This window comes from Azospirillum brasilense, assembly GCF_022023855.1.
In the GTDB taxonomy this organism is placed as follows: Bacteria; Pseudomonadota; Alphaproteobacteria; order Azospirillales; family Azospirillaceae; genus Azospirillum; species Azospirillum brasilense_F.
Map to the genome: position 1 here is coordinate 226,310 of NZ_CP059450.1, position 224,519 is coordinate 450,828.

A 224,519-nucleotide genomic window follows, 5' to 3' on the forward strand; every position below is an offset into this window, starting at 1 on the left:
TGACAACAAAAATGCGACCGCGGACGCCACGATAAGGTTCTGGGGTGCCAACAAGGCCGAAAGCAGTGTTCCAATCACTATGGCTGCAATTGACCAAGCCGCGCCAAGGCGCCGTTGAACGAGATCACGAAGCACCAGAGCAAGCCCAACAATCAAGACGCCAGACGGTGCGGCAATCCCAGGCGCCACCGGCAGTACGCACGGACCGTCCGGAATGCAGGTCGTGCCGACATGCCCGACCATCCAGTTTGCCAACGGAACGCATGCCGTAAAGGCAGCCAAATAGACAAAGCCCTCAGCCCGCGCAGAAAGCCGTCCAGGTGCTTCAGCGCGAGATTTGCTCAGCATCGATCACCTCCCGATCCGCTTCCGGCTCCTGGATGAGAACGCGCTCGGTAGTCAGCGCGGCAATTAGGCGTTTCCCACACCGTGACACAATCAAGTTCCGCCAAGCCGTTGCTACGCCTCTGCACGGCCGGCCCCAACCGTTCGAACCAGTGGCGCGCAAGGCATTCGGCCGTTGGAGGAAAGGGAACCACATACAGTTTTTGGTTTAGCCGTGTTTCAGACGTTGCTACATAGCCATTGGTCTGTATCTCGGCGGACAGCGCCTCCCGCCACATCCACACGTCGCTGCCCGGCGGGACAAACAGATTGAGGAGATCTGCGTCGCCAAGCTCGACAATCAGTCCGTGGTCGCAGGGTGTGTCGATGTGGTCCATCATCTCTTCTTTGAGGAAGCCGAAGTCCAGCACCATGCCGGATTGCTCCCCTTGGTCGTGAAGACGGCCATCGACGGAGCGGCAACTGGCCTCGACGACATACCGGTGCCCATGCAAATGGCAACATTTGGAAGCGTGGCTGGCGATCCGGTGGCCCGCATCGATGCCAATCTGCCGCGTGATCGTGAAGCTCATTGAGAAATCTTTCCAGGAGCGGTCAACGATTATCGCGGAAGCGGGCCCAGCCCGTGGCCCGCAACTCGCACGCCGGGCAATGGCCGCACCCGTAGCCCCAGTCATGGTGGGAGGAGCGGTCACCGACATAGCAGGTGTGAGTCTCCAGTCGGACCAACTCGACCAAGGGCTGACCACCGAGCTCCTCCGTCAGGTGCCACGTTGCGGCTTTGTCGATCCACATGAGCGGTGTATGAACCACGAACCGCCGATCCATCCCGAGATTGAGCGTGACCTGAAGTGCCTTCAGCGTGTCGTCTCGGCAATCCGGGTAGCCCGAGTAGTCGGTCTCGCACATACCGCCAACGAGATGCCGTGCGTTTCGCCGGTAGGCCAGTGCGGCGGCAAGTGTAAAAAAGAGAAGATTCCGGCCGGGGACAAAGGTGTTTGGCAGCCCATCCTCTTGCAGGCGGATCTCACTCTCGCTCGTCAGTGCGGTTTCGCTGACACCGCTCAAGACGCTAAGATCAAGGACATGGTCCTCGCCAAGCTTTTCGCCCCAATTGGGAAAGCTGTCGCGCAGCCGCGCCCGCACCGTTGTCCGGCAATCGAGTTCAACCCGATGCCGTTGCCCATAGTCGAAGCCCACCGTTTCGACCTCGTCGAAGCGCGTCAACGCCCAGGCCAAGCACACCGTCGAGTCTTGCCCTCCGGAAAAGAGCACCAGTGCTTTCTCGACCATTACGGAATTCCGATCAGTTTGTGGGTTTGTAGACTGAGACGCCAAACAGGATGTTCCAAGCAATACTCGACGGCCCGCTTCGTGTGAGCGGCGCGATCCGGCCCGTCCATGGGCTGAAGCCACAAATGTTGAAAGTCAAGAGCCTCCAGCCCTTCGGGCCCGAGCCCCTCCTGTGGATAGACAAGCTTGAGTTCGTGCCCTTCTCGGAGTTGCCATGCCGCGCCCGATTTCGGGCTTACGCAAACCCAATCGATTCCTGGCGGGGGCTGGAGTGAGCCATTCGTTTCAATGGCAATCTCGAACCCCACAGCATGAACGGCGTCAATGAGGTCAGCGTCCAGCTGCAACAGCGGCTCTCCACCGGTGAACACCACGTACCGGTGCTCGCGCCGGGGCCCCCAGGCTTGGGCAATCGCGTCCGTAAGGGCTTGCGCTGAGGTGAACCGCCCGCCGCCCGGACCGTCAGTCCCGACAAAGTCTGTATCGCAGAACGAACAGGTGGCCCTGGCGCGGTCCTCCTCACGACCGGACCACAGATTGCATCCGGAAAAGCGGCAGAACACGGCGGTGCGACCGGCGCGTGCGCCTTCGCCCTGCAATGTACGGAACAGTTCCTTGACGGTGTACATGGCCGATTCCCATCAGTCGGACAAGGCGTCGAGCAGTGGCGTTTCGGCCGCTGCAGAGCGTCGGGCTCGAATGTCTGCACGGACGATGGAAATCAGGTACTGGGCGAGGGTGACGATGTCCCGGTTGACGTTCTGAAGCGCCTTCCAGTGCCGCACATCCCCCCCGCCGAAATTCCATTCGCCGCCCGTCCACGCGGTGCGGTCCCGCAGGCAGCCTAAGCCTTTGGCAAACTGGCTCCAGGATTTGGCGCCTTCATAGAGAGCCAACTCCTCCATGACATAGCCGAGGGCGGAAATCCCCGCACCGTGAATCAGGCGAGAGGATCGGGCCGTATGGCCCCACCATTCCGACGGGAAGGTTTTTTGAACGGCCTCGTAAAACTCGCTGATCAACTCGAAACATTCGCGCTCACCGTTGGGCTTGCGGACAAGGTCCCGCATAATCCCATCGCTGAGCGATGCCAAGATCACCCGCTGGATCGCAGCGTCGCTGATCTTGCCCTCTGGGTTGGTGTGCTGGTTGATCTGCCCCTTGAGCGACGAGTTCTTGTCGTGGTTGAGACGGGCGGTGAGGTCGGCGGCAAACGATCGTCCCTCGAAACGGTGGGGCAATCCATCGACCGTCGGCAGCAGTTCATAGATCAGCGACTTCGGCAAGGGCCGCGTATTGTTGATGAGGACGAATTGGCGGCGCAGTTCCGCCTCGCTCTGGCACACCAGAACGGACACGAACACCTGGAAGTCACGAGCTTCGGCCTGGCCGAGGGCTGTGAGACGCTGCTGACCATCGACGACGAGGCCAGGAGGGCCGTCGCTGATGTCAATGCTGACACGGCACAAACCGCCTTCGGTCGGCGTGATCGCGACGCCTCGGGTGAACGCGACGACAATCGGATTCGGCAACACCGCGTCCGGCTTTTCCAGGTAATCCTTAATCTCGCGGATGTGCGACGCGATCTGTGGACGCTGAAATCCGCTCAGCCGTCCTTCATCATCGCGACCGATCCGGTCGATGCTGGAGAAGCGCAGCACATCCTCCGCCGTCGCGGCGAAGCACAGAACCTTGTGCGTTTCACTCTGCCGCGCACTGACGGCCAAATAGGTCAGGTGAGTCATTCCGGAGGTCCGCAGGAAAAGAGTCAAGCTGGTCGATGAGCGCCTTGTAAACGCTCAGATTGTGAATGCCGCGGCGCTTGTTTCGGTTGCTGGCGCGGAAGATGATGACTTCGATTGACACATCCTTGCAGATCGCACAGTTACACCGTTTCCAAGGACGGTCTGAAAGAGTCTCTGAATATTGCTGAGACAGAACTTGCATTGCCTTGTCAGATCGGCAGTCTTCGTACGGCCTGCCGACTGCCAATGGTGCGTTGTAGGCGAGGACGGCCGCCAAGGTGTCGCCGAGATCCGCCTCATGGCGGTCGTACGCCCGAAGCAACGCGAGAGCGTTCCGCTCCAAGCGGGTCAGATCCTCGGCGCGAAACACACCTTTTTTCACCAGTCGCTGGAGTTGCAGATTCTCAAGTGACTGTGGCACACGAACCGCTGTGTAGTAGCGTAACTTGCCCGGTCCGTCGGGCAGGTAATAGTTTTGCTTCTTGTCCTTAAAGGCCCGAATCAGCGGTGAACTGGTGTCGAAGCTGGTGATGTCGTAGGGAACGAACGAGGAAATGTCGTTAGCCTTTGCGAAGCCAAGCACATGCAGGCGAACGTTTGTGGGGATGGCAGCGCGAATCTCTTGCAGACAGTGTCGGATCTGCTCCGCCTGAAGAGGCACCATCCCGCCAACCGCCAAGTAATCGTAACCCATGGCAACCAAGCGCCGTGCCGCCTCCGCCATGCTGCCCGGAGACCAGCCTTGAATGACACCCATCGGCGTAAAACGGCCAGACAATGTGCGGCTTGCCCGAAGGAACGCATCGGCGTTCTCGAGGGTTAGGTCAAACCGTCGTCGCGCCTCATCCGAGCCACCGTCCATGCCACGGACGGTCGGATCGTGGTCGAAGATAATGTGGTCAACGGAGCAGCCGTGGGTAAAGCCGGCGTGACCATAGAACTCGATCGTATCTTCGGGTGTGAAGGGAGGCTTTTCTTCGTTGGCGTAGCTGAATGCCCCGCAATCTCCGAAAATGGCTAAGTGATCCAGGCCCGGTCGGTCCAGTCGCAAGAACACGCGAGCGCCCAAACGCTGGAAGCGCATGGCTTGAGCGTCGGTGTATTTGCCTTTGATGCCGCGATCGCCGACGGTGGCACGCGATACGAGGATGCCATCGTACGGCGCGTAGCCGAGGATTTCGTGCGGGTAGACGTCGTCCCAGTGAACCTTCCGTCCGGGTCCGTTCCGGTCGGCGATAAAATCGTAGTTCGGATCGACAACATCGAGGCTGTCGGCAAAGATAAACTTCATCGCTGCGGCCTCGACAGATCGCGGTCCAGACGGACCAGGTGTTCGGTAAGACGGGAGATATGCGGTGTGGTGCTCTGGACCTCATTCCAGCGCCAACCGAGATGCTCCCACGTTCCCTCGGTCCAGCAACAGTGGGGCGCCAAGCGCGACAAGGAGGTTCGGATTTCCGCAACGGGGTCGGGCGCGCTGTCTGCGCGCGCCATGATCTGATCCATCAGGGCGCCCATCGCTCGGATGCCGGCCGAATGCATCAGACGGCTCTCGGTTGGCGGCCGTCCCCAGGCCTCGGGAAACGTGTCGCGCACGGTCGACCAATACAGCACGAGCGTCCGGTACATGGCGTCTGGGTCGGAGTCGTGGGTGCCCTTGAAGAAACTCAACGCCCCATGCGGCGGCCTGAGGCTCCCACGGATCGCTTCGATCAGCGCTGTATCCGTTACAACCGCTCCCCCCTCATGAGGGTCGGACTCGCGTCGGATCAACCCATGAAACGGGGACTTGGGATCGCGATTGAGCAAATTGCACAGTTCGCTAGGCAGTTTGCGTGCGGCAAGATCGCGCGGAAGCAGTGCACTGACTTCCGGCAGCAGCTCGTTGATCAAGCGGGTTGGCAACGGCTTGGCCTTGTTGACCAAGATGAATTGCTCCCGTTGCGTTTCGAGTTCGGCGGAGATGAACCCCACGACCGGAACGGGAATTTCGTTGTTTGCGGCGCGGGACAGCGCGAGTGAGCGCTGCTGGCCGTCCACAATCCAGGCCACGCGCCGACCTTCTGCGCGCACGGGAATGCTGAGGGTGCCACTCTGGGCGATGTCCACCAGTCCAGCCGGCACCGGGCCTCGCGATTGCCGAAACGTCACTTCGGGCGATAGGGCGAGGATAATGGCGTTGGGAAACAGAACGGGGCCGCTGTTCAAGAACTCCACAATGGCGTTCACATGGCTGCGGATCTCTTTGCGTTGAAAGCCCCGCAGTCCCTCGTCATCGCGCTGAATGCGCGAAATGTCTGCGATCCGGGTGATGTCGGAGCCATTCAGGAAAAAGGCGTAGACGTCGACCCCATGCCCTTGTTGCGTCCGCAGAGCACGGACGAGGATCGTTTCGTCGAGGAGATCGAGGGTCATGGCAGCAAGCGGCCCTCCCGAGCCTGCGCAACCTGATGAAAAAGGTCCTTGAAGCGGCCCTGTTCGCATGCCACGCCCAAGCCGTCGCGCAACTTACGGAGCATACGGGACGACGCGCCCCCGACCTCGTGCCAGTGGTGTTCGATCAGGGCGCGGATCTCCGCATCGGACCGCTTCGCTCGTTCCTGAAGGTCGGGAGCGCTCAACCCAGCGAGCGATTCTGTGACCCGTTCGGCATGCACTGTGGCCGGAGCATCCGAACTGGTGGGCAGAACGCGCTCGACGAAATGGCGCAGTGCCCGCTGTGCAAAATCGCCCTTGGTTCCGGGAAGTGGTCCTCGGGGATCATCCAGCCGTGCGTCATAGGGCATCAGCGCTCGGCGAAGGGAAAGGGGGAGTTCGTCGCTCCCCGCCGAGGCAAACAGGCGGAGGCACCCTGGAGCACGTTCGACCCAAGCCAGCAAATCGTGAAGCATCATCTGTAGGTAGGGCCGGGAGAGCGCGACCAACAACAAGCCCGCCTCCTGGAGGGGCAGCGTTGTGACGAATGGGCTTATGGTGTTCACCGCGCACCACCAGTCCCGTGACGACGCGCCGAACAACTTCGGGAGGAGGCTGTCTTCCGTGCCGGGCGCGACCGTCGCCCCATAGCTCGGGACGAGGGTCTGCGCCGCGACCAGTCCGAGGCCGGCGGACGCGATGTAGAGGCGGGCGTCGAGCATTTTGGTTGCCGCGATCGCTTCTGAGAAAGCGCGGCCACAATACAAGCGGTCAGCCGGAATCCGGCAACCATCCTGGGAGACGCGCGCCATCCAGGCCGCGGCCACCTCTGTTGGTGTGCCGTCCGTAAGGTCACGCGCGCGGGCGTGAGCAGACGGATCAAGCCGCTTCCGATTGGTGCAGTTCGTAACGACCAGCGTGCGCATGTTCTTCACATATCCGTTGCGGCGCTCGATGGTTATCCGCCTGCGCGCATACATGAAAGCAACATAACTGCGAGCCGTTGAAAATCCAACTCGCAATTAACTGCGCCTCCTACTGTGGCGTGGGCGCGACAGATTCTGCTCGGGTGAGGTGGGATGCCCCTCCACAGATACCAGGGAATGGCCGTCGGGAGAACAGCTTAGAGACGGGGGGCTGAAAGCCATACGCCGACTCGGAGCGGCGCAATGGCTGGAGAGTTGAACGGTTTGTGTTCACACCGTGCGGCTTAGAGGAGTGAGGTGATGTGGTGGACGGCCCTTTTCCCGAATGCCGGTGAAAAGCGTTGGACGTCGAAGACACCACCTCATGGGAGCCAGCGATGGGCGTGACGACGATCGGTCTGGATCTGGCGAAGAATGTTTTCCAGGTTCATGGCATCGACGGAGACGGGAAGGTTCTGGTCCGTCGGCAGTTACGACGGGGCGAAGTGCTGAAGTTCTTCCAAGGCCTGCCGGCGTGCCTGGTGGGGATGGAAGCGTGCGGAACGGCGCACCACTGGGCGCGGGAAATCGCGGCGCTGGGCCATACGGTGAAGCTGATGCCGCCTGCCTACGTCAAACCCTATGTGAAGCGGGGGAAAACCGACGCCGCCGATGCCGAGGCGATCTGCGAGGCGGTGACCCGACCGACGATGCGCTTCGTGGCCGTCAAGACCGTCGATCAGCAGGCCGCCTTGATGCTGCACAAGACCCGTGACCTGCTGGTTCGGCAGCGGACGATGCTGATCAACGCCTTGCGCGGTCACCTCGCGGAATTCGGCATCATCGCAGCCAGAGGCCCAAGCGGGACGAAAGCCGCCATCGAGGCGCTGCACGAGGCGCAGGATCGTCTGCCGGAGCTGGCTCGACGGGCGCTGCACGGTCTTGTCGATCAGCTCCGCCTGCTTGGCGCAGAGATCGACCGGTTGGAGGCGCGCATTCTGGAGTGGCACCGCGCCAGCGACGTGAGCCGCCGTTTGGCGACGATTCCCGGGATCGGGCCGATCACCGCCAGTGCGATCGCCGCGGCGGTGCCGGATGGGACGCTGTTCCGATCCGGCCGGCAGTTCGCCGCATGGCTCGGCCTGACGCCGAAAGCCCACAGCAGCGGCGGGAAGGATCGGCAGACGGGGATTAGCAAGCAAGGGGACGGCTACATTCGTCGCCTGCTGGTCGTGGGCGCCACGGCGGTCATACGGCTGGCGCGCCAGGACAACGCGGCGCGATGCTGGGCGGCGAAGCTGCTGGAGCGCAAGCCCGCCAAGCTCGCCGCCGTCGCTCTGGCCAACAAGACCGCGCGCATTGCTTGGGCGGTGCTGACGCGCGGCGGGACCTGCGCGGCACCCACCGCCGCATAGTCGAGGTTCGGCTCGGCAGCGGACCAGGGCCCTGCCGAGACGGATGGCGTAAGGGTGGTGAGACATGATGACGAACCGGTCAGACCGGGGATCGACCAAACCCACGGGGACCAAGCGCCCAGGAGCGCGCTGAGGTGATTTGGGCGTTGATCCGAGGACTTCATCAAGGCCAGCGACCAGAGGTCGCGACGACAGGCCGGACACATGGATGCACCCGACCAACCGTCAACACGAATTCTCCTCTTGCGCCGAGAGGGCCGTCCACACATGGTGTCTTCGACGTCCAACGCTTTTCACCGGCATTCGGGAAAAGGGCCGTCCACCACATCACCTCAGAGGGTGGTGAGCGACGCCGGGCATAGGCGTTCCCCTGCGACATGCGATCCGCCCTTGCGTAGAGACCGCGTGCCCGAATAGCTTAGCTTTTCAGATCTCTTGCGGAAGAGCGCCACGTGCGCTTCGCTGCATTTATCATCGAAGACCACCGATCGGTTTGCCCGCAAAATGGGGGTAATTCGTGGATTGCTGCTCATTCTGCCAAGACAAAACGGCCGACAACATTGCGGTCCCGTACTCCTACATTCCTGGCGCGGCACGCGATGGCACGCTCTCTGACTTATCGATTGCCATACCAGCGTGTGGCGAATGCCGCGACCTCTTGGGGGAGGTCTATTGGTCCTCGCTCGAAGAGGCAGCCGGTTATTTAGCGTCGGTGTACCGCGAACTTTATGCCCATCTGCTTAACACGGCGAAGTGGGAGAGGGACGAGTTGTTCGAACTCGGGCATGGGCTTCGGCATTTTGTGGAAACCTCGCAGCGCACGAAGTTCGAGACCAAGGAACGCATTGCTTCTTGTGACCGCGTCGCGGTGTTGGGGCCAGAGTTCTCCGAGCAGGTTCTCGATGAAATTGCCTACGCCGTCAGTTGCGCCCAATTACGCAACGCAGAGAAATCCTGACCACCGTTTGGCTCGTTCCCCAGCCACCACGCTTGTGATGTGCGTTGAGCACGCCACTACGGTGTGTCCAAAAAAAGCAGCGTATTGGAGGTGTGAACCGCGCCGGGTTTGTTGGAGGCCATTTGGTTTGAGTCACGCCGCCATGGCGAGGTCCTCGGTTTGAGCATAGTAGCGCGCTTCGGCCTCGGCGGGAGGAATGTTGCCGATGGGCTCGAGCAGGCGTCGGTGGTTGAACCAGTCGACCCACTCCAATGTGGCGAACTCGACGGCCTCCAGGGTGCGCCATGGCCCGCGGCGCCGGATCACCTCGGTCTTGTAGAGACCGTTGATCGTCTCGGCCAAGGCGTTGTCGTACGAATCGCCGACGCTGCCCACGGAGGGTTCGACCCCAGCTTCGGTGAGGCGCTCGGTGTAGCGAATGGCAAGGTATTGCGACCCGCGGTCGGAGTGGTGGATGAGGCCGCCGCCCTTGGCTGGACGGCGGTCGTGGAGCGCCTGCTCCAAGGCGTCCAGGACGAAGCCGGCGTGGGCGGTGCGGGACACCCGCCAGCCCACGATCCGGCGGGCAAAGGTGTCGATGACGAAGGCCACATAGACGAAGCCCTGCCATGTGGCCACGTACGTGAAATCGGCCACCCACAAGGCATTCGGGCGGGGCGCCTGGAACTGGCGGTTCACCCGGTCGAGCGGACAGGGCGCGGCTCGGTCGCTGATCGTGGTGCGCACCGCCTTGCCGCGTGTCGCGCCCTTCAGGCCCATGGACCGCATCAACCGGGCCACCGTGCAGCGCGCCACATCGAGCCCCTCCCGCCGCAACTGCCGCCAGACTTTCCGTACCCCATAGACCTGAAAGTTTTCATCCCAGACCCGCCGGATAGCCAAACTCAGCTCCGCGTCGCTGCGCGAGCGGGCCGGCGCCTTGACCGGATCGGCCCGCCGGGCGGCGTGGGCGTGATAGGTGGACGGGGCGATCGGCAGCACCTTGCAGATCGGCTCGACCCCGTGGACGGCGCGATGCGCGTCGATGAAGGCGATCATTTCCGAAACGGGCGGTCGAGCTCCGCCTGGGCGAAATAGGCCGACGCCTTGCGCAGGATCTCGTTTGCCTGGCGCAGTTCCCGGACCTCGCGTTCCAGCGCCTTGATCCGCTCCTGCTCGCCCGTCGTCGGCCCCGGCCGCTTGCCCTGGTCACGCTCGGCCCGCCGGACCCAGCCACGCAGCGTCTCCGGAGTGCAGCCGATCTTCGCCGCGATCGAGCTGATCGCCGCCCACTGCGAGGCATGATCCCCCGCGTGCTCGAAGACCATCCGCACCGCGCGCTCGCGGACCTCGGGGGCGTACTTGGGTGATGCCTGTTTCGTCATGATGACCCCAGTCTCTCAGAAGATGGGGCCTCCGGGAAACCCGGTGCGGTTCAGTGCGCGGCATGCCTGGATGGCCGCCTCATGTCCGTACGTTGACCAGCGCGGAGATGGTGCACTGGACATAGTTTTGGCCGGAGAGTGCCGGACCTCATCCCGTCGCGAGCAAGCCCTCCATCTGGCACCTGCCGATATTGGGTTGCTGATGGACACCGGCGTTTCGCTTCCAAACACGTTGGACGTTCGATAGCGCCGATACTACCACCTTGACCCCAATGCGGATCGTTGCGGCGGGGTAAGCCGACCAGAGCCTGTGCATCCGCGCCTTGCGCAACCAGTCCGATTGCTCGCACACTGCAGGGGCTGTGACAGGAGCATAGAACGGGAATGAGTGGTGGTCTGAGCGCGTCGAGCATCAAGTCTTGGTTCCAGTACCGTTGCGAGAGAAAAACCCGCTACGAAATGATGGCCGCTGACGAGCGGGCCGCTGTGCCCGTTCTGGAGGAGATCAAAGAAGCGGGCTGGGCGCTCATTGGCAACGAGTATGAGGAGCGCGTCGTCAACGCCCTCGCGGCGCGTGACGGCGTTCTGCGTCCCGGTCGGAAAAAAGTGCTCGACGAGCGACTCGCGGCTGCTTTTTTGAGGGGCCAGCGCGCTGAGCCATATGCAACTCAGGTAAACCTTCGGCCAACAGCCAGGCCGGCCTTTCTCAGCAACCTGCCGCTCGACCTGAAGCGGACCTTCGCCGACCTTGTGCACGTCGACCGCAGTGGGGCACGGCCGGTTTTCCAAGTGATTGATATCAAGGCAACCCGTAAGGCCACCGCATTCCACAAGACCCAAGTGGCGTTCTATGCGCGCATGCTCGAGGCGGTGCTTCGAGAGCTGGCTATTGATGCTGCGATTCACACCGAGGGCCAGATCTGGCGCGTTCCCGACAATGGAACGGTCCACGGCAGCGATTTCCAGCCCGACTCCTTCGCCCTTGCCCCATACTTGCGGATGGTCGACGAGTTTTGCGGGTCCGTGCTCCCGCACGTCGCCAAGTCTGTTGTAACGCCTGAGACCGACGGCACGTTTTATCACATTTACTTCAAGTGCGAGCAGTGCCATTACCTGAAGCATTGCCTGCGCGCCATTTCGCCCGAGTTGCCCGCGGGACTCCGCGACATTTCCGCGGTTCCGGGATTGACGCACGAAAGCAAGCGCTCGCTCCAGAGCCTTGGCATTCGAACCGTCGAGCAGTTAGCCGCAGCTCGGGGGATCACCACAGCCACCGGCGTTGGCTGGGCCTTGCAGAGGCGTGCCGACGCGTTCCGTCAGCGCGCGCGGGCCCTTCTCGAACAGCGAATTTTGCGCACGGCCGAGGAACACACCTTTTTGATGCCGCCGCGGGTCGAGGTGGCACTTTACCTCGTCGTTGACCATGACCCCGTAGACAACACCCTCGCTGCACTTGGCTATTCCCTGGTTCGCGACGGAACCGAGCAGCGCCGGTTGATCGAGGTCATACAGGATTACTCGCGCGAGGCCGAAGCCGAAGCGCTGTGCCGTGTGTTTGCCGTGCTCCTTGCCGACCTTAACGCCATTGACCGCCACAACCAAGCTGTGGGGGAGGATTCTGACGGTGGTCTGCGGACCCATATTTTCTTCTACGAAGCGGCGGAAGTGGTCAACCTGCATCAAGCGGTTGCTCGCAACTTGGATGACGACCGTATTCGGGGCGGATTGCTTGACCTTGTCCGCTTGTTTCCTCCTGAGGAACTTGTTCCAGAACCCGAGTTCCGCGGCGCCCACCATCTGCCGGCAACCGCCATACGCAACGTTGTTGAGCAACTCTACGCCCTGCCCGCAACAGTCTCCTACGATTTGCGCCAAGTCTCCGCTGCATTGGCCATGGGCGGTCGAATTGCTCGGGCGTATGAACCCGCACCAGGCTTTGAACGCCCGTTTTCGTCGCTACTCTCCATCGATGTCATCCGGCGGATGCGCAGTGACCAACCGCCGTCCGCCGATCTCCTCGCGGCAATCAAGGGCGATGTCGCCGCTCGCCTGGATGCAACACGCGCGGTGGTCGACTGGCTGTTTGCCGAGAACGAGTCGACGGTTGCCGCTGGCACGCCGCCCGTGCTCCTGCTGAACAAGAAGCCGTTCCAATTCCACAAGAGCTTCGATCCCCTTAACGCCGGCGATCTTGACGTTCTCCAAGCGCTTGAACTGCTCGAAAATCGAGCTGGCATGCTTGAGACGCTGATATCGCTGGCTCAGCCAGCGGCGCGCCGGCGCGACGCTGGTCGTTGCCTCGCAAGATTGCGCCTGGTTGATGTCCGGGCGCCGAAGCGGACTGGACGTTGGATGAGCAACGCTTTCTTGCGGGTCTCCGTGCCGCCGGAAAGTCAGGGGAGCGATCTCAAGGCCGGCGACTTCGATCTGATCCTTACCGATGATGATCCGGACATCCGGCTGTCACCAGCGGCTTGGTCGGATTGTCGCGTCAGCATTGAGCCCCGCCACCCCGGACGGTCGGACGAACTTCTCACGCTTAGCATGTCCAGCAAGGCGTTCGAAAGCGAACGTTTTCAACGCATGTTGCATCGATCCCGCGAGCGGCCGACTTGGCACGTCGATCGCTGCTTTCGAGATGTCAACACCCCGCGCGCCGCGGCATTCATCAAGAGCCTCAACGAAGGATAGACAGCCGGTGTCGGTCAAAGACGATATCCTCGCGTTCCTGCGCGACGCACCCAATTTTTCCCGATTGGCGACCGATCCAGAGACGTGGCGCCGAGCCTTGTGCGACGTCGCTCAACCGGCGATTGTCGAGGCCTCCGATCACCCGCTGAGGCCGGCCCAAGTGGCGGCCTGGGAGGGGCTGGCCACGAATCGCGTTGGCCTGGTGCTCGGTCCTCCTGGCACCGGCAAAACCCATCTTTTGGCTTGGCTCATCGTTGGCTATGTGCTCGCCTGTCGGGCGGAGGGGCGGCCCTGCCGTGTCCTCGTCACCGCGTTCACGCGCAGTGCCATCGGCAACCTGATGGACGGAGTTGCCAATCGCGTCGGTGGTTTTGGTTTGGATGATATTCCCACGCTGTTTGCCGGAACCCCACCTCCGGGCGGCCTGTCATCCGGGATCGAAGAACGGGGCGATACGGGCCCAGCTGGACTCGCAACCGTCATTGCGGATCTTGAGCAGCCCCACCTCGTTCTCGGCGCCTCGGTGTGGAGCCTCTTCAAGCTGCTTGAGACCGGGAAGCTGCCTCATGCGGAGCCGTTGCGGGCACCCGTGTTTGATCTGATCTGTATTGACGAAGCCTCACAGATGCCGCTCGGCCATGGCCTCATGGCCTTAGGTGGCCTCGCCACCAACGGCCGCATCATTGTGGCCGGCGACGACAAACAGTTGCCCCCCATCCGCGCGAGTCGTGCGGTAAAGCTTGGCGAGCGTGACCTTGGCGGATCGCTCTACAGTTTTCTGAAGTCAGTTGACGTGCGGGAGTTCCCGCTGACGGAGACCTTCCGCCTCAACGCCCCGCTGGCCGCCTTCCCCGAGCAGAAGTTTTACCCTGGGGAGTATGTCTCGGCGGTGCCAGGTAAGCGCCTGGAGTTTGCGGAGGGCTGGACCACAGGGTTGGCCGATTGGGAACGCATTGCACTCGATCCAGATTGGCCGATCTGTGTGCTTGTCCACAATGGGCCGGCGGCGGCAACCAGCAACTCGTTCGAGGCCAAGCTCGTCGCGCGCCTTACGGAACACTTGCGCCGGTTGATGAGCGGTATCAACGGGGCCACGTCGTACGACGCCCACAGTTTCTGGCGCGAACGACTCGCCATCGTTAGCCCGCACCGAGCGCACAACAGCGAAATCCGAGCGGCATTGGGTGCTGAGGCCGCGCAAGACGCCTTCGTCGAAACGGTCGATCGCATTCAAGGCAAAGAGCGTGACGCGATCATCCTGTCCTATTGCGTCGGCGATCCGGAATTTGCGTTGGCCGAGGCCGCCTTCATCTTCAGCCAGCAGCGGTTGAACGTGGCAGCCACCCGCGCCCGGATGAAACTTATTGTCCTGATCAGCCGTAAGTTGCTCGAGGCGGCGCCACCAGACCAAGACTTGCTCGATCAGGCCGAACTGCTCCGGGAATTCGTATTCGCCTGCGGATCCAAAGGCAGCGTACAGATCCTGGAGGGTGAGAGCGCCGTCACGGTCGACGTGCGTGTCAAAGGGTTCACCGATGATCCCGTCATCGCTGATCTGTCACCGGCGGCATCGCCGGTGACACCGGCCACTCTGACACCGCAGTTGGAGGGAGTGCTGCAGGCGATCCGAGAGGCCCGTGACAACAGTGCGCACGAGGCGGTTGCAATCAGCACCGTCAACAAACTCCTGGCCCGACCGACCACGCATCTCAGTGATTTTGTGACGCTACACGCTTTAGGGTGGATTTCGTTGCAGCAGCGCTCAAGTCGCAATGGGCCGTTTTGGGTTGTGAAGCCACTTGCGAAACGGCGCGTGGTTTTTCCGGCAACCGCGGAGGCGGTGGCGGAGCGCATGGAGGAGGTTGTTCTGGCCGTGCGGCGGCCACGGCGCGCCGCGTATTATGACGCCGTGCGCGACCGCTTCGCCTGGATGGACGAGACGGGTGGGGATCGCCTGTGGCCCCATGTGGAAGCGGCCACTCAGGCTGGCCATCTTGTGGTAGCCACGACCAAGACCGGCTACACGGTGGACCTGCCGAAGGTCCGCCGCACGGCGGACGCCGCAAAGGCGCCACCACCACCGGCGCTGAGCGACGCCGACTTTGTGGTGCTGAACACCCTCGAGACGCTCGAGGCCCAGCGGATCAATTTCGGCGTGTTCGAAGGATGGACCTCGGTGGCCACGCTGGCCGACAGCCTGAGGCGCCCGCCAGAAGAGGTTTTACCGGCGCTTTCGCGTCTGGATGCCAATGGCTATCTGATGATCGCGCAGGAGCAGCGCATCCGCAGCCGCATGGCCGAGCTTGCGCGTGAGGTCCGTTACGTCAAGCAGCGCTTCCGGCCAGGGGATGCCGACGAGCGGCCGTACCTGGTGCGAAGTCTCAAGGTGGAGTTGCGCGACCGCACGAAACCTGAGCGCAACAAACCGCTCGACGCGCCGGTGCTGGCGCTCAAAAACGCCCTTGCCGACACGCCCGCCCAGGTGCAGGCCCTCGACGGCTTGTACACAATGCTGACCAGGCAGTGGGGACCCCGACCGTACATCGCCGGGTTTCAAGAACGCGCGTTTGAGGCGATCCTCCGGGCTTGGCACGGCGATGGTCAGGACACTTTCGTGATTTCGGCCGACACCGGAGCTGGAAAGACCGAAGCCGCAATCCTGCCGTTGATCGCAGGAGCCGCCGCCGACGCTCTCAGCGGCGTCTCGGGCACACGCGCGGTCATCGCCTATCCGCGGATCCGACTTGCGGCAAACCAGTCGCAACGCATCGCCGGCTACTTGGCCGCCTTGGCCGCGGTGCCAGGAATGCCGACCCTCACCATCGGCCTGCAGGTCGGTGAGGTGCCCTGGCACTTCGATCGCCTCGGCGAGCGCGACCGCAAGGCGGGATGGGAGGCTGCCGGGGTAGGATCTCTTCGATTTCCCTTTTTCGCGTGTCCCATCGATTCGTGCGGCCAACCGTTGCTCCTCGACCCCGGGCGGGGGGTTAGCGGCTGTGATCGGTTGCGCTGTTTGGCGTGCGGGTGGACCTTTGACGGCTGGCAAGGGTCTAAGTTCGGGATTGCCGCGAACCCTCCGGCTTTCTTCCTGCCGACAACGGATTCTCTGCATCAATGGCTGCATAACCCCCGTTACGGGACGGTCTTTGGTGATACGGCCGGATTCGCCGCACCCCGTGCCGTCCTGGCAGACGAGATCCACCTCTACTCCCACATTCATGGTGCGCAGGTCGGGCACACGCTGCGACGCCTCTTGGGCCGGGCGGCTGCAAACAGCCCGTCAGCGCATCGTCCTATCGCGATTGGGATGAGCGCAACCCTTGGCAACCCGGCGCAGACCTGGGGACGCCTGATCGACCGCGCGCCCGTCGAGACGATCCGTCCGGAAGTCGGGGAGAGCAACGCCAACCCGCGCGGTCGGGAATATTTCTACTTTGTCCAGCCAGAGGTTGAATCGCGCGGTCGCGATGTTGCCGGCGCCGCCACAACCATCCAGAGCTTGATGTGTCTCGCCCACGGAATGCGGCGGCGCACCGGCACGTCTGGCGGCTACAGGAGCCTTGTTTTCCTGGATTCCATCGACAAGCTGCGGCGCCTGCACAGCGCCTATGTTGATGCTGAGGAAGGGCTTGTGCTGTCGGCTTACCGGACCCGACTCTACAATGACTCTGTGGTCACCGGCAAACCGCAGCGTGAATGCTGTGGCGAGCCTCACGGCTGCGACAGTTTCAAACAAGGCGAGTGTTGGTGGTTTGCGGCGACCGATGCCCATCAGGAAACGGCGGGTGGCCGTCTGCAGCCAGGCAGCCCGCTCCATGTTGCCGCACAGCCCATTTCGTCGGCGGCACGTGGCCAAATCGAAGACATGATCAAGGGCAGCGACATCATCTTTTCAACGTCCTCGTTGGAGGTCGGCTATGATGATCCCAACATCACGCTGGTTTATCAGCACTATGCACCGCAGAACCTGGCGAGCTTTATTCAGCGAAAAGGGCGTGGTGGCCGTGGCATCGATGATCGGCCAATCACGGCCGTCACTCTTTCGATCTACTCGCCGCGAGATTCTTGGTGGTTTCGCAAACCGGCATCCATGATCAACCCTGCGGGCTTTGATCTGCCCATCAACCCTGAGAACTTTTTCGTGCGACGTGGCCAGGTTCTTGCCACCTTGCTCGATGGCCTGGCACGGCATGAAGCAGCGACAGGACAGACGGTTTGGTCGGGGCCAGGGATCCCCACCGAGGCGGCATGGGCGGCGGCACAAGACTATGTCTGCGCCGTGTATGAGCCCGAGGTCTGGGTCGACTTTGGTGTTTCAAGCCTCGAGGAATTGTGGAGCAAGGCGTGCGCGGGCGGCACGCAAATTGCGGATGGGGACTCGCTTGCTACGGTTCGCGAAGCGCTGCCGTGGATCCCCAATCTGCTGTTCGAGACCATCAACCTACCGGCTTTGCACGTCGCTCTTCCGGAGCACACTGAAACGGATGAGTTAAGGCGCGAGGACATTGTGCTTGGCTTGACCTCTGCGGCGCCGGGCAATGTCAGTCGTCGCTTTCACCCCACCATGGCGCACTGGCGACCACCCGTGAATGGCCGCGCCCCTTGGCTGGCTGAAGCGGATTATGCGGCGGCTCTCATGAGACCATACAAGAAGGGAGCGGCCAGTTTGCTGGCGGAACTGCCTCTGGAGGCGCGCGCCTCGATCGGGGCGGATCTGGACCCCACCATTTGCCGCCCACGAACCTTAACGCTCGAAACCGCGGGGCAGTTCTTCGGGGCCGACTGGCAGTCCGGTTGGGCGTTGGATGAGGGTAAGGACGGACCGATGGTGGCACCGGTCCAGGCCAATCGGAACCGCAAACGTCACATCAAGCATGAAACCCGAGGCGATTTGCGCGGGTTCCCTGTGGTCCAGGCTGGCCAAGAGCAGGGGAGGGCGCTGACTCCCGCGCACGGACCGGCTTGGCTCAGCCGCATCGACGCTTTCACGGGCGACGGGCTCGGCAAGAGCAACACCGGGTTGGCGTTGCTCCAGCTTTATTGGGGAGCGGATTGCGAGGTTCGGGTCGATGATCCACAAGCCGAGCCGGTACCCTTTGCGCAGATTTTCACCGCTCCGAATTCCAACGTCCCCCTGCTGCACGGCTTTTGGGTGAGCACGGAAGGCGTCCGGTTCCACGTCAATACCGAGCGTCTGGATCGCTTTGTCACCGCGACGCTTGCACGCCTCACATCCGAGCCGGCGGAGGACAAATGGCATCGGGGCCAGATGATGCGGTATTTGGTCGAGAGTCGCGCGAAAGCTGCTGGTCTCAACGTCTACGATGCCCAGCGCGGCGCTGAATTGTTCGTCGCGGCAGCTGGCACTCCAGCGTTGAAGAGCCGCTTGGTTCAACTCTTGAAGTTCTGGGACGCGGCCGATCTCGCGGCTCTGTTTGAGAACGTTCGCACCGACGTCCTCTCACAGCATCCACTGCTGAGTGAGCGCCGGGTTGCGCGCGTTGCCGAGGCCTTGGGCCAATACACGTTTAAGGAACTGTTCCAAGACGTGCTGAAGGAGACCAAGGATGAGGCTGCGTTCAGCGCGTACATCCGCAGTGTTGTTCTGCACGGCTTGTCGGTGCGACTGAAGCAATCATTCTTGCAGATCGGCCATGGCAACGAGCGCCAGGTTCTCGCTCACGTAAAGCTCCCAATTCAGTTCGGATCAGAGGCCGAGGATGTGATCACGGTAGCCGAGGTTGGTGCCCTGGGTGACGGCACGACACGGACCTTCATCGAGCGGATCGACAAGGCTGTTCGGCAGTGGACAGAGGGCTTCCTGCGTGGCTGCCCCAACGCCGATGAAGATGCGATGCTGGTCCGCTTCTTTGAGCGACGACACGAGCATGAACGCTGGCGCCGATTCGACCCAAACAACCTTGACCGCATGCGGGATCTGGGCCGTGAACTGGGGGTTGCCGACGGGGCGTTGCCGGCAACGCTGCTCCGTGTGCTCTTTGACACCGAGGATGTCGGCATCGAGACGATCGACGTCTATGATCTCGCCTCCGAGATCCGGACCGTGGATGGCGAACTGGTTGCACTGTCTGGCCGTGAGAGTTCCGCCTGGGAACTCACCAGCGCAGCGGTCGGCTTTGCCCGGCGGGCCCCCCACTCTGCCCTTGGACGCCTTCTCGCCGCCTACTGTGGTGTCGAGGATGCCGCTCAGGACGACTCCTTGAGCCCCGAGTCACGATTGGCCGATCAGGTCTATCGTCTGAGCGCTCGCCTTTGCGTTGATGGCTGCCAAGCCTGTTTGCATCAGGGTGGGCACCTGATGTCAGACTCCCTGGTTGCGGCGTCCGTCAGTCGACGGTTGCTCGATCAGTTTCTTGAGCGGTAGAACAGAAGGCGGCTTGCTCTGCCGAGCAAGCCGCCTTCTGACGCACACCCCACGCTTGAGAACCGATGGGCTTGACGACAGCAATGGTCGCCGTCTCACGTACTGAGGACGCGGAACTTATCCAAAGCCCGCTGCTCACCAAGCCAGGTCAACACGCTCGGCGTGACCAACTGAAGCGAGGCCTGGCCTTTGGCCAAAGCGAGCAGAAAAGCATCGACCTCATCGTCCTTTGCCAACGTGTGCAGTTCGTTCATGAGCCTGGTCGCGTCCGCTTGGATAGCCGCGATTCCGGTGGGAAGGTCCAGCGGCGAACCCCGAAGCGCTGCCAGAGCGGTGGTCTCAAGCATAACGAGTTGATCGCCGAGTTGGGGTTGCCCAATGCGGGAAAGCAGGCTGCCGAGAGCGGCCAGTGGCCGCAACTCTGCTGTGGCATACCGTTCGACCATAGTGCGGACCGCGCGCTGCAGGCGCATCACCTCCTTATCGAGATCCTGATAGTCGCGGACCGCCTCATCCAGCGCGGCTGAGTCCTGTGCCGCCCTAAGGATGTCGCCGATGTAGATGACGTTCTCAACGACCTCCTCAAGGGCCTCGTGCTGCTCCATCGCGTATGCCGCCACAAGAGCGCCTGCTTTGCTCAGTGCGCGGAGCTTTGCGACCTGTGCTTCGCAATTGCGGGTCGCTTCAATCGCCCGCCTCAGTGCGTCACCGAGGCGCTTCTGCTCGAGGGCATGCGCCAACTGTGGCAGCTTGGCTTGCAGTTGGTCGAGCTTATCAGTGACCTGATCGAGCATCATGCATTCTCCTCGGTCAGCAGGTGCTGACGGGCCTCGCGCGCGGCCTCTACCAAGTGGACGCCGGCCGTGTGGATCGTGCGCAGGCTTTCCCCACCCGGGGCGGCCGTTTCGATGACGCCGTCCACATGGACGAGCATGGCATCAACGGCGTTCTCGGCTTGAGTGAAGGCATCGGTTGCCTGCTCAAGCCCACCAGCACGCGCTGTGATCAAGTGGCTGAGCAGTTGGGGGGCCTCTGTCGGCAATTCGTCAAGGGCGTTCGCAAACTGGACAACAGTCGCCTGGATGGCGCGCCGCGCCTCGTCAGTGTTCAGCAATAGCTGCAAACGCTCATATGCTATACGCCAGACGCGCACACGGTCCGCAGCAACGTTCGGCAACTGTTCGCTTGCCTGGGTCAGGACCGTATCAACCCGGGTTGCGTGCTCACGCAAGGAGCGTCCGCGCAGCATTTCACTTAAGCGCTTCGCGCGGGATGCCAGAAGAGCCCGTTCCTTCGTCAGGATTTCAGGGACGCTCTGAGCGGCTTTACGGATCAACTCAGCGGTTGCTTCAACGACGGTTGTCGACTGATACTGCGATGGCAATTCGGTGGGTGGATGGGCGATCTCGAGTGTTTGAATGAGTGTCACCAAGGCCCGCGCGGGCTTGCCACTGGCCAAACCAAATCCGGCGGAACCGCCTTGAGGTGTTGCGAGCATGCGCCGCAACATATCCCGCAGGTCGCTATGCCGCTTGCTCGTGGCATCGAGGAAATTCTGCCAAGCTTGGGAGCGCGCTTTGGGATTACTATCAGCCTCGCTTTCGTCGCTGAGAAGCGCCGCCCATTGTTCGCCGGTTGGTGCGGTGGGGAGCACCACACCACGCAGCCAGGCACGCAGCAGCAGGATTTGAGCGGCTGCCGAGGCAACATCCCAGCGCTGGCCTTGGCCCATCGAAAGACGCTTGTCGAGGAATGCGTCGATCGCTTGTTCGAGATGGCGCATCATGCGCGCCAGTTTCCGACGATAGAACTCGACTTCTGACGGCGACAACTGCTCCCGGGCACGCAGCAAGGCATAAGCCTCGAGACCATCAAGGACCCAAGCCTCTGCGGGAACCATAAAGTGATAGGCCCGCTCCTGCCCTGTCCCCACCAACTTCACCAGGTCGGCTGTGAGATAACGCTCCCAGACCCACAGGTCGGCACTCACATTCCAGCGGTCGAGGCTACCGACGATCTCATAAAGCGCCGTGTTCCACTCTGTTGGATTCTTCAATCGTTCGCCGGCACGCCACAGCCGAATATCCTCCGAATTGAGTTGAAGCTTCTCGGCCGCCTTGGTCCGCGCTTTGCTCGGCTTTGTGTTAGGGCGTGGCGTGGGACCCGGTTTGGCCGCATCGGATCCAAGTGGCGGTTCGGTTGGCGTCAGTGGGCTCACGGATGCTGTTGGCAGCGCGGTTGTCGGAGCAGCCTCCGTCAGACGGACTGAAGTCGGCGTACGGAGCGGCGCTCTCGCCGGTCCGGTACTGGGGTCTGTTCCTGGCCAGCGCAACTGAAACGCGTCAAAAACCGGCTGTGGGATCCCATGGAATTCCAACACGCCATCTTCGCGGCTCAGGGTCTCGGGTCGGCCTCTGGCTCCCCAGAACGTTAAGGTCCTGCGCAGTCTGGCCTGCTCCGCCGGCGTATCGGCATAACGTTCAATGATGTTCTGGACTGCCGATGAAAGATACCGGCTCTGCTCGGTGAACGTTGAACGCTCGATCTGAGCGCCGGGATAGCCCCCGTGCGCAATCACTTCAGGGTGGTTCAGCGTTGGGCTCAACACCGCCTGGATCAGGCCACGCGGCGTTTTCCAGGTCATACCGCCGTCATCTTCCTTGAGCGCATCGAAGAAGCCGTCGATTGCACGTTTCGTGAAGGGATAAAGTCCAACGCCGCCGACCTCGTCGAAGGCGGCAAAGCATCCATCCTGGACCGGACATGTCGCGCATGCGTTGGGTGGTGGCATATCCGGATTGTGGCGGAAGTCCTCTCGCCACGCCTTGAGTTGGTTCTGGCTTGCGCGTGTCGCTGCCAAATACCGACTGACGAAAGCCAAACGACGCTCGGGATCGCGGACGGTGACAACGTCCTGCAGGCCATGCTCCCCCTCGCCCAGTCGCACCTCGTGGGTGATGCGCTGACGGTAGTTGCCGGCGAGAGTCCGGTAGTACTCGGGCGTGAGGCCAACAACGGAAATCAGTTCGCACAGATCCGCATTGCTGACAGGACCGTCGCTTGCAGCCTGTCGGGTCGCGGCGTTGGTGACCAGGACGTCGATGAGACTGTCATCCAAACCTTCCCAAGATGTGATGTCTTCCAGCAGCAGAACCAAGCGATTCTTACCGGCGAGCGCACAGCGTACCTCACGAAAGAGGTCCTTCAGGGCTTCTGCCGACACCCCAATCAAATTCCGGATGGCGTCGTTGCGGCGCCGGTTCAGGGCGTCCATCAATGCGATCGTTTGCGGCAGGCTTTCTGCACAATCGCGCGCAATGTCTTCGGCTGATCGTCCCTCGTCGCGCTGCGGCTTGATGACGTCGTAAGCCTCGTCAAACAGCACCGACCAGAGGCTCTTGGCCGGTTGCTTGAGGGGCTCATCATCGAGGGCGTCCACGAGCTCTTCGATGTCGAAGACCGTGAAACGGGCACTCTCGGAGTTGCGCTCTCCCTCTCCAGAGACAAGTTTCAGCAGACGTTCCGGTGCTTTCCATCGGCTCTGGACCTTCTCGGGAAACAGCAGAGCTGCTGGATTCCACCGTTTGCACCATTCGTGGTCTTCGAGGGGAGGATCCGATTCGTTTTGTAAGAGGGCGGCCAGTGTAACATGAAAAACGTTGGCCCGGCCTTTCTGAGTCAATCTCTGGCGCTGGCCACCGATACGATCGAAAAGATGACGGAACTCCGCCGGCAGGCGGAGTTGTAACTGTCTGAGAGCCCCTTCGAGGCTGCCATCGGATCGTTGGAGGAGGATGGGCAGGTCGCGACCTTTCGGCCAATTGATATAGAGCCAACGGATGAGGTGGGACTTGCCGGAACCCGGCTCTCCCTGGACGGCACAGAACGCATGCGCGCGCGTGGGGTCCGAAAGCGCTGCCAGTAGGCCCTGCTCGCTTGCTTCCCGGATGTCGCCACCGTTCGAGCCGAGAATACTGAAATCCAGGATCTTTGTATGGGTCGCCAAGAAAATCGCATCGTCGCCTTCAAGGGCTTCGGTGCGAAACACGGCGCGCGCTGCTTCCGCGGTCCAGCAGGGTGTTGTGGGGATCACCTGGTTAGACATCTCAGACCCCCTCTGACGTCAGAATGATGGCGCGGAACGAGTGCGATTTATCAAATGGATCAGGGAATAATTCGAAATTGTCGCGCGCGTCGCCGCTGACGACGGGTATTAGATGGCCGTCGTCGCGAAGGTTCCGCAAGGCTATGCTAAGTATGAGCGATACAGCACGCGCCGGCATGCGGTGGCCGAGCCTCTGGCACATCCCGTTGAATAGGCGGCCGCCATCCAGATAGGGAAGGTTTTTTGCAATGTGCTCGAGGAAGACATTAGCCGCGATTTCCTGATTGAGCGGCAGCGCTCCCCCCAGCAATTCGCGCGCGAGGCGCTTCGTGACGTCCGGGTATTCGTCGCCTGTCGGCAAACTGACCATCAGTCCGACATGCTCCATCCAGCGGCGCCACGGCGCGTGTTTGGTCGTGTTGAAGCGCCGTTCTCCCGCCTCGTCGGAGGCCCCGATCAGCGCGTCATTGGCTTTGTCCGCAAAATCGTTTCGGCTCCACTCCTCGACCCACAGGGTAGAACCTTCGATCTCGGCTTGGACCACCAGCCAGGCGAACACTTGGATCAACGTTGCGTCAGCATCGTCCTCCGGCGCCGTCAGCAATCTGGCGTGAATGAGATCAGAGAAGGCAGGGAATCGACCGGGCACGCTATCAATGGCAAGCCGCACTTTGGAACGGTCCCGGGTGTCAATCAGGCCCAATCCCAAAGCCGCTTGGATCGTTTGATCGGCCGCGGACTTCTCATCTTTGACCTCTGCTCCGGCTTGTACAAAGCGCGGGTTCAGCCAGTTGAGGAGGTCCTGCCGCTCCATGCTGCCACCGTGCGCTGCTAGGACGGTCAGCAGCGACCAGACGCGTTCTGGCGTTCCTTGAGTAGCGGATAACAATGCCATGTGGGATCCTCATCAGCAGGAACGGAAGCCAGCCAACTCGCGCAGGGCTTCTTGCGTGTAGGGAGCTTCGCGGGAGGCAATCTGCTGCAATGGGCGACCGTCAACGCGCAGATCGCCCGGGGCCACGATCAGCAGACTCAGACGCGGGGTGTCGGCGGCCAAATTCCGGCATCGCGCCCAAAGGCGTGCCGCCGCAACGTTGCCACGCTCAATGAAGATTACCGTTGGGAGGCGCTCCAGCGTCCAACCCGCATCGCTCAGCCAGTCGGCGTGCTCGAGCACCAAGCCAAAACGCGCATCGGAGTGGGCGAGGTGGTTCGCCACGCGCGTCCCGTTGCCGGTCGGCACGACGAACTGCTCGAATCCGAGCCGGACCGAAAGGTCCAGGAGCAGTTCCAGGCCGTGTTCCAGGGTATCGTCGTCGGGTGTCAGAACCGTTGAGCCAGGCCCGAGGCTCCTCACGGTTGCGTCGGCCGCATGGTTCCAGACCACGTTCAGGCCTCCTGATCGCACCATGGATGGCGGCCGCGCGTGGGCGCGGCGGCACGCCGCGCACCGTCCACAGGGCGGGGCGGCCATGCCATCAGAATCGATGAGAGCATACACGCCACGTACCAGGCAATCGCCTTCAGGGTCGCTCAACAAATCACGAAAGGCGCTGAGTTCAGTTAATGCCGCTTTCTGCTCCTCGGTGCGCAGGGTATCGACCTTGGCCCACAACTCCTCGTAAGTGGGCCCATCTTCGAACAAGGCGTCGTTTAAGATCTCGACCTCCCAGGAGGGAGGGCCAATGCTAGAGTCGTTCACCGATGTCACGCGCAGCGCACCAGCACGTTGGAGCAGGTTCAAGAGACTCATGTTCCAGCGACGATTGTAGTCTCCGGATTCCGACCCGAGTCCCTCACGCAGGACGTCAAGGTTGATCAGCGCCAGTCGTCTTGCGCCCTCCCAGCGCAGGGCTGCGTTTTCAATGGCATGCTGCTTGATCGCTTGCCACCGCAGCATCGCCAATTCCAGAGTGAGCCACGACCGACTGGCCAATTGAAAGGCCTGAGCCTCATCGTCCTCCGGGTCATCCGACCTTGTCCAAAGGCAGATGCCAAGTGCTTGATGGCCATCGCGACCGGCGCGACCAATCTCCTGGTAGTAGCGCGCCGCACTTTCCGGCAGGCAGGCATGGATCACCGTACGGACATCGGCCTTGTCGATCCCCATGCCGAAGGCCGACGTCGCGACAACGAGGTCAAGACGGTCCTCAGCCCAAGCGTCGATGATGCTCTGGCGCTCGGCGGTGTCCGAGACCTCTCCGGTGAACAGCGCGATGCGTTCATAGCCCCGCGCTCGCAACGCTGTGTAGAGGTCGCGCGCCTGTTTGACGAGATTAGTGTAGATGATCGCGGGACGGGGAGCACAATCAATCACGGCCATGAGGTCGCGGTCGCGTGTCGCGCGATCTGCGTAACGCTTGGTAACGAGATCGAATTCGTAGCGAGGGACACCGGCGTGGATCTCGAGCCAATGCTCACCGCCATAAGCCCGCATCACCTCGCGCCGGGCAGCTCGGCCAAAAGTCGCCGACAGGAGAACCGTGCGGAGCGCAGGATTTCGCTCCCGCAGTTCCTCCACCAATCCGGGGAGCCTTTGGAAATCGGGTCGGAAGCTACGCCCCCAACTCTCGACAATATGAGCTTCGTCGACGTAGAGTGCGACGAGGTGAGCCGCCAACCCGAAAGCCTTTTGCTCAATGGGGGTCGCGGCTTCGAGCAAAGCGTGATGGGCACTGCCAAAGGCGTGCTCAGGCGAAAGCAGCAGGATCGGCACCTCGCCTCGGCGGAAAGCGTCGATCACCGTGGTGCGCTCATCGAACGACAGTTGGCCGGTCAAAGCGCGGCTGCACTCGAGGCCCGGTATCTGCCGCAGTGTTCGCTCGTGGTCAAGCGCCAGGGCAACGGTCGGTGTAATCACGGCAATGCATGGCGTTCCTTGCGCTCCGGGCCAAGCCTGTGGGGCCATCTGGAAGAGCAGGCTCTTTCCCGTGCCCGTCGGCATGGCCACCATAAGGCTGGCGCGTTCAGGCATGGTGAGCAGTGCCCGCACCGCAGCCTTCTGCGTCTGCGTCCGGTACGCGCCGTGGGGAGAACCACGGAGCAAAGCGCCGTCTGGTGTCGCGGCCCGGTAAAGGCGACGATACGAACTGTCGAGTTCGAGAACCTTTGCAATCTCCACGGGCAGTAGTGGCGACAGGTTCGCCGTAATGCGCAGTAACGTGCCGGTTACCTCCAAGCCGAAGCAGTGCGCCAGATTCTGTTCGCGATCCGACAGCGTGAGACCGTGCCACGCGAGATCCAGATAGCCGTCCGAAAGGCGTGCCCATTCCCTGAGCAACGACAGTCGATCAACGGGCGACTGCGCGGCCGTAAGGGATCGTGAGCAGCGCTCACGGCGCAGCGCTCGCCATTTGTCAGATCGTTCCACTGTATCGTCGATCAATTGTAGAGCGGATGTCACAATGCGCGCCCATTTATACAGTACAGCAATACGCATTTTTGCATTGCTGCCGGCTTTCCAACAAGTGCAAGTTGCGCCTCTGCGCAAAATTTTCTAGGCCCCTCTTACCTTATCCCGCCAACTGGTGACCTGGCCCCATGTGGGACACCAGAGACTAAGTTAGCCAAACACCACTTGGTCCTGCCCCTGAGTTAGGTCCGCAGGCTACGCAACCATTCGGGCCCTCATAGCTTGGATAGCAAACGCCCTCGGGGTCAAGTTCCCGAGGGCGGTGTGCGGCCGCTGCTCATTGTCGTCAGTACTCCACTCCTCGATCCACTCCCGGGCCTCAGCCATGGACAAGAACCAGGACGCCTTCAGGCATTCTTGACGGAGTCGTGCGTTGAAGGATTCAATGAACGCGTGGTCCGTCGGCTTGCCCGGTCTGGAGAAGTCCAGCTCAACCCCGTTCCGATGCGCCCACTGATCCAGCATCCGTCCAGCGAATTCTGGGCCATTGTCGCAGAAGATCCGCTTCGGCTTGGCCGTGTCCCACGACGTGGTGTCTGATACCGGCGAGCGGAGCCCCTGACTCACTGAGGAGGATTCCCAAGACCGGCAATCCGTGATTCGATTCCCCATTGCGATGGGGAGGAGCGAATGCCAGCAGCGTTGCCGATCCGGGAAGACTTGAGCGCCGGCGAGTTGCGCGCCTTGGCGCGGCGGGAGAGCAAAGGGCGGGTGGCGGCACGAATGTTCGCCATCGCCCATGCGCTCGACGGGGTGAGCCGGGCGGAGGCGGCGCGGCTGGCCGGCATGGACCGCCAAGCGCTGCGCGACGCCGTGGTGCGCTACAACGCCGAAGGCGTCGCCGGGCTCTATGATCGTCCGCTGCCCGGCCGGCCGGAATGGCTGAGCGAGGGCGAGCAGGCGACGCTCAAGGCCATCATCTTGGCCGGTCCCGATCCGAGACGGCACGGCTGCATGGAATGGACCCTGCCGATCCTGTGCGAGGTGATCGCCGAACGCTTCGCCAAGACGCTGCATCCGGCCAGCCTGTCGCGCATCGTACGTCGGTTGGGCCTGTCGAAGCAGAAGACGCGGCCCCGCCATCCCCAGTCCGACGCCAAGGCCCAGGCCGCCTTCCAAAAAAGGGGCTGCGCGAAGCCCTGAAGGCCGCGGCTGCCGCGCATCCGCAGCGTCGCCTTCAACTCTGGTTCCAGGACGAAGCGCGCATCGGCCAGAAGGGCCGCACCGCACACCGTTGGTGGGAGCGCGGGCAGCGGCCTCTCGGGCTGTGCGACAAGCGCTTCATCTCGGCCTACCTCTACGCCGCCGTCTGCCCGGCCAGCGGCGCCGACTTCGCGCTGGTCATGCCCACCGTCTCCACCACCGCCATGAGCCTGTTCCTGGACGGCTTCTCCCGGAGCCTGGAACCGGACGTCCAGGCGGTGCTCGTGCTCGATCAGGCCGGCTGGCATGGAGCGCGGACGCTGGTCGTGCCGGACAACATCACGCTGGTGCCGTTACCGCCTTGTGTCTTGGCGAATCCCTAAATTGATATCCGGACGGCACGCCTTCCGTGTGCCGTCCGGGCTGGCCAACCTCGAGCCGCCTTTGGCACAAAGGCCGTGCTGTAGCATGACGGCGGCCAGCTTTCCTTGAAATCCGAACGGTTGCTCGGGCACGAGCCCGCACCACAAGGAAGGAACACAAGGATGTCCAACATGGTCACGACCGCCGGAATCGACTGCGGCAAGTGCTTTTTGGATGTGGCGGTTGTCTTCAGCGGCGACAAGATCCGGGTCGCCAACACGCCAGACGGGCACCAAAATTTGGTGGCCTGGCTCGCCCGGAGGGGTGTCGCTTTTGTCGGACTGGAGGCCAGCGGGGGCTATGAGCGGCCGATCCGTGATGCCCTGCGAACGGCTGGTGTCTCGGTCCGGATCTTCGATCCGGCGCGCGTGCGCTATTTCGCCAAGGCCAAAGGCCAGCGAGCCAAGAACGACACGATCGACGCCGCGCTGATCGCTGAGTTCACCGCCTCCCAGGTGGCTCCGGCCACCACGCCACCCGATCCGGCCCGAGAGGAACTGGCGGGCTTGATCAAGGCACGGCGCCTGCTGGTCGACAAGCGCGTCGATCTGCGTCACGCTTCGGCAGGCGCCCCGGCGATGGCGCAGGCGGCGTTGGAAGAGGCCGTCAAGGGGCTGACTTCGGCGATCGAGGCGCTGGATGCCGAGATCCGCAGCAGGGTCACGGCCCAACCGGAACTGGCCGATAGAGTGGCTGCGCTCCAGACCGCACCCGGCGTCGGGCCAGTGGTGGCCACTACGCTTGCGATCCTGCTCCCGGAACTGGGAAAGACAACCGGAGAACGCATCTCCGCCCTGGTCGGTGTTGCACCCTTCGATCATGACAGTGGCCAATCGCACGGTCAGCGCCACATCGCCGGTGGACGCGCCGACGTTCGGCACACCCTCTACATCGCGGCCGAAGTCGCCGCCACCCACTGCAAAGGCGCGATCGCCGACTTCTATGTCCAGTTGAAAGGGCGCGGCAAGCCGTCGAAGGTGGCGCTGACCGCCTGCATGCGCAAACTGATCGTGCGCCTCAACGCCATGCTTGCCAAAGGCCGGACCTGGGAGGCTGATCCCACCTGACGATGCCGACGGTCGGCGCTCGCCGCCGACCGAATGCCAAGCACACTGAACCGCGGGCGCGGACCGGTCAAGGCCGAAGCCGCCCGAAGGGCGGGCGCGCCTTGACAGGGAGCACCCACGGTTCACTCTTTCCTTCGGAAAAGGACGGTTGCTACAGTCCCGAACTGAACCCAGTCGAGCGCGTCTGGCTGTACCTGCGCGAGCGCTTCCTCTCCCACCGGCTCCTGGACAACTACGACGCCGTCGTCCAGGCCTGCTGCGACGCCTGGAACGCCCTCACAGCCACGCCTGAGCGTCTACGCTCCCTCACCAGCTATCCCTGGCTCCCGTGTGTCAATGCTTAAGCGCGGCGGTATGATGAGCTCGAGCGGCTGCGGGCGGACGTGAGGCGTCCCATGGCTGAGCTGGTTCCGATCGCCACCGCACTCCCGGACGGCGAAGGGCCGGACCGCGACGACGTCCGGGAGCGGCTCGCCCGCCACGCCGCCCTGGCCGACGGCGCCTTCGCCGACGCCACCGTGCGCGCCCGCCGCGCCAACACGCTGCTCTTCGTAACTTGGTGCGCAATGCGCGGCCGCGAGCCGCTGCCGGCCAGCCCGGACACCGTCGCCGCCTTCCTCGACGCCATGGCCAACGGCGAGTCGCTCACCGTCACCCTGCCGGGGCGGCGGCCGCTCGTGATCGATCGGCCGCGCAAGCCGGCCACCCTCGAACGCTACGCGTCATCCATCGCCGCTCTGCACCGCGCCGCCGGCCTGCCCGACCCGCGCTCCGCCGACGCCGTGCGCTTCGCGCTGCGCCGGCACTGGAACGCGCAGGGCCGGATGCAGCGCCAGGCGCGCGGGCTCACCTTTGACCTCCGGCAACGGCTGCTCGAACCGGAGCCGCGCAGCCTGCTTGAGTCGCGCGACCGGGCGCTGCTGGTGGTCGCCTACGGCACGCTGTGTCGATGCGGGGAACTGGTGACGCTCGATGTCGAGGACCTCACGCGCGGTGCGGACGGCGATGCGGTGATCACCGTGCGGCGCTCGCAGACCGACCAGGAGGGCGAGGGCAGCGACCGCTACCTGGCTCCCGACACCGTGGCGGTGCTGGACGCGTGGCTGTCCGCCGCCGGCGTCACCGAGGGGCAGCTGTTCCGCGCGGTGCGCAAGAACGGCGTGCCCGGCAAGCCGCTGCAGGGCCAGGAAGTGCCGCGGCTGTTCCGCGCGCTGGCCCAGCGCGCCGGCGTGCCGGAACGCGCGATGGCCGAACTGTCCGGCCACTCCACACGCGTCGGCGCCGCCCAGGACCTCGCCACCGCCGGCGTCGCGCTGCCCGAGATCATGCAGGCCGGTGGCTGGAAGGCGCCGACCATGGTGGTTGGCCGGCAAGCAGGGACGGTAGCGGCGATGGGTGTGGGCGACATGGCGACGTCGCCGGAACACTCGGTGCGGCGCTGGCCGGCGCTTGCTGCGACGGGCTGGTCCTTCGCCGGACGCAATCGGCGCGTCGGCATCGCGCGGGGGCTGATCGCCGCCCAGAGGTCGCCACTGGGGTGCCGCCCCCGTAGGCCATTGGCCGTCTGCCCCGTGAGCAGCCGGCGGCGCCAGCGGATTAGCAGGCTGGGATCGACCCCACGTCGGCGGGCGACCAGCGACACGCTCATGCCGGGCTCGCAGGTCTCCGCCACCAGTTGCTCTTTCTCCGCCCGCGACCAGCGCCTCCGGCGGGGAGCTGCCTCGACGATCTCCATCAGCAAGGGAGCGCTCGCCGTCATAGGGACAGCACCAGGACCATCCCTATGACAGCGAGCGCTCACCTCCTCCGCAGCGGCAAGGCGGTGCGACCACCGCCCCAAAGCCCAGCGCCCGGTCCCATGGGCCTCAGCATAGGCTTTCAACGTCAGCCCATTGCCCTTCCAGGCCTCGACATAACCGCGCCACTAACTCTCCAGAACCGCACCCGACATGCTCGTTCTCCGCTGATCTGCAGCCAGAGGAATATGTTATGAACCCGGATCGCGTCGGATGTGTCGTCACGCAACGCTTACGGCTAAGGTGCTGCTGTCGGACGAGCACTTCTCGGTGGATGGCGCGCTGATCGGTGAGCCATCGAGGCGCCATCGGTTCGAGCCCGGCGGCGAATGGGGCCAGTGTGAAGAGCTTCCGGCCCAAGGACGGCAGCGGCGACCCGCTGGAGCCGGGGCGCAACGGCGAGCGCGACTTCCATGGTGAGAAGCGCTCCAACCAGACCCATGCCTTGACCAGCGATCCCGAGGCGCGGCTGTACCGCAAGGGCACTGGACAGCCGGCGACGCTGGCCTTCATGGGGCACGCGCTGATGGAGAACCGCTACGCCCTGGTGGTCGATGGCTGGCTGTCCGCGGCCCCCGGCTCGAAGACTCCCCGCGACAATGGCCACATGGTCATAAACGAAGGTCCTGCTCACGCTGACGATGCGTCTTCCAGAGCGCTGACGACCTCTCTGCGTTGCTCTTCGGTGAGGTAAGCCCAAGGCACGATCGTCAGGTGGCCCGTCTCCGGATTGATAAGGTGGGGGTCGACAAAGAATGATCGATCGATACACTGAAGAGCTTCGCCAATTTCATTCGATGCCGCCGGCCGGTATATCTGTGTCGCGGGGCGCGTTCTTCCGTCGGAGTAAAAATACTCCGGATGTTCCCAGCCGTCCTGCGTGGGATAGAAATGGATCATGCTGCTGATCCACTCATCTCCCTCCATCCGCTCGCCGAGCGGGATGCGCAGAAACCGGTGCTCCCGGGTATTCAGGGGGGGCTTGCAACCGGGGGGCAGCTCGTCCTCGCCGTTCGACGAAAGCCATGGGGCATGAAAACAAACGGTTGGCGTGTTCATGGGCTTGTCCTTCTGCGCTTGAGCGCTCGATCGCGTCGACGCGTCCGGTCGCCCTCGAGCTGGTCGTCCGGCTCCGCTGCTCGGATCTCTTCTTCAGGACCTATGGACGTTTCCCGGTCCATGCGGCGCGCCAGTGAGGCACGCTGGTGACCCGTCACGTCGGGATGCTCGATGACGGCGCGCGTTGCCAGTTCCAGCGCGTTTTGCTGGCTTGTCGCGCGCCCGATCATGTCTGGCCTCCAAGGCTCACCGGCCTCCGCTGGGCCGCCGACGTACCACAGCCACGCGATCGGGCCGCCTGGCCACCATTCGACACGCCAAAGTTCGGCCCCGACGAGGCCGACGTTGAGGCGACAGGTGCCGTCCCGCCGGCATCGCCACCACGCGGTGCCTTTCGCTTCGTCCGCCAGCGGCACGGGGTCGGGCTCGCCGCAAAGTTTGTCCGCGCAGTGCTGGAGCTCTGCCCTGGCCGCGGCGGTGTTCGGGATCCATACGGCGATCCGGGTGTGGCCGCGTGCCTTGCGGCGCTCCGCATAGGCGAGGCTTCGTTGGCTGTCGCTGAGTGGCATCGGTGCGGCTTCGGTCGAGACGTCAAGTCGGAACTTCGAGGCAAACGCCTCGGTGCGGAAGCGTAGCGCCTGCGGGTTGGCTGCTCGTGGACCCCGGGCGGAGTGCGTGAGCGTCGCCGGGCAATCGCAGGGTTAGGGTAGGATCGTGAATGATAACGAGTCAAGAACAAAGACCGGAGTGACTCATGGGTTCAGCAAAATCCTGTCACACGTCCGCGTCGCTTCGACCGCCGGGGCATGCTCCTCCTGGGCTGCATGCCTCCTTGGGATGAGCTGGGGTGTTCGTTGCGTGGTGATCCTTCATCCCACACGATGGTGCCGCGGAGTCTCTCTCCCGATGACACGCAGTGGCTGAACCGGATGAGGGCAGGTGGCTTTCCCGCAGATGCTTAAACTTACGGCGGTGCCGCCACCGGTGTTTCAGGACAGATGGCGGATATCGGAAGGGATCACGGGAACCCTCAGGGGCCCGCGATGACCTGCCTGCCCAGGCGCAGACCGTTTCACTCAACGAATGGCGTGGCCGGTTCCTCCGGCCGGGACGGTGTCCATCATCAGGCGCTCCTCGGCGGATCGTGGGGTAAGCGGCTGGCGGCTGTTCGGCCGACCCTCCTTCACGGCTTTCCGCGGGGCCAGGGCGCCGCCCATGGGGACGGCCCCCTATGGGCCGCGTCTGGTGACGTGCCGTGAGGAGAACACAAGGATGCAGCCCAACGTTCAATCCTCCTTGCCCAGGACGGATCTGACCCGCTTTTCGAATGGGGCCTTCGAGATGGTGCTGGTGACGAAGGCCGCCCCCGATGAGCCGTTCGAGCGGACCTGCGAGCGTGTGTACGCGTTGATGGCGCTCTTCGCCGGAATTCCAAAGGAGGCGCCCGCGGGCTGGACGGCGCACCAGCACGCGCAACTGCGACGGACTCAGGACCAGCTTCGGCGCATGGTTCCGCGGCTCGTCGACCAATACGTCCGGGTTCTGGCGCAACACCATCAGGACCGCCTGAGGAGTTTGCGTCGGAGGCGGTTGGTCGGACACACTTAGATTGCGTTTGGGAGGCTGGGGAAGGGGGACCTGTTGGCGGAAGCCTCCACCTGACGCCGAGGGCAGCGGAGCGGTTCGGGCGGTGTTGACGCCCGGGCCGTTCCGGTGTGACGAGCGGTTTGCAGCGCGCCGGTCGGCTCGCCGATTGCGGCCGGACGGACAACGGCGGTCCGTCGCCAGCCTTCCCGGGCCGGCGGGTGCGCGCGACGCGAGGCCGCCGCGGGGAGGCGGGTCTTCGGCACGGCTTCCTGAGCCACCGGCCCGATCATCCTGTGAGCCACCTCCGCCCGTGTCCTTCCGATCGGCCACAACGCGCTGTTCTGGTCCGTAGTGGGGCGATGGCGCCGGCCCTGTGGTCACCGCGCCCGTCCCTGTCCTCGCGGGAGGCCGTTCGTGAAGGCGCCGGACGGCGGCGGCGAGCCGCACTCTCCTGTGCGCCGCCGGCGAACATCGCCCGCCTCCCGGCCGCTCCGAACCTGCGTGCGGGACGCGCCAACGCCGGGCGATGGGGGTGCCGGCGCTCTGGTGTCGGCGGGCGTGCCGGACGGTCCGGGCCGGCCGCGTCGACCGCCCGATTTCCGGCGGATGGCTGCCGCGTTGACGCCGCGGTCCGCGCCGCCCCGGCGTGCCTGGTGACGGCGTCCTGCGGACCGAGGGGGCGTTCCATCGGGGGCGGCGCGGCCGGTCAGCGTGTTCCGATGACGCGCTCGGCGAGCATGACCAGGGCTTTGCCCTGGTCCTGGCGCGACGCCCGTTGCCAGTCCGACGTGGTCATGAGGGTTTCCAGGGCCGTCAGCGCGGCTTCCGGCGACAAAGCGACCGTCCCGTACGGCGCGACGGCGCCACCAACGCCGTCCGCGGTGGGCGCGAGCGCCATGGTGCCGTCTTGCGTGTCGAGCGTGACCACCCAGGGGCGCCGGGTGGCGTCCCATCCGGGCGGCAGGGGAATTCGGAACCGCGCCATCGTCCTCACTCCATGCTGTTGGACTGGACGGAGGATAGGCGCTTCTCTGCGGAGCGGTTGCTCGGGCGCGCGGCGGTCGCGCGTCGGTTTTGCAGCGTTGCACGTTCCGGCGTCCAGCCCCGGGGGCGCACGATCCGCTTGGCCGGCGTTCCGGATCCGTCCGGAGCCACGCGGTCCGGTGCCGTCGGATACAAGGGCGCCCTCGCGGCGGGCCTCGTCGTTGACCGTGCCAGCGCGGCCGGCAGCGCCGCCGGGAACGGCCGTGGCCGGGCCGTCGTCACGGCGCACCATGCCACGTGCCGGGCATGAACCCCGTTCGCCGCGCCGGTGGCCGGCCCTGGCCGTCATCGCCTGCCGCAGCGACCAGGACAGGACGCAGGGGCAGACGAGGTCGACGAGCCGGTCAGGGCGCCCGGCGAGGCTGATCCGCGGCCGTCGGCGGCCGGGCGCCGGCCGAGTCGCGCCGGCTGCCGCTGGCAACGCCGCCCACCGGCGCGGCGTCGCCAGCGACAGCCCGGTGCCCACCCGGTTCATGGGCGGGCGGACCGCCGCCGCAGGCCGGGAAGCCCGTCGGCGGGCCGGCGACGGCGTCGTCACTCCGCAGGCCGGCCGAGGCCATCGCCGCGGGACGACCCGACGCCGGTGGTGGCGAGCCGCAGCAGGACGGGGTGGCCGCGGCGGCGGGGATCGGCGCGGTGCCCTGGGGCGCTCTCTGAGGGCGGGGGCAGCCCTGGTCAGCCGTCCCAGCCCCGTCTCCCGGCCCCTACGACGCTCTGGCGCCCGCGGCGGACGACGGTGCCGGTCGGCCACGCGGTCCGGGCGGCGCCGGCCCTGGCTCCTGCGGGCCGCTCCGGCGGCGGGGTGGACGCCGGGCGTGGTCGGCCGCGATTCCGTGCTCCGCCGTCGCCGGGCGGCGCGGTGTCCGATCCCGTTGCGGCGGCGGCTTGGTGTGGCCGCCGGGCAGCGAGTGGCCGGAGGGCCCTCCGGTGCCGACGGCCGGTCCCGCGCCCTTTTGCGCTCCGCGGTCCGGCGCCGTGGGAGCGCGCGCGGCCGTGCCGCGCATCGGGGGTGTCCGGACCGCGCCGCCGGCGGCGCGGTCAGGCCGCCGGGGCGTCGTCCGCGAGGGGCTCGATGTGGAGGCGGCGGTTGGGGCCGACGCGCACGCCATGGTCGATGCGGTTGACGTATTCGCGCAGCTTCGCCATCGTCTCTCCGGCGGGATCGTAGGTCCCGTCGGTGAGGTCCTTGATCGAGTGCCCCATGAGGCGCTTGCGGGCGCCGACCACCACCTCCGCTTCGCGCAGGCGGACGTTGAAGTCCTTGCGCAGGGAGTAGTGGTCGTTTCCGGGCCGGTAGAGACCGTGCGCGCGCGTGTACCGGCCGAAGTCCTTGCTGAACAGGTCGGAAAACCTCTCGTAGGACGCGCCGCGCTCGACGTCGGCGAACAGACGGGTGACGTTCTCCCGGCGCCGCAGCGCCGCGAGCTCGAGGATGCCGAGCTCGAGCAGCATGCGGTGGATGGGCACGTCCCGCTTGGAGGACCGCGTCTTGCAGGTCTTGCCCGGCCCGTCGCAGACGCGGAAGCACCAGACGCCGTCCTTCTGGTGGATGTCGGCGACGTGGAGCTGCAGCGCCTCCTCCGGCCGCAGCCCGGCGTGGGCGGTGACCAGGGGCGCCCAGAAGAAGGCGTCGGTGCGCAGGCCGTCGCCCTGGAACGCCGGCGAGGCGAACAGCGCGCGCACGCCGTCGTGCCCCCAGGGTTCACGGTCGCGCCGCGGCACGTCGCGGTCCCGCGCGTCGCGTTCTCCGTCGTCCAGACGCTTGCCCTGCGCCGGGTTGGGGCCGGCGAAGCGCTTCTTTTTGATGGCCCAGTCGATGGCGGCCTTGACGCGGTCCAGGTGCAGGTTGAGCGTCGTGGAGGTCAACCGCCGGATGCGCAGGCGGTCGCGCCTCTCGACGAAGTCCGCGCGCGTCAGCTCGCCCAACTGGTGCCGTTCCTCCAGCTCGTCGATCCGGTCCTGCTCCTCGGCGTCGGTCGCGTCGGCGACGTCGCTGGCCGTCCGACGGTCCTGGGCGCTCTTGCCGTGGTTCGCCGGCAGCCGCTCGATGATGGCGCGGAACCGGTCGATGTCCTCCGGCTCGATCGTGTCGAGCGGCCGGTCGCCGACCGCCTCGACGAAGAGGCGGCGGGACGCCTCGACCTTGCGGCGCATGTTCGTCACCCAGGACGCCGACGAGGATTTCTCGGCGATCAGGCCGTCGAAGGCCTCACCGATCGTCAGGGTGGAGGAGCGCGGCGGCGGCACGCCGACGGCCGCGGGCGGCGCTTCCGCGCCGGCGGCGGGAGGCGCCGCGCGGTCCTCGGGGGGCGCGGGGCGCGCGGGGGGCATGGCGGGCGCCGCCGGCGGCTCGGGCACCGCCGCTTCCCGCGGCCATGACACCGGCGGCGCCGGGGCCGCCGGCGCCGGCCCCGTGGCGGTGGCCAGGACCAGGGCGCCCGGCGCCGCGGCGGCGGCCGGCGGGGCGAAGAAGGCGCCGGTGGCGGAGGTCCCGCTCTCGTGCTGCTCGTGGGCGCTCGCCACCTCGTTGGCCAGCCCCCAGGCGGCCTTGCGCAGCAGCAGCCGGTAATCGGGCATCTCCGGCGCCAGGGCCATCTGCAGCCGGGCCAGCGTGGCGTCGAGGGGGCCGCGCGCGGCGTCGAGCTCGTTCAGGCGCAGGGCGGCCTGCATCTCGCCGCGCAGGGCGCGGGCACGGGCCACCGCGGCTTCGGCCTCGCCGGGGCTGCGCGGCGGGGCGAGCGCGCGGGCGAGTTCCGCCGCTTCGATCTCGTGGTGGACGAGATCGAGGATGATGGCGTCCATCTGCGCCTTGCTCATCGTCAGCCCGAGGGCCATCGCCTGCCGCACTCCGTCGAACAGCGCGTCGGTCGCCGCCCGGAGCCGGGCGGCGCGCGCGAGCGCCTCGGCGGGAATGTTTGTCCGCAGCGAGACGACGGTTTCGCGCCGGCGGAAATAAGCGGAAAAATTTTTCGGAATGCGCCGGCGCCACCACCAGACGGTGCCGCGCTGGAACAGATGGGGGGTGGGCAGCATGCGTCCTCCGCGCCGGCCGGGGCGGCGGCTGGGAATCGGCGGTGGGGCACCGTGTGGTACAGCCGGTGCTACAGCGCGCGCCCGAGCCCCCGCCGGCCGTGTGGCCAGTGGCTAAGTGCCCGGAAGTTGTCGTTTCCAGCTGTTGATGCGAGCAGCGTAAACCTTTAACGGCCGTTACATGGCATTAGATGACAATACGGCACATCTTTATTTGCGAGGGACAAGCAACGTGACAGCTATAAGTGATTTCGTCCTATGGTGGCGCTGACTCACGGCAGAGGCTTCCCAAGGCTGACAATCCGTGTTTCGACTCGCTATCCACGACGGGGAACAGCGAACGCCGGTGGCGTTGCCGATCCAGGCGAACTGTATGCATCCGGTGAGTGACGCGGATATGTACTTATGCTCGCCAAGTTGCACCGGGCCGGCGAGCTGACGGCCGTGTGGGTACCCGACGGGGCCCACGAGGCGATGCGCGACTTGATCCGGGCTCGGGCGACGGCGTTGCAGGTGTTGGGCAAGTCCCGCCAGCACCCGCGAGGCTTTCTATCGTCATAGCTGATTCGATGCTATGGCCCCATGGGAAGTATTTCGATAATAATTGCTGAGACTAAACGAAAAAGACGCGGACGATACTATGCCTACATCAAGCTCATTTCTTGGTGTTCTTTAGATCGGCTGCAGCCCGCAACATTTTCAGCAGATCCCGGCGACCTCTGTGGGTGTCACCAGTTACTGCCGAAATTGCCACCATCAGCTCTTCATCAAGCACGCCAGCTGTTTGCCGATTAACCATATTGGGTTCGACCCCGGCCTCTGTAGCGTCATCGCGAAATTCGAAATTCAAAATTCGCAAGGAGTGTCGAGCTTTCGCAACTAAGCGACCATGCATCGCTTGGCTAACGGCGGATGGGCTTACACCCGCCGCGAGCGCAAAATTTCTACTGCTTCCATACACTTGGCGACCGCGATCAACCATCTCGCGTAAGCGTGATAGCTCGATCTCGGACAGCTTGTCTTCTTCGCTTGGCCGTGGCATATTCGGAGAATACATATTTCGAAATAAGGAGGCAATGGTGGATCTGATTCTGGAGGACTTACCACTCGCCGGCGATCCGCTGGCGCCGTTAAGGGCTGTTCGCTTGAACTCCTGGCTTAGTGGGCATGGCAGCGCAGTGTTATCGTCGAACGTTGGTTCCGCGGAGCTGCCCTTCCAGAGGTGGTTTCACTTTAAAGAAGCATTCTCTCCGAAGTTGGTCATTCAAGCCTTAAAGGCAATGCCAAGAGAGGTAAAACGTGTAGCTGATCCCTGCGGTGGCAGTGGCACAACTTCTCTCACATGCTCAATGATGAATATGGAATGTCAAACAATCGAGGTTAATCCATTCCTTGCCGATCTTATTAGAGCAAAAAACGCCGATTATCAACTCGATGCTCTTTATGCAGACATTGCTAAGGTGCTAAATGCCCCGCCTCCGACGCCAGATTTCAATAGAATTGCTGGCGGTCCGGCTACTCTGGTGGAGCCTGGAGTGGCGGATAGGTGGGTTTTTAACAGAGATGTCGCAGGACGTGTGCTTTCATTTCTACAAATCATTGAGATGCAAGCGGCGCCGGCCCATACGCCTTTATTCCGGGTCCTTCTTGGATCAGTGTTGGTTGGCGTCAGCAACGTCGTGATAAACGGAAAAGGCCGTCGCTATCGGAGTGGCTGGAAAGGGCGGCGTGTAACTGCGTATGAAGTCGAGAGCAGATTCAAAAAGGCTTGCTTGGATGCTGCTAGTGATATTGCACGTTTTGGCTCACGTCGCACGGGGAAGGTTCGGCTTTTAGAAGGTGACGCAAGACAACGCGTCCACGATCTTGAGCCTATAGACTGCGCCTTGTTCTCGCCACCCTACCCAAACAGCTTCGACTATACTGACATCTACAATCTGGAACTATGGATGTTAGGTTATCTGTCTGCGAAACACGACAATACAGTCCTTCGAGGCTCGACAATTCATTCGCACGTCCAGGTGCATAGGACCGGTCGTAAGCCTCAGGCATCGTCGGCCATCCTCGATGATGCCTATGAAGCGCTTTCTGCTCGCCGTGAGGCACTCTGGAACCGGAATATTCCAGATATGATTGTCTCGTATTGTGCCGACATGGAGGAGTTGTTGGAGGGGTTAGCGTCTCGCGTTATCCCTGGTGGAGGCGTTGCCATCGTAGTCGGAGGTAGCAGCTACGCAGGCCTTACGATTGACATACCAGAGATTCTGGTGGATTTGGGTAAGAATCTTGGCCTTCAACTTCGCGCTCAGCAATCACTTCGCGCGATGCGCCTTAGTGCACAACAGGGCGGGCAGCACAAGCTGGCTGAAGACCTTCTAGTTTTTGAAGTAGCGCGTTGAAGGAGGAGCCTGTGACCATCGGTAACTTAAGGCTTCGAAGCGCGGGATCTATCGGCGGGACCGCTGGCGATGCTTATGGCCGTGCCGAGTTCGCCGCCGCTCTTGCCGACGTCATTGATGCGGCCGATCCTGACGGTCCAGTGGTGCTTGGCGTAAACGGTCGGTTTGGCGAAGGAAAATCTTCGGTATTAAGTATGCTCGCGGCCTCGCTCGAAAATAGACGGAAATACCGGATCGTCTGGGTAAGTGCGTGGTATACCCAAGGCGCCGACCAACTTCTGTCTGCAATACTATTCCGCATAGCGATGTCAATTCGTGCTGATTGGGCGGGATCGTGGGCCAGTGTTGTTTGGGCACGCGCAAAGCGCATTAGTTTTCCTGTGCTTTTCGCTATTTTGTTCCCGCCGTTGCTTGGCATCGCTATTTGGGCCACGCGTCCTGAAAAGCTAGGTGATATATCTCAGGTTTTCTCCGGGGATATCGCAAAGCTTACACTCCCTGTCGTTGTCAGTACGGCCTTTGCTTTGATAGCGAGATCTGCGAGGCCGCTTGCCAATGCCCTTGGCAACGTGATCTCTGCTCCCGCAGCGGAGCGCGCTGGAGCGCTTTCACACTTTGCAGAGGAAATTGACATCTATGCGTCCTCGTTGCCAAATCGGGGGCGGTTCGTGATCATGCTCGAAGATTTAGATCGGTGTGCGCCGGCGAGGGTGCTAGAAATGGTCAATGCCATTAGCCAAATTTCTACGCATCCCATGGCTAAATATTTCTGCTTCGTTATCGCTTTTGATTATAAAGTGGTTCGCGACAGACTTGCCGAAGCTCTTAGGGAGGGTCAAGAGGAATCCGTACTTGCCACGAAGCGTGCAGCGGAGCATCTGCAGAAAACGTTTACGCTCTCCCTAAACTTGCCACCGCCTAAGATGGAATGGAAGCAGCCAAAGATAACTGATGGTGCTCGCGCTTATTTAGCATCTGGGCGATGGCCTTTGTTAGATGCCGCGGCGATAGCGACCTGTATGGCATGGGCATTAGCATGGGCATACAGCGGCTTTGGGCCTGCGCCACAGCTCGCGCTAATCCCACTTATGTTCATGTTGCTTTTTTCGGCCGCTCGTCTCCTAAGTTGGGTGTGTCGGAGTAGGAAGAGCACGATGCAGATGTCCCTGGAAATCGATAATAATATGCGCATGGCTTTTAATAAGTTATTGCCCGAGAACTTGCGGGAGCGTGTCGTTGCTACCAATCATGCTATTGCTGCTTATCGGCTGTGGGAGATTTACGATGGCAAAAGCCCGGCAGACCAGTGGAAAATCCTCTCTCTGTCGGCATTCATGACACGATTTGGACAACTCGCTAGACCAGAAAACCTTAAAGCTGGCCCAATGTCTTTTAGGGAAGGCGCTGACGAATTTATTAACGCCGGCGCGTTTGAAGGCCGAAGTCTCCACCATTGCCGCGATCCTGAAATGATCGCTGTTTTCCACCGTATTTTCGCGGCACTATCTGAGGTCGTCGCTGTTCCTCCCCGGCTTGCCGAGGTTGGAAGTTCTTCACGTCACCATGTATAGTGACCCAAACAGGCGACTTCTTGCCAAAATTCAGCGGGAAGTCTTTATCTGTCTCACGTTCCCTGCATTTTGAAGCGTTCATCCAGGAATCTCCTCCAGCCCGACCGAGAACTCCGGCAGGAGGAGACTCCTGGGTAAAGGTAATCCTATGCCACATGGCGCAGCGTTACCCTATTCGTCGGGTCGGCCACGTCATCTGCATTCTCGCATGCTGTGATAAATGCCACCTGGGCCCAAGGAATGTTCGCCGCAGCCATTCTCCGGGCAGCCGAGTTGACGTATCTCGCAGCATGATCTTTAGACCATTGCCAAGACCGACAGATCCTCGTGCCGATCGCCCAAGTCGCCGCAACAGGCCTCCCCCCACCTATAGGCCCCCGTATCGCAACGATCCTCCCTTCGATAGCACGATAGTAGACACCGGGCGCCCTTAAGGTAGCGCACAGATAGAGAAGTAGTGCATTGCGGCAAAGTTCCCTACCGCCTTCCTGCAGCTTGTTACCTGAATATATGAATCCGCTAAGGGGCTGCCCAAATAGGTGTAGGTCAGCGAAAGCGCCAATCCTACTTTCTAGCGCTTCGAGGCTCCATGCCCCAGACTGCGATCCGGCAAGGTGGAACACTAGTTCTCCTGGGAATAGGGGCGACATGATAACGACCCGATCCTGCGCCTGGTCGAATAGGACGTAAGCTTTGGTGTTCTTCTGGACAGTCGTCGCTGCGTCCCACGCCCGGGAGGGATCTGTCATGAGCCCCGGGTATCGTTGGCAATTTTTTAGGCGGTCATCACAGAAGAATACGTCCCCTGGGGATGGTGGAGCGGCCATAGTCAGATTGACTAACTGCGGGGCAGCGCTGCCCGCCGCGTCTGGCCCTTGCTCATCCTGGACTAACATAAACGGGCCCTGGGGAGAAGCAGACCCCAACCGCCAATCAGCCACTTTACGCATGCAGTTCTCAAGGAACTCCAATTCAGAAGCCGGGTTCTCGTGCCGGAGTTGTAGCCTTGACCGTACGGACTGCCGTACCTCTTCGTTCCGAAATGGCATCAGGCGGCCCTCCGTCGCAATTCCTGTAGGTAGAGGAAATAAAGCGCTACTTCCTCTCGTTTATTGGGGCGGCCCCCCGCCTCCTCGTAATCGGCTATCCATCTAGCGGCTTCCAAAACGCGGTTTGTCCCAGTCCGCTTGATCCAAGCACTGGATTTGTTTTGTAGGCTATCGTCCCGTAATAGGGCGTCTTCTGCAGCCACGTCTTCGGCGCTCATCTCGCCGATTTCCGAAAAACCTTTGCAAAGATCATGGGCGAAGCTGTAAAGACGCTCACTGGCAGGTGGTCGCCGGAGAAGCTCCACAAGCGCGAGCCCGGGTGAAGCTAAATCATACCTGTCATTTTCGAGACGCTTGTGCCCAGTGTTGTTCCTCCCGATGCGGCGACGCCCAAGATTTATTACCATGCCAGAAACAACCAGTCGCTCCACAGCTTCCTGAGCTTCAGGGTAATATGGGGCATCGTCAACTTTGACGATGAGTGGAACGGGCTGCTCCAATCCGTATACGGGTGTAAGCACGGCGCCGTAAAATAGTAGTAGATGAAGCCGATTGGCGTCCAACGGTGCCAGCCCAGTTCTACGCGCTCCAGAAAGCATAAATAGCAACCAAGTTGAAAGTCTCTCAAAGCCGCCACCGTAGCTGAGCTTTGCAAGGGTTTCTGGTTGTGATGCTTCGAGGGAAAAGTAGTTCGGCATCATGGGTAGCCCGCACCCTCGAGTGCTTCTTCAAACACGGCATCGTAATGGTCTTTGAATTTGGCGTAGGCGCGGGGCAACCGAGCAATATCGGTCAACCTCAAAATATGTCGGAGTCGATCAACTCGAGTTAGTGGGCTGGGGTGTTCAAGGTTATCCGTCCCCAAAAGGGCGGGAATCATGCGTTCGCCATTCAGATTGCAGGAGGCAAGTAAAACGTTTTGTTCGTGTTTTCCGAGAAACTCCCGGATTAGCGCGCCAGCTCGTTCGACGAATGGTGCGTCTAGGCTAGCCTCTGGCGTCTCGACCACCAGCATCGAGGGTTGATCAGTGCTGGCAACTTCAAGTAACGCCATTCTGAAGGCGAGTTCGATGAACTCGCGCTGAGACTCTGAGACCTGCTCGTCGCCGTCCCGAAGCATGGGAGGGCCTTGATCGCCTGACGTCATCTGCACTCTGAAAGTCGGCCATTCAATCTCTGGGTCTTCCTGGGCGACCCTGCCTCGGCGCATGTCAAACACCAGCTGACATTCTTCAATAAGGAATTCGTTAGCGTAGTGTTGGAATGCTTGTATCAGTTGCCCCCTCACCTCATCGATGCGAGCTGATGCAGAGATTACCAGTTTTCGTGGAAACGAGCCGTCTTTTCGAGTTCTGCCTTATAACCTTTGATTCTTGCTTCGAAGAAATCCCGTTCCTTCTGGAGTTCGGACATCTGCTCTTGGTCCGGGAATGTTGCCTCGATTTGGATGAGTTCCGCCCGCTTGGCCCTGATAACCTCAGTCAAACGGCCGCAAGCCATCACTAGTTCGTCGTACGATGCAGTTAATTGACGATGTTTCTCTTCCATCTCCCGAAGCTGCAACTGACAGGCCTGAAGCGCTTTTTGGGCACCCAACAATTCCTCAAGCCGCCTTGCTACGAGCCCTTCGGCTTCAACCGGCATATCGATGTGCGACTCGCACACCGGACATTGATGAGCTTCAAGCAGGGCCGCCGCACGCTCCCTTACTTTTGGAGTGCCCGTCCCGCATACCTTGCACCCCTCTTCCGCGAGGATTGCTTCAATGTACACGTCTGCCGGCGATCGGATTGAGTGGAAGGCTGCATGATAATGATCTGCCTCAGCACGTGTCGCACGCTCTGAGGCTTTCATGACATTGTGTCGCTGCAGTAGCAGCGCTGGTCCAGACTGCTCGATTAGCTTTTCAATTTCAATCAATTCATGCTTTGTAATCTCAAAGGAATCCTCCGCGTCCTTAATCTCGCGGACTACAAGCTCGCGGCGCTTGACCAATGCTGGCGTTGCTTCTTTCTTTAGCTCTTCATGTAAGCGCTTTTCGGCGGACCCTGCTTGCCAACGAAAATTCCTATAGGCGCTGTCAAGTGCCAGCAAATCGTTCCTGGACTTAGCAATTTTTTGCGATAATTCTTCATCAACAAAAAGAATTCGCAGAGCTACAAATTGCCCTGCAGGGCGCCAAACGAGAGAAACCTTACCCTCAAGGAAGAATATTAGGTTACGGACTAGGAAGTCAAACTCGTAATGCCGCTGCTCATCATAAGCGATGGATTCCGAAACCCCTGAAAGCTTGCATAGGTGGCCAAATATTTCTTCCTCACTCGGCTGATCAACGCGAAAACCGTTGAGAGTGTACCACTTGGGTCTAAGGTTCTTTAAACGCCGACAGATGGTCACCTCATCGGTACCGAACTGGAATGTTGCTGCAATTTCCGCCTCTTCGGCTCCATCAGTGACGCGCTGGGCGAAGAAGGGGAACTTCGAGCGAAATGTGAGCCCAGACTGCTTTCGCCCTGGTTCGTCTGCTTCGGCTTTGCTCGGGTCCCAAGGACCGAGCAAAGAGCGCATTACCATGTTTAGTAGGGTCGTTTTGCCGACACCGTTAATACCAACAGCCACGTTGACGCCGTATTGGAAATGCTTTTCGAACCCCGCGTTTGCACGCACTCCGGGGTATAGGTCGTATCCATGGACCGCAATGTGACGAAGAATCGGAAATTTGATGCGTGCCAATCTTGCGGTCCTTCTGTTCGCTGCCCACTGTCGGGTCGCATATGGTTGTATGTAGTGGGTCCCACTCTCCATATCGGATATGCGTAGCACTTCTGTCCGAATCATGCAAATCTGGAGGAATCTTAGAGCCAGTTCATTGGGTGAAGCGGCCCTTGGCCGATCCAAATTGTAGAATTTGGATATAGTCCTGTAATGCGCAATGAATGAAAAAGAAATAATTTGCTAGAAAATGGGTTGAGCAACATGGGTAGCCAAGTAACGGGCTCGAAATGCCGTAAATGTGGCGGAAGTAACTTTGGATATTGGACGCCAAGCAGTGGTGCCCGCTCAAAACGTTATTGTAGGAGCTGCCGTCAGTTTCGTGCTTTACAGTATCGATTGCGCGCCATGAAAAATGGTGGCTCGCATACCGCAGCAGAGTGGAGCAAAAAGATTGCCTTATATCCTGCGTGCCCCGGCTGCAACATACTTTGGACTGAAATACCACCACGTCCAAACGCTAGATACAGGCATAAATGGACAAAAGATCACATAATCCCGCTAATGTTAGGTGGGAGCAACAATATTAATAATGTTAGGCCATTATGTTATAGATGTAATTTTAAAAAGGGGGCGAATATTATTTTTGATGAACTGGGTAAGGATGACGCTTTTTGAGAAATATTTCTGGTATAATATGATCATATCGATGCTTATGTAGAAATAAACTCGTAGTGATTTCGGAACGCACGTGTGCAGCTATAGTGGTTTCCACGTCTTCCTTCTTTCGCTTGGAGCGATCCATGGCAAGTGTTCCATCAGTTCCGTGTCAATAGCTTCTTTTCCACTTGTGATCGCAGTCTCTGCTGCTGCGGTCATTAGCTTCCAAGTTTCGCCCGTTAGACCTTCGCTCATGGTATGAAAGCGGCTCACAAGCTGTCGAGAGTGGAAGTTACTTTCCTGCTGCAATCCCATGGCCTCGCACAGGCGGGCCAGGAAAAGAGCGTAGTCCTTGCCAATGGTCCATCTTGGGATATGGAAGGGCTCGAATCGGTTGCCGAGCTGCTGGTCCGTCTGGAAGGTGCGCAGGGCGTCCTGAGTGCCGACGGCTACGATGGGAATGCGCAACTCGTTGCTCAGGGCCTTCACCGAGTTCAGGAAAATGCTGCGCTGATCGACCTTGCCGGCAAGGATGTGGTGAATCTCGTCAATCACGATCATGCGCACGCCGACCTGTGGCAGCAGGCGCAGTACTTGGTCGTATTTCCGGTCGGCGCGCGCAGTGGCAAGGTATGGGGCATTCAGACGGCGCAGGAATGCGTCGTAGAGGCCGCCGATGTCGGGATGTGCGGGGGCCTGGACCATCAGCACAGGGACCTCTGCACATTCGCCGGCATCGCTTTCGGCCGTTCCGTTTATGTCGCGGGCAAATTTTAGGCAAACAGTCGTCTTGCCGTTGTTGGTGTCGCTGTAGATCAGGCAGCACGGCGGCCGGTGGGTCTGGGGACCGTCGATCAGCTTGGTCAATCGCTCGACCGCCGCTGTCGCCACTGGGTAGTCGATCCACCGGACTTTCCGGATAGAGCGTAGACGCTCATGCAGTTCCCAGCTGGGATCATCCGGAGGAGGCACTGAGACAGCGCCGTTGGGGTGAGGCTGTGGGACGCTTACCATTCTTCCACCCCTGTTTTCACGTCGTGCTCATCGAAATCAAAGTCGAAATCCGAATCGCTGCCCCGCGGTTTGCCCCGGTCGGGCTTCACGGCCGAAGCCGTGTTGTCCACGACAAGCGAGAGGTGGCCGTCGTTACGACGGTCGTCTGAGGGTGGATCGGGAGAGGGCGCGGGAGGCAGCGCGATTTCGGCATGGTGCTTCTTGCGTTCACGGTTCCGCCGCTTGCGCTTGGTTTCCTTCTGGGCTTCCTCCTCAATCCGCAGCATTTCCTGGCGAGCTTCGAAGATCTCGTCCTCATTGGCGCCCTTGATGCCGCGGTCGCTCAGGAACTTTTCGGCCGCCCGATATTCCCAGATCGAGATCGACGGCTTGGTCAGGTCGCGGTAGGGCACTTCGAAGTACTCGTTCTGGTCGGAGTCGAGCACGTAGACGCGACTGATGTCGGTGGGGTCGCGCCGCACCACGAACTTGCGCTTCTGCCGGCCGAGAGAGACGTTGATCCACGGACGGATCACGTCGCCGTAGTAGGCCACCTTGTCCCAGACGATGCCGTCGCGCTGGACGGTCCGCTCTTCAAAGGGCAGGAAGTCGATCCGCAGGCGTCGCGGATCGGATACTGGCTCCGGCAAGCCGGTTCCCTTTTGCCTCCCGTTGCCGAGGATCCCCTCGCGCCACCTTTCGATCGGCGGCATGCCGATGCCGCGGTGCTCGCGCTTGTGGTAGACGCCGACGATGAACTGTACCAGCCACCGCCGGATTTCCGGCAGGGTCATAATTGACCGGGCGTCCGAGTCGTACTCGCCGCGCTGCTTCGGGTTCGCGAAGGTGGTGCCGGGCAGGGCGTGGATTTCCTTCGCCACAGTGCCCATCAGCCGCTCGATATGACCGCCGAAATGCGGGGTGCGCACCGGCCGCCACTGGATGTCGATACCGTACTCTTCGCATGACCGCTTCAGCGTGGCGCTTCGGAAGTCCTTTCCGTTGTCGGCGTGGATCTTCGTCATGATACCCCAGACCGGCCATTCGCCCTTGATACCGAGCCGGTCGAGTTCCGCTTCCTTGGGCAGGAAGGCGTGGCACAGGCACAAGCCGACGCCGAATGCGCTCGGAGCGTCCAACGAGATGTGATAGCCGACAACCATGCGGCTGAAGACGTCGATCGCCAGGGTCAGCCAGGGCCGGCCAATGGGCTGCCGAAACTCCTCGTCCACCAGGATCAGGTCCAGGAGGGTGTGGTCGATCTGGACAACGTCGAGTGGCCAGCGTCCCTCTGGGAACTCGCCTTTCACCTCTCCGTGCTTGTCACGCGCTTCCTTGCGTCCGCGACGCTTGGCTAGGGCATCACGTGGATGGACTGCACGGAGCCGCTTTCGGATCGAGTTGGCGTGCGGCGGTTTGAGACCGGCGGCGCGGCAGCGGCGCTCCACCTCCTCAATCGCCTTCGTCCCACTGCGCTGCTGACGGGTCAGGTAATACTCGTCGATCACGCTTTGAATGATCGTCTCCACCTTCGCGTCGAGTCTGGACGGCATTGCCCGGCCACGACGCAGCGGTGCGAGGTAGGAGAGCTGACCGCCGTCACGGTAGAGCTTGATCCAGCGGAAGAGGGTGGCCGTGCTGATACCGGCGGACTTTGCGGCGGCTTCAACGGCCTCCGTACGGCCTTCGGGCACGTCGAGCAGGGGTTTGATAATCTCCATCCGTCTTTTGGCTTCGGCAAGGCTCTGCTCATCCTTGGGCCTTGGTGAAGACCGCCGTGCTGCCTCGACCTCCTTCGGTTCCGGCGATTGGAGGTCGGTCACACTGACGACATCGGTCTCGCCGGTGGTGTCCTCGATCAGCACCGAGGTCGGCGTGACAGCCCGCACGATGGTCCAGACGCGGTCGCGGTGGAGCACCTTCGACTTCGGGCGGTAACTGAGCTTGGCGGCCATGCGCACCCCCCTTACGCCGTCTGCAGCACGGTGTTCATGGTGAGCGGACAATCGAGGTCCGCGGTGATCCTGCCCGTTGCGACCAGATGCCAGAGACATGGCAGGCCCAGTTGCTGCTCGCTCAACGTCGTGAATGCCGACCGGAGCAGATCACCAGCCGCCGTCGTCGTGATCGCGTTCAGCGCGTCCAGCAGTCGCCGGCATCGGCCGGGATCGGCAGGCCGATGCCGGTACTGCAGGAGGAAGCGAGCATTCTCCAGCCGCGGCGTCCGGATCGCCGTCTCCGTCACCACCTCGAAGGCCCATCCCCGAGCGGCGGCATACTGACGGGCAGCCTCGAAACGCGCAGCGTAGCGCAGAGCCTTGCGGTCAAGTTCGGCTTGGTACTTCACTTCAACGAGGCGGGCCGATGGACCACCTGGCCGGTAGAGCACCAGGAAATCGGGGGTGTAGTGAGTATTGCGACCGCTCGGCGCCGTGTAGTCGATGCGCACCGGCTGTTCCTCGACGCTCTCGACCGTCGGGTCGAAGAGATGGAGGATAGCGAAATCACGCTCCAGCGACGATTCGAAGGCAAGGGCCGGCTGATTCGGTCGGGACGCCAGACGCCCGGTGACGCTGCTGTGGCTCAGGGGTATAGAGCGGACAGGCATTGGACCGCGCTCCATTAACCATATGGAATATTCTGATATGAATCACGGCTTCGGCCGTCGGTCAAGCGCCGGTTGTATTTCCGTGTGGTGATTCAAGTGCGCTCCGCAGAGCCTTTTCGACCCAGGCAGCGACACTCTCGCCGGAACGGTTGGCCGCCTCGCGTGCCGCGAGCCGTATGTCGCTCGATACCCCGTCCAGCTTCCAGTATCGGCCCTGGCCGTAAGGCGTGCGGACCGATGCGGGCTCGGCTAGCGAGCGGTGCGCCGTCGGCTTGACGCCAAAAAGGTCGACCAGCGCGCGGAATGTCGGTTGTTGCTCATTCCCCCGCAGATAGGCCATTCCGGCGCGCATCTCGTCCTCGGTGACCGCGCGCACGGTCTCGCTCAGGTTCCATTCCACAGCGTGGGCGAAGGCGAAGGGATAATGCCGGTCTCCCTTGATCAGATGACGGTTGGTGACACCGACACCCCGACAGGCGTCGACGAACCGATTCGGCCAGTCCGCCAGCAGTTCGGCCGTCATGTTGAGCAGCTCGTGCCGGCACCGCGTGTTCAGTAGTTCTACCTGCTTGATCCGGGGCACGTTTGGCGGAGAGTCACCACGCCGGGCTGCGATCCAGGTTCGCAGCGGGTCGGCGTGGCGGCCGGTGGCGAGCAGCCGGAACACCAGCATGAGCACCCGGAAGTAGACGAAGGAGTAGACAGGTCCGTATGCGCCAAGGCTCGTCCAGCCGGTCGCGGTGATGTCGAGGAGCTGTTGCTGGCGCTCCAGTTCCGAGGCATCGGGCAAAGCGTCCTGAGGCGCTCGTGCGAAATCGGTACCGCATTTCCAGCAGCGGACGCCCTTGTCGGGGATGGTGCGCAGGATCTGCACCGGCTCGCCGCAGCCGGTACAGCGGTCGATCAGGAGCTTGCGGTGCCGGGGGCAGGCCGTCACGAAACCGAGACGCCAGGAGAGCCGAAGATAGGGGACGGTGTCCTCACTCAGGCAAGCCGGGCAGACCTGCTGGCCGAAGGACCGCTTGGAATCCTCGGTGCCGGCCAGTGGCAGCCAAGCCAACTTGTTGCGGCCGTCATCTTCCTCGAAGACGAGGCCCGCCCAGCGGATGAAGGTGGCCTGCCGCAACGCCTCCGGATCGACCCCGGTGCGCTCGGCCAAGGTGACCTGGAGGTCTGGCTCCACGTAGCGGTCGAGGTCGCGTGGGCGCGGATGGGCGCCGGGCTTGACCAGCCGGTAAAGCTCGGCCGGGTACAGGCCATTGCCGGCGGCGAGCCGGGCAAACCAGGAGGAGAAGGTCTCGTCCGGCAACAGCGCCGGGCGCCAAGGCCACAAACCGCTCGTCGTCCACACCATGTCCGGCCGCCTCCGTCGTCCGTCGATGCCCAACATCGGTATTCGACGGCGCGGGTCTTTGCCACGGAGCAGGAGGTCAATCGGAATGCGCGATGGAACGAGCCCCGGTCGGGGCGGCGCAGAGTGCGCGCGGTAACATCAATAGATGCGAGTATCCGGCAAGCGTCTCCGAAGTGGCCGGCGAAAGGACATTCGGGACGATGTTCGGCCGCAAGGCGCTAAGCTATTGTCGTCGTGACGTATTTTGCTTTACCGAGCGAGCGCAGCTCGCATCTAAAGCTGTCAACTTCTCACCTATAGCTGTTAACTCGCATCTATAGGGGGAACTGACAGAAGTCCCGTGTTTTTCGCGGAGGGTGGCTGAAAATGGCTGGGGCGCCAGGATTCGAACCTGGGAATGGCGGTACCAAAAACCGCTGCCTTACCGCTTGGCGACGCCCCAACCGAACGGCGCGATCAGCGCCGGAAGGGTCGGGACCATAAGCGGAAACCCGACCCGATTGCAACAGCTTCGTTGACCCTTACCGCCCCTCGCGACGCCACGCCATCAATAGCGCGCCCAGCGCTAGGGCCAGCACCGCGCCCACCGGCAGCAACGGCACCTCGGACACGCCCGTCACCGTGAAGTCGCCGTTGGCGCGCAGGCCGATCCAGTCGTTGCCGGTCTGCGTCCGGTCGGGACGGGTGCGGCGCACGTCGATGCCGGGGCGCACGCCGCCCTCCGTGTCGGAAATCCAATGCACCCCGCCGCCGGTCTCGTCGGCGACGCCCGACAGCCGGTCGCCGGTGGAGCGCACGTCGGCCAGTTCCGGCGGGTTGACGGCCCCCACCACGGCCAGCGCCGTGCGCTCGCCGTCGGTGATGCGGTAGATGCCCGGCTCGCCGGCGACAACGGTGGCGCTGGCGCGGCCGGTGCGGTCCTCGGTCATCTCCAGCGTCCGGGTCTCGTCAGAGGGGGTGGTGAGGGTGATGCTGCGCGGGTCGGGCTCCAGGGAACGGCGCTCCACCGTGACGCGGTTGCCGTCCACATGGGCGCGCAGGTCGTTCTCCTCCAGCTCCGGCTCCTTCATCAGCCAGTGGGCGAGGCGGCGCAGAAGCTCGGCCTGCGGGCCGCCGCCCTCGAAGCCCCGGCTCCACAGCCACATCTGGTCGGATGCCAGCTGCGCCACCCGGCCCTTGCCGACGCGGTCAAGGATCAGCAGCGGCCGGTCGTCGGCGCCGTTCATCACCACCGCGCCGTTGCCCGGCACGACCTCCACCTGATGGAACCAGCGGCCCCAGTTCGGTTCGCCGTCCGGGCGGTCGCCGGGCAGTCCGGCGGTCACCGGGTGGCGGCGGCCGACCTCCGTCACGGTCGGCTTGAAGGGGCGGTCGATGGCCTGACCGGTCGGCTCCGCCGGCATCACTTGGCCCAAAGGCGTGCGGAACAGCGACAGCGGGGTGGCGTAGCCCTGGCCGGACGCCTCCAGCAGGGCGCCGCCCTTCTGCACGTACTCGGCGATGTTCTCCAGATACATCTGCGGCAGCACTCCGCGCCGGCGGTAACGGTCGAAGATGATCAGGTCGAACTCGTCCAGCTTGATCTCGAACAGCTCGCGGATCGGGAAGGCGATCAGCGACAGCTCGCGGATCGGCGTGCCGTCCTGCTTCTCCGGCGGGCGCAGGATGGTGAAGTGGACGAGATCGACCGACGGGTCGGCCTTCAGCAGGTTGCGCCACGTCCGCTCGCCAGCGTGCGGCTCGCCGGAAACCAGCAGGACGCGCAGGCGGTCGCGCACCCCGTTCACCACCACGGCGGTGCGGTTGTTGGCGAGCGTCAGCTCCTGCCGCGCCGCCTCGACCTCCATTTCCAACACGTTCTGGCCGCCGTGGTTGACCGGCAGTTCCATGTGGAAGTCCTGGCCCACGGGCACGCGGATGGTGCGCGGCGGCCCGCCGTCCTGGCGCAGCGTCACCGCCGCGTCGGCCGATTGGCGGCGCGGCATGTCGTCCACGCGGATGGTCAGCTCCACCGGCTTGCCGACGAGGCCGTAGGCCGGCGCCTGGACAATGGCAAGACGGCGGTCGCCCTCGTCGCGGTTGCCGGTCAGCAGCGTGTGCACCGGGCCGATTTCGGCCAGCCGGGCGAGGTTTTCCGGAACGTCGTGGACCTGCCCGTCGGTGATCAGCACCGCCCCGGCCATGCGGCGGCGGGGCACGTCGGCCATGGCGCGGTTCAGCGCGTCGAACAGGTGCGTCTCGTTGATAGCGGAGGCGCCGGATTCCGCGTCGCCGGCGCGGACCACCCGCAGTTCCAGGTCGTCGAAGGACTTCAGCCGCTCGGTCAGGCGCTCCAGTTCGGCTTCGGCGCGGGCGCGGCGGTCGCCGATGTTCTGGCTGGGCGAGGCGTCGAGCACGACGACGGCAACGTCCTTGATCGGCTCCCGCTTCTCCTGCACCAGCGACGGATTGATCAGGGCGAGCGCCAGCACCGCCACCGCCAGCGCGCGCAGCCAGACGCCGCGCGCCCGGCGGAAGACGGCCAGTGCCAGGATCGCCAGAGCCACCACGAACAGCGGCACCAAGAATATCCAGGGCAGCAGCGGCGCCAGAGCGATGGAGGTTCCGTCAAGCAGGGTCACTGGCCGAGCCTCTCAAGGATCGCGGGCACATGGACCTGATCGGCCTTGTAGTTGCCGGTCAGCGCGTACATGACGAGGTTGACGCCGAACCGGTAGGCCATCTCGCGCTGCCGCTCCCCGCCGGGGACGACGGCGTAGAGCGGCTGGCCGTTGCGGTTCGCCGCCCAGGCCGCAGCCCAGTCGTTGCCGCCGATCAGGACCGGGGACACGCCGTCGTTGGCGCGGCCCTCGCGCGCTTCGATCCACAGATTGCCGCCGTTGTAGCGTCCGGGGAAGTCGTTCAGCAGGTAGAAGGACTTGGTCAGCACATGGTCGGGCGGCACCAGGGCCAGCGGCGGGATGTCCAGCCCCTGCACCATGCCCTGGAGCGCCTGGTTGCCGCCGACGGCGCCTGCCGACTGGTCGCGCGTGTCGAACAGGATGGTGCCGCCGTTGCGCATGTACTCGTTCAGCCGGGCGCGGGCGTGGTCGCTCAGCGCGCGCTGTCCGCCGGACACCGGCCAGTAGAGCAGGGGATAGAAGGCCAGCTCGTCGGTTTCCGGATCGACGCCCACCGCCCCGGCGGCTTCCACCGCGGTTCGGCGGGTCAGCACGTCCACGAGGCTTTCCAGCCCGGCGCGCGAGGTGTCGTCCACCGTTCCGTTGCCGGTGCGCACATAGGCGAGGTAGGTTTCCGCCGTCACCTTGGTCGACTGCGCGTCGTCGGCGCGGGCCGATTGCCAGGGCGCCGCGGCCATGGGAAGAGCCGCCCCCAGCGTCAGCAGGACCGCGGCGGTTGCCCCGGCGCGGCGACGCTTGCCGCCGAACCGCAAGCCGCCGAGCAGGCCGCGCAGCATCAGGGCGATCAGCAGGTCGATCATGGCGAGCGACAGCGCGATGCCGAGCAGCGCTGGCTTCAGCGCCACCTCGCCCCGCGTGCCGTAGGGGCCGCGGGCGACCCCGCCGGGCATGGCGCCCAATGGCTCGATCCGGGTCAGCGTGGCGGTCAGGTTCAAGGCGCGGCGGGCCTCCTCGGTGCCGTAGAAGCCCGGCGGGTGGCGTGGGCCGAGCACGTCGGCCCCGGCGTCCCCGGCGATGGGGAAGGCGGCGGCCGGCGGCGGCACCAGCCGGCCGAAGCCGTCCAGCACCTCCAGCGGCTCCAGCGTGCCGCCATGGGCGCCGCCGGCGACGCCGCCGCTCAGAGTCACCAGACGGCGCAGCATGTCGACGAACAGGCCGGACATCGGCAGGTTCGACCATTCCGGGCTGGCGGTGGTGTGGACGAGCACGATGTAGCCGTCTCCGCGCTTTTCCGAGGTGACCAGGGGGGTGCCGTCCTGGAGCCGCGCCCAGGTGCGGTCGGCGAGGTCCAGAGCCGGCTCGGCCAGCACCTGCCGCGAGACGGCGACGTCGTCGGGGATGTGCAGGCCGGCGAAGGGGCTGCGGCCGTCGAAGGGCTGGAGCTTCGCCGGCTCCGACCAGGACAGGGCGCCGCCCAGGGCGCGGTCGCCCAGCCGCAGCCGCACGGGGACCAGACGGTCCGGATTCTGGGCCAGCCGCGGCCCGGCGAAGCGCAGCAGAACGCCGCCCTTGCGCACCCAATCCTCGATGGTCTGGGCCTCCTGTCCGGTCAGGGCGCCGATGTCCGACAGCACGAGCACGGCGAGGTCGCGCTTGAGAAGCTCGTCCGGCTCGCCTCGCCGCACCTCGTTGTAGGGGGCCAGCGCCCGTTCCAGATAGTGCAGGTCGGAGAGCAGCGGCTGGTTCTCGCCGTTGGCGCGGCCCGAGGCCAACCCGACCGGGCGCCGGCGCCAGCGCTCGTCGAGCAGGACGGTGGCCCCGGCGGTGGTGTCGTTCTCCACGCGCAGGCTGGCGGCGTCGTTGCGCAATTCCGCCGGCACCTCGAAGCGCACCTCGCGGGTGAGTTGCCCGGCGTCGAAGGCGACGGGCTGGCGGGTCAGCAGGCGGCCGTCGGCCCCGGACAGGCGCACGGTGACGCTTTCCGGACGGGAGGCGTCGGCGCGCACGACGCGGGCCGTCAGACCGGCGCCCTCCGACGACGGGGGAAGCAGCAGGTGGGGCGGCTTCTCCGCGGAATCATCAAGAATCTCCAGCGAGCCCATGCGCTGCAGCGTCTCGGCGAGGCCGCGGGCGGTGCGGTCGCCGATGCCGTCCGATAGCCAGACGGTGTGGGCGGAGCCGCGCGCGGCGAGGCCGCGCACCGCCTCCAGCGCGCCGGCGCGGTCGCTTGGCCAGGGGTGGGGCTCCAGCGCCTGGATCAGGCGGCGGGCTTCCGAGGCGGACAGGGGCGGGCTGGCCTTGACCGCCTCGCCCCCGGCGGGCCGGGCGGTCGGCAGCAGGACGACCGGGCGGTTCTGCCGCTCCGCCTGCGACACCAACTCCTCCATGGCGGCGCGGCGGCTCGTCCAGTCGCGGCCCGACGCCCAACCGTTGTCGACCAGCAGCAGCAGCGGCCCGCTGCCCGGCAGGGCGGCGCGCGGGTTCAGCAGCGGCCCGGCCAGCGCCAGGATCAGCAGCGCGGCGACGATCAGGCGCAGGATCAGCAGCCACAGCGGGGTGCGGGCGGGAGTTTCCTCCCGCGCCGTCAGGTCGCGCAGCAGCCGGATGGCGGGGAAGCGCACCACCCGCGGGGCCGGCGGCGTGACGCGCAGCAGCCACCACAGCACCGGCAGGACGGCCAGGGCGGCCAGCACCCACGGAACGGCAAAGGCGATCGGTCCGAAACCCAGCATCGGCGTCTACGCTGTTGGAGGATGGGAAATCGGGTGCTGGGGCGCTGCCCCCTCCCTAACCCTCCCCCGCTTCGCAGGGGAGGGGATTTTGCGCCTTGGCCCTCCCCTGCGAAGCGGGGGAGGGAGGGACCCGCGAAGCGGGAGGGTGGGGGCAAGGCGCCGCCCCACCTAAACCGCCTCGCGCGCCAGGGCGCCCCACAGCCCGAGCAGGGCGGTCTGGGGCGGCCGGTCGGTGCGATGGACGGCGTAGGTCCAGCCGGCGGTGCGGGCCAGCGCGTCCAAGCCGTCCTGGTGGGCGCGCAGCCGCTCCAGGTAGGTCTCGCGCACCGCCTCGACCCGCGGCACCAGCAATTCCTCCTCGCCTTCGAAGCCTTCGAACTCGACGCGGCCCTCGTAGGGCAGGGTCTCCTCCGCCGGGTCGAGGATCTGCAAGAGATGGCCACGCACGCCGCGCCCGGTGAGCGCCGACACGGTGGCGTGGATCTCCGGAAGCGGCGACAGCAGGTCGCCGACCAGGACCACCTGGGCGTGGCGGGGCAGCGGCTCCGGCTGCGGAAGCGCGTCGGGGGACTGGGCGTTGCGGGGGTCGGTCATCTGCCCGGCCATGCGGTTCAGGGCGAACTTGCCGTGGTGCGGGCGCTGGCCGGAGTTCAGCAGGCCCACCCGCTCGCCGCCGCGTACCAGCAGAACCGCGGCGGCGAGGGTCAGCAGGTCGGCGCGCTCCCGCTTGGTCGGCAGTCCGTTGACCGAGCGGTAGTCCATGGAGGGCGAGCGGTCGCGCCACAGCCAGACGGTCTGGGCGGCCTCCCACTCGTTCTCGCGCACATAGACGGGCTGGGTCTTGCCGGACTGCCGCCAGTCGATCATCTGCGGCGAGTCGCCGGGCTGGTAGCGGCGGAACTGCCAGAAGGTCTCGCCCAGCCCGACGCGGCGCCGTCCGTGCACGCCCTGCGCCACCGTGGAGGCGACGCGCTCCGCCGCGACCAGAAGCGGCGGCAGGGTGGCGGCCAGCCCCTCCGCGCGCTGCTGCGCCCGCAGGGTGGTGGCGCCGAGGGTGGGGGAGGCCATCGGCGGGTCCTTACGACAACGGGGCGCAGAGGCGGTTGATGATGTCGTCCAGCGTGATCCCGTCCGCCCGAGCCGCGAAGTTCAGCGCCATGCGGTGGCGCAGCACGGGCTTCGCCAGGGCCACCACGTCGTCCAGCGAGGGCGCCAGCCGCCCGTCCAGCACCGCGCGGGCGCGGGCGGCGAGCATCAGCGCCTGGCTGGCGCGCGGACCGGGACCCCAGGCGACGTGGCGCTGCACCTCCGGCAGGTCGGTCGCCTCCGGACGGCCCCGCCGCACGAGGTCGAGGATGCCGTCGACCACCCCCTCGCTGACCGGCACGCGGCGGACCAGCCGTTGCGCCACCTGGAGGTCGGCGGGGGAGAGCACCGTCACCGCCTGCTCGTCCAGTGAGCCGGTGGTGGCGATCATCATCCGCCGCTCGGCGTCGCGGTCGGGGTAATCGACGTCGATCTGCATCAGGAAGCGGTCGAGCTGGGCTTCCGGCAGCGGGTAGGTGCCTTCCTGCTCCAGCGGGTTTTGGGTGGCCAGGACGTGGAAGGGCTGGGGCAGGGCGTGGTAGTGGCCGGCGACCGACACGCGCCGCTCCTGCATCGCCTGGAGCAGGGCGGACTGGGTGCGCGGGCTGGCGCGGTTGATCTCGTCGGCCATCAGCAGCTGGCTGAACACCGGCCCGGGAATGAAGCGGAAGGAGCGGCGGCCCTGCTCGTTCTCCTCCAGCACCTCCGACCCCAGGATGTCGGCGGGCATCAGGTCGGGCGTGCACTGGATGCGCTTCTCCGCGAGGCCCAGCACGGTGCCCAGCGTCTCGACCAGCCGCGTCTTGGCGAGGCCCGGCACGCCGATCAGCAGCACGTGGCCGCCGGCCAGGAGCGTGATCAGCGTGAGGTCGATGACCTCCTGCTGGCCGAAGATGATCCGGCCGATGCGGTCGCGGACATGGGTCAGCCGGCCGCCCAGCGCCTCGATCTCCGCCATGAGCTGGTGCGGGTTCTCGCCGGCGGGAAAGTTCTGGCCCGGATTGGCCCCCGGATTGACGGCGTCGGTTGCGCTCACGTCTCTGCTCCCGTTTAAGACCATGCACTCTGGTGGGCGATCATGACCGCTCAATCATGACCGCTGGGGTCGAAACGGCCATCGTGGCAAATCCGCCAGTCCGGACCTATGTGACGAGTATGGCGAAATTACGTTGCGCGGCCAGTTCCCTCTGTGCCCCTCAGGCCCGAAAAACACGAGAAGGCTAGCGATGAAGGTCGGCAATGACGGGGCGAATGACAAGCGCCCAAATGAAACGCGCTCAGGCGGAGAGAGCGGCGAAAGCCTGCCTCCCTCTCTGCCCCTTACCGCAAGGGAGCAGCGGTTCGACATCCGCATCGCCCGCGACGGTACTTGGTTCCACGAGGGCGACCCGATCCGGCGGATCGAGCTGGTCAAGCTGTTCGCCACCGTCCTGCGGCGCGACGAGGCGGGCGATTTCTGGCTGGTCACCCCGGTCGAGCGCGGGCGGATCGTGGTCGAGGACACGCCGTTCGTCGCCGTGGAAATGGCTGCAAGCGGAAGTGGAGATGAACAGGTCCTATCTTTCCGTACAAATTTAGACGAATGGGTCGAATGCGGGCCGGATCATCCGATCAGGGTCATCCACAATCCTGAAAATGGCGAACCGACGCCCTATATCCTCATAAGAAACGGGCTCGAAGCGCGAATTCTCCGGCCGGTCTACTACGAAATGGTGGACCGGGCCGACACGCGCAGCCATGATGGTGAGGCTGAGGTGGGGGTATGGAGCAAGAAGGTCTTCTTCGCGATGGGCAGGCTGCCTGGCGGGTGAGTCTCGACGAGATCCGCAAGCGCTTTCCGGGAAGCGCCGCCGGCCTGCGCCCCATGAAGGTGCGCGGCGACCACGATCTGAATCCCGGTTTCGAGCCCTCCCAGGGCAAGCTGCGGGAGGCGGCCGTCCTGGTGCCGCTGGTCGACCGTCCGGAGGAGTTGACGGTCATCTTCACCCAGCGCACGGCCAACCTGACCGCCCATGCCGGGCAGATCAGCTTTCCTGGCGGGCGGATGGAAAGCGACGACCGCGACCCGGAAGACACCGCCCTGCGCGAGACCGAGGAGGAGATCGGGCTGGGACGCGACCGCATCGAGGTGCTGGGGCGGCTCGACACCTACGTGACGCGCACCGGTTTCCGGGTGATTCCGGTGGTCGGGCTGGTGCGCCCGCCCTTCCAGGTGACTCCCGACCCGACCGAGGTAGCCGAGGTGTTCGAGGTGCCGCTGGCCGCCATCCTCGACCCGACCAACCCGCAGCGCCACAGCCGCGAGTTCCAGGGCGCCCAGCGCTATTTCTACGCCTTCCCCTACCAGCAGCGCTTCATCTGGGGGGCGACGGCGGGGATGCTGGTGAATCTCTGCGACGTCCTGCGCGCCGAGGGGCTGGGGTGCGACGGCTTGGGAACCGATCGCCTGGGCGACGTGCCCGCCGGCGGATCATCGTAAGGCGGGCGGTACGGTGCTGCGGATTTTCCTGACGGTCATCCTGCCTCTGGTCCTGCCCACGGTCGGCTATGCCCTGTATGTGCTGGTGGTCGAGCGCCGCCGCCGCGAGGCGGAGGAGGAGCACCGCCCGGCCCCCTGGTGGGTGACCGCGCCTTGGCCCTGGCTGGTCTTCGCCGGGGTGGCGGCGATGGCGGTGACTTTGGGCTCCGTCGCCCTGACCAGCGGGGTGGCGCCGCACACGCCCTACACCCCGGCCCATGTCGAAGACGGGCGGGTGGTCGGCGGCGGGCCTTCTGGCAATTGAGCGTTCCGCGGGCTAGCTTGCCGCCATGACCGTCAACGCCCGTATCGCCCCCCAGCCCTGGATGACCGCGCCCGAGACGCGCGCCGTGTTCGACGCCCTCGCCGCCGGAGGGGCGGACGCGCGCTTCGTCGGCGGCTGCGTGCGCGACGCGTGGCTGGGCCGCAAGGTCAAGGACATCGACATCGCCACCCATGCCCCGCCGGAGCGGGTGATGGAATTGCTGAAGGCCGCGGGCATCGGCGCCATCCCCACCGGGATCGAGCATGGCACCATCACCGCCGTGGTGGGGAAGGCTCATTACGAGATCACCACGCTGCGCCGTGATGTCGAGACATTCGGGCGCCACGCCCGCGTGGAGTTCACCGACGACTGGCGGGAGGACGCCGCCCGGCGCGATCTGACCATGAACGCGCTGAGCTGCACGCTGGACGGCTGCGTCTATGACCCCTTCGGCGGGCTGGCGGACATGGCCGCCGGGCGGGTGCGCTTCGTCGGCGACCCGCGCCAGCGCATTGAGGAGGATGTGCTGCGCCTGCTGCGCTTCTTCCGTTTCCATGCCCATTACGGGCGCGGCGTGCCGGACGCGGCGGCGCTGGCCGCCTGCGCCGAGATGGCCCCCCGCCTGCCCACTTTGTCCGGGGAACGGGTGCGGGGCGAACTGTCCCGCCTGCTGGCGGCGCCCGACCCGGCGTCGGCTTGGGCGTTGATGATCCGGCTCGGCGTGATGGCGCATCTGCTGCCCGATGACGTCCGCACCGCTCGGCTGGACGGCCTGGTCCGGCTGGAGCATGACCTGGACGAGCCGCCCGACGCAGTGCGCCGCTTCGCCGCCGTGCTGGGCACCGACCGGGCGGGGGCGCTGACCGTCGCCCAGACGCTGCGCCTGTCCAACGCCGACCGCGACCGGCTCGCCGCCCTGGCCGAGCCGCCGATGGCCGTGTCGCCGTCCGACGGTCCGGTGAAGCGGCGGCAGGCGCTCTATCGGCTGGGCGACGCCGGGCTGTACCGCGACCTCGTGCTTCTGGCGGCGGTGGACGCCCCCGGCCCGATGGCGCTCGACGCCGTGAAGGCGGCGCTGGCGACCGCCGAGGACCTGCCGTCCCTGGTCCTTCCCATCGCCGGGCGCGACCTGCTGGCCATGGGGATGCTGCGCGGCCCGGCGGTGGGCGCGTTGCTGAAGCAGGTCGAGGCGTGGTGGATCGCCGAGGACTTCCGGCCGGGACGGGAGGAATGTCTGGCGGAGGCGAGGCGGCGTCTGGGGTGAAGCGCCGCCGTTACGGCCACTTCACCTCGGGCGGCATGCTCATCAGGATGGCCTCGGTGTTGCCGCCGGTCTTCAGGCCGAAGGTCGTCCCGCGGTCGTAGAGCAGGTTGAACTCGACGTAGCGGCCGCGGCGGATCAGCTGGTGCTCGCGCTGCTCCGGGGTCCAGGGCCGGTTCATGTGGCGGCGGACCAGGGCGGGGAAGACCTCCAGGAAGGCCAAGCCCACGTCGCGGGTGAAGGCGAAGTCGGCCTCCCAGTTCCCGGAATCCAGGTTGTCGTAGAAGATGCCGCCGACGCCGCGCGCCTCGCCCCTGTGCGGCAGGAAGAAGTAGCGGTCGCACCACTCTTTGTAACGCGCGTAGCAGGTCGGGTCGTGGCGGTCGCAGGCGCCGCGGAAGGCGGCGTGGAAATCAGCGGTGTCCTGCTCGTCAGGCACCATCGGGGTCAGGTCCGCGCCGCCGCCGAACCAGCCGATGCTGGTCACGATGTGGCGCGTGTTCATGTGGGTGGCCGGCACGAGCGGCGAACGCATGTGCGCGACGAGGCTGATCCCCGACGCCCAGAACCGCCCGTCCTCCGCGGCGCCGGGAATGTTGGCGCGGAATTCCGGGCTGAAGGTGCCGTGCACCGTGGAGACGTTGACCCCCACCTTCTCGAACACGCGGCCCCGCATCACCGACATCACGCCGCCGCCGCCCTCGCCGCCGCCATGGTCGGGGCGGTGCCAGTTCTTGCGCTCGAAGCGGCCCGGCGGCAGGTCGGAGTGGGTGCCGGTCAGCTCGTCCTCGATCCGTTCGAACTCGGCGCAGATGCGGTCGCGCAGCTCGGCGAACCAGGCGCTGGCCCGGGCCTGACGGGCGGCTTTGATGTCCATGGCGTCGTTGGGGGAGGTGGTCATGGGCGGGAGTCCGGCGTCGGTCAGGGCAAAGGAAGGGGCGAGGGGCTCGGCAATGCGGCCGTCTGCCGCAGGGCCTCACCCAACACCATCGCGGCACTCAGCGCAACATTCAGCGACCGGGCGGGCGGCTTCAAGGGAATGACCAGCCGGGCGTCGGCGGCCCCGTGCACGTCGTCGGGCACCCCGGCGCTCTCGCGCCCGACCATGATGCGGTCGTCCTGCGCGAAGGCGAACTCCGTGTAGGGAACGGCGCCGCGCGTGGTCAGCAGGACCAGCCGCCCGGCCTGCGGCAACGCCCGGTAGGCGGCCCAGGAGCTGTGCCGGACTAGGGAAAGCTGGTCGATGTAGTCCATCCCGGCCCGGCGCAGCTTGCGGTCGTCCAGAACGAAGCCGCAGGGCTCGATCAGGTCCAGCGGCACCCCGAGTCCCGCCGCCAGACGCATCAGAGTCCCGGCGTTCTGGGGAATGTCCGGTTCGAAGAGAACGAGGCGCATGAAATTCCCTTTTGGTTCAGCGATGTCTAATGGTGCACTGCAAAGCGCGACAAGTTGTCCCGATGACAAAACCTTTTCAAGGCGTTGCCGCGACTGTATACCGCACCCCGGATACCCGGGAGATACAACCCCGGTCGACGCGGCGCGCACCCACCCACCCAGTGAGCGGACATGCCCGTCAAGTCGTGATAAACACTGGTCCACGTGTCATAGGGCGCTTCGGCGCGCCGCGTATGCCTTGAGGAGATTAACGCTTATGGCTCAGACCACGCATCCGCCCGGGACGGGTGGCCACGCGGCCCCCGGCGGCGAGGGGGCTTCCCGCCGTGATTTTCTCTACCTCGCCACCGGGGCCGTGGGTGCCATTGGTGTCGCGTCGGCCGTGTGGCCGTTCATCGACAGCATGAACCCGGCCGCCGACACCCTCGCGCTGGCTTCGATCGACGTGGATCTGGCCCCGGTCCAGGAAGGCCAGGCGATCACCGTCACCTGGCGCGGCAAGCCGGTCTTCGTCCGCCACCGCACGGCGAAGGAGATCGAGGAGGCCCGCACCGTCAACCTCGGCGAGCTGCGCGACCCGGCCGCCGACGACGCCCGCGTCAAGAAGCCGGAATGGCTGATCGTCGTCGGCATCTGTACGCACTTGGGCTGCGTGCCGCTGGGGCAGAAGCCGACCGATCCGCGTGGCGACTACGACGGCTGGTTCTGCCCGTGCCACGGCTCGCACTACGACACCGCAGGGCGCATCCGCAAGGGTCCCGCCCCGGCCAACCTCGTCGTTCCGCAGTACGCTTTCACGAGCGACACCGCGGTCCGGCTCGGCTAAGCGGCCCTTAAGGTTCTGGAGACCCCAAGATGGCTCAGGCTCACGCCCCCCAGTTCAAGAATCCCGTCGTGAAGTGGATCGACAGCCGCCTGCCGATCTTCACGATGCTGGACCATGAGTACAACCAGTATCCGATGCCCCGGAACGTCAACTATCTGTGGGCGTTCGGTGCCATCGCCGGCATCATGCTGGTCATCATGATCGCCACCGGCCTCGTGCTGGCGATGCAGTATGCGGCCAACACGCACATCGCCTTCGAGTCGGTGGAGCGCATCATGCGCGACGTCAACTACGGCTGGCTGCTGCGCTACGTCCACGCCAACGGCGCGTCGATGTTCTTCATCGCCGTCTACATCCACATGTTCCGCGGTCTCTACTACGGTTCCTACAAGGCGCCGCGCGAGATCCTGTGGATCCTCGGCGTGTTCATCCTGCTGGCCATGATGGCGACCGCCTTCATGGGCTACGTGCTGCCGTGGGGCCAGATGAGCTTCTGGGGCGCCACCGTCATCACGAACCTGTTCTCGGCCTTCCCGCTGGTCGGCGACCCGATCGTGACCTGGCTGTGGGGCGGCTTCTCGGTCGACAACCCGACGCTGAACCGCTTCTTCGCGCTGCATTTCCTGCTGCCGTTCGTGCTGCTGGGCCTGGTCGTTCTCCACACCGCCGCCCTGCACGTCTCCGGCTCCAACAACCCGCTGGGCATCGACGCCAAGGGCCCGCAGGACACCGTGCCGTTCAACCCGTACGTCACGGTCAAGGACGGCTTCGCGGTCGTCGTGTTCCTGATCTTCTACGCGGCCTTTGTCTTCTTCGCCCCGAATTACCTCGGCCACCCGGACAACTACATCCCGGCCAACCCGCTGGTCACGCCGGCGCACATCGTTCCGGAATGGTACTTCCTGCCGTTCTACGCGATCCTGCGCGCCATCCCGGACAAGCTGGGCGGCGTGCTCGCCATGTTCGGCGCCATCGCGGTGCTGGCGGCCCTGCCGTGGCTCGACACCTCCAAGGTGCGCAGCTGCAAGTTCCGTCCGATCTACCGCCAGTTCTTCTGGATCCTCGCCATCGACGCCCTGGTCCTGGGCTACGCCGGCGCGATGCCCGCGGAAGGCGTGTGGCTGCTGGTCGCCCGCATCGGCACGGCCTACTACTTCTTCCACTTCCTGATCCTGCTGCCGCTGCTGGGCAAGCTGGAGCGTCCGCTGCCGCTCCCCGCCAGCATCTGCGAACCGGTTCTGAAGGGCGGTGGCCGCGTTGCCGCCGGCGCCCACGCCAAGCCCATGGAGAAGGCATAATGCGCTCTCTGAAGTCTGCCATCCTCTCCGCGGCCTTCGCCCTGGGCCTGGCCGGCGCCGCGCAGGCGTCGGAAGCGGTGCACATTCCCAAGCAGGAGTGGTCGCACAGCGGCGTCTTCGGCACCATCGACAAGGCCTCGGCGCAACGCGGCTTCCAGATCTTCAAGGAAGTCTGCGCGACCTGCCACTCGGCCAAGCTGGTCCCGATCCGCACGCTCGCCGGCATCGGCTTCAACGAGGACGAGCTGAAGGCGATCGCCGCCGGCTATGAGGTCCAGGCCGGTCCGAACGACGCGGGCGAGATGTTCATGCGTCCGGGCATCCCGGCCGACCGCTTCCCGTCGCCGTTCCCCAACGACAACGCCGCCCGCGCCGCCAACAACGGCGCCCTGCCGCCGGACCTGTCGCTGATGGCGAAGGCCCGCGTCGGCGGCGAGGACTATCTCTACGCCTTCCTGACCGGCTTCGAGGAGAACCCGCCGGAAGGCGTGACCCTGATGCCGGGCATGAACTACAACAAGTACTTCCCGGGCCATCAGGTGGGCATGCCCAACATCCTGATGCCGGACGGCGTGACCTACGCCGACGGCACCCCGGCGACGGTGCAGCAGCAGGCCCACGACATCAGCACCTTCCTGACCTTCATCGCCGAGCCGCACATGGATGCGCGCAAGCAGATGGGCGTGAAGGTGATCCTGTTCCTGATCGTGCTGGCCGGCCTGATGTACGCCACCAAGCGCAAGCTGTGGAGCACCCTGCACTGAGCCGTGTCCCGGCCCGGTGTGGATGATTGAAGACTGGACAGGGCGCCTTCGGGCGCCCTGTTCTTTTGTGGCCCCTGTTCTTTGACCGACGACCCCATTCCCAGGCGAAGGTGGTGCAGATGACCGACAGGCTGATCGACGAGATCGTGGATTTCTGGTTCGACGAGGCGATGAAGCCCTATTGGTTCCGCCGGTCCGACAGTTTCGACCGGACGGTGCGCGACACGCTGCTTCCCCATCACGAGGCGGCGGCGGAGGGCCGGTACGATCACTGGCTGGAGGATGTGGACGGCTGTCTGGCGCTTTGCGTCCTGCTGGATCAGGTGCCGCGCAATGTCTTCCGCGGCACGCCGCGGGCCTTCGCGACCGACGGCAAGGCGCTGGCGGTGGCGCGCCATGTGGTCGAGCAGGGCTACGACTTGGAATGCAGCGAGGACGAGCGGATCTTCCTCTATCTGCCGTTCGAGCATCAGGAGGACATGGACTGCCAGGAGCTGTCCTGCACCCTGTTCCGGGAGCGGGTCAGCGATCCGGAGGTCGTGGATTACGCCGAACGCCACCGCAAGGTCATCGCGCGCTTCGGGCGGTTTCCCCACCGCAACGCGGTCCTCAGTCGCGAGACGACGCCGGAGGAGGCGGAGTTCCTCAAGGAGCCGGGTTCGTCCTTCTGACGGTCTCGCCCTCCGGCATCCTGGGCTCCAGCCAACGCTTCAGGGCGGCCAGAAGCTCGGGGCGCCGCACCGGCTTGGGCACATAGTCGTTCATTCCGGCGAACACGCAGCGGTCGCGGTCCTCGGCGAAGCCGTGTGCGGTGACCGCGATGATCGGAACCGCGGCGCGCGGGCCGGTCATTGCCCGGATGGCCCGGGTCGCGGCGATTCCATCCACCTCGGGCATGGCGACGTCCATCAGCACGGCGTCGTAGGGCGTCTGCGCCGCAGCGACGGAGGCGACGGCCTCCGCCCCGCCGTCCGCGGTGTCGACCGTGAAGCCGACCTTGCGCATCAGCGCCGCAGTCAGCAGCCGGTTGGTCGGGCTGTCGTCGACCACCAGCAGACGCCCACCGCGCGCCAGAGCCCAGGCGATCAGCCGGTCTTCCAGGGGCGATGGCGGCGCGCTGGAGGAAACCGGTGCCGTGCGCGGCGTCGGTTCGATATGGAGGGTGTCATGTGGCTGTCGGTGCAGAATGTTGTGGTTCACGACGAGCCTTTGGCATTTTGCAAATCAATTTGCGCCGGACCGCCGCAGACTCTCGGTTTCCCGAGGGGATAAGATGGCCGGCCTGCCCAGCCAAGCAAAGGGTGGGCCAGTTGGTTACGAGATCGAACTTTTCCCGCCGCCCGCAATGGACGGAATGCGGGAACGCCAACGTGGAGAGGACATATGGGATTGGTCGATCGGCTCTGGGTGGCCTTCGCGGCCCTCAACGGCGCCGTCGCGGTGGGGGCGGGCGCCTATGCCAGCCACGGGCTTGCCAGCGACCCGCGGGGGCAGGAGTTGTTCCGGCTGGCCGGGCAGTACCAGATGTGGCATGCCCTGGCCCTGATTGCCCTGGTCGCTCTGCTGCGCACCGCCGATGGCCCGGCGCGCTTGGCGCTGCGCTTGTCGGGGTGGCTGTTCGTGGCCGGAATTGTGCTTTTCAGCGGGACGCTTTACGCCACGGCGACCAGCGGCCCGCTCTCCTTCGCCATGACGGCCCCGACCGGGGGCAGCGCCTTCATCCTGGGCTGGCTGGTCCTGGCCCTGGCGGTTCTTCTGTTCGGGCGTCGCTTCTTCGAAAAGGCTTGAGCCAAGAGGGGCCGCGTTCAGGCCGAAGCGCTGCTGGGCTCTTCGGCGGAGGCGGGGGACTCATCGTCCTTCTTGCGGCTGACAGGGGCACAGAACAATTCATGGAGCGTCGCCATGATGGTCTGCGCCTCGTGCCCGTTCAGCGAGTAATAGATGTTCTGGGCTGCACGGCGCGTCCGCACCAGCTTGTCGCGGCGCAGGCGGGCCAGATGCTGGGACAGGGCCGACTGGCTGAGGTCGACCAGTTCCTCCAACTCGCCGACCGACTTCTCACCCTCGGTCAGGTAGCACAGGATGAGCAGGCGGCGCTCGTTGCTCATGGCTTTGAGCAGCGTGCTGGCCCGCCGTGCGTTGCTCTGCAGATCGGCAATGTTCATGAAACGACCGTTTCCATCGGCGCCAAGCAACAGCGAACCGTTGCGCCCACCCCTTGCGCCGCAGCACCGCCGTTTATCGTTCGTGTTCAATCATATGGAAGAGTGTACCGCGCTGTCTACCCGTGGATGTCCCGTAGTCGAAAGAATGTTCCCCGTTCGTGAAACCACTGTTCAACGGGTTGAGGCGCGGGCGCCACCGTTCTAGACTCGCCGCCTCGAATCGTTGCGGCGGTGCCCGAAGGAGTGCAAGGAACGATGGCCGACCAGACGCTCGACGCCAAGGGGCTGCAATGCCCGCTGCCGGTGCTGCGCGCGCGCAAGGCGCTGAAGACGGTGCCGCCCGGATCGACGCTGACCGTCGAGGCGACCGACCCCAGCGCGCCCAAGGATTTCGCCGCCTTCTGCGACGCCACCGGCAACCGGCTGGCCTCCAGCGTGGAGGAGGGGGGCGTCTACCGTTTCGTGATCGAACGCTGCGCCTGACGGAGCCGCGAAACGGGATGGCTTGCACGTCCGCCGCGCAAAGGGGGTGGGGGTGGCGGTTGGGGGATGTGACGATAAGCCCCGCAATCATCCTGTACTTTCATTAGCGATCCGGGAAGAATGGGTGCAGGGAAATGCCTCGAACACGAACGAAAAAGACAGAAAAGCATGTTCACCACCCTGTTCACCCACGCCGCCTGCCTGGACCACGACACAGGGCTGGGCCATCCGGAATGCGCCGACCGGCTTCGTGCGGTGCTGGCGGCGCTTGAGACCGAAGAATTCTACATGCTCGAACGGCAGGAGGCGCCGCTCGCCACCCTCGAGCAACTGTCCCGGGCGCACCCGCGGGAGCATGTCGAACGCATACTGGCCCTGGTGCCGGAGCAGGAGCACGCCGGCATCGACGCCGATACGGTGATGTCCCCCGGCTCCGGCGAGGCCGCGCTACGCGCCGCCGGGGCGGTGGTCGCTGCGGTGGACGCGGTGGCGTCGGGCCATTCGCGCAACGCCTTCTGCGCCGTGCGCCCGCCGGGGCACCATGCCGAGCATGAAAAGGCCATGGGCTTCTGCCTGTTCAACAACGCCGCGGTCGGCGCCTACCACGCACGGGCGGCGCATGGGCTGCAGCGGGTGGCGGTGATGGATTTCGACGTCCATCACGGCAACGGCACGCAGGACATCTTCCAGCGCGACCCGGACCTGCTCTATTGCTCCACCCACCAGTCGCCGCTCTATCCCGGCACGGGCGACGCGGGGGAGAAGGGCGACTACGGCAACTGCGTCAACGCGCCGCTCGCCGCCATGTCCGGCTCGCCGGAGTTCCGGCACGCGATGACCCACATCATCCTGCCGGCCATCGATCATTTCAAACCCGATCTGCTGATCATCTCCGCCGGATTCGACGCCCATTCGCGCGACCCGCTGGCCGGACTGCACCTGACCGACGACGATTTCGCCTGGGCCACGCGCAAGCTGGGTGATCTGGCCCGCACCCATTGCGGGGCGCGCATCGTGTCGGTGCTGGAAGGCGGCTACAATCTGCGCGCCCTGGCCTCGGCCACCGCGGCGCATGTGCGCGAACTGATGTACTGCTGAGCCTTCCGGTTCTTTCCGGCCGGTTCTTCAAGGTCGGTTCTTCCGGCTAGGCCTGCGGTGGGAGCGGAATACGCCCGCCGCGGGCCTTGCGCATTTGGGGGCTGAGCCATAATTTCGGGTTTCGGTCCCATCGCGGGCACCCCATCGTATGGATCATTGGCCGGATGGATCATGGCTGACGCTGCTAACATACCCCCCGACATCGCCGCCCTCAGCTTCGAGGACGCGCTGTCCGAACTGGAGCGCATCGTGCGCCAGCTCGAAGACGGGCGCGGCAAGCTTGACGACGCGATCTCCTCCTACGAGCGCGGCACCGCGCTGAAGCGGCATTGCGAGGCGAAGCTGCGGGAGGCCCAGGCCAAGATCGACCGCATCACCGTTGCCGCCGACGGCACCCTCGGCACCGAACCCGCCCGGATCGACTGACGTGCAGACCGACCTTAAGACAGCCATGGCCGACATGGCGGCGGATGTGGAGCGTGCGATCCTGCATCTCCTGCCGACCACCGACCTCCCCGAATCGCGTGTGCTGGAGGCGATGCGTTACGGCTGCCTGAACGGTGGCAAGCGGCTGCGCCCCTTCCTGGTGTGCCAGTCCGCCGCCCTGTTCGGCGTCAATCCGGATTGCGCGCTGCGCGTCGCCGTGGCGGTGGAGTTCGTCCACAGCTATTCGCTGGTCCACGACGACCTGCCGGCGATGGACGACGGCGACCTGCGCCGCGGCCAGCCGACCGTGCACCGCAAGTTCGACGAGGCGACCGCCATTCTGGCCGGCGACGGGCTGCTGACCTACGCCTTCGAGGTGCTGGCCGAGCCGGCGACCCACGAGGACCCGAACGTGCGCTGCCAGCTCGTGGCGGCGCTGGCCAAGGCGGCCGGGCCGCACGGCATGGTCGGCGGCCAAATGCTCGACCTGATCGCCGAGCATGAGACCTTCGACCTCGGCACGACGACGCGGCTCCAGCGCATGAAGACCGGCGACATGATCGCCTTCTCCTGCGAGGCCGGCGGCATCCTGGGCAAGGCCCCGCCGCCGCAGCGCCTCGCGCTGCGCGCCTACGCCCATGACCTCGGGCTGGCCTTCCAGATCGTCGACGATCTGCTGGACATCGAGGGGACGGAAGCGGAGACCGGCAAATCGGTCGGTCGCGACGCGGAGGCCGGAAAATCCACCTTCGTGTCCATCCTCGGGCAGGACCGCGCCCGCTCGCAGGCCGCGATGCTGGCCGTCCAGGCCAAGGCGCACCTGGAGATCTTCGACGGGCGCGCCGATATCCTCAAAGCGGTCGCCGACTTCGTCGTCGCGCGGCGGACCTGAACGGAGGACGTTTCGAACGTGACCCTCAACGACAAGACGCCGCTTCTCGACCTCGTCCACACCCCCGCCGACCTGCGCGCGCTCAAACCCGAACAGCTCCGGCAGGTGGCCGACGAGCTGCGGACGGAAACCATCAGCGCGGTGTCGGTGACCGGTGGTCATCTGGGCGCCGGGCTGGGGGTCGTCGAACTGACCGTCGCCCTGCATTACGTGTTCCAGACCCCGGATGACCGGCTGATCTGGGACGTCGGGCATCAATGTTACCCGCACAAGATCCTGACCGGGCGCCGCGACCGCATCCGCACCCTGCGCACCGGCGGCGGGCTGTCGGGCTTTACCAACCGGTCGGAGAGCGAGTACGACCCGTTCGGCGCCGGTCACAGCTCCACCTCCATCTCCGCGGGGCTGGGCATGGCGGTGGCGCGCGACCAGCTGGGCCGCGACAACCATGTGATCGCCGTGATCGGCGACGGCGCGATGAGCGCCGGCATGGCCTACGAGGCGATGAACAACGCCGGGTCGGCGAACAGCAAGCTGATCGTCATCCTGAACGACAACGACATGTCCATCGCTCCGCCGGTCGGCGCGATGAGCGCGTACCTGTCGCGGCTGATCTCGTCGAAGCCCTATCTCAGCCTGCGCCATCTGGCCAAGGACATCGCGGAGCAGCTGCCGCGTCCTCTGCGCACGGCGGCGCGGCGGGCGGAGGAGTACGCCCGCGGCATGGTCACCGGCGGCACGCTGTTCGAGGAGATGGGCTTCTACTACATCGGCCCGATCGACGGGCACAATCTGGACCATCTGCTGCCGGTGCTGCAGAATGTGCGCGACGCCGGCGACGACAAGCCCGTCCTGATCCACGTCGTCACCAAGAAGGGCAAGGGCTACGGCCCCGCCGAGGCCTCGGCCGACAAGCTGCACGCGGTCGCCAAGTTCGACGTCGTCACCGGCGCCCAGTCCAAGCCCAAGTCCAACGCCCCGACCTACACCCGCGTCTTCGCCAACGCCCTGATCGCCGAGGCCGAGCGCGACCCCGGCGTCCTCGCCATCACCGCGGCCATGCCGTCGGGCACCGGGCTCGACCTGTTCGGCCAACGCTTCCCCGACCGCTGCTTCGACGTCGGCATCGCCGAGCAGCACGCCGTGACCTTCGCCGCCGGGCTGGCGACCGAGGGCTTCAAGCCCTTCTGCGCCATCTACTCGACCTTCCTGCAGCGCGCCTACGACCAGGTGGTGCACGACGTGGTGCTGCAGCGCCTGCCGGTGCGCTTCGCGCTCGACCGCGCCGGTCTGGTCGGGGCGGACGGGGCGACCCACGCCGGGGCCTTCGACGTCGCCTATCTGGGCTGCCTGCCCGACATCGTGCTGATGGCGGCGGCGGACGAGCTGGAGCTGATGCACATGGTGGCGACCAGCGCCGCCATCGACGACCGCGCCTCGGCGCTGCGCTACCCGCGCGGCGAGGGGGTGGGGCTGGAGCTGCCGGAGCGCGGCGAGGTGCTGCCCATCGGCAAGGGCCGCATCCTTCAGGAAGGCACCAAGGTGGCGATCCTCAGCTACGGCACGCGCCTGGCCGAGGCGCGCAAGGCGGCGGCGGAGCTGGGCGCGCGCGGGCTGTCGACGACGGTGGCCGACGCGCGCTTCGCCAAGCCGCTGGACGAGGAGCTGGTGCGCCGTCTGGCGCTGGAGCACGAGGTGCTGATCACCATCGAGGAGGGCTCGGTCGGCGGCTTCGGCAGCTTCGTCCTGCAGCATCTGGCGATGGCCGGACTTCTGGATGGCGGGTTGAAGATCCGCCCGATGGTCCTGCCCGACCGCTTCCTCGACCATGACAGCCCGGCCAAGCAGTATGAGGAGGCCGGCCTCGCCGCCCGTCACATCGTCGCCATGGCGCTGCAGGCGCTGGGGATCGAAGCGGCGGCGGTGCGGGCCTGACGCCGGACGGAAAGCGCTGCCGCTCGACCCCGAATGTGGGGCCTGGACGAAGGGGCTAATGCCATTAGCCTAAGGTCGCGCGGGGCGCTTTTTCTGGTGCGGCTGGGACCGCTGTCTTACAATTCGAAAACAATAGATAATTAACGTATCCGGCGGGACTGGGTGTTGTCGAACATGCCTCAGGTGTTTGCAGCGGGTGCAGGGCGCGCATCCGACGAGAAGGGCGCTTCGCCTCAGGATGGTCCGGGGATGTTCCGGTCCATCGTTGAGTCGTCTCCGACGCCCACCGCCGTTGTCGACGGAACATCCTTCCGTTGTCTTTACGCCAACGCCGTCATGCGCGCCCTGGGTTTGGAAGCGGGGCATGCCCTGGCCGACCGTTTTCCGGAAGCTTCCGACGAGCGCTTGGCCGAGGCGCTGCGCAATGGCGAGAGCGCCCGCCTGCGGATCACCGGGCCGGAGGAGGTGTCCTGGGACCTGACGGTGGCCGCGCTTGATGGCGGCCCGTCGCTTCTGGTCACCCTGCGTCCCGCCGAGTCCGAATCGACCGAGACCGCCCATCACCATGCGCGGGAGGTCAGCCACCGGGTCAAAAACACGCTCCAGCTGGTGTCCAGCCTGTTGACGCTCCAGACCCTGTCGGCCAAGGATCCGGACATGCGCCGCGCCTTCCAGGAGGCGTGCAGCCGCATCGGCACGGTGACCCAGGCGCACCAGCGTGTCCATGCCGCCGCCCGCGGCAGCCTCGTCGATTTCGGGGCCTATCTGAGAGACGCCTGCCGGGAGATGGAGAGCCACTTTGCGGTGGGCGGGCCGGAACGGCGTATCGCCGTGACCGTGGAACAGGCGATGCTGCCCGTGGATTCGGTGATCCCGCTCGCCCTCATCCTCAACGAACTGGTCGGCAACGCCACCAAATACGCTTATGCGGCGGGCAGCCCGGGAGACATTGAGGTCAGCCTCGTGCCGCGTGACGAGGGTGGTCGCCGCCTGACCGTCGCCGACCATGGGCGCGGCCTGCCGCCGGGCTTCGAGGTTGCGCGCGCCGACTCGCTGGGCATGAAGGTGGCGCGGGCCTTCGCCGGCCAGTTGAAGGGCAAGCTGCGCGCGGAGCCGAACGCTCCCGGCACGCGCTTCGTCCTGGATCTGCCTTTCTGATCCTCCGTCACCTGTGACGGCTCATCGCCCCTTGCCGAACGCCGCATCCTGCGCCATGCATCCAGCCTCGTCGACGGGGGAGTTCTGAGATGGCGCGGGTGCGTGCGGATGTGGCGCTGGTGGAGCGTGGGCTGGCCGAAAGCCGCGCCAAGGCGCAGGCGTTGATCCTGGCCGGGCTGGTTTACTCCGACACCAAGCGCATCGACAAGGCGGGCGACACGATCGCCGAGGACGCTCCGCTGTCCGTAAAGGGGCAGGACCATCCCTGGGTGTCGCGCGGCGGGCTGAAACTGGTCAAGGGGCTGGACGTCTTCGGTTTCGACCCCGCCGGCCTGACCGCCGTGGACGTGGGCGCCTCGACCGGCGGCTTCACCGACGTGCTCCTGACCCGTGGCGCCGCCAAGGTCTATGCGGTGGACGTCGGGCACGGGCAGTTGGCCTGGAAGCTGCGCAACGACCCGCGCGTCGTGGTTCTGGAGAAGACCAACGCCCGCCACCTGACCAGTGCCGAGATTCCCGATCCGGTGGACATGGTGGTGTGCGACGCCAGCTTCATCGGACTGGAGATGGTGCTTCCCGCCGCCCTCGCTCTGGTCGTGCCGGGCGGGCGGCTCGTCGCGCTCATCAAGCCGCAGTTCGAGGTCGGCAAGGGCCGTGTCGGCAAGGGTGGGGTGGTGCGCGAACCCGAACTGCACCAGGAGGTCTGCGACCGCATCCGCGGGTGGCTCGATGCCCTGCCGGGTTGGCGCGTGCTGGACATCACCGAAAGCCCGATCACCGGCCCCGAAGGAAACAAGGAGTTTCTGATCGGGGCGGTAAAGGTCTTCTGAATGGAACCGTAAAGTGTTACGAGAGCACCCATAAACCGCACTCCGCGGAACCATAAATTGGTCCGCCACAACCGCGCGCCAAGATCACCGACCAGGATGCTGGGCGGCTGTAAAACAGCATCCTATGCGCAGTTTCCCTTGTGAAACATGATGTACTTTCTGCGAGTAATACCACGACTCACGGATCATGACCGATGAGCCCAGTCGCGCAGTCCGATGGACATGATGGTCCAGGGCTGCTCGACGAGGGCGTTCCAGGCGAAGCAGCAGTGATCGAGGATGTCCTGGTAGGAGGTGAAGATCCGGTTGGAGAGCCAGCTGTCGCGCATGTACTGCCAGATGTTCTCCACCGGGTTCAGCTCGGGCGATTTCGGCGGCACCGGCAGCAGGGTGAAGTTGCCGGGGACCGGCAGTTTGGCCGAGGTGTGCCAGCCGGCCTGATCGAGCAGGACGACGGCATGGGCCCCGGGCGCCACGGCGCGGGCGATCTCCTCCAGGTGCAGCGCCATCGCCTCGCTCGTGCAGCGCGGCAGCACCAGGGCCGCGCCTTTGCCCTGGGCCGGGCAGATCGCGCCGAACAGATAGGCCGAGCGCGTGCGCTGATCGTGCTGGGCCGCCGGTCGGGTGCCCCGGCGTGCCCAGCGGCGGGTGATTTTGTTCTTCTGGCCGATGCGGGCTTCGTCCTGCCACCAGACCTCCATGGGCTTGCCGGCGGCCTCGTGCGCGGCGATCTGCGCCAGCAGGGCGGGAAAGTTTTTTTGAACGCCTCGGCGGCGCCGGGATCCTCGGCGTGGTGGCGGGGGCGGGCCGACAGCTTGCTCAAACCCAGAGCGCGCAGTTCCCGGCTCAGCGTCTGCTTGGAGACGGTTACACGGAACTCGTTCCAGAGCCAGTGCCGCAGGTCGGCAATCCGCCGACGTACGACCCCATGCACCGCCGGGATCGGTCCATCCTCGACGACCTGGCACAGGGCCGCCCGGTGATGGTCGGCCAAACGCGGCTGCGGGCCCGGCGCCTTGCCGGTCAGCAAGCCCGCCGGTCCCGCGTCATTGAAACGCAGCACCCAGTCGCGCACCGTCTGCAAGCCGACCCCGCCGATCTGCGCCGCGGCCAAGCGCGGTTCTCCGTCGTAGATCGTCGCCAGGGCGAGCAGCCGACGGACTCGGCCGGGATCGTGAGAGGCACGGGCAAGCCGACGCAGAGCGGCGGCATCGTAATCGCTGCGTAGCGGAACCGGAGCGGCCATCGTGGACCTCGTCGCCATGGTCTCTCCGGTGAATCACGCGGCACGCTCCTCCGGGAATCACCGCATGAGGCGTACTCCACAGGACTTGGTATTACCTTGTGAGAGCGAGGCCGTGACAAACTCTGGCGGCTTAAACAACATTGTGAACATGTAATTTTTGGATTTAAAAATCTATTAATTAGGTAGATTTTATTTGACAGGACGACGCTGGATTGGTGTGATCGAGGTGCAAATCAACCTTGGTGACGCCATTTCGGGAGGCTTCGATGACAGCGGGCGTGAAGCGGGTCGGGGCCACCGCAAGACGGGCTTTTCTCGGCATGACTCTGGCGGCGGGCGTGGCCCTCCTTTCCTCCGGTGGCGCGCGGGCCGAGGCGATGGACCTGACCATCGCCATCCAGTACGGGCTGGGCTACCTGCCGCTGATGATCGCCAAGAACCAAGGGCTGATCGAAAAACACGCCGAGGAGCAGGGGATCGGGCCGCTCAAGGTCAACTGGCTGGTGTTGAACGGCGGGGTCGCCGCCAACGACGCGCTGCTGAGCGGCAACGCCCATATCGTCTCCGCCGGCATTGCGCCGCTGCTGACCGTCTGGGATAAGACGCGCGGCGGTATCGGCGTGAAGGCCATCTCGGGGCTGGACTCCTCGGCCTACTGGCTCAACAGCAACAACCCGAACATCCGCAGCATCCGCGACCTGACCGACAAGGACCGCATCGCGGTGCCGGCGGTGAAGGTCTCCATCAATTCGGTCATTCTCCAGATCGCCGCGGAGAAGGAGTTCGGGCCGGGTCACCAGTATGACTTCGAGCCGCTGACCACGACGCTGAGCCCGCCGGACGCCACCGCGGCGCTGGTTTCCGGCAAGACGGAAATCACCGGCCACATCACCACCCCGACCTACGGGTCGCAGCAGCTCGCCCACCCGAACGTCCACCGCATCCTGAACTCGCGCGACGTGATCGGCGAAGCGACGCTGGTGCTGTCTTACGCCACGCAGAAATTCTACGACGAGAACCCGAAGCTCACCGCCGCCGTGGTGAAGGCGCTGGATGACGGCTTCGCCCTGATCAAGCACGACAAGGCCGAGGCTGCCCGCATCTATTTGGCGGAGGAGCGCAGCAAGCTGACCCAGGACGAGGTGGTGGCGCTGCTCGACAACCCGGACATCAGCTATTCCCAGGTTCCGCACAACACCGGCGTGATCGCCGATTTCATGCACCGCGTCGGTTCGATCAAGACCAAGCCGAACTCATGGAAGGACTACACCTTCCCGATCCTGCATGGCGAAGCAGGGAGCTGACCTGACGCCGGCCTTTTACTTGCCGATCGCTCGCCGTTTTCCCGTTTACCGTTTTCCCGTCATTCCTTACTTGATAATGGAGACACTCCGATGAGCCTTCCCGACGCGTTCGACATCAAGCCCATCAACGGCAACATCGGCGCCGAACTGCGCGGCGTCACCCTGTCCGGCGATCTGCACCCGGCGGTGCTGAAGGCGATCCAGGACGCCGTCCACGAGTACAAGGTGATCTTCGTCCGCGACCAGCACCACATTGACGATGCCCAGCAGGAGGCGTTTGGTCGGCTGTGGGGCAGCCTGGTCGGCCATCCGACTGTCCCGTCGCTCGGTGGGACCGAAGGCATCCTGGACGTGGACGGCTCCCGCGGGGAGCGCGCCAGCTCCTGGCACGCCGACATCACCTTCCTCGGCGACTATCCCAGCATCACCATCCTGCGCCCGCATGAACTGCCGGACCGCGGCGGCGACACACTGTGGGGCAACACGGTGGCTGCCTACGCCGAACTGCCGGAGCCGTTGCGCGAACTGGCCGACAAGCTGCGGGCGATCCACACCAACCAGTACGATTACGTGGGCGACCGCGGAAACATCCGCGAGGACGGGCTGAAGCGCTTCAACGAGGTCTTCACCTCCACCGTCTACGAGACGGAGCATCCGCTGGTCTCCGTGCATCCGGTCACCGGTGAGCGCACGCTGCTGGTCGGGCATTTCCTGCAACGGCTGGTCGGCTTCGGCACCTCCGATTCCAACCGGCTGATCGGTATCTTCACCGACCACGCCACCCGTCCGGAAAACACAGTGCGCTGGCACTGGTCGCCGGGCGACGTGGCGATCTGGGACAACCGTGCCACCATCCACCGCGCCGTCGACGATTACGGCGACCGTCCCCGCGTCGTCCGCCGCACGACGGTTGCCGGCGATGTGGTGGTCGGCGTCGATGGCCGTCCCAGCGTGACCCGCGTGCTTGGCCGCAAGCCGAGCCTCGCCGCCTGACGTCATCCGGGTGCGGCGCGGGGGTCCACGCCCCTCGTGCCGGTCCGAAGCGTCGCGGAGCCGGCAGGCTGGCGTGCCGGCTCCGCGATCTTCTTTTGTCTATAAATAACACATTATGCATGTATTTAAAGGCGATTTTCCCTGTTGAATCATTCGTGGAATCATGATGTCATTTTCCTACTAGAGATTAGGTAAAATTTATCGGAGGTTCGTATGGTCAACCCTGGACGTGTCATCCGCCACGCGCTCTGCGCCTTGGCCGGGCTGGGGCTTGCCGCCGCAGCGCTGGCCGGTCCGGCGGCGGCGGAAGGCCGGATACGGATCGCCGAACAGTATGGGCTGGGCTATCTGCCGCTTCATGTGCTGCGCCACCAGAAGCTGATCGAGAAACACGGCAAGGAGCTGGGGCTCGACATCAATGTGGAGTGGGTGCAGCTCTCCGGCGGGGCGGCGATGAACGACGCGCTGCTGTCGGATTCCATCGATCTGGGGTCGGCGGGCGTCGGCCCGCTGCTGACCATCTGGGACCGCACCAAGGGCAACGCCAACGTCAAGGCCATCGCCGCCCTGAACAGCATGCCGCTGTTCCTGACCACCACCAACCAGACCGTCAAGACGCTCAAGGACTTCACCGACAAGGACAAGATCGCCCTGCCGGCGGTGAAGGTCGGCGTCCAGGCTCGCGTGCTCCAGATGGCCGTGGAGAAGGAGTTCGGAGAAGGCAAGTTCGACGCGCTCGACAAGCTGACCGTCTCGCTGCCGCACCCCGACGCCACCGCCGCCCTGCTGTCCGGCTCGTCGGAGATCACCGGCCACATCTCCGGTCCGCCGTTCCAGTACCAGCAGCTGCGCGATCCGAAGATCCACAAGGTCTTCAGCTCCTACGACGTGCTGGGCGGGCCGCACACCTTCAACCTGATCTGGGCGAAGGAAGTGTTCCGGACCAAGAATCCCAAGACCTATCAGGCCTTCCTCGGCGCGCTGAAGGAAGCGATGGAAGTCATCAACGCCGACCATTCCGCGGCGGCGGACATCTATCTGGCGCAGAACCGGGGCGACCTCGACAAGGCCTTCGTCGTCAGCATCCTCGACGACCCGGACAACCAGTTCACCGTCGCCCCCGCCCGCGTCGGGGCTTTCGCCGACTTCATGCACAAGGTCGGCGCCATGAAGAACAAGCCGGCCTCCTGGAAGGACCTGTTCTTCGAAGACCTGCACGGCGAAACCGGGAGCTGAGCCGATGAACGCCTTCACCTATCCCGCCAGCGTGGACACCGACAGCGTGGGCAGCGCCGGCGTGTCCGAACGCCCGCTGCTGGATGTGTCCGGCGTGACGCTCCAGTACAAGACGCGCCGCCATCTGGTGACCGCGACCTACCGCGTCGATTTCCAGGTGTTCCAGGCGGAACGCTATGTCCTGCTTGGGCCGTCCGGTTGCGGCAAGTCCTCGCTGCTGAAGGCGGTGGGCGGCTTCCTGGCACCGGTGGAGGGGGCCATTCGTCTGAACGGGCGCGCGGTGACCGGGCCGGGGCCGGACCGCATGATGGTGTTCCAGGAGTTCGACCAGCTTCCGCCCTGGAAGACGGTGAAGCAGAACGTCATGTTCCCGCTGCTCGCCAGCGGCAAGGCGTCCCGTCGGGAGGCCGAGGAGAAGGCGCTGGACTGCATCGCGCGGGTGAACCTGTCCAAGTTCGCCGACGTGCATCCGCACATGCTGTCGGGCGGGATGAAGCAGCGCGTCGCCATCGCCCGCGCCATGGCGATGGAGCCGGACATCCTGCTGATGGACGAGCCCTTCGCGGCGCTGGACGCATTGACTCGCCGCAAGATGCAGGAGGAGCTGCTCCAGCTCTGGGACGATCTGCGCTTCACCGTTCTGTTCGTCACCCATTCCATCGAGGAGGCTTTGGTCGTCGGCTCCCGCATCCTCGTGCTCTCGCCGCACCCCGGACAGGTGAAGGCGGAGCTGAACTGCGACGGCTACGATCACTTCGCGGTCGGCAGCCCGGCGTTCCAGGACACCGCCCAGCGCATCCACACCATGCTGTTCGCCGACGAGGTGGAAACGGTGAGGGGGCTGTCGTCATGACCGGCCTGTCCCTGGCCCCGCAAGGCCGCCGCGTGCCGCCCGTCCGCCCGGAGTATGAGCGGACGGTCGCCACCACCGGCCCCATCGGCGACGTGGCCCGCCCGCTGTCCCTGTGGGAGCGGATCGGCAACATCACCGCGCTCCGCCGCTTCGCGGTGCTGGCCGCGGTGGCGCTGATCTGGCAGATCGCCGCGACGTGGCAGAACAACCCGCTGATGTTTCCCACCTTCACCGCCACCGTCGCGGCGCTGTGGGAGGCGGTCTGGCGGGAGAACCTGCTGTCGATGGCCTGGGTGTCGCTGTCGGTGCTTCTGAAGGGCTACGCCATCGCCGTGGTGCTGGCCATTCTGTTGACCAGCTTCGCGGTGTCCACGCGCATCGGCAACGACGTGCTGTCCACGCTGACCTCCATGTTCAACCCCTTGCCGGCCATCGCGCTGCTGCCCATCGCCATGCTGTGGTTCGGGCTGGGCGCGGTCAGCCTGACCTTCGTTCTGGTCCACGCCGTGCTGTGGCCTCTGGCGCTGAACACCCACGCCGGCTTCACCTCGGTGTCGGAAACGCTGCGCATGGCCGGGCGGAATTACGGGCTGAGCGGCATCCGCTACGTCGTCACCATGCTGATTCCGGCGGCCTTTCCGGCTATCCTGACCGGGTTGAAGGTCGGCTGGGCCTTTGCCTGGCGCACGCTGATCGCGGCGGAGCTGGTGTTCGGCGTGTCGTCGGGCAAGGGCGGGCTGGGCTGGTTCATCTTCCAGAACCGCAACGAGCTGTACATCGACAAGGTGTTCGCCGGGCTCGTCACCGTCATCCTGATCGGCCTCGTCGTCGAGAACGTCGTCTTCCGCTGGATCGAGACCCACACCGTCCGCAAGTGGGGCATGGTCCGCTAGCAACCAAAACCCCTCTCCTGGGGCGGGAGAGGGGATTCTTGAGCAAGGAAATCCATCCGTGCCTTTCGACAGCAACCTGACCACCGAGCGCCCGACCTTCGTCACGCATCTGGAATGCGCCTACACCGGGGAGCGGTACGAGGCCGACACCGTCCACAACCTGTCCAAGGCCGGTAAGCCGCTGCTCGTCCGCTACGACCTGGAGGGGGTGCGCGGCGCGCTGACCAAGGACGCGCTGGCCGAACGCCCGCAGGATCTGTGGCGCTACCGCGAGCTGCTGCCTGTGCGCCGGGTGCAGGACATCGTCACCCTGGGCGAGGCGGTGACCCCGCTGGTCGCGCTGCCCAAGCTCGCCGCCAAGCTGGGGGCGGCGGAACTGCTGGTGAAGGACGAGGGGCGGCTGCCCACCGGCTCCTTCAAGGCGCGCGGACTGGTCATGGCGGTGTCGATGGCGAAGGCCTTCGGCATCGAGCACATGGCCATGCCGACCAACGGCAACGCGGGCGCGGCGCTGGCCGCCTACGCGACACGGGCGGGCATCAGAACGACCATCTTCTGCCCGGAGGACACGCCGGAGGTCAACGTCTCGGAGATCGAACTCCAGGGCGCCACCGTCTACCGCGTCAACGGGCTGATCGACGACTGCGGCAAGATCGTGGGAGAGGGCAAGGCTAAGGCCGGCTGGTTCGACGTCTCCACCCTGAAGGAGCCCTACCGGATCGAGGGCAAGAAGACCATGGGGCTGGAACTGGCCGAGCAGCTCGGCTGGGAGGTACCGGACGTCATCTTCTACCCAACCGGCGGCGGCACCGGGCTGATCGGCATGTGGAAGGCTTTTGCGGAGCTGGAGGCCATCGGCTTCATCGGGTCCAAGCGCCCGCGCATGGTCGCGGTGCAGGCCGCCGGCTGCGCCCCGATGGTCCGCGCGTACGAGGCGGGGGAGGAGCACGCGCCGCGCTGGCAGGACGCCCACACCATCGCGTCCGGCATCCGCGTGCCGCAGGCGGTCGGCGACTTCCTGATCCTGCGTGCGGTGCGGGAGAGCGGCGGCTTTGCCGTCGCCGTGCCGGACGAGGCCATCCAGGCGGCCCTGGACGAGGCGGCGCGGGAGGAGGGATTCCTGCTGTGCCCGGAGGGCGCCGCCACCTACGCCGCCTACAAGCAGGCGCTGGCCGACGGGCGGGTGGGCCGCGACGAGCGCGCCGTGCTGTTCAACTGCGCGACCGGGCTGAAGTACCCGCTGCCGCCCGTCCACCGGACGCTCGACCGCCACCAGCCCATCGACTATTCGGTGTTCTGAGGATGGGAGGACCCTACGCCGCGGACCGTCTGGTGGCCCTTCTGGACGCCATCCTGCAACGGTCCGGCAGCAGCCCGGAGGAGGCGGCCATCGTCGCCGCCAACCTCGTGGACTCCGACGCTACCGGCCATGCCAGCCACGGCGTGTGCCAGATCGCCGTCTACGCGAAGAGCCTGGAACTGGGCCACCTGCAACCGAACCGGCACGCCCGCGTCGTCCGCGACGAGGCGCCGTTCCTGGTGGTGGACGGGGAGGTCGGCTATGGGCAGGTGATCGCGCGGGAGGCGACGGACCTCGCCATCGCGCGGGCCAAGGCCGGTGGGGCCTGTGTGCTCGCCCTACGCAACGCTCATCACATCGGGCGGGTCGGCTCCTACGGCGAGCAGTGCATCGCGGCCGGCTTGATCGGGGTCTTCTTCGTCAATGTGGTCAGCCGGCCTCTGGCCGCACCCCATGGCGGCGGGCGGCCGCGGCTGGGCACCAACCCAATCTGCATCGCCGTCCCGGCCACGCCGGGCCATCCGCCCTTCCTGCTGGATTTCGCGACCAGCGCGGTGGCGGCCAACAAGTGCCGGGTCGCTGCTGCCTCCGGGAAGGAGGTCGCCGACGGCCTACTGATCGACGAGCGGGGCGCGCCGACGCGCGACCCCGGCGTGATGTTCCGCGACCCGACCGGCGCCATCCTGCCCTTTGGGGGGCATAAGGGTTACGGGCTGGCGCTCGCCTGTGAGATCCTCGCCGGGGCGCTGGCCGGCGGGCTGCCGGCCCTGCCGGACAACCTCCGTCAGGGGCGGGTGGTGAACAACGCGCTGGCCTTCCTGATTGACCCGGCGCGGGTGTCCGACGTGGAGAACGGCGGCTGGCAGGCGTTGACCGACGCGGTGCTGGACCACATCCAGGACACCCCGCCGGTACCCGGCGGTGACGGCGTGCTGGTGCCCGGCGGGCCGGAGCGGCGGAGCCGGGTGTTGGCCGCGGAGCGCGGCATCACGCTCGATCCCGACACCGAGCGCGCCCTACACGGGATCGGGGGCGCGCTCGGCCTCGACGTTCCGGCCTTCCTGGGGGCCTGACCGGGTGGGGTCAGGGCAGGATGCGGTTGCGCAGAACCCCGTCCTCCAGGAACAGGCGGGCGGTTTCGGCGGCGTTGCGGCGCATCTCGATCGCCGCCTCGTCGGAATGAAAGGCGTTGTGCGGCGTGACCACGAGACGACCTTCCAGCCAGGATTCCCGGCGGCGCCACGCGTCCAGCAGCGGGTGAGGGGCGGGCGGTTCGGTCGGCAGCACGTCCGTCCCCACGGCGGCGACGTGGCCGCTGCGAAGCGCCGCCTCCAGCGGGTCCAGCCCGGCAAACATCTCGCCGCGCGCCGTGTTCACCAGCAGGGCGCCGGGCTTCAGCTTCGCCAGGAAGTCCGCGTCGATCAGGCCGCGGGTCTCCGGCGTCAGCGGGCAATGGAAGGTCACGATGTCGGATTCGCCCAGCAACTCGTCCAGCCGGCGGACGCGGTGGTAGCCGACCGCCTTCTCGTGGCCGGCCGGCTGCTGCGGATCGTAGCCGAGGATGCGATAGCCGAAGGGCTTGAGCCGGTTCACCACCGCCGTGCCGATCCGCCCCACGCCGACGACGCCGACCGTCGCCGCGCTGGACCGCCGCAGCGGCGTCAGCGTGTTGGCCTGCCACGTCGTGCTGTAGCCGCGGGCGCGGGCATCATGTTCCCACAGCCGGCGCTGCAGGGAGAGCAGCAGGGAGACGGCGTGGTCGGCCACCTCCTCCGTCCCATAGTCCGGGTTGTTGCAGAAGGGAATGCCCGCGGCCTCCAGCGCCGCCACGTCGACCTTGTCGTAGCCGACCCCGAATCGCACGACGATGCGGCAGCGCGGCAGCTTCGCCACCGTCGCCGGGCCGATGCGGGTGCTCCACACCAGCAGCGCGTCCAGCCGGGCCAGACGCTCCGGGTCCAGATACTCCTCGCGGCGGGTGTCGAGGAAATCCACCTCGGCACAGCCGTCGAGAACCGCCGCCTCCAGGTCGGGCGGGGGGATCATGTGGTCGGTGATTCCGACGACGAAGGGTGCACGCTTGCCCATGGTCATTCTGCGGTCCGGGTCCTGATGGTCGAGCGGGGAATCAACAAATTTTACAAGTCATTTGCGCTGCATGGAATAGGAAAGCACATGAGATACGGCAAAAGCCAACTTGTTAAATAGGGATTCATGGTGCTCTAATGATGTCAATTAGGGGGCGCCCCGCGGGGTGCTGGACACAGGGAGAGGAACGACGAGCATGCCGTCCCACGACACCGCGCACAGCATCGCCATCGTCGGCGCCGGCTTCACCGGCAGTATCCTGGCGGCCCACCTTCTGCGCAAGGCGGAGGAGCCGACGCGCATCCATCTGATCGAGCGCGCCGGCACGCTGGGTACCGGGCTGGCCTATTCCACCGACAGCGCGGCGCATCTGTTGAACGTGCGCGCCTACAACATGAGCGCCTATCCCGACGACCCGCGCCATTTCCTGCGCTGGCTGTGGGCGAAGGACCTCGGCGGCGACGTGCCGCCGAGCGGCCATGCCTTCGTGTCGCGCCGGCTCTACGGCGCGTACATCCAGGACGTGCTGCACGAGGCCCAGGCGGACGCCCCCGCCCACGTGACGCTCGACACGGTGCAGGCGGAGGTGGTGGATGCGGCGCTGGACGGCGTCGCCGGCAGCGGCGTGCGTCTGCGGCTCGCCAACGGGGACAGCCTCGCGGTGGACCGGGCGGTGCTCTGCGTCGGGCATTTTCCGCCTTCGCCGCCGCGCATCGCGGCACCAGAGGTCTTCGCGTCGGAGCGCTTCGTCGGCGATCCCTGGAACCGCGAGGCCGTCGCCGCCATCGATCCGGGCGCGCCGGTGCTGATCCTCGGCACCGGGCTGACGATGGTCGATGTGGTGCTGTCCCTGGAGAACCAGGGCCACCGTGGGCCGATCCTGGCGCTGTCGCGCCGCGGTCTGCTGCCCACCACCCATCTGGAGACGCGGCCCTTCAAGAGCTTCGTCCATCCCCAGACGATGCCCGGTACGGTGCTGGACGTGCTGATCGCCCTGAAGGCCGATGTGCGCCGCGCGCGGGAGGAAGGGTTGGATTGGCGCGCCGCCTTCGATTCCCTGCGGCCCTTCCACCCGCTGATCTGGAAGCACCTGCCGCTGGAGGAGCGGCAGCGCTTCCTGCGTCACGCCCGGCCATACTGGGAGGTGCACCGCCACCGCATGGCGCCGGAGGTGGCCGCCAGGATCGAGGCGCTGCGCGAGAACGGGCGGCTGGCCGTCCGGGCCGGGCGCCTTCAGGCTCTGGCCTTGACCCCCGAGGGGGTGGAGGCGACGGTCCGCGCGCGGGGCGCCGAAGACGCGCTCTGGACACGCACGGTGGGCGCCATCGTCAACGCGACCGGCACCGAGTGCGACTTCGGGCGCATCCGCCATCCGCTGATGTGCGCCTTGCTTCAGCAGGGACTGGCCCGTCCTGACCCCTTGCGCCTCGGCCTCGACGTTACCGAGGAGGGGGCATTGATCGGCGAGGGTGGGGCGGTGACCGACCGCCTCTTCGCGCTCGGACCGGTCAGCCGGGCGCCGTTCTGGGAGATGACCGCGGTGCCCGAACTGCGAAGCCAATGCGCCGACGCTGCGTTGGCCCTCGTCCGCCGGAACGTGAGGAAACGCCTTTCCGCATAAAAACATTGCACCCATGTGATTAAACCTCACATAAACCTATTTACATGGTAGATTTAAAGTGTCTATCATGGCGCCCAGTGTTGATTTCCGCCCGGCGGTCGGGGGCTTTCCTGGTTGCCGACACCGCTCCCGGTCCGCGCGGCTGTCCGCCGTCGTTTCGGTTGAGAAGGAGGATGTCATGCCGGACACCATCTTGCGGCCCACAACCGTGCAGTCCACGACGGAACGCCTGAACCCTCAGGTCATCGCGATGAACGAGGCGGCCGCCCGTCTCGGCGCCGCTCCCGCCGATCCCTTGAGCCTTCCTCTCGCCGAAGCCCGTGCGGCGGCGGAGCGTTATCACGCCTTTCTGAACGGCCCTGCGCCGCTTGCCATCGATGTGACGGAGGTGGCCGCGGCCGGTCCCGCCGGCCCTTTGGCGTTGCGCCTCTACCGCCCGGCCGACCGTGGCGCCGCGAGGTTGCCCGTCGTGGTCTATTTCCATGGCGGCGGCTTCGTCGTGAACAGCGTGGACACCCATGACCGGCTGCTGAGGCTGCTCGCCCTGCACAGCGGCGCCGTGGTCTGCGCGGTGCGCTACAGTCTGGCGCCGGAGCGCCGCTTCCCGCACCAGCATGAGGAGGCGCTGGCGGCCCTGCGCTGGGTTGCCGCCGTTGGGGCGGCGCATGGGATCGACGCGGCCCGGATCGCGGTTGGCGGCGACTCCGCCGGGGCCAACCTCGCGCTTGGCCTCGCCCTCGCCGCCCGTGCGCCGGGGGAGCCGCGGGTGTCGTTCGGGCTGCTGTTCTACGGCATGTTCGCGCATGACTTCGACACCGTGTCGCACCGTCGGTTCGGCGATGGGCGGTACGGCCTGACGACGGCGCGGATGCGCTGGTACTGGGGGCAGTATCTCGGCGGCGCGGCCACCCCTGACGACCCCCGCGCCGCGCCCTTGCTGGCCGACCTCCGCGGGCTGCCGCCTCTGCTTCTGCTGGCGGCGGATCTCGACTGCCTGCGCGACGACTCCCTCCGTCTGGCGGAGCGGCTGGCCGAGGCGGGCGTTTCCCATCGCCTCGCCGTCCATGACGGGCTTCCCCACTCCTTCGCCACCATGACCCGTCTGGTCGATCAGGCCCACCGTGCCGTTCTGCAGGCCGCCGATGCGGTGCGCCGTCATCTGGACGCCTGACCCCATTGCGCGTTTCCCGGCGGCACCGTGAGCGGGCTGTGAACGCAAGCCGCTTGCTTATCCCCTGGGAATGCGATAACAGGGCGCGGCGCGCTCGGAAGGGGGCGCGTGCGGGCCGACGCGGCCTGTCGTCGGGTTGCTCTCAACATGAGAAAGTTGTTGCATTCCGACGCGGCGCCGCGTAACGTCCGGCTTAGGAAAGTAAAGAAATTCAATGGGTTGAGCCGTTGTGCGCAGTCCATTCGAATGATGAAGTCGCGGTCGTGGCGGAATTGGTAGACGCGCAGCGTTGAGGTCGCTGTGGCAGAAATGCTGTGGAAGTTCGAGTCTTCTCGACCGCACCATCTTTCCTTCGGCGGATCGCCGGATGGATACGAAAATCGGGGCCTTCTCAGGCCCCTTTTTCATGCCCGCCCGCAGTGGGTCCTTTTCCTGATCTCCCTTCCCATTCTTCCAGGCCTCATTCCTCCAGGGTCCAGTTTCCGGCGGTCCGACAGGTGCGCAGCGGCGCGCCGGTATCCCGGCCGGCCGGCGTGGTCACGACATGGGTCAGCGCGAAGCACAGGCGCCCGCGGTCCTTCGGGTCGGCGATGCGGCCCGTCACGGTGATCAACCCGGATCGCAGGCCATCTCCCGAAACCCACTCCTGGCCCGCTGCCGCCCGCTCCGTGCCCGATGCGGCCAGCGCCCCGAGGAAGGCCCCGGCGACCATCGGCTGGTCGTCGTGCTTCATGCGCAGGCGGGTGGCGTTGCTCCAGCCTGGCCCGACCAGAAGCTCCGGAGCCCGTACGTTGACCGCCACGCGGTCGGCGGCGATGGCCACCGCCAACTCAAGCGGATCTTCGGGCGCCACGCCCGGCGGCGTGTCGACCAGTCCGGTCAGGCTGGCAAGACCCGTCCGGGTGCCTTCGCCCATCTTGCCGTCGATCGCCCCGTCGTAGCGCCCCAGCCGGGCCAGCGCCCGCTGGGCGGCCATGGTCCGCTCCTCCGGAGTCAGCACGCGCGGGGCGGGCATCGGCGCGCGCCCCTGGGTGATCGCTTCCACGTCCAGCCGATGATTCAGCCGGCTGAACCCCGGCCCGCCGTTCCACAGGGTCAGCAGGCCGAGATGGATCGCCGCCGCGGCGGACAGCAGGACGAGCGGCCAGGACCCCTGGTCCGGCGCACGGACCGGCCCGCCGAAGGCGGCGGCCAGCGCCCCGCGCACCACCCCGCGCACCAGCGTCCACAGGCCCAGCCCGGCGGCGATGGGAAGCCCGATGTCCCAGCCCAGCCGCAGCGCCGCCGGGGCCGGCTGCTCGGGCGTCGCGCCGGTCAGCAGAGCCGGACCGTCCACGCCCGCCACGAGAAGCAGGACCAGGGCGAGCAGCCCCGCCGCGGCGATCCAGCTCCGTGACACGGCGGTGCGGCTGGTCTCGGCAAACCGCTCCGCCAGCACGGCGGCGGTTTCCTTCACGAAGGCGGGGCTGACGCAGCCCTCATGGTCGGCCGCGATCGCCGCGGTGTCCGGTTCCCGGCCGTCCAGCACCGCCTCGGCGATGGAGCGGGTCAGGCGGTAGGCGCCGGCCAGGGCGAAGGCGTCGGCGGGTGGCAGCGCCGCGATGCGCGCCAGCACCGGGGCCAGCACCGTGTCCAGGAAGGGGGGGAGGGGCGCGGAGTCGGCGTCCGGCCCGACGGTTTCCACCTCGAACGGCACGCCGTCGCAGTCCCAGGACAGGGCGACCACCGTGAGCGTGCCGCTGCGCTGGTAGAGAAGCTGCGTGCCGGAATGGCGCACCGCGGCGGGGGCGGGGTTGGCGAGCGCCGCGAAGCCGGCGAATCCGGCCTCCTCCAGCGCCATCCGCACCGCCGCCGGGGCGTCCGGTGGCGCGGTCAGGCTGTAGGAGGGGTGGGCGGTCAGGCGGGGGTGATGGATGTGGGTGAACTGCCCGACCCCGCTGCAGGTCTCGCAGGCGACCACACCCTCGCCCGCGCAGACCGGGCAGCGGTGCTGGCCGCGCCCGCCGCAGTCCGGGCAATCCGGCGTCTCGGCGGTCGCACTGTGGGTGCAGCGGATCTTGCCGCCGCGGCAGCCGTCGCCGCCGCAGGCCCGCACCCCGCCGCCGTCGCAACCGGTGCAGACCTCATGCAGATAGTAGGGGCCGCGCAGCGACGGCAGGGGCGGCAACGGCTCCTCCGCCGCGGACATCGCCTCCACCCGCTCGTCCAGCGGGCCGAGCAGCGTGGCGAAGCGATGGGCCGTCTCCAATGAGGCCGCCTCGGCGTCCAAGTCGCGGGCCAGCGTCGCGTTCAGTTCGGCAGCGTTGCGGCAGTAGATGGCGAAGCGCACCATCTCCGCGCCCAGCCGGACCTCGACCTCCGTCGCCCAATCGATGCTCAGGGTCAGATGGGCGCCGACCATGACGTCGCGCTGCTGGGCCTGACGGAGCGTCACCCCTTCCGGCGCCGGGACGTTGCCGGAGGCCGCCCGGCGCAGCCGCCGGATCAGGGCGGTCTGCGGAACGGTGGACGGCGATACGGACGGGGGCGGCGCGGATGGGGAGGGAGCGGGCTGGTTCAGATCGCCGGGGGTCAGATGGTTCTGCCCGGCTGCGTTTGGACCAAGGTCGTTCCGGTCGAAGTCGAGGCTGTCGGGCATGGGGCGTGCGTGTCCGCGAGCAGGGGCGCCGGCACTGGAAAAGGCCGCGGACGCCGGAACGGAAGATCAGGCGGCGACGTCCGGCGCGGGGCCGCCGGTGCCCGGCGCCTTGTCGTCGGACTCACGATCGCCGAGGTCCTCGTCCTCGGACGCATCGCCGGAGGCCGGTGTCTCGGTGCGGCTGTCCGGGACAGGGGCATGGCGGACCCAGCGGCGGCCCTCCATGACGAATCCATGGTCGCGAAACCACAGGCGTTCCGCCTCGTCGGCGGCGCGGAACAGCACCAGGGTCCAGGCGTCGGACGGCTGCGCGCCGTCGCCGCCGTTCTCCGGCATCGCGTAGGGCTGGAGCGAATAGGGGAAGTCGTCGCGGGTCACTGCATGCCCCCCTGGTTGGAGCCGCCGTCGCCGGATGGCCGCACCGAGGCGGGCGGAGGTGCGGACCCGTCCCCCTCAATCGGCTCCAGATCGCTTTCGGCGGCGTATTTGATGAGACGGCCGTCGGCCAGACGGATGTCGTAGGTCGGCTCACCGGCAAGGGTCCGTGCGACGACGAGAGCCTCCTGGCCCGCAAACCTCACCCGTGTTCCCAACCGCAGCATCCCGCCCCCGACTGTGTCTTGATCGTTGTCGCAGGCTAAGGATTCAGGCGGGGGTGTGCTGTGTCAAAAACCGGACGCCAAAGGAGCAAGGCTGTGCTTGTGGGGTTCTCCCCTTGCGGGGCTTGGTGCGCCGGGCCCTTTGCGCTGTTGATGTGCAAAAGGACAGGTGTGGCGCAGCGATGGAGGTGTTCATGCCCGCACAGCGCGACGACGGCAACCGGAAGCCGTCCGTTATCGATCTGGTGACCGACCCCGAGAAGTTCGATCAATGGCAGCGTCAGCGTGAACGCGACGAGGCAACGGATAAGGGCCGTCAGGGGGAGGAGGACCGGGGCCGCGATCCGGACCGGGGCCGTTCCGATTCCCCCAGTGGGCGGGATTGAGTGCCGGTATGCGGTGGTGACGGCCGATTACTCAGCGGCCTCGCGGGGCGACGCCGCTTCCGTTGGAATGCCCAGCGGACCGCCGCAATGGAACTGCATGAGCCGACGCTCGACCCGGATCAGATAGGCGCGCGCGTCCAACCCCACGGGTCCGCGGCTGTGTTCGCGGACGAGCCTGATCGCGCGACAGGCGTGACCGCATTCCGGTGTGGCAAACTGGCACAATGGGATCGTCCGCCTGAAGGAGTGGGTCCCAAAGTCTTACTCCGTTCGATAGGGTTAGTCGAGCATCGGTTGCGACTCGAATTCAATGTCACAACGTGCCGTTCAGCGGCTGCATAGGTCCAGCGCCGGTTGGTAGGCATACGATAGTATGCAGTGTCAGGGTGAGACGCCCTGCCATTGCCGGCCAAGCAATGGTTGAAGGGTCAGTTCGACCCCGGGGCGCCTTCGGACTGCGTGCTGGGCTGCGCCCCTTCAAGGACCGCCAGATACTCCAGAAGCCGTTCCAGCGTCTCGGTCGGCATCCCGACAGAGGGGACGTCGTTGCGCTTTGCGGCCTTCAGCGCGGTGCGGAGGAGGGTGCGGTCGATGTCGGTCAGGCCGGCCATGATGATGACGTGCGTATGAAGCGACGATGCGCAACCTGTATCATCAAGACACGCAACCACGCCATGCTCAATCGGCAGGCAGGTGCACGAAACAGCGGACCCCGGGACAGGCGCCTCGCCCCGTCCCCCGCGAACGGATGCGCGCTTCCGAACCTCTCTGTCACATCCTGGTGACACGGCGTGCCATACTTTTGCCGCGACACCGAAGAGTATAGGTATCCCTTTTCCCGGTTCGCCGGGGCCGCAGCCTTTCGCCAACAAGAGACTTCGAACGGTGATGCAGATTTCCTCCGCCTTCCGCTGCCGGATTGGCCGGCTTCTGGTAGTCCTGATGCTGTGCGGTGCGCTTGCGGTGGGTGCCGTGGTTCCATCAGCCCTGGCCCAGTCCGCCCCCCCGGCGGCGGAAGCTGCGGCGGACTTCAAGACCAAGCTGCCGCAATGGCAGAACGCGTTGGAGAGGGCGGCCAACCGCATCGCCGGGGGTGATTTGGCGAACACGGAATACGAGACCCTGCGGGCCGATCTGGCCAAGATCCAGCACGAGGTCCGGGAAGCCGGCGCGGCGGCGGCGGCGGCCCGCGACACCGCCCAGCGCATGCTGGACGCGCTGGGTCCGCCGCCGGCCCAGGGCGCTCCGCCGGAGGAGGCGGGGATCGCCGCGGAGCGCAAGCGCCTGACCCAGACCATCGGCGAGGTGGAAGGGCGGACCAAGCAGACCGAGCTGATCGTCACGCGCGCCGACATCCTGCTGCGCACCGCCGCCGACCAGCGCATGACCCAGCTCACCGAGCAGATCGTCCGGCGCGGTCCGGTGCCGCTGCTGCCCGCCACCTGGGCCGCGCTGCCTGAGCAGACGGCCTATGTGCAGGAGCGCATCGGACGCGCCTTCGGCATCGTGATGGGCGACGACGAATGGCGCAGCCGCCTCTACGGTCTGGGCGCGCTCGCCGCCGTGCTGTTCCTGGTCGCTTGGCCGGTGCGCCGGGTGCTGCTGCGCCGCTACGGCCACCGCGATCTGGAGGAGCGGCCCAGCTACCGTCAGCGGGTGGTGGCGATGGCGGTGGAGGCGCTGGCCCGCTGCCTGGTGCCGCTGGTGCCGACGCTGGTGCTGAGCGGCGCCCTGGTCGGGCTGCTGCGCGACGCAGCCGACGCCGGTCCGCTGACCGCTCTGGTGGTCGGGGTGTCGGGCGGTCTGACCGCCTATTTCCTGGTGACCGGCGTCGCCCGCGCCACCCTGGCGCCTGACCATCCCTCCTGGCAGCTCGCCAACCTCGACCCGGACAGCGCGCGGCGCTTGGTCCGCCGCGTCCCGCTCGTCATGATCGGGCTGGCCCTGGCCGGCACCGGCATCGCCCTGTCGGAGGGCATGTTCACCCCGCCGGAACTGCGCTCGATCACCGGCTTCGGGACCATGGCGCTGATCGCCATGTCGCTGCTGTTCCTCTACCCCGATCACCTCTGGCTCGCCGCCCCGCAGCCGGAGGCAGAGGCGACCGACGATTGCGGATGCCCCGAGCCGACGCCCGGGGCCGGACTGGACGTCACCCTGCCGCCGCCGGCCGCAACCCCTGCCGCGGCGGAAGCCGAGGAGGCGCCGCCCGTCCGTCCGCGGGTCGTCGGGCTGCGGCTGCGCCTGCTGATCGGCGCGGTGGCGCTCGCCTCGCTGGTCGCCTCGGGGGCCGGTTATCTGGTCGGCGCGATCTACGCCTCGAAGCTGATGCTGACCACGCTCATCATCGGCGGCGTCCTTCTGGTGGCGCGCGGCGTCCTGCGCGAACTGCTCTGCGTCCTGCTGGAGCGCGGCAGCGGGCAGGTGGCCGAGGTCCGCGACATCGTGATCGCCACCGACCGCGGCCGGCGGATGCTTGGGCAGGTCGGGCGGACGGTGATCGACGGGCTGTTGCTGACCGTGGCGGCCTTCTTCCTGCTGCCGCTGACCGGCATGACCCTGTCGGAGATGAAGGGGCTAGCCGACGGCTTCCTCAGCGGCGTCACGGTGGGCGGCGTGCGCATCGCGCCGGGCGACATCATGTCGGCGCTGATGGTGCTGGGCGTTGTCGTCGCGGTGACCCGCTTCATCCAGCGCCAGCTCGACGAGCGCATCCTCGGACGCGTCAATATGGACGACGGCGTGCGCAACTCCATCCGCATGGGTGTGGGCTATCTCGGCACCACCATGGCGGTGCTGATGTCGGTCGGCACGCTGGGGCTGGACCTGTCCAGCCTCGCCATGATCGCGTCGGCCCTGTCGGTCGGTATCGGTTTCGGCCTGCAGAACGTCGTCAGCAACTTCATCTCCGGCCTGATCATGCTGGTGGAGCGGCCGGTGAAGGTGGGCGACTGGGTGGTCGTCAACGGGCTTGAGGGCACCGTGCGCCGCATCAGTGTGCGCGCGACGGAGATCCAGACCTTCCAGCGCGCCTCGGTGATCATCCCGAACTCGGAGTTCATCTCCAAGTCGGTGGTCAACTGGACGCTGAAGGACAAGACCACCCGCATCGAGATCAAGGTCCGCATCACCTACGACACCGACGCCCGGCAGGTCTACGCGCTGCTGCTGCGGATCGGCTACGGCCACGCCCAGGTGCTGCGCAACCCGGAACCGGTGGTGATGTTCCGCGACTTCGGGCCGAGCGGGCCGGAGTTCGAGCTGCGCTGCTTCGTCGCCAACACCGAGCACATCATCCCGGTGCGCAACGAGCTGCGCATGCGCATCCTGGAGCAGTTCCGCGAACAGGGCATCCAGATGCCCTTCGACCAGCAAACCGTCCACATGCCGAAGGTCGAGGCGATGCTGGAGGTTCTCCTGGCCGAACGCCGCGCCCACGCCGGCGTTCCGGAGCTTCAGGTGGTGGCCGACGGCGGCAAGGTCGTGCCGCTGGCCGACACCCTCACCGAACGCGGGCCGCGCACCGCCACCTGACTTAGGGCTGCGGCTCCGCCGGCTTGCGGCGCCGCAGCGGGGTTACCTTGGGTGGAGCCGTGGCGGGGTCGGGGAGAGGCTGCCAGCCGGCGATGGCGCGCACGCAGCGCAGCGCCTCCGGGTTGTTGGCGAAGACCGGGAACAGCCGGCGCAGCTCCACCACGGCGGACCATTCGCCGCGGTCGTGGAAGGCCCGGCGGATCGTTTCGGCTTCGCTCTCGCTGACGGTGAACATAACGCCAGAGTGCTCCGCGGACCGGTGGCGCGCAAGCCGTCTTGGCGCCTGGGGCAGCCCTTTGCCGTGGCGCGCAAGCCCTGTCAAGGAAAGTTGTTCACAGGGCCGCGCATCCTTCGCTTGACTCCCGTTGCCGGGCGGGGCAGCCGCCGGCCCGGGGGCGAAAGCAAGGCCGGCGCGTGAAAAATCCTTGATCGGCGCGGTTTTCTAATGTGCCCAAAATTAAGGCATTTCTGCCAGACCCCTTGAGGGGCCGCCTGTCCCTTCGGTTACCCCTCGATTCGCCAACAGAGTTATCCACAGAATCTGGGGATATCCGAAATATTGAAATATCAGGTGGGCCGGCGACGGATCAATTGAACGGCCCCGAAGCCCAGCAGCATGGTCAGCACGCCGCCGAACAGGAACAGGGCGGGCAGGCCGACCCGATCGGCGACCGCCCCATAGACCACTGGCCCGATCCCCTGCCCCAGGAAGAAGGAAGAGGCGAAGAGGGCGAGCGCCGACCCGCGGGCCGTCGCCGACAGCTCGGTCGCCTGGGTCTGCATGGTGTTGTGCAGCATGTAGAAGCCGAAGCCGGCGACCAGGAACAGCAGGGACACCACCGGCCAGGGCACCGGGGCGAGCATCGCCAGATAGGCCCCGCCGGCCACGAGGCCGCCGGCCCCCATCATCCCCCATTGGCCGAGCGTACCGAGCAGGCGCCGCACCACGAAACTGTAGACGACTCCGCCGATGGCGAAGGCGGCGAGCGTCACCCCGGCCTCGAACGCGCCCTCCGCCCCGTGGCGGGACAGCATGGGGGCGACGAAGGGGAAGACGCCGAAGATCAGCAGCCCTTCCGCCGCCACCGTCGCGAAGACCCAGACCGACACCGGATTCGCCAGGACGGAGGCGTAGCGCGCCCGTGCGTCGGCCACGGACAGGGAATGCCGCTCCTCCCGCTCGCCCCGCAGGACCAGGAAGGCGGTCAGCGCGATCAGGCCGGTCACCACCGCCGCCAGAGCGAAGACGGTGCGCCAGCCCGCCACCTCCGATAGGGCGCCGGCCACGGCGGAGCCGGACATCTGGCCGAGGATCACCGCCAGCAGGAAGCGGCTGATGGCGAACTGCCGCTCCGTGTAGACCACCCGGTCGCCGATCAGCGCCATGGAGGCCGGGATGATTCCTCCGGCGAAGGCGCCGGCCAGCATCCGCGAGGCCAGCACCGTGTAATAGCCGGGCGCCACCGCCGACAGCGCCACGCCGATGGTCAGGACGACCAGCGACAGCCGGATCAGCCGGGTCTTGCCGATGGCGTCGCCCACCGGCCCCAGGATGAGCTGCATCGCCGCGTAGGGCAGCGTGTAGGCGGAGGAGAGCAGGGCCGCTTCGGCCACGCCGATGCCCAGGTCCGACGCGATGACGGTCAGCATCGGGTCGCTGGTCCGCAGCGAAAAGGCGCTCGCGAAACCGGCGAGGCCGAGCATCAGGATGAGAAGGCGCATGGGGGACGTCGGCCGGTCTATGGTCTGGGGCGTGCGGGGGCACAACCCTAAAGCAGAGGCGCCCATCCGACGCACGGCAAGATGGCCATGGCACCCATGCGCGTGCATGATCCGATGCGCTTCGGCCGTCGTATAGAACAAGGCCGTACAGACCAGTGCCGCCGAACGGGAGACCGCCATGCCGACGATCCGCGATACCGCCCAATCCGCCGCCGTGATGCTGTCCGCCGTCCTGATGCTGTCCGCGGCCGTCCCCGGCGCGGAGGCGGCGGACGGCAGCCGGGCGGCGCCCGACGCGCTCGACTGGGCTGCGCTGCCCCTGCCGGCCATCGACGGCGGCACGCTGACGCCCGATGCCTTCCGGGGCAAGGCGGTGCTGGTGGTCAACACGGCGTCGCAATGCGGCTACACCGGACAGTACGAGGGGCTGCAGAAGCTCTGGGCCGGACGGCGGGAGCGCGGGCTGGTCGTGCTGGGGGTGCCGAGCAACGATTTCGGCGGGCAGGAGCCCGGCAGCAACGCCCAGGTCGCATCGTTCTGCGAACTCAACTACGGCGTGGACTTTCCCCTGATGGAGAAGCAGTCCGTCACCGGACCGCAGGCCCATCCGCTCTATCGCTGGGCGGCGGCGGTCACCGGGCCGCAGGGCGTGCCGCGCTGGAACTTCCACAAGATTCTGATCGGCCGCGACGGACGGCTGGTGGAATGGTTCGGCAGCTCGGTTACGCCAGAGTCCGCCACGCTGACCGCGGCGGTGGACAAGGCGCTGGCCTCCTCCTCTCCGACGCCGTAAGCGCATGGATGCGCTGCCCTTCGATGATCGCCGGGCCTCGGTCGTCCGGCTGCTGTCCTACGGCGGGTTGCTTCCCTTCGTCGGCGGCACCGCGCTGGCCTGGATGACGGAGGGCGACGGGCAGGCTGCCGTGGTTCGGGCGGTGGTCGTCTACGCGGTGTCGATCCTGTCCTTCATCGGCGCCATCCACTGGGGCCGCATCCTCGCGGGGCAGGATGGGGCAGGTCGGGACGGCGAGACGAGCGGGCCGGCGTGGCTGGCCTGGGGAGTCGCGCCGTCGCTGCTGGGGTGGGGTGCTACCCTGCTGCCGTCCGGCCTGACGGTGCCGGCGCTGATCCTGTCTTTCCTCCTCGCCTGGGCGGTGGACCGCAGCGCGGCGGCGGATGGACGCTATCCCCGCTGGTTCGGCGCGCTGCGGACGCGCCTGACCATCGTCGTCTGCCTGACGCTCGCCGCGCTCATCCCGCTGGCTGCGTGACCGTTTCCCGGTGGGGCACCAGCGCCGCGGCCTTCAGCAGAACCTCCGGTCCAGCGCCGGGGAGATGGGCGTTCTCGCTGATGTGACGCCGCCACGCGCGGGCGCCGGGCAGGCCCTGGAACAGCCCCAGCATGTGCCGGGTGATCGCCGACAGCGGCGCCCCCTGGCGCATCCGCTTCTCGGCGTAGGCCGCCATGGCCTCGACCACCGCATAGCGGTCGGGGCCGGGCTCCCCGCTGAACAGACGCCGGTCGGCGTCGGCCAGGATGTAGGGTGTCTCGTAGGCGGCGCGCCCGATCATCACGCTGTCCAGCGTGGCGAGGTGTCCTTCCGCCTCGTCCAGGGTGCGGATGCCGCCGTTGATGGCGATGGTGAGCTGCGGATTCTCCTGCTTCAGCCGGTGCACGAGGTCGTAGCGCAGCGGCGGGATGTCCCGGTTCTCCTTGGGGCTGAGGCCCTTCAGCCAAGCCTTGCGGGCGTGCACGATGAAGTGGGTGCAGCCGGCGGCCGACACGGTGCGCACGAAATGGTCCAGCGTCGGCCATTCCTCCATCTCGTCGATGGCGATCCGCGACTTGACGGTGACGGGGATCGACACCGCCTCGCGCATGGCGCCGACCAGCCGGGCGACCAGATCGGGCTCGGCCATCAGGCAGGCGCCGAAGCGGCCCGACTGCACGCGGTCGCTCGGGCAGCCGACGTTCAGGTTGACCTCGTCATAGCCCCACTCCTCGGCGATGCGGGCGCAGGCGGCCAAGTCCGCCGGGTCCGACCCGCCGAGCTGGAGCGCCACCGGATGCTCCGCTGCGTCGTAGCCGAGCAGCCGCTCGCGGTCGCCGTGAAGCACGGCGCCGGTGGTGACCATCTCGGTGTAGAGCAGCGTGTTCTTGGACAGCAGGCGATGGAAGGTCCGGCAATGGCGGTCCGTCCATTCCATCATCGGCGCGACGCTGAGGGCTATAGCGGGCATGGGCAGGAACTGTCTGTGAATCGGGAACGGCGGCGCATCAATTGGACGAAGCGGGCGCGAATGGCAAGGGCGGACCCAACCCAGAGACGGAAGGGAGGTTGCGCCAAAGAAATGTAACGTTATAACGTAACGCGCGCTTGTGGGGCGCCACCCGCCTGCCCTGGCGCGGCGGGCGGGTGTGCCGCGCCTCCCAAACCGCACCGCTAGGGTCTGACAACGAGGTTGCACATGAATCGCCTGCCCATTCTCTCGACGCTGCTGTGGATCGGCGCCACGGCCGGGGGCCTCGCCGCCGGCGCGGCTCTGGCCGACGACCACAAGCACGCCGGGAGTGCGACGCACCACCGCCTGTTCATCGGCGATCACGCCGACGGGGTCGTCCGTGCCGTCGATCTCAAGGACGGAGCGAGCGCGGGAGCCTTCCGGCTCGACCAATCGCCGGCCCTCGCGCGCAGCGCCAGCGGCCGCACCGTCTTCGCCGTTCAGGGCGATGCCGGAAAGGTCGCGGTCATCAGCACCGGACTGTCGTTCGAGGACCATGGGGACCACGCCGACATCACGGTCGAAGACGCCAAGCTCCTGCCCACCGTGATCACGGGGACCAAGCCGGCCCACGTCGTGGAGGGTTCCGGCACCATCGCGCTGTTCGATGACGGCACGGGCGACGTCGCCCTGTTCCGGGAGAGCAACGTGTTGGAAGGGACGGTCCAGGCCCGCAATTTGAAGCCGGGCGCCGCTCATCATGGCCTCGCCGCCCCGATGGGCGAGTTCCTGGTCGTTTCGGTCCCGCACGACGATCCCGACAAGCCGCGCGTCGGCCTCAAGGTCATCGACGCGCAGGGCAAGCCGATCGGCGGGGTGGTGAATTGCCCGGCGGTGCACGGACAGGCCCAGTCGGCCGGCGTGTTCGCCTTCGGCTGCAAGGACGGACTCGTCTTCGCCAACCCGGCCGGCGGCTCGCAGCCGCCGACTCTGCGCCATGTGTCCACCGCCGCGCTTGGGGACGGCAACGTCTCGACGCTCAAGGGCGGAACGGCGATGCAGTTCTTCCTCGGCAATTACGGGCCGCGCGCCGTCGTCGTCATCGAGCCGGGCGACGAGCCGAAATTCCGCAAGATCGACCTGCCGACGCGCCGCGTGGACTTCGCCCTAGACGACGCCAAGGCCGACCAAGCCTACATCCTGACCGAGGACGGCCGGCTGCATCGGCTCAACGTCGTGTCCGGCGCGATCGAGGCGAGCGTCCAACTGACCGCCCCCTATTCGATGGACGGCCACTGGCGCGACCCGCGGCCGCGGCTGGCGGTGGCCGGCGACCATGTGGTGGTGACCGATCCGCTCAAGGGTCTGTTGCGGGTGGTCTCCACCGAGACGCTGCGGGAGGAACGCACGATCCCTGTGGCCGGCACGCCCTACACCATCGTCGCCGTCGGCGGGTCCGGGGCGCAGCACTGACGGCGGTCCGGCGGGCAGCCTGTCGATGGCTCAGACTGCCCGCCTGCGTCCGATCAAACCGGGGAGGCCGGCGGGCCGGGCCGATCACGCCCGATGGCGGCTTCGGGCGGGCTTGCCGTGGGAGGAGCGGGTGCCCGACAGCACGGCCTTCACCTTGGCCAGATGGTGGCGCGCCTCGGCGCCGAGCTTCAGCGCCACCCCGGTGGACAGCACGTCGATGATCGCCAGATGGACGAGGCGGGAGGCCATCGGCGTGTAGATCTCCGCGTCCTCGACCGGGGTGTGGCCGATGGCGACCGACGACACCGCGGCCAGAGGCGAGCCCGGCGCGGTGATCGCGATCACCGGGATGCCCAAGTCGCGGGCCATCTGCGCCAGTTCCGTCACCATCACGGTGCGCCCGGTGTTGGAGATCGCCAGCAGGACGCCGCGCGCGCCCAGATTGACCGCCAGCATGCGGACCATCATCGGGTCGGCGCTGGCCTGCGCCGCCATGCCGAAGCGCATGAATTTGTGCGCCGCGTCCTCCGCCACCACCGCCGAGGCGCCGGTGCCGATGCACAGGATGCTGGAGGCGTCGGCCAGCAGCTCCACGGCGCGGGAGACGGCCGCCATGTCGAGCGCGCCCGCCGCGTCGTTCAGAGCGGCGGCGGCGGATGAAAAGATTTTTCGCGCGACGGTCGGAGTCTCGTCGTCCGGCGCCACGTCCTGGCTGACGAAGGGGGTGCCGCGGGCCTGCCCCTCGGCCAGCCGCAGCTTGAAATCGGGAAAGCCGGCGCAGCCGATGCTGCGGCAGAAGCGGACGACGGTCGCCTCGCTGACCCCAGCGGCCTGGGCCAGCACGGTGATGCTCTGCCCCAGGACCTTCTGCGGCTCGACCAGCACCATCTCGGCGACCTGGGCTTCGGAACGCTTCAGCTCCGGCAGGCGGCCGCGGATGTGATCGAGGATGTTCACCGGCTGGAGCATCGAAACGGACCGTCCATCCCTAAAAGCGTTTTTGGTCCCCGGCATTCTTGGTCCCGGGGTGTCTTTGGGCGGCGGACCGTACCACCACCGGCGCGAACGGCATAGCGTGCCCTGGCCCGCGCGGCCGGGTCGTCGCGCCGCTTTCCCTGGGACCAAAGCTATGCGTGGCAGGGCGGCTTGTGAAGATAATTTTCGTCGCTATGCCGATCGTCTGGCGGTTTTGGTGCCGTTATGAAGAAAATCTTCTTCACTCGGTTGCGGGACTCCTCTATTTTCCGACACAGAAAATTCAAGGTCCCGGCAAGAGACCCCGGCAAGAGACCAAATGGGAGGAACCCCGACCCGCCGCCCGGCCCCGCTGCCGGTGCGCCGCGCCGCCCGTGCCCTTCCGTGCCGTCTCCTTTCCGCATCCGTCCCCTGCCGCCGCCCTTTCCGCTTGGGTGAGCCCCGCCGCGAGGCGGGCCGAGGAGTGTGCATGAAGCGCATGGTGGAAGCGCTGGAGATGGTCACCGAATGGATCATGGCGCTGATGCTCGCCGTGATGGTGGCGCTGGTCTTCGGCAACGTGGTTCTGCGGTACGGCTTCAACAGCGGCATCGTCGCCGCCGAGGAACTGGCCCGCCTGATGTTCGTCTGGCTGGTCTTCCTGGGCGCCACCCTGGCGCTGCGCCGCAACCAGCATCTCGGGCTGGACATCCTCCAGTCGCGCCTGCCGGTCCGCGTCCGCCGGGCCTGCGCGGTGATCAGCCACCTGCTGATGATCTACGCGCTGTGGCTGTTCATCGAGGGAAGCTGGTTCCAGCTTCTGATCGGGATGGAGACGCGCTCCACGGTGCTCAGCTTCCCCATGGCCTTCTACGCCGCCGCGGGCTTCTTCCCGGCGATCGCCATGGCGCTGACGATCCTCGCCAACCTCTGGCGAATCCTGTCGGGCGACGCGGCGGCGCACATCCCCGGCAACGGCGATCCCCACGGCGCCACCGCCCCGCAGGGCGGCGCCATCGCCGAGCATTGACACCGTCCGGCCTTCTGAAAGCGGAGCCCGTTCCATGGCCCTTGCGGTCTTCCTCTCCTCGCTGTTCGGCCTGATGCTGCTCGGCATGCCCATCGCCTTCGCCCTGATGCTGACGGGCGTGGCGCTGATGGTGCATCTCGACTTCTTCGACGCCCAGCTCGTCGCCCAGAACATGCTGAGCGGCGCCGACAACTACCCGCTGATGGCGGTGCCCTTCTTCATCCTGGCCGGCGAGCTGATGAACGCCGGCGGCATCTCGCAGCGGATCATCAACCTCGCGGTCAGCCTCGTCGGGCACATCCGCGGCGGCCTGGGCTACGTGACCATTGGCGCGTCGGTGATGCTGGCCAGCCTGTCCGGCTCGGCCATCGCCGACACGGCGGCGCTCGCCACGCTGCTGATTCCGATGATGCGCGACAACGGATACCCGGTGCCGCGCTCCGCCGGCCTGATTGCGTCGGGCGGCATCATCGCCCCGATCATCCCGCCCAGCATGCCCTTCATCATCTTCGGCGTGACCACCAACACCTCGATCAGCGGCCTGTTCATGGCCGGCATCGTACCCGGCCTGCTGATGGGCGCCGGTCTGGTCATCACCTGGATGTTCGTGGTGCGCGGCATGACCGTGAAGCTGCAGCCCAAGGCGAGCTGGGGCGAGCGCCGCACCGCGCTGGTCGAGGGCGTCTGGGCGCTGGCCCTGCCGGTCATCATCATCGGCGGCCTGCGCGGCGGCATCTTCACCCCGACCGAGGCCGCGGTGGTCGCCGCCGTCTATTCGCTTGTCGTGGCGCTGTTCGTCTACCGGCAGGTGACGCTGAAGGATCTGGTGCCGCTGCTGGTCCAGGCCGCGCGCACCACCAGCACGGTGATGTTCCTGTGCGCGGCGGCGCTGGTGTCGTCCTACATGGTGACGCTGGCCGACCTGCCGCAGCAGATGAACGAGATGCTGTCGCCGCTGCTGGAGCATCCGAAGCTGCTGATGGTCGCTATCACGCTGCTGCTGCTGGCCGTCGGCACGGTGATGGACCTGACGCCGACGATTCTGGTGCTCGGCCCCGTGCTGACCCCGCTGGCGGCGGCGGCGGGCATCGACCCGACCTATTTCGGCGTGATGTTCGTCCTGACCGGCACGCTGGGCCTGATCCATCCGCCGGTCTGCACGGTGCTGAACGTGGTGTGCGGCGTCGCCCGCATCTCGCTGGAAAGCGCCACGCGCGGCATCTGGCCGTTCCTGCTGACCTACCTGATTCTGCTGAGCCTGCTGATCGCCGTCCCGGAGATCGTCACGGCCCCGCTGACTCTGTTCCGCCATTAATCACAACACGCTACAGGGAAGAACCGACCCATGAAGCTGCTCCGTTCCGTCCTTCTGGCGACCGGCCTCGCCGCCGCCATCCTCGCCCCCGTCGCCGCCTCCGCCCAGGACATCAAGCCGCGCCTGATCCGCTTCGGCTACGGTCTGTCGGAGAGCAGCAACCAGGGCCGCGCCGTGAAGTTCTTCGTCGAGGAGATGTCCAAGCGTTCCGGCGGCAAGCTGAAGGTCAAGGGCTTCGCCGACGCCAGCCTGGGCAGCGACATCCAGATGCAGAACGCCCTGATCGGCGGCGCGCAGGAGATGATGGTCGGCTCGACCGCCACGCTGGTCGGCATCGTCAAGGACTTCGCCGTCTTCGATCTGCCCTTCCTGTTCAACAACGAGCAGGAGGCCGACGCCGTGTTCGACGGCCCGTTCGGCCAGAAGCTGGCGGCCAAGTTGAACGAGAAGGGCCTCGTCGGCCTCGTCTATTGGGAGAACGGCTTCCGCAATCTGACCAACAGCAAGCGCCCGGTCGAGAAGGTCGAGGACCTGAAGGGCATCAAGCTGCGCGTCATGCAGAACCCGGTCTACATCGACATGTTCAACGGCTTTGGCGCCAACGCCGTGCCGCTGTCCTTCTCCGAGCTGTTCACCGCCATGGAGACGGGCACCGTGGACGGCCAGGAGAACCCGGTCACCACCATCCAGTCCTCGAAGTTCTACGAGGTCCAGAAGTACCTGACCATTTCCAAGCACGTCTACAGCCCGTGGATCGTCCTGGCCTCCAAGCGCTGGTACGACGGTCTGTCGAACGACGAGCGCAAGATCATCAACGAGGCCGCCGTCGCCTCGCGCGATTTCGAGCGCAAGGACAGCCGCGAGGCGTCGAAGCAGAGCATCGCCTACCTCAAGGACAAGGGCATGCAGATCAACGAGCTGAGCGACGCCGAGCTGGGCCGCATGCGTGAGATGGTCAAGCCGGCCATGGACAAGTTCGCCGCCGACGGCGGCGCCGACCTGCTGAACGAGCTGCAGGGCGAGATCAACAAGGTCCGCAAGTAAGGTCTCTGGTTCCCTCTCCCGCCCACGGCGGGAGAGGGGCTTTCCACCTTCTTTACTTCACCCGCTCACCGGTGAACGGGTTCCAGCCCACCGCGGCCAGGACCGTCCAGGCCGTCACCGCCAAGTGGGGGCGGCGGTAGTAGCGGAAATCGTCCGTGGTGCTGTCCGGCCCGATGGCGAGGCCGGTGGTGATGCTGTCTTCGCGCGTCGCCCAGACATGGCCGCCGCGGCTGACCTCCTTGCCGACCTCGGCCAGAAGCCGCTGTGCCTCATCGGACCGGCCCAGGAGGCGGTAGACCAGCGCGGCCTGGGCCGTGCCCTCCACCCACATGCCGTCGCGGTCGTCGTTGAAGTCGAAACCGCCGTCGACCCCGTGGGCCTTCTCCGCATAATCCAGTGCCGCCCGCCACGCCTCCGGCGCGCCGCGCAGCAGCAGCGGCCAGAGCTGGGCGTCCAGACCGGACGTGGCCCGGTTGACCGTCACCCCGTCCGGCGCTGTGCCGGTGGGGAAATGCCCGCCGCCGTCCGCCCACATGCGGTCGAGGAAGCCGCGCGCCGCCTTCTCCGGCCCGGCCCAGTCGCCGGCCGTGCCGCTGCGCTCCAGCCAGCCGAACAGGGCGACGAGGTCGGTGTTGTGCTCCGTCGCCTTCCAGGTCAGGGCCTGCGGCTTGTCGTCGAAGCCCTGGACGCCACCGTTGAAGCCGCCCGGCCCGCGCGGGTCGGCGGTGTTGGCCACCACCCAGCGGGCCAGTTCCGCGGCGCCGTTGCGGAAGCGATCCTCGCCCGTCGCCTCGCCCAGAGTCATCAGGGCCAGCCCCGCCCAGGCGACGTTGCCGGTGGCGGAGCCGACCTGATAGGCGTCCTCGAACCAGCGGTTGGCGGTGACGTCCCACCAGCCGTTGGGCGGGATCGGCTTCTGGGTCTGGGCGCCGGCGCGGTAGGTGTTGCGCAGCCGCCCCTGGCGCCGCGCCCGGTCCAGCGTGGCGGCGGAGAGCAGCGATTCGCCGATGCGCAGCGCCGGCTCCGTCTTGCCGCAGGCCACCAGGGCGATGACGGCCAGCGCGTTGTCGTAGGTGAAGGCGGCCTCGCGCAGCGGCAGCTCCGACGTCTGGCCGACGCCGAAGCTGCTGTCGTAGCTGCGCAGGAACACCGGGCCGGAGCCGGAAATCTCCGCCACCCGCGACACCAGCGTGCCGCAGGTCTTCCCGGCCAGCGCCGCCGCGCCATCCTCGGCCCGTGCGGCGTTGGACGCGACCCCGGAGGCCACCAGGGTGCCGACACCGGCGGCGAGCAGCCACGCGGCCAGACGGCTTTTTCGCTTCATCGAAGACACTCCCATTCCGGTCCCGGCGCCGCTCAGCCTTCGAAGGCGCGGACGGACTGGCGCTGCTCGCCCAGCCCTTCGACGCCTAGGCGCATGGTCTGGCCGGGCTGGAGCCAGGGATGGTTCGGTCCTCGCCCCAGCGCCACGCCCTGCGGGGTGCCGGTGGCGATGACGTCGCCCGGCAGCAGGGTCATGAAGCGGCTGATGTAGGACACGATCTCGGCGACGCCGAAGATCATGTCGGCGGTCGTGCTGTCCTGCATCGGCTGGCCATCGACTTCCAGCCACAGGCGCAGCGCCTGCGGGTCGGGCACCTCGTCGCGGGTGACCATCCAAGGGCCGATCGGGCAGAAGCTGTCGGCGCTCTTGCCCTTCACCCACTGGCCGGTGCTCTCGGTCTGGAAGGCGCGCTCCGACACGTCGTTGAGGACGCAATAGCCGGCGATGTGGTCGAAGGCGTCGGCCTGATCGACGTAGCGGGCGGTGCGCCCGATGACGATGCCGAGTTCGACCTCCCAGTCGAGTTTGGTGGCACCCCGCGGCATCTGGACCGGGTCGTTGGGGCCGCAGATGGCGGTGGTCGCCTTCATGAACAGCACCGGCTCCACCGGCTCGGGCAGGCCGGATTCGGCGGCGTGGGCACGGTAGTTCAGCCCGACGCAGACCACCTTGGACACCCCGGTGACGCAGGGGCCGAGCCGGGTCCCGTCCGGCACCTGGGCCAGCCGGTCGGTGTCGAGCGTGCGCAGATGGGCCAGACCGTCTTCGGTCAGGGTGGCCGGGCCGATGTCCGACACCACGCCCGACAGGTCGCGGATCACGCCGTTGCGGTCCAGAAGGCCCGGACGCTCATAGCCCGGCGGGCCGAATCGCAGAAGTTTCATCAGGCTAAACCCTTCCCGTTCCCGAAGGTTGAGCCGCGCCTCTCCTCCGGTGAGTGCTGTCCGGTCCCGGCCGAAGCCGGAAAGGGGCTGTTCCGTCGCGGTCCGGTCTGGTGTACCCTTTTTTCAGCCCATGGGGAAACCAGACGGGAGGCGGATATGCCGGTGTGGCGCCGTTACCTCGTGAAGGAGTCGACCGGGCGGCTGGTCGAGCTGCCGAGCCGCCAGTACGACCGCGCCGACGACGGCACGGCCCCGATCCCCGACTACGCCGGTCGTTGCGTTGAACTGGTGTCGGCGGTGCTGGTCGGCAAGCAGGGCGCCACGCCCACGGTGACCGAGGTCGCTTTCACCAAGCTGTATTTCGACCAGTCGGGATTCGTGGACGCCGCCAAGCGGGAGCGGATGATCCGCCTGATGCTGGAAAGCTGCGCCGACCGGCGCGGCCGCAAGCCCGCCCGGCGGACGGGGTGTACCGACTGCAACGCCCTGGCGGAGCGCGCCGACGCCGCGCGCAGCGAGCTGATGCGCGACTTCGAATGGGCCCCGGCGCCGGCGGAGGTCACCGCCGCGCTGTTCGTCCTGGGACCGCCCCACAGCGCAGCGCCGTTGCACTGACACCCACTTTTGCCCGCCTCCTCCTCGAAAAGTCACATCCACCAGCCTCTTCCCCCGTGTGCGGCCGCCCCCATATGGCTTCTGGCACAGGAGGAGGAGCCCCGATGCATCGCCGCGCCACCATCCGCCGTTCGCTGCTTGCCCGGCCCAAGTTTGACAAGCCCACGCTTGCCCGTGTCCGGCAACTGGCACTGATCGGCACGGGGTGGAGCCTGATCGGTCTGGGCGCGTTGATGTCGCCGTTGCCGGGACCATTCGGCTTTCCGGTGGCCCTTGCCGGTGGGGTGATCCTGCTGCGCAACTCGGCGGACGCCCGCCGCCTGTTCGTTCGGCTGAAACGTCGTCATCCCCGGCTGCTCGGCCCCGTCGAGCGTATCCGCGTGAAGCTGCGCCATCGTCGCAACGCGGCCAAGGCCAAGGCAGCCGCCACCGCCTGACGGGACTGCACGGTCGTTGGTCGAGCCGTCGTTCTTCCCGTGATCAGTTTTGAACGGACCTGCGCGCGTCTGTCGGTGGGCAACCGCGAAGCGCCCACCGGGATCCGGTCCGTAGCCCGCGGTCAGGCCCGTTTGCGGGCAGCGGGCTTTTCGTCGCTGTCCCCATCGGATTTCGCGGCGTCAGCCTGCGCGGTGTCGGCCTTTTTGGCAGCCGCCTTCTTCGGAGCGGCCTTCTTCACCGCGTCCTTCTTGGCCGGCTCCTTCTTCGTCGCCGTCGCCTTGGCCTTGGTCGCCTTCTCGGCCTTGGCGGGCGCTTCGGCGCCGTCCGCGGCGGGTTCGGTCTCCTTCGGGGCCTTGCCCTTCTTGGCGGCGTCCTTGGCGGCCTTGGCCTCCAGAAGCTCCAGCGCCTGCTCCAGCGTCACGCTGTCCGCTTCCGTGCCCTTGGGGATGGAGGCGTAGACGGAGCCATGCTTGACATAAGGACCGAAGCGGCCGGACCCGGTGGTGACCGGCTTGCCGGTCTTCGGATGGTCGCCCAGCGTCTTGGCGGGCGCGGACGCCTTCTTGGCGGCGCCGGCCAGCAGGTCGACCGCGCGGTTGATGCCAATGGTCAGCACGTCGTCGTCGGGCGTCAGCGACTTGTAGACGCTGCCGTGCTTCAGGTAGGGGCCGAAGCGCCCGATGCCGGCGCTGATGTCCTCGCCCGTTTCGGGATGGTTGCCGATGCTGCGCGGCAGAGCGAGCAGCTTCAGCGCCGTGTCGAGGTCCACGTCGGCGGCGGCCATGCCCTTGGGCAGGGAGACGCGCTTGGGCTTCGGTTCCTCGGTTTTGACCTTCTTCTTGCCCTTGGTCTTTTTGCCATCGGCGGGCGCCTCCTCAACCACCGCCTCGGCCGGGGCGGCGGCCACCGGGGGCGGGCCGAGCTGAATGTAGGCGCCGTAGGGGCCGCGCCGCACGGTGACCGGCAGGCTGGTTTCCGGGTCGTTGCCCAGCTCGCGCGGGCCTTCCTGCGCCTCGCCGTTCTCGTCGTTGGCGACGGCGAGCGGGCGGGTGTAGCGGCATTCCGGGTAGCGCGAGCAGCCGATGAAGGCGCCCATCTTGCCGAGCTTCAGGCCGAGCCGGCCCTGGCTGCACACCGGGCAGACGCGCGGGTCGTGGCCCGGCGTGTCGCTGTCGGCGTTGGTCGGGAAGAAATGGGGACCCAGCTCCTCATCCAGCGTGGTCAGGACCTGGGTGATGGTCAGGTCCTTGGTCCCGTCCACCGCGACGTGGAAGGCGCGCCAGAAGTCGCGCAGCACGGTCTTCCAGTCGATCCGACCGTCGGAGATCTCGTCGAGCTTGTTCTCCAGGTCGGCGGTGAAGTTGTACTCCACGTACCGGTTGAAGAAATTCTTCAGGAAGGCGGTGACCAGACGGCCGCGGTCTTCCGGAATGAAGCGCCGCTTGTCCAGCCGCACGTAATTGCGGTCCTGGAGCACCTGGAGGATGGAGGCGTAGGTGGACGGGCGGCCGATGCCCAGCTCTTCCAGCTTCTTGACCAGGCTCGCCTCGGTGTAGCGGGGCGGCGGCTGGGTGAAATGCTGTTCCGGGCTGATGTCGCCGCGGGCAAGGGCGTCGCCCTGCTCCATGGCGGGCAGGCGGCGCTCCTGGTCGTCGTCGGCGGCGCCGTCGTCGCGGTCCTCCTGGTAGACCTTGAGGAAGCCGTCGAACACGACGACCGAGCCGGTGGCGCGCAGTACGACGTCCTTGGACGGCGAGGTGATGTCCACCGCCACCTGATCCAGCACCGCGCTTTCCATCTGGCTGGCCAGCGTGCGCTTCCAGATCAGCTCGTACAGCCGCAGCTCGTCGCCTTCCAGGTAGGAGGCGACCTCCTCCGGGCGGCGGAACAGGTCGGTCGGGCGGATGGCCTCGTGCGCTTCCTGGGCGTTCTTGGCGGCGGTCTTGTAGACGCGCGGCTGCGCCGGTACGTAGCGCTCGCCCCAATGGGAACCGATCAGGTTGCGGGCGCCCTCGATGGCCTCCTGCGACAGGCTGACGCCGTCGGTTCGCATGTAGGTGATCAGGCCGACCGTCTCGCCGCCGATGTCCACGCCCTCGTACAGCCGCTGCGCGGTGCGCATGGTGCGGGTGGCGCCGAAGCCCAGCTTGCGCGAGGCCTCCTGCTGGAGGGTCGAGGTGGTGAAGGGCGGGGAGGGGTTGCGGCGGCTCTGCTTGCGCTCCACCGTCGCGACCGAGAAGGCCTGCGGGCTGATGCGCGCCACCGCGGCCTCGGCGGCCTCGCGGGCGGGCAAGGCGAACTTGTCGAGCCGCTTGCCGTCGAGCTGGGTGAGCTGGGCCGTGAAGGAGGCACCGCCCGGCGTGGCGAAGCCCACCTCGATGGTCCAGTATTCCTGCGGCTTGAAGACCTCGATCTCCGACTCGCGCTCGCAGATCAGGCGCAGCGCCACCGACTGCACGCGGCCCGCCGAGCGCGAGCCCGGCAGCTTGCGCCACAGCACCGGCGACAGGGTGAAGCCCACCAGATAGTCGAGGGCGCGGCGGGCCAGATAGGCGTCCACCAGCTCCCGCGAGACGTCGCGCGGGGCCTCCAGCGCGGCCTGTACGGCGGTCTTGGTGATTTCGTTGAAGGTGATGCGCTGGACCTTGGAGTCGTCGATCAGCCGCTTTTCGCGCAGCAGCTCCGACAAATGCCAGGCGATGGCTTCCCCTTCGCGATCCGGGTCGGTTGCGAGATAGACGCGTTCGGCCCCTTTGACCGCCTTGGCGATCTCGTCGATGTGGCGCTTGGAGCGGTCGCCCAGCTCCCAGTCCATGGCGAAGTCCTCGTCCGGACGCACCGATCCGTCGCGCGCCGGAAGGTCGCGCACATGGCCGAAGCTGGCGACCACGGTGTAATCCGAGCCAAGGTATTTGTTGATGGTCTTCGCCTTGGCCGGCGATTCGACGATGACGACGTTGCTGCCCGGCAAGAGTCCGCGCCCCTGAAAGTGCCTATCCCATACACCGGCGGTGCGGATCGGGATCAGATCAGGTTCACCTGATTCCCAGGCTGGCGCTGGACACGGCCCGCAAGCTCAAGTTCCAGCACCACGGTCAACACCACCGGAGCGGACAATTGGCACCCGCGGACGAGTTCGTCAATGGCAACCGGTGTGTGGCCGAGGTTTTCCAGGATGATGGCGCGCGCCGATTCAAGCTCCGCCTCGGACGGAACGGCGGGGCGGGCCTGGGCGAACAGGTCGCCTTGGCGCTCCCGCAGGGTCGTCGGCGACAGGTTGTCCAGCGCCCGCAGCACGTCGTCCACCCCCTCCACCAAGGCCGCCCCCTGACGCAGAAGATTGTTGGTGCCCTGACAGCGTGGGTCGAGCGGGGAGCCGGGAACCGCCATCACCTCCCGTCCCTGTTCCAGCGCCATGCGCGCGGTGATGAGGGAGCCGGAACGCAGCGCCGCCTCCACCACCAGAACCCCCAGTGACAGGCCAGAAATCAGCCGGTTACGGCGCGGGAAATGGCGGGCCTGCGGCGTGGTGCCGACCGGGCTTTCCGCCACGATCACACCCTGCTGCACTATGTCGCGGTAGAGTTTCTCGTTCTCCGGCGGGTAGACGACGTCGGCACCGCCCGCCACCACCGCCGCGGTTCCGCTGGCGAGCGCCCCGGCGTGGGCCGCCGTGTCGATCCCGCGCGCCAATCCGGAAACGACCAGCAGCCCGGCCTCCCCCAGTTCCCGCGCCAGCCGTTCGGCGAATTTCTTGCCGTTCATCGAGGCGTTGCGCGCCCCGACCAGAGCCACCGCGCGCCGTTGCAGCAGATGCGGATGGCCGAGGACCGACACCGCCGGGGGCGCGTCGTCCAGCGCCGCCATGGGTTCCGGATAGTCGGGCTCGCAGGAGCAGATCAGGCGGGCGCCGATGCGGTCGTTGGCGGCCAATTCGCGTTCGATGTCCGCCTTCGGCGCGATGCGCAGCGGCTTGGTCCGCCCGCCGCGCTTGGCGAGGTCGGGCAGCGCCTCCAGCGCGGCGCCGGCGCTGCCGAACCGGTCCAGCAGGCGGTGGAAGGTGATCGGCCCGACATTCTCGGTTCGAATGAGTCGGAGCCAGTCGAACCGCTCGGCGGCGGACAGGGTGCGGCGCGGTTGAATCATGCGCCATGTCATACAACCGACGGCGGGGTGCGATCAACACGCAAACGTGTGTGTCGGCGCTCTTCTCAAGGACTCGACAGAGCGGTCATTTGCGCCAGAAGCCGAAGAGCCCCTTCTTCTTCGGAGGGGCCTCCGGTTCGGGCTCCGGCTCCGGCTCCGGCTCCGGCTCGTCGTCGAAGGAGAAGGGATCGTCTTCGGCGTCGGCCTTTTCGGTTCCGGCCGGCTCGGTTTCGGCCTTGGACTCGTCCGGATCGTCGTCCGTGTCGAAGGAGAACGGGTCCTCGTCCGGCTCCGCATCCGTCCTGGCGGGTGCGTCCTCGGCGGTCTCCTCCGTTTCGTCATCGTCGAAGCTGAAGGGATCGTCGTCGTCATCAGCGCTGTCGACCGAGTCGGTCGCTTTGGCCGTTTCGTCTTCGGTCTTCTCCTCCGTGTCGTCGGTGTCGAAGCTGAAGGGATCGCTGCCGTCTTCGTCCTCGTCATCATCGAAGTTGAAGGCGTTGGCGTCACTCCCGCCCGCTTCGTCGTCCTTGCCCTCGTCCTCATCATCGTCGTCGAAGCTGAAGGCGGAGAAATCCGAGGATTCCTCCTCATCATCCTCGTCGCCACTGCCGAGGGCCGTGGCGGCAACGGCGACCGCGCTCGCCCCGCTCTGGCCACGGTGCATCTCCGCCTTGAAGCGCTCAAGCTCCTCGCGGAAGCGATCCTCGGCTTCGCTCCAGCGCTGGCGCTCCTGGTCGAGGGTGGCGAGCAGTTCCTTTTCCCGAACGCGGGCGGCGGCGCGTTCCGTGTCGAGCGCCTGGATCAACTCCTCCTGGCGCTGGAGAAGTGACTCGTGCCGCGTCTCCATCGCGTCGATGACCTCGCGCACGTACTGCTCGAAGGCGCGGAACTGAAGCGCCAGAACGTCCTCGTCGGCGTTGGCGGCCGCTGCGATGGCCGCCGCCTTCGCGGCCTTGGTCGCCTTGGCCGTCCGCGTCCCGCCGGGTGCCGGCGGCGGCGGGGAGGGCGTGGCGACGGCGGCGGATGTGCGCGGACCGCTGGGCGTGGCGCCGTCACCCCCAAGCCAGCGCGACACCAGGATGTAGGAGACTTGCAACTCCTCCGCGATGCGGCGGTAGCTCCAGCCCTGGGCGCGCAGCCGTTCGGCCATGCGCTGGCGGTCCGGCTCCTCGCTGGGCGTCGCCGGGCGCGTGGGCAGGGAGGATGTCGGGCCGATCCCCTCGGTGGGGGTCGCGACGACGATCACATCCTTCAGTTTCTGGTCGGCCATCGGGTCTCCGCCGTCCTGCGCGCAGGGCGTTCCTTACCGCGATGTTGGCCGCGTTCGGGGTGCGCTGTCGATCCGGGACGGGTCCCGGTTGAAGCAGTCTGGGCGGGAAACCCGCCGGACCGGGCCAATTCGCGCCGGTCCGGCCCGGTCAGCTCATTTCCTGGATGTGCTCGACATAGCCGGACAGGGCGGCGATCCCCTGCTCGGTCAGTTCGATGAAGACGCGGCGGCCGTCCTTCTCGTCAGCGATCCGGCGCACCAGCCCGCGGTCGTGCAGTTCGGTGATCCGCCGCAGCGCCGTGGTCTGGGCCACACCGGAGGCCATGCACAGCGACGACACGGAAATCCGCCGCCCGCGCAGATGGTTGGCCATCAGATCGAGCAGCATGTCCCAACAGGGGTCCTCGAACAGCCCCTTCGGGAAATACTTGTCGCGGGCGACGCGGGATTGCTGGAGGGTTCTCAGCACCGCCAGCCGCCGGTTCTCCCCCGCCGCGGTGGGCGTGGGCGATGGGGAGGCCGGTGCGGGGGCAGCGACCGGAGCGGCCAGCGTCGGCTGGCCCTCGCGCAGCGCCTTCACCGCTTCGATGAGGGCGAGGCCGTGGCGGTAGGCGTCCTCCAGCGCCCCATGCAACTCGCCGTTGCCGGCGGGTGCGGACGGGGCGGGGGCGGGCAGTGTGGCCGCCGCCTGCTGGGCGGCCAAAGCGCGGGCGAGCGCGCCGTGGAGCTGGCTGCCGTCCTGCGGGTCGCTGACGAAATCCGCCGCGCGCAGATGCATGGCGCGGACGACGTCCGCCGCGGTGGCGTTCGGCGCGACGACGATGACCTGGAGATGCCGCTGCACGCTCTTGCGCATCCGCTCGACCAGGGCCAACCCGTCGAAATGGGGCAGAGCCAGTTCCACCGCCACGATGCCGATGCTGCCGTCCGTCTCCAGCGTGTCGAGCGCCGCGATGGGGTCGTGGGTGACATGGATGCGGTGGCCGTTACGTTCGAAGGCGTCGTGCATGCCGATGCCCAGCGCGCGGTCCGCGCAGGCGATCAGGATGGACGTCGCCGAAACATGAAGGCCGGCGCTGGTTTGGACCGGGCGCACCGGCCATGCCAAGGGTCGCTCCAACTCGATCCGCATCGAAGCCCTTCCCCCGTTGGGTGCATGGAATGCTGTGCTTAAGGATTACCACGCAAAGCAAACCATCATGGATGCAATCATGGTCCAAAATAGAGCGATCGATAAATGCCTCAAAATTCCATAAAAATTCGACGGATTAGGCGGAACGGCATAAGACGGCTGAGCTGTGCCGTTGTCTATTCTTGGTTTGATAAGTCAAATTCAATGGATTGCCCTTTTCGGTTGCGGTGCGGTGGGCGAAGGTGCGCGTCAGGCGGGGTCGGGCCGGAGCGGAGGCATGTCGTCGGGGTCTTCTCCAGACTGGACCCGTCTTGGAAACGGCGGCGCGCGTGATGCGCGTAAGGTTGCCGCATCCCTTGCCGGCACCGGACCCATGCGCCTGACCCTGACGACCAAGATCATATTGCTGCTCCAGGTGGCGCTCTGCTTCGCGCTGCTCTCCACCGCGGCGCTCTCCTACCTGAAGATGGAGCGCATGGTGGAGGACACCGTGGCCTCCCGCTTCACCGTCGCCCTGCGCGGGCTGGTGGGGGAGGTCGAAGGCGCCGTCAGTCTTGGCGTGTCCATCACCGCCCTGCGCAATCTGGACGCGCTGATCCAGCGCGCGATGGCGCGGGACGACCGCATCACCGGTCTGGTCCTGTTCACCGACACGGGCGAGGTGCTGGCCGCGGCGGGCCGCGGCGGGCCGGTCGGAACGATCCCCGCCGGCTGGAAGGCGGCCTTCGCCCGCGACGGCAAGTCCGACCGGGTGGCCGCCGTCGCCGACGGCGACAGCCAGGCGCTTCTGCTCGGCATCCGCAACGCCTTCGGCGGCGTGGCCGGCGGCGTCGCCCTGACCTATTCGCTGGGCGAGGTGCAGGCGGGCATCCGCGGCACCATTCCGGACCTGCTGCTGTCCGGCGGCATCAATCTGCTGACCGGGCTTCTCGTCACCATGGTCGCGGTCTGGCTGCTGCTGCGCCCGATCCAGCGGCGGCTGCGCGAGATGACCGCCAGCATCAACATGCTGGGCATGGGCGAGCCGCCCAACCTGACCCCGGAGCTGGCGGCCTTCGCCCCCGGCCTGAAGGACTTCGCCGACCGCATCCTGGAACAGCAGCAGCACGGCGCGGAGGAGGACCATCCCCAGCCCGCCGGTCCGGCGGCGGAGTCTGCGCGCCCGGCGGGAGTCACGCCATGAAGCTGTCCTTCATCCGCCGCCTGAACTGGATGCTGACGGGCGTCGTGTCCGTCCTGATGCTGGTCAGCCTCGCCGTCCAGACCAACCACGTCAACACGCTGTTCCGCCCGCTGATCGAGCCGGAACTGGCCCGCAAGGCCGAGGTCGTCGGGTCCTACGTGGTGGCGCAGATCGACCGCGCGGTGGCGCTGGGGTTCGAGCTGGACAAGCTGGTCGGGGTGGAGGAGCTGCTCTCCGACGCGCTGGCCGCCAACCCGGACGTCAAGTATCTGGCGCTGGAGATCGGCGGGCGCCTCCATGCCTTCTCCGGGACCGAGGAGGCGCGGTCCGGCACCCGCCTGATCGTCGCCGACGCCCCGCCGGAAGGCGAGTCCCCGCAATTCCTCGACACCGTCCTGCCGCTGGAGGGGAACGGGGAGGCGCGGCTGCATGTCGGCGTCGATTCCGGCTATGTCCGCTCGGCCATGAACGAGGTGGTGTTCGACCTCGGCTCCGTGCTGATCGTCGCCATCCTGCTGAACATCGAGATCCTGCTGCTGGTCGTCGGCTCCTCCGTCGCCGCACCGCTGCGCCGGGTGACGGCGGTGATGAAGCAGGCCGCCGACGGGCATCTCGGGGTGCGCGTCGCCCTGCGCAACCGCGACGAGGTGGGCGAGCTGTCGCGCGCCGTCGACTGGGCGCTGGACAGCGTGCAGCACAAGGCCGATATGACCGCCTCCGAGCCGGCGATGACCAAGATCGGCATGATGCAGCGGGTGGTGGAGCTGCGCTTCGCCATCTTCATCTTCTCCCTGGCGGAGGAGCTGACCCGCACCTTCCTGTCCGTCTACATCAAGCAGCTGTTCGAACCGGTGCCCGGCCTTTCGATGGAGATGGTCATCGGCGCGCCCATCGCCTTGTTCATGCTGCTCTGGGCGGTCAGCCAGCCGATCGCCGGCAGCGTGTCGGAACGGCGCGGGCGGCGGGCCGTGTTCCTTGGCGGGGCGCTGCTCTCCTTCGTCGGTCTGGTCGGCTCCGGCCTCGCCACCGACCTCATCCAGCTCATCGTCGCGCGCTGCCTGACCGCCGTCGGCTACGCCAGCGTCTTCATCGCCGCGCAGGGTTTCGTCATCGACGCCACCGACCCCAAGCAGCGCGCGCAGGCCATCGCCATGTACGCCGGCGGCATCCTCAGCGCCGGCGTCTGCGGCCCGGCCATCGGCGGCGTGATCGCCGGGCAGGTGGGCTTCCGCACGACCTTCCTGATCTCCGCCGGGCTGGCGCTGCTGGCCGCCTTCATGGCGTGGCAGGTGCTGCCGCGGGTGCGCGGGGCCCAGGCCAAATCCAGCCGCGGCCTGCGTCTGGCCGACGCCGTGCTGTGCCTGCGCAACCCGCGCTTCGTCGGGCTGGCCGTCTTCAGCGCGGTTCCGGCCAAGCTGGGGCTGACGGCGCTTCTGTTCTTCCTGCTGCCGCTGGCGCTGGACGACCAGGGGGTCAGCCAGTCCTGGATCGGGCGCGTGCTGCTGCTCTACTGGCTGCTGATGATCGTGGTATCGCCGATGGCGGCGAAGCTGTCGGACCGCTCGGGCCAACGCATCGGCTTCCTGGTGGTGGGCGGGCTGGTCGCCGCCGGGGCGGCCTGGGTGCTGTCGATGCCGGGGTCGCTCGGCACGGCGCTGGCCGGGGTCGCCCTGCTGGGGGTGGCGCACGCCATGCTCGGCGCGCCGCAGCTCGCCATGCTCGCCGATGTCTGCGTCAAGGAGCGGGCGGCGCTGGGCGAGACCACGGTGATCGGCATGTTCCGCCTGATCGAGCGGCTCGGCTCCGTCGTCGCCCCCTTCCTGGCCGGGCTGTTCCTGGCCCATTACGGCTACGCCGGGGCGCTGAAGGGCATCGGCGCGGTCCTGGCGGCCTGCGTCGCCGTGCAGCTTCTGCTGAGCACCCTGTTCCGTCCGCGCCCGCCCGCCGACTTCCCGCAGAGGACCCCCGCATGAGCCTGTCCCGCCGCACCGTCCTGACGGGAGCCCTCACCGCCGGAGCGCTGGCGGCCGGCGGCCTTCCGGCCTTCGCGCAGACGGCCAGGACCTTCAGCTCCGCCAAGCCGGCGCGCATCGTCGTGCTGTCCCCGCGCAAGGATGTGGGCGACGTGCTGGGCCTGCGCGACTTCATCGCGTCGAGCGGCCTGTCCGCCACGGTGGAGGTGCGCGAGGTGCCGCAGGCCTCCGCCATGCCGACGCTGCTGCCGGAGATCCGGGCGTCCAAGCCCGATCTGGTGGTGACGGTTTTCACGCCGCTGACTCTGGCGACGGTCGGGCGCTACGACGATCCCGACCCGTCGCGCTTCCTGACCGACGTGCCGGTGGTCTTCACCTCGGTCACCGATCCGGTGGCCTCGCGCGTCGTGCGCGCGCTCGACCGTCCGGGGCGCGCGGTCACCGGCACGCGGCACATCGCGCCGGTCGCGGTGCAGATGAAGACGATGCTGTCCTACCGGCGCTGGAAGAAGATCGCCGCGGTCTACAACCCGGCCGAGGACAACATGGTCGTCGCCGTGCGCGACCTGAAGGAGGAGGCCGCCCGCCAGGGGGTGGAGATCCACGACGCCGCGCTGCCGCGCGACGCCTCCGGCGCGCCGGTCGCCGCCGCCATCCCCGACCTGATCGCCGACGCGGCGCGCGCCGGGTCGGAGCTGGTCTACATCGGGCCGGACACGCTGGTCGCCTCCAACAACAACGCGGTGGTGGCGGAGCAGGCGCTGGCCCACCGGCTGGCCACCTTCTGCTCCACCGAACTCCCGATCCGCCGGGCCAACCTGCTGATGGGGCTGGTCAGCCCGGCGGTCAACGTCGGGCGCTTCGCCGGGCTGAAGGCGGTGGAGATCCTGACCGGGGCCAAGCCCGCCGATGGCATCCCGGTGGAGACGCTGAACCGCTTCTCCCTGCTGCTGCGCATCGGGGCGGCCAAGCAACTGGACCTCTACCCGCCGATGCGCCTGCTCAACATCGCCGAAATCGTGCAGGACGCCTGACATGACGGTCCTCTTATCCCCCGAACAGACGGTCCACACAGGCATGCTGCGCGTCCGGTGCGGCGCCCCGGTCTGCGTTCCCTACCGCATCCGCTTCCTCGGCCCCGCCGACCTGCCGGCGCTGGAGGCGTTCCGCGGCTACATCTTCGGGCAGTTGCCGGACATCGACGCCTATTTCCCGGAGACGCCGGAGTTCGCCGGTCTGCATCTGGGCGAGCGCGGCGTGACTCTGGGGCTGGAGGCCGAGGGGCGGCTGATCGGCTGTGCCATCCTGGGCCTGCCGCAGCCGGGCATGCCGGCCTTCGTGGACGACCTGCCGGGCACGCGCCCCGCCGTCACCGCCACCGCCCATATGGCGAGCTGCATGGTCCATCCGGACTTCCGCGGCAACGGGCTGCAACGGCTGCTGGTGACGCTGCGCACGCTCCACGCGCTGGGAGCCGGGCGTCCTCACCTGTTCTCGCGCGTCGCCCTGTCCAACCCGCGCAGCCTGTCGAACCTGCTGACTGGCGGTTTCCTGGTGCGGCGGGTGCTGGTCATGCACGCCAGCGGTCGGCTGCGCTACCTGCTGCACCGCGATCTGGGAGCGGCCCCGCCCGCCTGGATGCCGGGCAGCGAGCGCGTCTTCGCCGTGCCGGAGCTGGACGAACAGAGGGCGGTGATCGAGGCCGGGTGGGTTGGGCGTTCGGTGGAGCTGGACGGTCCCGTGCCGCTGGTCACCTACGCGCGCCCGGTCGAGGCTGTGCAGGCACTGCCCCAGGATGCCGCGCTGGAGGTCACGCCATGAGCCCTCCGCTCAAAACGGCGGTCGTCGTCGATCCCTATTCCACCGGCATCCTTTTGGCACCACGCCTGCGCGCGCGGGGCTACGACGTGGTCGCGGTGCAGAGCCGCCCGGACCTCGCCCCGTCGCTGCTGCGCAGTTACCAGCCCGACGATTTCGCGGCGCACATCCTCCATGACGGCGACCTCGACGCGCTGGCGAGGACGCTGCGCCCGCTGGCCCCGGCCTTCATCCTGCCGGGCAACGAGTCCGCGGTGGAGTTGACCGACGCGCTGGGCGCCGTTCTGGGCACGCCGGGCAACAGCCCGAAGCTGACCGCCGCGCGCCGCAACAAGTTCATGATGATCGAGCGGCTGGCCGCCGCCGGTCTGCTGACCGCCCGCCAGACCATGGCGACCGGCGCCGCGGAGGCGGTGGAGTGGGCGGCACAGGCGGGCTGGCCCGTGGTGGCGAAGCCGATGGCCAGCGCCTCCACCGACCATGTCTATTTCTGCGACACCCCGGCGCAACTGCGCGCCGCTGTCGACGCCATCCTGGGCAGCCGCGATTTCTGCGGCTCGGCCAACGAGCGGGTGCTGGTGCAGACCTACCTCGACGGCCTTGAATACGTCGTCAACACGGTCAGCCGTGGTGGCCGCCACTATGTCAGCGATGTGCTGCTGTCGGCCAAGCGGGCGCTGAACGGGTCGCCCTTTGTCTACGACTACTACCGGCTTCTGCCGCCGGAGGAGCCGGTGGCGCAGGCGTTGATGGGCTACATCCGCCGGGTCCTCGACGCGCTGGAGATCACCGACGGTGCCGGCCATGCCGAGGTGCGGATGACCGCCCGTGGCCCGGCCCTGGTGGAGATCGCGGCGCGCGCCATGGGGCCGGCCGGCTCCACAACCGGCATCGCGGCGGGCACAGGACACGATCAGGTCGATCTGCTGGTCGACGCCTTCGACGGGGCGGGGGTGGTCGGGCCGCTGCTCGACGGCCATTACCGCTTCCAGGCCGACGCGATGGTCCTCTATCTGCCGGTGCTGGTGTCCGGCCGGGTGGAGGCGCTGCCGGATCTCTCCATTCTGGACGGGATGGCGAGCGTGCGCGGCTACGGCCTCGTGCCGAGGGTTGGGGACGAGGTGGTGCCGACGCTCGATCTGACGCAGGTGCTGGCGAAAATCTATCTGGCGCATCCGGACCGCGCCGTGTTCGAACACGACTGGGCCGCCATCCGCTCCCTGGAGGACCGCCTCCAGCCGATTGTCGCGTAGCGTCGGAGCGGGCGGGCGGCGATGGCGCATGTCCCTTACGAGCAGCGCTGGGCCGCAGCCCGCAAGCGCTTCGAGGCTGCAACGGCGAAGCATCGGCCGAAGGACGCCAAGGCGGTCGCCGCCGCGCTGAACGGTGACGCCGCGCTGGTCAAGGCACTGAAGGCCGGCGACGCCGTCCACCGCGCCGCCACGGCCGGTGACGAGGCCGTGAAGGATCTCGTTGCCGCGGGGAAGGACGCTGTGAAGGCGCGCAAGGCCTATCTGGCCGCGCTCGACAAGGCGCTGGACGAAGATGCGGCGAGCCGTGGCGACAAGGCCGCGGCGGCGGCCTGCGAGCGGGCGATGAAGGCGCTCGCCAAGGACCTCGCCGAGTTGGAGGCGGACATCGGTGCGGACGCCGACCGCCTCAAGGCACAGGCCGCCCAGGCCGAGAAGGACGCCGCCTCGTCGGAACGCGCGCAGAAGCGGTGGGAGGCGAACATCAACGGCGCGCTGGCCCGCGCCGCCGCCGGGGTCGCCAAGGTGCGCGCCAAGCCGACGCCGGACACCTACAACGAGCTGTTCCCGGCGCTGGCCCGCGATCTTGCCACCCAGCTCGCCGCGGCGAAGGCGCTGGACGGGCTGCGTGCCGATCCGGACTTCTACCGCCGTAAGCTCGCCCCCTGGGCCGGGCAGGGCGGCGATGGGCCGCCGATGCGCGTGCCGCCCGACTACACCGCCCGTCAGATCACCGACCTCATCAAGGAGTTCGCCACCGTCTGCAAGGGCGTGGTGCAGCTGGTGGGCGGCCGCTGAAACGAGGCGGGGACGGAAGCCGCCGTTTTGGACCCAATCGCTTCCGGTAGTGGTGGGAGAGGAGCAATCGCCGATTCCGAGGGGCGCGCCCGCCTCCTACCATGCAGGCCGATAGGGTGAATGTTTGGTTAAGCGGAGGAGCTGAGACATGGGTGGTCCCCTGAAGCGCATCGATATCCCGGACATCCTGACCCAGAAGGACTGGGACAAGAAGAAGGGCGCCATCGCCAAGATCGCCGGCAAGACCGGCGTCGGCGACGCGATGAAGGCGGTCGACAAGGCGCACGGCGCCATCGACTGGAAGAAGCTGAGCGTGTCGGTGAACGCCCCCAGCAACGCCACGCTGGACGATCTCGACTCGCTGCTGGACGAGGCGCGGGCGGAGTACAAGCGCTCGGTCGAGCCGCTGCGCACCCAGCTCCAGAAGCTCCGCGATCTGGCCGAGGCGACGGCGAAGAAGTTCAAATCGAACAAGCTGATTCCGAAGGATTCCACCGCCCACGCGGAGAAGGTGGCCAAGGCCGCCGATCAGCTCTTCGTCGCCTTCAACCAGTCCTCGCTCGGCGACAAGATCGTCGATGACTACGAGGGCATGAAGGACGCCATCGAGAAGGCCGACAAGGTGCGGGCCAAGGGTCGGGAGATCCTTGAGAAGTACATGCTGTCGCTGGCGAAGAAGCTGAAGACGGCGAAGACCGTGAGCGACTATCAGGACCTGTGGAAGGAAGACATCCGCGGCGTCGGCACCCAGCTGCCGAAAATGCCCGAACTGAAGGCCTTCCTGAAGGACTGGCGCAACATCTCGTCCCAGGACGGCCTCCCGGAGACTGACGAGGATGTGAAGAGCCGCTGCAAGGAGGTGATGGCCGTACTCGCCCGCATGGACAAGCAGATGAAGGCTATGGCCTGACCGCGTCCAGCGCCGCGGCCCATCGGGTTCAATGGTTGGGAGCGTCCGGAAGTTCGCCTGTGTTCGGGCGGTTCCGGACGCTTTTCCCATTAGAGAACCCTGTTGGGATCCCCGTGTCCGACGGTCGGCGGCAAGTATGGGCCGTATCCTCGATTAAAAGATTAAAACCACAATTCCTATAGGATTTACGGTCGATGAAGCTTGTTGCGAATTTCTGAGTCGTTGTTGCGCCGATGGCTGATTATACTTCGCAGCGTGGCCGGTTTCGGGTTTATGGGGTTTCGGCTTTAAATGCCTGAGTGCATCGGTATTTCCGTAACGACCGTTTTGCGATACCTCTCATGATGGGATTGGTTGGGCGCCATTCGGCCTGCGGGTCGGGCCGCGGCCTGTGCCATGCGCCTGTCGAAGGAACTGTGCCCCGGTGCCTCTGCCGCCTGCCGTCATGCCGTCCGTAACCGCCATTTTTGCTTGTGCCGCCCGACGGCTGGGCGCTGTTCTGCTTTTCGCTCTTCTTTGTGCCGCCCCGGGCACCGTTCCGGCCCTGGCCACCGTCCTGCCGCAGGCGGAGCACGGCGTGCTCGACCTGCGCGGCTGGTACGCCGATCTCGACGGGCCGGTGTCGCTGGACGGCGAATGGCTGGTGTCCTGGGACCGTCTGGCCGGCGAGGAAACCCTGAACCCGCTGCCGGAGCCGGACGGCCGACTCTGGACGCCCTTCACCCTGCCGGCGATCTGGAACGGGGCCGAGCGCCCGGACGGCCGGGAGATGGACGGGATGGGGGCCGCCACCTTCCGCCTGAAGATCCTGTTGCCGCCCGGCATGCCGCCGCTGACGCTGAAGATGCCGCCGGTCAATTCCGCCATGCGGGTATGGGTCGACGGCCGCTCGGTTGCAGCCGCCGGTGTTCCGGCCCTGGCCACCGCGCAGGAGCAGTCCTCCTCCGTCTCGCGCTTCGTCACGCTGCATGGCGGCCAGCGTGTGATCGAACTGGCGGTGGAGGTGTCCAACCACTTCCATTTCGAGGGCGGGATCGGGCGCACGATCTATCTCGACGCCAACGGCGGGCTGTCGCGGCTGTGGCAGCGGCAGCTGATGACCAACGCCGGGGCGTTGATGTCATTGTCCCTGATGGCGCTGTTCATCGGCGCCTTCCTGCGCCGTCGCCTGTCGGCGGCCCCTCTGTTCCTGGTCATGCTGCTGGCCGCCTGCGCCATGCGGCTGATCTGCACCAGCGAGCTGCTGCGCGTTTTCTTCCCCGGCGTGTCGGAGGTGTGGGCCTACCGGCTGGAATATCTGCCGATCTACATGTTTTACCCGATCTACTTCCACCTGCTGCGCGAGCTGTTTCCCGGATGTCTGCACCGCGGGGTGGGGCGCGTCATGATGGCAGTCGCGGTGCCGGGCGTGTTCCTGGTGCTGGTGACGGAACCGGCGCAATTCACCCGGTTGCGCGATGTGGCGAGCCTGCTGCTGGTGCTGTCTGCCCTGTATTTCGCGTGGCGCCTCGCCGTGGCCGCACTGCGCCGCCGTTCCGGCGCGCTCCTGCTGGGGGCGGGGGCGCTGGCCTTCCTGGGGTCGGTGGTGCACGACGCGCTGATGTACGCGCATTTCTTCGAAAGCATCGACCTCGTTCCCTACGGTGCGCTGCTATTCCTGTTCAGCCACGCGCTGGTGCTGGGGCGGCGGGTGGAAACGGCCTTCCTCAACGAGCGCCGGCTGTCGCAGGAGTTGGCCGCCCTCAACGAGGGGCTGGAGCGCCAGATCGCCGAGCGCACCCGCGCCCTGTCCGACAAGTCCGCGACGTTGGAACGCTTCCTCGCCAACCTCAGCCACGAGGTCCGGACCCCGCTGAACGCTGTTCTAGGCATGGTGCGGGTGATCCGCCGCGAGGGGCCGACCGACCAGATGGACGAGCGGCTGCGCGTCGCGGACGGGGCGGGGCGGCATCTCGTCTCGATGCTCGACACCATCCTCGATCTGTCGCGGCTGGAGGCGGGCCGGATGGAGCTTCATCCCCAACCCACCGACGTGGTGGCGCTGGTCGAGGACGCCGTGGCGCTGATGCGCGCGGGCGCCGAGGAGAAGGGACTCGCCCTGTCCCTGATGATCAGCGGGCTGGGGGCGGCGCGCTTTTGGATCGATCCATTGCGCCTGCGCCAGATCGTCCTGAACCTGCTGAGCAACGCCGTGAAATTCACCGAGTGCGGCGGGGTGGAGGTGTCGCTGACCGCGAAGCCGGCGCCGCCGGATGCGGCCAGCGGGACGGTCGTCCTGTGCCTGACGGTGGCGGACAGCGGTCCCGGCGTGCCGCGGGCGGCGCAGGCCATCATCTTCGAGCCCTTTCATCGGCTGGAAGGAACCCGCCTGGAAGGCAACCGCCGCGACGGTGCCGGCCTGGGTCTCGCCATCGTGAATGGGCTTGTCCGGCTGATGGGCGGCGACGTCTGCCTGGAAGGCCGGGCGGGCGGCGGCTCCCTCTTCACGGTCTCGCTGCCGACACGCCCGTTGCCGGTGGCCGATCCGTCGCCGGGCCGCTCCGCTCCCATGCCGGTGCCGGGGAGCCTGGACATCCTGGTGGTGGAGGACGCACCGGAGAACCAAGCCATCCTTCGCGAGTATCTGGCGCCCGGCGGCCACCGCGCCGTCTATGTGGAGAGCGGGGAGGAGGCACTGGCGGTTCTGGCGACCAGGGCTGTGGACGTCGTCCTGCTCGACATGCGGCTGCCGGGCATTGACGGGGTGGAGGTGACACGGCGCATCCGCGCGTTGCCGGACGCGGAGCGGGCGCTGGTGCCGGTGATAGCGGTGACCGCCAACAGCTCTCCCGAGGACCGGGCGGACTATCTGGAGGCCGGGGTCGACGAGGTGGTGGCGAAACCGGTGGATCCCGACGCGCTTCAGGACGCGCTCGCCCGCCACGCGCCGTCGGGTTCCTGCGCGCCCGCTCCGCCCTTGGCGGTTCAGGGGGCGCCGCTCACCAGAGGCCCCGCCACCGGCCAGCTGTCGACCGCCGACCGCGCGCGGCTGATGGACCGCTTCGCCCAGGCCTGCCGGGACGTGCTGGCGGTTCTCGACGATGCGGACTCGCCGCCCCGGCGGGTCGTCGACGCGGCCCACCGCATGAAGGGCAGCGGCGGCACCTATGGCTTTCCGGAGGTGAGCGCTGCGGCGCGGGCGCTGGAGCGGACGGCGCAGGCCGTCGAAAGCGGGAGTGGGGGGGCCGCTTCCATGCAAGGGGACACGGCGGCGCTGCGGGACCGGCTTCACGCCGCTCTGCGCGCCATCGAAAAGGGGGAGGCGGGGCTGGTATGACGGCGACTGGTAGTGTTGCGAGGGGAACGGCTGCGGCGGGTAGGGCGCCATGAGCGTCGGATCGGAGCTGGTCGGGCGGACCGTGCTGGTGGTCGAGGATTCTCCCGAAACGCAGGATCTGATCGCCACCTATCTGGAGCACCAGGGGTTGCGGGTGCTGCGGGCAGCGAACGGGGCGGAACTGACGGAGCGCATCGCGCAGGACCGGCCGGACCTTGTGCTGCTGGACATCAACCTGCCGGACTGCGACGGGCTGGCCCTGGCCGAGCGGTTGCGGCTGGGGGAGACCGTTCCCCTGATCTTCGTGACCGGCCGCGACAGCCCGACCGACCGCATCGCCGGTCTGTCCCACGGCGGCGACTATGTGACCAAGCCGGTCGACCTGCTGGAATTGCTGATCCGCATCCGCAACCTGTTGCGCCGCTCCGGGGCGTCTCCGAATCCGCCCGCGCCCGTCGAAAGCGCCGCTGTGCCATCGCCCGACGCGCCGCTGACCTTCCGGGGATGGCGCCTGGATCTGGTGCGCCGCGCGCTGTTCCGTCCCGACGGTTCCTACCTCGCTTTGACGACGGGGGAGTTCAACATCCTGGCGGCATTGGCGGCCATGCGGCCCAACCCGGTCAGCCGCGAATATCTGCTGGACGTGATCAGCAACCGCGACCCGCGCTCCATCAGCGAGCACACGGTGGACACGCTCATCACCCGGCTGCGTCGCAAGATGCGGCTGGATGACGGCGCGGCCTCGCCGATTGTTACTGTCCGCGGGGTCGGTTATGCATTGGAATCTGACGATTCCTGACGATAATGATTAATATGCAATAATAAACCGCACGTTACTCCGGCAGAAAAGTATCAACGGCCGTTGATACGCGTTCGAACGGGGTAATGCTATACATCACCCAACGAATGATTGACGGTTCCAAGCGGGTACCTGGAGGTGGCGGAGAGTTCCGCCGCAACGGGTCGCCGCGCCGGGCCTGACACAGCCGCCGGTCAACCGGCGCGCGATCTGATGCGGGTGAGAGCGGCATGCAACGGTCCCTGGTTTCGCGTTCGGCGGAGCGCTTCACGCTGACTGGTCACTTGACGGCTGGTCAAACGGCGGCCAGTCAAACGGCAGCGGGCTACTCAGCACCGAATTGTGCGGCGGCGCCTTCCATTCTGATCATCGGCAACGACAGCGCGGCCATCGCCGGGATCCGCGACTGCGCCCTGCGGCTCGGCCACCGGGTGCAGGACACGCGCGACGTGATCTCGGCTCTGGGCCTGCTCGACGTGGACCGCAGCGTCGGCGTCGTCTTCGTGGACGGCGGGTCGCCCTGGTTCGACGGCCTGGCGCTGATGGAGCGGCTGCACCGCACCCACCGCGGCCTCGCCTGCATCCTCTTCGCCCGCAACCCCGAGGCGGACGACGTGGTGCGCGCCTTGCGGCTCGACGCCGCCGACGTGGTGACCGACCCGGAGGATGAGACGCAGATCGAGCGCGCGCTCGCCCGTGTCCTCAGCGGTGGGGAGGGGATCGCGTCGTCGGTCCCGGATCGGCCGCCGGTGTCGATGGGCAGCCATGACGACGCGCTGGAGCAGGCTTATCGCCATGGGCTGGCGCTGGTCGAGACGGTGCGCGCCTTGCGCGGAGAGGCTGCGGCGGCCCGCGTGATGCCCTTCGTCGCGGCTCATCGCGCGGCGCCCGCACCAGCAACCTCTCCTGCGGCGATGACGACCGCGGCTCAAATCGTTTGCGAACCGGTACCGGAAGGCGGTGCGCCGGACAGCCTGGGCATCCTGACGGCCATCCGTCGCAAACGTGCCGCCCGCGAGAAGTTCTTTCCCAAGGGCCTGTTCGAGGACCCCTGCTGGGACATGCTGCTGGACCTGATGATCAATCATCTCCAGGGCCGGCGGATTTCCGTGTCGTCGCTGTGCATCGCGTCCGGCGTGGCGCAGACCACGGCGCTGCGCCGCATCACCGACCTGCACGACCGCGGGTTGGTCCGGCGCATCGCCGACGACAAGGACGGCCGCCGCGTCTTCATCGAGCTGACCGAAGAGGGCGTCGCCGCCATGGAGCGTTACGTGGAGACGGTCGGCCCGCTGGGCTGATCGTCCGCCGCTCCGGCCTCCGCTTGGCGGGAACAGTCCGGCCAGGGGCAGGCGCAGGAGGGGAAACGGCATTCGTCGCCGTTCACGTCGCTGGCCTGCACGGCGATCTTGTAGCGCAGGCCGTGGGCTGACGGCGTGTCGATCAGGCCACAGGCCTCGTACACCTCGACATTGACACGGGCCGATTGCAGGGCAACCCGCGCGATCTGTTTGGGGTCCTTCATCATCGGCGTCCCGGCCTCGCTTCCGCTGCGTCGTCGGTTCCTTCAACGCATGTTCGGCGTCGTTGTGCCAGGGCGTATCGGAAGGACTTCCTTTGGCACGCCCGCGGTCCCCTTACGGTTCACGCCACATCGACCGATAGGCCTCCTCCAGCGAGCGGGCGAAGGCCGGCGCGTCGCACAAAGGTGATTGACGCATGCATTCCCTCAGGCTGGCGCGCAGGGCGGCCAGCGCCCCAAGGTCGCCGACGAGGGCGGCGGTCTTGGCGACGTACTCCTCCGGGCTGTCCGCCACCAATTGCTCGGCGAGGCCCAGCGTTTCCAGGAAGCTGACCCCGATCCGCCCCGCCCAACGATCGCCGCGCAGGGTCACCACCGGCACGCCCATCCATAGGCTCTCGGCCGTCGTCGTGCCGCCGCCGAAGGGGAAGGGGGACAGCGCGAGGTCGATGCGGTTGAGGCTGTTGAAATAGTCCGCCCGAGGCGTTTTCCCTTCCATGCGCAGGCGGTTCGACGCGATGCCATGGGCGGCGAACTGGTCGCGCAACGCCTGCCGCACGCCGTAATCGCCGAACTCCCGCGATTTCAGGAGCATGCGGGCTTGCGGCAGCACGGTCAGGACCTGCGCCCACAGCGCGACGGTCGGCCGGGTGATCTTGGCCCTGTTGTGGAATGCGCCGAGCGTGACCGATCCGCCGGCGAGCGCCGGAAGCGGCCCGACCGCCACCTCTTCCGCCGGCGGGGTGAAGCACAGATAACTGTCGGGAAGGCGCCAGACCTTCTCGGTGAAGAACCGCTCCTCCCCTGGCGGCAGCACATGACGGTCGGCGATGATCCAGTCCATGGCCGGCAGGCCGGTCGTCCCGAAGTAGCCCAGCCAGCTCACCTGGACGGGGGCGGGCCGCCGGGCGAACAGGGTCAGGCGGTTGTTCCCGGTGTGGCCGGACAGGTCGACGAGAATGTCGATGCCGTCCCGCCGGATCAGGTCGGCCACCGCCGCGTCGTCCATGCCGACGATCGGGCGCCATCCGTCGGCGGCCGTGCGAAGGCTCTCCGTCACGTCGTCGGTCCGGCCGTTGTTGGCGTAGCCGAAGGCGGTGACCGCCTTGCGGTCGTGCGCCTTGAGGACGCTTTCCAGGAAATAGCCGACGGGATGGCTGTTGAAGTCGCTGGAAACGTAGCCGATGCGCAGCGGGCGGGGACCGTCGTCCCGCACCACCGGAGCGGCCGCCGGGAGTCCGCCGTCGTTCCGTTCGGCCCAGCCGCGTGCGGTGGCGAGGAAGTCGGCGTTTCCGCACTCCGGCAGGTAATGCTGGGCCATCAGAACGTTGCTGTGCGCCATCGGGAAATCGGGACGGTGCGTCAGCGCTGAGCGGTAGGCCGCGATGGCCTGCTCCAAATGCCCTTGCCCCTTCAGGACGTTGCCGAGGTTGGACCAGGCCAGGGCGAAATCGGGCTGGAAGGCCAGGGCGACGCGGTGAGCCGCCGCCGCTTCGCCCAGCCGGTCCTGCAGGTCCAGCGCGTAGCCGAGGTTGCCGTGGGACTGGGCGTTGGCCGGCGCCGCCTGGATGGCGTCGGTGAAGGCGGCAACGGCGGCGTCGGTCTGCCCGACCTCCAGGAACAGGGAGCCGAGGTTGTTCAGCGCCTCCACGAAGCCGGGCTGGAGCGCGATGGCCTGGCGGTAGGCGGCGACGCTTTCGTTGGGCCGCCGCTGCAGGCGAAACAGGTTGCCCAGCCGGAAATGGATGTCCGCCCGGTCCGGTCCGAGGCGCAGCGCAGCCATCAGGGCGTCCAGGGCCTCATCCACACGGCCCGTGTCCAACAGGGCGGAGCTAAGATTCAGATGGTACTCCAGCGCCTCCCGGATGGACAGGGCGGTGCGGATGCTGGCGATGCCGGCGTCGTGATCGCCCCGTTCGGACTGCAGCACGCCCAGCAGATGCCAGGCGTCGGGGTTGCGCGGCTCACGCCTCAGGATCTGGCGGTATGTCCGCTCCGCCTCGTCACCGCGGCCGTCGTTGTGCATGGTCAGGGCATCGGTGAGCGAGGGCCGGGGGCTGCGGCTGTCCGTCATGGAGCGTCCATCATGGGATCGGGCATCGCGGGGAAAGGCGGTGCAACTCGGGGGAGAGTAGACCGCCCGGCCGGGTCGCGTCCATGAAGGAAGGGGATGTTCTCAGCGGAACAGGCCGGGGACGATCCGAACCATGATTCCCGATCTCGACGCCACCAGAACGGCGTCCGACCCGGCGCGGACCCAGTGATGGCCGCGCGGCGGCCGGTGCAGATGATAAGCGGCGGGCGCAGCAATGACGTGGCGCCGCGACGCGTAGGCGGTGGGCAGGCGGTCGCCGGGTTTCCAGTATCGTGCCCCGCGGTGGACCGTCGGCGGCGGGCGATGGGATTCGGGGCGGTGCAAATCGGGGCCGCGATGGTCCCGCTCCATCCGCGGCGGTTCGCGATGATCCGGTCCCCAGCCAGCGGCGGAGGCGTCTTGGGTGCCCAGGCCGACCAGCATGGTGGCGGCGGTCAAGGCGGTGGTCATGGCGGCGATCAGAATGCGCGACATGGGGGTGTCCCTCTTCTCGTCAGGCCGGGATCGTGATCCCGATGCCCCGATGCTGCGCGCGTGCTGTTGCCGGCGTGTGTCCAGCGGCCCCCTGTTTGGTAACGGACTGTTACGGTAACGCTTTGCCCGTCTTCAGCCCAGTTCGAAGGTCGTCACCCCGAACAGGCGCGCGGTGTCGATGATTGGGGCGGGGCCGAGATACATGCGGGCGGTTTCGAACTGCGGGGTCAGGCCCAGCTCCTCCGCCAGCAGCACGGCGTCGCGGTTGACCTCCGGAACGTCGAGGAAAATCGGGCCGTCCCCCGCCGTGGCGGCGAGCGCCAGCGCCAGATCGCGCGCCGTGCCGCGGTCGGCGGCGTAGAGTGGGCCGATCTTGCTGCCGCTGTGGCAGGGGCGGATCACCCCGAAGCCCCGCAACGTCCCGTCGACCACGGCGGCCAGCGCGGAGGCGCCGGGCAGCGTGATCCAGTTGGACAGGAAGCCGGCGCGCGGCGCCGGGAACAGGGCGCGGTCCCATCCCAGCAGCCGGTCGAAGGGCACCATCCGCGCGTCCACCAGCGCCGCGGCGGAGGAGGTTCCGGCGGGCGGCGCGCCGCCGTAGCGGATGTTGCGATAAGCGAGCGCGAAGCCGGACTTGCGGTAGTTGTCCTGCTGCGCCACCACCCCATCCAGACCGACGGTACAGCCCTCCAGATGCTTCAGCCCGGCCCGCCAGAGGTCCCAGCCGAGGCCGCGCCCGCGCATCTCGGGCCGCACGATGTAGAAGCCGAGGAAGCCGAAGTTCTCGGGATAGCGGACGACGGAAAGGCAGGCCGCCGGCTCGCCGTCCAACTCCCCAATCAGGAAGCCTTCCGGGTCCACGGCGTGGAAAGCCCCGGCGTCGTGCAGGCCGGGATTCCAGCCCTCCGCCCGCGCCCAGTCCACGGCCAAGTCCAACTCGGCCCGGCTCATCACGCGCACGCGGTAGCCTTCCATGGCGTCCCTCCGGTTCAGGGCTGCGGGGCGGGGGCGAAGCGCGCCATGTCCCCGGCGTAGGGTTTGGGCAGGGGGAAAGCGTAACCGCCGGTCTTGCCGGTGCGCAAGCCCAGCACGGCCAGTCCCTCCACCAGCTTCACCGCGGCGGTGACGCCGTCCACCACCGGCACGCCCATTTCGGCGGTCAGGGCGCGCGCCAGATCGGCCATGCCGGCGCAACCCAGCACGACGCTTTCCGCCCCATCCTCCGCGATGGCTTGGCGGATGGTCTCGCGCACCCGCTCGACCGCGCCCGACGCCGGGTCCTCCAGCGCCAGCACCGGCACGCCGGCGGCGCGCACCCGGCAGCGCCCGGCCACGCCGTAGCGTTCCGCCAGATGCTCCAGCGCCGGGACGGAGCGCGGCATGGTGGTGACCACGCTGAACCGCCCGCCGAGCAGGGTGGCGGTCTTCATCGCCGCCTCGCAGATGCCGACCACCGGAACGGTGGAGAGGCAGCGCGCGGCGTCCCGCCCGACATCGTCGAAGCAGGCGATCACGACGCCGTCGATGCCCGGCGCGGCGCGTTCATGGGCGGCGATCACCTCCAGCAGGCCGGGGACGGCCAGCGCCTCGTCGTAATAGCCCTCGATGCTGGCGGGGCCCATCGTGGGGTTGGCGGCGACGATCTCCGTCCCCCGTGCGGCGACGGCGCGGGCGGCGGCCCCGGCCTTCTCGGTCATCGAGGCGGTGGTGTTCGGGTTGACGACCAGGATGCGCATGGTTGATTCCTCTCCCGTCAACCGGCGGCGCCGGTCCGCCGCAGCCGGCGGCGGCGCAGGATCATCACCCCGGCGAGGAACAGGCCGATGACGGTGAAGGAGAACAGCGTCGTCAGCGTGCCCAGCGCGTAGAGCACCGGCGTCGTGACGTTGGTGGTCATGCCGTAGATCTCCAGCGGCAGGGTGTTGAAGGACCCCGCGGTCATCAGCGTGCGCGCGAACTCGTCGTAGGACAGGGTGAAGCCGAACAGCCCGACGCCGATCAGGCTGGGCAGCAGGATCGGCAGCACCACATGCCGCACCGTCTGCCAGGGCGTGGCGCCGAGGTCGCGCGCCGCCTCCTCGTAGGCCGGGTTGAAGCGGTTGAAGATGGCGAAGACGATTAGCAGGCCGAAGGGCAGCGTCCAGGTCAGATGCGCGCCGAGCGCCGAGCCGTACCAGGTCGGCTCGATCCCCAGGATGTTGAACAGCAGGCCGATGCCCAGGCTGACCAGGATCGACGGCACGATCAGGCTCGCCACCGCCAGATAGAACAGCGCCCCGCTTCCCAGGAAGCGGCGGCGGAAGGCGAAGCCGGCGAGCAGGGAGAACAGCACCGTCAGCACCATCACCGTCAGCCCCAGCGCGATGGAGCGGCGGAAGGAGCCGCCGAAGTCGCCAACCGCCTGTTGCTCGAACAGGTTCCTGAACCAGTGGAGGGAGACGCCGTTCATCGGAAAGGTCAGCCCGCCCTCCGGTCCCTGGAAGGACAGGATGGTGATGGTGGCGATCGGCCCGTAGAGGAACAGGACGAACAGCCCGAAGAAGGTGGCGAGCAGGTAGAAGGACAGGCCGCGGCGGGCGCTGGTGCCGGTCATCGCTTACAACTCCTTGCGGATGTCGACGATGCGCAGCATCGCCACGACCATGATGAGGACGACGGCCAGCAGCACGACCGCGTTGGCGGCGGCGGCGGGGTACTGGAGCAGCGAGATCTCGTTGGCGATCATCAGCCCGATGGAGGCGCTCTGCCCGCCGCTCATCAGGCGGACGGTGATGAAGTCGCCCATCACCAGCGTGACCACGAAGATGGAGCCGATGGCGATGCCCGGCTTGGCCAGCGGCAGGATGACGTTCCACACCACCTGCGCCGCGCTGGCGCCGCCGTCGCGCGCCGCCTCGACCAGGGCGCGGTCGATGCGCATCATCGAATTGAAGATCGGCACCACCATGAACAGCGCGTAGAGGTGCACGAAGGCCAGCACCACCGCGAAGTCGGAGAACAGCAGGAACTCCAGCGGCTGGTCGATCAGCCCGGCGGAGATCAGTCCGGAGTTCAGCAGCCCGTTGCGCCCGAGGAAGGGAATCCACGAGATCATGCGGATGATGTTGGAGGTCCAGAACGGGATCGTGCAGACCAGGAACAGCACCATCTGCCACGTCGTGGACTGGACGTGGAAGGCCAGGAAATAGGCGACCGTGAAGCCGATCAGCAGCGTGATGACCCAGGTCAACGCCGCGAACTTCACCGTGTTCAGGTAGGTCTTCCAGGTGACCGGGGAGGTCAGCAGTTCCTCGTAGTTGGTCAGCACGAAGTCCGGGTAGATGCGGATGCTGTCATAGTCCCAGAAGCTGACCGCGACGATGGTCAGGATGGGGATCAGCAGGAAGACCAGCAGCGCCAGCGCCAGCGGTCCGGCCTGGAGATAGGGGGCGACCCGGCGCAGCACGGAACGGCGCACCCCGCCGCCCCGCGGTGCCGCGGACGCGCTGGACGCTTCGGATGGGACGGCGGAGACGGTCATGGCGGAGGAGTCCGTTGCCGTGGGGGAGTGTGCTGGTGTGGGAGAGTCTTGCCCCCACCCTGACCCTCCCCCGCTTCGCAGGGGAGGGGAAATCGGCCCTCCCCTGCGAAGCGGGGGAGGGAGGGACCCGCGAAGCGGGAGGGTGGGGGCAACGGAGCCTTACGCCGCGACGAACTCGTTCCACTTGCGGACCATGTAGCGGTCCTCGTCCATCACCGCGTTCCAGCAGGCGACGCGGCCCATGCGGTCCTGGAACGACCCGCCGTCGCGCACCGCGCCGGCCTTCTCCATCACCTTGCCCTCGGGGCTGAGGATGTCGGTCTTGGCCGGCTGGCCCTCCATCCAGAAGGCCCACTCGTCCGGCGACATGTGCTCCTTAGCGGTGTCGAGCACGGCGGAGTAGTAGCCCTGGCGGTTCAGATAGGCGCCGACCCAGCCCGACAGGTACCAGTTGATGTACTCGTAGGCCGCCTCCAGCTCGAGCCCGCTCAGATGCTTGGCGATGCCGAGGCCGCCGCCCCAGGCGCGGTAGCCTTCCTTCAGCGGCTGGTAGACGCACTGGATGCCCTTGGCGCGCACGGCGGCCACGGCCGGCGACCACATCGACTGGATGATGACCTCGCCCGACGACATCAGGTTGACGCTCTCGTCGAAGGTCTTCCAGAAGGCGCGGAACTGGCCGGCCTTCTTGGCGTCGGTCATGATCTTGAGGGTCTTGTCGATCTCCTCCTTGGTCATGTTGCCCTTGTCGCCGTACTTCACTTCGCCCATCGCCTCGCAGACCATGGCGGCGTCCATGATGCCGATGGAGGGGATGTTCAGGATCGACGCCTTGCCCTTGAAGGCCGGGTCGAGCAGGTCCTTCCAGCTGCTGATCGGGCGGCCGACCAGATCGGGGCGGATGCCCAGCGTGTCGGCGTTGTAGATGGTCGGGATCAACGTCATCCACTGGGTGGCCGACTTGGCGAACTTGATGCTGTCCTTGCCCTCCACGAAGCCGACGGTGTGCGGGGCGGTGCCCTGGGCGACGGCGCTCTCCGGGGTCAGCTTGCCGTTGACGAAGATCGGGACGATCTTGTCGAAGTTCTTGATCTTGGACACGTCCATCGGCTGCATTACGCCGGCCGGGAAGACCTTCTTGCAGATCCAATATTCGATGTCGGCGATGTCGTAGGACTTCGGCTGGGTCACCGCGCGCTGGGCCACCGCGTCACTGTCGAGCGCGGTCATCTGCAGCGTGAAGCCCAGATCCTCCTTCACCTTGTCGGCGACGGCGTTCAGATTCGACACGCCGGTGCCGAACTGGCGCAGCGTGACGTTCTTGATGTTCTGCGCCCAGATGGTGGGGAAGCCGGTGATCGCCCCCGACCCGATGGCGACGCCCGCGGCGGCGGCGGTGCCCTTCAGCAGCGTGCGGCGGCTGACGCCCGTGGTGGTCCCGGCGGAAAGGGGCGAGCCGGTGCGCGTCTCGGTCATGCTCTGTGCCTCCAGTATGGTCGGTCGGTTCTTGGGGGTTGGATCGGAAAGTCAGGCAACCAGGGGATGGACGTCGCGCGCCTTCCAGCCCGCGGTCACGCGGTCGCCGATGGCAAGCGGGGCGTCGTAGAAGCGGGATTCGTCCAGCACCACGGCGAAGTCCTCGGCACCCGGCACGTCGAGCGTCAGGTGGACCGACGCGCCGTGATACTCCAGCGCGCGGACGGTGCCTTCCAACTGATGGTCTGAGCCCTCGGGCTGGCCGAGCAGGATGCGGTCGGCCCGCACGGCCCGGCGGCCCTCGGCGTCCTCCACCACGTTGTGGCCGCCGATGAAGCGGGCGACGAAGGCGGTGCGCGGCTGGTTGAAGACCTCGCGCGGCGGACCGGCCTGCTCGATCCGGCCCTGGTTCATCACCACCACCAGGTCGGCCAGGGCCATCGCCTCGGTCTGGCTGTGGGTGACATGGACGAAGGTGATGCCAAGCTCGGTGTGCAAGCGCTTCAGCTCCTCCCGCATGCGGATGCGCAGGAAGGGGTCGAGCGCCGACAGCGGCTCGTCGAGCAGGAGCACGCCGGGCCGGGTGATCAGCGCGCGGGCGAGCGCCACGCGCTGCTGCTGGCCGCCGGAGAGCTGGGCGGGCAGCCGGTCCGCGTACTGGGACATGTGGACGAGGTCCAGCATCTCCCGCGCGCGGCGGCGCCGCTCCTCCTTCGCGACACCCTTCATCTTCAGGCTGAAGGCGACGTTGTCGGTGCAGTCCAGGTGGGGGAACAGGGCGTAGCTCTGGAACATCATGGCGGTGCCGCGGCGGGCCGGCGGCTCCCCGTTCACCACCGTGTCGCCGATCAGCAGGTCGCCGTCGGAGATGTCCTCGTGCCCGGCGATCATGCGCAGCGTGGAGGTCTTGCCGCAGCCGCTGGGGCCGAGCAGGCAGCAATAGGCCCCGGCGGCGATGCGCAGGTCGATGCCGTCCACTGCGACGGTGGAGCCGTAGAACTTGCGCAGCTTCACCAGTTCGACGGTTGATCCGGTGGCGGGCGATCCGGCTGCGGTCGTTCTGGCGGTCATGGCCCTCTCCGATTTTGTGCACAATCCGCAGGTCCCGCTGCGGCTGTCGAATATGTCCGCAAGTTCCATGCCAGCGTGTGAATGGCCGAATTCCGCGGCTTTCCAGCGGCGAAAATCAACGATTGGTCAGGATTTCAGCGCTGTGGCGCGAAATTGTGCATGGGTGGGCTGTGCCCGATGCATGGGCAGCCCCCGGTGGTCGCGTTTGTCCGCTGGTCCGTTTTGTGCACAATCTGCGGCAACACATTGAACAGCGCCCGTGCCATCATGAAAACTGTCCTGAGCGCCCCCCGCCGCGCCGTCCGCGGGCGGGGGGAGGGGGCGGAGACCCGCATCGTCCGCAGCATCGGCGAGGCCATCGCCGACCGCCGTCTGCCGCCCGGCACCAAGCTGGCGGAGGAGAGCCTGGCCGAGGTGTTCGGCGTCAGCCGGGAGCGGGTGCGCAAGGTGCTGCTTCTGCTGGCGCAGCGGCGCGTGGTGACGCTGATTCCCAACCGCGGCGCCTTCGTCGCCAAACCCACCGCGCGGGAGGCGCGCGAAGTGTTCGAGGCCCGGCGGGTGATCGAGCGCGCCGTGGTGGAGGCGCTGGAGCGCAACCCCCGCCCCCTGCCGGACGAGATGTTGGCGAAGCTGCGCGCCCACCTGGCGCGGGAGGAGGAGGCCGACCGCGCCGGCGACCGCATGGCGCTGATCCGCCTGTCGGGTCAGTTTCACCAACTGCTGGCCGACTTCGCCGGGAATGCCACGCTGGCCGGCATCCTGGCCGATCTGATCGACCGCTCCAGCCTCGCCATCGCGGCGTTCGAGCGGCGGTCCTCGCACTCCTGTTCCGCCACCGAGCACCGGCGGTTCGTCGAAGCGCTGGAGTCCGGCCCGCCGGGTGCGGCGATGCGGCTGATGATGGAGCATCTCGACGAGGTGGAACGGCAGCTCGACCTCGATGCGCGGTCGGACGGCGCGGTCGATCTGAAATCCGTTTTCGCGGACCGGACGTAAGACGCTGTCCGAACGGTCGGAGGATAGCCCGGCCCTATCGACCGCATAGGGACAAAGGGCTGCTTCCGATGGGTTCGGCCCGCTATTATGCTGCCCGCCGCGACATCGAGGTGACCGACATCATGCAGCCCATTCCCAAGCCCACCGACCATCCGCCGGTTCCCGCGCGCCGCGTCGGTGTGCTTCTGATGAATCTCGGAACGCCGGAGGCGACCGACTACTGGTCGATGCGCCGCTATCTGAAGGAGTTCCTGTCGGACCCCCGCGTGATCGAGGTGCCGAAGGCGGTGTGGTGGCCGGTGCTGAACGGCATCATCCTGACCGTGCGTCCGGGCAAGAGCGGTCATGCCTACAAAAGCATCTGGAACGAGGAGCGCAACGAAAGCCCGCTGAAGACCGTCACCCGCGCCCAGGCGGAGGGCGTCGCGGCGGCGCTGGCTGCGCGGCACGGCGAAGCGGTGGTGGTGGACTGGGCCATGCGCTACGGCCAGCCGGCGGTCGGTCCGGCGATCCAGCGGCTGAAGGACCAGGGCTGCGACCGCATCCTGCTGTTCCCGCTCTACCCGCAATATTCGGCGACCACGACGGCCACGGCCAACGATCAGGCCTTCCGCCAGCTGATGACCATGCGCTGGCAGCCGGCGGTGCGCACCGTCCCCGCCTACCACGACGAGCCGGGCTACATCGAGGCGCTGGCCCGCTCGGTGGTGCGGCACATCGCGGCGCTGGACCACACGCCGGACGTCCTGCTGGCGAGCTTCCACGGCCTGCCCAAGGCCTATCTCGACCGCGGCGACCCCTACCACTGCTTCTGCGTGAAGACCGCGCGCCTGCTGGCCGAGCGGCTGGGCTGGGAGCCGGGGCGCGTGCAGTACAGCTTCCAGTCGCGCTTCGGCAAGGCGGAGTGGCTCAAGCCCTACACCGACAAGACGGTCGAGGAGCTGGCCCGCTCCGGCAAGACGAAGATCGCGGTGATCGCGCCGGGCTTCTCCGCCGACTGCGTGGAGACGCTGGAGGAGATCCAGTTCCAGGTGAAGGACGCCTTCATGGCGGCGGGTGGCGAGCGCTTCACCTACATTCCTTGCCTGAACGACCATCCCGACCATGTCATCTTCCTGGCCGACCTCGTGGAGCGCGAGTTGGGCGGCTGGGTGGACGGCGCCGGGGCGCCGGCGGACCGCGACGCGGAGGACCACGTCACGGCGTGACCCCCTTCTCCAAAATGGAGGACGGCACAGGCGGAAAGGGTGGGTTGTCGCGGCGGCCCGGCTTCCCCATGCTGGCGGACGGACAGATTGGACGATGGTTGGGAGGATGCGGGGGATGCGGCGTGTGGTTCGGGCGGTGGCCGCCCTGGCGCTGGGAGCGCTGCTGACGGCGGGGAGCGCCGCGGCGGCGGACAAGGTCCGTGTCGGATCGAAGCTGGACGCCGAGAGCGGCCTGCTCGGCACGATGATCCTGCAGGTGCTGGAGGCCAACGGCATCCCGGTGGAGAACAAGATCCAGCTCGGCCCCACCCGGATCGTGCGCAGCGCTCTGCTGGCCGGTGAGATCGACGTCTATCCGGAATACACCGGCAACGGCGCCTTCTTCTTCAACCTCGACAGCGATCCGGCCTGGAAGAACGCCGCCGCCGGCTACGAGACGGTGAAGCAACTCGACCGGGACAAACACAACATCGTCTGGCTGACCCCGGCCCCGGCGAACAACACCTGGGCCATCGCGCTGCGACGCGACGTGGCGGCGCCCAACAACCTCGCCACCATGGAGGACTTCTCCCGCTGGGTCGGTGCTGGCGGCACGGCCAAGCTCGCCGCCTCGGCGGAGTTCGTGGAAAGCCCGGCGGCGCTGCCCTCCTTCCAGAAATCCTATGGCTTCACGCTGAAGCCCGACCAGATCCTGGTCCTGGCCGGCGGCGACACGGCGGCGACCATCCGCGCGGCGGCCGAGGGCACCTCCGGAGTCAACACCGCCATGGTCTACGGCACGGACGGCGCCATCGCCGCCCTGGACCTCGTGGTCATGAAGGACACCAAGAGCGCGCAGATGGTCTACGCCCCGGCCCCGACCATCCGCGACGGCGTGCTGGACGCTTATCCGAAGATCCGCGACCTGCTCGACCCGGTCTTCAAGTCCCTGGACACCGAGACCCTGCGCGGGCTGAACGCCAAGATTTCGGTGGAAGGGCAGGACCCGCGGGCGGTCGCCACGACCTATCTGAAGTCGAAAGGCTTCCTGAACTGACGGCCTGAACCGACGGGATGACCCGCGTCCGTCCGATCCACAACCGCGTCGCCCTGCTGCTCGCCGTCATGACCGTGGCGGCGGCGCTTGCTCTGCCGTTCCTTGGCTTCGCCCCCAACCGGCTGCTGTCGGGAAAGGCCATTGCGCTGGGCGCGGTGGCGGGGGCCGGGTGGAGCGGGGTGGCGCTGCTGCCGGTCGCCCTGCTGCTGGCTGTGCCGTTCCTGCGACCGGGCCGGGCGGTGAATGCCCTGTATGTCGGGATTGGGGTGCTGGCGGCGGCGGGTCTGGTCTGGCTGGCCGGGCAGCACGCCGCCCTGCTCGCCGCGACGGCCAGCCCGGCGGCGCGGACCTCCTTCGGGGCGGGCTTCTGGGTGCTGGAGGCGGCGGCGCTTCTCGCCGTCCTCGACGGCGTGCGGCGGCTGGGGCTGGGTCCCGCCGGGCGGGTCGCCGTGGGCGGGCTGGCGGCGGCGCTGATCGGCGGGCAGTTCGCCGCCGGGCATCTCGACCAGCTCTCGATCATGAAGGAATACGCGAACCAGCGGGACGTCTTCGCCGGGGCCGTGCTGCGCCACGCCGCGCTGGTCGCGGCGGCCCTGGTGCCGACCCTGCTGATCGGCGTGCCGCTGGGAATCGCGGCGCAGCGCTCCGCCGCGGTGGGGCGGCTGGTCTTCCCGGTGCTGAACGTCGTGCAGACGATCCCGTCCATCGCCCTGTTCGGGCTGCTGCTGGCCCCGCTGTCGGCGCTGGCCGCCGCCTTTCCGGGGCTGGGCATCGGCGGGGTCGGGCCGGTGCCGGCGGTGATCGCGCTGACGCTCTATTCGCTGTTGCCCATCGCGCGCAACACCGCCGCCGGGCTGGCCGGCGTGCCGGAGCCGGTGCGGGAGGCGGCGCGCGGCATCGGCATGACGCCGAGCCAGATCTTCTGGCGGGTCGAGGCGCCGCTGGCCCTGCCGGTGTTCCTGGCCGGGCTGCGGATCACCCTGGTCCAGGCGGTCGGGCTGGCCGCCGTGGCGGCGCTGATCGGGGCGGGTGGGCTGGGGGCCATCATGTTCCAGGGGCTGTTCGCCAACGCGCTGGACCTCGTGCTGCTGGGGGCGGTGCCGGTGATCCTGCTGGCGGTCGCCGCCGACGCGGCGCTGAAGCTGGCCTCGGCGCTGGCGCTGTCGCGACTCGGGAGGACGGCGGCGTGATCGCCTTCGAGGGAGTGACCAAGCGGTTCGGCGCCTGGACCGCCGTGGACGACCTGTCGCTGACCGTGGCGGCCGGGGAGTTCCGCGTGCTGATCGGGCCGTCCGGCTCCGGCAAGTCCACGGTTCTGCGGATGATGAACCGGCTAATTGCCCCCGACGCCGGGACCATCCGGGTGGAGGGGGAGGACATCGCCCGCCTGAAGCCGGAGGCGCTCCGCCGCCGCATGGGTTACGTGATCCAGAGCATCGGGCTGTTCCCCCACTGGACGGTGGAGCGCAACATTGCCGCCGTGCCGGTCCTGCTCGGCTGGCCCAGGGCGCGGGTGCGCAACCGGGTGACGGAACTCCTCGCCCTGTTGAACCTCGACCCGGAGCGTTACCGCGGCGCCTACCCGCACGAACTGTCCGGCGGGCAGCAGCAGCGCGTCGGCGTCGCCCGCGCGCTGGCGGCGGAGCCGCACATCCTGCTGATGGACGAGCCGTTCAGCGCGCTCGACCCGATCACCCGCGGCGCCTTGCAGGCGGAGATGGCGGCGATCCACAAGGCGACCGGGACCACCATCGTCTTCGTCACCCACGACATGGACGAGGCGCTGGCTCTGGCCAGCCGGATCGCCGTGCTGGACCGCGGGCGGCTGGTGCAGACCGGCACGCCGCTCGACATCCTGACCGATCCCGCGGACGACCGTGTGCGCGATCTGGTGGGGCGCGAGGATTGGGGGCTGAAGCGGCTGGCTGTGGAGACGGTGGCGGAGCGGACGCGCCCCGGTGAAACGGCGCCGGGCGATCCCCTGGCGGCGGGGGCGTCGCTGCGTCAGGCGCTGGCCGAGATGGTGGCGCGCGGGACCGACCGGCTTTCCGTGGCGGACGGGCGGGGGCGCCCTATGGGCGTGCTGCACCTTGCCGACCTGCTGCGCGGACCGACCCGATCGTGAGCCGCCTGCGGAGCCTGCTGACCGACCGGCTGGCGCTGGGCCTGCTCGTCCTGGCGGCGCTGGTGCTGGGGATGCCGGCGCTGAAGCCGCTGTTCGCCGCCGCCTTCCCGGCGCTCGACCGGCCGCTCTACGAGGCGGACGGTTTCCTGGCCCTGACGCTGGACCATCTGGCTCTGGCCGGCGGGGCGAGCCTGATCGCGGTGCTGCTCGGCGGGGCGGCGGGCATCGCGGTGACCCGACCCTTCGGTCGGGAGTTCCGCGGCGTCCTGGACGCGGTGGCGGCGATGGGCCAGACCTTCCCGCCGGTGGCGGTGCTGGCCGTCTCGGTCCCTGTCCTCGGCTTCGGCCCGGCCCCGGCGCTGATCGCGCTGACGCTCTATGGGCTGCTGCCCATCGTGGAGAACACGGTGGCCGGCCTGGAATCGGTGCCGGAGCCGGTGCGCGAGGCGGCGCGCGGCATGGGCATGGGGCCGGGCGCGCTGCTGTGGCGGGTGGAACTGCCGCTGGCCGCCCCGGTGATCCTGGCCGGGGTACGGACAACGGCGGTCGTCAATCTCGGCACGGCGGCCATCGCCTCCACGGTCGGGGCGAAGACGCTCGGCCTGCCGATCATCGTCGGGCTGAACGGCTCCAACCCCGCCTACGTCATCCAGGGCGCGGTGATCGTGGCCGCCCTGGCGGTGGTGCTGGATGCCGGCTTCGATCGGCTGGCGGCGCGGCTGACCCGCTGGAGGCCCGGCGCTGCCTGAAGGAGGTTCCTCGAAGGAAGGTCGCCTGAAGGGCAGCGCCGGTTGGCATCACTTGTAGCCGAGCTTGCGCAGGGCCGGCTCATCGAGGGCCTGCGCCCGCGTCAGAGTGTTCCCACTGACGACGATCCGAATATGGGTCTGGATGTCCTTCAGGACGCCCACATAGGCACCGTTGCCGATCCCATTGGAGAAATCGGTGCGCTGCTGGCCCGTGATGTTCAGGCTTTTCGCGCCGTTCGGGTCGATGAACAGGTTGTAGAGCTTCAGCGCGCCCCGCTGGTCGACGCCCTTGCGCGTGATCGACAGGAACTCGACGTTCTCGTCGGTTTGCTCCGTTTTGGCGTAGGCGTGCAGCAGAAGCGTCAGCTTGCTGCTTTTCAGGATGTCGTCGATGTCCTTGCCTTCGAAGGGGTTCACGAATTGGCCGCCATTGGTTTGCTGCGCCGCCTTTGCAGCGGCCTTGCGCTGCTTTTCATGGGCCGCCTCGTCCTTGGCCAAGCGGGTCTTGATGTCCTTGTGGTCCTTGTCGATGGCGTCCTCGAGGGACTTCACCAGCTTTGCCGTGACGCCCGGCACCGCCTTGGTAGCGGCCAGGGCCCTTTTCGCCACCGCGTCCTTCGGGTTCGCCTTCGCCAGGGCGCCGAGATCCTTGGAGGCTGCGGCTGCCAGCGTGTTGAGCATCTTCATCTTGCGGAACACGCGGGCGATGGCGTTGTCCACCTCGCTTTCATAGACGTGGATGGTGTCCTCGTCCAACGGCTCAGGCTTGGTGAGGGCGAGCAGCATCACCTTGTGCCACGTGATCGAGTTGAACGCCTTCTCCGCGTCAGCCATCCCGGCCAGCAGATCCGCGCATTCCTGCCGGGTCCGGTACGTCCCCAGGCTGGCCGTCGCCACGCGCGGAATGAGTTCGTCCGGGTATCCGATGATCTTCATAGCCTGCTCCTCCCTGCCGGTTAGTGGCGGGAAGCCTGCCGAAGCGGCTTGGGCGGAGCAATTCGAGATCGGTCGGAATGACGGGAGACTCCGGCGCGATCTGCACCTTTGCGGACCGATCCCGCGGCGGGGTCGCTTCCCCTCGCCGCGGGACGGTACCGCGTCACTGTGGCGGGATGCGCAGGACCTGACCGGGATAGATTTTGTTCGGGTCCTTCAGCATCGGCTTGTTCGCCTCGAAGATGGCATTGTAGCGGTTGGGGTCGCCGTAGACCTTCTTGGCGATGGCGGACAGGGTGTCGCCCTTCTCCACCGTGTGGAACCGGGTCTGGCTGGCCGGTTGCTCGGTCGGCGGCACGGTCGGCTGGTCCGGGCCGCCCGCGCCTTGGTCCTTGGCGATGACGGCGGTCTGGTCGTCCACCCGCGACACGCCCTTCACGTTGCCGAGCGCTACCGCGATCTTCTCCTTCTCCTCCTGAGAGGCGGCGCTGCCGCGCACGGTCACCGTGTCGTCGGCGACCTGGATGTCCAGCCCGTTGGTCGGCAGGCCGACCTGCGTCAGGTGGGATTTCAGCTCGTCGGCGGTCGGGGTGTCCGCGGCACCGACCTTTTCGCCATGGTCGCGGCGGAAGAAATCGAACAGGCCCATCATGTCCTCCCTCGGTTGTCGCCTTGGTGAAGCGATCCCGGACAACATCGCTGCGGCTCGCTGGTTTCACGCGCGGAGGAGGGGGGTAGGAACGCCGGGCTTAGCAGGTGCGTTCGACTTCCCAAATAAGGCCATGGAGCCCAGATAACGTCATAGAGAATCACGCCGAAAGGGGAGAGGATCATACCGCCCCCTGCGCAAAGGAGCCGCCGATGAACCCGTCCGACGATTGGCGGATTCCGCCGCAATTCCAGCCCGACCCGGATGATCTGGCCTATGATCTGGACCGGGCGCTGTCCGCCGTGGTCGGGCTGCGGGCCAGCGTTCCCGAAGATGCCTACACCGCCGGCGTGCTGGGCACGGAGCGCGCCGGGCAGGGCGCCGTCATCCGCGAGGATGGGCTGGTCCTGACCATCGGCTATCTGATCGCGGAGGCTGAGGATGTCTGGCTGACCACCAACGATGGACGGGCGGTGCAGGCGCATGTCGTCGCCTACGACCACACCAGCGGATTCGGGCTGGTGCAGGCGCTGTCGCCGCTGGGCGTGCCGGCGCTGATGCTCGGCTCGTCGCGCCATGTGCAGTTGGGCGACCCGGTGGTGGTGGCCGGGGCCGGCGGGCGCGAACGATCCATCACCGCGCGGGTGGTCGCCCGGCAGGAGTTCGCCGGTTACTGGGAATACATGATCGACGACGCTCTGTTCACCCTGCCGGCGCATCCGAACTGGGGCGGCACGGCGATGCTGGGCGCGGGGGGCGAGCTGCTGGGCATCGGTTCACTCCAGCTCCAGTACCGGGCGCCGGAGGAGCGCGTCCTGCCGCTGAACATGAACGTGCCGATCGACCTGCTGAAGCCGATCCTGGACGACCTGATGACCCGCGGAAAGGTTGCCGGCCCGCCGCGCCCTTGGCTCGGCCTCTACGCCACGCAGGACGAGCGGGAGCGGGTGGTGCTGGTCGGGCTGGCCGGCGACGGGCCGGCGCAGCGGGCGGAGCTGCGGGCCGGCGACGTGGTGCGCGCGGTGGCCGGGCAGCCGGTGGGCTCTCTGGCCGACTTCTACCGCGCCCTGTGGAATCTCGGCCCGGCGGGGGTGGACGTGCCGCTGACCATGGAGCGGGAGGGCGACGTGTTCGACATGCGCGTCGGCTCCAGCGACCGCGAGCGCTTTCTGAAGGCGGCGCGGCGGCACTGACACGCCCGTTCTTGCGGCGATTTTGTGCGACACTGGCGCCTCAGAACCAAGAAGACGGGTTGGAGAGCGCTTTTATGGACGACTTGATGAAGGGGGAACCGGCCTCCGGCTTTCAGAACCTGCTCGGCTACACGCTGGTGCGCTGGGAGGAAGGCGTGGCGGAGGTGGAGTTGACCATCGCTCCGCAGCACCGCAACCGGGGCGGCGTCCTCCATGGCGGTGCGCTGATGACCCTGCTCGATACCGTCATGGGATTCGCGGCGACCCACTGCGCGGTGCCCGGCCATTCCCGCCGGGTGGTCACGCTGTCGCTGTCGTCCAGCTTCCTGGGTGCCGTGGCAGAGGGCACGGTGGTGGCCCGCGGTACGCTGCTGGGCGGCGGACGCAAGATCGTCGGCTGCCGGGGCGAGGTGCGGCGCAAGAACGACGGCGCGCTTCTGGCGTCCGCCGAGGGAATGTTCAAATATGCCCCCGGAAGCGAAAATCCGGAGGGAACGCCCCGATGACCAACACGAACGATAAGAAGACTGGCTTGGACATCGCGCAGGACGGCCGTGTCCTGCGCCTGACCATCAACGACCCGGCCACCCGCAACTCGATCGGCCCGGCGCTGATGGAGGCGGCCCGCGCGGCCTTCGACGCGGCGGCGGCGGACGCGAGCGTCGGGGCGGTGGTGCTGACCGGCGCCGAGGGGGCCTTCTGCTCCGGCGGCAATCTGAAATGGCTGAAGGAGGCGCGCGGCGGCGACCGCGAGTCGGTGCGGGCGGGGGTGGAGAGCTTCCACGCCATGATCCGCAGCCTGCGCGCCTGCCCCAAGCCGGTGATCGCCGCGGTCGAGGGGCCGGCGGGCGGGGCGGGCTTCCCGCTGGCGCTGGCCTGCGACCTGATCGTCGCGGCGGAGGACGCGGTCTTCACCCTGTCCTACATCAAGGTCGCGCTGACGTCGGACGGCGGCGGCACGGCGTCGCTGGCCCGCGCGCTGCCGCCGCAGCTCGCCGCCGAGATCCTGTTCGAGGGCGGACGCGTGGCGGCGCCGCGTCTGGCGCAGCTCGGCATGATCAACCGGCTGACCGCCCCCGGCGGCGCGCTGGCCGATGCGACCGCCTGGGCGGAGCGGCTGGCCGACGGCCCGACGGCGGCGCTGGGCCGCGCCAAGGGGCTGCTGGAGGTGGCTTACGGCGGGCTGGCGGAACAGCTCGACCGCGAACGCGATGCCTTCGTGGAGTCGCTGTTCAACGACGAGGCCGGGGAGGGCGTGACGGCCTTCTTCGAGAAGCGGGCGCCGGTGTTTCCGAAGGGGTGAATGGTCGCATAAGGGGCCCCCTCCCTGACCCTCCCCCGCTGCGCAGGGGAGGGGACTAGACTCCCTCCCCCGCCCAGCGGGGGAGGGCCGGGGTGGGGGTCCGTGCCGCGGCGTCAGGCCCCCTTCCACTCTGTGTGGACCATGCCCGGACGGTCGGTGCGCTCATAGCCGTGGGCGCCGAAATAGTCGCGCTGGGCCTGGATCATGTTGGCCCACAGCCGGCCGCTGCGGTAGCCGTCCCAGTAGGACAGCGCCGAGGCCATCGCCGGAACCGGCACCGCGGCCAGCGTCGCGGCGGCCACCACGCGGCGGAAGCCGGCGTCGCTGCGGGTCATCAGGCCGGCGATGTCGGGGTCCAGCATCAGGTTCGGCAGTTCCGGCGCACGGTTCAGCGCGGTCAGGATGCGGTCGAGCAGGCGGGCGCGGATGATGCAGCCGCCGCGCCAGATGCGCGCCACCGCCGCCAGATCGACGTCCCAGCCGAACTGACGGCTGCCCGCCGCGATCACCGCGAAGCCCTGGGCGTAGACCGCGATCCGCCCGCTGAGCAGGGCGTCGCCGACCGACGCGACCAGATCCTCCGTGGAGGGAGCGTGCGGGATGGCCAGCGCCTCGGCGGCGCGCACGCGCTCGTCCTTCAGGGCGGACAGGCAGCGGGCGTGCACCGCCTCGGCGATGGTCGGGGCGGGCATGCCCAGCTCCAGCGCGGTGGTGGCCGCCCAATGGCCGGTGCCCTTCTGGCCGGCGGCGTCGCGGATGACCTCCAGGATCGGGGCGCCGGTCTCGCCGTCCTTGGTGCGCAGAATGTCGGTGGTGATCTCCATCAGGTAGGAGGCCAGCTCCCCGCCGTTCCACTCCGCGAAGATATCCGCCAGACGCTCGTAGGAGCAGCCGCCGATCTCGCGCAGAAGATGATACGCCTCGGCGATGAGCTGCATGTCGGCGTATTCGATGCCGTTGTGGATCATCTTGACGAAATGGCCCGCCCCCTCCGGCCCGACGCGGGCGAAGCAGGACTCGCCGTCCGGGGCGCGGGCCGCGATGGCGGCCAGCAGCGGGGCGACGGGGGCCAGCGCCTCGGCGTCGCCGCCGGCCATCAGGGCGGGACCGCGCCGCGCCCCCTCCTCGCCACCCGACACGCCCAGCCCGACGAAGCGCACGCCCGCCGCGGCGGCGAGCGCCGCGCGGCGGTTGGTGTCGCGGAAGTGGGAATTGCCGCCATCGATCAGCACGTCGCCCGGCGACAGGCGGGGCAGCAGGGCGGCCGTCAGCTCGTCCACCGGGGCGCCGGCGGGCACCATCATCAGGATCGTCCGCGGCGCTTTGAGCGCGCCCAGCAGTTCCTCCACCGACGCGCAGGGGATGGCGTTGCCCACCTGGGCGGCGAAGGCGCCGCGGCGCCCCTCGTCCAGGTCGTAGCCCGCCACCACGGCCCCGTGGTCGGCCAGATTGGCGGCGAGGTTGCGCCCCATCACGCCCAGGCCGAGGACGGCGATGTCGGCCGAGCCGACGGCGGTGGTTTCCGCCCCGGTCCTGGTCGAGTTGCCCTGCACCATTACGACGAACTCCCGTACATTCTCTTTGATGAAACCCCGCGGCGCGGGGGTCGGCTGCGGTCTCTCAAGTGGTCTCGCGCACCATCAGGCGAAAGCCCAGATCCACGCGGCGCGGATTTTCCCGGCTTTTCGGCGCCCGGTCCGCCATGCCCGCGATCAGCAGGCGGGCCGCCTCCACGCCGATGGCGCGGCGGGGGGTGGCGACGGTGGTCAGCGGCGGGACGGTCCAGGCCGCTCCCGCCAGATCGTTGAAGCCGGCGACGGCCAGCCGCTCCGGCACCGGGACGCCGAGCCGCGCGCATTGGAACAGCGCGCCCTGCGCCAGATCGTCGTTGCACAGGAACAGCGCGTCGGTGTCGGGGTGGGTGGCCAGCGCGCGTTCCAGCAACTCCGCGCCCAGCGCGACCGAGGTGGCGTCCGGCACCATCAGTTCCAAGGCGGGGTCGTGCCGTCCGGCGTCGCGCAGCGCCTGCCGCCAGCCGTCGCAGCGCAGGCGCGTCCGCGGGTCGAGCTGCCCGGCGATCAACCCGATCCGCTGCCGCCCCCGCGCGGCCAGATGCGCGCCGACGGCGTAGCCGGCGTCGAACTGCGAGAAGCCGACCGTCTGCACCGGACAGTCGCCGTGCCCACCTTCGGCCATCAGATCCATGGTGTGGACGACCGGGATCGTGAGGCCGCGCAGCAAATCCCAGGTGCCTGGCGTGTGGTCGAGCCCGCTCAGGATCACCCCGTCCGGATCGTGGGCGAGCTGCGTGCGCAGGACGCGCTCCTCCGCCTCCGGGCCGTAGCCGGTGATGCCGACAAGCGGCTGGTAGCCTTGCGGGCTCAGCGTCTCCTGTACGCCGGCCAGCAGGTCGATGAAGACGGCGTTGGTCAGCGAGGGGATCAGCACCGCCACCGTCATCGTCCGCGCCGAGGCCAGTGCCGATGCCACGCGGCTGGGCACGAAGCCCAGGCGGCGGCTCGCCTCCTCGACGCGTGCGCGCACCTCCTCGCTGACCGTGTCGGGCCGGCGCAGGGCGCGGGACACGGTCATGGCGCTGACCCCGGCGGCGGCGGCGACGTCGGCCATGGTGGCGCGCCCGCTGCGCGAGGATCGGGGTTTGCGGGGGGTGGCGGTCATCAGCGTTCCAGTTGTCCGGCGGCCATTATCCCGCGCTGGAATGGGCTTTACAAGCCTCGTTTGTTAGCGGTAACATGCGCATCTCTCCCCAGCCATTTTGTTTCGAGGACCGACCGGCATGAGCGCTCTTCCGTCTCCCGATGTTACCGCTAACATAAGCGGGGCCGTGGACGCGATCGTGGTGATGGGCGTGGCGGGCTGCGGCAAGACCTCGGTAGGAGAGGAACTGGCCCGGCGGCTCGGCTGGCAGTTCCTGGAGGGCGACGGCTTCCACCCGCCGGAGAACATCGCGAAGATGTCCGCCGGCATCCCGCTTCAGGACGAGGACCGCTGGGGCTGGCTGGACACCATCGCCGCCCACATCGCGCTGGCGCGGGAGGCGAAGGCGCCGATCGTGGTGTCCTGCTCCGCGCTGAAGCGGCGCTACCGCGACCGGCTGAGCGCCGGCGGGACGCGCGTTCTGTTCGTTCATCTCGACGGCAGCCGGGACACCATCCACGCCCGCATGGCGCTGCGCGCCGGTCATTTCATGCCGACCACCCTGCTCGACAGCCAGTTCGCCGCTCTGGAGCCGCTGGAGGCCGGAGAACTCGGCATCGTCTGCGACATCGACGCCAGCCCGGCCGAGATCGCCGCCCGCGTCTCCTCCCGGATCGCTCTCGCCGCCTGAACAATCCGCCGTCTGGAAGGACCGCGCCATGAGTCTTCATCCCGTCCTCGACGCCGTCACCCGCCGCATCCGGGAGCGCAGCCGCGCCACCCGTGCCACCTATCTGGAGCGTCTGCGCGCCGCCGTGGCGCAGGGGCCGCGCCGTCTGGCGCTGGGCTGCGCCAACCGGGCGCACGGCTTCGCCGGCTGCACCGCGGCGGAGGACAAGGCGGCGCTGCGCGGCGGCTCCATGCCGGCCATCGGCATCGTCACCTCTTACAACGACATGCTGTCCGCCCATCAACCCTACGGCGACTATCCGGAGCGGCTCAAGGCGGCGGTGCGTGCGGCGGGCGGCGTGGCGCAGGTGGCGGGCGGCGTCCCGGCCATGTGCGACGGTATCACCCAGGGCGAGCCGGGGATGGAGCTGTCGCTGTTCTCCCGCGAGGTGATCGCCATGGGGACGGCGGTCGCCCTGTCGCACGGCACCTTCGACGGGGTGCTGTGCCTCGGCGTCTGCGACAAGATCGTTCCGGGACTGCTGATCGGCGCGCTGGCGTTCGGCCATCTGCCCACCGTCTTCGTGCCCGCCGGGCCGATGCCCTCCGGCCTGCCCAACAAGGAGAAGGGGCGCATCCGCCAGCAATACGCGGAGGGCAAGCTGGACAAGGAGGCGCTGCTGGAGGCGGAGGCCGCGTCCTACCACGCGCCGGGCACCTGCACCTTCTACGGCACCGCCAACTCGAACCAGATGCTGGTCGAGATGATGGGGCTGCATCTTCCGGGATCGAGCTTCGCCAACCCCGGCACGGCGCTGCGCGACGCGCTGACCGACGCGGCGGCGCGGCGGGTGATCGCCCTGCGCACGCCCATCGGCGAGATCGTCGACGAGCGCGCCGTCGTCAACGCGGTGGTCGGGCTGCTGGCGACCGGCGGCTCGACCAACCACACGCTGCATCTGCCGGCCATCGCGGCGGCGGCGGGGATCGCCCTGACCTGGGAGGACTTCGCCGAGCTGTCGGCGGTGGTGCCGCTGCTCGCCCGCGTCTACCCGAACGGCAGCGCCGACGTGAACCACTTCGAAGCGGCGGGCGGCATGGCCTTCCTGATCGGGGAACTGGCCGACGCCGGGCTGCTGCACGGCGACGCCGCCACGGTGTGGGAGGACGACAGCATCGCCGCCTACCGCCGCCCGCTGCGGCTGGAGGGGGGTGAGCTGGTGCGCGGCGCGGCGGTCCGGGAGAGCGCCGATCCCGCCGTGCTGGCGCCGGTCGCATCGCCCATGGCGGCCGAGGGGGGCTTGCGCGTGCTGAGCGGGCCTCTGGGCCGCGCGGTGGTGAAGGTCTCCGCCGTGAAGCCGGACCATCGTGTGATCGAGGCGCCGGCCCGCGTCTTCACCGACCAGGAATCGGTGCAGGCGGCGTTCCGCCGCGGCGAGTTGCACCGCGACGTGGTCGTGGTGGTGCGCTTCCAGGGACCGAAGGCCAACGGCATGCCGGAGCTGCACAAGCTGACGCCGCCGCTGGGTGTGCTTCAGGATCTCGGCTACCGGGTTGCTCTGGTGACGGACGGCCGGATGTCGGGGGCGTCGGGCAAGGTCCCAGCGGCGATCCACGTCACGCCGGAGGCCGCGGCTGGCGGTCCGCTGGGGCGGGTGCGGGATGGCGACATGCTGCGGCTGGACACCGAGCGCGGCACGCTGGAGGTGCTAGTGGACGACGCGGATTGGACCGCGCGCCCGTTGGCGGACGCGCCGGCGGATGCCGGTGTCGGCTGCGGGCGGGAGCTGTTCGGTGTGTTCCGCCGGGCGGTCGGCAGCGCGGAGGCCGGGGCGTCGGTGTTCGGGTGAGGGGCAATCCCCTCGCCCCGAAGGGCGAGGGGAGGCCGATCACTTCACGGTCAGCTCATAGGTGCCCATCGTCCCGTACACGGCCACCGACGTGCTGCCCGCCGGGACCATGACGGTGCCGACGTGCGATCCGGTGGTCACCACGTCGCCGGCCTTCAGGCCGCCCAGGCTTACCGCGCCGGTGTTGGCCATCCACACCAGAAGCCGCACCGGCTCGCCCGCCGAGTTGCCGGCGACCGTATCGGCCTTCGTCTCGTCATCGACGACCAGGGCCACCCGCTCCTTCAGCGGCTCCAGCGAGCGCCAGTCGGCGATGGCCGGGCCGACGACCAGGGCGCCATGGTTGAACTGGTCGGCCATGTGGCTGAACCAGTCCTGCGAGCCGAAACCGGCGAAGCGCGTGTCGACGATCTCGAAGGCGGGATGGACCGACTCGACAGCGTCAAGGACCTCTTCGCGGCTGTAGGGCTCGGTGCGGGGCGGCAGGTCCTTGGCGAATTTGTAGGCGATCTCCGCCTCCATGCCGATGACCTGATAGTCCGCGGCGGGAAGCGTCGTGGTGTCGAAGAACAGCGTGTCGGCGTGGATGGGGGCGCGGAACGGCTCCGTGTCCGGGGTGCGGGCGCCGACCTTCCAGGCGACCACCGGGCCGAGGCGGCGGGCCACGGCGTCCTGGATGGCGTAGGCCTCGGCCTCGCTGGTGGGGCGGGTCGGCAGGGCGGACAGCCAGTCGCGGCTTTTCCGCGCCTGGATCAGGGCGTCAACGGAATCGCTGAATGCGGAGTCGTTCATTATCTTCGGGCCTTCGCTTTTCTTCGGTTATTGGTGCTTATCGGGTTGGACTCTCATGGCGCCGCAGGACTCGCGGATGACCAGCCGGGCGGGCAGGATCACGCGCTCCGGCGCGCCCTGCGGGTCGGCGATGCGTCGCAGCAGCAGGCGGGCGGCTTCCTGCCCGATCTGGCGGGCGGAGGTCGCGACGGTGGTCAGGGCGGGGCGGCTTATCGCCGCTTCGGTCAGGTCGTCGAAACCAGTCACCGCGACGTCCCGTCCCGCCCGCAGACCGCGGGCCTCCAGCCCCAGCATCGCGCCGAACGCAACCAGATCGTTGTAACAAAGCATCGCGGTGGGCGGGTCGGCAAGGTCCATCAGCGGCCCCACCGCGTCCAGCCCGCCGCGGCGGGTGGCCGGGCAGCGCACGACAAGGTCCGGGGTCAGGCCGTGGCGGCGCAGTGCCGCGGCGAAGCCGACACGGCGCCCGGCGAAGGCGGAGTGGGACAGGTTGCCGCCGACGAAGGCGATGCGGCGATGGCCGTTCCGCAGCAGATGCTCGGTCATCATCTCCATGCCGAACTCGTAATCCACTCCGGCGTAATCGCCTTCGCGGGCTGAGAGGAAGCGCAGCGCCTGGACGACGGGAAGCTGCCACTGGCGCAGCCGGTCCAACAGGGCCGGCGCGGTGCCGGCGGCGGGGCAGAGGATCACCCCGTCCACGTTCTGCTCGCGCATGCGCTGGAGGTAGCGGTCCTGCCGCTCCCCCGATTCGGCGGTGTTGGCGAGGAAGGCGACGACCCCTTGCTCACCCAGGACGTCATCCACCCCGGCGGTCAGCTCGCCGTAGAAGGAGTTGTTGATTTCGCAGACGAGCAGCCCGACGGTGTCGGTGCGGGCGGCGCGCAAGGTCGCGGCGCCGCGGTTGTAGACGTAGCCCAACGCCGCGATGGCGGCCTGCACGCGCTCCCGCGTCTCGGCGGCGACCAGCGGGCTGCCGCGCAGGACGAGCGAGACGGTGGACCGCGACACCCCGGCGTGGTGTGCCACCTCCGTGAGGGTGATGCGGGCCGGTCCGCCGCGCTCGTCGAGGATGGTCATTCACGCCGCCATTCAGACGACGGCGGTCGGCAGCGGCTGACCGGCGAAGAAGGCGGACAGGTTCGTCAGCACCAGATTGCCCATGGCCATCCGCGTCTCCACCGTGGCGCTCGCCTGATGCGGCTGAAGGACCACATTGTCCAGACCGAACAGGGCTTCGGGCGCGTGCGGCTCGTTGGCGAAGACGTCCAGCGCGGCCCCGCCGAGGCGACCGTCGGTCAGCGCGGCGACCAGCTCCGGCTCGTCCACCACGGCGCCGCGGGCGACGTTGACCAGCAGCCCGTCCGGTCCCAGCGCCTCGATCACCGCACGGTTGACCATGTTGCGGGCGTCCGGCCCGGCCGAGGCGGCGACGATCAGGATGTCGCTCTCCCGCGCCAGATCGACCGGGGAGGCGACGAAGCGGTAGGACACGTCGCTGCGCGGCTTGCGGTTGGTGTAGGCGATGTCCATGCCGAATCCAGCGGCGCGCTGGGCGATGGCCATGCCGATGCGGCCCAGCCCCAGGATGCCCAGCCGCTTGCCGGTCACCTTGCGGGCCAGCGGCAGGCCGCCGCCCGGCCAGCGCCCGGCGCGCACGAAGCGGTCGCCGACCATCATGCGGCGCGACCCGGCGATCATCAGCCCGATGGCGAGATCGGCCACGTCGTCGGTCAGCACGTCGGGCGTGTTTGTGACGCGGACGCCGCGGCCGGCCGCGTGCTTCAGGTCCACCGCGTCGGTGCCGACGCCGTTGATCGCGACGATCCCCAGGCTGGGGCAGGCGTCCATGATCGTGTTGCTGACGCCCGTGCCGCCGCCGGTGACGACGGCGCGGACGCGCGGCCCCACCTCCGCGACCAGCCGGTCACGGTCGGGCGCCCCGGCGAGGCGGTGGACGGTGTAGCCCGCGTCCAGCGCCGCCTCGATGTCCGGCATCATGGATTCGACGAGGAGGATCTCCGGCTTCATCAAAAGCGTCCTTCGTGGAGTGGGCTCAGTGGGTGAGGATCTGGCCAAGGAAGTTGCGGGTCCGCTCGGACTTCGGATTCGTGAAGAACTCGGCCGGAGTGGCCTGCTCGACGATCTCGCCGCGGTCCATGAAGATGACGCGGTCGGCGACCGATTTGGCGAAGCCCATCTCGTGCGTCACACAGAGCATGGTCATGCCGTCCTCGGCCAGCCCGATCATGGTGTCGAGGACCTCCTTGACCATCTCGGGGTCGAGCGCGGAGGTAGGCTCGTCGAACAGCATGACCTTGGGGTTCATGCACAGCGACCGCGCGATGGCGACGCGCTGCTGTTGCCCGCCGGAGAGCTGGCCCGGATACTTGTCCGCCTGCTCCGGGATGCGCACGCGGGCCAAATACTTCATGGCGATGTCGCGCGCCTCCTGCTTGGAGGTGCCGCGCACCCTCATGGGCGCCAGCATGCAGTTCTCGACCACGGTCAGGTGCGGGAACAGGTTGAACTGCTGGAACACCATGCCGACGTCGCGCCGCACCTGATCGAGGTGGCGGTGGTGGGCGTCGATCGTGACGCCGTTGACGGTGATGGTGCCCTTCTGATGCTTCTCAAGCTGGTTGATGCAGCGGATCAGCGTAGACTTGCCGGAACCCGAGGGGCCGCAGATGACGATCCGCTCGCCCTTGCGGACTTCCAGCTCGATATCCTTCAGCACATGGAAGCTGTCGTACCATTTCTGGACGCCGGCCATCCGGATGACGACCTCGCCGCTGACCGGCCGCGGCGCGGGGACGTCCGTGGTATCGTAAGCCGAGGCCATGAGGGACTTCTCCTTTTTCCAAACCCTCTCCCCTCCGGGGAGAGGGGAGAGGGGATGTGGGACGTTACGACTTGGTCAGCGGGGGCAGGTCGGTGCCCAGCCACTTCTTGTGGACCTCGTTCAGCTCGCCGTTCGACTTCGCGGTCTCGATGAACTCGTTGACCCATTTCAGCAGGGCGTCCTGGCCCTTGCGCATGGCGATGCCCTGGACTTGGCGGTTCAGCACGAACTTCATCTCGTAGTTGGCCTGCGGGGCCAGCTTCTTGATCTCCTTGGTGACCACATTGCTGAGGCCCAGCGCGTCCACCTGACCGGACAGCATGGCCTGCACGGCGCTGGCGTCGTCGTCGAAGCGCATGATGCGCGCGTCCTTCGGAGCAACGGCGGTCAGGGCGTTGTCCTGGGTGCTGGCGCGGGCGACGCCGACGCGCTTGCCGGACAGCTCCGCGGCCTCCTTGATCTTGGTGTTGGCCGGGGCGACCAGACCGATCTCGATGGCGGCGTAGGGCTCGGAGAACTGCACCTGCTCGGCGCGGGCCGGGGTGATGCCCAGCGAGGCGACCAGCAGGTCGACCTTGTTGGTCAGCAGGTAGGGGATGCGGTTCGGGCCGGTGACCGGAACGATCTCCACCGGGACGCCCATGTGCTTGCCCAGCAGCTTGGCGACGTCGGCGTCGTAGCCGTCCGGCTTGCCGTCGGCGGTGGTGATGCCGAAGGGCGGGAAGTCCACCAGCATGCCGATGGTCAGCTTGCCCTTCGACTTGATCTCGTCGACGGTCTGGGCGGTGGCCGGAGCGGCGAGGGCGACGACGGCGGCCATCATGGCGCCGGCGACGGCGAGGCGGCGGGTGATCGACAGGCTCATTTGGGGTTTCCTCACGGTTCTTATGAAAGGGGAGTATCAGCGGGTGGCGAGGGCGTAGCGCCGCTCCAGACGGGCGCTGAGCAGCGACAGCGGCCAGCACATCAGGAAGTAGAGCACCGCCACGATCCCGAACACCAGGAAGGGCTGGAAGGTGGCGTTGTTGACGATCTGCCCGGCGCGGGTCAGCTCGGTGAAGCCGATGATGGCGGCCAGCGACGTGCTCTTGATGAGCTGCACCAGGAAGCCCACGGTCGGCGGCACCGCGACCTTCACCGCCTGCGGCAGGATCACGTAGCGCATCAGCCCCGGATAGCGCAGGCCGAGCGCCGAGGCGGCCTCCCACTGGCCGCGCGGCACCGCCTGGATGCAGCCCCGCCAGATCTCGCCGAGGAAGGCGCTGGCGTTCAGCGTCAGGCCCAGCGCGGCGGCGGCCCAGGGGTTAAGGTCGAGCCCCATCACCGTGGCGCCGAAGAAGACCAGGAAGAGCTGCATCAGCAGCGGCGTGCCCTGGAACAGCTGGATGTAGCCGGTGGCGGCCAGCCGCACCGCCTTGATGTCCGAGGTGCGGGCCAGCGCGATGACCAGCCCGACCGTGGCCCCGCCGACGAAGGCGATAGCCGACAGCGCCAGCGTCCATTGCACGGCGCTGAGGAGGAAGAGGAACTCGTTGTAACTGAAGGCGCGGATCATGGTTCGGCCCTCCCTCAGCGCCGGTCGGTGTCGTAGGCGAAGGCCAGCTTGTAGATGCCGGCGAACAGCGCGGAGAACATCATCGCCAGCACCAGATAGATGCCGGTGACCACGATGTAGATTTCGAAGCTGCGGAAGGTCTGCGACTGGATGTTGTTGGCGACCGAGGTCAGTTCGTCCGCCGAGATCGCCGAAACCACGCTGGAGCTGAGCATCAGCAGGATGAACTGGCTGGTCAGCGCGGGGTAGACGGTGCGCAGCGCCGGCTTGATGACGATGTAGCGGAAGACCTGCAAGGGTCTCAGCCCCAGCGCCAGCCCGGCTTCGATCTGGCCCTTTTGGATCGATTCGATGCCGGCCCGGATGATCTCCGTCGCGTAGGCGCCGACATTGACCACCATGGCGATCAGCGCGGCGAGGTCGGGCGACAGGCGGATGCCCATGGTCGGCAGGCCGAAGAAGATCAGGAAGATCTGCACCAGGAAGGGCGTGTTGCGCACCACTTCAATGTAGGCGTTGATGATCCAGCGGACCGGTTTCGGCCCGGACGTCTTGCCGAGCGCGCAGAGGATGGCGACGATCAGGCCGAGAACCATGGCGCCGATCGACAGCTGCACAGTCAGCCAGGCGCCCTGGAGCAGATAGTCCCAGGAATCGATGACCGCCTTGAAATCGAAGGTGTAGTTCACGGGCTTTTCCTCCGCATCCGGACCGGTCGCATCCGGACCAGGGCGCTGCGCGCGTTCGGTGAGCGGTCCCTTGTGCGGGATTCTCGTTGTCGGCCTCTCGTCGTCCGGCGGGCCGTGGCGATGCCTCCGGCGCCGGATGTTGGGTGGAGCCTATTTGGATCGATCTAAATACGCAAGACGCAAAACGCAGCGCTGCGAAAATTTAATTCGTGCAGCCAACAATCATGCCGCGAATTCCCTGTGGTGATACTAAACCGCGATGGTGCGTCCACGAACGGACGCTTGCGCCGCGCTGCGTCTTGACGATGATCAAGGTGCATGAGAACCGCGCACCGGACTATCCGGGATGATATGACGCGGTGCCGCCCCGCAAGGGCGGCCCCGAAGGGAGAAGGATTGTCGCATGGACTGCTTCGCCGGCCCCGGCCCCGCCGCCCCCATCCCGCTGGACGAGGCGCTGGCCCGCGTGCAACGGACCTACGGCGCGGTGACGGAGCCCGAGGAGGTGCCGTTACGCGCCGCGCTCGGCCGCATCCTGGCGGAACCGGTGACGGCGACGGTGAACGTGCCGCCGGTCGCCGTCTCGGCGATGGACGGCTGGGGATTCGGCACGGCGGACGCTGCCGCGGAGGACGATTTCCGGCGGCTGGCCGTGGTGGGGCGCGTGCCCGCGGGCTCCGTCTTCCCCGGTACGGTCGGGCCGGGTGAGGCGGTACGCATCTTCACCGGCGCGCCGATTCCGGCGGGGGTGGACACCGTGGCCATGCAGGAGGACTGCCGGGCCGAGGACGGTGCGGTGCTGGTGCCCGCCACCCTCAAGCGCGGCGCCAACATCCGCGACGCCGGTGAGGATATGACGGCTGGGTCGGTCGTGCTGACTCCCGGCCTGCGGCTGCGCGCCCAGGAGGTCGGCTTGGCCGCCGCGGTCGGGCGGTCGAGCCTGTCGGTGCGCAAGCGTCTGCGCGTCGTCCTGTTCTCAACCGGCGACGAACTGCGCGAGCCGGGGACGGACAAGCCGGAGGGCACGATCTACGATGCCAACCGCTACACGCTGGCCGCCCAGCTCGACGCGCTGGGGGCGGATGTGCGCGACCTCGGCATCCTGCCCGACAAGCCGGACGTGACCCGCGCCGCCCTCGCCGACGCCGCGGCGACCGCCGATCTTGTCGTCACCTCCGGCGGCGCGTCGGTGGGGGAGGAGGATCATGTGAAGGCGGTGGTCGGCGAGCTTGGCTCTGTCGATTTGTGGAAGCTCGCGCTGAAGCCGGGCAAGCCGCTGGCGCTCGGCCGCATCGGCGCCACGCCGTTCCTCGGCCTGCCGGGCAACCCGGTGTCGGCCATGGTGACCTTCATGCTGGTCGGGCGCCCACTGGTGCTGCGCCTGTCGGGGGCGGAGAGCGCGCCGACCCCGCGCTGCCTCGTCGTCGCCGGTTTCGAGTTCAAGAAGAAGCCGGGGCGCCGCGAGTTTCTGCGCGCCCGTCTGGCGACCGGAGCGGATGGCCGCCCGGTCGCCCACAAGTTTCCCAGTGACAGCTCCGGCGTCCTGACCTCGATGGTCGAGGCGGATGGGCTGGTGGACATGCCGGCGGACGCCACGACGATCCGCGAGGGGGACATGGTGGAGTTCCTGCCCTTCACCGGCCTGTTCGCCTGAGCGCCGGACGCTCCCTCTCCCGGGGGACGGGAGAGGGGGAGAGCCCTTACTTCTTGGGCACGTGGCCGCTGATCTCGGCGTGCAGGGGCTTGGTGTCCTCGAAGGTCTTCTGCTGCTCCGGGGTGGCTTCCTTCTGGTGCTTCGCCTTCCATTCCGAATAGGGCATGCCATAGACGGCGATGCGGGCCTCCTCGTCGGTCAGCGGCACGTTCCGCTCCTTGGCCGCGGCCGCGTACCATTTGGACAGGCAGTTGCGGCAGAAGCCGGCCAGATTCATCAGGTCGATGTTCTGCACGTCGGTGCGCTTCTGGAGATGCGCGACCAGACCGCGGAACGCGGCGGCTTCCAACTCGGTGCGGGTCTTCTCGTCCATTCCAATCCCTCTCAGTTCTGTTCGTTGTGCAGCGTGACGAAGCGGCCATGGTGGTGGAAGCTCTGCGACGAGCCGCCGGCCAGGATCGCCTCGGCCACGGCGTCGCGGTCCTCCACCACGAAGCCGGCCAGCGCGGCGATGCCGTAGCGGAACAGCCGCGGAGTCAGCGGCGTCCCCGGCCCGACCAGGGCGACGCGGGTTCCCTCGGCCACCGACAGCAGGCGGGGCAGGCTGCGGTTGGTCAGGGTGGAGGCGGTGATCGCCGCCCCCTCCGCGCCCGGCAGCAGCCATTCTCCGGCGGCCTCCGGATACTCCCCGTCGCTGGGGTTCATTTCGACCACATGGGCGTTGGGCAGGCGCCGGGCAATCTGCGGGAAGGCCCCGAAGACGACCACGCGCCCCTCCATGCCGGCGAACAGGTCCAGGCCGTTGGCCGAGGAGCCGGTCAGGTCCGGACGGTTGTAGTGGGCGTTCAGCGCGGCCATGCCGACCGCGGCCTCCTGCGGGTCCCAGGAGCGGGCGGCGTAGGCGGCCAGCCCGGCGAGGCCGACGCCGGACCAGCGTGCCGGATCGGGCGGTGGCGCCGACTGCGGGCGGGCGGCCAGTCCGATGCCGGGTCCCCTGGCGCCGTCCGTCTCCACCATGATCCATTTGGCGCCGATGGTGATGGTGCGGACCTCCGCATCCTCCACCCCGTGCAGCAGGTCGTCGTAAAGCCGGTGCGCTCCCCACCAGCGCCACAGCGCGTCCTCGTCCGGCGAGATCAGCGAGGTGAAGCCGCCGGTGAAGCTCTGCCATTCGTTGAGGAAGCGGCTGCCGACGCTGGTCAGCACCGGAATGCCCTCGGCGATGCCGGCCAGCAGCTCGTCCGCCAGCCCTTCACCGTGTGCCTCCAGCCCGGCGAACTTGTTGACCACAAGGAGATCGGCGCGCTCCGCGATGGCGCGGCGCAGCGCCTGGCTGGCCTCGGCCACCCCCTGGGGATCGACGCGGCAGGACTGCGACTGGCGGCCCAGATGCTGGGAGATGTCGTAGGCCTGGCCGGTGGCGACGTCCACCAGCTCCATCAGGTCGGCGCAGTCGCCGGGGGCACCGGTGTTGCGCTGGATCACGCCGCCGACGCGGAAGCCGCGCCGCTGCAATTCCATCACGAACCGGTCGATCATCGCGTCCACGGCGGTGGAGCCGGGGCCATGGACCACCGCGCCGGGACGCAGCGGGGGCGGAACCGCGGGGCGCAGGGTCGGCATGGGGCGGGCTCCTTCAGGAATGGATAACGGCCGGGGCAATGACGGGAATCACGCGGCGCCGCCGCCGCGGCGGATGTGGTACACGAACACCTCGCCGCGCGTCTCGTGCGCCAGCAGGACGTTTTCGGTCGTGTTGCAGAAATGCTTGAAATCGATGATCGACGCCGGGTCGGTGGCGTAGACGATCACCTCCTCCCCCTCGGCCATTTTGTCCAGCAGGGCGCGCGTCCGCAGGATGGGCAGCGGGCAATGCAGCCCCTTAACGTCGAGTTCCTTTGCTGCCACGGACTAACCTCTTCTTCTGCATGGGCACCGGACGCCGCGACTGTAGCGGGTTCGCGCCGCCGTCTCCACCGTTCCCATAGATTTGGCGTTCCAGACAGTTTGGCGGTCCGGAAGCCCAGGGCACCTTTGCCGGGCTGGGATGTTAGCCAGGGAAATGGATTCGAACGAACAATGCGGGAGCAACGCTTATGGCCGGTCGGCATTTCGACAAGGTGGTGGTCATCACCGGGGCGTCCAGCGGGATCGGCCGGGCGACCGCCCTGGAATTCGCGCGCCATGGCGCCGCGGTGGTCCTGGCGGCGCGGCGCCACGCCGCCCTGCACGAGGTCGCGGAGGACTGCATCGAAGCCGGGGGGCGCGCGATGGTCGTCCCCACCGACGTGCGCGACCAGGAGCAGATGAACCGGCTGGCCGAGCGCGCCATCGAGGTGTTCGGCGGGATCGACGTCTGGGTGAACAACGCGGGCGTGATCGCCTTCGGGCGCTTCGAGGAGACTCCGCAGGACGTGTTCGAGGAGGTGATGCGCACCAACTTCTTCGGCACCGCCAACGGCTGCCGCGCCGTGCTGCCGCATTTCCTGGAGCGGGGGGAGGGTACGGTCATCAACGTCGCTTCGCTGGCCTCGATCGTCGGGCAGCGCTACGCCGCCGCCTACGCCGCCAGCAAATTCGCGGTGCGCGGTTTCTCCGAGACGCTGCGGCAGGAGCTGGTGGAGGATCCCGGCATCCAGGTCTGCACCGTGCTGCCAGGCCCTATCGACACGCCGCTGTGGCAGCATGGCGCCAACTACACCGGCCGCGCCGTCAAGGCGATGACGCCGCTGCGCCCACCGGAGGAGGTGGCCGAGGCCATCCTGCGCCTGGCCGAGAATCCCCGGCCGGAGCTGTTCGTCGGCGCCGCGGGGCGCTCCGCCGCCCTGCCGCATGTGGTGGCGCCGGCGCTGGCGGACCGCATGCTGGCCCACCGGATGGACCGCGACATGTTCGACAACCGCCCGGCCCACGACACCTCCGGCGGCGTTCTGGAGGCCATGCCGGACTATCGCGAAGCGAGCGGTGGCTGGATGGAGCGAGCCGCAGCGCAGGCACCCCAAGGCCGCGTAGAAGGTCGCCGCGCCTTGTGCTGGACCAACGTCGCCCTGTTTTTGCTGCCCATCGGACTGATGAGCCGTCTGCCCGCCCATGTCTGGGAGCGGCGGGCGTGGGGGGAGTCGAGGGTCAGGCCGTGAGCATCTTGAGGCCGGACAAAGCGAGGATCGTCGCCAGCAGATAGCGCAGCACCGCGGTCGGCAGGTGGCGGCTGCCCAGCCAGGCGCCGACCGCCCCGCCCACCCCGGCGGCGGCCAGCCACCAGGGCAGGGCCGCGGGCAGGGTCGTCGCGGTCGTCCAGGCCCCGGCCAGCGCCGCCGCCGAGTTAAGCAGGTTGTAGGCGGCCGACACGGCGGCGGCGCGGCGCGTCTCGACCCAGCCCATGAGCAGGATCAGCGGCGCCAGGAAAATGCCGCCGCCCGTGCCGGTCATCCCGGACAGGAGCCCCACGGCGGCCCCGGCGGCGAGCGCCGGTAGGATGGGCGGCACGGTCGCATCCGCCCGTTCGGGCGTTCCGCGCGCCGCCCAGGTGGAACGCGCGAGTTCCAAAGCCGCCAGGAGAAGGATCGCCCCGACCAGCGGGTAATAGAGATGCGGCGGCAGGTGCAGCGTCCCGCCGAGGAACGAGAAGGGCATCCCCAGCACGCCGAATGGGTAGAACGCGCGCCAGTCGAACAGCCCGGCGCGGACGAAGCGCACGGTGCCGATGGTTGCCACCAGGAGATTGAGGGCGAGCGCCGTCGGCTTCATCGTTGCCGGATCGAGTCCGACGATTCCCATGACCGCCAGATAGCCGGAGGCTCCGGCCTGCCCGACCGCGGCGTACAGCGTGGCGACGGTCAGGATCAGCGCCGTCAGACCGACCGTCTCGTTGAACACCCGTGTTTCCTCTCAAGCCGTGCCGGTCGCTTGTAAACCGGGGGCGCGGGCGGGACCAGAGAAAGGGCGGAGATTTTCCGAACCATGGCGGCGTGGCGCTGTTGGCGGGGGAGGGCGTCAATGCCCATACCCCCTCACCCCTGTCGTTTGGAGGCTGCCCATGCACACCCGCGAAATGATCAACACGCACCCGCAGGTCCGCGGAAACACCAACGACGCGCTCATCCGCTGCATCGAGGCCTGCTATGACTGCGCGCAGACCTGCACCACCTGCGCCGACGCCTGCCTGGGCGAGGATCAGGTGGCCGAACTGGTCCAGTGCATCCGCCTGAACATGGATTGCGCCGACGTCTGCACTGCAACCGGCTCCGTCGCCACCCGGCGCAGCGGCTCCAACGAGGTGGTGATCCGCGCCATGCTCGACGCCTGCGCCACCGCCTGCCGCCTGTGCGCCGAGGAGTGCGAGCGGCACGCCGGCATGCACCAGCATTGCCGCATCTGCGCCGAGGCCTGCCGGGCCTGCGAGGACGCCTGCCGCAAGGCTCGGCAGACCCTGAGTCATTGACCGCGGCGGTTTATCCGCCGTTGCCGAGAATCACCCTGTCCAGGTAATCGGCGAGCAGCGGGCCATCGCCCAGTCCGAGCAGCAGCTTGGACGAGACATTGCCGTTCTCCGTCCGCAGGCCCGGAACCGCGGCGTGGCGCGTGAGGAAGCCGTCCAGCCCGGCGTTCCAGGTGGCGTCGGCGTTGCGGCAGAAGATCTTCGACAGCGAGAAATGCGGCACCTTGCGGAAGGGGTTGGCGAGGCGCTTCCCCTGGAAGACCGCCGGAGGGTTGCCGTGGGCGCGGTAGCGGGATTCCAGCGTCTTGCGGAAGCTCTGGAAGGTCGTCCCGCCGCTCTCCATGCCGATGGTGACGACCGGCACGCCGAGCAGGGCCACCGAGTCGGCGATCAGGCGGGCGTTCTCCTCCTGGTCGCGCCGGATGGCCTCGGCGAGCGCCGGATCGCCGCGCATCGCCTCGGTCAGCCCCACCGTGCGCGGCGTGTGAAAGGAGCTTTTGTTCAGCACCATGACCTTGCCGCGAAAGGACCCGGCACCGAAGATGCCGTCGAAGAAGCTGTGCGCCATGGCCCCGGCGCGCCCCTGGACGCACAGATAGACGGATTGCTCGTATTCCCGGCGCCCCGGGTTGTCGCCGACGAGAATCAGTTCCGGCAGGGGGCCGTCCTTGGTGGCGTAGGCGGCGAGGTCGTCGTTGATGACGAACAGCGGCGACACGGAGTCCCGAAGGGCGCGGACCCGCTCCCCATGTTCGGCGACGCGGGTCCGGAACAGCCAAACCGCGTCCGGCCGGGCGTCCGCGGGCGGGACATCACCCAGGATGACGGACAGGCGCCGCAACGCGGCCTCGTGGTTTGTCGCCGACGGGTCCGTTGCCGCCGCGTCGATCGAAGATACCGCCATTCCCATCACCCCTTGTGCAAAGCGGCCCCATCTAAGGGGCTGGTGCCATCTAAAAGACTGGTGATTGTGTTGTCGAGAGGCGTCGATCCGGCTATAGAGTGCGCCAGGGAAGCGACCGGAACCGCGCCGATTGCGGTTTCGACAGGAGGGTCGGAAAGAATGAAGCTGTCAGACGTCGATATTCGCCGATACCTCGCCGAAGGACGCATCGAGATCGACCCGTTGCCGGCGGAGAGCCAGATCGGCGCCATGTCGGTCGACCTCCAGCTTGGGAACGCCTTCCAGGTCTTCCCGCCGGGCAAGGCGGCCTTCGTCGACCTCGCCCCGCCCGAGGGCCATCCCAGCCAGGTCCCCGACAAGCTGATGGACCGCGTCGAGGTTTCCGAGGGCGAGCCGTTCTTCCTGCATCCGGGCGAACTGGTGCTTGGCATCACCGTGCAGCGCATCGGCCTGCCCAACGACATCGCCGGCCGTCTGGACGGCCGCAGCAGCCTCGCCCGTCTGGGCCTGATGGTGCACGCCACCGCGCATACCATCGATCCGGGCTGGAATGGCCGCATCACGCTGGAGTTCTTCAATTGCGGACGGTTGCCGCTGGCGCTGCGGCCGGGTATGCGCATCTGCGCCCTCAGCTTCGAGACGCTGATGTCGCCGACCTCGAAGCCCTACGCCGCGCGCCCCGACGCCAAGTACCGCGACCAGCTCGATCCGCTGCCAAGCCGGATCAACCTGGAACAGCCCTGACGGCAAACGACGAGAACGACGAAAAGGCGCCTCCCTTCCGAGGCGCCTTTTTCTTTTGGGCATCCGGCTTGCCCACCCCTCGCCCGCCGTGTCCTCCCGGCGCGCGTGCCCGCAGGAACCCGATTGATCGCGCCTGGATCATTCGCACCCCCAACATCGCTGTTGACCAAACCTGTATTATCGATCATACAGGTTCCTGTCTTATGCAGAGACGCACACCGGTTTCCAGCGAGAGGGAGGCGGGGCACTGTGAAGTCATCGGTCGAACCGCTGAAGGCGCGCCGGATCTATCTGCTGCTGCGCGACCGCATCGTCGCCGGCGACCTGCCGCCGGGCGGGCGCCTGCCGGGGGAACCGGCGCTGGCCGCCGAACACGCGGTGTCGCGGGTGACTGTGCGCCGGGCACTCGACCTGCTGGAGAAGGAAGGGCTGGTGCAGCGCAAGGCCGGCTCCGGCACCTTCGTCCATGACAGCCGCAGTGTCCGTCCGATCGTCGCCGACCTCTCCAACGTGCTGTCGCACCTGATCGACATGGGGCGCAGCACCGACGTGAAGCTGCTCTCCTTCGGGTACGTCGCGCCGCCGGAAGCGATCGCCGAAAGCCTGGGCTTGAAGCCGGGCGAGCGGGTCCAGCGGTCGGTGCGCGTCCGGCTGATCGACGGAGAGCCCTTCTCCTACCTGACCACCCATGTGCCGGAATGGCTCGGCCTGACCTATTCGGAGGCGGAACTGGCGGCGCGCCCGCTGCTGGAGCTGATCGAACGGTCGGGCGTGAAGACCGAGCGGGCGACCCAGGCGATCAACGCCACGCTGGCCGGGCCGGAACCGGCGGCGGCGCTCGATCTGGAGATCGGCTCGCCGCTGCTGACGCTGACCCGCATCGTGCACGACCCGTCCGGCCGTGGAGTGGAGCATCTGCACGCTCTGTACCGGCCCGACCGCTACAGCTTCCACATGGATCTGGTGCGCATCGGCGATGACGGGGAACGGCGCTGGAGCCCGGCCCTGGGTCGGCCGCGCGTGCCCAGTAAAAAAGGCCGATAAGGCCAAGGCCGACAAGGGCAAAACCGACAAGAACAATGCGGGCGAAAAGCCCACCCGCGGCTCGCGGGCCATCAAGCAGAGGAGTTGAGCGTTATGGGACGTTCGGTTCAGGACTCCGCACTCTCCGGCATCTCCCGCCGCACGGTGCTCAAGGCGGGCGCCGCGGCCGCCGCCTTCGCGACGGTGCCAGTGGCCGCCCCGTCGATTCTGCGGGCGCAGACCCCGGCCGTGAAGATCGGCATCCTCCAGCCGGTGACCGGCGCGCTCGCCCATGACGGCGATCTCGGCCGGCTCGGCGCCGAGATGGCGATCAACGAGATCAACGCCGCGGGCGGCATCAAGGCGCTGGGCGGGGCCAAGATCGAGATGGTCTTCGGCGACGCCCGTTCCACGCCGGAGGCCGGCACCCAGGAGGTCGAGCGCATGCAGGCCGAGGGCGTGTGCGCCATCGTCGGCGGCTTCGCCAGCCCGATCTGCCTTGCCGCCTCGCAGGCGGCGGCGCGCTACGATCTGCCCTATCTGGTCGATGTCGGCGTGTCGGACCAGATCATGGCGCGCGGCCTGACCAACACCTTCCGCTTCAGCCCCGGCTTCGGCAAGGTCACCCAGGTCGCGCTCGACAACCTGACCAAGATCAACGAGCTGGCCGGCAAGCCGGCGAAGACCGTCGTGCTGGTGCATGAGGACGGCCTGTTCGGCTCCGGTCTCGCCAAGCTGCTGCAGGCCGAGTTGCCCAAGCGCGGCTTCGAAATCCTGGAGACCATCGCCCACCCGACCCCGGCGCGCGACATGTCCAATGTGGCGCTGCGCATCCGCTCGCTGAACCCGGACCTCGTCATCCCGTCCAACTACTATGGCGAATTCGTTCTGCTCGCCCGCACCATGCAGCAGCAGCGCATCAAGCCGAAGGGTGTCTACGCGGTGCTGGGCGGGGCGGCATCGAACGGGCGCTTCGTCAAGGAGTTCCCGCAGGCGGCCCAGAACGTCATCGACTGCAACCACTGGCACGATCCGAAGAATCCGCAGGCCCTGGCGCTGCGCAAGGCGGTGGAGGCTCAGGGAAAGTCCTTCGCTTACAACGTCCCGCTGAACTATTCGAACCTGCTGCTGCTGGCCGACGCCATCGAGCGCGCCGGTTCCGCCGACCGCAAGAAGATCATCGAGGCGCTGAACAGCTCCACCTTCGCCGGTCACATCATGCCGTACGGTCCGACAAAGTTCGTCAACGGCCAGAACGAGGGCGCCACCCCGATCAACACCCAGATCCAGGGCGAGGACATCAAGGTGATCTTCCCCGAATTCTTCGCGGAGGCGAAGGCCAACTTCCCGGCGACGTAAACCGTCCCTTCGCCTTTGCGCCTCCCGCATTGCCCCGTCCGTCCCGTGGCGCCGCACAGCGGCCTCCCGGACGGGTGGGGGACCGTTTCCCTCATGCGCGGGCTGCCATGTATTCACCTCAGATCATCCTGGAAGCGGCGCTGAACGGGCTGATGACCGGCGCGGTCTACGCGCTGATCGCCCTCGGCCTGACGCTGATCTACGGCGTGCTCCACATCATCAACTTCGCCCATGGCGCGCTGCTGACCTGCGCCATGTTCGCGGTCTGGGTCGCCTGGGCCTGGCTCGGCCTCGACCCCTATCTGGTGATCGTGCCGCTGGTGCCGCTGATGTTCGCGCTGGGCTACGGGCTGCAGCGCTTCGTCATCGGGCCGGCCAGCCACGGCGACGACGGCAACATCCTGCTGGTCACGCTCGGCCTGTCGATCGTGCTGGAGAATGTGCTGCTGGCGGTCTTCCAGTCGGACACCCGCACGCTCGACACCGATTACTCGTTCCAGGTGGTGGCGCTGGGGCCGCTGCTGCTGTCCTACCCGCGGGTGATCGGGCTGGGTGTGGCGGTGGTGGTGACCGGGCTGCTCTGGCTGGTGCTGAACCGCACCGACACCGGCAAGGCGATCCGCGCCGTCGCCAAGGAGAAGCTGGGCGCCAATCTGGTCGGCATCGACGTGCCGCACGTCTACGCCGTCACCTTCGGGCTGGGCTGCGCCTGCCTCGCCGTGGCCGCCGCGCTGCTGATGCCGACCTTCTACGTCAACCCGCGCATCGGCAGCGCCTTCGTGCTGGTCGCCTTCACCGTGGTGGTGCTGGGCGGCATGGGCTCGCTTCCCGGCGCGCTGCTGGGCGGCCTGTTCATCGGCGTGGTGGAGAGCCTGTGCGGCCTGTTGCTGGGCGACAGCCTGGGGCAGATCGGCATCTTCCTGATCTTCATCGCCGTGCTGCTGGTGCGGCCGACCGGCCTGTTCGGAGCCAAGGCATGACCGCGCGCGACCTGATCCCGATCGCCGTCCTGGCCGTCCTCGCCGCGCTGCTGCCGCTGGTGGTGACGTCCAGCCCGGTGATGAGCTTCCTCGTCTTCACGCTGATCGTGACGCTGGGCGCGCAGGGCTGGAACATCCTGGGCGGCTTCGGTGGCCAGTTCAGCTTCGGCCACGCCGCCTTCTTCGGCACCGGCGCCTATGTGACGGCGATCCTGCAACTGCGCTACGGCGTCAACGCCTGGGCCGGGCTGCTGCTGGCGACGGCGGCGGGGGCGGCGGTCGCCTGGGCCATCGGCTTCCTCAGCTTCCGCTCCGGCCTGCGCGGCTCCTACTTCGCGCTGGTGACTCTGGCCTTCGCCGAGGTGTTCCGCATCCTTGCCAACGCGGCCTCCTTCACCGGGGGCGCCGCCGGCCTGCTGATCAAGCTGGATGTCCACCCCGCCAATCTGCAATTCGCCGACCGTGCTGTCTTCTACTGGCTGGTCCTGGCCTTCGTCACCGGCGTGCTGCTGCTGACGCGCTGGATCCAGCGCTCCCGCTTCGGCGCGCAGCTCGTCGCGGTGCGCGAGAACGAGGACGCGGCCAAGGCGCTGGGCGTCGATTCCCTGAAGGTGAAGCTGCGCGCCATCGCTCTGTCGGGCGCGGTGACGGCGCTGTCCGGCTGCCTCTACGCCCAGTATTTCCTCTACATCGACGCCCACATCGCCTACGGCAGCTGGATCTCGGTGGAACTCCTGCTCGCCCCGATCATCGGCGGTGTCGGCACCGTCTTCGGGCCGGTGGTGGGCGCGCTGACCCTGCACGGGCTGGGCGAACTCGCCAAGCAGTTCGCCGGCCGCATCCCCGGCATCGATCTGATCGTCTTCGGCAGCGTGCTGGTGCTGGCCGTCGCCTTCGCCCGCGGCGGCATCCTCGGCCTGCTGGAGCGGCTGCGCGACCGCGGCCGCGGGATGATGACACGCGGCGCCAAGGAGGTGTCCCATGCTGGCCGTTGAGTCCGTCTCCAAGCGCTTCGGCGGTCTGATGGCGGTGGACAACGCGTCGCTCGCGCTGGAGCCCGGCGGCATCGTCGGCCTGATCGGGCCGAACGGCGCCGGCAAGACCACGCTGTTCTCGATGATCTCCGGCTTCGTCGCACCGAGCGACGGGCGGATCCTGTTCGAGGGCACCGACATCACCGGCGAGGAGCCGCACCGCCGCGCCGAGCGCGGCATCGGCCGCACCTTCCAGATCGTCCAGCCCTTCGCCGGGCTGACGGTGTGCGAGAACATCGCGGTCGGCGCCTATCTGCGCCACGCCAAGCGCGCCGACGCCATTGCCAAGGCGCGCGAGGTGGCCCGCCGGGTCGGCTTGGCGGCCGAGCTGGACCGCCCGGCCGGCGGGCTGACGGTGGCCGGGCGCAAGCGGCTGGAGCTGGCCCGCGCGCTCGCCACCGAGCCGAAGCTGCTGCTGCTGGACGAGGTGCTGGCCGGCCTGAACCCGTCGGAAATCCGCGACATCATCCCGGTGATCCGGGGCATCCGTGACGAAGGGGTGACGATCCTGATGATCGAACACGTCATGCAGGCGGTGATGAACCTGTGCGAGCGCGTCTATGTGCTGGCGCAGGGCCGCATGATCGCCGAGGGCAAGCCCGCCGCCGTCTGCGCCGACCCCCGCGTGATCGAGGCCTATCTCGGCCACGGCGCCGCGGCCCGTCTAGCGGCGGAGGGGGCGGCCCATGGCTGAGGCGCTTCTGAGCATCCAGGGGCTGAAGACCGGTTACGGCGCCACCGAGGTGCTGCGCGGCATCGACATGGCCGTGCTGGACGGCGAGATCGTCACGGTCCTCGGCTCCAACGGCGTCGGCAAGACGACGCTGAACAAGGTGCTGTCGGGCGTGCTGCCGCCCTGGGCGGGCGAGATCCGCTTCGCCGGCAACCGCCTCGACGGTCGTTCCGCCGCGCGCATCGTCGAGGAGGGGCTGATCCAGGTGCCGGAAGGCCGCAAGATCTTCCCCAACCTGTCGATCCGCGAGAATCTGGAGCTGGGCAGTTACCGGCGTGGCAAGCCGAACCGGGCGCGGAACCTGGAGCGCATCTTCGCAACCTTCCCCCGCCTGAAGGAGCGTGAGGGCCAGCTCGCCGGCACGCTGTCGGGCGGCGAGCAGCAGATGCTCGCCATCGGGCGCGGCATGATGGCCGAACCGCTGCTGCTGATCCTCGACGAACCGTCGCTCGGCCTGTCGCCGCTGGTGGTCGAGGAGATGTTCGGGCTGATCCGCAAGCTGAACGCGGATGGGCTGGCGATCCTGCTGGTCGAGCAGAACGTCGTCCAGTCGCTGGAGGTCGCCCGCCGGGCCTACATCCTCGAGAACGGCGTCTTCGCGCTGTCGGGACCGTCCGACGAGATCGCGCGCGACCCCGAATTGAAACGCACCTATCTCGGCCTCTGAGGGGCCGTCCGCTCGGGAGCGGTGACATGACAAGCCTGTCCTTTGACGTGAAGCCGGCGAGCGAATTGCTCGCTGCCGCCCGGCCGTCCTGGCTCGACCGTTGGGGCACCTTCGCCGCCGGCCTGACCTTCGCCGACCTGCCGGCCCCGGTGGTGGAGCGGGCGAAGCTGGTGCTTCTCGACTGCGTCGGTGTGATCGCCGCCGGCATGCAGGAGCCGGAATGCCGAGCGCTGGCGGGCCGTATGGCTGAGACCGGCGGCTCCGGCGATTGCCCGGCCATCGGCAGTGGCCGGGGTCTCGCCGCCGGGTCCGCCGCCTTCCTCAACGGCGTGGCCGGAACCATGCTGGAACTGGACGAGGGCAACCAGTACGCCCGCGGCCATCCGGCGATCCACGTCGTGCCGGCCCTCCTCGCCGCCGGGCCACGCCTGAACGCCTCCGGCTCCGACCTGCTGACCGCGCTGGCGCTCGGCTACGAGATTGGGTCGCGCATCGGCATCGCCGCCAAGCTGCTGGTCACCACCCATCCGCACGGCACCTGGGGCACGGCGGGGGCGGCTCTGGCCGTGGCCCATCTGAACCGCGCCGACGCGGCGATGATGATCGAGACGCTCAACATCGCCTCCACCCTCGGCCTCGCCACCAGCCGGCGGACGATGCTGGAGGGCGGCACGGTGCGCAACGCCTACGCCGGGGTGTCGAACCAGCTCGGCCTGAGCGCCTGGGATCTGGCGGTAAGCGGCGTCATCGGCGAGACCGACGGGATCGGCAGCGTGTTCGGCGGGGTCATCGCCACCGATTTCCGGCCGGAGCTGATGGTCGAGGAGCTGGGCGAACGCTGGGAGATCGCCCGCAACTACTTCAAGCGCCACGCTGCCTGCCGCTACACCCACGGCGCGCTCGACGCGCTGGGCGACATCGTGGCGAAAGCCGGCGGGCGGATTGCCCCGGCGGAGGTCGCGGCCATCGAGGTCGACACCTACGTCTGGGCCGCCCAGCTCGACGGGGCGGAGCCGAAGAACATGCTCGCCGCGAAATTCTCGCTGCCCTTCGCGCTGGCGACCTTCCTCGCCAACGGCGCCGCCACGCCCGAGGCCTTCCGCGACGGTGCCCGCCAGGACGCGGCGACCCGCGACCTTGCTCGCCGCGTGACCGTGCGCGAGGACCGCGGCCTGACCGCCCGCCTTCCCGGCCTGCGCCCGGCCCGCGTCCGCCTGACCCTGGCCGACGGCCGGCGCTTCGAGGCGGAGGCGCTGACCAACAAGGGCGACACCGAGGACCCCTACAGCCCGGACGAGGTGCGCGCCAAGTTTGCCGACCTAGCCGGTCCGGTCTGGGGGACCAAGCACGCCGCCGCCATTGCCGACTGCGTCGCGTCGATCGACCGCGCGGCCGACCTTTCAACCCTGACCCGGCTTCTGTCGGCGCCCGCCGCCGCCGGGGGGAGCGTCTGAAATGACCCGACCCGATCTCACCTTCAAACAGCGGCTTTCCGAGGACCGCGTCGTCCTGGCCCCCGGCGTCTACGACGCCTTCACCGCCTCGCTGGCGGCGGGGGCGGGGTTCGAGGCGCTGTACCTGTCGGGCGCGGCCATCGCCTACACCCGGCTCGGCCGGCCCGACATCGGGCTGGTCTCGGTCAGCGAGGTGGCGGACACGATCGCGCTGGTGCGCGACCGCGTGCCGACGCCGCTGGTGGTGGACGCCGACACCGGCTACGGCAACGCGCTCAACGTGCAGCGCACCGTGCGCATGTTCGAGCGTGCCGGGGCCACCGCCCTGCAGCTCGAGGACCAGAGCTTTCCCAAGCGCTGTGGCCACCTGACCGACAAGGCGGTGATCCCGGCCGGCGAGATGGCCGGCAAGATCAAGGCGGCGGTCGACGCCCGGACCAGCGAAGGCACCCTGATCATCGCCCGCACCGACGCGGTGGCGGTGGAGGGCGTCCCGGCGGCGCTCGACCGCGCGCGTCTCTATGTCGAGGCCGGCGCCGACGTGCTGTTCGTCGAGGCGCCGAAGAGCCGCGAGCAGCTTTCCGCCATCGCCACCGATCTCGGCGGCATCCGCCCGCTGCTGGCGAACATGGTGGAGGGCGGGCAGACGCCGATCAGCTCCGCCGCCGACCTCGGCGATCTCGGTTACCGGCTGGTGATCTTCCCCGGCGGCATCGTGCGGGCGCTGGCCCGGCAGGCGCAGGACTACTACGCCTCGCTGGCTGCCCACGGCACCACCCAGCCCTTCCGCGACCGCATGTTCGACTTCAACGCGCTGAACGATCTCATCGGTACGCCGGAGATGCTGGCGCTCGGCGAAACCTACAAGGACTTCACCTCCGCAAAGCGGGAGGACGCAGCATGACCACCAAGACCACCACAATCGACCCTGTCACGCTGGCCGTCCTCAAGGGCCGGCTGGAGCAGATCGCCGACGAGATGGACGCGACGCTCTACCGCTCCGCCTTCAACCCGATCATCGCCGAGGCGCGCGACGCCTGCCACGGCCTCTACCACGCCGAGACCGGCGCCACGCTGGTTCAGGGCACCAACGGCCTGCCGATCTTCGTCGGCGCCATGGCCTTCGCGGTCAAGGCGGTGATCGACAAGGTGGCGCGGGAGGGTGACCTGCACCCCGACGACATCTTCCTGTTCAACGACCCCTACGACGGGGGCACCCACCTGAACGACTTCCGGCTGGTGCGGCCGATCTTCCGTCAGGGCCGGCTGTTCTGCTGGATGGCGTCGGTCGGCCACTGGCTCGACATCGGCGGCAACGTGCCGGGCAACTTCAACGCGCGGGCCACCGACAGCTTCCAGGAGGGCGTGCGCATCCCGCCGGTGAAGCTGGTCAAGGCCGGGGCGATGAACCACGACCTGCTGGCGATCCTAGCCGCCAACTCCCGCGTGCCGGTGTCCAACTACGGCGACCTGAACGGGCAGCTCAACGCGCTCGACCTCGGCGTGCGCCGGCTGACCGAACTGCTGGACGAGCATGGCGAGGACACCGTCGCGGCGGCCTTCGACGCCTTCACCGCGCGGGCCGAGGCGCTGATGCGCAGCGCGCTGTCCAGGCTGCCCGACGGCACCTACAGCTTCGAGGATTATCTCGACAACGACGGCATCACCGCCGACCGTCTGCGGATCGCACTCGACCTGACCATCGCGGGCGACCGCATGGTGCTGGACTTCTCCCGCTCCTCGGCACCCTGCGCCGGGCCGCTCAACATCGCCTACTCCACGGCGGTCGCCTGCTGCTACGTCGCGCTGAAGCACGTCTTCACCGACGTGCCGGCCAACGCCGGCTGCCTCAACCCGATCACCTTCGTCATCCCCGAGACGACCTTGCTGGCGGTGAAGCCGCCCAAGCCGGTCGGGGGCTACACCGAGACGATCCTGCGCGTCATCGGCGTGGTCTTCGGCGCGCTGGCCCTGGCCGACCCGGCCCGCGCCACCGCCGCGCCCTTCGGCACCATCAACGCGCTGTCACTGGCCGGCCACCGTCCGGACGGCTCGCGCTGGGTGATGTTCTCCTTCTTCGGCGGCGGTCTGGGCGGCAACCCGGAGAGCGACGGGCTGAACCACGCCAACAACCCGATCTCCACCGCCACCATCCCGCCGGTGGAAATCCTCGAAGCCGCTTATCCGGTGATGTTCACCCAATGGGCGCTGCGCCCGGATTCTGCCGGGGCCGGCCTGCACCGCGGCGGGCTGGGGGCCGTCTACGAGATCGAGGCGCTGACCGCCGCCGACGTCTTCCTGCTCGGCGAGCGCGGCGTCTTCGCCCCCTTCGGGGTTGCCGGCGGCACGCCCGCAGCGCTGAACCGCTTCGTCTGGCAGAGCGACGAGGGCGAGAAATCGCCGCCGCTTGCCTCCAAGGTCACCGACGTGAAGATCCGCGACGGCCAGCGCGTCCGGCTGGAGACTCCCGGCGGCGGCGGCTGGGGCGATCCGCGACGCCGCGACGCCGAGGCCGTGGCTCGCGACGTGCGGCTCGGCTATCTCGGCGCCGAGGCCGCGCGCAGCGCCTACGGCGTGGCGCTGACCGACGACGGCGCGCTCGACGTCGCCGCCACCGCGGCACTCCGCGAACCCTCCGCCGCCTGACGAACCGGAAGCAAGACCATGAGCAACGGTATCTCCACGGGTGCCATCGTCGGCGTCGATGTCGGCGGCACCTTCACCGACCTGTTCCACTATGATGAGGCGCGCGGCAGCTTCCGCACCGCCAAGGTCCCCTCCAACCGCGGCGACGAGGCGGTCGGTTTCCTCGCCGGCCTGCAGAGCTTCGGCCCGGTCGCCGAGTTGGGCTCCATCGTCCACGGCACCACGGTCGGCACCAACGCGCTCCTGGAGCGCAAGGGCGCCAAAGTCGGGCTGATCACCACCGCCGGCTTCCGCGACGTGCTGGAGATGCGCCGCCGCGACCGTCGCCAGACCTGGGGCCTGTGGGGCGACTTCGTCCCCGTGGTCGACCGCGACCTGCGGCTGGAGGTGGCGGAGCGCACGCTGGCCGATGGCACCGTCCGCACCGCCGTCGATCCGGAGGAGGTGCGCGCTTGCACCCGCCGGCTGGCCGAGATGGGGGCGGAGGCGCTGGCCATCGTCTTCATCAACGCCTACGCCAACCCGGCCAACGAGCTGGCGGCGCTGGAGGCGGCGCGCGCGGTCTGGCCCAACGCCAACCTCGAATGCTCGTCACGCATCCTGCCGGAGATCCGCGAGTTCGAGCGCACCTCGACCACCGCGCTCAACGCCTATCTCCAGCCGGTGGTCGGCAGCTACCTCGCCAAGCTCGACAACGCGCTGGCGGGGGAGGGGTTCGGCGGCCGTTTCCACATCGTGCAGTCGAACGGTGGCGTCATGTCCACCGACACCGCCCGGCGCCTGCCGGTGCGCACCGCCCTGTCGGGGCCGGCGGCCGGCGTCATCGCGGCGGCGGCGATTTCCAAGGCGGCGGGCTTCCCCAACGTCATCACCGGCGACCTCGGCGGCACCAGCTTCGACGTGTCGCTGGTGGTGGAGGGGCAGACGATGCTGGCCGCCCAGACGACCATCGACTTCGGTCTGGTCGTGCGCACGCCGATGATCGAGATCACCACAATCGGAGCCGGCGGCGGCTCCATCGCCGGGGTCGATCCCGGCGGCATGCTGCAGGTCGGGCCGGAGAGCGCCGGCTCGCGGCCGGGGCCGGTCTGCTACGGCCAGGGCAACACCCGCCCGACGCTGACCGACGCCAACGTGCTGCTCGGCCGCATCAACGCCGAACGGCCCATCGGTGGCAAGCTCGCCCGGCTGGACGTCGATGCCGCCCGCACCGCCATAGCCACCCACGTCGCCGAACCGCTCGGCCTCGACGTTATGGCGGCGGCGGAGGCGGTGGTGCGCATCGCCAACAGCAAGATGGCCGGCGCCATCCGCCTCGTCTCCATCGAGCGCGGCCACGACCCGGCCAAGTTCGCCGCCGTGCCCTTCGGCGGCGGCGGCGCGCTGCATGTCGGCGCGCTGATCAAGGAGGTCGGGCTGAAGGCGGCGCTGGTGCCGCGCTTCCCCGGCGTGACCTCGGCGCTCGGCTGCGTCATCGCCGACATCCGCCACGATCAGGTGCAGACGGTGAACCTGCCGCTGGCCGGCATCGACGCCGCGTCGCTCGACCGCCGCATGGTGGAGGAGGCCGCGGCCGCCCGCACCGTGGTGGAGTCCGCCGGCCTCAGCGTCGAGCGCATCGACCTCGTCTTCGAACTCGACATGCACTACATCGGCCAGACCCACACGGTCGCCGTGCCGCTGCCGGTGTCGGTGGCGAACGGGACCACGGGTGTCGACGAGGCGACCATCCGCGCCGCCTTCGAGCGCGCCTATCAGGCATCCTTCAGCCGGCTTCTACCGGGGGTGGGCGCCAAGATCGTCAATCTGCGCACCGCCGCCATCGGCCGCCGTCCGCATTTCGACCTCGCCGCCCTGGCCCCGGCCGCGGGCACGACGGTGGAAGGCGCCTATGCCGGTTCGCGGCCCGTCTGGTTCGACGGGGCGTGGCACGAGACGGCGATTTACAACCGCCTCGACCTGCCGGTCGGCGCGCACATCCAGGGTCCGGCGATCCTGGAGCAGCCCGACGCAACCACTGTCATCGACCCCGACCTGAGCGCCCGCGTCGACGGGTACGGCAACGTCATCGTGGAAAGGAGCGCCCGATGAGCGCCGCCCTAATTTCCATCGAGCGCACCGCCCTGCTGGTCTGCGACCTGCAGAACGATTTCCTCCACCCGGAGGGGGCCTATGGCCGCGCCGGCCAGACGGCGCCGGAAATCCTAGCCTTGCCGGAGCGGGTGAAACCGTTGGCCGACCTGCTGCGGTCGCGCGGCGGCTGGGTGATCTCGACCAACTTCACGCTGGTGCCGGGCCGGGGCGGCGAGCCGATGATCTCCCCCCATCTGAAGGCGTTGCGCCCCTTCCTGGCGAAGGGCGACTTCCAGCCGGGAGGCTGGGGGCATCGCACGGTGGACGCGCTCCAGCCAGTCGATGTCGAGGTGGAGAAGATCGCCTATTCCGCCTTCTTCATGTCGCGGCTGGAGTGGGTGTTGCGGAAATGCGGGGTGGAGCGGCTGCTGGTCTGCGGCATCGTCACCAATGGCGGTGTCGCCTCGACCGTCCGCGACGCCCATGTCCGCGAATTCGACACCATTTTGCTTGAGGACGGCTGCGCCGCCTTCACGCCGCAGGTCCATGACGTCTCGGTCGCCGCTCTGCGCCCGGTCTGCCGTGTGGCGACGGTCGCGGCGATGCTGGAGGAGCTGTCCGCGCCATGAGCCGCATCCTGCCCGCTGATGGCGTGGCGTTCGAATTCTCGGTGCCCGTCGTCGTGATCGGCGGCGGTGCGGCCGGGATGATCGCGGCCCTCACCGCCCATGAGCGCGGGGCGGAGGTGCTGGTGCTGGAGCGCGACGCGCTGCCCCAGGGCTCCACCGCCCTGTCAGCCGGCCTGATCCCGGCGCCGGGCACCCGCTGGCAGCGCGCCGCCGGGATCGAGGACAGCCCGGAGCGCTTCGCCGCCGACATCATCGCCAAGGCGAAGGGGGAGCCCGACCCGGCGGACGTCTCCCGCGTCGCCCGCGCCGTCGGCCCGGCGCTGGAATGGCTGGCCGACCGCTACGGCTTGCCGTTCTCGGTGGTCGACAACTTCACCTATCCCGGCCACAGCGCCCGTCGCATGCACGGGCTGCCCAGCCGGTCGGGGGCGGAACTGATCGACCGGCTGCGCGGCGCCGTCGAGGCCGCCGGCATCGACGTGCTGTGCGAGGCGCATGTGACCGCGCTCTACGCCGACGGCCCGCGTGTCCGCGGCGTGGAGGTCACCCGGCCCGACGGCAGCGTCGAGCGGGTCGGCTGCGCGGCGCTGGTCCTCGCCTGCAACGGCTATGGCGGCAACAGGGCGCTGGTCGAGCGCCATGTGCCGGAGCTGGCCGACGCGCTCTATTTCGGCCATCCCGGCAACCAGGGCGACGCGCTCCTCTGGGGCGAGGCGCTGGGCGCGGCGACGCGGCACCTGTCGGGGCATCAGGGCCACGGTTCGGTCGCCCATCCCGCCGGCATCCTGGTCACCTGGGCGACGGTCACCGAAGGCGGCGTGCAGGTGAACACCGAGGGCAAGCGCTTCTCCAACGAGGCACAAGGCTATTCGGAGCAGGCCGCCGTCGTGCTGCGCCAGCCCGATGGCATCGCCTGGACCGTCTTCGACGAGCGCATCGCCGCCGTCGCCCGCCAGTTCGAGGATTTCCGGCAGGCCGAGGCGATGGGCGCAGTGCTCAGCGCCGATAGCCCGGCGGACCTCGCCCGCCAGATGAAGATCGACGCGGAGGCCCTGACCGTCACGTTGGCCGAGGTCGACCGGTTGAAGGCAGCGGGGGGAACCGACGGCTTCGGCCGGACCTTCGCCGGCTCGGCGCCGCTGGTGGGACCCTACCGCGCCGTCCGCGTCACCGGTGCCCTGTTCCACACCCAGGGCGGGCTGGTCGTCGACGACGACGCCCGCGTCTTGAGCGGGGAGGGGGCTCCGCTGCCCAACCTCTACGCCGCCGGCGGGACCGCCTGCGGCGTGTCGGGATCGAAGGCGTCCGGCTACCTGTCCGGCAACGGGCTGCTGACCGCGGTGGCGCTGGGGCGCATCGCCGGGGCTGCCGCCGCAGAGGCAGTGAGGGAGGAGGACATTCAATGACGCAGCACCCCCGCAGCCTGTTCGACAAGGTCTGGGACGCCCATCTGGTGGCGACCCGGCCGGATGGGCAGGCGCTGCTCGCCATCGACCGCCATTTCCTGCACGAGGGCTCGTTCCATGCCTTCGGCATGATCGACCACGCCAAACGCCCGGTGCGCCGGCCGGAGCTGACCTTCGCCGTCGCCGACCATTACGTGCCCTCGCACAGCCGATCCATGCCCATTGCCGATCCGGAGATCGCCAACATGGTGACGATGCTGGAGGCGAACGCCGGCCGCCATGGACTGCGCCATTTCGGTCTGCACGATCCGGCGCAGGGCATCGTCCATGTGCTGGCGCCGGAACAGGGGCTGACCCTGCCGGGCCTGACCATCGTCTGCGGCGACAGCCACACCTCCACCCACGGCGCCTTCGGTGCGCTCGCCTTCGGCATCGGAGCCACCGAGGTGTCGCATGTGCTGGCGACCCAGACGCTGTGGCAGCGCCGGCCCAGGACCATGCGCGTCACCGTCGATGGGGAACTGGGCGCGCATGTGACGGCCAAGGACCTGATCCTGGCGGTGATCGGCTTCATCGGCGCCGACGGGGCGGCCGGCCACGTCATCGAATACACCGGCAGCGCCATCCGCGCCCTGTCGATGGAAGGCCGGCTGACCGTCTGCAACATGTCGATCGAGGCAGGCGCGCGGGCCGGCATGATCGCCCCCGACGACACCACCTTCTCCTGGATCGAGGGGCGGCCCTACGCCCCCAAGGGGGACCTGTTCGACCAAGCCGTCGCGCACTGGCGGACGCTGCCCAGCGACCCGGGGGCCGCCTTCGACCGCGAGGTGTCGCTCGACGCCGCCGCCATCGCCCCCTCGGTCACCTGGGGCACCAGCCCGGAGACCGCGGTGCCGGTCTCCGGCGCGGTTCCCGATCCCGGCGCCGAGAGCGACCCGGTGCGCGCCGGCCAGATGCGCAAGATGCTCGACTACATGGGGCTGACCCCCGGCACGCGGCTGGAGGAGGTCGGCATCGACCGCGTCTTCATCGGGTCCTGCACCAACGCCCGTCTGGAGGATCTGCGCGCCGCCGCCGCCGTGCTGCGCGGCCGCCGCGCCGTGGTGCCGGGTCTGGTGGTTCCGGGGTCGGTCCCGGTGCGCCGTCAGGCCGAGGCGGAGGGCCTGGACCGCGTCTTCACCGACGCCGGTCTGGAATGGGGCGAACCCGGCTGTTCGATGTGCGTCGGCATCAACGGCGACCTCGTCCCGGCCGGGGAGCGCTGCGCCTCCACGACCAACCGCAACTTCCCCGGCCGCCAGGGGTCGAACGCGCGCACGCATCTGATGAGCCCGGCGATGGCCGCCGCCGCCGCCGTGACGGGGCGCCTCACCGATGTCCGGACGCTCGATGTCCGCAAGCTGGGAGCTTCGTAAGGATGGATCCCTTCGTCACGCTGACCGCGCCGGCGGTGCCGCTCGACATCGCCAACATCGACACCGACCAGCTTTTGCCTGCCCGCTTCCTGAAGAAGCCGCGCAGCGCCGGTTACGGCAATTTCCTGTTCCATGACGAGCGCAAGCCAGGCTTTCCGCTGGACGACCCGGCCTATGTCGGGGCGCGCGTGCTGGTGACCGACCGCAATTTCGGCTGCGGGTCGTCGCGGGAGGGAGCGGTCTACGCGCTGGTGGACGGCGGGTTCCGCTGCGTCGTCGCCCCCAGCTTCGGCGACATCTTTGCTGCCAACGCCGCCAAGAACGGTCTGCTGACCATCACCCTGCCGGAGGAGACGGTGGCGGATCTGCGCCGCCAGTTGCAGGAAACGCCGGGCGCCGCCGTCACCGTGGACCTGCCGGCCCAGACGCTGACCGGCCCGGACAGCCAGCCGCTGACCTTCGCCATCGACCCGTTCAAGAAGGAATGCCTGATCGAGGGCCTCGACGACGTGGCCCTGACGCTGCGCCACCAGGACGCCATCGATGCCTTCGACCGCGTCGACGCCGAGGCGCGGCCCTGGCTGGTGCCCGGAGCCTGACGGGTCGTTGACGGCTCCGCACCGGATCACGGCGCGGCGTCGCATACCACGCGATTGCGGCCGCCGTTCTTTGCGCGGTACAGCGCCTCGTCCGCCCGGGCGAGCACCGCGGCGACGCTGGTCTCGGCCGGTCTCAGCGCGCTGACCCCGATGCTGACCGTGAAGGAGAGGACGGACCCGGCGCCGTTGGCGATCCGCACGTCGGTTTCGGAAAGCGCCCGGCGCAGCCGCTCCGCCAGCAGCGCCGCTCCCTGCGGCGGCGTTTCGGGCAGCAGGATGGCGAACTCCTCGCCGCCCAGCCGGCCCAGGACGTCCGCGCCGCGGACCATGGAGCGGCAGACGCGGACCACGGTGCGGATGGCCTCGTCCCCGGTGGCGTGGCCGTAGGTGTCGTTGACCTTCTTGAAGTGGTCGATGTCCAGCATGATCGCCGACAGCGGTTGGCCGCTGCGCTGCGCCCGAGCCACCTCGTCGGCGGCGCGCGCCATGAAGCGCCCACGGTTCAGTGCGCCGGTCAGCGAATCGGTGGTGGCGAGGCGCTCCAACTGGCGCTGCATGTCGACCACACGGGAGGCGGCGAGCAGCCGGGCGCGCAGCCATGTCAGGTCCAGCGGCTTGCGCAGGAACTCGTCGGCGCCGTTCTCCACGACCTCGAAGAACTGGTTGGTGATGCTGCCGGGGATCATCAGCATGAGGTAGAGGTGCCGTTCCCGCTGCGCCGCACGCAGGTGCCAGCAGACCTCCACGCCCTCCATCTCGCCGACGCGGAAATCGACCAGCGCGATGTCGATGGGCTCGTCACGGCAACGCGCCAGCGCCGCCTGACCGCTTTCGGCAAAAGCCGTCTGATGGCCGAAGCCCTCAAGCTGCTGGCACAGCACCGTACGCGCCATGCGTGAATCGTCCACCACCAGAATCCGCATGCGGCCTCCACGACCATTGCTTCAGAGAAGCACAAAGCCCTGAAGGAAACATTACAACCGTATGGATTTTCGAATGAACCCGCATCAAGGGGTTGCAAGCGCCGATTCGGTTGGGAAACGCAGAAATGCAAGCGGAAATTAGGTGGCGGATGGGGTGGGATTCGAACCCACGGTGAGGTTGCCCCCACGCCAGTTTTCAAGACTGGAGCCTTAAACCGCTCGGCCACCCATCCAATCAACGCCTTCAAGGGCTTAGCCTTGCGCGTCTGGGAACCATTGCCAGCTGATCCCCGCTTTGATCCCCGAAGATGGAGCCTGATCTCGGCTCTCCGCTTGCTGGGGATCGGAAGCGGGGGGAACATGCCGTGTCCCTGTTTCGGGGTCAACTCGCTTTTGAGCCCCGCCGTACAACAAACACCAACGTTAAACGTGAGGGCGTCACATCCGGATCGGACGGCCCAGGTTTGACAGTCGCTTCGTCGGCTTCGGGGGCGTCGGAGAGTCGGAGAAATCGGGCAGGCTGGGGGCGCGGCTGATGACTTTGCGGATCATGACGCCCGTCGCCTCTAGGTCCTCGATCACCGTGGCCGACACGCGGCCCGCGTAATGCGGGCGGTCCAGCTTGGTGCGCATCTCCTCGATGATCCTCAGCTCCGGCTCGAACAGTTCGCGGGCGCCGATGGGAAGCGCCTGATCGTCCCGCATCCGTTCGAAATAGTTCCGCGTGGCGCGGGCCAGCAGGCCGGTCAGCAACAGGTCGATCCTCTCGAACTCCGTTCGCAGGTCAGACAGCTTCGCCGTGTTGACGGTCGTCAGGCGCTCTTCCGTCAGGGTGACGAGGGCGCGCACCTCTTCCACCTTCCGGCGGAAGCCGAGGAAGGAGGAGAAGCGGTCTTCCTCAATATCGCGCTGCGCGCGCGCGCCCAGTGCAACCGCTTCGCCGGCCTGCTGCTCGATGGCCGTCAGCAACTCTTCGATCGCTCTGCGGCCGCTGTCCTGTCCCCAGACCATCGTCTTGCCGCCTCTCCCCGCGGATGGACGCTCGCTCGGTTTCCGAGTCGGTCTTGAGGATGCGTGAAAAAATTTAAGAAATGTCTGCCCCGTCGCGCAGGTCGAGCAGGACGGGCGTATGGTCGGACGCCTTTTCCGCACCGCGTGGGCGGCGGTCGATGCGGCACTCCACCAGACGGTCGGCGGCCTGTGGGGATAGCAGGAAATGGTCGATGCGCAACCCCAGGTCCCGCGGCCAACAGCCCGCCTGATAGTCCCAGAAGGTGTAGGCGTGGTCGTCGTCGTGCAGGGCGCGGTAGGCCTCGGTCAGGCCCAGATTCAGCAGGGCGCGGAACTTCGCCCGCGATTCGGGCTGGAACAGGGCGTCGCCGGCGAAGGCCACCGGGTCGAAGACGTCGCGCGGCTCCGGGATGATGTTGTAGTCGCCGCCCAGCACGAAGGGGATCTCCTGCGCCAGCAGACCGCGGGCGTGGGCGTGCAACCGATCCATCCAGCGGAGCTTGTAGGCGAACTTCTCGGTCCCGAGGGGGTTTCCGTTGGGCAGGTAGAGCGAGGCGATGCGCACACCGTCCACCGTGGCCTCGACATAGCGGGCCTGCTCGTCCTCCGGCTCGCCGGGCAGGCGGGTCAGCACGTCCTCGTGCGGCGCCTTGGAAAGGAACGCCACGCCGTTGTAGGACTTCTGCCCCATCGGCGTGACGTGATAGCCCAACTCCTCGAAGGCGGCGCGCGGGAAGGCCGCGGTCTCGCACTTGATCTCCTGGAGAAGCGCGACGTCCGGGGACTCCGCGCGCAGCCAGTCGGTGATCAGCGGAAGGCGGGCCTTCGCCGAATTGACGTTCCAGGTGGCGATCTTCACGTCGAGTTCTTCTTGTTCGGCAAAGGCCAGGGGAGAAAGGAACCGTCAGGCGGCGAAGGAATTGCCGCAGCCGCAGGACGCCGTGGCGTTCGGGTTCTTGATCTGGAACGCGGCCCCCATCAGATCCTCGACATAGTCGAGGGTGGAGCCGGCCAGCAGGTCCAGCGAGACGTCGTCGGTGACGACCTTCACGCCGTTCTTCTCGAACACATGGTCCTCCTCGTTCGCCGTGGCGTCGAAGGCGAAGCCGTACTGGAAGCCGGAGCAGCCGCCGCCCGACACGGTCAGGCGCAGCATCAGGGCCGGGTCGCCCTCATGCTCGATCAGGAAGGCGACGCGCTTGGCGGCGCTGTCGGACACGGTCAGAACGCGCGCACCCTCTTGCGCGGTGGCGGGAAGGGCGGTGTCGGGCATTGGACGGACCTCGGAGTTTCGCGGGACAGACGACACGATGACGAATGTAAGGGTGCGTCCGCCTTTCGTCAAAGGCATGTCCGGCGCACTCATGCCTGACCTGCGGTTCGCCTGTGCCCGAATGCCTGCTTGCGGCTGCCGGATGTCTCGGCGGGTCTCCGCCTTCGCCGTTGCACAGCGCGGTTTGCGTCGGTAGTGTCCGCGACATGACGGCGGACTTCTTCCAGGATCGCCCGGCGCCCTATGGCTGCGACCCCGCACAGACGCGCGGCCGGCTGTTTCCGGAGCCGGAAAGCCCGACGCGCTCGTGCTACCAGCGCGACCGCGACCGGATCGTGCATTCCGGTGCCTTCCGCAAGCTGAAATACAAGACGCAGGTCTTCGTCTATCACGAAGGCGACTATTTCCGCACGCGCCTGACCCACAGCCTGGAGGTGGCGCAGATCGCCCGCTCGATCAGCCGCGCGCTGGGGCTGAACGAGGATCTGGCGGAGGCGGTGGCGCTCGCCCACGATCTTGGCCACACCCCCTTCGGCCATGCGGGTGAGGATGCGCTGAACGCCTGCATGGCGCCTTACGGTGGCTTCGCCCACAACGACCAGACGCTGCGCATCCTGACGATGCTGGAGCGGCGCTACGCCGATTTCGACGGGCTGAACCTGACCTGGGAAGCGCTGGAGGGCGTGGTCAAGCACAACGGCCCGCTGCTGCCTCTCCGTGATGGTGAAAAGCTGCCGACGACGCTGGCCTCCTTTCGGGAGCGCCGGGACCTGGAGCTTCACACCAACCCCGGCGCCGAGGCGCAGGTGGCGGCCCTGGCCGACGACATCGCCTACAACAACCACGACATCGACGATGGGCTGCGCGCCGGCCTGTTCACGGTGGACGAGGTGGCGGAGCTGCCGCTGGTCGGCCCGGTGGTGCGGCAGGTCTGCGACCGCTATCCCGGGCTGGAGCGCTCCCGCCTGATCCATGAGACGATCCGGCGAATGATCAACAACATGATCGTCGACCTGCTGGCCGAGACGCGGGAGCGGCTGGACCGTCACCGCCCGGGCAGCGCCGCCGAGCTGCGCGCCCTGCCGGAGGCGGTCGTCAGCTTCTCCCCCGCGATGTTCGAGGCGCAGCGGCCCTTGCGCGCCTTCCTGAAACAGCGCATGTACCGCCATTACCGGGTGAACCGGGAAATGAGCAAGTGCAAGCGGGTGGTCACCGCCTTGTTCGACCTGTTCATGGCCGAGCCGAACACCCTGCCGACGCAATGGCAGGAAGAGATCGCCAAACAGGGCGGGCACGGGGACCGGACGGTGCTGGCGCGGCTGGTCGCCGACTACATCGCCGGCATGACCGACCGCTACGCGCTCGCCGAATACGCCCGCCTGTTCGACATGGACGCCAAGACCTAACCGGCCCAGACCTAAAGCAAGAATTGAAACGATGAACATCTTCAAGGTCTTCGAGAACGACATCCGCAAGCTGCTGGACGAGCTGGCCGCCGAGGGCCAGATCCCGGCGGGGCTCGATACCGCGCGCCTGACGGTGGAACCGCCGCGCGAGGCGGCGCACGGCGACCTGTCGACCAACGCGGCGATGATCCTGGCGAAGCCGGCGGGCAAGCCGCCCCGTGCGCTGGCCGAGCTGCTGGTGGCGAAGCTGAAGACCCGCCCCGACGTGGCGAGCGCCGAGATCGCCGGTCCGGGCTTCGTGAACCTGCGCCTGTCGGCCGATGTCTGGCGCGACCGCATCCGCGACGTGCTGACCGCCGGCACCGCCTATGGCGAGAGCACGCTGGGCGGCAAGCGTCCGGTGAACGTCGAGTATGTGTCGGCCAACCCCACCGGCCCGCTGCACGCGGCCCATGGCCGCGGCGCCGTCTTCGGCGACGCGCTGGCCGCGCTGCTGGAGAAGGCCGGCTACGCCGTCAGCCGCGAATATTACATCAACGACGCCGGCGCCCAGGTTGACGTGCTCGGCCGCTCCACCTTCCTGCGCTACCGCGAGGCGCTGGGCGAGGCCATCGGCGAGATCCCGGCGGGCCTCTATCCCGGCGAGTATCTGAAGGAGGTCGGGCAGGCCTTGGCCGAGCGCGACGGCAGCAAGTGGGTTGGCGCGGACGAGGCCGACTGGCTGCCGGCCTGCCGCGACTTCGCCATCGCCACGATCATGGCATGGATCAAGGAGGACCTCGGCGTCCTCGGCGTCCGCATGGACGTCTACAGCTCCGAACGCGCGCTGGTGAAGGCCGGGGCGGTGGACACGGCGTTGAAGGCGCTGGAGGACCGCGGCCTGATCTATGTCGGCGTGCTGGAACCGCCGAAGGGCAAGAAGCCCGACGATTGGGAGCCGCGCCCGCAGACGCTGTTCAAGTCCACCGACTTCGGCGATGACGTCGACCGCCCGCTGAAGAAGTCGGACGGGTCCTTCACCTACTTCTCCAACGACATCGCCTATCACTACGACAAGCACCGCCGCGGCTTCGACCTGCAGATCGACGTGTGGGGCGCCGACCACGGCGGCTACGTCAAGCGCATGCAGGCGGCGACCACGGCGATCACCGAGGGCAAGGCGTCGCTGGACGTGAAGCTCTGCCAGCTCGTTCATCTGATGAAGAACGGCGAGCCGGTGAAGATGTCCAAGCGCGCCGGCACCTTCGTGACGCTGCGCGACGTGATCGAGGAGGTCGGCCGCGATGTCGTCCGCTTCATCATGCTGACCCGCCGCAACGACCAGACGCTGGACTTCGACTTCGCCAAGGTCGTGGAGCAGTCGAAGGACAACCCGGTCTTCTACGTGCAGTACGCCCACGCCCGCTGCCGCTCGGTGCTGCGCCACGCCGCGACGGCTCTGCCGGGGGCCGACCTGTCGCTGGCGGCGCTGGCCGCCCGGACCAACCTCGCCCGCCTCGACAGCGAGGAGGAAATGGCTCTGGCCAAGCGCATGGCGACTTGGCCGCGTCTGGTCGAATCCGCCGCCGAGGCGCACGAGCCGCACCGCGTGGCCTTCTACCTCTACGATCTCGCCAGCGACTTCCACGCCCTGTGGAACAAGGGCCGCGACGACACCAGCCTGCGCTTCCTGATCGACGGCGACGAGGAGGTGACGGTGGCCCGTCTGGCGCTGGTCAGCGCGGTCGCCACGGTGATCGCCTCCGGCCTCGCCGTGATGGGCGTGGAGCCGGCGGAGGAATTGCGGTCATGAGGTATGAGGGCGATGCCAACTACGCCAGCGATCCCTACGGCACGCCGCCGCAGCGGGGAGGTCGGCGCGGTCTGCTCGGCCTCGGTCTGGCGGTGGTCGGCATCGTGGCCTTCGCCGGCGCGATCGTCGTCGTCTACAGCGGCAAGGGGCAGAGCACGCCGGACGGCGGCCCGCCGCTGCTGATGGCCGACAGCGCGCCGACCAAGGCCCGCCCGGAGCAGCCCGGCGGCATGGAAGTGCCGCACCAGGACAAGCTGGTCTACGAACGGCTGAACGACCGCGGGTCGAAGTCGCAGATCGAACGCCTGCTGCCGCCGCCGGAGGAGCCGCTGCCGCGGCCGGTCGTGGCCCCCCAGGTGCCGCCGTCGCCGACCCTGCCGGAGGCGCCCGCGGTGGCCCAGCTTCCGCCGCCCCCGCCGGGCTCCACCACCACGGTGCCGCGCCAGGACGGGGAGGGGACCGCCGTGCCGCCGCCCGTCGCGTCTCCAGCCCCCCCACCCGCCGTAGCCGCGCTCCCCGCACCGGCACCGGCGCCCAAGGCCGCCCCGCCGCCCGCGGCCAAGCCGGCTCCGGCTCCGCCGCAGGCCCAGACGCCGCCTGCCGCGGCGCCCAAGCCGCAGCCCGCGCCGCCGGTGGCGGCCGCCCCAGCTCCGCAGCCGGCGCCCACTCCGGCACCCGCCAAGGCATCGGGTGGAGGGAACTGGCGCGTCCAGCTCGCCGCGGTGCGCAGCGAGGCCGAGGCCTCGACGGAATGGAAGCGCCTGACCAGCCGCTACGGCGCGGCGCTCGGTGGGCTGTCCATGCAGGTCGCCAAGGCCGATCTGGGCGAGAAGGGCATCTTCTACCGCATCCAGGGTGTCGGCCTCGACGAGGAGCGCGCCAAGTCGGTCTGCGCCCAGCTCAAGTCCCAGAATGTGGGGTGTGTGGTTGTCCGTCCCTAATCCGGCTTTGCCGAACGCCCGAAACGCGTCCGGACCTCATCGTGCGCCTCACCGTGCGGTGGTGTTCGGCGCCGCCGGCACCGCCCTGACCGCGGACGAGCGCGCCTTTTTCTGTGACGCCGACCCGCTGGGCTTCATCCTGTTCCGGCGCAACTGCGACACGCCGGAGCAGGTCCGCGCGCTGGTGGCGGAGATGCGCGCGGCGGTGGGCCGCGCCGACGCCCCCGTGCTGATCGACCAGGAAGGCGGACGGGTGGCCCGCATGCGCCCGCCGCACTGGCCGGCCTTCCCGCCGATGCGCGCCTTCGGCGATGTTCCGGCGCAACTGCGACACGCCGGAGCAGGTCCGCGCGCTGGTGGCGGAGATGCGCGCGGCGGTGGGCCGCGCCGACGCCCCCGTGCTGATCGACCAGGAAGGCGGACGGGTGGCCCGCATGCGCCCGCCGCACTGGCCGGCCTTCCCGCCGATGCGCGCCTTCGGCGATCTCGCGGCCCGCGACGCCGCCGCCGGTCGGGAGGCTGCCTGGATCAACGCCCGGCTGCTGGCGCTGATGCTGGCGGACTGCGGCGTGACGGTGGATTGCGCCCCGGTCTGCGACGTGCCGGTGGAGGGCGCCCACGACATCATCGGCGACCGCGCCTTCTGCGGCGATCCGGCCCGCGTCGCCGATCTGGCGCGGGCGACCTGCGAGGGGCTGATGGCCGGCGGCGTTCTGCCGGTCGTCAAGCATCTGCCCGGCCATGGCCGGGCCTTCACCGACAGCCACGCTGAGCTACCGGTGGTGGACGCCCCGCGCGCGGCGCTGGAGGCCACCGACTTCGCGCCGTTCCGCGCCCTGGCCGACATGCCGCTCGGCATGGTCGCCCATGTGGTGATGAAGGCCATCGACCCGGACCAGCCCGCCAGCACCTCGGCGATCGTGATGCGCGACGTGGTGCGCGGCGCCCCCATCGGCTTCGACGGGCTGCTGTTCAGCGACGACCTGTCGATGGGTGCGCTGGCCGGCGGCATGCGCGGACGCGCGGAGGCGGTCCTGGCGGCCGGGCTGGACGTCGTGCTCCACTGCAACGGCGTGATGGAGGAGATGGTGGCGGTGGCCGAGGGCGTTCCGGCGATGAGCGGCGCGGCGGTGCGGCGCTGGGCGAGGGCCGAGGCGATGCGCGGCCCTGCGCAGCCGGTGGACGCCGACGACTTGCGGGCGCGTCTGGCGGAATTGCTGGGAACTCCCCAGGTTTAGAGCCATGCTCAGGCTTCCCGGACGGGTCCGGGGAGCGCAACGGGAGAGATGCGCGTGCTGGAAGGTCTGATCGACCGCATACCGATGATCTTTGCGGTCGCCATCCCCGCGATCCTCGCCATCACGATGCACGAGGCGGCGCACGGATTCGTGGCGATGTGGCGCGGCGACGACACGGCGTGGCGGCTGGGCCGGGTGACGCTGAACCCGCTCCGCCACATCGACCCCCTGGGCACGGTGGTGCTGCCGGCGGTGATGTATTTCACCACAGGGTTCGTCTTCGGCTGGGCCAAGCCGGTGCCGGTGAATTTCGGGCGCCTGCACCACCCGCGCCGCGACATGGTGTGGGTGGCGCTGGCCGGGCCGGGGGTGAATTTCGTACTGGCGCTGGTCTCCGCGATCATCTGGGGCTTCACCAGCCCGCAGGGCGGGGCGACGGAGATGTGGGTCCGCGCCGCGCTGGAGGTGTCGGTCCTGGTCAACGTCGTGCTGATGGTCTTCAACATGATCCCTCTGCCGCCGCTCGACGGCGGGCGCGTGGCGGTCGGCATCCTACCCGACGCGCTGGCCTTCCCGCTGGCCCGGCTGGAGAAGTACGGCATGCTGATCCTGATCGGCGCCTTCTTCCTGCTGCCCTTCATCGGGCGGGAGCTTGGCATGGACCTCAGCGTCTTCTCCTGGGTGCTCGGCCCGCCGGTGGATTACATGATCGAGCTGATCCGCATCCTCAGCGGCAACTGACGGCATGGTCGGCAGGAAACCCCCGGATCATGAGGGCGAGGGCGCCGAGGCGGCCAGCCCGGCGGAACAGCTTGTCCTCGTCCTGGACGGGTTCGAGGGGCCGCTGGACATGCTGCTGGCGCTGGGGCGCGAGCAGAAGGTGGACCTGACGAAGATTTCCATTCTCCAGCTCGCCGACCAGTATCTCGCCTTCATCGCCGAGGCGCGTAAGGTGCGGCTGGAGCTGGCGGCGGATTATCTCGTCATGGCGGCGTGGCTGGCCTACCTGAAGTCCCGCCTGCTGATCCCGGAGGTCGAGGACGAGGAGCCCTCGGGCGAGGACATGGCGGCGGCACTGGCCTTCCAGCTCCAGCGGCTGGAGGCGATGAAGGGGGCGGCGGCCAAACTGTTCGCCCGCCCGCAGCTCGGGGTTGACCGTTTCGCCCGTGGCGCCCCGGAGGACCTCGACATCCTGCGCAAGTCGGTCTTCCAGGTCACGCTCTACGACCTGCTGAAGGCCTACGGCGAGCACAGGAAGCGGCAGGAGGGCGGCGTCCTGCACATCGAACCGGTGCGCCTCTATTCGCTGGAGGACGCGGTGCGCCGCCTGTCCGAGCTGCTGGGCCGCATGCCGGACTGGGCCACCCTGTCGAGTTTCCTGCCGGACGGCGTGCGCGGCGGCCTGCTGACCCGCTCGGCGCTGGCCGCCCATTTCGCCGCGACGCTGGAACTGGCCAAGGCGGGGCAGGTGGAGCTTCGCCAGGACGGCGCCTTTTCCCCCATCTATGTCCGCCGGGCATCGCGCCGGCACGAGCAAGGCGACGAGGAATGAGCGGACCCGACGGCATGATCCAGGAGATCGACAACCCGGAGGAGGTCGAGCAGCGATTGCGCGATCTGCGACTGCTGGAAGCTCTGCTGTTCGCCTCCGCCGACCCACTGGACGAGGAGACCCTGGGCAGGCGGTTGACCCGCGACGCCGACGTCCGGGCGCTGTTGGAGGAACTGCGCGTCCATTACGCGGCGCGCGGCGTGAACCTGATCCGCACCGGCGCCGGCTGGTCCTTTCGCACGGCGGTGGACCTCGCCCCGCTGCTGCGGCAGGAGGAGGAGGTCTCCAAGAAGCTGTCCCGCGCCGCCATCGAGACGCTGGCGATCATCGCCTACCACCAGCCGGTGACCCGCGCCGAAATCGAGGCGATCCGCGGTGTGGCGACCAGCAAGGGCACGCTGGACATCCTGATGGAAAATGGCTGGATCAGGCCGGGCCGACGCCGCGAGACGCCGGGGCGCCCGCTGACCTGGGTCACCACCGACCATTTCCTCGACCATTTCGGCCTGGAGACGCTGCGCGACCTGCCGGGGGTGGAGGATCTACGCGCCGCCGGCCTGCTCGATTCGCGGCCGGTGCTTCTGGGCATCGGCGGAGCCGGCCTGGAGGATGCGGAACCATCGGAAAACGCTGACGATTCCGATACCTGAGCGAAACGCTCGAAAATAAGAACCATTTGCATCGGGGTCGGCGCACCGGTACTAAGGTCAATCGACCGCCATCAAACGACCCCCGGGCCGCTTCAGACTGGGACCGCCATAGACTGGGACTGCCATGGATCGTCCGTCCGTCACCGACGCCCGTTCTTTCTCCGCGACCGGAGACGCCGTTTCCGAACCCCGGCCGGCTGGCCTGCGCACCGCACTGCGCGACAAGGCGTCGGCCCTGTTCAGCCGCGGGACCGATCCCCGGCAGGGCGCTCCCTGCGAGGCCGCGCCGGTCACGCTCCCGGCCAACGGACGGCATCTCGACGCCTCCGGTCCCCAAGGTGGCGGCGCCGCCATCGCGGTGGAAGCCCTGGCGCTGAATGGCGTCACCCACCGCTACGGGCGCGTCGTCGCCGTCAACGACGTCAGCGTGACCATCGGGGCGGGGGAGATCGTCTGTCTGTGCGGGCCGTCCGGCTGCGGCAAGTCCTCACTGCTGCGCATCGCGGCAGGGCTGGAGGCGGTGCAGACCGGATCCGTCCGGATCGGCGGAACCGTGGTGGCGGACGAGCGCGGCGCGGTCCCGCCGGAACGCCGCGGCGTCGGCCTCGTCTTCCAGGATTATGCGCTGTTTCCCCACCTGTCGGTGCTCGACAACGTGCGCTTCGGCCTGACCGCCCTGTCCGGCGAGGCGCAGCGCAAGCGCGCGCTGGAATCGCTGGGGCAGGTCGGCATGGCCGGCTACGCTGATTCGTTCCCGCACCACCTCTCCGGCGGGCAGCAGCAGCGCGTGGCACTGGCCCGCGCGCTCGCCCCGAACCCAGCGGTTCTGCTCCTCGACGAGCCCTTCTCGGGCTTGGACGCCCGGCTGCGCGAGCAGGTGCGCGATGAGACGCTGCACGTGCTCAAGCAGAACGGCGCCGCCACCATGCTGGTCACTCACGATCCGGAGGAGGCCATGTTCCTGGCCGACCGCATCGCGCTGATGCGCGCTGGAAAGGTCGTCCAGGTGGGCAACCCGGTGGACCTCTACACCCGCCCGGTCAACGCCTTCGCAGCGGAATTCTTCGGCGAGGTCAACCGGCTGTCCGGCGTCGTGCAGGGCGGTGCGGTGGACACGCCGGTCGGCCCGATCCCCACGGAGATCGCCGACGGCACCGCCGTCGACGTGCTGATCCGCCCGGAGGCGCTGAAGCTGTCCGCCCAGCCCGCCGCCACGGTTCCCGCCGGCGACCTGCCGGTCCTGGCGCGGGTGATGGCGGCGCGCCTGCTCGGCCGCACCAGCCTCGTCCACCTCGACGTGCCGGACGGGAAGGGCGGGTCTGTGCATCTGCACTCCCGCATGCCCGGCCAGTTCCTGCCCCCCGAACAAAGTCACGTTTCGGTGTGCATGGACCTGTGTCAGGCCTTCGTTTTTCCAGCCGGTGCACCCACTTAAGTCGTTTGAGCGGTTTCACCCGACCGATCGTTGCGGGAGGGGAACCTTTCTGCCATAGTGCCGCCCCGCCATTGGGCTGCCTGTTCAGGAAACGTGTGTCATGGGATTCTCCAGCGTCTGGCATTGGGTCATCGTCCTTCTGATCGTCCTGCTCCTGTTCGGCGCCGGCAAGCTGCCGAAGGTCATGGGCGACCTCGCCAAGGGCATCAAGAACTTCAAGGCCGGCCTGAAGGACGAGGAAGAGGGTGCGGCTCCCGGCGCCGACTCCAAGGTCCTGCCGAACCAGCCCGTCCCGCCGGCCCAGCCGGTGTCCTCGGTCCATCCGGTTCCGCCTGCCGCCGACCCCGGCGTGAAGAAGGACGAGACGGCCCGCACCTGACCGTCCGGCGCCCTTCATCCCCGCGCCGCTTCGAAAGGCTGAGGAGCCATGTTCGACATCGCATGGTCGGAACTGATGGTCATCGCGGTCATCGCCCTCGTGGTGATCGGCCCGAAGGACCTGCCCAAGGCCATCTACACCCTGGGAAAATGGGTGAAGAAGGCGCGCGTCGTCGCGCGCGATTTTCAGGGCCACATCGACGACATGATGCGCGAGGCGGAGCTCGACGAGCTTCGCAAGGAAGCCCTGAAGGTCCGCGACACGAACCTCCAGAAGATGGTCGAGAACACGATCGATCCGAAGGGGGATCTGAAGAGCGCCTTCGACATGGGGGCCGACCTCGGGGCCAGCGGCTATCACGGCAGCCCGCCGGAGGATGGCCCGTCCTCGACGGCCGCATCCCAGGCGGCGGCTTCCCCGACGCCTCCCGTCGGATCGCCGCAGGTGACGGCGGCCCAGCCGCAGCCGGCGACCGAACCGCCGGTCACGGCCCCGCTTCCTCCGGTGCCGCCCGCGGAATTCGTCCCGGCCCCGGCCCAGCCGCCGGTTCCGGCCTCCGCCGACTCCGCTGCGGCGGCAACCACGAACAAGCAGGCGTGACCCAGTGTCCGGCGAAACGCGCATGACCGGCGAGTCCGACGACGAGCTCGAAGAAAGCAAGATGCCGCTGATCGACCATCTGGTCGAGCTGCGCAACCGGCTGATGTACGCGACGCTGGCGATCCTTATCGCCTTCTTCGTCTGCTACGCTTTCTCGGACCGCATCTACAACTTCCTGGTCCAGCCCCTGGCCGACATCCTGGCCGGGCAGGGGCGGCGGATGATCTACACCGGCCTGACCGAAGCCTTCTTCACCTATGTGAAGGTGGCCTTCTGGGCCGGCTGCTTCCTGTCCTTCCCCATTGTCGCCAGCCAGATCTGGATGTTCGTCGCGCCCGGCCTCTACAAGCACGAGCGCAAGGCCTTCCTGCCCTTCCTGGTGGCCACCCCGATCCTGTTCTTCCTGGGCGGGGCGATGGTCTACTACTTCATCTTCCCGTTGGCTTGGCGCTTCTTCCTGGGGTTCGAGTTCCACCCGGGCATGGACGCCGGCGCCCTCCCGATCGAGTTCGAGGCCCGCGTCAGCGAGTATCTCGGCCTCGTGATGCACCTGATCTTCGCCTTCGGGCTGGCCTTTCAGCTTCCGGTCCTGTTGACCCTGCTGATCCGCGCCGGCCTGCTGACGACGGAGACTCTGGCCGCCAAGCGGCGCTACGCCATCGTGTTCGTGTTCATCGTCGCGGCGATCCTGACCCCGCCGGACGTCATCAGCCAAGTCGGCCTCGCCATCCCGCTGCTGGCGCTCTACGAGGTGTCGATCCTGATCGGCCGCCGCATCGAGAAGACGCGCGGCGACGCAGACGAGACGGAAGCGGAGCAGGCGTAAGGTCTTTCTCCTTACGCCGTCGCTTCTTCGACCATCACCTGATTGCGGCCGTTCCGCTTGGCCCGATAGAGGGCTAGGTCGGCGGCCGCCAGCGCCGCGTCGAGATCCTTGCCGTTGCGGCAGGCGGCGATGCCAATGCTGACGCTGGCGGCGATCTCGTGGCCCTGGAAGGGCAGCGGCCGCGCCGCCACGTCGCGCCGCAACGCCTCCGCCAACGCCGCCGCCCCACTGCGATCGGTGTCGGGAAGCAGCACGCAGAATTCCTCCCCGCCATAGCGCCCGAACAGGTCGGTGCGGCGCAGCCTTGCCGCGACGATCTCGGAAAAGCGGCGGAGAAGCGCGTCCCCGGCCAGATGGCCGAAGGTGTCGTTGACCCGCTTGAAACGGTCGAGGTCGAGAAGCAGCAGGGTGAGCGGCGCCCCGTTCCGCTGCGCCCGCAGCAACTCCCGCTCGGCGTGCTTCAGGAAGGCCCGGCGGTTGTAGGCGCCGGTCAGCGGGTCGATGGTGCCGATGTGGTCCAGATCGGCCTGAAGCTTCTCGCTGGTCATGGCGAGGAAGCCGAATCCCCAGCCTGTGACTGCCAGGATGGCCTCCAGGAATCCGGCGCTCTGCACCAGGTTGGGTGTCAGGATGCTGTCCAACGGCCCACCCCAGGCGGTCAGCACGGCGCGCCCGGCGACGAACAGGGCATGGGCAAGGAAAACCAGGGCGGTGACCCGTTGCGCCCGCCTCGGCCGGTCCGCCGGCCCCGTCCACCACAGCTCCAGGGCAGCCAGCAGCGACAGGCCGGTAATTCCGGCGGACATGATCAGGACGCGCGCCGTCACGTCGTTGGTTGCCACCACGAACCACGCGATGCCCGCGGTCAGCACGGCAAGCAGCGCCATTCCGAGGCGCCAGGGGATGGATCGTCCGGCGAAGCTGCGCACGCCGAACCAATTCAGGATGTAAGTGGCGGCCACCAGGGCGTTGCTCAGCGGTACGACAGCGGCGGGCGGCCAGACCCCGTAAGCGGTGACCATGGCCATCCCGACGGTGCCGACCAGCGCTCCCCCGGCCCAATAGGCCAGCGCGGTGATGTGGCGGTGCGCCCTCCAGGTCAGGAAGGCGGCGATGGACAGCAGAACGCCGATGCCCACCAGGACGATGACGAGGGTGCGGGTGTCGAGGATCATGTCCGGAGTGGGGAGGGCAGCGGTCGATTTCGGGGTTCTGCACGCATTCGCGTTCCCGGCGCCACCGATAAGTATAGGACACCAATCATTTCAGGGTCTTTCCCATCGGCGCGGCTCCGCCTCTGGACCTTCACCCGGCGGCGGACTATAACCAGCCTCCCACCCATTCCGTATCGCCGTGAGCCATGCACGACCTTCGCGCCATCCGTGAGAACCCCGAATCCTTCGACCGCGGTCTCGCCCGCCGGGGCCTTGAGCCGATGTCGCCGACGGTGCTGGACCTCGATTCGCGCCGCCGCGCCGCGCAGACCCAGTTGCAGGAGATGCAGGCGCGCCGCAACGAGGCGGCGAAGGAGATCGGCCTCGCCAAGCGGGAGGGCCGCGACGCCCAGCCGCTGATGGACGAGATGGCGCAGCTCAAGGAGCGGCTGCCCCAGGTCGAGGAGGAGGAGAAGGCGCTGGGCGCCGAGCTGGACAGCCTGCTCGCCTCCATCCCGAACCTGCCCGCCGACGACGTGCCGGAAGGCCCGGACGAGACCGCCAACGTCGAAATCCGCCGCTGGGGCGAGCCGAAGGCCATCGCCGACGCCAAGCAGCATTTCGAGCTGGGCGAGGCGCTGGGCCTGATGGATTTCGAGGCGGCGTCGCGCATGTCCGGCGCCCGCTTCACCGTCCTGAAGGGCGGGCTGGCCCGGCTGGAGCGCGCGCTCGCCGACTTCATGCTGGACATCCACACCGGCGAGCACGGCTACACCGAGATCGCGCCGCCGCTGATGGTCCGCGACAACGCCCTGTTCGGCACCGGCCAGCTTCCGAAGTTCGAGGAGGACCTGTTCCGCACGGGCGATCACTATCTGATCCCGACCTCGGAAGTGCCGCTGACCAACCTCGTCAACGACCAGATCGTGGCGACGGAGGAACTGCCCCTCCGCTACACCGCGCTGACCCCCTGCTTCCGCGCCGAGGCCGGGTCGGCCGGGCGCGACACCCGCGGCATGATCCGCCAGCACCAGTTCTGGAAGGTGGAGATGGTCAGCGTCACCGCGCCGGACCAGTCAGAGGCGGAACACCAGCGCATGACCCAGTGCGCCGAGACCATCCTGCAGCGGCTGGGGCTGCCCTACCGCGTGGTGACGCTGTGCACCGGCGACATGGGCTTCTCCGCGCGCAAGACCTTCGACATCGAGGTCTGGCTGCCCGGCCAGAACATGTACCGCGAGATTTCGAGCTGCTCGAACTGCGGCGACTTCCAGGCCCGCCGCATGAAGGCCCGCTGCCGGTCGAAGGGCGAGAAGCAGACGCAGTTCGTCCACACGCTGAACGGCTCGGGCGTGGCGGTCGGGCGCTGCCTGATCGCGGTGCTGGAGAATTATCAGCAGCCCGACGGCTCCATCCTGGTTCCCGAAGCGCTCCGGCCCTACATGCGCGGGCTGGAAAGGATCACCGCCTGATGTTCGATCTCCCGCTCGACCTGTCGAACGCGCGCATCCTCGTCACCAACGACGACGGCATCCACGCGCCGGGCCTGAAGGTTCTGGAGGCCATCGCCCGCTCCATCTCCGACGACGTGTGGGTGGTGGCACCGGAGATGGAGCAGTCGGCGGCCAGCCACTCGCTGACCATCAACCGGCCGCTGCGCCTGCGCCAGCTGGACGAGCGGCGCTACACGGTGGACGGCACGCCGACCGACTGCGTCCTGTTGGCCGTCAACCACATCATGAAGGACGCCCGCCCGACGCTGGTCCTGTCCGGCGTCAACCAGGGCTCCAACATCGGCGAAGACGTGACCTATTCGGGCACCATCGCGGCGGCCATGGAGGCGACCCTGCTGGGCGTCCCGGCCATCGCGCTCAGCCAGCACTACGAGAACCGCGCCCAGATCGACTGGTCGGCGGCGGAGCGCTGGGGGGCGGAGGTGATCCGCAAGGCCGTCTCCACGCCCTGGCCGAAATATGTCCTGCTCAACGTGAACTTCCCGGCCTGTCCGGCGGATCAGGTGACCGGAATCCAGGTCGTCCGCCACGGCAAGCGCAAGATCGGCGACGAGCTGGTAGAACGTGTCGATCCGCGCGGCAAGCCCTATATCTGGATCGGGACCCTGCGCGGCGAGGCCGACGTGGCGCCCGACACCGACATCCATGTGGTCTTCCACGGGGGTATTTCGGTGACGCCGGTCTATCTGGATCTGACGCACACGCCGACGCTCCAGACCTTGCGGCACGCGTTCGAGTGATCCGGTTTCCGAGGTGAATGGGTAGGGTGTGACGGTCGAGGCACGCAAGATCCGGCTTCTGATGGCGTTGCGCCGCAACGGCGTGACCGACACCCGGGTTTTGGCCGCGATCGAGCGAATCCCGCGCGAGCGCTTCGTCCCCGACCCCTTCCAGGATCAGGCGTGGGAGGACACGGCGCTTCCCATCGATCTGGGCCAGACCATCAGCCAGCCGCTGATCGTGGCGCTGATGACCCAGGCGCTGGAGCTGGAGGAGCGGCAGACGGTGCTGGAGATCGGCACCGGCTCCGGCTATCAGGCGGCTGTTTTGTCGCGGCTGTGCCGATGGGTCTACACCGTCGAGCGGCTGCGCCCGTTGCTGACCGAGGCGGAGGGGCGATTCCAGGCGCTGCGCCTGAACAACATCACGACCCGCCACGGCGACGGGACGAAGGGCTGGCCCGAACAGGCGCCGTTCGAGCGCATACTGGTCACGGCCGCCGGAGGCCCCGATGCGCCAAAGGACTTGACGGATCAGCTCGCCGTTGGTGGTGTCATGGTCATCCCGCTGGGGGGCGACTACCGCGGCCAGCGGGTCGTCCGCATCCGGCGGACCGAAACCGGTCTTACACGGGAGGACTTGTGGCCCGTCCGCTTCGTACCGTTGCTGTCCGACCCTCCGTCTCCGCCAGGAACGGAATAGCTGGCCCGTTCGGCGTGTCACTTGGCGTCACATCCAGCGTGTCTGGGCGCGTCCTCTTCGCGGCGCTGGCGTTGATCCCGCTGCTCGCCGCCTGCCAGCAGCGCACCGGCGATCTGGCGCCGGTCACCTCGGTGTCCAGCACTCCGGATTCCATCGGCGGCGCGGTGATCGTGCAGCGCGGGGACTCCGCCTATTCGCTGTCGCGACGCTACAACGTGCCGCTGCGCGACCTGCTGGAGGTCAACCACCTGTCGCCTCCTTACCAGTTGCAGGTCGGGCAGCGGTTGGTCCTGCCGGTGTCGCGCCAGTACATCGTGCAGCGCGGCGACACGCTCTATGGTATCTCCCGCATGTTCAGCGCGGACATGAGCGAGCTGACCCGCCTCAACGGCCTGACCGCACCCTACGCGGTGCAGGCCGGGCAACCGCTGCGCCTGCCGGGTGGTGACGCCCCGGGCGGCACCGCGGTGGCCCAGGCGCCGTCCTCAAGCGCGGGGGCCGCGGTCGGCGGGGTGGTGGCCTCGGCGCCGGTCAAACAGGTGTCGCGCGGGTCCATCCAGGCGGCGGAGCTGCCGCCTCCGGGCGCCTCGGCACCGGTGGAGAGGGCTCCGGTGGAGTACCCGTCGCAGACCGCGACCGTTCTCGCCCCGGTCCCCGGCGCCAAGCCGTCCGCCGCGCCGGAGGTGGCGACCGGAGCGCCCGTCTATCAGCCGGGGCAGGCCCCGACCTCGCTGCGTCCGCCTGGCCAGAAGCCCACCGTTCCCGAACCGGCGGCCGCGCCGCGTGTCGTCGAGGCCGCTCCAGCCCCGCCACCGCCGCCGGCACCGGCCCAGGAGGTCGCCGCCGCTCCGCCCCCGCCGCCAAAGGCCGCGGAGCAGGCGACGCCGCAGCGCGCCACCGGGCGCCTGCTCTGGCCGGTGAAGGGAAAGGTGATCTCGACCTTCGGGCCGAAGCCGGACGGTCTGCACAACGACGGCCTGAACATTGCCGCCAGCAAGGGAACAACGGTGGTCGCCGCCGACAACGGCGTGGTTGCCTACGCCGGCAATGAGCTGCGCGGGTTCGGCAACCTGCTGCTGGTGAAGCATTCGGACGGCTTCATCACCGCCTACGCTCACCTCGACCGCATCGACGTGGAGCGGGGCGTGGCGGTGAAGCGCGGGCAGGCCATTGGCACGGTCGGCCAGACCGGATCGGTGACGAGCCCGCAGCTTCATTTCGAACTGCGCAAGGGCAGCCAGGCGGTCGATCCGCGCGACCGCATGGAGCCGCGGGTCAGCGAAGGGGCTTCTCCAGACGCCCAGCCAGGTCCTGGATGAACTGCCAGGCCACCCGGCCGGAGCGGCTGCCGCGGGTCACCGACCATTCCACAGCCTCGGCCCGTAGCTGCTCCGCCGGGATGTCCAGCCCGAAGCGGGCGGCGTAGCCCTCAATCATCGCGAAGTAGGTCGGCTGGTCGCAGTTGTGGAAGCCCAGCCACAGGCCGAAGCGGTCAGACAGCGACACCTTCTCCTCGACCGCCTCCGCCGGGTTGATGGCGGTGGAGCGCTCGTTCTCGATCATGTCGCGCGGCATCAGGTGGCGGCGGTTGGAGGTGGCGTAGAACACCACATTCTCCGGACGCCCCTCGATCCCACCTTCCAGAACGGCCTTCAGCGACTTGTAATGCGCGTCGTCGTGGTCGAAGGACAGGTCGTCGCAGAACAGGATGAAGCGGCGCGGCTCGTCCTTCAGCCGGGCGAGCAGGCGGGGCAGGGTGGGGATGTCCTCGCGGTGGATCTCCACCAGCGCCAGCGTGCCGGGATGGTCCCGCGCCACCGCGGCGTGCACCGACTTGACCAGCGAGCTCTTGCCCATGCCGCGCGAGCCCCAGAGCAGGGCGTTGTTGGCGGGCAGGCCGGTGGCGAAGCGGGTCGTGTTGTCCAGCAGGATGTCGCGCTGGCGCTCGACGCCGCGCAGCAGGCCGATCTCAACCCGGTTCACGGTGGGCACCGGCTCCAGCCGGTCGGGATCGGCGTGCCAGACGAAGGCGTCGGCGGCGCCGAGGTCGAGCCGGCCCGGCGGCGGCGGGGCGAGCCGTTCCAGGGCCTCGGCGATGCGGGTGAGGAGGGGCAGCAACTGGGCGTCCGACATCGTGTTCCTTTGCAGGCGTTTCTTCCGGTTTCGTTGCGCCGACCCTAACCCGCGTCCCCGGTTGCGGACAAGGAGGCGCGCTTGCGGGGGAGACGTGCGCGCCGCTAAGGTGCGTGGAACGCGAACCAAGGGCCGGCCATGCACGTAGAGCGCTCCACCGAACTCCCGAACCCGGCGGGGAGCGCCGCGCATGTCCTGCAGCGGCTGGAGGAGACGCCGCTTCGCGAGGACCCCTTTCCGCATCTTGTGGTGCCGGACGCCCTGCCGGCGGACCTCTACGCACGCGCCGTCGCCCAATGGCCGAAGTTCGAGGCGCTGGCCCTCCTGCAGATGGACAGCCTTCCCCAGCGTTATCAGATGGTGCTGACAGACCGCAATCTGAGGGAGATGGAGCCGGAGGCCGAAGCGGCCTGGCGGGAGGTCCGTGATTCCCTGTTCGGGCCGGAGACCCTGGCCCGGCTCGCCCCGCGCTTCCCCTCGCTCGCCACCAAGCTGGAGACGCCGGTCGGGGCCCGGCCGGCCATGGTCTACGCGCGGCTGATCGAGGACCATGCGGGCCACGCCATGCTGCCCCACACCGACGTGTTCGGCACCTTCCTGTCCATGCTGCTCTACATGCCGGCGGACGGCCGCCGCCCCGATCTCGGCACGGCGCTGTACCGGCCTCGCGACCCGTCCTTCACCGCCAACGCCGGACGCTCGACGGCGCGGTTCCCGCGCGAGGATTTCGAACTGGCCGGCACCGCGTCCTTCCTGCCGAACCATCTGCTGGCCTATGCGCCGTCCGACCGATCCTTCCACGGGGTGGAGCCGGTGGAGGCACCCTGCGTGCGCCGGTTCCTGCTTCTCTTTGCCGTGATGGACAGCCGCGGCCCTTGAAGCCCGGCGGGCGTACCCCTATTCCATTGCATCGACGGCCCGGACCGTTATAGTCGCCGCGTCCGCGAGCGCCCGCTGCGCCTTCGGAACCAAACCACAGGGAGCCTCCAGATGTTCGTTTCGACGGCCTATGCACAGACCGCCGCGCCCGCCGCCGGTGGGGCCGACATGATCGTGCAGTTCCTGCCGCTGATCCTGATCTTCGTCGTCTTCTATTTCCTGCTGATCCGTCCGCAGCAGAAGAAGATGAAGGAACACAAGGGCATGCTGGAGGCCATCCGTCGCGGCGACCGCGTGGTGACCGGCGGCGGCATCATCGGCACCGTCACCAAGGTCGGGCCGGAGGACGAGCTTCAGGTCGAGATCGCCGAGAACGTCCGCGTCCGCGTCATGCGCTCCACCGTGAATCTCGTGCTGTCGAAGTCCGAGCCGGCCAAGAGCGCCGACGAGAAGGCTGAAGAGAAGGTCGTGGACCGCAAGTAACGCGGTTCTCCGGTAGCGAACGGGACTGGTTTACGAATGCTGTATTTTCCGCGCTGGAAGATTTTTCTGATCGTCGCGATCTGCGTGCTCGGGACCATCCTCACGCTGCCGAATTTTTTCAGCCGCGAGACGTTGTCGGCCCTGCCGAACTGGTACGCGCACAGCCGGGTCAATCTCGGCCTCGATCTGCGCGGCGGGTCGCACCTGCTGCTCGAGGTGGACATGGGCGCGGTCATCCGTGACCGCGTCGAAGGTCTGGTCGATTCGGCGCGCACCCAGCTCCGCAACGACAATGTCGGCTACACGGCGATCAACCCGGGCGACCGCGGCATCACCGTGCAGCTCCGCGATCCGGCGCAGGCCGACACGGCGGTGCGGGCGCTGCGCCAGCTCGCCAACACCATCGGCGGCGGACCGCTCGGCGGCGGCCAGCCCGACCTGGAGGTCACCGCCAACGGAGGCAGCGTCACCGCCCGGCTCAGCGAGATCGCGCTGCGCGAGCGCGCCACCCAGGCCATCGAACAGTCCATCGAGATCGTGCGCCGCCGCATCGACGAGACCGGCGTCAACGAGCCGACCATCGCCCGCCAGGGCGCCGACCGCATCCTCGTCCAGCTTCCCGGCGTCGAGGACCCCGACCGCGTGAAGCGTCTGCTTGGCACCACCGCGAAGATGACCTTCCGCCTGGTCGACATGAACGCCGACCCGAGCGCCGGCCGCGCCCCTCCGGGCACCGACATCCTGCCCTCGGCCGAAGGCGGGCGGGCGCAGAGCGCCTACGTCATCCGCAAGAAGGTCGAGGTGGACGGCGCCAACCTGACCAACGCCACCGCGGGCAGCAACCCGCAGACCGGCGAGTGGGTGGTCAATTTCGAATTCGACAGCATCGGCGCCCGCCGCTTCGCCGACGTGACCCGCGCCAACGTCGGCCGGCCCTTCGCCATCGTGCTCGACAACAAGGTCATCAGCGCCCCGGTGATCCGCGAGCCGATCACCGGAGGACGCGGCCAGATCAGCGGCAGCTTCACCGCCGCCGACGCCAACGATCTCGCCGTCCTGCTGCGCGCCGGCGCGCTGCCGGCCCCGCTGAAAGTGATCGAGGAGCGCACGGTCGGCCCCGACCTCGGCGCCGATTCGATCCGCGCCGGCCTGATGTCGGTGGGGATCGGCTTCGTGCTGGTCTGCGCCTACATGATCGCCGCCTACGGCCTGTTCGGGGCCTTCGCCTGCTTCGCCCTGCTGGTCAACACCGTCCTGACGCTGGCCGCGCTGTCGCTGCTCCAGGCGACGCTGACGCTGCCGGGCATCGCCGGCGTCCTGCTGTCGCTCGGTCTTGCGGTCGACGCCAACATCCTGATCAACGAGCGCATCCGCGAGGAAACCAAGAAGGGCCGCGGCGTCTTCGGCTCGGTGGAGGCCGGCTTCAGCCGCGCCTACTCCACCATCGTGGATGCCAACCTGACCACCGCCATCAAGATGGCCATCCTGTTCGTGCTGGGCACCGGCGCGATCAAGGGCTTCGCAGTTACCATCACCTTCGGCATCCTGATTTCGCTGTTCACGGCAACCGTGCTCGTGCGTCTCATGATGGTCAGTTGGCTGCGCAAGACGCGGCCGGCCGCCCTGCCGGTGTAAGAGGTCATTCCCATGTTCCGGCTTCGTCTGGTTCCTGACAACACCAACATCCAGTTCATGCGCGGGCGACACGCCGGCCTGATCGTGTCGGCGTTCCTGTCGATCGCGTCGGTGGTACTGTTCTTCTATCCCGGCCTGAACTACGGCATCGACTTCCGCGGCGGCATCGTCATCGAGGCGCGCACACCGCAGGCCGCCGACTTCGCCTCGCTGCGCCACACGCTCGGTCAGCTCAACATGGGGCAAGTGGCGTTGCAGGAGTTCGGGTCGCCACAGGACGTGCTGATCCGGCTGGAACGCCAGCCGGGCGACGACGCGGCGCAGCAGGTGGCCGCCGACAAGGTGAGGGCCACGCTCGCTCAGGAGATCCCCGGCACCACCGTGCGCCGCGTCGAAGCGGTCGGCGCATCGGTCAGCGGCGAGTTGTTCTTCAACGGCATGCTGGCGCTCGGCCTCGCGCTGCTGGCGATGCTCGTCTACATCTGGTTCCGCTTCGAATGGCAGTTCGGATTCGGCGCCATCGTGACGCTGCTGCTGGACGTAACAAAGGTGGTCGGCTTCTACGCGATCACCGGGATGCAGTTCAACCTGACGGCCATCGCGGCGATCCTGACGATCATGGGCTATTCGACCAACGACAAGGTCGTGGTCTATGACCGCATGCGCGAGAATCTGCGCATCTACAAGAAGATGCCGCTGCGCGAGCTGATCGACCGCTCGATCAACGAGACGCTGAACCGCACGCTGGGCACCTCCATGTCGACGCTGCTGTCGATCCTGCCGCTGGCCTTCTTCGGTGGCGAGGCGCTGCAGGACTTCGGCATCGTGCTGATCTTCGGCATTTTCCTGGCGACCTCCTCGTCCATCTTCATCGCCGCCCCCATCTTGCTGTTCCTGGGCGAGAACCGGCTGCGCCGCAACGCGCCGGCGGAGAACGCGGCCCCGGCCGCCAACCCGACGCCCTGACCGGAAAGAATAGGAAGCGGATCAGAGATGGCGGACATCACGCCGATCATCCCGTCGGACCGTCAGGTCATCGACGGGTACGGGGACGGGCAGTTCTGCGTGTCCGGGCAATGGCGCACCGGGGCGGTTGTGGTCCTTCCTGACCGCACGGAGCCCTGGCGCCCCCAGGACTTCGCTGCCCTGACGGCGGAGGACTTCGCCCCGGTCATCCAGGCGGAACCGAGGGTGGAGTTCCTTCTGCTCGGCTCCGGTACCCGGATGCAGCTTTTGCCCAAGGCCCTGCGCCAGAGCCTGCGCGACTCCGGTCTGGTGGTGGAGGTGATGGACACCGGGGCGGCCTGCCGCACCTACAACGTCCTGCTGGCCGAGGGCCGGCGGGTCGGGGCGGCACTGCTGCCGGTGTGATCCGGTTCGCCCCCCGCTGCGAATCACCGAACGAAAAAAGGCCCCCGGATCGGGGGCCTTTTCCGTTCTGGCGATCCGGTAAGGGATCAGGCCGGGGCCTTCGACAGGCGCTCGGCCACGAACTCCCAGTTCACCAGGCTCTCCAGGAACGCCTTCACGAAGTCCGCGCGGCGGTTCTGGTAGTCGACGTAGTAGGCGTGCTCCCACACGTCGGCGGTCAGCAGCGGGAAGTGGCCCTGGGCCAGCGGGGTGTCGGCGTTGGAGGTCTTGGTGACCTTCAGCTTGCCGCCGTCGATGTACAGCCACGCCCAGCCCGAGCCGAATTGGGTGATGGCGGCGTTCGAGAACTCCTCCTTGAACTTGTCGACGCTGCCGAAGTCGGCGATCAGGCGCTTCTCAAGCTCGCCCGGGATGGCGCCGCCACCGTTCTTCTTCATGCTCTGCCAGTAGAAGGTGTGGTTCCACACCTGACCGGCGTTGTTGAAGAGGCCCTGCTTGGAGGCATCGCCGTAGCTCTGCTTGATGACGTCTTCCAGGCTGGCGTCGGCCAGCGGGCTGTCCTTCGTCAGGTTGTTCAGGTTGGTGACGTAAGTCTGGTGGTGCTTGTCGTGGTGCAGGTGCAGCGTCTCCGACGACATGAACGGCTGCAGAGCATCATAGCCATACGGGAGCGGCGGCAGTTCGAACGCCATTGAGTTACCCTCTCTTCTTGGATTGTCCCATCTCGGCCCGCGCCTTGCGGCACGGCACCTCCGTCCGCTCAAATAGGCCCGCGGCGCGGCAAAGTGAAGGCTGGAAAAAGGCCGAGGCGCGAAAAGGTGGTAATCCTTGCGTTCAGGACCGCGCGTGCGGCGAACTCGCCGGAGCGCACCGCACCTTCGAGTGTCGCCGGAAGCCCCATCTTCGTCCAATCGCCGGCCAGAACGAGGTTTTTCAAAGCTGTCTGGGCTCCGGGGCGATTCGCCGCATGGACAGGAGACTGGTCCGGAGTCGCCCGGCGCTCCTTGATGATTCGGAAAGGCGGCAGGGCCGCGTCGGGTGTGCCGAGCGCCGTCGCCACGTTGCGCCACAGGGCGGTGGCGACCGCTTCGGCGGGCTGAGCGGCGAGCGCATCGGCGTCGCTGACCGTCACCGACAGCACGTCGCCGCGCCGGAACAGCCAGTCCGCCGTACCGCCCACCAACCCAAGGAAGGGCAGGCCACCCGGCAGGTCGATCGGGGCGGGCAGGCGGAAGTGGGCGTTGACGATGGCACGCCCGGCGGCGGGGGGGGATGCGGGCAGCGCCTCAGGCAGCAGGCGTCCGGCGATCCAGGCCGGCACCGCCAGGATCACGGCATCGTCGCCGCCAAGCGCGATGCGCTCCCCATCCACCGACAGGGCGGCGATGCGATCGCCCACGCGTTCCAGCCCATCCACCCGCGTGCCTGTGCGGAGGTCGGTGCCGTTCCGCGTCAGCCACGCCACCGCCGGATCGACCAGGGCAGCGGACAGACCCTTCTCGGCGAACAGGGGGCGGCAGGCGGCCTCGCCGCGCAGGAGCGTTTCGCGCAGCACGGCCCCGAACAGGCGGGCGGACACCCGCTCCGGTGCCCCGTTCATCACCGACACGGCCAGCGGCCGCCACAGGCGTTCGTACAGCGCTCCGTCGGAGGGCAGGGCGTCGGCCACCGCCCCGTCGGGGCGGGCGATCAGGGTCCGCAGGGCGGCGAGATAATCGGCGGAGCGGCTTCCCGGCACGCGGCGCGCCTTGTCGAACAGCCACAGCCCGCCGGGCTGGAGGCACCAACGCTCGCCAGTGTTGAGGTCGAGGAAGGGAAAGGCGGCGGGGCGCAGTTCGGTCAGCGCGCCGCCGGCGCCGACCCGCTCCAGATAGCCGAGCAGGGAGCGGTTGCCGCTGAGCGCCAGATGGCTGCCGTTGTCCACCACACGGTCCAGCGTGGCGTCGTAAAAGGAGCGGCAGCGTCCCCCGGCCTGCGGCGCGCTCTCATGCAGGATGACCCGCCGCCCGGCCTCGGTCAGGCGGACGGCGGCGGACAGGCCGGCAAGGCCGGCGCCGACGATGTGGACGGTGCCCAAGCCGGCCCGTCAGGCGGCAGGCGGATAGCCGAGCGCGCAGCGCACGGCCACCAGGGCGCACTCACGCTTGCCGACCCGCACCCGCTGGTCGAGGTCGCGCCAGCCCCGGGCGCGCAGACGCACCAGCAGCCGGTGGTACAGCACCATCATGGCGACCGCCGCCCACAGCGAGCCACGACGCCCGGCGGACTGCCCCTCGGCGAGCGCCCGCCGCGCCTCGGCGAAGCGCTCCTCGGCGAGAACCGCCAGTGCTTCGCAGGTCTGCGGCAGGTTGGGGTGGGCGAGCACCGTGGCGGGGTCGGAGCTGCCGATGCCGGCCTCGTCGAGCAATTCGCGCGGCAGGTAGAGGCGGCCGATCTCCGCGTCTTCCGTCAGGTCGCGCAGGATGTTGGTCAGCTGCAACGCTTCGCCCAGCGCCAGGGCGAAGGCCTCGGTGGAGGCGTCCGCCCGGTCGAAAACGCGAATCGCCAGCATGCCAACCGCTCCGGCGACGCGGCGGCAATAGAGCCGCAGGGTCGGCAGCGCCGGGCCGGTCATGCCTCCGCTGTTGCCGGCCCCGGCGCCGTCGTCCGCCGGGATGTCCATCGCCATGCCGTCGATCAACGCTTCCAACTCGCCCCGCGGCAGGCCGTAGCGTTCGATGGCGCCCTTCAACGCCGCTCCCAGGGAGCTGGACGGCGCGCCGCCGGCGTAGAGGCCGCGGATCTCGGTCCTCCAGGCGTCGAGCGCCGCACGCTTCTCCACGGGCTCGCCGGGCTCGTCCGCGATGTCGTCGATTCGCCGGCAGAAGGCGTAGACGGCGAACATCGCCGCCCGCTTGGAGCGGGGGAGAAGCAGCATCGGCCAGTAGAAGGTGCTGCCCGACCGCCCGGTCACCGCCGCCGCCGCGGCAGCCGGGCTGCCGGCGGTGTCGCTCTGCGTCGAGTCCAGCGATGGCTGCGGCATACGTCGGTCCTGTGTGGTGTCGGTCGAAGAGGCCGGAGTCTATTTGCTCCCGATGGCGCGCGCCAGTCCGCGTGCGGTGGCGAACAGCTTATGATGCGTGCCGAGCACCACCCGCTTCTTCAGCGGGTCGCGGCTGCGCAGCCGCTGCGCCAGAGACTCGGCGAGGCTGAGGATCACCGACGCTTCCATCCGCAACCCCCGGTGCTGGATCAGGCCGGGCAGGGGGGCGGCACGCTCCAGCAGGCGGTCGGTGTGCTCCAGCGTGCGGTCGAATATGGCGCGCAGTTTGGCGTCGCTCTCGGTTTCCACCAGACGCTCGACGCTGATCGCCGAATCGTCGAACCAGACCAGCGGGATGTAGCAGCGCCCGAGCTGGCTCCAGTCCTCCCGGCAGTCCTGGAGGTGGTTCAGCACCTGCAGGGCGGTGCACAGCGCGTCCGACGCCGGCCCGGCGGCCACGCCCTCGCCATGCAGGTCCAGCAGGTAACGCCCGACCGGATTCGCGGAGAAGCGGCAATAGAGCAGCAGGTCGCTCCAGCTGTGGCAGCGCGCGCCCACCGCGTCGCGCCGGAAGGCGCGCAGCACCTGCCGGGGGTGGCGGTCGCTGACGCCGGTCGCCTGCAGGCTGGCGCGCAGGTCCAGCGCCGGCTTCAGATAGGCGTGCTTGGCCTGCCCGGTGGTCAGCGAGCGTTCCAGCGCCTCCAGATAGGCGAGCTTGGTCTCCGGTTCGAGATCGGGGTCGTCGGCGATGTCGTCGCCCAGCCGAACGAACCGGTAGAAGGCCATGACATGCGGCCTGAGATGCTTCGGGAGCAGGCGCGAGGCGACCGGAAAATTCTCCGAGTCCGCGTCCTTGCGGGCGACCGGGCTGGGTTTGCGGGGCTTGGTGGGGGCGACGTTGAAATCGGCCATTGTTCCGCCTGCTGCGCGTCGGGGCTGGTGTGGAGAGCCTGTCTGCCTAATATAAGGCGCTTGCGGGCTTTGCCCCGCTTCCAAACTGTGCCACCCCCATTTTTCCAGAACAGGCATCACATGGCGAAGGCGACCCCCGACCTGTCCTATTGCGGACGGGAGGTGCGGAAATATGACAACGACCGCTTCCTGACCTGCCTCTTCGCCCCGGCGGAGCGCCGCGAATCGCTGTTCGCCCTCTACGCCTTCAACCTGGAGATCGCCAAGACTCGCGAGGTGGTGACCGAGCCGGTGCTGGGCCAGATGCGGCTGCAATTCTGGCGCGACGGGCTGGACAAGGTCTATGGGGGCGGTGCCGTGCCCAAGCACGCCGTCATGGAGCCGCTGGCCGCCGCCGTGCGGGAGGGCGGGTTGAACCGCGCCCTGTTCGACCGGCTGATCGACGCGCGGGAGGCCGACCTGGACGACACTCCGCCGGCCAACATGTCCTGCCTCGTCAACTACGCGGAGGTCACCGGGGCGCCGTTGGTCCAACTCGCGCTGGAGATCCTCGGCGCGAAGGGGGCGGAGGCGGCGGAGGCCGGGCGTCAGGCCGGGATCGGCTACGCGCTGGCCGGCATCGTCCGGGCGGTGCCCTTCCACGCCCGCCAGCACCGCCAGCTTCTCCCCGCCGACCGCATGGCGGCGCACGGCGCCAAGCAGGGCGACCTGTTCGAGCTGCGCTCCACCCCCGAGCTGCGCCCCGTGGCGCGCGAGGTGGCGGAGGCCGCGCGCGATCATCTGGCGAAGGCCCGTGCGTTGCGCCGCTCGGTGCCGCGCGCCGCGCTGCCGGCCCTGTTGCCGGTGGTGCTGGCCGGGCTGCATCTGGGCGCGCTGGCGCGGGAGGGCAACGACCCCTTCGCCCCACGTGTGCTGATGCCCCACCCGCTGCGCCACGCCAAGCTGGCCTGGGCGGCGCTGCGCGGCAGGTTCTGACCCCTGTCGCTCAGGCGGCGCGGATCATCGCAACGAACCGCTCCACCTCCTGACGGAGCTGGTCGGCCTCACGCGACAGGTCGCCGGCGGCGTTGAGCGCCTGATCGGCCATCGAGCCGGTGGAGCCCGCCGCCTGGGTCACGCCGCCGATGTTCACCGACACGGCGGCGGTTCCCATCGACGCCTGCTGGACGTTGCGGCTGATCTCCTGGGTGGCGGCGCCCTGCTGCTCCGCGGCGGCGGCGATGGCGGTGATCGTTTCGTTGATGGCGATGATGCTCCGCCCCACCGTCCCGATGACGCTGACCACCGTGCCGCTGACGGTCTGCATGTCGGCGATCTGCCGCGAGATGTCCTCCGTCGCCTTGGCGGTCTGGTTGGCGAGATTCTTCACTTCGCTGGCGACGACGGCGAAGCCTTTTCCGGCCTCCCCGGCGCGGGCGGCCTCGATGGTGGCGTTGAGCGCCAGAAGGTTGGTCTGCCCGGCGATGCCCTGGATCAGATTCACCACGTCGCCGATCTTCTGAGCGGCGGCGGCCAGCCCTTCCAGCGTGCTGTTGGTGCGCTCCACCTCGGCGACCGCCTCCGTGGCCATCTGGGAGGAGCGGCCGATCCGCTCGTTGATCTCGCGGATGGAGCAGCTCAGCTCCTCCGTGGCGGCGGCCACCGTCTGGACGTTCTGGCTGGCCTCCTCGGCGGCGGTGGACACGGCGGCGGCCTGACGGTCGGTCTGGGCGGCGATGGCCGACAGGCTCTGCGCGGTGCTGCGCATCGCGCCCGCCTGTTCCGACACGTTGCGCACGACACCGCCCACCGACGCCTCGAACCGGCTGGCGACGTCGGCGAGGTCGCGTTTGCTGCGTTCGGCGGCGCGCTGCTCCTCGCGGTGGCGTTCCTCCTCCAACTCCGCCATACGGGCGGTGTTGTCCTGGAAGAGCTTCAGGGCCTTGTTGATGGCGCCGATTTCGTCGGTGCGGTCTGTGTCGGTGATGACCACGCCGCGCTCCCCGGCGACCACGGCGTCTAGCGTCGCGATGGTGCGACGCAACGGCAGGCCGACGATGCTGCGGCTGGCGAACAGGAGTGCGGCGACCAGGGCGGCCAGCAGGACCAGCCCGCCGACGATGGTGGCGTTGCGCAGGTCCCGGACCGGGGCGTTGATCTTGTCGAGCGGCAGGTTGACCAGCAGGGACCAGGGCGTATCCGTTCCCGCGACCTTCACCGGCAGGAACAGCTGCTTCACGGGCTGCCCATCGGCGACCGACATCTGTTCGAAACTCCGGCCCGCGCGGATGGCCGGCTTGGCGGCGTCAAGCGCCGGGTCCAATTTGCCGATCGGTTCCCCCATCTGTTCGGCGTCAGGGTGACCGGCCCAGACGCCGTCGTTGGAAATCAGGTGAATGGACCCGCTGTCGAAGGGCTTCACCGTCTTCAGCATGGACCAGATGCCGTCGGTGGACAGATCCACGCCGGCCACCCCGATGACGCGGCCGTTTTCGACGATCGGGACGGACATGGACACCATCAGCACCTTCCGGCTGGCGACCATGTAGCTGTAGGGCTCCACCACCATGGCGTGCCCGGTACGCTTCGGGATCTGATAATAGGCGCCGTCGGAACCCGGATCGTCATAGCCGACGAGGGACTCCAGCGCGACCGTCCCCGACCCGCGGTTCCAGTAGGGGAGGAAGCGGCCGGACGCGTCGGAGCCCGGCTTGTTGGCGAACTCCGCGTCGCGGCCGTCCAGGGCGTTCGGCTCCATCCCCACCCACACGCCGAGGAACTCCGGGTTGGCCTCGGCAATGCTCTTGAGCCAAGTGGAGAGCTGCTCCCGGTCGGTGCGGCCGGCGGCCTTCAGACCGACCAGCGAGGTCGCGATGAAGCGGCCGGCCTCCATCGCGTTGCCCAGCCGGGAGTGCACCATCTCGCCGTAGCGGTGGCCAAGCTGCTCCCCGCTCCGGAAGGCCAGGGTTTCGATGTCCGACCCGCTCTTGGTCGTCAGGGCCGCGATCCCCAACGCCAGGGAAATGATCGTCACCGTCACGATGACGATCACCTGTTTGGCAACCAATGATTTTGTTTTAATCATAACCATCCCGCCGGAAGACTTTCTCGCTCATTCGAAAGAAAGTGTCCCATGGCATTGGTTAAGCGTCACTTATGACCTTTATTATAGTTCCGTGATAATTTTCCCGGAATTGCCGGGCCTCAGACCGCGACAGCGGGTGCGGCCTTTAGCCACCCCTCGAGGTCCTCTAGCGCGCGGCGGGTGTAGGCCAGCTTGCGGTCGCGGCCGCGGATGCGTTCGTCCACCGGCGGGAAGAGGCCGAAATTGACGTTCATCGGCTGGTAGGTGTCGGCGTTGGCGCCGCCGGTGATGTGGCCGAGGATCGCCCCCAGCGCGGTGGTAACCGGCGGGGCGGACGGCTCGCCGCCCAGCCGTTCGGCAGCGGCGAAGCGACCGGCGAGCAGGCCGACGGCGGCGCTTTCCACATAGCCTTCGCAGCCCGTCACCTGCCCGGCGAAGCGGATGCGCGGTTGCGCCTTCAGCCGCAGCGCGCCGTCCAGCAGGCGCGGGCTGTTCAGGAAGGTGTTGCGGTGCAGGCCGCCGAGTCGCGCGAACTCCGCCTTTTCCAGGCCGGGGATCATGCGGAAGATCCGCGTCTGCTCGGCGTGGCGCAGCTTGGTCTGGAAGCCGACGAGGTTGTAGAGCGTGCCGAGCGCGTTGTCCTGGCGAAGCTGGACCACCGCGTAGGGACGGCGTTCCGGCTTGTGCGGGTTGGTCAGGCCGACCGGCTTCATCGGGCCGTAGCGCAGCGTGTCGATCCCGCGCTCCGCCATCACCTCGATGGGCAGGCAGCCTTCGAAGTAGGGCGTGCTCTTCTCCCACTCCTTGAAGTCCACCTTCTCGGCGGTCAGCAGGGCGTCGATGAAGGCGCGGTACTCGTCCTTCTCGAAGGCGCAGTTGATGTAGTCCTTGCCGGTGCCGCCGGGGCCGGGCTTGTCATAGCGTGACTGGAACCACGCCTTGGACAGGTCCACGCTCTCCAGATAGACGATGGGGGCGATGGCGTCGAAGAAGGCCAGCGACTCTTCGCCGGTGAAGCTGCGGATGGCCTCGGCCAGCGGCGGGGAGGTCAGGGGGCCGGTGGCGATGACGACGCTGTCCCACGCCTCCGGCGGCAGGCCGGCAACCTCGCCGCGCTCCACGGTGATGAGCGGGTGGCCGGTGATCGCCTCCGTCACCGCGCCCGCGAAGCCGTCGCGGTCCATGGCCAGCGCGCCGCCCGCCGGCACCTTGTGCGCGTCGGCGCAGCGCAGGATCAGCGAGCCGCAGCGCCGCATCTCCTCGTGCAGCAGCCCGACCGCGTTGTACTCCGCGTCGTCCGACCGGAAGGAGTTGGAGCAGACCAGCTCGGCGAGCTGGTCGGTGCTGTGCGCCTCGGTCGGGCGTACGGGACGCATCTCGTGCAGCACGACGGGAACGCCGCGCTGGGCGAGCTGCCAAGCGGCTTCGGACCCGGCGAGGCCACCGCCGATGACGTGAACGGGGGAAAGGGACGTGTCGACCATATCAGCAACTTTCGCAAAGTTGCCGAACAAGTAGACCGTCATTGTCGCCACGGCAAGGCCAACCCGGACCACGGCGCGGAATCGCAACCAGGATCGTCCCTGCGGTCCGGCGCTCCTGGTCGCTCTGCAGAACAGCGGTGACTTACTGGGCGGCGAGCTTCTGCTTCAGCCCGTCGAAGCCGGAGGTGAAGATGCCGGAGATCACCTTGCGCGTTTCCTCGTCGGTGGCGCCGTTGGAGGTGTAGCGCGCCTTCCACACCACGCGCGTGCCTTTGCCCGCTGGTTCGGCCGACAGGGAGGCCGCGTAGTCCTTGACCGGCAGCGGGCTGGTCAGGATCGAATAACGGATGCGGTGGCTGCTGGCGGAGGAGGAGAGCAGCCGCTCCTCGATCGCGCCGCCGCCCTTGAGGGCCAGCACGCGCTCCTGCGCGCCGTCCTTCCGGCGCAGGGTGCAACTCTCCACCGCCGGGTGCCAGGTGCCGAGGTTGCAGAAGGGTCCGATCTGCTGCCAGACCTTCTCGACCGGGTAGGGCAGGGTCGTCGATTCCGTGACCTCGACGGCCAGGGCCGGGCTTGCCAGCGCGGCCAGTGTGGCCGCGACCGCGAACAGGGTGCGCATGGGGTTCCCTCCGTTGGTCGGCTGTTCCGGCGCGCATCGTTGGGCGCGCGGCTGAATCCTAGCCGAGCGGGGAGGGCTTGAAACTTGTACGTTGGTAGAACGAACAGGGGAAGGACCAGCAAGACAACGGCCGGCCCCGCCTGTGCGGAGCCGGCCGTTTCATTTGGGAGCGAAACGAAAAGTCCTTATTCGCTCTTGGTCGTCGTCGTGCGCTCGGTGGTGGTCGAGCCGCTGGTCGGCGGGGTGGTCAGGCTGGAGTTGCCGTAGCCGGGCGAGGTGGTCGTGGTGGTGGTGGTGGTGCTGGTGGACTCATCGGTTCCGCAGGCGCTGACCAGCAAGGCCGCGCCGAAAGCCAGCGCCACACCGGATATCATGGTCCTGGACATGCTCCGTCTCCATCCTGTTGGCGAACGATGGATAGGAAACGCCCCCGATGCGGCTTTGTTTCCGGGACAAAAGTTGGTCGACAAGAAAAGGGCCGGGGATGACCCCGGCCGGTCTTTATGCCCTCTTCCGGCTTTTCGGCTTCGCTTTCAGGTAGGGGGCCAGATACTGGCCGGTGTAACTCCGCTTGACCTTCGCCACGTCTTCCGGGGTGCCCTCCGCGACGATCTCGCCGCCGCCGGTGCCGCCCTCGGGGCCGAGGTCGATGATCCAGTCGGCGGTCTTGATGACTTCCAGATTGTGCTCGATCACCAGCACCGTGTTGCCTTGGTCGACCAGCGCGTGGAGCACCTCCATCAGCTTTTCCACGTCGGCGAAATGCAGGCCGGTGGTCGGTTCGTCGAGGATGTAGAGGGTGCGGCCGGTGGCGCGGCGGCTCAGCTCCTTGGACAGCTTCACCCGCTGCGCCTCGCCGCCGGACAGAGTCGTGGCGGGCTGGCCGATGTGGATGTAGCCGAGACCCACCCGCTCCAGCGTCTCCATCTTGTCGCGGATGCCGGGCACGGCCTTGAAGAACTCCTTTCCCTCCTCGACCGTCATGTCGAGCACGTCGGCGATGGTCTTGTCGCGGTAGGTGACTTCCAGCGTCTCGCGGTTGTAGCGCTTGCCGTGGCAGACGTCGCAGGTGACGTAGACGTCGGGCAGGAAGTGCATCTCGATCTTGATGACGCCGTCGCCCTGGCACGCCTCGCAGCGCCCGCCCTTCACGTTGAAAGAGAAGCGTCCAGGGCCGTAGCCGCGGGCCTTGGCCTCGGGCAGGCCGGCGAACCAATCGCGGATCGGGGTGAAGGCGCCGGTGTAGGTCGCCGGGTTGGAACGCGGGGTGCGGCCGATCGGCGACTGGTCGATGTCGATGACCTTGTCGAGATTCTCGAGCCCCAGCAGCTCGTCGTGCTCCGCCGGATGCTCGCGCGCCCCCATCAGCTTGCGCGCCACTGCCTTGTAGAGCGTCTCGATGATCAGGGTGGACTTGCCGCCGCCCGACACGCCGGTCACGCAGGTGAAGGTGCCCATCGGGATGCGTGCCGAGACGTTCTGAAGGTTGTTGGCGCGTGCGCCCTTCACCTCCAGGAACTGGCCCTCGTGGCCGGGGCGGCGCTGGTCCGGCACCGGAACGAAGCGGGTGCCATTGAGGAACTGGGCGGTGACACTGTCCGGATTGGCCTGGACCTCCGCCGGGGTGCCTTGGGCGATCACGGTGCCGCCGTGCTGGCCGGCGCCAGGGCCCATGTCCACCAGATAGTCGGCGGTGCGGATGGCGTCCTCGTCATGCTCGACCACGATCACAGTGTTGCCGAGGTCGCGCAGCCGCTTCAGAGTCGCCAGAAGCCGGTCGTTGTCGCGCTGGTGCAGGCCGATCGACGGCTCGTCCAGCACGTAGAGAACGCCGGTAAGGCCGGACCCGATCTGCGAGGCGAGGCGGATGCGCTGGCTCTCGCCGCCGGACAGCGATCCGGAACCGCGGCTGAGCGTCAGGTATTCCAACCCCACGGCGTTGAGGAATCCCAGCCGCTCGTTGATCTCCTTGAGGATGCGGTAGGCGATCTCCTTGTCCTTCGGACGCAAATGGTCGTTCAGCGTGCTGAACCACGTCGCCGCGTCGGCGATCGACATCTCCGCCGCCTGGGAGATGTGCTGGCCGTGCACCTTGACGGCCAGCGCCTCCGGCTTCAGGCGGGCGCCCTTGCAGGTCTCGCAGGGCTGGGAGGACTGGTACTTGGACAGCTCCTCCCGCATGTAGGCGCTTTCCGTCTCGCGGTACCGGCGCTCCAGGTTGTTGACGATGCCCTCGAAGGCCTTGTTCGTCTGGTAGCTGCGCAGCCCGTCGTCGTAGGTCATCGTGATCGGCGCGCCGTCGGAGCCGTAGAGGATGGTCTGGCGGACCTTCTCCGGCAGCTTTTCCCACGGCGTGTCCAAGGCGACGCCGAAATGCTGGGCGATGCTCTCCAGCGTCTGCACGTAATACTGGGAGGAGGAGCCGGCCCAGGGGGCGATGGCGCCCTTTTTCAGCGACAGCCGCTCGTCCGGGACGACCAGCATGGGGTCGAAGTAGATCTTGCTGCCCAGCCCGTCGCAGGCCGGGCAGGCGCCGAACGGATTGTTGAAGGAGAACAGCCGCGGCTCGATCTCCGGGATGGTGAAGCCGGACACCGGGCAGGCGAATTTCTGCGAGAAGACGGTCTGCTCGTGCGACTCGGCGTTCTCGACGAAGATGATTCCGTCGGCGAGGCCGAGCGCCGTCTCCAGCGAATCGGCGAGCCGGTTGCCCAGCCCCTCGCGCACGACGATGCGGTCCACCACCACGTCGATGTCGTGCTTCAACTTCTTGTTGAGCGCCGGAACCTCGTCGATCTCATGCATCGTACCGTCGACGCGCACGCGCTGGAAGCCGCGCTTGCGAAGGTCCTGGATCTCCTTCTTGTACTCGCCCTTGCGCCCCCGGATCAGCGGCGCCAGCAGCAGCAGGCGCGTGCCCTCCGGCATCGCCAGGATGCGGTCGACCATCTGGCTGACCGTCTGGCTCTCGATGGGCAGGCCCGTGGCCGGGGAGTAGGGGATGCCGACCCGCGCCCACAGCAGGCGCATGTAGTCGTAGATCTCCGTCACCGTGCCGACGGTGGAGCGCGGATTCTTCGAGGTCGTCTTCTGCTCGATGGAGATGGCCGGCGATAGCCCCTCGATCGAATCGACGTCCGGCTTCTGCATCAGTTCCAGGAACTGGCGCGCGTAGGCCGACAGGCTCTCGACGTAGCGCCGCTGGCCTTCCGCGTAGATCGTGTCGAACGCCAGCGATGACTTGCCCGATCCCGACAAGCCGGTGATGACGATCAGCTCGTCCCGAGGCAGATCGACATCGACGTTCTTGAGGTTGTGCTCCCGCGCGCCGCGGACACTGATGTGCTTGTTCATGGAGTGTTCTTAGCCGAAACCGGAGGGGAAGGGAAGGCGCCAAAAAAGCTCCGAAAGCCCGGACAGATATGTGCCACGCGCAGGCGTATTGCCACCGGCGCGCGTCCCTTTCCGGCCGCGTGGGACGCAGGGGCGGGATGCGGGAACGCCGGGGCGCGCCGGGGAGACGATGATGGGGAGCCACCAAGGAAACGGTTGGCGACACGGACTCTCTCTGCTATGTTTGTTCATGGAGTGTTCTCTTTCGTGCGGGCCGGGCGGGTTGATCCGGACGGAAGGGGCAAGGCGCTCCGGCGGCGGCGGTTGACCCGTGCCTGTCCCCCGTGCTTTGTGAAGCGAGGCGGGGCGGGCATGGAACGGACCACGGATCAAACCGGCCCTGCGAACAGACACCCCCGGTATCCGGACGCCCTTCCGCCGGGCGCCCGAACGGGTCGGATGGGATACCGGGAACCCGCGCTAGGAGACACGTGCGATGAATGTATGGACGTTTACGGGGCGCCTCGGCGCGGATGGCGAGCTTCGCTCCACGCAGAGCGGTGAAAAGGTCCTGGGTTTCCGCGTCGCCAACGACGTCGGGTTCGGTGACCGCAAGACCACCCAGTGGGTGGACTGCTCCATCTGGGGTCGCCGTGCGGAGGCTCTGGCGCCGCACCTGACCAAGGGCAAGGCCGTGGTCATCTCCGGCGAGGTGACGATCCGCGAGTTTGAAAAGCGCGACGGCACCCGCGGTGCCGGCCTGTCGGTGCGTGTCAACGAGATCGACTTCACCGGCGGCCGTGAAGGCGAAGGCGGTGGTGGCGGCGGCGGTTACGGCGGTGGCGGCGGCTACGAATCGCGCGGCGGCGGTGGTGGCGGTGGCTACAGCGGCGGCGGCAGCAGCGGCAGCGGTGGTGGCGGCTACGGTGGTGGCGGTCGTAGCGGCGGCGGTGCTCCGCCCAAGCACGACGACCTGGACGACGAAATCCCATTCTAAAACTTACCAGGGGTGGTCGTGTAAGGTTTCCAGCCTGAAGCCTTTGTGCTTACTAGTTTCCCCGGTTGCATACCTTGCCGGCTGTGGTGTTTTTCTGTCTGTGAGGTTGTTACCGGGGAAGCCTGTAAAGAATTGCACGGTTTCAGGTCCGCATGATCGTGATGGAGGGGGGAGCGAATCTCCCTCTTGATCGCTTCCGTTGGCGTGCCTCCTATCTGGCCGAACGCTTGGCTGCTGACAATTCGGCGCACAGCCCATCGGGCCAGAAACACCCTGCAGGCAAACTGCCAGTCCCTGAAATTCCTGTATCAATGGGCTGCTGAGACCGGCATCGACATCGAAAGCCGAATGCTCTCCGGCCAATTCCTCAAGAGCCATGATGTCGCCAGCTTCGCCGGGGCAGCAGTGCGGCATCTGGACGAGGTGGACGGTGACGCCTGCACCAAGCTTACGAATGCTCGCGAGGTCGTGTCGCTCGAACAGGTCCGTATGGGGGCGACTGTGACCACCAAAACGGTCCGTAAGCATACCACGGCGAATCGAGTGCGGACCGTTGTCCGTTCCCCCCCCAATGGCTCGGACAGGAGGGCAGCAATGATCTCGATCTGGAGGCCGCGTCGAAGCGCAAGGCGCAGTTGGACGAAATGATGGCCAGGCTGAAAGCCAAGGTGCCGCTGACGAAGGGGTGGAATGGCGTGGGCCAGAGAGGCGCCGCCTGTCAAAGTTATGGACCGCGTGTTGGAGGTGCTGGAACCGGACTCGCCTGACAACCCTTGGAAGGGCCGTCGATGCCAATCAGAACCGGTCGGCGTCAAACGGGTAGCCCAGTTCCTTCTATGCGCGGGGAAGCAGGCCGCGGTAGGAACTCGGCAGACGATGCCAATGGGGATTACCGACACCCACGGATGACGGTCAGGAGCATAGTCCGGGAAGACCGGCGTCCGGCCTTCGCGCGGGCGACACCCGTCGATCCTCCTACAACTTGAGCCTACGCAGCCGCAGCGCGTTCCCAACCACGGACACCGAACTCAGGGCCATCGCGGCCGCGGCGATGATCGGCGACAGCGTCCACCCGAACAGCGGGTAGAAGACACCCGCCGCGACCGGCACGCCGAGCGCGTTGTAGACGAACGCCAGAAACAGGTTCTGCCGGATGTTGCGCATCGTTGCCCGGCTGAGCGTCCGCGCCCGTGCGATGCCCGCAAGATCCCCCTTCACCAGCGTCACCCCGGCACTCTGAATCGCGACCTCGGTGCCGGTGCCCATCGCCACGCCGACGTCGGCCTCGGCCAGCGCCGGGGCGTCGTTCACGCCGTCTCCGGCCATCGCCACCACCCGGCCCTGCGCCTTCAGCCGCTTCACCACCTGGTTCTTGTCCTCCGGCAGCACCTCGGCCTCGACCGCGCCGATGCCCAGGTGGCGCGCCACCGCCTCGGCCGTGGTCCGGTTGTCGCCGGTCAGCATGACGATTCGCACGCCGTCGTTCCGGAGCGTCTCCAGTGCGTGCGGCGTGGTCGCCTTGATCGGGTCGGCGACCGCAATCACGCCACCGGGCTGGCCGTCGATGGCGGCGAAGAGAGCGGTGGCGCCCTCGCGCCGGAGGTCGTCGGCGCGCGTTTCCAGGTCGCCCAGCGCGACACCCTGGTCCCGCATCATCGCGGCGTTGCCGAGGGACACTGTGCGCCCGCCGACCGTCCCGACGACGCCCTTGCCGGTGACGGAGCCGAAGTCGGCGACGTCCCGCAGCGGCAGGCCCCGTTCCTTGGCGGAGGCGACGATGGCGGCCGCCAGCGGGTGCTCGCTCGACCGCTCCAGGCTCGCCGCCAGCGTCAGAAGGTCCGCCTCGTCGATGCCCGGCGCCGGAACCACGGCGGTCACCTTTGGCTTGCCCTCGGTCAGGGTGCCGGTCTTGTCAACGACAAGCGTGTCGACCTTCTCGAACCGCTCCAGGGACGCCGCGTCCTTGATCAGGACGCCCGCGGTCGCCCCCTTGCCGACACCGACCATGATCGACATCGGCGTCGCCAGCCCCAGTGCGCAAGGGCAGGCGATGATGAGCACCGAGACCGCCGCGATCAGCGCGTAGGCGAAGGCGGGCTGCGGCCCCCAAACCATCCAGGCGACGAAGGCCAGGAGCGCGACAACGATGACCGCCGGGACGAAGTAGCCGGAAACGACGTCAGCCATGCGCTGGATGGGCGCCCGGCTGCGCTGGGCCTCGGCGACCATGGTCACGATGCGGGACAGCATGGTGTCGGACCCGACCTTCTCGGCGCGCATCACCAAGGCACCGGTCTGGTTCACCGTTCCGCCGATCACCTTGAAGCCGGGCTCCTTGCTGACCGGCATGGATTCGCCGGTCACCATGGACTCGTCCACGGCGCTGCGGCCCTCCACGACCTCACCATCGACCGGCACACCATCGCCGGGGCGTACCCGCAGCCGGTCGCCGACGTGAACGGCGTCGAGCGGCACCTCCTCGTCCTCGCCATCGGCACGGATACGGCGCGCCGTCTTCGGCGCCAAGTTCAGCAGGGCGCGGATGGCGCCGCCGGTCTGCTCACGGGCGCGGAGTTCGAGCACTTGGCCCAACAGCACCAGCACCGTGATGACGGCGGCCGCCTCGTAGTAGACGGCCACCACGCCATCCATGCCTCGGAAGCTCGGCGGAAAGATGCCCGGCAGGAACGTCGCGACCAGACTGAACACGTAGGCCACCCCGACGCCCAGCGCGATCAGGCTGAACATGTTCAGGCTGCGGTTCACGAACGACCGCCAGCCCCGCTCCAGCAGCGGCCAGCCCGCCCACAGCACCACCGGCGTGGCCAGAAGGAACTGGAGCCACAGGGAAGCCTGGGGCGAGATCAGGGTGTGGAGCCCAAGCCCCGGGAGGTGGGCGCCGAGTTCCAGGACCACGAGCGGCACGGTCAGGGCGGTGCCGATCCAGAACCGCCGCGTCATGTCGACGAGTTCCGGGTTGGGCCCTTCCTCAAGGGTGGCTCCGACCGGTTCCAGGGCCATGCCGCAGATCGGGCAGTTGCCCGGCCCCTCCTGGCGGATCTCCGGGTGCATCGGGCAGGTGTAGATCACGCCCTTCTGCGGCGACGCCTGGGCGGCCTTCTCGGGAGCGGCGGGCTTTGCCTCCGGCTTCAGGTACCGCTCCGGGTCGGCGACGAACTTGTCGTGGCAGCGCGCCGAGCAGAAGTGGAAGGTCTGGCCGCCGTGCCCGGCTTGGTGCCCGGTTCGCTCGGGATCGACCATCATGCCGCACACGGGGTCCTTCACCTTGGGCCGGTCGTCGGGACCAGCGTGGTGGTCGTGCCCACCGTGACTGTGGTGGTCAGGATGGTGTGCGTGGCTGCGGTGCTGGTCGTTCATGTTCGCTTCTCCCTTCGCATGCAGGCGTCGGTGCCTCCGCGTTCGTTCGCGCTTCCCGGCACCGGCGTGCGATGGCATCCATGAAAATAAGGCTCCGCCTTCCAATGACTGGAAGGTCAAGCGCGTTGTGCAGACCGTTCGCGCCCGCTCCTCACTTCTTCGCGCGTTCGCTCAGAGAGGCGTGGCGACGACGGATCTCCTCGGGCCAGGAACTCTTGATGAAGGCCAGGACCGCCCAGATCTCGGCATCGCTCAGCACGCCGCCGAAGGCGGGCATGTCGCTTTCGTAGCCGGGCGGGGCGAACTCAACGACGCCTTGCTTGGTGATTTTGAAGAGATCGGCGTCGGGGTGGTGCCACGTGTGCCCGGAGGCGTCGTGCGGCGGCGCGGGCAGACGGCCGTCCGGCTTGCGGCTTTGCCACTCCGGCTGGCCCTCGAGCCGCGCGCCGTGGCACGACGCGCACTGCTCCGCGTAGACCACCTTGCCCTGGGCAACCTGGGCGGCGTCGGTTGGATCGGCGCCTGCCCTGGGTCCAGAGAGCAGGAAGACGCCAGCCACCGCGATCGCTGCACCCATGGCCACGCCAACGCCAATTTTCATCGCCTTCATCACCACATCCCCCAGCACATCACGACCGGAACGGTTTCCAGGTCTTGCCGCCGTCCTGGCTGGTCAGGATGGCGCTCTTGTCGGTCACGGCGTAGAGCCGCTCGGGGTTGGTCGGGTCGACCGCAAGGTGCAGCAGGACCGCGTCACCGAAGCCGTTGCTGACCGGTTGCCACGCGAGGCTCGGCTCGGTCGTCTTGAGCAGGCCGGTGCCGACTTGGTAGGCGTAGGCGGCGCCGTCCTTCGTGGTCGCGACCATGGTCGCCGGGCGCTGCACGATGTTGGCGGCCTGCCAGGTCTTGCCCGCGTCGCGGCTCACGATCAGTCCGGCGCGCGTGGCGCCGTACACGGTGTTGGGGTCCTTCGAGGACGCCGCCAGGTCGAACATGTCGGCGGGCGGCTTGCCGGTCACCTCCCAGGTCTTCCCGGCGTCGCGGCTGATCTGGACGCTGCCATAGTGCCCGTACAGCACCTTCGGGTCGGCCGGGCTGACGTCCATCGCGTGGAGGTCCACGGGCCCGTTCACACCCGCCGAGACCTGCTTCCAGGTCTTC

The 224,519-nt window shown here is 67.6% G+C and carries 199 protein-coding genes, 3 tRNA genes, 5 pseudogenes and 1 other annotated feature (2 of these 208 running past the window's edge); of the genes and pseudogenes, 111 read left to right on the top strand and 96 right to left on the bottom strand.

Features of this window, described 5'->3' with window-relative positions; all coding sequences use genetic code 11:
- The 8 genes in view from H1Q64_RS14410 to H1Q64_RS14445 are tightly spaced (at most 22 nt apart) and all read right to left on the bottom strand, a layout consistent with a single transcriptional unit that may run on beyond the window.
- Nucleotides 1–348 carry the 5' portion of a VUT family protein gene (locus H1Q64_RS14410; protein ID WP_237905883.1) on the bottom strand. The gene continues 240 nt to the left of window position 1, outside the view, so the window shows 348 of its 588 coding nt (coding positions 1–348); its start codon is at nucleotides 346–348; its stop codon lies beyond the left edge, outside the window.
- Complete coding sequence (locus H1Q64_RS14415) at nucleotides 342–917, bottom strand: 6-pyruvoyl trahydropterin synthase family protein (RefSeq protein ID WP_237905884.1); 576 nt, start codon at nucleotides 915–917, stop codon at nucleotides 342–344. Before H1Q64_RS14415 ends, H1Q64_RS14410 begins: the two co-directional genes overlap by 7 nt.
- A 22-nt stretch (nucleotides 918–939) precedes the next feature.
- Nucleotides 940–1,638 carry a 7-cyano-7-deazaguanine synthase QueC gene (gene queC / locus H1Q64_RS14420; RefSeq protein WP_237905885.1) on the bottom strand — a complete coding sequence of 233 codons (699 nt, stop codon included), beginning with the start codon at nucleotides 1,636–1,638 and terminating at the stop codon, nucleotides 940–942.
- Entirely contained in the window at nucleotides 1,638–2,267 is a 630-nt protein-coding gene (gene queE, locus H1Q64_RS14425) for a 7-carboxy-7-deazaguanine synthase (RefSeq protein WP_237905886.1), read from the bottom strand. The genes queC and queE overlap by 1 nt, the downstream gene beginning before the upstream one ends.
- A 12-nt stretch (nucleotides 2,268–2,279) precedes the next feature.
- A complete protein-coding gene (dbpB, locus tag H1Q64_RS14430; RefSeq protein ID WP_237905887.1) occupies nucleotides 2,280–3,383 on the bottom strand; it encodes a DGQHR domain-containing protein DpdB in 1,104 nt (367 codons plus the stop codon).
- A complete protein-coding gene (dpdA, locus tag H1Q64_RS14435; RefSeq protein ID WP_237905888.1) occupies nucleotides 3,340–4,674 on the bottom strand; it encodes a tRNA-guanine transglycosylase DpdA in 1,335 nt (444 codons plus the stop codon). Before dpdA ends, dbpB (H1Q64_RS14430) begins: the two co-directional genes overlap by 44 nt.
- On the bottom strand, nucleotides 4,671–5,798 hold the full coding sequence (gene dbpB / locus H1Q64_RS14440; RefSeq protein ID WP_237905889.1) for a DGQHR domain-containing protein DpdB: 1,128 nt from the start codon (nucleotides 5,796–5,798) through the stop codon (nucleotides 4,671–4,673). The genes dpdA and dbpB (H1Q64_RS14440) overlap by 4 nt, the downstream gene beginning before the upstream one ends.
- Nucleotides 5,795–6,724 (bottom strand): hypothetical protein, encoded by a 930-nt coding sequence (locus H1Q64_RS14445; protein WP_237905890.1) that lies wholly within the window; start codon nucleotides 6,722–6,724, stop codon nucleotides 5,795–5,797. The genes dbpB (H1Q64_RS14440) and H1Q64_RS14445 overlap by 4 nt, the downstream gene beginning before the upstream one ends.
- A gap of 377 nt (nucleotides 6,725–7,101) precedes the next feature.
- Here H1Q64_RS14445 and H1Q64_RS14450 point away from each other — a divergent pair, with 377 nt between their 5' ends.
- Nucleotides 7,102–8,118 (top strand): IS110 family transposase, encoded by a 1,017-nt coding sequence (locus H1Q64_RS14450; RefSeq protein ID WP_237905891.1) that lies wholly within the window; start codon nucleotides 7,102–7,104, stop codon nucleotides 8,116–8,118.
- Nucleotides 8,119–8,635: 517 nt separating this feature from the next.
- Nucleotides 8,636–9,076, top strand: coding sequence for a hypothetical protein (locus H1Q64_RS14455; protein WP_237905892.1), 441 nt, complete (start codon nucleotides 8,636–8,638; stop codon nucleotides 9,074–9,076).
- 132 nt (nucleotides 9,077–9,208) lie between these two features.
- On the opposite strand, the gene H1Q64_RS14460 is transcribed toward H1Q64_RS14455, so the two are convergent.
- A protein-coding gene (locus H1Q64_RS14460; RefSeq protein ID WP_237905893.1) for an IS3 family transposase occupies nucleotides 9,209–10,440 on the bottom strand; the annotation gives its coding sequence in 2 pieces (ribosomal slippage) (nucleotides 9,209–10,146 and nucleotides 10,146–10,440; 1,233 coding nt in all).
- Nucleotides 10,040–10,156: a sequence feature (AL1L pseudoknot), on the bottom strand. Its footprint overlaps the gene before it by 117 nt.
- 384 nt (nucleotides 10,441–10,824) lie before the next feature.
- Between H1Q64_RS14460 and H1Q64_RS14465 the strand changes: the two genes are divergently transcribed.
- Both H1Q64_RS14465 and H1Q64_RS14470 read left to right on the top strand, forming a co-directional pair.
- Nucleotides 10,825–13,131, top strand: coding sequence for a hypothetical protein (locus tag H1Q64_RS14465; protein WP_237905894.1), 2,307 nt, complete (start codon nucleotides 10,825–10,827; stop codon nucleotides 13,129–13,131).
- Nucleotides 13,132–13,138: 7 nt separating this feature from the next.
- Nucleotides 13,139–19,516, top strand: a complete 6,378-nt coding sequence (locus H1Q64_RS14470; RefSeq protein ID WP_237905895.1) for an AAA domain-containing protein — start codon at nucleotides 13,139–13,141, stop codon at nucleotides 19,514–19,516.
- A gap of 95 nt (nucleotides 19,517–19,611) precedes the next feature.
- On the opposite strand, the gene H1Q64_RS14475 is transcribed toward H1Q64_RS14470, so the two are convergent.
- From H1Q64_RS14475 to H1Q64_RS14495, 5 genes and pseudogenes are all read right to left on the bottom strand, one after another.
- Complete coding sequence (locus H1Q64_RS14475; RefSeq protein ID WP_237905896.1) at nucleotides 19,612–20,313, bottom strand: hypothetical protein; 702 nt, start codon at nucleotides 20,311–20,313, stop codon at nucleotides 19,612–19,614.
- Nucleotides 20,310–23,564 carry a hypothetical protein gene (locus H1Q64_RS14480; RefSeq protein WP_237905897.1) on the bottom strand — a complete coding sequence of 1,085 codons (3,255 nt, stop codon included), beginning with the start codon at nucleotides 23,562–23,564 and terminating at the stop codon, nucleotides 20,310–20,312. Before H1Q64_RS14480 ends, H1Q64_RS14475 begins: the two co-directional genes overlap by 4 nt.
- Nucleotides 23,565–23,622: 58 nt before the next feature.
- A complete protein-coding gene (locus H1Q64_RS14485; protein ID WP_237905898.1) occupies nucleotides 23,623–24,516 on the bottom strand; it encodes a hypothetical protein in 894 nt (297 codons plus the stop codon).
- A gap of 12 nt (nucleotides 24,517–24,528) precedes the next feature.
- Nucleotides 24,529–27,060, bottom strand: a complete 2,532-nt coding sequence (locus H1Q64_RS14490) for a helicase-related protein (protein ID WP_237905899.1) — start codon at nucleotides 27,058–27,060, stop codon at nucleotides 24,529–24,531.
- A gap of 168 nt (nucleotides 27,061–27,228) precedes the next feature.
- Nucleotides 27,229–27,543 (bottom strand): annotated as a pseudogene (locus tag H1Q64_RS14495) (integrase core domain-containing protein); the annotation flags it as partial.
- A 120-nt stretch (nucleotides 27,544–27,663) separates the two neighbouring features.
- Between H1Q64_RS14495 and H1Q64_RS14500 the strand changes: the two are divergent.
- From H1Q64_RS14500 to H1Q64_RS14515, 4 genes and pseudogenes are all read left to right on the top strand, one after another.
- A complete protein-coding gene (locus H1Q64_RS14500) occupies nucleotides 27,664–28,176 on the top strand; it encodes a winged helix-turn-helix domain-containing protein (protein WP_237905900.1) in 513 nt (170 codons plus the stop codon).
- On the top strand, nucleotides 28,173–28,559 hold the full coding sequence (locus H1Q64_RS14505; RefSeq protein ID WP_269145404.1) for a transposase: 387 nt from the start codon (nucleotides 28,173–28,175) through the stop codon (nucleotides 28,557–28,559). Before H1Q64_RS14500 ends, H1Q64_RS14505 begins: the two co-directional genes overlap by 4 nt.
- A 171-nt stretch (nucleotides 28,560–28,730) precedes the next feature.
- The gene (locus H1Q64_RS14510) at nucleotides 28,731–29,666 is read left to right on the top strand and encodes an IS110 family transposase (RefSeq protein ID WP_237905901.1); all 936 of its coding nucleotides are present in this window, start codon (nucleotides 28,731–28,733) and stop codon (nucleotides 29,664–29,666) included.
- An 824-nt stretch (nucleotides 29,667–30,490) separates the two neighbouring features.
- A pseudogene (locus H1Q64_RS14515) lies at nucleotides 30,491–31,015 on the top strand (tyrosine-type recombinase/integrase); the annotation flags it as partial.
- Between the two features lie 257 nt (nucleotides 31,016–31,272).
- On the opposite strand, the pseudogene H1Q64_RS14520 reads toward H1Q64_RS14515, so the two are convergent.
- Nucleotides 31,273–31,425 (bottom strand): annotated as a pseudogene (locus tag H1Q64_RS14520) (transposase); the annotation flags it as partial.
- A 277-nt stretch (nucleotides 31,426–31,702) separates the two neighbouring features.
- Here H1Q64_RS14520 and H1Q64_RS14525 point away from each other — a divergent pair.
- Nucleotides 31,703–32,042: pseudogene (locus H1Q64_RS14525) on the top strand (hypothetical protein); the annotation flags it as partial.
- Nucleotides 32,043–32,092: 50 nt separating this feature from the next.
- On the opposite strand, the gene H1Q64_RS14530 reads toward H1Q64_RS14525, so the two are convergent.
- Both H1Q64_RS14530 and H1Q64_RS14535 read right to left on the bottom strand, forming a co-directional pair.
- Nucleotides 32,093–32,521 carry a hypothetical protein gene (locus H1Q64_RS14530; protein WP_237905902.1) on the bottom strand — a complete coding sequence of 143 codons (429 nt, stop codon included), beginning with the start codon at nucleotides 32,519–32,521 and terminating at the stop codon, nucleotides 32,093–32,095.
- A complete protein-coding gene (locus H1Q64_RS14535; RefSeq protein WP_237905903.1) occupies nucleotides 32,518–33,090 on the bottom strand; it encodes a hypothetical protein in 573 nt (190 codons plus the stop codon). The genes H1Q64_RS14530 and H1Q64_RS14535 overlap by 4 nt, the downstream gene beginning before the upstream one ends.
- Before the next feature lie 703 nt (nucleotides 33,091–33,793).
- Between H1Q64_RS14535 and H1Q64_RS14540 the strand changes: the two genes are divergently transcribed.
- Complete coding sequence (locus H1Q64_RS14540; protein ID WP_237905904.1) at nucleotides 33,794–34,129, top strand: hypothetical protein; 336 nt, start codon at nucleotides 33,794–33,796, stop codon at nucleotides 34,127–34,129.
- 685 nt (nucleotides 34,130–34,814) lie between these two features.
- Here H1Q64_RS14540 and H1Q64_RS14545 read toward each other — a convergent pair.
- Both H1Q64_RS14545 and H1Q64_RS14550 read right to left on the bottom strand, forming a co-directional pair.
- A complete protein-coding gene (locus H1Q64_RS14545) occupies nucleotides 34,815–35,093 on the bottom strand; it encodes a hypothetical protein (protein WP_237905905.1) in 279 nt (92 codons plus the stop codon).
- A gap of 1,097 nt (nucleotides 35,094–36,190) precedes the next feature.
- Nucleotides 36,191–38,185: a site-specific integrase gene (locus tag H1Q64_RS14550; protein ID WP_237905906.1), complete on the bottom strand. Its 1,995-nt coding sequence runs from the start codon at nucleotides 38,183–38,185 to the stop codon at nucleotides 36,191–36,193.
- 405 nt (nucleotides 38,186–38,590) lie between these two features.
- Here H1Q64_RS14550 and H1Q64_RS14555 point away from each other — a divergent pair.
- Nucleotides 38,591–38,734 (top strand): annotated as a pseudogene (locus H1Q64_RS14555) (IS110 family transposase); the annotation flags it as partial.
- A 103-nt stretch (nucleotides 38,735–38,837) separates the two neighbouring features.
- Here H1Q64_RS14555 and H1Q64_RS14560 read toward each other — a convergent pair.
- The gene (locus H1Q64_RS14560; protein WP_237904040.1) at nucleotides 38,838–39,224 is read right to left on the bottom strand and encodes a hypothetical protein; all 387 of its coding nucleotides are present in this window, start codon (nucleotides 39,222–39,224) and stop codon (nucleotides 38,838–38,840) included.
- Nucleotides 39,225–39,261: 37 nt separating this feature from the next.
- Between H1Q64_RS14560 and H1Q64_RS14565 the strand changes: the two genes are divergently transcribed.
- Entirely contained in the window at nucleotides 39,262–40,581 is a 1,320-nt protein-coding gene (locus H1Q64_RS14565; protein ID WP_237905907.1) for a hypothetical protein, read from the top strand.
- Nucleotides 40,582–40,592: 11 nt separating this feature from the next.
- The gene (locus H1Q64_RS14570) at nucleotides 40,593–42,152 is read left to right on the top strand and encodes a KAP family P-loop NTPase fold protein (protein WP_237905908.1); all 1,560 of its coding nucleotides are present in this window, start codon (nucleotides 40,593–40,595) and stop codon (nucleotides 42,150–42,152) included.
- 1,048 nt (nucleotides 42,153–43,200) lie between these two features.
- Here the strand turns inward: H1Q64_RS14570 and H1Q64_RS14575 are convergent.
- From H1Q64_RS14575 to H1Q64_RS14585, 3 genes are all read right to left on the bottom strand, one after another.
- Nucleotides 43,201–43,902 carry a hypothetical protein gene (locus H1Q64_RS14575; protein ID WP_237904044.1) on the bottom strand — a complete coding sequence of 234 codons (702 nt, stop codon included), beginning with the start codon at nucleotides 43,900–43,902 and terminating at the stop codon, nucleotides 43,201–43,203.
- Nucleotides 43,899–44,420 (bottom strand): hypothetical protein, encoded by a 522-nt coding sequence (locus H1Q64_RS14580; RefSeq protein WP_237905909.1) that lies wholly within the window; start codon nucleotides 44,418–44,420, stop codon nucleotides 43,899–43,901. Before H1Q64_RS14580 ends, H1Q64_RS14575 begins: the two co-directional genes overlap by 4 nt.
- A gap of 95 nt (nucleotides 44,421–44,515) precedes the next feature.
- Nucleotides 44,516–45,934: a hypothetical protein gene (locus H1Q64_RS14585; protein WP_237905910.1), complete on the bottom strand. Its 1,419-nt coding sequence runs from the start codon at nucleotides 45,932–45,934 to the stop codon at nucleotides 44,516–44,518.
- 387 nt (nucleotides 45,935–46,321) lie between these two features.
- Between H1Q64_RS14585 and H1Q64_RS33850 the strand changes: the two genes are divergently transcribed.
- Nucleotides 46,322–46,591 (top strand): HNH endonuclease, encoded by a 270-nt coding sequence (locus tag H1Q64_RS33850; RefSeq protein WP_269145393.1) that lies wholly within the window; start codon nucleotides 46,322–46,324, stop codon nucleotides 46,589–46,591.
- Nucleotides 46,592–46,672: 81 nt separating this feature from the next.
- On the opposite strand, the gene H1Q64_RS14595 is transcribed toward H1Q64_RS33850, so the two are convergent.
- The 9 genes from H1Q64_RS14595 to H1Q64_RS14635 form a co-directional block, all read right to left on the bottom strand.
- On the bottom strand, nucleotides 46,673–47,587 hold the full coding sequence (locus tag H1Q64_RS14595) for a TniB family NTP-binding protein (protein ID WP_237904046.1): 915 nt from the start codon (nucleotides 47,585–47,587) through the stop codon (nucleotides 46,673–46,675).
- Complete coding sequence (locus H1Q64_RS14600; protein WP_237904047.1) at nucleotides 47,581–49,521, bottom strand: Mu transposase C-terminal domain-containing protein; 1,941 nt, start codon at nucleotides 49,519–49,521, stop codon at nucleotides 47,581–47,583. The genes H1Q64_RS14595 and H1Q64_RS14600 overlap by 7 nt, the downstream gene beginning before the upstream one ends.
- 11 nt (nucleotides 49,522–49,532) lie before the next feature.
- Complete coding sequence (locus H1Q64_RS14605) at nucleotides 49,533–50,174, bottom strand: TnsA endonuclease N-terminal domain-containing protein (protein ID WP_237904048.1); 642 nt, start codon at nucleotides 50,172–50,174, stop codon at nucleotides 49,533–49,535.
- Nucleotides 50,175–50,235: 61 nt separating this feature from the next.
- Nucleotides 50,236–51,528 carry a TniQ family protein gene (locus tag H1Q64_RS14610; protein WP_237904049.1) on the bottom strand — a complete coding sequence of 431 codons (1,293 nt, stop codon included), beginning with the start codon at nucleotides 51,526–51,528 and terminating at the stop codon, nucleotides 50,236–50,238.
- Between the two features lie 367 nt (nucleotides 51,529–51,895).
- Nucleotides 51,896–51,970 (bottom strand) — tRNA-Gln (locus H1Q64_RS14615).
- 79 nt (nucleotides 51,971–52,049) lie between these two features.
- Nucleotides 52,050–54,149, bottom strand: coding sequence for a hypothetical protein (locus H1Q64_RS14620; RefSeq protein ID WP_237905911.1), 2,100 nt, complete (start codon nucleotides 54,147–54,149; stop codon nucleotides 52,050–52,052).
- The gene (locus H1Q64_RS14625) at nucleotides 54,146–56,881 is read right to left on the bottom strand and encodes a DUF4159 domain-containing protein (RefSeq protein WP_237905912.1); all 2,736 of its coding nucleotides are present in this window, start codon (nucleotides 56,879–56,881) and stop codon (nucleotides 54,146–54,148) included. The genes H1Q64_RS14620 and H1Q64_RS14625 overlap by 4 nt, the downstream gene beginning before the upstream one ends.
- Before the next feature lie 168 nt (nucleotides 56,882–57,049).
- Nucleotides 57,050–57,949 (bottom strand): DUF58 domain-containing protein, encoded by a 900-nt coding sequence (locus tag H1Q64_RS14630; protein ID WP_237905913.1) that lies wholly within the window; start codon nucleotides 57,947–57,949, stop codon nucleotides 57,050–57,052.
- A 10-nt stretch (nucleotides 57,950–57,959) separates the two neighbouring features.
- Nucleotides 57,960–59,003: an AAA family ATPase gene (locus H1Q64_RS14635; RefSeq protein ID WP_376998767.1), complete on the bottom strand. Its 1,044-nt coding sequence runs from the start codon at nucleotides 59,001–59,003 to the stop codon at nucleotides 57,960–57,962.
- Nucleotides 59,004–59,193: 190 nt separating this feature from the next.
- Between H1Q64_RS14635 and H1Q64_RS14640 the strand changes: the two genes are divergently transcribed.
- From H1Q64_RS14640 to H1Q64_RS14655, 4 genes are read left to right on the top strand one after another with little or no spacing between them, the layout of a single operon-like run.
- On the top strand, nucleotides 59,194–59,778 hold the full coding sequence (locus H1Q64_RS14640; protein ID WP_237905914.1) for a DUF1285 domain-containing protein: 585 nt from the start codon (nucleotides 59,194–59,196) through the stop codon (nucleotides 59,776–59,778).
- A complete protein-coding gene (locus tag H1Q64_RS14645) occupies nucleotides 59,730–60,446 on the top strand; it encodes a CoA pyrophosphatase (RefSeq protein WP_237905915.1) in 717 nt (238 codons plus the stop codon). The genes H1Q64_RS14640 and H1Q64_RS14645 overlap by 49 nt, the downstream gene beginning before the upstream one ends.
- 13 nt (nucleotides 60,447–60,459) lie before the next feature.
- A complete protein-coding gene (locus H1Q64_RS14650; RefSeq protein ID WP_237905916.1) occupies nucleotides 60,460–60,750 on the top strand; it encodes a DUF6111 family protein in 291 nt (96 codons plus the stop codon).
- Nucleotides 60,751–60,775: 25 nt separating this feature from the next.
- Nucleotides 60,776–62,014 (top strand): CCA tRNA nucleotidyltransferase, encoded by a 1,239-nt coding sequence (locus H1Q64_RS14655; RefSeq protein WP_237905917.1) that lies wholly within the window; start codon nucleotides 60,776–60,778, stop codon nucleotides 62,012–62,014.
- A 10-nt stretch (nucleotides 62,015–62,024) separates the two neighbouring features.
- Here H1Q64_RS14655 and hemF read toward each other — a convergent pair whose 3' ends face one another.
- A complete protein-coding gene (gene hemF / locus H1Q64_RS14660) occupies nucleotides 62,025–62,912 on the bottom strand; it encodes an oxygen-dependent coproporphyrinogen oxidase (RefSeq protein ID WP_237905918.1) in 888 nt (295 codons plus the stop codon).
- Nucleotides 62,913–62,932: 20 nt separating this feature from the next.
- Complete coding sequence (locus H1Q64_RS14665; protein ID WP_237905919.1) at nucleotides 62,933–63,406, bottom strand: tRNA (cytidine(34)-2'-O)-methyltransferase; 474 nt, start codon at nucleotides 63,404–63,406, stop codon at nucleotides 62,933–62,935.
- Between the two features lie 256 nt (nucleotides 63,407–63,662).
- Between H1Q64_RS14665 and petA the strand changes: the two genes are divergently transcribed.
- From petA to H1Q64_RS14685, 4 genes are all read left to right on the top strand, one after another.
- Entirely contained in the window at nucleotides 63,663–64,232 is a 570-nt protein-coding gene (gene petA / locus H1Q64_RS14670) for a ubiquinol-cytochrome c reductase iron-sulfur subunit (protein ID WP_014198445.1), read from the top strand.
- A gap of 29 nt (nucleotides 64,233–64,261) precedes the next feature.
- Nucleotides 64,262–65,530, top strand: coding sequence for a cytochrome b (locus H1Q64_RS14675; protein WP_119506531.1), 1,269 nt, complete (start codon nucleotides 64,262–64,264; stop codon nucleotides 65,528–65,530).
- A complete protein-coding gene (locus tag H1Q64_RS14680) occupies nucleotides 65,530–66,294 on the top strand; it encodes a cytochrome c1 (RefSeq protein WP_145627345.1) in 765 nt (254 codons plus the stop codon). The genes H1Q64_RS14675 and H1Q64_RS14680 overlap by 1 nt, the downstream gene beginning before the upstream one ends.
- A gap of 119 nt (nucleotides 66,295–66,413) precedes the next feature.
- Nucleotides 66,414–66,965 (top strand): DUF924 family protein, encoded by a 552-nt coding sequence (locus tag H1Q64_RS14685; protein WP_237905920.1) that lies wholly within the window; start codon nucleotides 66,414–66,416, stop codon nucleotides 66,963–66,965.
- Here the strand turns inward: H1Q64_RS14685 and H1Q64_RS14690 are convergent.
- Complete coding sequence (locus H1Q64_RS14690) at nucleotides 66,940–67,494, bottom strand: response regulator (RefSeq protein ID WP_237905921.1); 555 nt, start codon at nucleotides 67,492–67,494, stop codon at nucleotides 66,940–66,942. The genes H1Q64_RS14685 and H1Q64_RS14690 overlap by 26 nt on opposite strands.
- Nucleotides 67,495–67,677: 183 nt before the next feature.
- Between H1Q64_RS14690 and H1Q64_RS14695 the strand changes: the two genes are divergently transcribed.
- Complete coding sequence (locus H1Q64_RS14695) at nucleotides 67,678–68,082, top strand: DUF423 domain-containing protein (protein WP_237905922.1); 405 nt, start codon at nucleotides 67,678–67,680, stop codon at nucleotides 68,080–68,082.
- A 17-nt stretch (nucleotides 68,083–68,099) separates the two neighbouring features.
- On the opposite strand, the gene H1Q64_RS14700 is transcribed toward H1Q64_RS14695, so the two are convergent.
- Nucleotides 68,100–68,459: an ArsR/SmtB family transcription factor gene (locus H1Q64_RS14700; RefSeq protein ID WP_237905923.1), complete on the bottom strand. Its 360-nt coding sequence runs from the start codon at nucleotides 68,457–68,459 to the stop codon at nucleotides 68,100–68,102.
- 255 nt (nucleotides 68,460–68,714) lie between these two features.
- Here H1Q64_RS14700 and H1Q64_RS14705 point away from each other — a divergent pair, with 255 nt between their 5' ends.
- The 7 genes from H1Q64_RS14705 to H1Q64_RS14735 all read left to right on the top strand — a co-directional run bounded on the left by H1Q64_RS14705 (nucleotide 68,715) and on the right by H1Q64_RS14735 (nucleotide 75,281).
- Entirely contained in the window at nucleotides 68,715–68,942 is a 228-nt protein-coding gene (locus H1Q64_RS14705) for a sulfurtransferase TusA family protein (protein WP_109469487.1), read from the top strand.
- A 168-nt stretch (nucleotides 68,943–69,110) separates the two neighbouring features.
- Nucleotides 69,111–70,040: a histone deacetylase family protein gene (locus tag H1Q64_RS14710; RefSeq protein WP_237905924.1), complete on the top strand. Its 930-nt coding sequence runs from the start codon at nucleotides 69,111–69,113 to the stop codon at nucleotides 70,038–70,040.
- 171 nt (nucleotides 70,041–70,211) lie between these two features.
- Nucleotides 70,212–70,466, top strand: coding sequence for an exodeoxyribonuclease VII small subunit (locus tag H1Q64_RS14715; RefSeq protein ID WP_237905925.1), 255 nt, complete (start codon nucleotides 70,212–70,214; stop codon nucleotides 70,464–70,466).
- 25 nt (nucleotides 70,467–70,491) lie between these two features.
- Nucleotides 70,492–71,358, top strand: a complete 867-nt coding sequence (locus tag H1Q64_RS14720) for a polyprenyl synthetase family protein (protein ID WP_237906507.1) — start codon at nucleotides 70,492–70,494, stop codon at nucleotides 71,356–71,358.
- 18 nt (nucleotides 71,359–71,376) lie between these two features.
- Complete coding sequence (dxs, locus tag H1Q64_RS14725; RefSeq protein ID WP_237905926.1) at nucleotides 71,377–73,293, top strand: 1-deoxy-D-xylulose-5-phosphate synthase; 1,917 nt, start codon at nucleotides 71,377–71,379, stop codon at nucleotides 73,291–73,293.
- A gap of 249 nt (nucleotides 73,294–73,542) precedes the next feature.
- Nucleotides 73,543–74,451, top strand: a complete 909-nt coding sequence (locus H1Q64_RS14730; RefSeq protein WP_237905927.1) for a sensor histidine kinase — start codon at nucleotides 73,543–73,545, stop codon at nucleotides 74,449–74,451.
- 89 nt (nucleotides 74,452–74,540) lie between these two features.
- Nucleotides 74,541–75,281 carry a TlyA family RNA methyltransferase gene (locus tag H1Q64_RS14735; RefSeq protein WP_237905928.1) on the top strand — a complete coding sequence of 247 codons (741 nt, stop codon included), beginning with the start codon at nucleotides 74,541–74,543 and terminating at the stop codon, nucleotides 75,279–75,281.
- 185 nt (nucleotides 75,282–75,466) lie between these two features.
- Here the strand turns inward: H1Q64_RS14735 and H1Q64_RS14740 are convergent.
- Nucleotides 75,467–76,527 (bottom strand): IS630 family transposase gene (locus tag H1Q64_RS14740; RefSeq protein WP_237906508.1). Its coding sequence is split into 2 segments (ribosomal slippage): nucleotides 75,467–76,041 and nucleotides 76,041–76,527, totalling 1,062 coding nucleotides; the frame shifts between segments, so codons are not numbered across the junction.
- Nucleotides 76,528–76,793: 266 nt separating this feature from the next.
- Between H1Q64_RS14740 and H1Q64_RS14745 the strand changes: the two genes are divergently transcribed.
- The 7 genes from H1Q64_RS14745 (at nucleotide 76,794) to H1Q64_RS14775 (ending at nucleotide 84,179) form a co-directional block, all read left to right on the top strand.
- Nucleotides 76,794–77,831, top strand: a complete 1,038-nt coding sequence (locus H1Q64_RS14745; protein ID WP_237905929.1) for an ABC transporter substrate-binding protein — start codon at nucleotides 76,794–76,796, stop codon at nucleotides 77,829–77,831.
- A 90-nt stretch (nucleotides 77,832–77,921) separates the two neighbouring features.
- Entirely contained in the window at nucleotides 77,922–78,824 is a 903-nt protein-coding gene (locus H1Q64_RS14750; RefSeq protein WP_237905930.1) for a TauD/TfdA dioxygenase family protein, read from the top strand.
- A 213-nt stretch (nucleotides 78,825–79,037) separates the two neighbouring features.
- Entirely contained in the window at nucleotides 79,038–80,060 is a 1,023-nt protein-coding gene (locus H1Q64_RS14755) for an ABC transporter substrate-binding protein (RefSeq protein WP_237905931.1), read from the top strand.
- 4 nt (nucleotides 80,061–80,064) lie between these two features.
- Nucleotides 80,065–80,913 (top strand): ABC transporter ATP-binding protein, encoded by an 849-nt coding sequence (locus H1Q64_RS14760; protein ID WP_237905932.1) that lies wholly within the window; start codon nucleotides 80,065–80,067, stop codon nucleotides 80,911–80,913.
- Entirely contained in the window at nucleotides 80,910–81,806 is an 897-nt protein-coding gene (locus H1Q64_RS14765) for an ABC transporter permease (RefSeq protein WP_237905933.1), read from the top strand. The genes H1Q64_RS14760 and H1Q64_RS14765 overlap by 4 nt, the downstream gene beginning before the upstream one ends.
- Before the next feature lie 58 nt (nucleotides 81,807–81,864).
- Complete coding sequence (locus tag H1Q64_RS14770) at nucleotides 81,865–83,106, top strand: threonine synthase (protein ID WP_237905934.1); 1,242 nt, start codon at nucleotides 81,865–81,867, stop codon at nucleotides 83,104–83,106.
- A 2-nt stretch (nucleotides 83,107–83,108) separates the two neighbouring features.
- Complete coding sequence (locus H1Q64_RS14775) at nucleotides 83,109–84,179, top strand: malate/lactate/ureidoglycolate dehydrogenase (protein WP_237905935.1); 1,071 nt, start codon at nucleotides 83,109–83,111, stop codon at nucleotides 84,177–84,179.
- Between the two features lie 10 nt (nucleotides 84,180–84,189).
- Here H1Q64_RS14775 and H1Q64_RS14780 read toward each other — a convergent pair whose 3' ends face one another.
- Complete coding sequence (locus tag H1Q64_RS14780; protein ID WP_237905936.1) at nucleotides 84,190–85,200, bottom strand: C-terminal binding protein; 1,011 nt, start codon at nucleotides 85,198–85,200, stop codon at nucleotides 84,190–84,192.
- Nucleotides 85,201–85,390: 190 nt separating this feature from the next.
- Between H1Q64_RS14780 and H1Q64_RS14785 the strand changes: the two genes are divergently transcribed.
- From H1Q64_RS14785 to H1Q64_RS14795, 3 genes are all read left to right on the top strand, one after another.
- Nucleotides 85,391–86,815 carry an FAD/NAD(P)-binding protein gene (locus H1Q64_RS14785; protein WP_237905937.1) on the top strand — a complete coding sequence of 475 codons (1,425 nt, stop codon included), beginning with the start codon at nucleotides 85,391–85,393 and terminating at the stop codon, nucleotides 86,813–86,815.
- Between the two features lie 178 nt (nucleotides 86,816–86,993).
- Nucleotides 86,994–87,986 carry an alpha/beta hydrolase gene (locus H1Q64_RS14790; protein ID WP_237905938.1) on the top strand — a complete coding sequence of 331 codons (993 nt, stop codon included), beginning with the start codon at nucleotides 86,994–86,996 and terminating at the stop codon, nucleotides 87,984–87,986.
- A 257-nt stretch (nucleotides 87,987–88,243) separates the two neighbouring features.
- A tRNA-Leu gene (locus tag H1Q64_RS14795) sits at nucleotides 88,244–88,330 on the top strand.
- Nucleotides 88,331–88,446: 116 nt separating this feature from the next.
- On the opposite strand, the gene H1Q64_RS14800 is transcribed toward H1Q64_RS14795, so the two are convergent.
- The 3 genes from H1Q64_RS14800 to H1Q64_RS14810 all read right to left on the bottom strand — a co-directional run bounded on the left by H1Q64_RS14800 (nucleotide 88,447) and on the right by H1Q64_RS14810 (nucleotide 91,205).
- Nucleotides 88,447–90,624 (bottom strand): hypothetical protein, encoded by a 2,178-nt coding sequence (locus H1Q64_RS14800; RefSeq protein WP_237905939.1) that lies wholly within the window; start codon nucleotides 90,622–90,624, stop codon nucleotides 88,447–88,449.
- A 66-nt stretch (nucleotides 90,625–90,690) separates the two neighbouring features.
- Complete coding sequence (locus tag H1Q64_RS14805; protein WP_237905940.1) at nucleotides 90,691–91,002, bottom strand: hypothetical protein; 312 nt, start codon at nucleotides 91,000–91,002, stop codon at nucleotides 90,691–90,693.
- Nucleotides 90,999–91,205, bottom strand: coding sequence for a hypothetical protein (locus H1Q64_RS14810; protein WP_237905941.1), 207 nt, complete (start codon nucleotides 91,203–91,205; stop codon nucleotides 90,999–91,001). The genes H1Q64_RS14805 and H1Q64_RS14810 overlap by 4 nt, the downstream gene beginning before the upstream one ends.
- A gap of 212 nt (nucleotides 91,206–91,417) precedes the next feature.
- Here H1Q64_RS14810 and H1Q64_RS14815 point away from each other — a divergent pair, with 212 nt between their 5' ends.
- Entirely contained in the window at nucleotides 91,418–91,609 is a 192-nt protein-coding gene (locus H1Q64_RS14815; protein WP_237905942.1) for a hypothetical protein, read from the top strand.
- Between the two features lie 428 nt (nucleotides 91,610–92,037).
- On the opposite strand, the gene H1Q64_RS14820 is transcribed toward H1Q64_RS14815, so the two are convergent.
- A complete protein-coding gene (locus H1Q64_RS14820) occupies nucleotides 92,038–92,220 on the bottom strand; it encodes a hypothetical protein (protein WP_237905943.1) in 183 nt (60 codons plus the stop codon).
- A gap of 277 nt (nucleotides 92,221–92,497) precedes the next feature.
- On the opposite strand from H1Q64_RS14820, the gene H1Q64_RS14825 reads away from it, so the two are divergent.
- A complete protein-coding gene (locus tag H1Q64_RS14825; protein ID WP_237905944.1) occupies nucleotides 92,498–95,143 on the top strand; it encodes a DUF3772 domain-containing protein in 2,646 nt (881 codons plus the stop codon).
- Between the two features lies 1 nt (nucleotide 95,144).
- On the opposite strand, the gene H1Q64_RS14830 is transcribed toward H1Q64_RS14825, so the two are convergent.
- Nucleotides 95,145–95,378: a hypothetical protein gene (locus H1Q64_RS14830; protein WP_237905945.1), complete on the bottom strand. Its 234-nt coding sequence runs from the start codon at nucleotides 95,376–95,378 to the stop codon at nucleotides 95,145–95,147.
- A 332-nt stretch (nucleotides 95,379–95,710) separates the two neighbouring features.
- Complete coding sequence (locus H1Q64_RS14835) at nucleotides 95,711–96,865, bottom strand: MFS transporter (protein ID WP_237905946.1); 1,155 nt, start codon at nucleotides 96,863–96,865, stop codon at nucleotides 95,711–95,713.
- A 178-nt stretch (nucleotides 96,866–97,043) separates the two neighbouring features.
- Here H1Q64_RS14835 and H1Q64_RS14840 point away from each other — a divergent pair, with 178 nt between their 5' ends.
- Entirely contained in the window at nucleotides 97,044–97,658 is a 615-nt protein-coding gene (locus H1Q64_RS14840) for a glutathione peroxidase (protein ID WP_237905947.1), read from the top strand.
- Between the two features lie 4 nt (nucleotides 97,659–97,662).
- Nucleotides 97,663–98,136 (top strand): DUF3429 domain-containing protein, encoded by a 474-nt coding sequence (locus tag H1Q64_RS14845; protein ID WP_237905948.1) that lies wholly within the window; start codon nucleotides 97,663–97,665, stop codon nucleotides 98,134–98,136.
- On the opposite strand, the gene dusA is transcribed toward H1Q64_RS14845, so the two are convergent.
- Nucleotides 98,117–99,106, bottom strand: a complete 990-nt coding sequence (gene dusA / locus H1Q64_RS14850; protein ID WP_237905949.1) for a tRNA dihydrouridine(20/20a) synthase DusA — start codon at nucleotides 99,104–99,106, stop codon at nucleotides 98,117–98,119. The two genes, H1Q64_RS14845 and dusA, sit on opposite strands and share 20 nt — an antisense overlap.
- Nucleotides 99,107–99,334: 228 nt before the next feature.
- Between dusA and H1Q64_RS14855 the strand changes: the two genes are divergently transcribed.
- On the top strand, nucleotides 99,335–100,561 hold the full coding sequence (locus H1Q64_RS14855; RefSeq protein ID WP_237905950.1) for a metallochaperone AztD: 1,227 nt from the start codon (nucleotides 99,335–99,337) through the stop codon (nucleotides 100,559–100,561).
- An 84-nt stretch (nucleotides 100,562–100,645) separates the two neighbouring features.
- Here H1Q64_RS14855 and hexR read toward each other — a convergent pair whose 3' ends face one another.
- Complete coding sequence (hexR, locus tag H1Q64_RS14860) at nucleotides 100,646–101,530, bottom strand: transcriptional regulator HexR (RefSeq protein ID WP_237905951.1); 885 nt, start codon at nucleotides 101,528–101,530, stop codon at nucleotides 100,646–100,648.
- 475 nt (nucleotides 101,531–102,005) lie between these two features.
- On the opposite strand from hexR, the gene H1Q64_RS14865 reads away from it, so the two are divergent.
- The 3 genes from H1Q64_RS14865 to H1Q64_RS14875 are packed head-to-tail and all read left to right on the top strand — an operon-like array spanning nucleotide 102,006 to nucleotide 104,904.
- Nucleotides 102,006–102,545, top strand: a complete 540-nt coding sequence (locus H1Q64_RS14865; RefSeq protein WP_237905952.1) for a TRAP transporter small permease — start codon at nucleotides 102,006–102,008, stop codon at nucleotides 102,543–102,545.
- A gap of 34 nt (nucleotides 102,546–102,579) precedes the next feature.
- On the top strand, nucleotides 102,580–103,860 hold the full coding sequence (locus tag H1Q64_RS14870; protein ID WP_145623786.1) for a TRAP transporter large permease: 1,281 nt from the start codon (nucleotides 102,580–102,582) through the stop codon (nucleotides 103,858–103,860).
- A 30-nt stretch (nucleotides 103,861–103,890) separates the two neighbouring features.
- Nucleotides 103,891–104,904, top strand: a complete 1,014-nt coding sequence (locus tag H1Q64_RS14875; RefSeq protein WP_103039637.1) for a TRAP transporter substrate-binding protein — start codon at nucleotides 103,891–103,893, stop codon at nucleotides 104,902–104,904.
- Between the two features lie 52 nt (nucleotides 104,905–104,956).
- On the opposite strand, the gene H1Q64_RS14880 is transcribed toward H1Q64_RS14875, so the two are convergent.
- Nucleotides 104,957–106,228, bottom strand: a complete 1,272-nt coding sequence (locus H1Q64_RS14880) for a hypothetical protein (protein WP_237905953.1) — start codon at nucleotides 106,226–106,228, stop codon at nucleotides 104,957–104,959.
- A 32-nt stretch (nucleotides 106,229–106,260) separates the two neighbouring features.
- The gene (locus H1Q64_RS14885; protein ID WP_237905954.1) at nucleotides 106,261–107,112 is read right to left on the bottom strand and encodes a fumarylacetoacetate hydrolase family protein; all 852 of its coding nucleotides are present in this window, start codon (nucleotides 107,110–107,112) and stop codon (nucleotides 106,261–106,263) included.
- A 156-nt stretch (nucleotides 107,113–107,268) separates the two neighbouring features.
- Between H1Q64_RS14885 and H1Q64_RS14890 the strand changes: the two genes are divergently transcribed.
- Nucleotides 107,269–107,727 carry a hypothetical protein gene (locus H1Q64_RS14890; protein WP_237905955.1) on the top strand — a complete coding sequence of 153 codons (459 nt, stop codon included), beginning with the start codon at nucleotides 107,269–107,271 and terminating at the stop codon, nucleotides 107,725–107,727.
- Between the two features lie 104 nt (nucleotides 107,728–107,831).
- Entirely contained in the window at nucleotides 107,832–108,164 is a 333-nt protein-coding gene (locus tag H1Q64_RS14895) for a hypothetical protein (protein ID WP_237905956.1), read from the top strand.
- Nucleotides 108,165–108,286: 122 nt separating this feature from the next.
- On the opposite strand, the gene topA is transcribed toward H1Q64_RS14895, so the two are convergent.
- The 4 genes from topA to H1Q64_RS14915 all read right to left on the bottom strand — a co-directional run bounded on the left by topA (nucleotide 108,287) and on the right by H1Q64_RS14915 (nucleotide 114,713).
- Nucleotides 108,287–111,136 carry a type I DNA topoisomerase gene (gene topA / locus H1Q64_RS14900; protein WP_237905957.1) on the bottom strand — a complete coding sequence of 950 codons (2,850 nt, stop codon included), beginning with the start codon at nucleotides 111,134–111,136 and terminating at the stop codon, nucleotides 108,287–108,289.
- A 53-nt stretch (nucleotides 111,137–111,189) separates the two neighbouring features.
- Nucleotides 111,190–112,311 carry a DNA-processing protein DprA gene (dprA, locus tag H1Q64_RS14905; protein ID WP_237905958.1) on the bottom strand — a complete coding sequence of 374 codons (1,122 nt, stop codon included), beginning with the start codon at nucleotides 112,309–112,311 and terminating at the stop codon, nucleotides 111,190–111,192.
- A gap of 85 nt (nucleotides 112,312–112,396) precedes the next feature.
- Nucleotides 112,397–113,581 (bottom strand): helix-turn-helix domain-containing protein, encoded by a 1,185-nt coding sequence (locus H1Q64_RS14910; RefSeq protein WP_237905959.1) that lies wholly within the window; start codon nucleotides 113,579–113,581, stop codon nucleotides 112,397–112,399.
- 148 nt (nucleotides 113,582–113,729) lie between these two features.
- Nucleotides 113,730–114,713 (bottom strand): response regulator transcription factor, encoded by a 984-nt coding sequence (locus H1Q64_RS14915; protein WP_237905960.1) that lies wholly within the window; start codon nucleotides 114,711–114,713, stop codon nucleotides 113,730–113,732.
- A gap of 373 nt (nucleotides 114,714–115,086) precedes the next feature.
- Between H1Q64_RS14915 and H1Q64_RS14920 the strand changes: the two genes are divergently transcribed.
- The 10 genes from H1Q64_RS14920 (at nucleotide 115,087) to H1Q64_RS14965 (ending at nucleotide 128,061) form a co-directional block, all read left to right on the top strand.
- Nucleotides 115,087–115,896 (top strand): hypothetical protein, encoded by an 810-nt coding sequence (locus tag H1Q64_RS14920; RefSeq protein ID WP_237905961.1) that lies wholly within the window; start codon nucleotides 115,087–115,089, stop codon nucleotides 115,894–115,896.
- Nucleotides 115,893–117,869, top strand: coding sequence for an MFS transporter (locus tag H1Q64_RS14925; protein WP_237905962.1), 1,977 nt, complete (start codon nucleotides 115,893–115,895; stop codon nucleotides 117,867–117,869). The genes H1Q64_RS14920 and H1Q64_RS14925 overlap by 4 nt, the downstream gene beginning before the upstream one ends.
- Complete coding sequence (locus tag H1Q64_RS14930) at nucleotides 117,866–118,903, top strand: ABC transporter substrate binding protein (RefSeq protein ID WP_237905963.1); 1,038 nt, start codon at nucleotides 117,866–117,868, stop codon at nucleotides 118,901–118,903. Before H1Q64_RS14925 ends, H1Q64_RS14930 begins: the two co-directional genes overlap by 4 nt.
- A gap of 1 nt (nucleotide 118,904) precedes the next feature.
- Nucleotides 118,905–119,690, top strand: a complete 786-nt coding sequence (locus H1Q64_RS14935) for a GNAT family N-acetyltransferase (RefSeq protein ID WP_237905964.1) — start codon at nucleotides 118,905–118,907, stop codon at nucleotides 119,688–119,690.
- Nucleotides 119,687–120,940 carry an ATP-grasp domain-containing protein gene (locus H1Q64_RS14940; RefSeq protein WP_237905965.1) on the top strand — a complete coding sequence of 418 codons (1,254 nt, stop codon included), beginning with the start codon at nucleotides 119,687–119,689 and terminating at the stop codon, nucleotides 120,938–120,940. The genes H1Q64_RS14935 and H1Q64_RS14940 overlap by 4 nt, the downstream gene beginning before the upstream one ends.
- A 21-nt stretch (nucleotides 120,941–120,961) precedes the next feature.
- The gene (locus H1Q64_RS14945) at nucleotides 120,962–121,735 is read left to right on the top strand and encodes a hypothetical protein (protein WP_237905966.1); all 774 of its coding nucleotides are present in this window, start codon (nucleotides 120,962–120,964) and stop codon (nucleotides 121,733–121,735) included.
- A 148-nt stretch (nucleotides 121,736–121,883) separates the two neighbouring features.
- Complete coding sequence (locus H1Q64_RS14950; protein WP_237905967.1) at nucleotides 121,884–122,645, top strand: hypothetical protein; 762 nt, start codon at nucleotides 121,884–121,886, stop codon at nucleotides 122,643–122,645.
- A gap of 424 nt (nucleotides 122,646–123,069) precedes the next feature.
- Nucleotides 123,070–125,961, top strand: a complete 2,892-nt coding sequence (locus H1Q64_RS14955) for a response regulator (protein ID WP_237905968.1) — start codon at nucleotides 123,070–123,072, stop codon at nucleotides 125,959–125,961.
- A 49-nt stretch (nucleotides 125,962–126,010) separates the two neighbouring features.
- Entirely contained in the window at nucleotides 126,011–126,760 is a 750-nt protein-coding gene (locus tag H1Q64_RS14960) for a response regulator transcription factor (protein ID WP_237905969.1), read from the top strand.
- Between the two features lie 230 nt (nucleotides 126,761–126,990).
- Entirely contained in the window at nucleotides 126,991–128,061 is a 1,071-nt protein-coding gene (locus tag H1Q64_RS14965; RefSeq protein ID WP_237905970.1) for a response regulator, read from the top strand.
- Here the strand turns inward: H1Q64_RS14965 and H1Q64_RS14970 are convergent.
- From H1Q64_RS14970 to H1Q64_RS15010, 9 genes are all read right to left on the bottom strand, one after another.
- Complete coding sequence (locus H1Q64_RS14970) at nucleotides 128,031–128,285, bottom strand: hypothetical protein (protein WP_237905971.1); 255 nt, start codon at nucleotides 128,283–128,285, stop codon at nucleotides 128,031–128,033. The two genes, H1Q64_RS14965 and H1Q64_RS14970, sit on opposite strands and share 31 nt — an antisense overlap.
- Before the next feature lie 112 nt (nucleotides 128,286–128,397).
- Nucleotides 128,398–130,356: a tetratricopeptide repeat protein gene (locus H1Q64_RS14975; RefSeq protein WP_237905972.1), complete on the bottom strand. Its 1,959-nt coding sequence runs from the start codon at nucleotides 130,354–130,356 to the stop codon at nucleotides 128,398–128,400.
- Nucleotides 130,357–130,458: 102 nt separating this feature from the next.
- Nucleotides 130,459–130,851: an RcnB family protein gene (locus H1Q64_RS14980; protein WP_237905973.1), complete on the bottom strand. Its 393-nt coding sequence runs from the start codon at nucleotides 130,849–130,851 to the stop codon at nucleotides 130,459–130,461.
- Nucleotides 130,852–130,983: 132 nt separating this feature from the next.
- Nucleotides 130,984–131,826: a GNAT family N-acetyltransferase gene (locus H1Q64_RS14985; RefSeq protein WP_237905974.1), complete on the bottom strand. Its 843-nt coding sequence runs from the start codon at nucleotides 131,824–131,826 to the stop codon at nucleotides 130,984–130,986.
- A gap of 14 nt (nucleotides 131,827–131,840) precedes the next feature.
- Entirely contained in the window at nucleotides 131,841–132,587 is a 747-nt protein-coding gene (locus H1Q64_RS14990) for an aspartate/glutamate racemase family protein (RefSeq protein WP_237905975.1), read from the bottom strand.
- Between the two features lie 17 nt (nucleotides 132,588–132,604).
- Nucleotides 132,605–133,444 (bottom strand): ABC transporter permease, encoded by an 840-nt coding sequence (locus H1Q64_RS14995; protein WP_237905976.1) that lies wholly within the window; start codon nucleotides 133,442–133,444, stop codon nucleotides 132,605–132,607.
- 3 nt (nucleotides 133,445–133,447) lie between these two features.
- Nucleotides 133,448–134,371 (bottom strand): ABC transporter permease, encoded by a 924-nt coding sequence (locus tag H1Q64_RS15000; protein ID WP_237905977.1) that lies wholly within the window; start codon nucleotides 134,369–134,371, stop codon nucleotides 133,448–133,450.
- 159 nt (nucleotides 134,372–134,530) lie between these two features.
- Nucleotides 134,531–135,847, bottom strand: a complete 1,317-nt coding sequence (locus H1Q64_RS15005) for an ABC transporter substrate-binding protein (protein ID WP_035676366.1) — start codon at nucleotides 135,845–135,847, stop codon at nucleotides 134,531–134,533.
- A gap of 51 nt (nucleotides 135,848–135,898) precedes the next feature.
- Nucleotides 135,899–136,918, bottom strand: a complete 1,020-nt coding sequence (locus tag H1Q64_RS15010) for an ABC transporter ATP-binding protein (RefSeq protein WP_237905978.1) — start codon at nucleotides 136,916–136,918, stop codon at nucleotides 135,899–135,901.
- Between the two features lie 267 nt (nucleotides 136,919–137,185).
- On the opposite strand from H1Q64_RS15010, the gene H1Q64_RS15015 reads away from it, so the two are divergent.
- The 6 genes from H1Q64_RS15015 (at nucleotide 137,186) to H1Q64_RS15040 (ending at nucleotide 143,032) form a co-directional block, all read left to right on the top strand.
- Nucleotides 137,186–137,914: a GntR family transcriptional regulator gene (locus H1Q64_RS15015; RefSeq protein WP_237905979.1), complete on the top strand. Its 729-nt coding sequence runs from the start codon at nucleotides 137,186–137,188 to the stop codon at nucleotides 137,912–137,914.
- A gap of 68 nt (nucleotides 137,915–137,982) precedes the next feature.
- Nucleotides 137,983–139,122, top strand: coding sequence for a ferrochelatase (hemH, locus tag H1Q64_RS15020; protein WP_237905980.1), 1,140 nt, complete (start codon nucleotides 137,983–137,985; stop codon nucleotides 139,120–139,122).
- A gap of 115 nt (nucleotides 139,123–139,237) precedes the next feature.
- A complete protein-coding gene (locus tag H1Q64_RS15025) occupies nucleotides 139,238–140,158 on the top strand; it encodes an ABC transporter substrate-binding protein (protein ID WP_237905981.1) in 921 nt (306 codons plus the stop codon).
- A gap of 17 nt (nucleotides 140,159–140,175) precedes the next feature.
- Nucleotides 140,176–141,348 (top strand): ABC transporter permease, encoded by a 1,173-nt coding sequence (locus tag H1Q64_RS15030; RefSeq protein ID WP_237905982.1) that lies wholly within the window; start codon nucleotides 140,176–140,178, stop codon nucleotides 141,346–141,348.
- On the top strand, nucleotides 141,345–142,283 hold the full coding sequence (locus H1Q64_RS15035) for an ABC transporter ATP-binding protein (RefSeq protein ID WP_237905983.1): 939 nt from the start codon (nucleotides 141,345–141,347) through the stop codon (nucleotides 142,281–142,283). Before H1Q64_RS15030 ends, H1Q64_RS15035 begins: the two co-directional genes overlap by 4 nt.
- Nucleotides 142,277–143,032: an ABC transporter permease gene (locus tag H1Q64_RS15040; RefSeq protein ID WP_419468855.1), complete on the top strand. Its 756-nt coding sequence runs from the start codon at nucleotides 142,277–142,279 to the stop codon at nucleotides 143,030–143,032. Before H1Q64_RS15035 ends, H1Q64_RS15040 begins: the two co-directional genes overlap by 7 nt.
- A 48-nt stretch (nucleotides 143,033–143,080) precedes the next feature.
- Here H1Q64_RS15040 and H1Q64_RS15045 read toward each other — a convergent pair whose 3' ends face one another.
- Nucleotides 143,081–143,968, bottom strand: a complete 888-nt coding sequence (locus H1Q64_RS15045; protein ID WP_237905984.1) for a hypothetical protein — start codon at nucleotides 143,966–143,968, stop codon at nucleotides 143,081–143,083.
- A gap of 163 nt (nucleotides 143,969–144,131) precedes the next feature.
- The gene (gene lysM, locus H1Q64_RS15050) at nucleotides 144,132–144,617 is read right to left on the bottom strand and encodes a peptidoglycan-binding protein LysM (protein ID WP_237906510.1); all 486 of its coding nucleotides are present in this window, start codon (nucleotides 144,615–144,617) and stop codon (nucleotides 144,132–144,134) included.
- Nucleotides 144,618–144,829: 212 nt separating this feature from the next.
- Between lysM and H1Q64_RS15055 the strand changes: the two genes are divergently transcribed.
- The 3 genes from H1Q64_RS15055 (at nucleotide 144,830) to H1Q64_RS15065 (ending at nucleotide 147,113) form a co-directional block, all read left to right on the top strand.
- Nucleotides 144,830–145,810 (top strand): S1C family serine protease, encoded by a 981-nt coding sequence (locus tag H1Q64_RS15055; RefSeq protein ID WP_237905985.1) that lies wholly within the window; start codon nucleotides 144,830–144,832, stop codon nucleotides 145,808–145,810.
- A gap of 74 nt (nucleotides 145,811–145,884) precedes the next feature.
- Entirely contained in the window at nucleotides 145,885–146,316 is a 432-nt protein-coding gene (locus H1Q64_RS15060) for a PaaI family thioesterase (RefSeq protein ID WP_237905986.1), read from the top strand.
- The gene (locus tag H1Q64_RS15065; RefSeq protein ID WP_237905987.1) at nucleotides 146,313–147,113 is read left to right on the top strand and encodes an oxepin-CoA hydrolase, alternative type; all 801 of its coding nucleotides are present in this window, start codon (nucleotides 146,313–146,315) and stop codon (nucleotides 147,111–147,113) included. The genes H1Q64_RS15060 and H1Q64_RS15065 overlap by 4 nt, the downstream gene beginning before the upstream one ends.
- A 113-nt stretch (nucleotides 147,114–147,226) precedes the next feature.
- On the opposite strand, the gene gndA is transcribed toward H1Q64_RS15065, so the two are convergent.
- Both gndA and H1Q64_RS15075 read right to left on the bottom strand, forming a co-directional pair.
- Nucleotides 147,227–148,669: an NADP-dependent phosphogluconate dehydrogenase gene (gene gndA / locus H1Q64_RS15070; RefSeq protein WP_237905988.1), complete on the bottom strand. Its 1,443-nt coding sequence runs from the start codon at nucleotides 148,667–148,669 to the stop codon at nucleotides 147,227–147,229.
- A gap of 64 nt (nucleotides 148,670–148,733) precedes the next feature.
- Nucleotides 148,734–149,792, bottom strand: a complete 1,059-nt coding sequence (locus H1Q64_RS15075; protein ID WP_237905989.1) for a LacI family DNA-binding transcriptional regulator — start codon at nucleotides 149,790–149,792, stop codon at nucleotides 148,734–148,736.
- Nucleotides 149,793–149,910: 118 nt separating this feature from the next.
- Here H1Q64_RS15075 and H1Q64_RS15080 point away from each other — a divergent pair, with 118 nt between their 5' ends.
- Both H1Q64_RS15080 and edd read left to right on the top strand, forming a co-directional pair.
- On the top strand, nucleotides 149,911–150,462 hold the full coding sequence (locus H1Q64_RS15080; RefSeq protein WP_237905990.1) for a gluconokinase: 552 nt from the start codon (nucleotides 149,911–149,913) through the stop codon (nucleotides 150,460–150,462).
- A 28-nt stretch (nucleotides 150,463–150,490) separates the two neighbouring features.
- Nucleotides 150,491–152,290 (top strand): phosphogluconate dehydratase, encoded by a 1,800-nt coding sequence (gene edd / locus H1Q64_RS15085; RefSeq protein ID WP_237905991.1) that lies wholly within the window; start codon nucleotides 150,491–150,493, stop codon nucleotides 152,288–152,290.
- A 39-nt stretch (nucleotides 152,291–152,329) separates the two neighbouring features.
- Here edd and H1Q64_RS15090 read toward each other — a convergent pair whose 3' ends face one another.
- The 7 genes from H1Q64_RS15090 to H1Q64_RS15120 all read right to left on the bottom strand — a co-directional run bounded on the left by H1Q64_RS15090 (nucleotide 152,330) and on the right by H1Q64_RS15120 (nucleotide 158,171).
- The gene (locus H1Q64_RS15090) at nucleotides 152,330–153,082 is read right to left on the bottom strand and encodes a 2-keto-4-pentenoate hydratase (RefSeq protein WP_237905992.1); all 753 of its coding nucleotides are present in this window, start codon (nucleotides 153,080–153,082) and stop codon (nucleotides 152,330–152,332) included.
- Nucleotides 153,083–153,109: 27 nt separating this feature from the next.
- Nucleotides 153,110–154,162: a LacI family DNA-binding transcriptional regulator gene (locus H1Q64_RS15095; protein WP_237905993.1), complete on the bottom strand. Its 1,053-nt coding sequence runs from the start codon at nucleotides 154,160–154,162 to the stop codon at nucleotides 153,110–153,112.
- Nucleotides 154,163–154,174: 12 nt separating this feature from the next.
- Nucleotides 154,175–155,113 carry a 2-hydroxyacid dehydrogenase gene (locus H1Q64_RS15100; protein ID WP_237905994.1) on the bottom strand — a complete coding sequence of 313 codons (939 nt, stop codon included), beginning with the start codon at nucleotides 155,111–155,113 and terminating at the stop codon, nucleotides 154,175–154,177.
- A gap of 25 nt (nucleotides 155,114–155,138) precedes the next feature.
- On the bottom strand, nucleotides 155,139–155,927 hold the full coding sequence (locus H1Q64_RS15105; RefSeq protein ID WP_330874555.1) for an amino acid ABC transporter ATP-binding protein: 789 nt from the start codon (nucleotides 155,925–155,927) through the stop codon (nucleotides 155,139–155,141).
- Nucleotides 155,928–155,991: 64 nt separating this feature from the next.
- Nucleotides 155,992–156,792 carry a transporter substrate-binding domain-containing protein gene (locus H1Q64_RS15110; RefSeq protein ID WP_237905995.1) on the bottom strand — a complete coding sequence of 267 codons (801 nt, stop codon included), beginning with the start codon at nucleotides 156,790–156,792 and terminating at the stop codon, nucleotides 155,992–155,994.
- Nucleotides 156,793–156,828: 36 nt separating this feature from the next.
- On the bottom strand, nucleotides 156,829–157,482 hold the full coding sequence (locus tag H1Q64_RS15115) for an amino acid ABC transporter permease (protein WP_137140724.1): 654 nt from the start codon (nucleotides 157,480–157,482) through the stop codon (nucleotides 156,829–156,831).
- A 14-nt stretch (nucleotides 157,483–157,496) separates the two neighbouring features.
- Nucleotides 157,497–158,171, bottom strand: coding sequence for an amino acid ABC transporter permease (locus H1Q64_RS15120; RefSeq protein ID WP_237905996.1), 675 nt, complete (start codon nucleotides 158,169–158,171; stop codon nucleotides 157,497–157,499).
- A gap of 403 nt (nucleotides 158,172–158,574) precedes the next feature.
- Between H1Q64_RS15120 and glp the strand changes: the two genes are divergently transcribed.
- Complete coding sequence (glp, locus tag H1Q64_RS15125; protein WP_237905997.1) at nucleotides 158,575–159,825, top strand: gephyrin-like molybdotransferase Glp; 1,251 nt, start codon at nucleotides 158,575–158,577, stop codon at nucleotides 159,823–159,825.
- A gap of 46 nt (nucleotides 159,826–159,871) precedes the next feature.
- Here glp and H1Q64_RS15130 read toward each other — a convergent pair whose 3' ends face one another.
- Genes H1Q64_RS15130 through H1Q64_RS15140 form a run of 3 tightly spaced genes read right to left on the bottom strand, consistent with a single transcriptional unit; the run spans nucleotide 159,872 to nucleotide 161,733 of the window.
- Nucleotides 159,872–160,198, bottom strand: coding sequence for a DUF1244 domain-containing protein (locus H1Q64_RS15130; RefSeq protein WP_237905998.1), 327 nt, complete (start codon nucleotides 160,196–160,198; stop codon nucleotides 159,872–159,874).
- Nucleotides 160,199–160,209: 11 nt separating this feature from the next.
- Complete coding sequence (locus H1Q64_RS15135; RefSeq protein ID WP_237905999.1) at nucleotides 160,210–161,448, bottom strand: DUF2478 domain-containing protein; 1,239 nt, start codon at nucleotides 161,446–161,448, stop codon at nucleotides 160,210–160,212.
- 48 nt (nucleotides 161,449–161,496) lie between these two features.
- Nucleotides 161,497–161,733, bottom strand: coding sequence for a sulfurtransferase TusA family protein (locus tag H1Q64_RS15140; RefSeq protein WP_237906000.1), 237 nt, complete (start codon nucleotides 161,731–161,733; stop codon nucleotides 161,497–161,499).
- A 188-nt stretch (nucleotides 161,734–161,921) separates the two neighbouring features.
- Here H1Q64_RS15140 and H1Q64_RS15145 point away from each other — a divergent pair, with 188 nt between their 5' ends.
- Entirely contained in the window at nucleotides 161,922–162,962 is a 1,041-nt protein-coding gene (locus H1Q64_RS15145; protein WP_237906001.1) for an SDR family oxidoreductase, read from the top strand.
- On the opposite strand, the gene H1Q64_RS15150 is transcribed toward H1Q64_RS15145, so the two are convergent.
- Entirely contained in the window at nucleotides 162,952–163,701 is a 750-nt protein-coding gene (locus tag H1Q64_RS15150; RefSeq protein ID WP_237906002.1) for a sulfite exporter TauE/SafE family protein, read from the bottom strand. The two genes, H1Q64_RS15145 and H1Q64_RS15150, sit on opposite strands and share 11 nt — an antisense overlap.
- 160 nt (nucleotides 163,702–163,861) lie before the next feature.
- Here H1Q64_RS15150 and H1Q64_RS15155 point away from each other — a divergent pair, with 160 nt between their 5' ends.
- Nucleotides 163,862–164,266, top strand: coding sequence for a four-helix bundle copper-binding protein (locus H1Q64_RS15155; RefSeq protein WP_237906003.1), 405 nt, complete (start codon nucleotides 163,862–163,864; stop codon nucleotides 164,264–164,266).
- Between the two features lie 10 nt (nucleotides 164,267–164,276).
- Here H1Q64_RS15155 and H1Q64_RS15160 read toward each other — a convergent pair whose 3' ends face one another.
- A complete protein-coding gene (locus H1Q64_RS15160) occupies nucleotides 164,277–165,167 on the bottom strand; it encodes a hypothetical protein (protein WP_237906004.1) in 891 nt (296 codons plus the stop codon).
- Nucleotides 165,168–165,326: 159 nt separating this feature from the next.
- On the opposite strand from H1Q64_RS15160, the gene dcd reads away from it, so the two are divergent.
- The 15 genes from dcd to leuD all read left to right on the top strand — a co-directional run bounded on the left by dcd (nucleotide 165,327) and on the right by leuD (nucleotide 181,932).
- Nucleotides 165,327–165,911: a dCTP deaminase gene (gene dcd / locus H1Q64_RS15165; protein WP_035676313.1), complete on the top strand. Its 585-nt coding sequence runs from the start codon at nucleotides 165,327–165,329 to the stop codon at nucleotides 165,909–165,911.
- Between the two features lie 249 nt (nucleotides 165,912–166,160).
- Nucleotides 166,161–166,955, top strand: a complete 795-nt coding sequence (locus tag H1Q64_RS15170; RefSeq protein ID WP_237906005.1) for a GntR family transcriptional regulator — start codon at nucleotides 166,161–166,163, stop codon at nucleotides 166,953–166,955.
- 93 nt (nucleotides 166,956–167,048) lie between these two features.
- Nucleotides 167,049–168,293, top strand: coding sequence for an ABC transporter substrate-binding protein (locus tag H1Q64_RS15175; protein ID WP_237906006.1), 1,245 nt, complete (start codon nucleotides 167,049–167,051; stop codon nucleotides 168,291–168,293).
- Nucleotides 168,294–168,400: 107 nt separating this feature from the next.
- Nucleotides 168,401–169,273: a branched-chain amino acid ABC transporter permease gene (locus H1Q64_RS15180; protein ID WP_237906007.1), complete on the top strand. Its 873-nt coding sequence runs from the start codon at nucleotides 168,401–168,403 to the stop codon at nucleotides 169,271–169,273.
- Entirely contained in the window at nucleotides 169,270–170,268 is a 999-nt protein-coding gene (locus H1Q64_RS15185) for a branched-chain amino acid ABC transporter permease (RefSeq protein ID WP_237906008.1), read from the top strand. The genes H1Q64_RS15180 and H1Q64_RS15185 overlap by 4 nt, the downstream gene beginning before the upstream one ends.
- Nucleotides 170,255–171,001 carry an ABC transporter ATP-binding protein gene (locus tag H1Q64_RS15190; protein WP_094302380.1) on the top strand — a complete coding sequence of 249 codons (747 nt, stop codon included), beginning with the start codon at nucleotides 170,255–170,257 and terminating at the stop codon, nucleotides 170,999–171,001. The genes H1Q64_RS15185 and H1Q64_RS15190 overlap by 14 nt, the downstream gene beginning before the upstream one ends.
- Nucleotides 170,994–171,707, top strand: a complete 714-nt coding sequence (locus H1Q64_RS15195; protein ID WP_237906009.1) for an ABC transporter ATP-binding protein — start codon at nucleotides 170,994–170,996, stop codon at nucleotides 171,705–171,707. The genes H1Q64_RS15190 and H1Q64_RS15195 overlap by 8 nt, the downstream gene beginning before the upstream one ends.
- A 26-nt stretch (nucleotides 171,708–171,733) precedes the next feature.
- Nucleotides 171,734–173,161, top strand: a complete 1,428-nt coding sequence (locus H1Q64_RS15200; protein WP_237906010.1) for an MmgE/PrpD family protein — start codon at nucleotides 171,734–171,736, stop codon at nucleotides 173,159–173,161.
- A 1-nt stretch (nucleotide 173,162) separates the two neighbouring features.
- On the top strand, nucleotides 173,163–174,065 hold the full coding sequence (locus tag H1Q64_RS15205) for an isocitrate lyase/PEP mutase family protein (protein ID WP_237906011.1): 903 nt from the start codon (nucleotides 173,163–173,165) through the stop codon (nucleotides 174,063–174,065).
- Complete coding sequence (locus tag H1Q64_RS15210; protein ID WP_237906012.1) at nucleotides 174,062–175,807, top strand: hydantoinase B/oxoprolinase family protein; 1,746 nt, start codon at nucleotides 174,062–174,064, stop codon at nucleotides 175,805–175,807. The genes H1Q64_RS15205 and H1Q64_RS15210 overlap by 4 nt, the downstream gene beginning before the upstream one ends.
- 18 nt (nucleotides 175,808–175,825) lie before the next feature.
- Entirely contained in the window at nucleotides 175,826–177,898 is a 2,073-nt protein-coding gene (locus tag H1Q64_RS15215; protein ID WP_237906013.1) for a hydantoinase/oxoprolinase family protein, read from the top strand.
- Entirely contained in the window at nucleotides 177,895–178,509 is a 615-nt protein-coding gene (locus H1Q64_RS15220; protein WP_237906014.1) for a cysteine hydrolase family protein, read from the top strand. The genes H1Q64_RS15215 and H1Q64_RS15220 overlap by 4 nt, the downstream gene beginning before the upstream one ends.
- A complete protein-coding gene (locus tag H1Q64_RS15225) occupies nucleotides 178,506–179,915 on the top strand; it encodes an FAD-dependent oxidoreductase (RefSeq protein WP_237906015.1) in 1,410 nt (469 codons plus the stop codon). The genes H1Q64_RS15220 and H1Q64_RS15225 overlap by 4 nt, the downstream gene beginning before the upstream one ends.
- Nucleotides 179,912–181,333, top strand: coding sequence for a 3-isopropylmalate dehydratase large subunit (gene leuC / locus H1Q64_RS15230; RefSeq protein ID WP_237906016.1), 1,422 nt, complete (start codon nucleotides 179,912–179,914; stop codon nucleotides 181,331–181,333). The genes H1Q64_RS15225 and leuC overlap by 4 nt, the downstream gene beginning before the upstream one ends.
- 2 nt (nucleotides 181,334–181,335) lie before the next feature.
- The gene (gene leuD, locus H1Q64_RS15235; protein WP_237906017.1) at nucleotides 181,336–181,932 is read left to right on the top strand and encodes a 3-isopropylmalate dehydratase small subunit; all 597 of its coding nucleotides are present in this window, start codon (nucleotides 181,336–181,338) and stop codon (nucleotides 181,930–181,932) included.
- A 26-nt stretch (nucleotides 181,933–181,958) separates the two neighbouring features.
- Here leuD and H1Q64_RS15240 read toward each other — a convergent pair whose 3' ends face one another.
- The 5 genes from H1Q64_RS15240 to erpA form a co-directional block, all read right to left on the bottom strand.
- Nucleotides 181,959–182,855: a diguanylate cyclase gene (locus tag H1Q64_RS15240; RefSeq protein WP_237906018.1), complete on the bottom strand. Its 897-nt coding sequence runs from the start codon at nucleotides 182,853–182,855 to the stop codon at nucleotides 181,959–181,961.
- Between the two features lie 143 nt (nucleotides 182,856–182,998).
- Nucleotides 182,999–183,088 (bottom strand) — tRNA-Ser (locus H1Q64_RS15245).
- A gap of 205 nt (nucleotides 183,089–183,293) precedes the next feature.
- On the bottom strand, nucleotides 183,294–183,866 hold the full coding sequence (locus H1Q64_RS15250) for a hypothetical protein (RefSeq protein WP_237906019.1): 573 nt from the start codon (nucleotides 183,864–183,866) through the stop codon (nucleotides 183,294–183,296).
- A 73-nt stretch (nucleotides 183,867–183,939) separates the two neighbouring features.
- Entirely contained in the window at nucleotides 183,940–184,725 is a 786-nt protein-coding gene (locus H1Q64_RS15255) for an exodeoxyribonuclease III (protein ID WP_237906020.1), read from the bottom strand.
- A 45-nt stretch (nucleotides 184,726–184,770) separates the two neighbouring features.
- Complete coding sequence (gene erpA, locus H1Q64_RS15260) at nucleotides 184,771–185,139, bottom strand: iron-sulfur cluster insertion protein ErpA (RefSeq protein ID WP_237906021.1); 369 nt, start codon at nucleotides 185,137–185,139, stop codon at nucleotides 184,771–184,773.
- Nucleotides 185,140–185,345: 206 nt separating this feature from the next.
- Here erpA and H1Q64_RS15265 point away from each other — a divergent pair, with 206 nt between their 5' ends.
- From H1Q64_RS15265 to tatC, 11 genes are all read left to right on the top strand, one after another.
- Complete coding sequence (locus H1Q64_RS15265) at nucleotides 185,346–186,545, top strand: deoxyguanosinetriphosphate triphosphohydrolase (RefSeq protein ID WP_237906022.1); 1,200 nt, start codon at nucleotides 185,346–185,348, stop codon at nucleotides 186,543–186,545.
- A gap of 31 nt (nucleotides 186,546–186,576) precedes the next feature.
- Entirely contained in the window at nucleotides 186,577–188,337 is a 1,761-nt protein-coding gene (gene argS, locus H1Q64_RS15270) for an arginine--tRNA ligase (RefSeq protein WP_237906023.1), read from the top strand.
- Nucleotides 188,334–189,278: an SPOR domain-containing protein gene (locus H1Q64_RS15275; RefSeq protein ID WP_237906024.1), complete on the top strand. Its 945-nt coding sequence runs from the start codon at nucleotides 188,334–188,336 to the stop codon at nucleotides 189,276–189,278. The genes argS and H1Q64_RS15275 overlap by 4 nt, the downstream gene beginning before the upstream one ends.
- 311 nt (nucleotides 189,279–189,589) lie before the next feature.
- Nucleotides 189,590–190,516, top strand: coding sequence for a beta-N-acetylhexosaminidase (gene nagZ, locus H1Q64_RS15280; RefSeq protein WP_237906025.1), 927 nt, complete (start codon nucleotides 189,590–189,592; stop codon nucleotides 190,514–190,516).
- Between the two features lie 48 nt (nucleotides 190,517–190,564).
- Nucleotides 190,565–191,257, top strand: coding sequence for a site-2 protease family protein (locus tag H1Q64_RS15285; RefSeq protein WP_170295833.1), 693 nt, complete (start codon nucleotides 190,565–190,567; stop codon nucleotides 191,255–191,257).
- 4 nt (nucleotides 191,258–191,261) lie between these two features.
- Nucleotides 191,262–192,068: a segregation and condensation protein A gene (locus tag H1Q64_RS15290; protein ID WP_237906026.1), complete on the top strand. Its 807-nt coding sequence runs from the start codon at nucleotides 191,262–191,264 to the stop codon at nucleotides 192,066–192,068.
- Nucleotides 192,065–192,718, top strand: a complete 654-nt coding sequence (scpB, locus tag H1Q64_RS15295; RefSeq protein WP_237906027.1) for an SMC-Scp complex subunit ScpB — start codon at nucleotides 192,065–192,067, stop codon at nucleotides 192,716–192,718. Before H1Q64_RS15290 ends, scpB begins: the two co-directional genes overlap by 4 nt.
- A 124-nt stretch (nucleotides 192,719–192,842) precedes the next feature.
- Nucleotides 192,843–194,153, top strand: coding sequence for an ABC transporter ATP-binding protein (locus H1Q64_RS15300; protein WP_237906028.1), 1,311 nt, complete (start codon nucleotides 192,843–192,845; stop codon nucleotides 194,151–194,153).
- A gap of 100 nt (nucleotides 194,154–194,253) precedes the next feature.
- The gene (locus H1Q64_RS15305; RefSeq protein WP_237906029.1) at nucleotides 194,254–194,532 is read left to right on the top strand and encodes a twin-arginine translocase TatA/TatE family subunit; all 279 of its coding nucleotides are present in this window, start codon (nucleotides 194,254–194,256) and stop codon (nucleotides 194,530–194,532) included.
- Between the two features lie 48 nt (nucleotides 194,533–194,580).
- Entirely contained in the window at nucleotides 194,581–195,132 is a 552-nt protein-coding gene (gene tatB, locus H1Q64_RS15310; protein ID WP_237906030.1) for a Sec-independent protein translocase protein TatB, read from the top strand.
- A gap of 22 nt (nucleotides 195,133–195,154) precedes the next feature.
- Nucleotides 195,155–195,958 carry a twin-arginine translocase subunit TatC gene (gene tatC / locus H1Q64_RS15315; protein WP_237906031.1) on the top strand — a complete coding sequence of 268 codons (804 nt, stop codon included), beginning with the start codon at nucleotides 195,155–195,157 and terminating at the stop codon, nucleotides 195,956–195,958.
- A gap of 11 nt (nucleotides 195,959–195,969) precedes the next feature.
- Here tatC and H1Q64_RS15320 read toward each other — a convergent pair whose 3' ends face one another.
- The gene (locus H1Q64_RS15320) at nucleotides 195,970–197,133 is read right to left on the bottom strand and encodes a GGDEF domain-containing protein (RefSeq protein WP_237906032.1); all 1,164 of its coding nucleotides are present in this window, start codon (nucleotides 197,131–197,133) and stop codon (nucleotides 195,970–195,972) included.
- Between the two features lie 185 nt (nucleotides 197,134–197,318).
- Here H1Q64_RS15320 and serS point away from each other — a divergent pair, with 185 nt between their 5' ends.
- The 4 genes from serS to H1Q64_RS15340 are packed head-to-tail and all read left to right on the top strand — an operon-like array spanning nucleotide 197,319 to nucleotide 201,367.
- Nucleotides 197,319–198,584, top strand: coding sequence for a serine--tRNA ligase (gene serS / locus H1Q64_RS15325; protein ID WP_237906033.1), 1,266 nt, complete (start codon nucleotides 197,319–197,321; stop codon nucleotides 198,582–198,584).
- Nucleotides 198,584–199,366, top strand: coding sequence for a 5'/3'-nucleotidase SurE (gene surE / locus H1Q64_RS15330; protein ID WP_237906034.1), 783 nt, complete (start codon nucleotides 198,584–198,586; stop codon nucleotides 199,364–199,366). The genes serS and surE overlap by 1 nt, the downstream gene beginning before the upstream one ends.
- A 28-nt stretch (nucleotides 199,367–199,394) precedes the next feature.
- Nucleotides 199,395–200,048: a protein-L-isoaspartate(D-aspartate) O-methyltransferase gene (locus tag H1Q64_RS15335; RefSeq protein WP_237906035.1), complete on the top strand. Its 654-nt coding sequence runs from the start codon at nucleotides 199,395–199,397 to the stop codon at nucleotides 200,046–200,048.
- A gap of 38 nt (nucleotides 200,049–200,086) precedes the next feature.
- Nucleotides 200,087–201,367 (top strand): LysM peptidoglycan-binding domain-containing M23 family metallopeptidase, encoded by a 1,281-nt coding sequence (locus H1Q64_RS15340; RefSeq protein ID WP_237906036.1) that lies wholly within the window; start codon nucleotides 200,087–200,089, stop codon nucleotides 201,365–201,367.
- Here the strand turns inward: H1Q64_RS15340 and H1Q64_RS15345 are convergent.
- On the bottom strand, nucleotides 201,324–202,181 hold the full coding sequence (locus H1Q64_RS15345; protein WP_237906037.1) for an ATP-binding protein: 858 nt from the start codon (nucleotides 202,179–202,181) through the stop codon (nucleotides 201,324–201,326). The two genes, H1Q64_RS15340 and H1Q64_RS15345, sit on opposite strands and share 44 nt — an antisense overlap.
- 138 nt (nucleotides 202,182–202,319) lie before the next feature.
- On the opposite strand from H1Q64_RS15345, the gene H1Q64_RS15350 reads away from it, so the two are divergent.
- The 5 genes from H1Q64_RS15350 (at nucleotide 202,320) to H1Q64_RS15370 (ending at nucleotide 206,549) form a co-directional block, all read left to right on the top strand.
- Nucleotides 202,320–203,060 (top strand): hypothetical protein, encoded by a 741-nt coding sequence (locus H1Q64_RS15350; protein WP_237906038.1) that lies wholly within the window; start codon nucleotides 202,320–202,322, stop codon nucleotides 203,058–203,060.
- 111 nt (nucleotides 203,061–203,171) lie between these two features.
- Nucleotides 203,172–203,543 carry a preprotein translocase subunit YajC gene (gene yajC, locus H1Q64_RS15355; protein WP_237906039.1) on the top strand — a complete coding sequence of 124 codons (372 nt, stop codon included), beginning with the start codon at nucleotides 203,172–203,174 and terminating at the stop codon, nucleotides 203,541–203,543.
- A gap of 36 nt (nucleotides 203,544–203,579) precedes the next feature.
- Nucleotides 203,580–205,178 (top strand): protein translocase subunit SecD, encoded by a 1,599-nt coding sequence (gene secD, locus H1Q64_RS15360; protein WP_237906040.1) that lies wholly within the window; start codon nucleotides 203,580–203,582, stop codon nucleotides 205,176–205,178.
- 12 nt (nucleotides 205,179–205,190) lie between these two features.
- A complete protein-coding gene (secF, locus tag H1Q64_RS15365) occupies nucleotides 205,191–206,144 on the top strand; it encodes a protein translocase subunit SecF (RefSeq protein ID WP_237906041.1) in 954 nt (317 codons plus the stop codon).
- Nucleotides 206,145–206,171: 27 nt separating this feature from the next.
- Nucleotides 206,172–206,549 (top strand): Mth938-like domain-containing protein, encoded by a 378-nt coding sequence (locus tag H1Q64_RS15370; protein WP_237906042.1) that lies wholly within the window; start codon nucleotides 206,172–206,174, stop codon nucleotides 206,547–206,549.
- Between the two features lie 86 nt (nucleotides 206,550–206,635).
- Here H1Q64_RS15370 and H1Q64_RS15375 read toward each other — a convergent pair whose 3' ends face one another.
- The 4 genes from H1Q64_RS15375 to H1Q64_RS15390 all read right to left on the bottom strand — a co-directional run bounded on the left by H1Q64_RS15375 (nucleotide 206,636) and on the right by H1Q64_RS15390 (nucleotide 210,483).
- A complete protein-coding gene (locus tag H1Q64_RS15375) occupies nucleotides 206,636–207,241 on the bottom strand; it encodes a superoxide dismutase (RefSeq protein WP_014197280.1) in 606 nt (201 codons plus the stop codon).
- 68 nt (nucleotides 207,242–207,309) lie between these two features.
- Nucleotides 207,310–208,626 (bottom strand): hydroxysqualene dehydroxylase HpnE, encoded by a 1,317-nt coding sequence (gene hpnE, locus H1Q64_RS15380; RefSeq protein WP_237906043.1) that lies wholly within the window; start codon nucleotides 208,624–208,626, stop codon nucleotides 207,310–207,312.
- A gap of 9 nt (nucleotides 208,627–208,635) precedes the next feature.
- Nucleotides 208,636–209,571, bottom strand: coding sequence for a presqualene diphosphate synthase HpnD (gene hpnD, locus H1Q64_RS15385; RefSeq protein ID WP_237906044.1), 936 nt, complete (start codon nucleotides 209,569–209,571; stop codon nucleotides 208,636–208,638).
- Between the two features lie 39 nt (nucleotides 209,572–209,610).
- Entirely contained in the window at nucleotides 209,611–210,483 is an 873-nt protein-coding gene (locus H1Q64_RS15390; RefSeq protein WP_014197277.1) for a squalene/phytoene synthase family protein, read from the bottom strand.
- Nucleotides 210,484–210,603: 120 nt separating this feature from the next.
- Between H1Q64_RS15390 and H1Q64_RS15395 the strand changes: the two genes are divergently transcribed.
- Nucleotides 210,604–211,458 (top strand): phytoene/squalene synthase family protein, encoded by an 855-nt coding sequence (locus H1Q64_RS15395; protein WP_237906045.1) that lies wholly within the window; start codon nucleotides 210,604–210,606, stop codon nucleotides 211,456–211,458.
- A gap of 10 nt (nucleotides 211,459–211,468) precedes the next feature.
- On the opposite strand, the gene H1Q64_RS15400 is transcribed toward H1Q64_RS15395, so the two are convergent.
- From H1Q64_RS15400 to uvrA, 5 genes are all read right to left on the bottom strand, one after another.
- Nucleotides 211,469–213,502, bottom strand: coding sequence for a methyl-accepting chemotaxis protein (locus H1Q64_RS15400; protein ID WP_237906046.1), 2,034 nt, complete (start codon nucleotides 213,500–213,502; stop codon nucleotides 211,469–211,471).
- Nucleotides 213,503–213,666: 164 nt separating this feature from the next.
- Entirely contained in the window at nucleotides 213,667–215,031 is a 1,365-nt protein-coding gene (gene trmFO, locus H1Q64_RS15405) for a methylenetetrahydrofolate--tRNA-(uracil(54)-C(5))-methyltransferase (FADH(2)-oxidizing) TrmFO (RefSeq protein ID WP_237906047.1), read from the bottom strand.
- A gap of 142 nt (nucleotides 215,032–215,173) precedes the next feature.
- Nucleotides 215,174–215,650, bottom strand: coding sequence for an SRPBCC family protein (locus tag H1Q64_RS15410; RefSeq protein ID WP_237906048.1), 477 nt, complete (start codon nucleotides 215,648–215,650; stop codon nucleotides 215,174–215,176).
- A gap of 185 nt (nucleotides 215,651–215,835) precedes the next feature.
- Nucleotides 215,836–216,036, bottom strand: a complete 201-nt coding sequence (locus H1Q64_RS15415) for a hypothetical protein (RefSeq protein ID WP_237906049.1) — start codon at nucleotides 216,034–216,036, stop codon at nucleotides 215,836–215,838.
- 115 nt (nucleotides 216,037–216,151) lie between these two features.
- Nucleotides 216,152–219,004, bottom strand: a complete 2,853-nt coding sequence (uvrA, locus tag H1Q64_RS15420) for an excinuclease ABC subunit UvrA (protein WP_237906050.1) — start codon at nucleotides 219,002–219,004, stop codon at nucleotides 216,152–216,154.
- 475 nt (nucleotides 219,005–219,479) lie between these two features.
- Here uvrA and H1Q64_RS15425 point away from each other — a divergent pair, with 475 nt between their 5' ends.
- Nucleotides 219,480–219,980, top strand: coding sequence for a single-stranded DNA-binding protein (locus H1Q64_RS15425; protein WP_237906051.1), 501 nt, complete (start codon nucleotides 219,480–219,482; stop codon nucleotides 219,978–219,980).
- Between the two features lie 975 nt (nucleotides 219,981–220,955).
- On the opposite strand, the gene H1Q64_RS15430 is transcribed toward H1Q64_RS15425, so the two are convergent.
- The 3 genes from H1Q64_RS15430 to H1Q64_RS15440 all read right to left on the bottom strand — a co-directional run.
- Nucleotides 220,956–223,358 (bottom strand): heavy metal translocating P-type ATPase, encoded by a 2,403-nt coding sequence (locus H1Q64_RS15430; protein ID WP_269145396.1) that lies wholly within the window; start codon nucleotides 223,356–223,358, stop codon nucleotides 220,956–220,958.
- Between the two features lie 151 nt (nucleotides 223,359–223,509).
- Nucleotides 223,510–223,968, bottom strand: coding sequence for a c-type cytochrome (locus tag H1Q64_RS15435; RefSeq protein ID WP_237906052.1), 459 nt, complete (start codon nucleotides 223,966–223,968; stop codon nucleotides 223,510–223,512).
- Nucleotides 223,969–223,987: 19 nt separating this feature from the next.
- Nucleotides 223,988–224,519: the 3' portion of a WD40/YVTN/BNR-like repeat-containing protein gene (locus H1Q64_RS15440; protein ID WP_237906053.1), read on the bottom strand. It continues 335 nt past the right edge of the window; the window shows 532 of its 867 coding nt (coding positions 336–867); its start codon lies off the right edge, out of view; its stop codon occupies nucleotides 223,988–223,990.

Excerpts from the sequence above, each read along its gene's own strand:
- H1Q64_RS14415 (WP_237905884.1), bottom strand. The coding sequence starts at position 917 with ATGAGCTTCACGATCACGCGGCAGATTGGCATCGATGCGGGCCACCGG.
- queC (WP_237905885.1), bottom strand. The coding sequence starts at position 1,638 with ATGGTCGAGAAAGCACTGGTGCTCTTTTCCGGAGGGCAAGACTCGACG.
- queE (WP_237905886.1), bottom strand. The coding sequence starts at position 2,267 with ATGTACACCGTCAAGGAACTGTTCCGTACATTGCAGGGCGAAGGCGCA.
- dbpB (WP_237905887.1), bottom strand. The coding sequence starts at position 3,383 with ATGACTCACCTGACCTATTTGGCCGTCAGTGCGCGGCAGAGTGAAACG.
- dpdA (WP_237905888.1), bottom strand. The coding sequence starts at position 4,674 with ATGAAGTTTATCTTTGCCGACAGCCTCGATGTTGTCGATCCGAACTAC.
- dbpB (WP_237905889.1), bottom strand. The coding sequence starts at position 5,798 with ATGACCCTCGATCTCCTCGACGAAACGATCCTCGTCCGTGCTCTGCGG.
- H1Q64_RS14445 (WP_237905890.1), bottom strand. The coding sequence starts at position 6,724 with ATGCGCACGCTGGTCGTTACGAACTGCACCAATCGGAAGCGGCTTGAT.
- H1Q64_RS14450 (WP_237905891.1), top strand. The coding sequence starts at position 7,102 with ATGGGCGTGACGACGATCGGTCTGGATCTGGCGAAGAATGTTTTCCAG.
- H1Q64_RS14465 (WP_237905894.1), top strand. The coding sequence starts at position 10,825 with ATGAGTGGTGGTCTGAGCGCGTCGAGCATCAAGTCTTGGTTCCAGTAC.
- H1Q64_RS14475 (WP_237905896.1), bottom strand. The coding sequence starts at position 20,313 with ATGATGCTCGATCAGGTCACTGATAAGCTCGACCAACTGCAAGCCAAG.
- H1Q64_RS14485 (WP_237905898.1), bottom strand. The coding sequence starts at position 24,516 with ATGGCATTGTTATCCGCTACTCAAGGAACGCCAGAACGCGTCTGGTCG.
- H1Q64_RS14490 (WP_237905899.1), bottom strand. The coding sequence starts at position 27,060 with ATGCGTATTGCTGTACTGTATAAATGGGCGCGCATTGTGACATCCGCT.
- H1Q64_RS14500 (WP_237905900.1), top strand. The coding sequence starts at position 27,664 with ATGCCAGCAGCGTTGCCGATCCGGGAAGACTTGAGCGCCGGCGAGTTG.
- H1Q64_RS14510 (WP_237905901.1), top strand. The coding sequence starts at position 28,731 with ATGGTCACGACCGCCGGAATCGACTGCGGCAAGTGCTTTTTGGATGTG.
- H1Q64_RS14530 (WP_237905902.1), bottom strand. The coding sequence starts at position 32,521 with ATGAACACGCCAACCGTTTGTTTTCATGCCCCATGGCTTTCGTCGAAC.
- H1Q64_RS14535 (WP_237905903.1), bottom strand. The coding sequence starts at position 33,090 with ATGCCACTCAGCGACAGCCAACGAAGCCTCGCCTATGCGGAGCGCCGC.
- H1Q64_RS14540 (WP_237905904.1), top strand. The coding sequence starts at position 33,794 with ATGCAGCCCAACGTTCAATCCTCCTTGCCCAGGACGGATCTGACCCGC.
- H1Q64_RS14545 (WP_237905905.1), bottom strand. The coding sequence starts at position 35,093 with ATGGCGCGGTTCCGAATTCCCCTGCCGCCCGGATGGGACGCCACCCGG.
- H1Q64_RS14550 (WP_237905906.1), bottom strand. The coding sequence starts at position 38,185 with ATGCTGCCCACCCCCCATCTGTTCCAGCGCGGCACCGTCTGGTGGTGG.
- H1Q64_RS14560 (WP_237904040.1), bottom strand. The coding sequence starts at position 39,224 with ATGCCACGGCCAAGCGAAGAAGACAAGCTGTCCGAGATCGAGCTATCA.
- H1Q64_RS14575 (WP_237904044.1), bottom strand. The coding sequence starts at position 43,902 with ATGATGCCGAACTACTTTTCCCTCGAAGCATCACAACCAGAAACCCTT.
- H1Q64_RS33850 (WP_269145393.1), top strand. The coding sequence starts at position 46,322 with ATGAAAAATGGTGGCTCGCATACCGCAGCAGAGTGGAGCAAAAAGATT.
- H1Q64_RS14595 (WP_237904046.1), bottom strand. The coding sequence starts at position 47,587 with ATGGTAAGCGTCCCACAGCCTCACCCCAACGGCGCTGTCTCAGTGCCT.
- H1Q64_RS14600 (WP_237904047.1), bottom strand. The coding sequence starts at position 49,521 with ATGGCCGCCAAGCTCAGTTACCGCCCGAAGTCGAAGGTGCTCCACCGC.
- H1Q64_RS14605 (WP_237904048.1), bottom strand. The coding sequence starts at position 50,174 with ATGCCTGTCCGCTCTATACCCCTGAGCCACAGCAGCGTCACCGGGCGT.
- H1Q64_RS14610 (WP_237904049.1), bottom strand. The coding sequence starts at position 51,528 with ATGGTGTGGACGACGAGCGGTTTGTGGCCTTGGCGCCCGGCGCTGTTG.
- H1Q64_RS14625 (WP_237905912.1), bottom strand. The coding sequence starts at position 56,881 with ATGCTGGGTTTCGGACCGATCGCCTTTGCCGTTCCGTGGGTGCTGGCC.
- H1Q64_RS14630 (WP_237905913.1), bottom strand. The coding sequence starts at position 57,949 with ATGGCCTCCCCCACCCTCGGCGCCACCACCCTGCGGGCGCAGCAGCGC.
- H1Q64_RS14640 (WP_237905914.1), top strand. The coding sequence starts at position 59,194 with ATGAAGGTCGGCAATGACGGGGCGAATGACAAGCGCCCAAATGAAACG.
- H1Q64_RS14645 (WP_237905915.1), top strand. The coding sequence starts at position 59,730 with ATGGAGCAAGAAGGTCTTCTTCGCGATGGGCAGGCTGCCTGGCGGGTG.
- H1Q64_RS14655 (WP_237905917.1), top strand. The coding sequence starts at position 60,776 with ATGACCGTCAACGCCCGTATCGCCCCCCAGCCCTGGATGACCGCGCCC.
- hemF (WP_237905918.1), bottom strand. The coding sequence starts at position 62,912 with ATGACCACCTCCCCCAACGACGCCATGGACATCAAAGCCGCCCGTCAG.
- H1Q64_RS14665 (WP_237905919.1), bottom strand. The coding sequence starts at position 63,406 with ATGCGCCTCGTTCTCTTCGAACCGGACATTCCCCAGAACGCCGGGACT.
- petA (WP_014198445.1), top strand. The coding sequence starts at position 63,663 with ATGGCTCAGACCACGCATCCGCCCGGGACGGGTGGCCACGCGGCCCCC.
- H1Q64_RS14675 (WP_119506531.1), top strand. The coding sequence starts at position 64,262 with ATGGCTCAGGCTCACGCCCCCCAGTTCAAGAATCCCGTCGTGAAGTGG.
- H1Q64_RS14680 (WP_145627345.1), top strand. The coding sequence starts at position 65,530 with ATGCGCTCTCTGAAGTCTGCCATCCTCTCCGCGGCCTTCGCCCTGGGC.
- H1Q64_RS14685 (WP_237905920.1), top strand. The coding sequence starts at position 66,414 with ATGACCGACAGGCTGATCGACGAGATCGTGGATTTCTGGTTCGACGAG.
- H1Q64_RS14695 (WP_237905922.1), top strand. The coding sequence starts at position 67,678 with ATGGGATTGGTCGATCGGCTCTGGGTGGCCTTCGCGGCCCTCAACGGC.
- H1Q64_RS14700 (WP_237905923.1), bottom strand. The coding sequence starts at position 68,459 with ATGAACATTGCCGATCTGCAGAGCAACGCACGGCGGGCCAGCACGCTG.
- H1Q64_RS14705 (WP_109469487.1), top strand. The coding sequence starts at position 68,715 with ATGGCCGACCAGACGCTCGACGCCAAGGGGCTGCAATGCCCGCTGCCG.
- H1Q64_RS14710 (WP_237905924.1), top strand. The coding sequence starts at position 69,111 with ATGTTCACCACCCTGTTCACCCACGCCGCCTGCCTGGACCACGACACA.
- H1Q64_RS14715 (WP_237905925.1), top strand. The coding sequence starts at position 70,212 with ATGGCTGACGCTGCTAACATACCCCCCGACATCGCCGCCCTCAGCTTC.
- H1Q64_RS14720 (WP_237906507.1), top strand. The coding sequence starts at position 70,492 with ATGGCCGACATGGCGGCGGATGTGGAGCGTGCGATCCTGCATCTCCTG.
- H1Q64_RS14730 (WP_237905927.1), top strand. The coding sequence starts at position 73,543 with ATGTTCCGGTCCATCGTTGAGTCGTCTCCGACGCCCACCGCCGTTGTC.
- H1Q64_RS14735 (WP_237905928.1), top strand. The coding sequence starts at position 74,541 with ATGGCGCGGGTGCGTGCGGATGTGGCGCTGGTGGAGCGTGGGCTGGCC.
- H1Q64_RS14745 (WP_237905929.1), top strand. The coding sequence starts at position 76,794 with ATGACAGCGGGCGTGAAGCGGGTCGGGGCCACCGCAAGACGGGCTTTT.
- H1Q64_RS14750 (WP_237905930.1), top strand. The coding sequence starts at position 77,922 with ATGAGCCTTCCCGACGCGTTCGACATCAAGCCCATCAACGGCAACATC.
- H1Q64_RS14755 (WP_237905931.1), top strand. The coding sequence starts at position 79,038 with ATGGTCAACCCTGGACGTGTCATCCGCCACGCGCTCTGCGCCTTGGCC.
- H1Q64_RS14760 (WP_237905932.1), top strand. The coding sequence starts at position 80,065 with ATGAACGCCTTCACCTATCCCGCCAGCGTGGACACCGACAGCGTGGGC.
- H1Q64_RS14765 (WP_237905933.1), top strand. The coding sequence starts at position 80,910 with ATGACCGGCCTGTCCCTGGCCCCGCAAGGCCGCCGCGTGCCGCCCGTC.
- H1Q64_RS14775 (WP_237905935.1), top strand. The coding sequence starts at position 83,109 with ATGGGAGGACCCTACGCCGCGGACCGTCTGGTGGCCCTTCTGGACGCC.
- H1Q64_RS14780 (WP_237905936.1), bottom strand. The coding sequence starts at position 85,200 with ATGACCATGGGCAAGCGTGCACCCTTCGTCGTCGGAATCACCGACCAC.
- H1Q64_RS14785 (WP_237905937.1), top strand. The coding sequence starts at position 85,391 with ATGCCGTCCCACGACACCGCGCACAGCATCGCCATCGTCGGCGCCGGC.
- H1Q64_RS14790 (WP_237905938.1), top strand. The coding sequence starts at position 86,994 with ATGCCGGACACCATCTTGCGGCCCACAACCGTGCAGTCCACGACGGAA.
- H1Q64_RS14800 (WP_237905939.1), bottom strand. The coding sequence starts at position 90,624 with ATGCCCGACAGCCTCGACTTCGACCGGAACGACCTTGGTCCAAACGCA.
- H1Q64_RS14815 (WP_237905942.1), top strand. The coding sequence starts at position 91,418 with ATGCCCGCACAGCGCGACGACGGCAACCGGAAGCCGTCCGTTATCGAT.
- H1Q64_RS14820 (WP_237905943.1), bottom strand. The coding sequence starts at position 92,220 with ATGGCCGGCCTGACCGACATCGACCGCACCCTCCTCCGCACCGCGCTG.
- H1Q64_RS14825 (WP_237905944.1), top strand. The coding sequence starts at position 92,498 with ATGCAGATTTCCTCCGCCTTCCGCTGCCGGATTGGCCGGCTTCTGGTA.
- H1Q64_RS14830 (WP_237905945.1), bottom strand. The coding sequence starts at position 95,378 with ATGTTCACCGTCAGCGAGAGCGAAGCCGAAACGATCCGCCGGGCCTTC.
- H1Q64_RS14835 (WP_237905946.1), bottom strand. The coding sequence starts at position 96,865 with ATGCGCCTTCTCATCCTGATGCTCGGCCTCGCCGGTTTCGCGAGCGCC.
- H1Q64_RS14840 (WP_237905947.1), top strand. The coding sequence starts at position 97,044 with ATGCCGACGATCCGCGATACCGCCCAATCCGCCGCCGTGATGCTGTCC.
- H1Q64_RS14845 (WP_237905948.1), top strand. The coding sequence starts at position 97,663 with ATGGATGCGCTGCCCTTCGATGATCGCCGGGCCTCGGTCGTCCGGCTG.
- dusA (WP_237905949.1), bottom strand. The coding sequence starts at position 99,106 with ATGCCCGCTATAGCCCTCAGCGTCGCGCCGATGATGGAATGGACGGAC.
- H1Q64_RS14855 (WP_237905950.1), top strand. The coding sequence starts at position 99,335 with ATGAATCGCCTGCCCATTCTCTCGACGCTGCTGTGGATCGGCGCCACG.
- hexR (WP_237905951.1), bottom strand. The coding sequence starts at position 101,530 with ATGCTCCAGCCGGTGAACATCCTCGATCACATCCGCGGCCGCCTGCCG.
- H1Q64_RS14865 (WP_237905952.1), top strand. The coding sequence starts at position 102,006 with ATGAAGCGCATGGTGGAAGCGCTGGAGATGGTCACCGAATGGATCATG.
- H1Q64_RS14870 (WP_145623786.1), top strand. The coding sequence starts at position 102,580 with ATGGCCCTTGCGGTCTTCCTCTCCTCGCTGTTCGGCCTGATGCTGCTC.
- H1Q64_RS14875 (WP_103039637.1), top strand. The coding sequence starts at position 103,891 with ATGAAGCTGCTCCGTTCCGTCCTTCTGGCGACCGGCCTCGCCGCCGCC.
- H1Q64_RS14880 (WP_237905953.1), bottom strand. The coding sequence starts at position 106,228 with ATGAAGCGAAAAAGCCGTCTGGCCGCGTGGCTGCTCGCCGCCGGTGTC.
- H1Q64_RS14885 (WP_237905954.1), bottom strand. The coding sequence starts at position 107,112 with ATGAAACTTCTGCGATTCGGCCCGCCGGGCTATGAGCGTCCGGGCCTT.
- H1Q64_RS14890 (WP_237905955.1), top strand. The coding sequence starts at position 107,269 with ATGCCGGTGTGGCGCCGTTACCTCGTGAAGGAGTCGACCGGGCGGCTG.
- H1Q64_RS14895 (WP_237905956.1), top strand. The coding sequence starts at position 107,832 with ATGCATCGCCGCGCCACCATCCGCCGTTCGCTGCTTGCCCGGCCCAAG.
- dprA (WP_237905958.1), bottom strand. The coding sequence starts at position 112,311 with ATGATTCAACCGCGCCGCACCCTGTCCGCCGCCGAGCGGTTCGACTGG.
- H1Q64_RS14910 (WP_237905959.1), bottom strand. The coding sequence starts at position 113,581 with ATGGCCGACCAGAAACTGAAGGATGTGATCGTCGTCGCGACCCCCACC.
- H1Q64_RS14915 (WP_237905960.1), bottom strand. The coding sequence starts at position 114,713 with ATGCGGATCGAGTTGGAGCGACCCTTGGCATGGCCGGTGCGCCCGGTC.
- H1Q64_RS14920 (WP_237905961.1), top strand. The coding sequence starts at position 115,087 with ATGCGCCTGACCCTGACGACCAAGATCATATTGCTGCTCCAGGTGGCG.
- H1Q64_RS14925 (WP_237905962.1), top strand. The coding sequence starts at position 115,893 with ATGAAGCTGTCCTTCATCCGCCGCCTGAACTGGATGCTGACGGGCGTC.
- H1Q64_RS14930 (WP_237905963.1), top strand. The coding sequence starts at position 117,866 with ATGAGCCTGTCCCGCCGCACCGTCCTGACGGGAGCCCTCACCGCCGGA.
- H1Q64_RS14935 (WP_237905964.1), top strand. The coding sequence starts at position 118,905 with ATGACGGTCCTCTTATCCCCCGAACAGACGGTCCACACAGGCATGCTG.
- H1Q64_RS14940 (WP_237905965.1), top strand. The coding sequence starts at position 119,687 with ATGAGCCCTCCGCTCAAAACGGCGGTCGTCGTCGATCCCTATTCCACC.
- H1Q64_RS14945 (WP_237905966.1), top strand. The coding sequence starts at position 120,962 with ATGGCGCATGTCCCTTACGAGCAGCGCTGGGCCGCAGCCCGCAAGCGC.
- H1Q64_RS14950 (WP_237905967.1), top strand. The coding sequence starts at position 121,884 with ATGGGTGGTCCCCTGAAGCGCATCGATATCCCGGACATCCTGACCCAG.
- H1Q64_RS14960 (WP_237905969.1), top strand. The coding sequence starts at position 126,011 with ATGAGCGTCGGATCGGAGCTGGTCGGGCGGACCGTGCTGGTGGTCGAG.
- H1Q64_RS14965 (WP_237905970.1), top strand. The coding sequence starts at position 126,991 with ATGCAACGGTCCCTGGTTTCGCGTTCGGCGGAGCGCTTCACGCTGACT.
- H1Q64_RS14970 (WP_237905971.1), bottom strand. The coding sequence starts at position 128,285 with ATGAAGGACCCCAAACAGATCGCGCGGGTTGCCCTGCAATCGGCCCGT.
- H1Q64_RS14975 (WP_237905972.1), bottom strand. The coding sequence starts at position 130,356 with ATGACGGACAGCCGCAGCCCCCGGCCCTCGCTCACCGATGCCCTGACC.
- H1Q64_RS14980 (WP_237905973.1), bottom strand. The coding sequence starts at position 130,851 with ATGTCGCGCATTCTGATCGCCGCCATGACCACCGCCTTGACCGCCGCC.
- H1Q64_RS14985 (WP_237905974.1), bottom strand. The coding sequence starts at position 131,826 with ATGGAAGGCTACCGCGTGCGCGTGATGAGCCGGGCCGAGTTGGACTTG.
- H1Q64_RS14990 (WP_237905975.1), bottom strand. The coding sequence starts at position 132,587 with ATGCGCATCCTGGTCGTCAACCCGAACACCACCGCCTCGATGACCGAG.
- H1Q64_RS14995 (WP_237905976.1), bottom strand. The coding sequence starts at position 133,444 with ATGACCGGCACCAGCGCCCGCCGCGGCCTGTCCTTCTACCTGCTCGCC.
- H1Q64_RS15000 (WP_237905977.1), bottom strand. The coding sequence starts at position 134,371 with ATGACCGTCTCCGCCGTCCCATCCGAAGCGTCCAGCGCGTCCGCGGCA.
- H1Q64_RS15005 (WP_035676366.1), bottom strand. The coding sequence starts at position 135,847 with ATGACCGAGACGCGCACCGGCTCGCCCCTTTCCGCCGGGACCACCACG.
- H1Q64_RS15010 (WP_237905978.1), bottom strand. The coding sequence starts at position 136,918 with ATGACCGCCAGAACGACCGCAGCCGGATCGCCCGCCACCGGATCAACC.
- H1Q64_RS15015 (WP_237905979.1), top strand. The coding sequence starts at position 137,186 with ATGAAAACTGTCCTGAGCGCCCCCCGCCGCGCCGTCCGCGGGCGGGGG.
- hemH (WP_237905980.1), top strand. The coding sequence starts at position 137,983 with ATGGGTTCGGCCCGCTATTATGCTGCCCGCCGCGACATCGAGGTGACC.
- H1Q64_RS15025 (WP_237905981.1), top strand. The coding sequence starts at position 139,238 with ATGCGGCGTGTGGTTCGGGCGGTGGCCGCCCTGGCGCTGGGAGCGCTG.
- H1Q64_RS15030 (WP_237905982.1), top strand. The coding sequence starts at position 140,176 with ATGACCCGCGTCCGTCCGATCCACAACCGCGTCGCCCTGCTGCTCGCC.
- H1Q64_RS15045 (WP_237905984.1), bottom strand. The coding sequence starts at position 143,968 with ATGAAGATCATCGGATACCCGGACGAACTCATTCCGCGCGTGGCGACG.
- lysM (WP_237906510.1), bottom strand. The coding sequence starts at position 144,617 with ATGGGCCTGTTCGATTTCTTCCGCCGCGACCATGGCGAAAAGGTCGGT.
- H1Q64_RS15055 (WP_237905985.1), top strand. The coding sequence starts at position 144,830 with ATGAACCCGTCCGACGATTGGCGGATTCCGCCGCAATTCCAGCCCGAC.
- H1Q64_RS15060 (WP_237905986.1), top strand. The coding sequence starts at position 145,885 with ATGGACGACTTGATGAAGGGGGAACCGGCCTCCGGCTTTCAGAACCTG.
- H1Q64_RS15065 (WP_237905987.1), top strand. The coding sequence starts at position 146,313 with ATGACCAACACGAACGATAAGAAGACTGGCTTGGACATCGCGCAGGAC.
- gndA (WP_237905988.1), bottom strand. The coding sequence starts at position 148,669 with ATGGTGCAGGGCAACTCGACCAGGACCGGGGCGGAAACCACCGCCGTC.
- H1Q64_RS15075 (WP_237905989.1), bottom strand. The coding sequence starts at position 149,792 with ATGACCGCCACCCCCCGCAAACCCCGATCCTCGCGCAGCGGGCGCGCC.
- H1Q64_RS15080 (WP_237905990.1), top strand. The coding sequence starts at position 149,911 with ATGAGCGCTCTTCCGTCTCCCGATGTTACCGCTAACATAAGCGGGGCC.
- edd (WP_237905991.1), top strand. The coding sequence starts at position 150,491 with ATGAGTCTTCATCCCGTCCTCGACGCCGTCACCCGCCGCATCCGGGAG.
- H1Q64_RS15090 (WP_237905992.1), bottom strand. The coding sequence starts at position 153,082 with ATGAACGACTCCGCATTCAGCGATTCCGTTGACGCCCTGATCCAGGCG.
- H1Q64_RS15095 (WP_237905993.1), bottom strand. The coding sequence starts at position 154,162 with ATGACCATCCTCGACGAGCGCGGCGGACCGGCCCGCATCACCCTCACG.
- H1Q64_RS15100 (WP_237905994.1), bottom strand. The coding sequence starts at position 155,113 with ATGAAGCCGGAGATCCTCCTCGTCGAATCCATGATGCCGGACATCGAG.
- H1Q64_RS15105 (WP_330874555.1), bottom strand. The coding sequence starts at position 155,927 with ATGGCCTCGGCTTACGATACCACGGACGTCCCCGCGCCGCGGCCGGTC.
- H1Q64_RS15110 (WP_237905995.1), bottom strand. The coding sequence starts at position 156,792 with ATGAGCCTGTCGATCACCCGCCGCCTCGCCGTCGCCGGCGCCATGATG.
- H1Q64_RS15115 (WP_137140724.1), bottom strand. The coding sequence starts at position 157,482 with ATGATCCGCGCCTTCAGTTACAACGAGTTCCTCTTCCTCCTCAGCGCC.
- glp (WP_237905997.1), top strand. The coding sequence starts at position 158,575 with ATGGACTGCTTCGCCGGCCCCGGCCCCGCCGCCCCCATCCCGCTGGAC.
- H1Q64_RS15130 (WP_237905998.1), bottom strand. The coding sequence starts at position 160,198 with ATGGACGAGAAGACCCGCACCGAGTTGGAAGCCGCCGCGTTCCGCGGT.
- H1Q64_RS15135 (WP_237905999.1), bottom strand. The coding sequence starts at position 161,448 with ATGCCGACCCTGCGCCCCGCGGTTCCGCCCCCGCTGCGTCCCGGCGCG.
- H1Q64_RS15145 (WP_237906001.1), top strand. The coding sequence starts at position 161,922 with ATGGCCGGTCGGCATTTCGACAAGGTGGTGGTCATCACCGGGGCGTCC.
- H1Q64_RS15155 (WP_237906003.1), top strand. The coding sequence starts at position 163,862 with ATGCACACCCGCGAAATGATCAACACGCACCCGCAGGTCCGCGGAAAC.
- H1Q64_RS15160 (WP_237906004.1), bottom strand. The coding sequence starts at position 165,167 with ATGGCGGTATCTTCGATCGACGCGGCGGCAACGGACCCGTCGGCGACA.
- dcd (WP_035676313.1), top strand. The coding sequence starts at position 165,327 with ATGAAGCTGTCAGACGTCGATATTCGCCGATACCTCGCCGAAGGACGC.
- H1Q64_RS15175 (WP_237906006.1), top strand. The coding sequence starts at position 167,049 with ATGGGACGTTCGGTTCAGGACTCCGCACTCTCCGGCATCTCCCGCCGC.
- H1Q64_RS15180 (WP_237906007.1), top strand. The coding sequence starts at position 168,401 with ATGTATTCACCTCAGATCATCCTGGAAGCGGCGCTGAACGGGCTGATG.
- H1Q64_RS15185 (WP_237906008.1), top strand. The coding sequence starts at position 169,270 with ATGACCGCGCGCGACCTGATCCCGATCGCCGTCCTGGCCGTCCTCGCC.
- H1Q64_RS15190 (WP_094302380.1), top strand. The coding sequence starts at position 170,255 with ATGCTGGCCGTTGAGTCCGTCTCCAAGCGCTTCGGCGGTCTGATGGCG.
- H1Q64_RS15195 (WP_237906009.1), top strand. The coding sequence starts at position 170,994 with ATGGCTGAGGCGCTTCTGAGCATCCAGGGGCTGAAGACCGGTTACGGC.
- H1Q64_RS15200 (WP_237906010.1), top strand. The coding sequence starts at position 171,734 with ATGACAAGCCTGTCCTTTGACGTGAAGCCGGCGAGCGAATTGCTCGCT.
- H1Q64_RS15205 (WP_237906011.1), top strand. The coding sequence starts at position 173,163 with ATGACCCGACCCGATCTCACCTTCAAACAGCGGCTTTCCGAGGACCGC.
- H1Q64_RS15210 (WP_237906012.1), top strand. The coding sequence starts at position 174,062 with ATGACCACCAAGACCACCACAATCGACCCTGTCACGCTGGCCGTCCTC.
- H1Q64_RS15215 (WP_237906013.1), top strand. The coding sequence starts at position 175,826 with ATGAGCAACGGTATCTCCACGGGTGCCATCGTCGGCGTCGATGTCGGC.
- H1Q64_RS15220 (WP_237906014.1), top strand. The coding sequence starts at position 177,895 with ATGAGCGCCGCCCTAATTTCCATCGAGCGCACCGCCCTGCTGGTCTGC.
- H1Q64_RS15225 (WP_237906015.1), top strand. The coding sequence starts at position 178,506 with ATGAGCCGCATCCTGCCCGCTGATGGCGTGGCGTTCGAATTCTCGGTG.
- leuC (WP_237906016.1), top strand. The coding sequence starts at position 179,912 with ATGACGCAGCACCCCCGCAGCCTGTTCGACAAGGTCTGGGACGCCCAT.
- leuD (WP_237906017.1), top strand. The coding sequence starts at position 181,336 with ATGGATCCCTTCGTCACGCTGACCGCGCCGGCGGTGCCGCTCGACATC.
- H1Q64_RS15240 (WP_237906018.1), bottom strand. The coding sequence starts at position 182,855 with ATGCGGATTCTGGTGGTGGACGATTCACGCATGGCGCGTACGGTGCTG.
- H1Q64_RS15250 (WP_237906019.1), bottom strand. The coding sequence starts at position 183,866 with ATGGTCTGGGGACAGGACAGCGGCCGCAGAGCGATCGAAGAGTTGCTG.
- erpA (WP_237906021.1), bottom strand. The coding sequence starts at position 185,139 with ATGCCCGACACCGCCCTTCCCGCCACCGCGCAAGAGGGTGCGCGCGTT.
- H1Q64_RS15265 (WP_237906022.1), top strand. The coding sequence starts at position 185,346 with ATGACGGCGGACTTCTTCCAGGATCGCCCGGCGCCCTATGGCTGCGAC.
- argS (WP_237906023.1), top strand. The coding sequence starts at position 186,577 with ATGAACATCTTCAAGGTCTTCGAGAACGACATCCGCAAGCTGCTGGAC.
- H1Q64_RS15275 (WP_237906024.1), top strand. The coding sequence starts at position 188,334 with ATGAGGTATGAGGGCGATGCCAACTACGCCAGCGATCCCTACGGCACG.
- nagZ (WP_237906025.1), top strand. The coding sequence starts at position 189,590 with ATGTTCCGGCGCAACTGCGACACGCCGGAGCAGGTCCGCGCGCTGGTG.
- H1Q64_RS15285 (WP_170295833.1), top strand. The coding sequence starts at position 190,565 with ATGCGCGTGCTGGAAGGTCTGATCGACCGCATACCGATGATCTTTGCG.
- H1Q64_RS15290 (WP_237906026.1), top strand. The coding sequence starts at position 191,262 with ATGGTCGGCAGGAAACCCCCGGATCATGAGGGCGAGGGCGCCGAGGCG.
- scpB (WP_237906027.1), top strand. The coding sequence starts at position 192,065 with ATGAGCGGACCCGACGGCATGATCCAGGAGATCGACAACCCGGAGGAG.
- H1Q64_RS15300 (WP_237906028.1), top strand. The coding sequence starts at position 192,843 with ATGGATCGTCCGTCCGTCACCGACGCCCGTTCTTTCTCCGCGACCGGA.
- H1Q64_RS15305 (WP_237906029.1), top strand. The coding sequence starts at position 194,254 with ATGGGATTCTCCAGCGTCTGGCATTGGGTCATCGTCCTTCTGATCGTC.
- tatB (WP_237906030.1), top strand. The coding sequence starts at position 194,581 with ATGTTCGACATCGCATGGTCGGAACTGATGGTCATCGCGGTCATCGCC.
- tatC (WP_237906031.1), top strand. The coding sequence starts at position 195,155 with ATGACCGGCGAGTCCGACGACGAGCTCGAAGAAAGCAAGATGCCGCTG.
- H1Q64_RS15320 (WP_237906032.1), bottom strand. The coding sequence starts at position 197,133 with ATGATCCTCGACACCCGCACCCTCGTCATCGTCCTGGTGGGCATCGGC.
- serS (WP_237906033.1), top strand. The coding sequence starts at position 197,319 with ATGCACGACCTTCGCGCCATCCGTGAGAACCCCGAATCCTTCGACCGC.
- surE (WP_237906034.1), top strand. The coding sequence starts at position 198,584 with ATGTTCGATCTCCCGCTCGACCTGTCGAACGCGCGCATCCTCGTCACC.
- H1Q64_RS15345 (WP_237906037.1), bottom strand. The coding sequence starts at position 202,181 with ATGTCGGACGCCCAGTTGCTGCCCCTCCTCACCCGCATCGCCGAGGCC.
- H1Q64_RS15350 (WP_237906038.1), top strand. The coding sequence starts at position 202,320 with ATGCACGTAGAGCGCTCCACCGAACTCCCGAACCCGGCGGGGAGCGCC.
- yajC (WP_237906039.1), top strand. The coding sequence starts at position 203,172 with ATGTTCGTTTCGACGGCCTATGCACAGACCGCCGCGCCCGCCGCCGGT.
- secD (WP_237906040.1), top strand. The coding sequence starts at position 203,580 with ATGCTGTATTTTCCGCGCTGGAAGATTTTTCTGATCGTCGCGATCTGC.
- secF (WP_237906041.1), top strand. The coding sequence starts at position 205,191 with ATGTTCCGGCTTCGTCTGGTTCCTGACAACACCAACATCCAGTTCATG.
- H1Q64_RS15370 (WP_237906042.1), top strand. The coding sequence starts at position 206,172 with ATGGCGGACATCACGCCGATCATCCCGTCGGACCGTCAGGTCATCGAC.
- H1Q64_RS15375 (WP_014197280.1), bottom strand. The coding sequence starts at position 207,241 with ATGGCGTTCGAACTGCCGCCGCTCCCGTATGGCTATGATGCTCTGCAG.
- hpnD (WP_237906044.1), bottom strand. The coding sequence starts at position 209,571 with ATGCCGCAGCCATCGCTGGACTCGACGCAGAGCGACACCGCCGGCAGC.
- H1Q64_RS15390 (WP_014197277.1), bottom strand. The coding sequence starts at position 210,483 with ATGGCCGATTTCAACGTCGCCCCCACCAAGCCCCGCAAACCCAGCCCG.
- H1Q64_RS15395 (WP_237906045.1), top strand. The coding sequence starts at position 210,604 with ATGGCGAAGGCGACCCCCGACCTGTCCTATTGCGGACGGGAGGTGCGG.
- trmFO (WP_237906047.1), bottom strand. The coding sequence starts at position 215,031 with ATGGTCGACACGTCCCTTTCCCCCGTTCACGTCATCGGCGGTGGCCTC.
- H1Q64_RS15410 (WP_237906048.1), bottom strand. The coding sequence starts at position 215,650 with ATGCGCACCCTGTTCGCGGTCGCGGCCACACTGGCCGCGCTGGCAAGC.
- H1Q64_RS15415 (WP_237906049.1), bottom strand. The coding sequence starts at position 216,036 with ATGTCCAGGACCATGATATCCGGTGTGGCGCTGGCTTTCGGCGCGGCC.
- uvrA (WP_237906050.1), bottom strand. The coding sequence starts at position 219,004 with ATGAACAAGCACATCAGTGTCCGCGGCGCGCGGGAGCACAACCTCAAG.
- H1Q64_RS15425 (WP_237906051.1), top strand. The coding sequence starts at position 219,480 with ATGAATGTATGGACGTTTACGGGGCGCCTCGGCGCGGATGGCGAGCTT.
- H1Q64_RS15430 (WP_269145396.1), bottom strand. The coding sequence starts at position 223,358 with ATGAACGACCAGCACCGCAGCCACGCACACCATCCTGACCACCACAGT.
- H1Q64_RS15435 (WP_237906052.1), bottom strand. The coding sequence starts at position 223,968 with ATGAAGGCGATGAAAATTGGCGTTGGCGTGGCCATGGGTGCAGCGATC.